General features: G+C 51.8%; 173 protein-coding genes, 9 tRNA genes, 1 other RNA gene, 1 pseudogene and 1 other annotated feature. Of the genes and pseudogenes, 141 read left to right on the forward strand and 43 right to left on the reverse strand.

From position 1 onward, the window contains the following. Positions 1 to 4 precede the first annotated feature (4 nt). Positions 5 to 1096, reverse strand: a complete 1092-nt coding sequence (locus F3J40_RS16350; RefSeq protein WP_167016278.1) for an RNA-guided endonuclease InsQ/TnpB family protein — start codon at positions 1094 to 1096, stop codon at positions 5 to 7. A 123-nt stretch (positions 1097 to 1219) separates the two neighbouring features. On the opposite strand from F3J40_RS16350, the pseudogene F3J40_RS16355 reads away from it, so the two are divergent. Both F3J40_RS16355 and F3J40_RS16360 read left to right on the forward strand, forming a co-directional pair. Beyond that, positions 1220 to 1306: pseudogene (locus F3J40_RS16355) on the forward strand (transposase); the annotation flags it as partial. A gap of 159 nt (positions 1307 to 1465) precedes the next feature. Further along, positions 1466 to 1690, forward strand: a complete 225-nt coding sequence (locus tag F3J40_RS16360; RefSeq protein ID WP_205297399.1) for a hypothetical protein — start codon at positions 1466 to 1468, stop codon at positions 1688 to 1690. 11 nt (positions 1691 to 1701) lie between these two features. Here F3J40_RS16360 and F3J40_RS16365 read toward each other — a convergent pair whose 3' ends face one another. Next, positions 1702 to 2001 (reverse strand): Rdx family protein, encoded by a 300-nt coding sequence (locus F3J40_RS16365; protein ID WP_017349727.1) that lies wholly within the window; start codon positions 1999 to 2001, stop codon positions 1702 to 1704. 240 nt (positions 2002 to 2241) lie between these two features. Here F3J40_RS16365 and F3J40_RS16370 point away from each other — a divergent pair, with 240 nt between their 5' ends. From F3J40_RS16370 to F3J40_RS16390, 5 genes are read left to right on the forward strand one after another with little or no spacing between them, the layout of a single operon-like run. Next, positions 2242 to 4638, forward strand: a complete 2397-nt coding sequence (locus F3J40_RS16370; protein ID WP_167016280.1) for a TonB-dependent receptor domain-containing protein — start codon at positions 2242 to 2244, stop codon at positions 4636 to 4638. A gap of 50 nt (positions 4639 to 4688) precedes the next feature. Beyond that, the gene (locus F3J40_RS16375; RefSeq protein ID WP_017349725.1) at positions 4689 to 5720 is read left to right on the forward strand and encodes a hemin-degrading factor; all 1032 of its coding nucleotides are present in this window, start codon (positions 4689 to 4691) and stop codon (positions 5718 to 5720) included. Further along, positions 5717 to 6538, forward strand: coding sequence for a heme/hemin ABC transporter substrate-binding protein (locus tag F3J40_RS16380; protein WP_167016282.1), 822 nt, complete (start codon positions 5717 to 5719; stop codon positions 6536 to 6538). The genes F3J40_RS16375 and F3J40_RS16380 overlap by 4 nt, the downstream gene beginning before the upstream one ends. Continuing rightward, positions 6531 to 7532 (forward strand): FecCD family ABC transporter permease, encoded by a 1002-nt coding sequence (locus tag F3J40_RS16385; protein ID WP_167016284.1) that lies wholly within the window; start codon positions 6531 to 6533, stop codon positions 7530 to 7532. The genes F3J40_RS16380 and F3J40_RS16385 overlap by 8 nt, the downstream gene beginning before the upstream one ends. Further along, entirely contained in the window at positions 7529 to 8308 is a 780-nt protein-coding gene (locus F3J40_RS16390; RefSeq protein WP_167016286.1) for a heme ABC transporter ATP-binding protein, read from the forward strand. Before F3J40_RS16385 ends, F3J40_RS16390 begins: the two co-directional genes overlap by 4 nt. Positions 8309 to 8809: 501 nt before the next feature. Here the strand turns inward: F3J40_RS16390 and acuI are convergent. Beyond that, positions 8810 to 9796 (reverse strand): acrylyl-CoA reductase (NADPH), encoded by a 987-nt coding sequence (gene acuI / locus F3J40_RS16395; RefSeq protein ID WP_167016288.1) that lies wholly within the window; start codon positions 9794 to 9796, stop codon positions 8810 to 8812. A 178-nt stretch (positions 9797 to 9974) separates the two neighbouring features. Here acuI and argO point away from each other — a divergent pair, with 178 nt between their 5' ends. Then, a complete protein-coding gene (gene argO, locus F3J40_RS16400; RefSeq protein WP_017349299.1) occupies positions 9975 to 10598 on the forward strand; it encodes an arginine exporter ArgO in 624 nt (207 codons plus the stop codon). A gap of 130 nt (positions 10599 to 10728) precedes the next feature. Further along, on the forward strand, positions 10729 to 11457 hold the full coding sequence (locus F3J40_RS16405) for an oxidative stress defense protein (protein WP_017349298.1): 729 nt from the start codon (positions 10729 to 10731) through the stop codon (positions 11455 to 11457). A 51-nt stretch (positions 11458 to 11508) separates the two neighbouring features. Here F3J40_RS16405 and F3J40_RS16410 read toward each other — a convergent pair whose 3' ends face one another. Then, a complete protein-coding gene (locus tag F3J40_RS16410) occupies positions 11509 to 12414 on the reverse strand; it encodes a LysR family transcriptional regulator ArgP (protein ID WP_017349297.1) in 906 nt (301 codons plus the stop codon). Between the two features lie 168 nt (positions 12415 to 12582). Here F3J40_RS16410 and rpiA point away from each other — a divergent pair, with 168 nt between their 5' ends. Both rpiA and serA read left to right on the forward strand, forming a co-directional pair. Continuing rightward, positions 12583 to 13242, forward strand: a complete 660-nt coding sequence (gene rpiA / locus F3J40_RS16415) for a ribose-5-phosphate isomerase RpiA (RefSeq protein ID WP_017349296.1) — start codon at positions 12583 to 12585, stop codon at positions 13240 to 13242. Positions 13243 to 13523: 281 nt separating this feature from the next. After that, positions 13524 to 14762, forward strand: a complete 1239-nt coding sequence (gene serA, locus F3J40_RS16420; protein ID WP_017349295.1) for a phosphoglycerate dehydrogenase — start codon at positions 13524 to 13526, stop codon at positions 14760 to 14762. Positions 14763 to 14804: 42 nt separating this feature from the next. On the opposite strand, the gene fumA is transcribed toward serA, so the two are convergent. Next, on the reverse strand, positions 14805 to 16451 hold the full coding sequence (fumA, locus tag F3J40_RS16425) for a class I fumarate hydratase FumA (protein ID WP_017349294.1): 1647 nt from the start codon (positions 16449 to 16451) through the stop codon (positions 14805 to 14807). 141 nt (positions 16452 to 16592) lie between these two features. Further along, positions 16593 to 18098 carry an anion permease gene (locus tag F3J40_RS16430; RefSeq protein ID WP_167016290.1) on the reverse strand — a complete coding sequence of 502 codons (1506 nt, stop codon included), beginning with the start codon at positions 18096 to 18098 and terminating at the stop codon, positions 16593 to 16595. Positions 18099 to 18637: 539 nt separating this feature from the next. Between F3J40_RS16430 and F3J40_RS16435 the strand changes: the two genes are divergently transcribed. Both F3J40_RS16435 and F3J40_RS16440 read left to right on the forward strand, forming a co-directional pair. Beyond that, positions 18638 to 21421, forward strand: coding sequence for a flavocytochrome c (locus F3J40_RS16435; RefSeq protein WP_167016292.1), 2784 nt, complete (start codon positions 18638 to 18640; stop codon positions 21419 to 21421). Continuing rightward, a complete protein-coding gene (locus F3J40_RS16440; RefSeq protein ID WP_167016294.1) occupies positions 21414 to 22388 on the forward strand; it encodes an FAD:protein FMN transferase in 975 nt (324 codons plus the stop codon). The genes F3J40_RS16435 and F3J40_RS16440 overlap by 8 nt, the downstream gene beginning before the upstream one ends. On the opposite strand, the gene F3J40_RS16445 is transcribed toward F3J40_RS16440, so the two are convergent. The 3 genes from F3J40_RS16445 to zapA form a co-directional block, all read right to left on the reverse strand. After that, positions 22374 to 22964, reverse strand: coding sequence for a 5-formyltetrahydrofolate cyclo-ligase (locus F3J40_RS16445; protein ID WP_167016296.1), 591 nt, complete (start codon positions 22962 to 22964; stop codon positions 22374 to 22376). The genes F3J40_RS16440 and F3J40_RS16445 overlap by 15 nt on opposite strands. Before the next feature lie 80 nt (positions 22965 to 23044). After that, positions 23045 to 23228, reverse strand: a non-coding RNA gene (gene ssrS, locus F3J40_RS16450) — 6S RNA. A gap of 39 nt (positions 23229 to 23267) precedes the next feature. Continuing rightward, the gene (gene zapA, locus F3J40_RS16455) at positions 23268 to 23597 is read right to left on the reverse strand and encodes a cell division protein ZapA (RefSeq protein ID WP_017349289.1); all 330 of its coding nucleotides are present in this window, start codon (positions 23595 to 23597) and stop codon (positions 23268 to 23270) included. Between the two features lie 170 nt (positions 23598 to 23767). Between zapA and F3J40_RS16460 the strand changes: the two genes are divergently transcribed. From F3J40_RS16460 to trhA, 8 genes are all read left to right on the forward strand, one after another. Further along, positions 23768 to 24346 carry a YecA/YgfB family protein gene (locus F3J40_RS16460; RefSeq protein WP_167016298.1) on the forward strand — a complete coding sequence of 193 codons (579 nt, stop codon included), beginning with the start codon at positions 23768 to 23770 and terminating at the stop codon, positions 24344 to 24346. Positions 24347 to 24398: 52 nt separating this feature from the next. Beyond that, positions 24399 to 25721: a Xaa-Pro aminopeptidase gene (pepP, locus tag F3J40_RS16465; protein WP_205297401.1), complete on the forward strand. Its 1323-nt coding sequence runs from the start codon at positions 24399 to 24401 to the stop codon at positions 25719 to 25721. Beyond that, entirely contained in the window at positions 25718 to 26896 is a 1179-nt protein-coding gene (gene ubiH / locus F3J40_RS16470) for a 2-octaprenyl-6-methoxyphenyl hydroxylase (RefSeq protein WP_167016300.1), read from the forward strand. Before pepP ends, ubiH begins: the two co-directional genes overlap by 4 nt. Before the next feature lie 13 nt (positions 26897 to 26909). Further along, a complete protein-coding gene (ubiI, locus tag F3J40_RS16475) occupies positions 26910 to 28112 on the forward strand; it encodes an FAD-dependent 2-octaprenylphenol hydroxylase (RefSeq protein WP_167016302.1) in 1203 nt (400 codons plus the stop codon). A 409-nt stretch (positions 28113 to 28521) separates the two neighbouring features. After that, a complete protein-coding gene (gene gcvT / locus F3J40_RS16480) occupies positions 28522 to 29622 on the forward strand; it encodes a glycine cleavage system aminomethyltransferase GcvT (protein ID WP_167016304.1) in 1101 nt (366 codons plus the stop codon). An 18-nt stretch (positions 29623 to 29640) separates the two neighbouring features. Further along, the gene (gene gcvH / locus F3J40_RS16485; RefSeq protein ID WP_167016306.1) at positions 29641 to 30036 is read left to right on the forward strand and encodes a glycine cleavage system protein GcvH; all 396 of its coding nucleotides are present in this window, start codon (positions 29641 to 29643) and stop codon (positions 30034 to 30036) included. A gap of 87 nt (positions 30037 to 30123) precedes the next feature. Beyond that, a complete protein-coding gene (gene gcvP / locus F3J40_RS16490; protein ID WP_167016308.1) occupies positions 30124 to 32997 on the forward strand; it encodes an aminomethyl-transferring glycine dehydrogenase in 2874 nt (957 codons plus the stop codon). Positions 32998 to 33255: 258 nt separating this feature from the next. After that, complete coding sequence (gene trhA / locus F3J40_RS16495) at positions 33256 to 33909, forward strand: PAQR family membrane homeostasis protein TrhA (RefSeq protein WP_017349281.1); 654 nt, start codon at positions 33256 to 33258, stop codon at positions 33907 to 33909. A 48-nt stretch (positions 33910 to 33957) separates the two neighbouring features. Here trhA and ygfZ read toward each other — a convergent pair whose 3' ends face one another. Next, on the reverse strand, positions 33958 to 34944 hold the full coding sequence (gene ygfZ / locus F3J40_RS16500; protein WP_167016310.1) for a tRNA-modifying protein YgfZ: 987 nt from the start codon (positions 34942 to 34944) through the stop codon (positions 33958 to 33960). Between the two features lie 225 nt (positions 34945 to 35169). Here ygfZ and sdhE point away from each other — a divergent pair, with 225 nt between their 5' ends. From sdhE to F3J40_RS16515, 3 genes are all read left to right on the forward strand, one after another. Further along, complete coding sequence (gene sdhE / locus F3J40_RS16505) at positions 35170 to 35436, forward strand: FAD assembly factor SdhE (RefSeq protein ID WP_017349279.1); 267 nt, start codon at positions 35170 to 35172, stop codon at positions 35434 to 35436. Next, positions 35417 to 35809, forward strand: a complete 393-nt coding sequence (locus F3J40_RS16510) for a protein YgfX (protein WP_167016311.1) — start codon at positions 35417 to 35419, stop codon at positions 35807 to 35809. The genes sdhE and F3J40_RS16510 overlap by 20 nt, the downstream gene beginning before the upstream one ends. Positions 35810 to 35981: 172 nt before the next feature. Further along, positions 35982 to 36638: an Ssp6 family T6SS pore-forming effector gene (locus F3J40_RS16515; protein ID WP_167016314.1), complete on the forward strand. Its 657-nt coding sequence runs from the start codon at positions 35982 to 35984 to the stop codon at positions 36636 to 36638. Between the two features lie 257 nt (positions 36639 to 36895). On the opposite strand, the gene fldB is transcribed toward F3J40_RS16515, so the two are convergent. Next, on the reverse strand, positions 36896 to 37414 hold the full coding sequence (gene fldB, locus F3J40_RS16520) for a flavodoxin FldB (RefSeq protein ID WP_167016316.1): 519 nt from the start codon (positions 37412 to 37414) through the stop codon (positions 36896 to 36898). 178 nt (positions 37415 to 37592) lie between these two features. Here fldB and xerD point away from each other — a divergent pair, with 178 nt between their 5' ends. The 6 genes from xerD to F3J40_RS16550 all read left to right on the forward strand — a co-directional run bounded on the left by xerD (position 37593) and on the right by F3J40_RS16550 (position 45150). Next, the gene (gene xerD / locus F3J40_RS16525; protein WP_167016318.1) at positions 37593 to 38486 is read left to right on the forward strand and encodes a site-specific tyrosine recombinase XerD; all 894 of its coding nucleotides are present in this window, start codon (positions 37593 to 37595) and stop codon (positions 38484 to 38486) included. Positions 38487 to 38508: 22 nt separating this feature from the next. Beyond that, positions 38509 to 39222, forward strand: coding sequence for a bifunctional protein-disulfide isomerase/oxidoreductase DsbC (gene dsbC / locus F3J40_RS16530; protein ID WP_167016327.1), 714 nt, complete (start codon positions 38509 to 38511; stop codon positions 39220 to 39222). A 9-nt stretch (positions 39223 to 39231) separates the two neighbouring features. Continuing rightward, positions 39232 to 40959 carry a single-stranded-DNA-specific exonuclease RecJ gene (gene recJ / locus F3J40_RS16535; protein WP_167016329.1) on the forward strand — a complete coding sequence of 576 codons (1728 nt, stop codon included), beginning with the start codon at positions 39232 to 39234 and terminating at the stop codon, positions 40957 to 40959. 105 nt (positions 40960 to 41064) lie between these two features. After that, positions 41065 to 42163, forward strand: a protein-coding gene (gene prfB / locus F3J40_RS16540) for a peptide chain release factor 2 (RefSeq protein ID WP_157060595.1) whose coding sequence is annotated in 2 segments (ribosomal slippage) — positions 41065 to 41139 and positions 41141 to 42163 — 1098 coding nt in all. Because the reading frame shifts where the segments join, the coding sequence is not laid out codon by codon here. A 9-nt stretch (positions 42164 to 42172) separates the two neighbouring features. Further along, on the forward strand, positions 42173 to 43693 hold the full coding sequence (lysS, locus tag F3J40_RS16545) for a lysine--tRNA ligase (protein WP_167016331.1): 1521 nt from the start codon (positions 42173 to 42175) through the stop codon (positions 43691 to 43693). Positions 43694 to 43986: 293 nt separating this feature from the next. Further along, positions 43987 to 45150: an MFS transporter gene (locus F3J40_RS16550; protein ID WP_167016333.1), complete on the forward strand. Its 1164-nt coding sequence runs from the start codon at positions 43987 to 43989 to the stop codon at positions 45148 to 45150. Here F3J40_RS16550 and F3J40_RS16555 read toward each other — a convergent pair. Continuing rightward, positions 45126 to 46067, reverse strand: a complete 942-nt coding sequence (locus F3J40_RS16555) for a LysR family transcriptional regulator (RefSeq protein ID WP_167016335.1) — start codon at positions 46065 to 46067, stop codon at positions 45126 to 45128. The genes F3J40_RS16550 and F3J40_RS16555 overlap by 25 nt on opposite strands. Positions 46068 to 46176: 109 nt before the next feature. Here F3J40_RS16555 and lysA point away from each other — a divergent pair, with 109 nt between their 5' ends. Continuing rightward, a complete protein-coding gene (lysA, locus tag F3J40_RS16560) occupies positions 46177 to 47433 on the forward strand; it encodes a diaminopimelate decarboxylase (RefSeq protein WP_017349268.1) in 1257 nt (418 codons plus the stop codon). A 44-nt stretch (positions 47434 to 47477) separates the two neighbouring features. Here the strand turns inward: lysA and galR are convergent, their stop codons facing one another. Beyond that, positions 47478 to 48479 (reverse strand): HTH-type transcriptional regulator GalR, encoded by a 1002-nt coding sequence (gene galR / locus F3J40_RS16565; RefSeq protein ID WP_017349267.1) that lies wholly within the window; start codon positions 48477 to 48479, stop codon positions 47478 to 47480. 185 nt (positions 48480 to 48664) lie between these two features. Between galR and F3J40_RS16570 the strand changes: the two genes are divergently transcribed. The 13 genes from F3J40_RS16570 to lplT all read left to right on the forward strand — a co-directional run bounded on the left by F3J40_RS16570 (position 48665) and on the right by lplT (position 80331). Further along, positions 48665 to 50938, forward strand: a complete 2274-nt coding sequence (locus F3J40_RS16570; RefSeq protein WP_167016337.1) for a molybdopterin guanine dinucleotide-containing S/N-oxide reductase — start codon at positions 48665 to 48667, stop codon at positions 50936 to 50938. Between the two features lie 269 nt (positions 50939 to 51207). Next, positions 51208 to 52956: a penicillin-binding transpeptidase domain-containing protein gene (locus tag F3J40_RS16575; RefSeq protein WP_017349265.1), complete on the forward strand. Its 1749-nt coding sequence runs from the start codon at positions 51208 to 51210 to the stop codon at positions 52954 to 52956. Positions 52957 to 53268: 312 nt separating this feature from the next. Next, positions 53269 to 61062: a putative adhesin gene (locus tag F3J40_RS16580; RefSeq protein WP_167016339.1), complete on the forward strand. Its 7794-nt coding sequence runs from the start codon at positions 53269 to 53271 to the stop codon at positions 61060 to 61062. 527 nt (positions 61063 to 61589) lie between these two features. Continuing rightward, complete coding sequence (locus F3J40_RS16585) at positions 61590 to 61778, forward strand: YlcI/YnfO family protein (protein ID WP_017349263.1); 189 nt, start codon at positions 61590 to 61592, stop codon at positions 61776 to 61778. Between the two features lie 189 nt (positions 61779 to 61967). Further along, entirely contained in the window at positions 61968 to 63104 is a 1137-nt protein-coding gene (locus F3J40_RS16590) for an efflux RND transporter periplasmic adaptor subunit (protein ID WP_167016341.1), read from the forward strand. A gap of 9 nt (positions 63105 to 63113) precedes the next feature. Further along, positions 63114 to 66251 carry an efflux RND transporter permease subunit gene (locus F3J40_RS16595; RefSeq protein ID WP_167016343.1) on the forward strand — a complete coding sequence of 1046 codons (3138 nt, stop codon included), beginning with the start codon at positions 63114 to 63116 and terminating at the stop codon, positions 66249 to 66251. Further along, positions 66241 to 67644, forward strand: a complete 1404-nt coding sequence (locus F3J40_RS16600) for an efflux transporter outer membrane subunit (RefSeq protein ID WP_167016345.1) — start codon at positions 66241 to 66243, stop codon at positions 67642 to 67644. The genes F3J40_RS16595 and F3J40_RS16600 overlap by 11 nt, the downstream gene beginning before the upstream one ends. A 143-nt stretch (positions 67645 to 67787) precedes the next feature. Continuing rightward, complete coding sequence (locus F3J40_RS16605; protein ID WP_167016347.1) at positions 67788 to 69038, forward strand: MdtA/MuxA family multidrug efflux RND transporter periplasmic adaptor subunit; 1251 nt, start codon at positions 67788 to 67790, stop codon at positions 69036 to 69038. Then, positions 69035 to 72253, forward strand: coding sequence for an efflux RND transporter permease subunit (locus F3J40_RS16610; protein WP_167016349.1), 3219 nt, complete (start codon positions 69035 to 69037; stop codon positions 72251 to 72253). Before F3J40_RS16605 ends, F3J40_RS16610 begins: the two co-directional genes overlap by 4 nt. Continuing rightward, on the forward strand, positions 72250 to 75351 hold the full coding sequence (locus F3J40_RS16615) for a multidrug efflux RND transporter permease subunit (protein ID WP_167016351.1): 3102 nt from the start codon (positions 72250 to 72252) through the stop codon (positions 75349 to 75351). The genes F3J40_RS16610 and F3J40_RS16615 overlap by 4 nt, the downstream gene beginning before the upstream one ends. A gap of 3 nt (positions 75352 to 75354) precedes the next feature. Beyond that, positions 75355 to 76749: an efflux transporter outer membrane subunit gene (locus tag F3J40_RS16620; RefSeq protein ID WP_167016353.1), complete on the forward strand. Its 1395-nt coding sequence runs from the start codon at positions 75355 to 75357 to the stop codon at positions 76747 to 76749. 247 nt (positions 76750 to 76996) lie between these two features. Beyond that, positions 76997 to 79147 carry a bifunctional acyl-ACP--phospholipid O-acyltransferase/long-chain-fatty-acid--ACP ligase gene (gene aas, locus F3J40_RS16625; protein WP_167016355.1) on the forward strand — a complete coding sequence of 717 codons (2151 nt, stop codon included), beginning with the start codon at positions 76997 to 76999 and terminating at the stop codon, positions 79145 to 79147. Then, positions 79144 to 80331 carry a lysophospholipid transporter LplT gene (lplT, locus tag F3J40_RS16630; protein WP_167016357.1) on the forward strand — a complete coding sequence of 396 codons (1188 nt, stop codon included), beginning with the start codon at positions 79144 to 79146 and terminating at the stop codon, positions 80329 to 80331. The genes aas and lplT overlap by 4 nt, the downstream gene beginning before the upstream one ends. A gap of 75 nt (positions 80332 to 80406) precedes the next feature. Here lplT and F3J40_RS16635 read toward each other — a convergent pair whose 3' ends face one another. The 3 genes from F3J40_RS16635 to mutH form a co-directional block, all read right to left on the reverse strand. After that, entirely contained in the window at positions 80407 to 81447 is a 1041-nt protein-coding gene (locus F3J40_RS16635) for an NADP(H)-dependent aldo-keto reductase (RefSeq protein ID WP_167016359.1), read from the reverse strand. 138 nt (positions 81448 to 81585) lie between these two features. Beyond that, entirely contained in the window at positions 81586 to 81804 is a 219-nt protein-coding gene (locus F3J40_RS16640) for a YgdI/YgdR family lipoprotein (protein WP_017349252.1), read from the reverse strand. Positions 81805 to 81932: 128 nt separating this feature from the next. Further along, complete coding sequence (gene mutH / locus F3J40_RS16645) at positions 81933 to 82610, reverse strand: DNA mismatch repair endonuclease MutH (RefSeq protein ID WP_017349251.1); 678 nt, start codon at positions 82608 to 82610, stop codon at positions 81933 to 81935. A 685-nt stretch (positions 82611 to 83295) separates the two neighbouring features. Between mutH and rppH the strand changes: the two genes are divergently transcribed. From rppH to ptrA, 9 genes are all read left to right on the forward strand, one after another. Further along, positions 83296 to 83823: an RNA pyrophosphohydrolase gene (gene rppH, locus F3J40_RS16650; RefSeq protein ID WP_017349250.1), complete on the forward strand. Its 528-nt coding sequence runs from the start codon at positions 83296 to 83298 to the stop codon at positions 83821 to 83823. 12 nt (positions 83824 to 83835) lie between these two features. Then, complete coding sequence (gene ptsP / locus F3J40_RS16655) at positions 83836 to 86082, forward strand: phosphoenolpyruvate--protein phosphotransferase (protein WP_167016361.1); 2247 nt, start codon at positions 83836 to 83838, stop codon at positions 86080 to 86082. Between the two features lie 111 nt (positions 86083 to 86193). Then, positions 86194 to 87075, forward strand: a complete 882-nt coding sequence (gene lgt / locus F3J40_RS16660; RefSeq protein WP_167016363.1) for a prolipoprotein diacylglyceryl transferase — start codon at positions 86194 to 86196, stop codon at positions 87073 to 87075. Continuing rightward, the gene (gene thyA, locus F3J40_RS16665) at positions 87075 to 87869 is read left to right on the forward strand and encodes a thymidylate synthase (RefSeq protein WP_017349247.1); all 795 of its coding nucleotides are present in this window, start codon (positions 87075 to 87077) and stop codon (positions 87867 to 87869) included. The genes lgt and thyA overlap by 1 nt, the downstream gene beginning before the upstream one ends. Before the next feature lie 113 nt (positions 87870 to 87982). Next, positions 87983 to 88525: a prepilin peptidase-dependent protein gene (locus F3J40_RS16670; protein WP_369410950.1), complete on the forward strand. Its 543-nt coding sequence runs from the start codon at positions 87983 to 87985 to the stop codon at positions 88523 to 88525. After that, the gene (locus F3J40_RS16675; protein ID WP_167016367.1) at positions 88522 to 89055 is read left to right on the forward strand and encodes a prepilin peptidase-dependent protein; all 534 of its coding nucleotides are present in this window, start codon (positions 88522 to 88524) and stop codon (positions 89053 to 89055) included. Before F3J40_RS16670 ends, F3J40_RS16675 begins: the two co-directional genes overlap by 4 nt. Further along, positions 89052 to 89462 carry a DUF2509 family protein gene (locus F3J40_RS16680; protein WP_167016369.1) on the forward strand — a complete coding sequence of 137 codons (411 nt, stop codon included), beginning with the start codon at positions 89052 to 89054 and terminating at the stop codon, positions 89460 to 89462. Before F3J40_RS16675 ends, F3J40_RS16680 begins: the two co-directional genes overlap by 4 nt. Next, on the forward strand, positions 89452 to 89754 hold the full coding sequence (locus F3J40_RS16685; protein ID WP_167016371.1) for a prepilin-type N-terminal cleavage/methylation domain-containing protein: 303 nt from the start codon (positions 89452 to 89454) through the stop codon (positions 89752 to 89754). Before F3J40_RS16680 ends, F3J40_RS16685 begins: the two co-directional genes overlap by 11 nt. A 153-nt stretch (positions 89755 to 89907) precedes the next feature. Continuing rightward, a complete protein-coding gene (gene ptrA / locus F3J40_RS16690; RefSeq protein ID WP_167016373.1) occupies positions 89908 to 92796 on the forward strand; it encodes a pitrilysin in 2889 nt (962 codons plus the stop codon). A gap of 110 nt (positions 92797 to 92906) precedes the next feature. On the opposite strand, the gene argA is transcribed toward ptrA, so the two are convergent. Beyond that, complete coding sequence (gene argA, locus F3J40_RS16695; RefSeq protein WP_017349241.1) at positions 92907 to 94235, reverse strand: amino-acid N-acetyltransferase; 1329 nt, start codon at positions 94233 to 94235, stop codon at positions 92907 to 92909. Between the two features lie 229 nt (positions 94236 to 94464). Here argA and amiC point away from each other — a divergent pair, with 229 nt between their 5' ends. Continuing rightward, positions 94465 to 95718: an N-acetylmuramoyl-L-alanine amidase AmiC gene (amiC, locus tag F3J40_RS16700; RefSeq protein ID WP_167016375.1), complete on the forward strand. Its 1254-nt coding sequence runs from the start codon at positions 94465 to 94467 to the stop codon at positions 95716 to 95718. Positions 95719 to 95777: 59 nt separating this feature from the next. Here amiC and F3J40_RS16705 read toward each other — a convergent pair. The 4 genes from F3J40_RS16705 to F3J40_RS16720 form a co-directional block, all read right to left on the reverse strand. Continuing rightward, positions 95778 to 95854: transfer RNA gene (locus F3J40_RS16705), tRNA-Met, on the reverse strand. Positions 95855 to 95916: 62 nt separating this feature from the next. Further along, positions 95917 to 95993, reverse strand: a tRNA-Met gene (locus tag F3J40_RS16710). Positions 95994 to 96024: 31 nt separating this feature from the next. Next, positions 96025 to 96101: transfer RNA gene (locus F3J40_RS16715), tRNA-Met, on the reverse strand. 31 nt (positions 96102 to 96132) lie between these two features. Next, positions 96133 to 96209 (reverse strand) — tRNA-Met (locus F3J40_RS16720). Positions 96210 to 96413: 204 nt separating this feature from the next. Between F3J40_RS16720 and mltA the strand changes: the two genes are divergently transcribed. Beyond that, complete coding sequence (mltA, locus tag F3J40_RS16725; RefSeq protein ID WP_167016377.1) at positions 96414 to 97562, forward strand: murein transglycosylase A; 1149 nt, start codon at positions 96414 to 96416, stop codon at positions 97560 to 97562. 46 nt (positions 97563 to 97608) lie between these two features. Next, positions 97609 to 98409: a tRNA cyclic N6-threonylcarbamoyladenosine(37) synthase TcdA gene (gene tcdA, locus F3J40_RS16730; protein WP_017345470.1), complete on the forward strand. Its 801-nt coding sequence runs from the start codon at positions 97609 to 97611 to the stop codon at positions 98407 to 98409. A 2-nt stretch (positions 98410 to 98411) separates the two neighbouring features. Here tcdA and csdE read toward each other — a convergent pair whose 3' ends face one another. Together csdE and csdA are read right to left on the reverse strand one after the other, a co-directional pair. Further along, complete coding sequence (gene csdE / locus F3J40_RS16735; protein WP_017345471.1) at positions 98412 to 98855, reverse strand: cysteine desulfurase sulfur acceptor subunit CsdE; 444 nt, start codon at positions 98853 to 98855, stop codon at positions 98412 to 98414. 1 nt (position 98856) lies between these two features. Further along, positions 98857 to 100065, reverse strand: a complete 1209-nt coding sequence (gene csdA, locus F3J40_RS16740; RefSeq protein WP_167016379.1) for a cysteine desulfurase CsdA — start codon at positions 100063 to 100065, stop codon at positions 98857 to 98859. A gap of 207 nt (positions 100066 to 100272) precedes the next feature. On the opposite strand from csdA, the gene F3J40_RS16745 reads away from it, so the two are divergent. Next, on the forward strand, positions 100273 to 100494 hold the full coding sequence (locus F3J40_RS16745) for a YgdI/YgdR family lipoprotein (RefSeq protein WP_017345473.1): 222 nt from the start codon (positions 100273 to 100275) through the stop codon (positions 100492 to 100494). A 69-nt stretch (positions 100495 to 100563) separates the two neighbouring features. Here F3J40_RS16745 and F3J40_RS16750 read toward each other — a convergent pair whose 3' ends face one another. Together F3J40_RS16750 and F3J40_RS16755 are read right to left on the reverse strand one after the other, a co-directional pair. Further along, a complete protein-coding gene (locus F3J40_RS16750) occupies positions 100564 to 101907 on the reverse strand; it encodes an MFS transporter (RefSeq protein ID WP_167016381.1) in 1344 nt (447 codons plus the stop codon). A 76-nt stretch (positions 101908 to 101983) separates the two neighbouring features. Then, positions 101984 to 103369: an MFS transporter gene (locus F3J40_RS16755; protein ID WP_167016383.1), complete on the reverse strand. Its 1386-nt coding sequence runs from the start codon at positions 103367 to 103369 to the stop codon at positions 101984 to 101986. Positions 103370 to 104320: 951 nt separating this feature from the next. Between F3J40_RS16755 and gbdR the strand changes: the two genes are divergently transcribed. The 7 genes from gbdR to etfB all read left to right on the forward strand — a co-directional run bounded on the left by gbdR (position 104321) and on the right by etfB (position 113366). Continuing rightward, positions 104321 to 105466 (forward strand): choline metabolism transcriptional regulator GbdR, encoded by a 1146-nt coding sequence (gene gbdR, locus F3J40_RS16760; RefSeq protein WP_167016385.1) that lies wholly within the window; start codon positions 104321 to 104323, stop codon positions 105464 to 105466. A 206-nt stretch (positions 105467 to 105672) separates the two neighbouring features. Then, the gene (locus F3J40_RS16765) at positions 105673 to 106650 is read left to right on the forward strand and encodes a dipeptidase (RefSeq protein WP_167016387.1); all 978 of its coding nucleotides are present in this window, start codon (positions 105673 to 105675) and stop codon (positions 106648 to 106650) included. Between the two features lie 2 nt (positions 106651 to 106652). Then, positions 106653 to 107183, forward strand: coding sequence for a 4-vinyl reductase (locus F3J40_RS16770; protein WP_167016389.1), 531 nt, complete (start codon positions 106653 to 106655; stop codon positions 107181 to 107183). A gap of 133 nt (positions 107184 to 107316) precedes the next feature. After that, a complete protein-coding gene (locus tag F3J40_RS16775) occupies positions 107317 to 109380 on the forward strand; it encodes an oxidoreductase (protein WP_167016391.1) in 2064 nt (687 codons plus the stop codon). Between the two features lie 14 nt (positions 109381 to 109394). Then, positions 109395 to 111356: a (Fe-S)-binding protein gene (locus F3J40_RS16780; protein WP_205297403.1), complete on the forward strand. Its 1962-nt coding sequence runs from the start codon at positions 109395 to 109397 to the stop codon at positions 111354 to 111356. Beyond that, a complete protein-coding gene (etfA, locus tag F3J40_RS16785; protein ID WP_167016393.1) occupies positions 111356 to 112594 on the forward strand; it encodes an electron transfer flavoprotein subunit alpha in 1239 nt (412 codons plus the stop codon). The genes F3J40_RS16780 and etfA overlap by 1 nt, the downstream gene beginning before the upstream one ends. Beyond that, on the forward strand, positions 112581 to 113366 hold the full coding sequence (gene etfB / locus F3J40_RS16790; protein WP_167016395.1) for an electron transfer flavoprotein subunit beta: 786 nt from the start codon (positions 112581 to 112583) through the stop codon (positions 113364 to 113366). The genes etfA and etfB overlap by 14 nt, the downstream gene beginning before the upstream one ends. Positions 113367 to 113415: 49 nt before the next feature. On the opposite strand, the gene gbca is transcribed toward etfB, so the two are convergent. After that, positions 113416 to 114681: a glycine betaine monooxygenase oxygenase subunit gene (gbca, locus tag F3J40_RS16795; RefSeq protein ID WP_167016397.1), complete on the reverse strand. Its 1266-nt coding sequence runs from the start codon at positions 114679 to 114681 to the stop codon at positions 113416 to 113418. A gap of 362 nt (positions 114682 to 115043) precedes the next feature. Here gbca and gbcB point away from each other — a divergent pair, with 362 nt between their 5' ends. The 5 genes from gbcB (at position 115044) to F3J40_RS16820 (ending at position 119337) form a co-directional block, all read left to right on the forward strand. Then, positions 115044 to 116174, forward strand: coding sequence for a glycine betaine monooxygenase reductase subunit (gene gbcB / locus F3J40_RS16800; protein ID WP_205297404.1), 1131 nt, complete (start codon positions 115044 to 115046; stop codon positions 116172 to 116174). Between the two features lie 346 nt (positions 116175 to 116520). Then, complete coding sequence (locus tag F3J40_RS16805) at positions 116521 to 117438, forward strand: transcriptional regulator GcvA (protein WP_017345487.1); 918 nt, start codon at positions 116521 to 116523, stop codon at positions 117436 to 117438. A 52-nt stretch (positions 117439 to 117490) separates the two neighbouring features. Next, the gene (locus tag F3J40_RS16810; protein ID WP_017345488.1) at positions 117491 to 117886 is read left to right on the forward strand and encodes a DUF423 domain-containing protein; all 396 of its coding nucleotides are present in this window, start codon (positions 117491 to 117493) and stop codon (positions 117884 to 117886) included. After that, positions 117879 to 118979, forward strand: a complete 1101-nt coding sequence (rlmM, locus tag F3J40_RS16815) for a 23S rRNA (cytidine(2498)-2'-O)-methyltransferase RlmM (RefSeq protein WP_017345489.1) — start codon at positions 117879 to 117881, stop codon at positions 118977 to 118979. Before F3J40_RS16810 ends, rlmM begins: the two co-directional genes overlap by 8 nt. 169 nt (positions 118980 to 119148) lie before the next feature. Beyond that, positions 119149 to 119337, forward strand: a complete 189-nt coding sequence (locus F3J40_RS16820; protein ID WP_167016399.1) for a hypothetical protein — start codon at positions 119149 to 119151, stop codon at positions 119335 to 119337. A gap of 35 nt (positions 119338 to 119372) precedes the next feature. Here F3J40_RS16820 and xni read toward each other — a convergent pair whose 3' ends face one another. From xni to queF, 3 genes are all read right to left on the reverse strand, one after another. Beyond that, positions 119373 to 120128: a flap endonuclease Xni gene (gene xni, locus F3J40_RS16825; RefSeq protein ID WP_017345490.1), complete on the reverse strand. Its 756-nt coding sequence runs from the start codon at positions 120126 to 120128 to the stop codon at positions 119373 to 119375. 35 nt (positions 120129 to 120163) lie between these two features. Further along, complete coding sequence (gene ppnN / locus F3J40_RS16830; protein ID WP_017345491.1) at positions 120164 to 121528, reverse strand: nucleotide 5'-monophosphate nucleosidase PpnN; 1365 nt, start codon at positions 121526 to 121528, stop codon at positions 120164 to 120166. Between the two features lie 173 nt (positions 121529 to 121701). Continuing rightward, on the reverse strand, positions 121702 to 122547 hold the full coding sequence (gene queF, locus F3J40_RS16835; RefSeq protein WP_167016401.1) for an NADPH-dependent 7-cyano-7-deazaguanine reductase QueF: 846 nt from the start codon (positions 122545 to 122547) through the stop codon (positions 121702 to 121704). A gap of 67 nt (positions 122548 to 122614) precedes the next feature. Between queF and syd the strand changes: the two genes are divergently transcribed. The 5 genes from syd (at position 122615) to F3J40_RS16860 (ending at position 126585) form a co-directional block, all read left to right on the forward strand. Then, complete coding sequence (gene syd, locus F3J40_RS16840) at positions 122615 to 123160, forward strand: SecY-interacting protein (protein ID WP_167016403.1); 546 nt, start codon at positions 122615 to 122617, stop codon at positions 123158 to 123160. A 599-nt stretch (positions 123161 to 123759) separates the two neighbouring features. Beyond that, positions 123760 to 124089, forward strand: a complete 330-nt coding sequence (locus F3J40_RS16845) for a YqcC family protein (RefSeq protein ID WP_167016405.1) — start codon at positions 123760 to 123762, stop codon at positions 124087 to 124089. Further along, the gene (gene truC / locus F3J40_RS16850; protein WP_167016406.1) at positions 124089 to 124868 is read left to right on the forward strand and encodes a tRNA pseudouridine(65) synthase TruC; all 780 of its coding nucleotides are present in this window, start codon (positions 124089 to 124091) and stop codon (positions 124866 to 124868) included. The genes F3J40_RS16845 and truC overlap by 1 nt, the downstream gene beginning before the upstream one ends. Positions 124869 to 124879: 11 nt before the next feature. Then, complete coding sequence (locus F3J40_RS16855) at positions 124880 to 125320, forward strand: flavodoxin (protein ID WP_017345496.1); 441 nt, start codon at positions 124880 to 124882, stop codon at positions 125318 to 125320. Positions 125321 to 125439: 119 nt separating this feature from the next. Next, on the forward strand, positions 125440 to 126585 hold the full coding sequence (locus F3J40_RS16860) for a glycerate kinase (protein ID WP_167016408.1): 1146 nt from the start codon (positions 125440 to 125442) through the stop codon (positions 126583 to 126585). Here F3J40_RS16860 and barA read toward each other — a convergent pair. Beyond that, the gene (gene barA / locus F3J40_RS16865; protein WP_167016411.1) at positions 126574 to 129297 is read right to left on the reverse strand and encodes a two-component sensor histidine kinase BarA; all 2724 of its coding nucleotides are present in this window, start codon (positions 129295 to 129297) and stop codon (positions 126574 to 126576) included. The two genes, F3J40_RS16860 and barA, sit on opposite strands and share 12 nt — an antisense overlap. A gap of 57 nt (positions 129298 to 129354) precedes the next feature. Between barA and rlmD the strand changes: the two genes are divergently transcribed. The 6 genes from rlmD (at position 129355) to queE (ending at position 138145) form a co-directional block, all read left to right on the forward strand. Further along, positions 129355 to 130671 (forward strand): 23S rRNA (uracil(1939)-C(5))-methyltransferase RlmD, encoded by a 1317-nt coding sequence (rlmD, locus tag F3J40_RS16870; protein ID WP_167016419.1) that lies wholly within the window; start codon positions 129355 to 129357, stop codon positions 130669 to 130671. A gap of 31 nt (positions 130672 to 130702) precedes the next feature. Beyond that, positions 130703 to 132937, forward strand: coding sequence for a GTP diphosphokinase (relA, locus tag F3J40_RS16875; RefSeq protein WP_167016421.1), 2235 nt, complete (start codon positions 130703 to 130705; stop codon positions 132935 to 132937). A 377-nt stretch (positions 132938 to 133314) separates the two neighbouring features. Then, a complete protein-coding gene (gene mazG, locus F3J40_RS16880) occupies positions 133315 to 134103 on the forward strand; it encodes a nucleoside triphosphate pyrophosphohydrolase (RefSeq protein ID WP_017345501.1) in 789 nt (262 codons plus the stop codon). Between the two features lie 235 nt (positions 134104 to 134338). Then, on the forward strand, positions 134339 to 135976 hold the full coding sequence (gene pyrG / locus F3J40_RS16885; protein WP_017345502.1) for a glutamine hydrolyzing CTP synthase: 1638 nt from the start codon (positions 134339 to 134341) through the stop codon (positions 135974 to 135976). Positions 135977 to 136050: 74 nt separating this feature from the next. Continuing rightward, positions 136051 to 137349 carry a phosphopyruvate hydratase gene (gene eno / locus F3J40_RS16890; protein WP_017345503.1) on the forward strand — a complete coding sequence of 433 codons (1299 nt, stop codon included), beginning with the start codon at positions 136051 to 136053 and terminating at the stop codon, positions 137347 to 137349. A gap of 124 nt (positions 137350 to 137473) precedes the next feature. Continuing rightward, positions 137474 to 138145 carry a 7-carboxy-7-deazaguanine synthase QueE gene (gene queE / locus F3J40_RS16895; protein WP_167016423.1) on the forward strand — a complete coding sequence of 224 codons (672 nt, stop codon included), beginning with the start codon at positions 137474 to 137476 and terminating at the stop codon, positions 138143 to 138145. 35 nt (positions 138146 to 138180) lie between these two features. Here the strand turns inward: queE and F3J40_RS16900 are convergent, their stop codons facing one another. Both F3J40_RS16900 and queD read right to left on the reverse strand, forming a co-directional pair. Beyond that, entirely contained in the window at positions 138181 to 138786 is a 606-nt protein-coding gene (locus F3J40_RS16900; RefSeq protein WP_167016425.1) for an inorganic diphosphatase, read from the reverse strand. Between the two features lie 103 nt (positions 138787 to 138889). Further along, positions 138890 to 139252, reverse strand: a complete 363-nt coding sequence (queD, locus tag F3J40_RS16905) for a 6-carboxytetrahydropterin synthase QueD (RefSeq protein ID WP_017345505.1) — start codon at positions 139250 to 139252, stop codon at positions 138890 to 138892. 298 nt (positions 139253 to 139550) lie between these two features. Here queD and cysJ point away from each other — a divergent pair, with 298 nt between their 5' ends. From cysJ to F3J40_RS16920, 3 genes are read left to right on the forward strand one after another with little or no spacing between them, the layout of a single operon-like run. Next, the gene (gene cysJ / locus F3J40_RS16910) at positions 139551 to 141356 is read left to right on the forward strand and encodes an NADPH-dependent assimilatory sulfite reductase flavoprotein subunit (RefSeq protein ID WP_167016427.1); all 1806 of its coding nucleotides are present in this window, start codon (positions 139551 to 139553) and stop codon (positions 141354 to 141356) included. Beyond that, positions 141356 to 143080: an assimilatory sulfite reductase (NADPH) hemoprotein subunit gene (gene cysI / locus F3J40_RS16915; RefSeq protein WP_167016436.1), complete on the forward strand. Its 1725-nt coding sequence runs from the start codon at positions 141356 to 141358 to the stop codon at positions 143078 to 143080. The genes cysJ and cysI overlap by 1 nt, the downstream gene beginning before the upstream one ends. Next, positions 143077 to 143811: a phosphoadenylyl-sulfate reductase gene (locus F3J40_RS16920; RefSeq protein ID WP_017345508.1), complete on the forward strand. Its 735-nt coding sequence runs from the start codon at positions 143077 to 143079 to the stop codon at positions 143809 to 143811. Before cysI ends, F3J40_RS16920 begins: the two co-directional genes overlap by 4 nt. 651 nt (positions 143812 to 144462) lie before the next feature. Here the strand turns inward: F3J40_RS16920 and F3J40_RS16925 are convergent. Both F3J40_RS16925 and F3J40_RS16930 read right to left on the reverse strand, forming a co-directional pair. Further along, positions 144463 to 144747, reverse strand: coding sequence for a YciI family protein (locus F3J40_RS16925; protein ID WP_167016438.1), 285 nt, complete (start codon positions 144745 to 144747; stop codon positions 144463 to 144465). Between the two features lie 9 nt (positions 144748 to 144756). Continuing rightward, the gene (locus F3J40_RS16930) at positions 144757 to 145773 is read right to left on the reverse strand and encodes an aminopeptidase (protein ID WP_167016440.1); all 1017 of its coding nucleotides are present in this window, start codon (positions 145771 to 145773) and stop codon (positions 144757 to 144759) included. A 249-nt stretch (positions 145774 to 146022) separates the two neighbouring features. Between F3J40_RS16930 and cysG the strand changes: the two genes are divergently transcribed. The 13 genes from cysG to rpoS all read left to right on the forward strand — a co-directional run bounded on the left by cysG (position 146023) and on the right by rpoS (position 157204). Beyond that, the gene (gene cysG / locus F3J40_RS16935) at positions 146023 to 147438 is read left to right on the forward strand and encodes a siroheme synthase CysG (RefSeq protein WP_167016442.1); all 1416 of its coding nucleotides are present in this window, start codon (positions 146023 to 146025) and stop codon (positions 147436 to 147438) included. Positions 147439 to 147447: 9 nt separating this feature from the next. Continuing rightward, positions 147448 to 148356 (forward strand): sulfate adenylyltransferase subunit CysD, encoded by a 909-nt coding sequence (gene cysD, locus F3J40_RS16940; protein ID WP_017345512.1) that lies wholly within the window; start codon positions 147448 to 147450, stop codon positions 148354 to 148356. A gap of 10 nt (positions 148357 to 148366) precedes the next feature. Then, entirely contained in the window at positions 148367 to 149794 is a 1428-nt protein-coding gene (cysN, locus tag F3J40_RS16945) for a sulfate adenylyltransferase subunit CysN (protein ID WP_167016444.1), read from the forward strand. Further along, a complete protein-coding gene (cysC, locus tag F3J40_RS16950; RefSeq protein WP_167016446.1) occupies positions 149794 to 150399 on the forward strand; it encodes an adenylyl-sulfate kinase in 606 nt (201 codons plus the stop codon). Before cysN ends, cysC begins: the two co-directional genes overlap by 1 nt. 54 nt (positions 150400 to 150453) lie before the next feature. Then, the gene (locus F3J40_RS16955; protein WP_017345515.1) at positions 150454 to 150774 is read left to right on the forward strand and encodes a DUF3561 family protein; all 321 of its coding nucleotides are present in this window, start codon (positions 150454 to 150456) and stop codon (positions 150772 to 150774) included. Positions 150775 to 150931: 157 nt separating this feature from the next. Further along, positions 150932 to 151249, forward strand: a complete 318-nt coding sequence (gene ftsB, locus F3J40_RS16960) for a cell division protein FtsB (protein ID WP_017345517.1) — start codon at positions 150932 to 150934, stop codon at positions 151247 to 151249. Positions 151250 to 151253: 4 nt separating this feature from the next. Continuing rightward, the gene (gene ispD / locus F3J40_RS16965) at positions 151254 to 151970 is read left to right on the forward strand and encodes a 2-C-methyl-D-erythritol 4-phosphate cytidylyltransferase (RefSeq protein ID WP_167016447.1); all 717 of its coding nucleotides are present in this window, start codon (positions 151254 to 151256) and stop codon (positions 151968 to 151970) included. After that, entirely contained in the window at positions 151970 to 152452 is a 483-nt protein-coding gene (gene ispF, locus F3J40_RS16970) for a 2-C-methyl-D-erythritol 2,4-cyclodiphosphate synthase (RefSeq protein ID WP_017345519.1), read from the forward strand. The genes ispD and ispF overlap by 1 nt, the downstream gene beginning before the upstream one ends. Beyond that, positions 152452 to 153489 (forward strand): tRNA pseudouridine(13) synthase TruD, encoded by a 1038-nt coding sequence (gene truD / locus F3J40_RS16975; protein ID WP_369410953.1) that lies wholly within the window; start codon positions 152452 to 152454, stop codon positions 153487 to 153489. The genes ispF and truD overlap by 1 nt, the downstream gene beginning before the upstream one ends. After that, positions 153470 to 154231 carry a 5'/3'-nucleotidase SurE gene (surE, locus tag F3J40_RS16980; RefSeq protein WP_167016452.1) on the forward strand — a complete coding sequence of 254 codons (762 nt, stop codon included), beginning with the start codon at positions 153470 to 153472 and terminating at the stop codon, positions 154229 to 154231. The genes truD and surE overlap by 20 nt, the downstream gene beginning before the upstream one ends. After that, positions 154225 to 154851 (forward strand): protein-L-isoaspartate(D-aspartate) O-methyltransferase, encoded by a 627-nt coding sequence (locus tag F3J40_RS16985; RefSeq protein ID WP_017345522.1) that lies wholly within the window; start codon positions 154225 to 154227, stop codon positions 154849 to 154851. Before surE ends, F3J40_RS16985 begins: the two co-directional genes overlap by 7 nt. A 164-nt stretch (positions 154852 to 155015) precedes the next feature. Continuing rightward, entirely contained in the window at positions 155016 to 156161 is a 1146-nt protein-coding gene (gene nlpD / locus F3J40_RS16990; protein WP_167016454.1) for a murein hydrolase activator NlpD, read from the forward strand. Positions 156162 to 156211: 50 nt separating this feature from the next. Further along, positions 156212 to 157204, forward strand: a complete 993-nt coding sequence (rpoS, locus tag F3J40_RS16995) for an RNA polymerase sigma factor RpoS (RefSeq protein ID WP_017345524.1) — start codon at positions 156212 to 156214, stop codon at positions 157202 to 157204. A gap of 63 nt (positions 157205 to 157267) precedes the next feature. Here the strand turns inward: rpoS and mutS are convergent, their stop codons facing one another. Then, complete coding sequence (mutS, locus tag F3J40_RS17000) at positions 157268 to 159823, reverse strand: DNA mismatch repair protein MutS (protein ID WP_167016456.1); 2556 nt, start codon at positions 159821 to 159823, stop codon at positions 157268 to 157270. A 450-nt stretch (positions 159824 to 160273) separates the two neighbouring features. Here mutS and F3J40_RS17005 point away from each other — a divergent pair, with 450 nt between their 5' ends. From F3J40_RS17005 to F3J40_RS17015, 3 genes are read left to right on the forward strand one after another with little or no spacing between them, the layout of a single operon-like run. Further along, positions 160274 to 160606, forward strand: a complete 333-nt coding sequence (locus F3J40_RS17005; RefSeq protein ID WP_167016458.1) for an EscI/YscI/HrpB family type III secretion system inner rod protein — start codon at positions 160274 to 160276, stop codon at positions 160604 to 160606. Next, positions 160603 to 161340, forward strand: a complete 738-nt coding sequence (sctJ, locus tag F3J40_RS17010; RefSeq protein ID WP_167016460.1) for a type III secretion system inner membrane ring lipoprotein SctJ — start codon at positions 160603 to 160605, stop codon at positions 161338 to 161340. Before F3J40_RS17005 ends, sctJ begins: the two co-directional genes overlap by 4 nt. Next, the gene (locus tag F3J40_RS17015) at positions 161330 to 162070 is read left to right on the forward strand and encodes an HrpE/YscL family type III secretion apparatus protein (RefSeq protein ID WP_167016462.1); all 741 of its coding nucleotides are present in this window, start codon (positions 161330 to 161332) and stop codon (positions 162068 to 162070) included. Before sctJ ends, F3J40_RS17015 begins: the two co-directional genes overlap by 11 nt. Here F3J40_RS17015 and F3J40_RS17020 read toward each other — a convergent pair. Continuing rightward, on the reverse strand, positions 162060 to 162587 hold the full coding sequence (locus F3J40_RS17020) for an RNA polymerase sigma factor (protein WP_167016464.1): 528 nt from the start codon (positions 162585 to 162587) through the stop codon (positions 162060 to 162062). The two genes, F3J40_RS17015 and F3J40_RS17020, sit on opposite strands and share 11 nt — an antisense overlap. Before the next feature lie 15 nt (positions 162588 to 162602). Between F3J40_RS17020 and F3J40_RS17025 the strand changes: the two genes are divergently transcribed. From F3J40_RS17025 to luxS, 32 genes are all read left to right on the forward strand, one after another. Further along, positions 162603 to 163787 carry a hypothetical protein gene (locus tag F3J40_RS17025; RefSeq protein WP_167016466.1) on the forward strand — a complete coding sequence of 395 codons (1185 nt, stop codon included), beginning with the start codon at positions 162603 to 162605 and terminating at the stop codon, positions 163785 to 163787. Position 163788: 1 nt separating this feature from the next. Next, complete coding sequence (gene sctV / locus F3J40_RS17030; protein ID WP_240155497.1) at positions 163789 to 165843, forward strand: type III secretion system export apparatus subunit SctV; 2055 nt, start codon at positions 163789 to 163791, stop codon at positions 165841 to 165843. Between the two features lie 2 nt (positions 165844 to 165845). After that, positions 165846 to 166658 (forward strand): hypothetical protein, encoded by an 813-nt coding sequence (locus tag F3J40_RS17035; RefSeq protein ID WP_167016468.1) that lies wholly within the window; start codon positions 165846 to 165848, stop codon positions 166656 to 166658. Between the two features lie 12 nt (positions 166659 to 166670). After that, entirely contained in the window at positions 166671 to 168017 is a 1347-nt protein-coding gene (locus F3J40_RS17040; protein WP_167016470.1) for a FliI/YscN family ATPase, read from the forward strand. Then, positions 168010 to 168417, forward strand: coding sequence for a hypothetical protein (locus F3J40_RS17045; protein ID WP_167016472.1), 408 nt, complete (start codon positions 168010 to 168012; stop codon positions 168415 to 168417). Before F3J40_RS17040 ends, F3J40_RS17045 begins: the two co-directional genes overlap by 8 nt. Continuing rightward, positions 168404 to 169120, forward strand: coding sequence for a hypothetical protein (locus F3J40_RS17050; RefSeq protein ID WP_167016474.1), 717 nt, complete (start codon positions 168404 to 168406; stop codon positions 169118 to 169120). The genes F3J40_RS17045 and F3J40_RS17050 overlap by 14 nt, the downstream gene beginning before the upstream one ends. 1 nt (position 169121) lies before the next feature. Continuing rightward, entirely contained in the window at positions 169122 to 169391 is a 270-nt protein-coding gene (locus F3J40_RS17055; protein ID WP_167016476.1) for a FliM/FliN family flagellar motor switch protein, read from the forward strand. A 16-nt stretch (positions 169392 to 169407) separates the two neighbouring features. Then, on the forward strand, positions 169408 to 170019 hold the full coding sequence (gene sctR / locus F3J40_RS17060) for a type III secretion system export apparatus subunit SctR (protein WP_370659868.1): 612 nt from the start codon (positions 169408 to 169410) through the stop codon (positions 170017 to 170019). A gap of 1 nt (position 170020) precedes the next feature. After that, entirely contained in the window at positions 170021 to 170275 is a 255-nt protein-coding gene (gene sctS / locus F3J40_RS17065) for a type III secretion system export apparatus subunit SctS (protein ID WP_167016480.1), read from the forward strand. Beyond that, positions 170272 to 171075 carry a type III secretion system export apparatus subunit SctT gene (gene sctT, locus F3J40_RS17070; protein WP_255464879.1) on the forward strand — a complete coding sequence of 268 codons (804 nt, stop codon included), beginning with the start codon at positions 170272 to 170274 and terminating at the stop codon, positions 171073 to 171075. The genes sctS and sctT overlap by 4 nt, the downstream gene beginning before the upstream one ends. Further along, complete coding sequence (locus F3J40_RS17075) at positions 171075 to 172151, forward strand: EscU/YscU/HrcU family type III secretion system export apparatus switch protein (RefSeq protein ID WP_167016484.1); 1077 nt, start codon at positions 171075 to 171077, stop codon at positions 172149 to 172151. Before sctT ends, F3J40_RS17075 begins: the two co-directional genes overlap by 1 nt. 13 nt (positions 172152 to 172164) lie before the next feature. Then, positions 172165 to 172407: a hypothetical protein gene (locus tag F3J40_RS17080; RefSeq protein WP_167016486.1), complete on the forward strand. Its 243-nt coding sequence runs from the start codon at positions 172165 to 172167 to the stop codon at positions 172405 to 172407. Positions 172408 to 172480: 73 nt separating this feature from the next. Further along, positions 172481 to 172738 (forward strand): hypothetical protein, encoded by a 258-nt coding sequence (locus F3J40_RS17085; protein WP_167016488.1) that lies wholly within the window; start codon positions 172481 to 172483, stop codon positions 172736 to 172738. 66 nt (positions 172739 to 172804) lie between these two features. Continuing rightward, positions 172805 to 174811 carry a secretin GspD/PilQ domain-containing protein gene (locus F3J40_RS17090; protein WP_167016490.1) on the forward strand — a complete coding sequence of 669 codons (2007 nt, stop codon included), beginning with the start codon at positions 172805 to 172807 and terminating at the stop codon, positions 174809 to 174811. A 184-nt stretch (positions 174812 to 174995) separates the two neighbouring features. Then, positions 174996 to 175868, forward strand: a complete 873-nt coding sequence (locus F3J40_RS17095) for a sigma 54-interacting transcriptional regulator (protein ID WP_167016492.1) — start codon at positions 174996 to 174998, stop codon at positions 175866 to 175868. 9 nt (positions 175869 to 175877) lie between these two features. Next, a complete protein-coding gene (locus F3J40_RS17100; RefSeq protein ID WP_167016494.1) occupies positions 175878 to 176468 on the forward strand; it encodes a hypothetical protein in 591 nt (196 codons plus the stop codon). Positions 176469 to 176604: 136 nt separating this feature from the next. After that, positions 176605 to 177690 carry a lytic murein transglycosylase B gene (gene mltB, locus F3J40_RS17105; RefSeq protein WP_167016496.1) on the forward strand — a complete coding sequence of 362 codons (1086 nt, stop codon included), beginning with the start codon at positions 176605 to 176607 and terminating at the stop codon, positions 177688 to 177690. A 29-nt stretch (positions 177691 to 177719) separates the two neighbouring features. Further along, positions 177720 to 178496 carry a trans-aconitate 2-methyltransferase gene (gene tam, locus F3J40_RS17110; RefSeq protein ID WP_167016498.1) on the forward strand — a complete coding sequence of 259 codons (777 nt, stop codon included), beginning with the start codon at positions 177720 to 177722 and terminating at the stop codon, positions 178494 to 178496. A gap of 106 nt (positions 178497 to 178602) precedes the next feature. Further along, a complete protein-coding gene (gene pncC / locus F3J40_RS17115) occupies positions 178603 to 179097 on the forward strand; it encodes a nicotinamide-nucleotide amidase (RefSeq protein ID WP_167016500.1) in 495 nt (164 codons plus the stop codon). Between the two features lie 95 nt (positions 179098 to 179192). Continuing rightward, positions 179193 to 180266 carry a recombinase RecA gene (gene recA, locus F3J40_RS17120; protein ID WP_167016502.1) on the forward strand — a complete coding sequence of 358 codons (1074 nt, stop codon included), beginning with the start codon at positions 179193 to 179195 and terminating at the stop codon, positions 180264 to 180266. A gap of 111 nt (positions 180267 to 180377) precedes the next feature. After that, positions 180378 to 180890 (forward strand): regulatory protein RecX, encoded by a 513-nt coding sequence (locus F3J40_RS17125; protein WP_205297405.1) that lies wholly within the window; start codon positions 180378 to 180380, stop codon positions 180888 to 180890. A gap of 133 nt (positions 180891 to 181023) precedes the next feature. After that, positions 181024 to 183651, forward strand: a complete 2628-nt coding sequence (gene alaS, locus F3J40_RS17130) for an alanine--tRNA ligase (RefSeq protein WP_167016504.1) — start codon at positions 181024 to 181026, stop codon at positions 183649 to 183651. A gap of 245 nt (positions 183652 to 183896) precedes the next feature. After that, positions 183897 to 184082: a carbon storage regulator CsrA gene (gene csrA / locus F3J40_RS17135; RefSeq protein WP_004155916.1), complete on the forward strand. Its 186-nt coding sequence runs from the start codon at positions 183897 to 183899 to the stop codon at positions 184080 to 184082. Positions 184083 to 184496: 414 nt separating this feature from the next. After that, positions 184497 to 184589 (forward strand) — tRNA-Ser (locus F3J40_RS17140). A 10-nt stretch (positions 184590 to 184599) separates the two neighbouring features. Beyond that, positions 184600 to 184676 (forward strand) — tRNA-Arg (locus F3J40_RS17145). 77 nt (positions 184677 to 184753) lie between these two features. Next, positions 184754 to 184830: transfer RNA gene (locus F3J40_RS17150), tRNA-Arg, on the forward strand. A 57-nt stretch (positions 184831 to 184887) separates the two neighbouring features. Continuing rightward, positions 184888 to 184964: transfer RNA gene (locus F3J40_RS17155), tRNA-Arg, on the forward strand. A 33-nt stretch (positions 184965 to 184997) separates the two neighbouring features. After that, positions 184998 to 185074: transfer RNA gene (locus tag F3J40_RS17160), tRNA-Arg, on the forward strand. Positions 185075 to 185332: 258 nt separating this feature from the next. After that, on the forward strand, positions 185333 to 185899 hold the full coding sequence (yqaB, locus tag F3J40_RS17165) for a fructose-1-phosphate/6-phosphogluconate phosphatase (protein ID WP_167016506.1): 567 nt from the start codon (positions 185333 to 185335) through the stop codon (positions 185897 to 185899). Beyond that, positions 185896 to 186324 (forward strand): YqaA family protein, encoded by a 429-nt coding sequence (locus F3J40_RS17170; protein WP_167016508.1) that lies wholly within the window; start codon positions 185896 to 185898, stop codon positions 186322 to 186324. The genes yqaB and F3J40_RS17170 overlap by 4 nt, the downstream gene beginning before the upstream one ends. Positions 186325 to 186355: 31 nt before the next feature. Further along, positions 186356 to 187960 carry a glutamate--cysteine ligase gene (gshA, locus tag F3J40_RS17175; RefSeq protein ID WP_167016510.1) on the forward strand — a complete coding sequence of 535 codons (1605 nt, stop codon included), beginning with the start codon at positions 186356 to 186358 and terminating at the stop codon, positions 187958 to 187960. Between the two features lie 149 nt (positions 187961 to 188109). Continuing rightward, on the forward strand, positions 188110 to 188625 hold the full coding sequence (gene luxS, locus F3J40_RS17180; protein ID WP_017349731.1) for an S-ribosylhomocysteine lyase: 516 nt from the start codon (positions 188110 to 188112) through the stop codon (positions 188623 to 188625). Positions 188626 to 188675: 50 nt separating this feature from the next. Here the strand turns inward: luxS and F3J40_RS17185 are convergent, their stop codons facing one another. Both F3J40_RS17185 and F3J40_RS17190 read right to left on the reverse strand, forming a co-directional pair. Then, positions 188676 to 189962 carry an HlyC/CorC family transporter gene (locus F3J40_RS17185; RefSeq protein WP_026042852.1) on the reverse strand — a complete coding sequence of 429 codons (1287 nt, stop codon included), beginning with the start codon at positions 189960 to 189962 and terminating at the stop codon, positions 188676 to 188678. 15 nt (positions 189963 to 189977) lie between these two features. Beyond that, the gene (locus F3J40_RS17190) at positions 189978 to 190778 is read right to left on the reverse strand and encodes a cytochrome C assembly family protein (RefSeq protein ID WP_167016512.1); all 801 of its coding nucleotides are present in this window, start codon (positions 190776 to 190778) and stop codon (positions 189978 to 189980) included. Positions 190779 to 190943: 165 nt separating this feature from the next. On the opposite strand from F3J40_RS17190, the gene ffh reads away from it, so the two are divergent. The 5 genes from ffh (at position 190944) to rplS (ending at position 194450) form a co-directional block, all read left to right on the forward strand. Continuing rightward, on the forward strand, positions 190944 to 192305 hold the full coding sequence (gene ffh, locus F3J40_RS17195; protein WP_017349734.1) for a signal recognition particle protein: 1362 nt from the start codon (positions 190944 to 190946) through the stop codon (positions 192303 to 192305). A 142-nt stretch (positions 192306 to 192447) separates the two neighbouring features. After that, complete coding sequence (rpsP, locus tag F3J40_RS17200; protein WP_007893313.1) at positions 192448 to 192696, forward strand: 30S ribosomal protein S16; 249 nt, start codon at positions 192448 to 192450, stop codon at positions 192694 to 192696. An 18-nt stretch (positions 192697 to 192714) separates the two neighbouring features. Continuing rightward, on the forward strand, positions 192715 to 193263 hold the full coding sequence (gene rimM / locus F3J40_RS17205; protein ID WP_167016514.1) for a ribosome maturation factor RimM: 549 nt from the start codon (positions 192715 to 192717) through the stop codon (positions 193261 to 193263). Positions 193264 to 193298: 35 nt separating this feature from the next. Continuing rightward, complete coding sequence (gene trmD / locus F3J40_RS17210) at positions 193299 to 194060, forward strand: tRNA (guanosine(37)-N1)-methyltransferase TrmD (RefSeq protein WP_017349736.1); 762 nt, start codon at positions 193299 to 193301, stop codon at positions 194058 to 194060. 42 nt (positions 194061 to 194102) lie between these two features. After that, positions 194103 to 194450: a 50S ribosomal protein L19 gene (gene rplS, locus F3J40_RS17215; RefSeq protein ID WP_017349737.1), complete on the forward strand. Its 348-nt coding sequence runs from the start codon at positions 194103 to 194105 to the stop codon at positions 194448 to 194450. A gap of 90 nt (positions 194451 to 194540) precedes the next feature. Here the strand turns inward: rplS and F3J40_RS17220 are convergent, their stop codons facing one another. After that, a complete protein-coding gene (locus F3J40_RS17220) occupies positions 194541 to 194798 on the reverse strand; it encodes a holin (protein WP_167016516.1) in 258 nt (85 codons plus the stop codon). 474 nt (positions 194799 to 195272) lie between these two features. On the opposite strand from F3J40_RS17220, the gene F3J40_RS17225 reads away from it, so the two are divergent. Both F3J40_RS17225 and tyrA read left to right on the forward strand, forming a co-directional pair. Beyond that, entirely contained in the window at positions 195273 to 196352 is a 1080-nt protein-coding gene (locus F3J40_RS17225) for a 3-deoxy-7-phosphoheptulonate synthase (RefSeq protein WP_167016518.1), read from the forward strand. Between the two features lie 6 nt (positions 196353 to 196358). After that, entirely contained in the window at positions 196359 to 197480 is a 1122-nt protein-coding gene (tyrA, locus tag F3J40_RS17230; RefSeq protein ID WP_167016520.1) for a bifunctional chorismate mutase/prephenate dehydrogenase, read from the forward strand. A 32-nt stretch (positions 197481 to 197512) separates the two neighbouring features. Here the strand turns inward: tyrA and pheA are convergent, their stop codons facing one another. From pheA to bamD, 4 genes are all read right to left on the reverse strand, one after another. Further along, a complete protein-coding gene (gene pheA, locus F3J40_RS17235) occupies positions 197513 to 198676 on the reverse strand; it encodes a bifunctional chorismate mutase/prephenate dehydratase (RefSeq protein WP_167016521.1) in 1164 nt (387 codons plus the stop codon). A 23-nt stretch (positions 198677 to 198699) separates the two neighbouring features. After that, positions 198700 to 198824, reverse strand: a sequence feature (Phe leader region). Beyond that, positions 198776 to 198823, reverse strand: coding sequence for a hypothetical protein (locus F3J40_RS24745; RefSeq protein ID WP_202813433.1), 48 nt, complete (start codon positions 198821 to 198823; stop codon positions 198776 to 198778). Its footprint overlaps the feature before it by 48 nt. Before the next feature lie 91 nt (positions 198825 to 198915). Continuing rightward, positions 198916 to 199245: a ribosome-associated translation inhibitor RaiA gene (gene raiA, locus F3J40_RS17240; protein ID WP_017349742.1), complete on the reverse strand. Its 330-nt coding sequence runs from the start codon at positions 199243 to 199245 to the stop codon at positions 198916 to 198918. A 282-nt stretch (positions 199246 to 199527) separates the two neighbouring features. Further along, the gene (bamD, locus tag F3J40_RS17245; RefSeq protein WP_017349743.1) at positions 199528 to 200259 is read right to left on the reverse strand and encodes an outer membrane protein assembly factor BamD; all 732 of its coding nucleotides are present in this window, start codon (positions 200257 to 200259) and stop codon (positions 199528 to 199530) included. A gap of 129 nt (positions 200260 to 200388) precedes the next feature. Here bamD and rluD point away from each other — a divergent pair, with 129 nt between their 5' ends. The 3 genes from rluD (at position 200389) to clpB (ending at position 204796) form a co-directional block, all read left to right on the forward strand. Then, positions 200389 to 201369 (forward strand): 23S rRNA pseudouridine(1911/1915/1917) synthase RluD, encoded by a 981-nt coding sequence (gene rluD, locus F3J40_RS17250; RefSeq protein ID WP_167016540.1) that lies wholly within the window; start codon positions 200389 to 200391, stop codon positions 201367 to 201369. After that, entirely contained in the window at positions 201366 to 202097 is a 732-nt protein-coding gene (gene yfiH / locus F3J40_RS17255; protein WP_167016528.1) for a purine nucleoside phosphorylase YfiH, read from the forward strand. The genes rluD and yfiH overlap by 4 nt, the downstream gene beginning before the upstream one ends. Positions 202098 to 202222: 125 nt before the next feature. Then, on the forward strand, positions 202223 to 204796 hold the full coding sequence (gene clpB, locus F3J40_RS17260; RefSeq protein WP_017349746.1) for an ATP-dependent chaperone ClpB: 2574 nt from the start codon (positions 202223 to 202225) through the stop codon (positions 204794 to 204796). The last annotated feature ends 437 nt before the right edge of the window (positions 204797 to 205233 follow it).

Genomic DNA, 205233 nt, shown 5'->3' on the forward strand with positions numbered 1-205233 from the left:
CGCCCTAAAGGGCAGGGATTCCTGCAGCCAGACGGCAATGTCCTGCCGCGAGTATGTTCTTTGCGGCGTTGACGTCGCGGTCATGAGTGATTCCGCACTCACAACAAGTCCATGCTCTTATTCGCAGACCTGCTCTACCTTTCGGACTGTTGTCGGAGATGGCTCCGCAACACGAACACGCCTGGGTGGAATACCTTTCGTTGACCACTTCAAACACCACTGACCGCGCTATCGCTTTGTATTCCAGTTGTGTTTTGAGCATCGCCCAGCCAGCGTCTAAAACGCTCTTCGCCATTCTGGTTTTGGCTAACTGGCTGCTGCTCACATCGCCGACGAAGATTGCCGCATGGCGGTTTACCAGCGCCGTGCTGTATTTATGCAGGGCATCTTTGCGGCGGTTCTTTATTTTTGCATGAATGGCGCGGACACGGGCTTTCTTGCCTGCCCGCTGCGCCTTGCCTAACGCGGGCTCCAGGTCACGATAGAAACGCCCTGCCTCCAGCGCTTCACCCTCTGACGGGGTGGCGTAGTCTTTTAATCCCAGGTCTATACCAACAGCAGTTGTGCCGGTGGTCGGCGCGGTGTCGACCTGCACGCAGATATTGAAGTACCAGCGCCCCCGGCTGTCTTCTGAAAAGCTCCCGGCGCGGAATGTGTAGCCGCTCAGGCCGTAGCTGTCCCAGACTTTAAGGAAGTGGCCTGCAAACTTCACGCAGCCGTTCTGCCACTGCGCCGCCCGTGATTTAAACGGGATCCAGCCCAGGGAACGGCGAGCGCCACCACTGACGCGCCAGCGCAGCCGGGAACGTTTACACTGTTTCCGTGCCTTGCCGTGGTCGGCGATCACTTCCTGTACGGTAGCGCTGCCGATGGTATAGCCACGTTCTTTCTGAATCCCCGCCGTGAGTTTTTGAACATCAAACGCCGATAGCCATCTGGGAACCTGCGGACCAAAAGCGCCCGCGTTGCTGTGTGCCGCGCTGGTTATCTCGTTTGCCAGATTAAAGACCTGATTGACCTCAAACGCCATCTGCCGCAATACGGCGGCGTGTTTGTCTTTAACCCTGACTGATAATGTTTTGGTCTGAATGCTCATGGCGAGCTAAATTACAGGTCAAAATTAAATCAATAAAGGTGAGTTTATCGCGTTAGCAGCAGAAAGATGACATGGCACCATTAAGACCTGCATAAACCTGCACGGAAGCCAAATACGCTGTGATCGCCGTCGTACTTCGCGGGTAGCGTGGGCGGAGCGCCACTTGAAGTCATTAAGAAATACATTGAGCAACAGAGCCGCCCTCATTAGCCCGCTTGCGCGGGCTTCGCTCTTCCTCCCCCACCTAAAAGGAAGGGGCTTCCCGCGAAAAGTCTTGGTGAAACACCGCTCAACCTGACTCACATTCGCATTGGGGGAGAAGGCACCTACGAAATCCTGCGTAGCAAGCTGTTTGATAGCCTGTCACAGGTGAACATCAGCATTAAGGTCTCTGAACCCAAACTGATTCTGGAGATGATGGAGCAGGGCTTTGACGGCGCGGCTTTTATCCCCCGCTCGGAATATGTCTCCAGCCCGCAAGGTCGCTATCTGGCCTGCCCGCTGGCCGAAAAATTTGCTATCTATCGGCCAGCGATTGTGACACTGAGTACGGCACAGGATCGCTTACTCTGGCTGCAGGATCACGAGCATTAAGCGCTGTAGCGTTACGCCTGCGGGTCCGCTTTCTTTTTATCTACATGTCCCAACGGACGATCCGGGAAGCAGTAATCGCGCACGCGCTGCTTAAGCGTCGAGGCGTCCGGGAAACCGCCATCTTGTTTGCGTTCCCAGATCAAATGCCCATCAATCCGGATCTCAAATACGCCACCGGTGCCGGGTTGCAGCGTGACGGCGGCGAGGTCATCGGCAAAGGTATGCAGCAGCTCTTGTGCCATCCAGGCGGAACGCAGCAGCCAGTTGCATTGCGTGCAGTAGAGCAGGGTAACAGTAGGTTTTTGTGACATGAGAGACTCCGAATCAGGCCTATTTTTCAGCGCGAAATTGAATTAGCAAATCGTGCGGTAAGATACATCTTAACGTAAAGATTATTGATAAGCATTCGTGTTTGCATTACATTTTTTGCCGAAATCATTCTTATCATAAAATAACTCATTACTTTATAACGGGTTTTTAAGTCCGTTTTTTGTCATCGGAAGCAAGCACCGTGAGCGAATACTAACAATTAAATCGGGTAATTCGCGTCTATGTCCTCAATTATTCAGGGATTAACTACACAACGTCTGTTCAAAACGGCGATACTGGCCTCGGCGATCCACGCGGCTTGCGGCTATGCTGCGACCAGCCAGGATCTGGCGATTTCTGACAAGAAAAGCGCGGGCAACGATCCAGTGCTTACCGTTACTGCGCCACTGGAGAAAAAGCCGGGTAGCCGTACGGTGATCACTGCCGATCAGCTGCAAAAGCAGGGATCGAACAATTTCGGCAACATCATGCGCTACCAGCCGCTGATCACAGCACCTGGTGCTGCGGGCGGCGGTAACACCGGTAAAAGTGGTTACACCGGTGACCGTGGCGGTTTCACCGGCTACAACATTCGTGGCCTGGAAGATAACCGTGTGTCCATCGACGTTGACGGGATTGAACTGCCGTTTGCCACCGGACGTAGCTCCGTGGGCCGTGCAGGCTCGAATACCTTTGGCATTGGCCGTGGCGATTACATCGATCCGTATGTCTACGGCCAGGTGGGCATTGTGGAAGGGGCGACTGACGTCTCTTACAAAAACAACGCCTTGGGCGGTTCAGTCTCCTTCCGTCCGAAATCACCAGACGATTACCTGACCCCGGAAAAACACACCTATTTCGGCTACCAGAGCGACTACGATTCTACCGATCGTAGCTGGCACAACGGCATCACCGCGGCTGGCGGCGATGAAACCCTGCGCGGTATTTTGGTTTACAGCCGCCGCGATGGTCAGCAAACCCGCAACAACAGCGGCACCATTGATGCCTATCCGGCCAACTGGCACTCTGATGCCTTCTCTGCCACCGGAATCTGGCAGCCAAACAGTGAGAATCAGCTGAGTGCCACGCTGGAGTTCTACCACAAAACCAGCCATACCAACTTTGACTACTGGGGCACTGGCACCACCTCGATCCTCGGGCGTGAAAACCAGAGCAGCAACACTCGCCGTTGGAGCGGTACGCTGCGCGACCTGTGGACGCCAGATAACAACCTGCTGATCGACAGCCTGGAAACCAGCCTCTCCTTCCAGCAGACCCAGGCACATGATGACAGTGCGATACCTGCCAATGGTTCGAGCAGTGCCTACAACATCTACTCTGATTACAACACCAAGACGCTGAGCCTGGAAACCAAGGGTGAGAAAAGTTGGGCGTTTAACAAATTCAGCTTTGGGATGAACGGCAGCACCAACACGACCGAGCGTCCATACTCGCAAAGCCCAGCGCAAAGCGTTTACAGCTATATTTCACCACCAGAAGCTAACAGCCGTACGCTGGCGTTTGGTGCGTTTGTCGAAGACACCATGAGCTGGGATCTGAACGGTCATACCTTCTCGATCATTCCAGGCGTGCGTTTCGCTTATCAGAACACCAAAGCGCAAGATTACTCAACGCTGGCAGGTGGCGCGGCGGATCTCTCTACCAGTGACATTGCCACGCTGTATGGTAAGCACTTCAATGATGCTCAGCTGCTGCCATCACTGGTGTTCCAGTATGACCTGACGCCGAAGCTGATGACTTACCTGCAGTACAAGCGTGGTGCACAGTTCCCGAACGCCAGCCAGCTTTACGGCTCATGGAACCTGTCGTCTAACTACTTGTCGGCTGCAAACGCACAATACGCGTTGATGGGTAATACTGACCTGAAAACTGAGACCAGTAATAACTTCGAGTTTGGTCTGAAAGGTGAAGCGGTTGAAGGCGTGGCGATCTCAGCAGCGACCTTCTACAACAGCTACAAAAACTTTATCGATTACACCCGTTATTCACGTAGTACTAGCCCGGAAGTCTTCACTGATATTCCGAGCAATATCTCCACCGCTTACCGCGCGGAGAACCGTGATAAAGCCTATATCTACGGCTTCGAGCTTGGCAGCAAGTTCAACTTCGGTACCTGGTTCCCACAGGTTAACGGCCTGAGTGCGAACCTGGGCTTCGGTTATGCGCAGGGCGCGTCTAAGTCCAGCTATCTGGGTGACAAATATGTTCCGCTGGAGAGCGTGCCACCGATTCGCCTGATCACCGGCGTTGCGTATGACGATCCAGAACAGCGTTTCGGTGGTGCAATTACCGCTACCTTTAACCACGGTAAGCGCGCAACCTATACGCAGCGTCAGACGTATACCAATTCAGGTTCATCGATCGGGACGACCAGCGATAGCTACTACCAGAACATCCCTGGCTACGCGCTGGTGGACCTGACCGCGTACTATCGTATCAGCAAGAATGTGAAGGTGAGCGGGGGGATCTACAACCTGACCGATCGTAAATACTGGGATTACCTCAGCAACCGCGATCTGGAGTCTACCTCCAGCAAAACCGACCAGAATTACTATGACTCACAGCTTTCAATGGCGCCGGGTCGCACCTTCCAACTGGGTGTGAACGTCGACTTCTAATAACACAGTCTGCCCTGCGGTAACGCAGGGCATTTATATGGAGCAATGATATGAATCCGACTTATCAACAATACCTGGCGCTGAAAACAGAACATCCAAAAAAATATGCGCGCGACCTGGCTACCCTGATGGGTATTGGTGAAGCCCAGCTGTGTGAAGCACGCGTTGGCGTGGATGCACAGGCATTGAATACCGATTTCCCGGCGCTGCTGGCGGCCCTGGAAGCGGTAGGCGAAACCAAAAGCATTACCCGTAATGAGTACGCTGTACATGAGCAGGTCGGTCATTACACCAACTTGCGTCTGGGTGAACATGCGGGTCTGGTGCTCAATCCGCGTGCGCTCGATCAGCGTTTATTCCCTTCTCAGTGGCACAGTGCTTTTGCCCTGAGCGAACAGAGCCCGCGTGGCGAACGCCATAGCGTGCAAATTTTTGATCGCCACGGTGATGCGGTACTGAAGATCTATACCACCGAGAATACCGACATGGCAGCCTGGCAGGCGTTGATCGCACAGTTCAGCACTGCTAACCCTGAAGCACTCGAATGGGTGCCAGCGGCGGCTAACAGTTGGGCGCAAGAGGTTGATGCCGCAGCGCTGGATAGCGCATGGCGTGAAATGACCGATGTGCATCAGTTCTTTGGCCTGTTGAAGCGTCATAACATCTCACGCCAGCAGGCTTTCCGTGCGGTAGGCGACGATCTGGCGCGCCAGGTCAGCAACGATGCGCTGGCTCAGATCCTGAACCTGGCGCAGCAGGATGCCAACGAGATCATGATCTTTATCGGCAACCGTGGCTGCACGCAGATCTTCACCGGTGCGATCGAAAAACTGATGCCGATGGAGAACTGGATCAACGTCTTCAACAGCACCTTCACCCTGCATCTGATGGAAAATCACATCAGTGAGAGCTGGGTAACCCGTAAACCCAGCGGAGATGGCTATGTAACCAGCCTTGAGCTGTTTGCCGCAGATGGCACCCAGATTGCGCAGCTGTACGGCCAGCGCACGGAAGGGACGCCAGAGCAAGCACGTTGGCGTGAGCAGTTAGAGACCCTGGCGGTGGCAGGGGAGGCAGCATGAAGCGTTTAAGCTTGCTGTTACTGCTGGTTGCGCTGCCTACCCTGGCGGCTGAACGTGTGGTGTCGATTGGCGGTGATGTCACCCAGATTGTGTATGCGCTGGGGGCGCAGCAAGATCTGGTGGCGCGTGATAGCACCAGCATGCAGCCAGCACAGGCCACTAAGCTGCCCGATATCGGCTATATGCGTCAGCTGAATGCAGAAGGCATTCTGGCGCTGCATCCCACGCTGGTATTAGCCAGCGAGCAGGCCAAGCCTTCGTTGGTCTTGCAGCAGCTGAGTCAGTCTGGCGTGAAGGTGGTTGAGGTCACGGGAGATAACAGCTTGCAGGCGATCTCCAGCAAAATTTCGACCATCGGCAAGGCGTTGCATCATGAGCAGGAAGCAACGGAACTGGAAGCCAAAGTGTCGAAGCAGCTGGCCCAACTCTCTCATCAGCCATTGCCGGTGAAAGTGCTGTTTATTATGTCTCACAGTGGAATGAAAGCGATGGCCGCAGGGACACAAACTGCGGCAGACAGCGCGATCCACGAGGCGGGCCTGGTGAATGCGATGGCGGCAGTGCCCCATTATAAGGAGCTTTCACAGGAAGGTGTGGTGGCGGCAGCTCCGGATCTGGTGGTGGTGGGCTCTGATGGCCTGCAAAGTTTCGGCGGTGAAGAGAAAGTGTGGCAGCTGCCAGGCCTGGCGCTGACTCCAGCCGGGAAGCACCATAATCTGCTCGTGGTCGATGAGATGGCGCTGCTCGGCTTTGGTCTGGATACGCCTAAGGCGATTGTGCAATTGCGTAAAGCGGCTGAATCACTGAAACATGAGTAAAGGGTCGCTAACACGCTGGCTGTTACTCATGCTGGTATTGCTGGTGGTGGCGATGGTGATCGCCGCCAATCTCGGTGCGATGCGGCTCTCTATCCCAGCGCTGTACCGCGCGCCGTTAAGTGATATCAGTTGGCAAGTCTGGCTGAATATTCGCTTACCCCGTGTGCTGTTAGCCGTGCTGTTGGGGATGGCGCTGGCGGTGTCGGGTGCAGTGATGCAGGGGCTGTTTCGTAACCCGTTAGCCGATCCTGGATTATTGGGGATCAGCAGCGGTGCCAGCCTTGCCGTGGCGATATCGATTATCTTGCCACTGGCTTTGCCGCCTTTTCTGGCCCTGTGGCTACCAATGATTGCCGCCTTTATCGGCAGCTTGCTGGTGACGCTGCTGATTTTCAGCTTTAGCCGCTTAGCACGGGGTAATCTCTCCCGGTTGCTGCTGGTTGGAATTGCGATTAATGCGTTATGCGGCGCAGCGGTGGGCGTACTCTCCTGGCTGAGCAATGATGCCCAACTGCGGACGTTATCGCTGTGGGGCATGGGCAGCCTGGGTCAGGCGCAGTGGCCTGCACTGGCGGTATGCGGTGTGTTAATCATCCCGGCCTTGTTGATGATGCAGCTACTCGCACGTTCGCTCAATTTGCTGCAGTTAGGTGAGGAAGATGCGCATTATATGGGCGTGGATGTGAAACGCACCCAGCGCAAATTACTCATTCTCAGTGCATTACTGGTAGGCACTGCCGTTTCGGTGAGCGGCATTATTGGCTTTGTCGGGCTGGTGGTTCCCCATCTGATGCGCTTTGTTCTTGGCAGCGATCATCGCTGGATGTTGCCTGGCTCAGCATTGGCCGGTGCCATCTTGCTACTGTTGGCGGATACGCTGGCGCGCACGGTGGTGATCCCGGCTGAAATGCCGGTAGGTCTGTTGACCAGCCTGATTGGTGGCCCCTGGTTCCTGTGGCAGATCTTGCAACGGCAGCGAGGGATTGAGGAATGATCGATACGCTTCATGCTGAAAATCTGACTTATACGCGTGGATCGCGCAAGTTGATTGACGATCTTAATGTCACGCTCTATCCCGGTGAAATGGTGGCGCTGATTGGCCCGAACGGTGCCGGTAAGTCGACATTGTTGCGTCTGTTGACCGGCTTTTTACCTGCGGACAGCGGGGAATGTCGTTTGGGGCAGCAGGCGCTGACGGAGTGGGATCGGGCAAAGCTGGCACAACGCCGTGCGGTGATGCGTCAGCAGAATGTGATGACGTTTTCTCAACCCGCTGAGGATGTGGTGGCGATGGGACGTGCGCCCTGGCCTTCGCTGCACAGTGCCAGCATTGTGCAGCAGGTGATGGCCATGACCGGCTGCGATGAACTGGCAAAGCGTGACTATCGCCAGCTCAGTGGGGGTGAGCAGCAGCGGGTACAGTTGGCGCGCGTGCTTAGCCAGTTGTGGCAAGACGACGCACCGCAAGGTTGGCTGTTTCTGGATGAGCCAACTTCCGCATTGGATCTGTACTGGCAGCAGCAAACCCTGCGTCTGTTGCATAAGCTAACGCGTCAGCCCCGTTTGAGCGTGTGTGCCGTGGTACACGATCTCAATCTGGCGTCGTTGTGGGCTGACCGTATTTTGCTGTTGCATCAGGGTAAGTTAGTCGCGCAGGGCACGCCACAAGAGGTGATGACCGAAGACGTACTGACCCGCTGGTATCAGGCGGATGTTCAGGTGACTCGCAATGAAGAGAATGGCCGACCGCATATTCAGCTCAGGCAGTGAGTGGGATAGGGCAGTCAGTTGTAATGCTTCTGCGTCAGAAGCCGTTATGGGCTTGGGGGCCAGTGCGCTGCCCCATTTCCCTGAAGATCGGAAGTGTCTCGGTGCTGGTTTAGACCTTGGTTTCTCAGTGCTGGTTTAGACTTTGGGTTCTCGGTGCTGAAAAGCCGCTGTGGATTCAGGTGGCAGGTCAGACAATGGGGGGTATGACCGCAAAGGAATCTGCATCCCTACGATCCGCTGGCACATCCATATGCCAGAGGCATTTGCTATCATACCCCCCATTATCTTCCCAACGGCAGCAGTGCGGCTGCCACAGGCTTGAGCCGTTGGTGAGTTTTAATATTCATCTTCCAGACGGCCTACTTTCAGACAACCGCATCGTATGGATTTCGGAGGGCAGGGTAATCGGAGCGAGCCACGTCGCAGCCCGATTGCCCTGACAGGCCGAGGTATCTGGGTTTCACAGACAAGTGTTTTGACCTCAACCTCACCCTCCAGTCATCAGCGCTGGCAGTCCACAATCAGGCGGCCACGTACTTTCCCGGCGAGTAAATCTTCAGCACCCTTCACTGCTTCACTCAGCGGGATCACCTGAGTCATCTTATCCAGCAAAGTGCCATCGGTCAGTTCGGCGAGGCGCTGCCATGCCTGCTCACGACGCGCCAGTGGACACATCACACTATCAACGCCTGCCAGGGTGACACCGCGTAAAATAAAGGGCGCGACGCTGGTGGGTAAATCGAGCCCCTGCGCCATGCCGCATGCGGCGACAACGCCATCTCGCTGGATGCCAGCCAGCACATTACTCAACGTATGGCTGCCCACGCTATCAATCGCGGCGGCCCAACGCTCTTTCGCTAACGGCTTGCCGGGCTGGCTCAACTCGCTGCGATCCAACACCTGCACGGCCCCCAGTGTTTCAATCAAATACTGCTCGTCACTGGCGCGTCCGCTGGCCGCAATCACCTCGAACCCGAGACGCGCCAACAAACTCACGCTAAAACTCCCGACTCCCCCACTGGCTCCGGTCACCAATACAGGACCACGTTCTGGGGTGATCCCCTGACGCTCTAACGCCATGACACACAGCATGGCGGTAAAGCCTGCGGTGCCGATCGCCATCGCATGTTGAGCACGTAATCCTGCGGGTAACGGCACCAGCCACTCACCTGAAACGCGGGCTTTCTGTGCCAGCCCGCCCCAATGTTTCTCTCCTACGCCCCAGCCGGTCAAAATGGCACTGGTATTCTTCTCCCACTTCGGGTGATCGCTGGCGAGCACGTCACCCACAAAATCAATGCCCGGCACCAGCGGAAACTGGCGCACAATCGGCCCTTTATTCAGGATGGCTAACGCGTCTTTATAGTTCAGCGTGGAGTAGCGCACATTGAGCGTCACATCTTGCTGAGGTAACTGTGCGTCATCGAGTGTTTTCAGTGTGGTGCGATAACCTTGCTCATCGTTATCAATAACTAACGCCTTGAACATGCAGCCTCCGGCTTAAGGATCGAAAAGTTACAGCCATACTACGCTCGCCTATCGCCAGACGTAAAATAGCGATCGCGACCATTAGATATTCTGATGACGTATTAAAAATTTAAATTTCATCTAATGATTTACTCCCCTTATACTGCGCGCAGACCACTCGTTTACAGGAATGAATATTGTGTTATCCGTTTATTTTCAAGGTGTTGCTCTGGGTGCTTCGCTGATTTTACCGCTTGGCCCACAGAATGCGTTTGTCATGAACCAGGGCGTTAAGCGTCAGTATCACCTGATGACGGCTCTGTTGTGTACTTTGAGTGATATTGCGCTGATTTGCGGCGGCATCTTTGGCGGTAGTGCGCTGCTTTTGCAGTCGCCCCTGTTGCTGCAACTGATTACCTGGGCTGGTGTCGCCTTCCTGCTCTGGTATGGCTGGGGTGCATTGCGTACGGCGGTCAGTGGCAACGTCAACTTTGCCGATGAAACGGTGCTGAATCAGGGGCGCTGGCGCATTATTGCGACCATGATGGCGGTAACCTGGCTCAACCCTCACGTCTATATTGATACCTTTGTTGTGCTCGGCAGCATTGGGGGGCAACTCCCGGATGCGCTGGCGCGTCGCTGGTTCGCACTCGGCACGGTAACGGCTTCTCTGCTATGGTTCTTTGGTCTCGCCCTGATGGCAGCCTGGCTGGCACCGCTATTACGCACGGTTCGCGCTCAGCGCATCATTAACCTGCTGGTCGGCAGTGTAATGTGGCTCATCGCTTTTCAACTGGCTCGCCAGGGGATTGCGGCGTTTTAAGCGCAGGAAAGTCGCGGTGGCGGAAAATCTTTGCTTAAATCAAAAACTCAGACCATCACGCACAGAAATTTGTTGCTGGCCTCGCCATAATGGCCGCCAGCAAACAAATGCTTCAAGGAGGAGTTATTCAATGAAACTGAAAGCCCTGGCGCTGGCCGCCACTTTTGCCACTGGCGCACTGCCATTACTGACTTCTGCGGATGAACTGCCTAATGGCCCCCATGTGGTGACCTCAGGCCAGGCAACGGTGGATGCCAAACCCGATATCGCTACGTTATCCATTGTGGTCAACGTCTCTTCTAAAGAGGCTGCGGATGCGAAAAAGCAAGCCGACGATCGCGTGGCACAATATTTTGATTTCCTGAATAAAAACGGTATCGAGAAAAAAGACATTGATGCCGCTAACCTCAGCACCCAGCCGGAATATGACTACACCAAAGAGGGCAGTGCGGTCCTGAAAGGCTATCGTGCGGTGCGTCAGGTACAGGTCACGCTGCGGAAACTGGACAAGCTTAACGAACTGTTGGACGGCGCGCTGAAAACCGGCCTGAATGAAATCCGTTCCGTTGAATTGGGCGTGACCCACCCTGAGACTTACAAAGATCAGGCGCGCAAGGCCGCGATCCAGAATGCTACCCAACAGGCAGCGGCGTTGGCTGAAGGCTTCAATGCCAAACTCGGCCCGGTCTACAGCATTCGCTATCACGTGGCGAACTATCAGCCGATGCCAATGGCGCGCATGTACAAAGCGGCGGCGGCATCAGCGGATACCACGGCACAGCAAACCTACGAACAGCAAAGCATTCACTTCGACGATCAGGTTGATGTGGTGTTTGATATCAAACCGAACACCCCATAACTCGCAGGTAAAAAAAAAGCCCGTTCAACGGGCTTTTTTTCGGTCAAACAATCAGATTGGTTGTACATCCTGGCGCAAGACACGGTGCCCATGTTCCAGCAGCGCATCAGTTACCCGACGCATTAAACGGCTCTCCGGCGCAAAGCGGTGCCAGTAAAGCATCCGGCGTTGCAGCAAACCCGGGGTTAAATCAATCAGTTCACCGCTGGCCAGTTCACGCTCAATCTGTAGGTGCGGAATCATACAGCAGGTTGAACTCTGGCGAGCCATCTGCACGAAGGCTTCCGAAGAGTTCACGATATGGCAGGGCACGCTGCCCGGCGACAGATCGAAATTCTGCTGTAAAAATGCCTGATGCATATCATCCAGATGGTCAAAGGCCACCACCGGGGCTTTCAACAGCGCCGCACGGGTGACGCCATTCGGGAAATAGCGCTCTGCAAACGCCGGCGAGGCGACAAACAGGTAATCCAGTGCGCCGAGCTGATCGACCAGGCAGCTTGGCAGCGGCTGTGGCTGAATACTCACCGCACCGACCACTTCACCGCGACGCAGGCGCTCCTGGGTACGGGTTTCATCTTCTACCTGCAAATTCAGGCGCACCGGGGAATCCGCCAGCACTTCTTTCAGTGCCGGGAGCAACCAGGTGGCGAGACTGTCGGCGTTGACCGCCAGAGACAGCAGCAGCGGCGTGGTGCCGCCATTCTCATCACCTAACCACTCCTCTTCAAGTAACTCTACTTGATGCAACAGCGCTAACAGCTTCTGGCCCTGTTCTGTGGGGCGGGGCGGCACGGTGCGTACCAGTAACGGCTGACCAAACAGGTTTTCCAGTTGCTTGATACGCTGCGATACCGCCGATTGGGTAATACATAACTTTTGCGCAGCACGTTCAAAGCCGCGTTCACGAATCACAGCATCCAGCGCCTGAAGCGTTCGATAATCCGGGCGTTTCATTATTCTGTTTCTCCTTCAGGGTGGACAACACTCGACCACAAAACGGCGAGGTTCAGTTTTGTGGGCTGGCTTCCAAAGCCGCGAAACGACACCTAAGGTTCGCGCAATTTTATTCATCCATGCTTTATACTACGCCCACTTCGTTGTCGCACAGGTTTTAAACATACCATGACCCAGGATGAACTGAAAAAAGCGGTAGGTTGGGCAGCACTGCAATATGTGCAACCCGGCACCATTGTTGGCGTTGGCACCGGCTCTACAGCGGCCCATTTTATTGACGCCCTTGCTACCATCAAGCACCAGATTGAGGGCGCGGTTTCCAGCTCGGAAGCCTCGACGGAAAAGCTGAAAAGCCTCGGTATCCCGGTGTTTGATCTCAATGAAGTTGATGCTTTGTCGGTGTATGTCGATGGCGCGGATGAGATTAACCCGCAGATGCAGATGATCAAAGGCGGCGGTGCAGCATTAACGCGGGAAAAAATTGTTGCCGCCGTGGCAAAAACCTTTATCTGCATCGCGGATGCTTCGAAAGAAGTGGATGTGCTGGGTAAATTCCCGCTGCCGGTAGAAGTCATTCCGATGGCACGTTCGTATGTTGCGCGTGAGTTGGTCAAACTCGGTGGCTTGCCGGAGTATCGTCAAAACGTTGTGACAGACAACGGCAACCTGATTCTGGATGTTCACAATCTCAGCATCACCGATCCCTCTGCGCTGGAAAGGGCGATTAATGCGCTGCCAGGCGTTGTGACCGTAGGGCTGTTTGCCGCTCGTGGCGCGGATATCGCCCTGATTGGCACGGCTGATGGGGTTAAAACCATCAAGAAATGATCTGGTAACGTCACTCAGGGGCAGCGTTCTTTTTAGCGATAAAAAATGTTTTCTTATTCTGGGCAAATTCGGTGCGATATGTCACAAAATCTCCCAGGAAAGCGCTTTAATATCCTAAATCCATCGAAGGCACCTGATTTTGTACCGTGATCTGCTGTTCCTGACCTGCCCCGTGCTGTGGGGCAGGCAATCGTTTGTATTGCTGCAAACGTATTTTTTGTTATTTTGACAGAAGGCTGACTTATATCAGCTCTCGTTGAATTCAGAAACAGGGTCGGGAAATGGCAAAAGTAACACTTGAGAAAGACAAGATTAAGTTCCTGCTGGTGGAAGGTGTCCATCAGAGCGCACTAGAAAGTCTCCGTGCGGCGGGCTATACCAACATCGAATTCCACAAAGGCGCATTGGATTCCGAAGCGCTGAAAGCATCGATCAAAGATGCACACTTCATCGGCATCCGTTCCCGTACCCATCTGACTGAAGAGATCTTCGCGGCAGCGGAAAAGCTGGTTGCAGTGGGCTGTTTCTGCATCGGCACCAACCAGGTTGACCTGGAAGCCGCTGCTAAGCGCGGTATTCCGGTCTTCAACGCACCGTACTCTAACACCCGTTCTGTTGCGGAGCTGGTGATTGGTGAACTGCTGCTGCTGCTGCGTGGCGTGCCAGAGGCGAGTGCCAAAGCACACCGTGGTATCTGGAACAAAAATGCAAAAGGCTTCTTTGAAGCTCGCGGTAAAAAACTCGGCATCATCGGCTATGGTCACATCGGCGTACAGCTGGGTGTGCTGGCGGAAAGCCTGGGGATGCGCGTCTATTTCTACGACATCGAGAACAAGCTCACCATCGGCAACACCACGCAGGTTAGTTCTCTGTCTGAGCTGCTGAACATCAGTGATGTGGTCAGTTTGCATGTTCCGGAAACCCCAGAAACCCAGGATATGATCGGGGAAGCGGAACTGGCACAGATGAAGCCAGGCGCGCTGCTGATCAACGCCTCACGCGGTACGGTAGTCGATATCGATGCGCTCTGTGCTGCCCTGCGTAGCAAACATCTTGGTGGTGCGGCGATTGACGTCTTCCCGGTTGAACCTGCGACCAACAACGATCCGTTTATCTCTCCGCTGAGCGAGTTTGATAACGTGATTCTGACGCCACACATCGGGGGCTCTACCGAAGAAGCGCAGGAAAATATCGGTCTGGAAGTGGCTGCGAAGCTGAGCAAATACTCCGATAACGGTTCTACGCTGACGGCGGTGAACTTCCCAGAGGCTTCACTGCCACCGCACGGTGCCAGCGCCAGCCGCTTGCTGCATATCCATGAAAACCGTCCAGGCGTATTGACTGCCATCAACCAGATCTTTGCTGAGCAAGGCATCAACATTTCCGCCCAGTATCTGCAAACTTCACCGGTGATGGGTTACGTGGTTATCGATATCGATGCTGAACAGAGCGTCGCGGATAACGCACTGCAACTGCTGAAGGCGATTCCGGGCACCATTCGCGCCCGTATGCTGTACTAATATCAGAGAGCGAGGCTTAAAGCCTCGCTCTTTATTTCTGGCTTATTTCACGCACTTCGCGCACTGATTCAGACGAATATTCTCAAAGAAGTCTTCCCCTTTATCATCCACCAGAATAAACGCCGGGAAGTTATCCACTTCAATCTTCCACACGGCTTCCATCCCCAGTTCGGCGTACTCCACGCACTCAAGATGACGAATACTCTGTTGTGCCAGCACGGCTGCCGGGCCACCGATGCTGCCCAGATAGAAGCCCCCGTGTTTGTGGCAAGCTTCTGTTACCTGGCGGCTGCGGTTGCCTTTAGCCAGCATCACCATACTGCCGCCGTGTGCCTGGAACAGATCAACGTAGGAATCCATGCGTCCTGCGGTGGTCGGGCCTAAAGAGCCAGAGGCGTAGCCTTCCGGTGTTTTGGCGGGACCCGCGTAGTACACCGGGTGATCTTTCATGTACTGCGGCAGACCGTCACCGTTATCAATACGCTCTTTCAGCTTCGCGTGGGCAATATCGCGCGCCACAATAATGGTGCCGCTCAGCGACAGGCGCGTAGAGACCGGGTATTGCGACAGCTGTGCCAGAATATCGGACATTGGGCGGTTGAGATCGACCTGAACCACTTCACCTTCGCCCTGCTGGCGCAATTCGGCAGGAATATACTGGCCTGGGTTCTGCTCCAGTTTCTCAATCCAGATCCCTTCGCGGTTGATCTTGGCTTTGATGTTACGGTCGGCAGAGCAGGAAACGCCCATACCCACTGGGCAAGAGGCACCATGGCGCGGCAGACGCACGACGCGAATATCATGGGCGAAATACTTACCGCCAAACTGAGCACCCAGACCAATGTTCTGTGCTTCCAGCAGCAGCTCCTGCTCTAACTGCACATCGCGGAAGGCCTGGCCGTGTTCGTTCCCTTCCGTCGGCAGCCCATCGTAGTAGTGGGTAGAGGCCAGCTTAACGGTTTTTAAGGTGCTCTCAGCCGAGGTGCCGCCAATGACAAAGGCGATATGGTAAGGCGGGCAGGCCGCCGTCCCCAGTGAGCGCATTTTCTCTGTCAGGTACTCTTTCAGGCGGCCAGGGGTGAGCAGCGCTTTGGTCTCCTGGTAGAGATAGGTTTTGTTCGCCGAACCGCCACCCTTGGCAATGCACAGGAACTTATACTCGTCACCATCTACGCTGTAGAGATCGATCTGCGCGGGCAGGTTGGTGCCGGTGTTGACCTCTTTGTACATATCCAACGCGGCATTCTGCGAATAACGCAGGTTGTCTTCAATAAAGGTGTCATAGACGCCGCGTGACAGTGCCGCTTCATCTCCGCCGCCCGTCCAGACGCGTTGGCCTTTTTTGCCCATGATGATGGCAGTCCCGGTGTCCTGGCAGGTTGGCAGAATACCTTTGGTGGCAATCTCGGAGTTACGTAAGAACTGAAGGGCAACGTAGCGATCGTTTTCGCTGGCTTCAGGATCGTCAAGAATCGCCGCTACCTGGCGCTGATGCGCGGGACGAAGCATAAATGACGCATCGTGAAAGGCCTGCTTTGCCAGCATCGTCAGCGCCTGTGGCTCTACTTTCAGCACTTCTTCGCCTGCGAATTCTGCGACAGAAACATGATCGCGACTCAGCAGATAATATTCAGTTTCATCCTCGGTAAGAGGGAAGGGATTCTGGTAATAAAACGGTTTATTCGACATTTTTTTACTCACTGAATGAGAGGTTGCGCCACGGGCGGCAACATCGCTGACGACATTATTGTTTTTTGCCCCCTGCAAGAGGGGGCGGAGGGCTATGTTACTCTACTGTTAAGCTTTAGGGGTGTTATTTCCACACAAAGATTAGAACATCATCACCATCCACGGGTAGGCAATCAGCATCAGCGCGCCGAGGAAAATGGCCCCGAAAATGGTCCCTAAGCGCCAGTAGTCTGCGGTGGGCAAGTATCCACTGCCGTAGTAAATTGGGCTGGGGCCGGTGCCATACGGTGTGATAATGCCCATTACGCCGAGTGAGGTGCACATCATCAGACAGAAGACCGGCATATTGATGCCGGGAATAGAGGCGGCGATGGTCAGCATGGCAGGCAGCAGTGCGGTGGTGTGCGCGGTGGTGCTGGCAAACAGATAGTGCAGCAGATAGAACGCCACCAGGAGCACCACAGCTGAGACCTGCGGATCATAGCCGTGTAACAGCAGCGCACCCTCTTTGCCTAACCAGGCAATAAAGCCCACCCGCGCAAGACCATCCGCCAGCGCCACCAGCGTGGCAAACCAGGCAAAGGTATTCCACGCTGCCTTGTTGTTAGTGATATCACTCCAGTTCAAAACGCCGGTCCACAGCATCAGCACGATCACCAGCAGGGCGGCCATGGCGGGCTCAATCCAACTGGTGGCGAAAATCCACATCAGTAGCGCGCAGATCACAAACACCAGCAGCAGAATCTCATTGCGTGAAAGCTTGCCCAGTTTTTCCAGCTCACTGGTGGCCCAGCGCGGTACCTCGTCGTTAATTTTGACCTCCGGCGGATAGAACCAGTAAGCCAGCAGCGGCATGGTCAGAATCAGCAGCACCCCTAAAGGCAGGAAGGCGAGGAACCACATACCCCATGAAATATCGAAGCCAATCACGCTCTTCACCAAGGCTAACGCCAGTAGATTGGGGGCCAGGGCAGAGAGGAACATAGAACTGGTGATACAGGCCGCGGTGATCGCCACCCACATCAGATAGGAACCAATTCGACGTGAGCTCGGATCGTTGGGCTTTGAGCCATAAAGCGGTGGGAGATTGGCGATAATGGGATAAATGGTGCCACCGCTGCGTGCCGTATTAGAGGGGGTAAAGGGGGCTAGCAGCAGGTCGGCAAAAGTAATCGCGTAGCCTAGTGTCAGGCTGCGGCGGCCAAGATATTTCACCAGAATCAACGCCAGTCGGCGGCCAAACTGGGTTTTATCGTAGCCCGCAGCAAACATAAAGGCACCGAAAATCAGCCATACCGTCGAGTTACCAAAGCCACTGACCGCCCACTTAAAGGCCTGACCGGCGGGTTTGAACTTTGGATCAGCCAGTTCAGCCGGGCTAAACAGCAGCCACTGGCTGAACAGGGCTATCACGACGACACCGGTCAGACCGATGACGGCGCCTGGTAGCGGTTCGAAAATGAGGCCGATGATGACCCCGACGAAAATGGCGAAGAAGTGCCAGGCATGAGGCTCCAGGCCCGCAGGAACCGGCACCAACAGCAGTAAAACAGCAACCAGAACGGGCAGGAACAACATGATGAGGCGTTTCTTTTTACCCGATGCCGCAGGCGGAGCGGGTTCACGAACAGGCGTTATATTTGTCATGGCAGTATTCTGAAAGTGAGTGAAATAGCATTCGTTCGACGTTGACCCTTTAATTAAAAAGCTTTGCAATAAACGGTCATGTCACCCAAAAATGAATGATAAAAAAATAACTGGAGCTAATGACAATATGATGCGACTTAATGCGTGATTAATGTTGATCTGGATCAACAAACCCCCTCGCTGCACTCTCTTTCTACATCGAGTAGGCGTAAAGTAACTCACAGATAAAACAAGAGATTTCCCAATGCATTGAAAATAAAGGTGATTCGTTATTGTTTTTTTAAGATGTTGAAATGAAAGGATAATTGTTAATGTTGCAATAAGGTTAAGCCTAAGAAGTAGCATTTAACCATTATCTGATTAACTAATAGCATTTTTGGAAAAGATTGCCAGTTTGCCACTATAATTATTCCGAGCGATAAACACCGCTTCTGCACGCCTACAGGTTTTCATCTTTATTTGTTCTCATCGGAACACTCCTTGCCGGGAGCGTTTGCCGGTGGCATTAATCCAGGTTGTTAAATTTTGGAGTTTTGATAATGAATAAACGCACCCCGATTCTGAATCCGCTGACGTTGCCGAATGGTGCTGTACTGAAAAATCGCTTGTTAATGGCACCTATGACAACCTGCACCGGATTTTATGATGGCACAGTGACCAGTGAACTGGTGGATTACTACCGCTCAAGGGCGGGCAGTATTGGTACAGTGATTGTCGAGTGCTGCTTTATCGATCCCAAAGGACCGGCTTTCCCTGGTGCGATTGCTATCGATAGCGATAACAAAATCTCTGGCCTTGCGAAAATCGCCAGTGCCATAAAGTCCCAGGGCTCAAAAGCCATTTTGCAAATCTATCATGGCGGACGCATGGTAGAGCCTGAGCTGATTGGCGGGCGCACGCCGGTAGCACCCAGCGCAATTGCGGCTCCAAGAGCCGGTGCGACGACGCCACAGGCGTTAACCGCCGAAGAAGTGGATGTGATGATCACCAAATTTGGTGATGCCGTGAACCGTGCCATCAAAGCCGGATTTGATGGCGTAGAGATCCACGGCGCGAATACTTACCTGATCCAGCAATTCTATTCCCCCAATTCTAACCAGCGCGACGATAAGTGGGGCGGAAGCCGCGACAATCGCGCGCGCTTCCCTCTGGCGGTGCTTGAAATCACTCACAAGATGGCAAGGCGCTTTGCCGATCCGACCTTCATTATTGGCTATCGCTTCTCGCCAGAAGAGCTTGAAGTGCCCGGCATTCGCTTTGATGACACCCTGTACCTGCTGGAGAAACTTGCCGAGCAAGGGCTGGATTATGTGCACTTTTCCGTTGGTTCGCTGCTGCGTCCCTCCATTGTCGATACCCAGGACCCCACGCCACTGATTGAAAAATACCGCGCGCAGTGTTCGCCGCTCCTGGGGAAAATCCCGGTGATTGGCGTGGGGGGCGTGGTGAATAAGCAGGATGCGGAGCTGGCGTTGGAGAAAGGCTATGACCTGGTGGCAGTGGGTAAAGCCTGTATTGCCTATCCCAACTGGGCCGATCGCATCATCCACAATGAGCAGCTGGAACTGTACATCGACAGCACGCAGCGTGAGGCGCTGCATATTCCAGAACCGCTGTGGCGCTTCTCGCTGGTGGACGCGATGATACGTGATGTCAGCACCTCTGGGCGTAAATACAAAGCCGGTGTCTATCAGGAAAAAGTGGAAGCCGAGGCGCTGAAGCTAAAAATCAACGTCACGCTGGATACCGACCGCATCACCGACATTCAGATGGTGCCCGATGACACGCTGGATGTGGACTTCACCACCACGTTTACCAGCTTGCGTAACCGCATGCTCGTGGCAAACAGCCCGCATGTTGATGCGATCACGGGGGCGACAACACAGAGTGAAGCCCTGAAAAAAGCCGTCTCCCGCGCGATGTCGACCTCGAATAAAGCCTGGGTCATCGATGAGGGGGGTAATCCACTGGCACCGCAGCAGTTTGATGTGGTGGTGATTGGCAGCGGTGGCGCGGGGCTTGCGGCAGCCATTGAGGCACACGATCGCGGGGCGCATGTGGTCGTGATTGAAAAAATGCCGACCATCGGCGGAAACACCATTAAAGCCTCGGTGGGAATGAACGCCGCAGAGACGCGCTTTCAGCAGATTAAAGGCATTGTGGATAGCAAAGAGCTGTTCTACGAAGAGACGCTTCGCGGCGGGAAGAACAAGAATAACCCTGAACTGCTTCATCAGTTTGTTGAACGCGCTCCAGCCGCCATTGACTGGCTGGCGAATCATGACATTGTGCTGGAGGACATCACCATAACTGGCGGTATGAGCATTGACCGTACCCACCGGCCAGCGGATCGCTCTGCGGTGGGGGGCTTCCTGATCAGCGGTCTGGTGAAGAATATCAACCAGCGCGACATTGAGGTGCTGCTGGAGACGGCCGTTGAGGAGATTTTGCTGGAGAATGGCGTAGTCAGCGGCGTAAGGGTTGTGGATGAATACAATGATACCCGCATTCTTAACGCGAAAAGTGTGATTGTCGCCACCGGTGGTTTCAGTGCAAACCGGGAAATGGTGGTGAAGTACTGCCCGCAGTTAGACGGTTTTGTTACCACCAACCATAAAGGTGCCACCGGTAGCGGCATAAAAATGCTGGAAAAAATTGGTGCGGGTACGGTGGACATGGGAGAAATCCAGATCCATCCCACGGTAGAACAGACCACCTCTTACCTGATCTCCGAGGCGATTCGCGGTGGCGGGGCCATTCTGGTGAGTCAGGCGGGGCAACGTTTTTATAATGAGATGGAAACGCGCGACAAGGTGTCCGCAGAAATCATCGCGTTACCGGAGAAGAGTGCCTGGATTGTGTTTGATGAACAGGTGAGAAAAAACAACAAAGCAGCAGATGAGTATATCGCCAAAGGTTTTGTTCTCTCGGCACCCACACCGGGTGAGCTGGCAGTGAAACTCAACATGAACCCACTGGCGCTGGAAGCCACGCTGAACCGCTACAACAGCTTCGTGGCGCAGCAGGAAGACGCTGACTTTGGCCGTAAAACCGCACTGCGTCACCCCCTTAATCAGGGGCCATTTTTCGCGATTCGCATTGCCCCTGGCGTCCATCACACCATGGGTGGTGTGACGATCAATACTGACACCGCGGTGCTGGATGAACATCAGCAGGTCATTCCTGGAGCCTGGGCAGCAGGTGAAGTGGTAGGGGGAATTCACGGTGCGAATCGCATTGGCGGGAATGCCGTAGCCGATATCATTATCTTTGGGCTACTAGCGGGCGAAAACGCAGCGGCGCGGGCAAAACAGCATGTATGACCGGGAGCCGTCTCCAGCGAGCTACAGCGCGGTGCTGATGGGATCGCTGATTGTGCTCAAGCTGGCCGAGCACAATGCAACGCTGGCGCAGAGTGTGTTCCGCCTGATCTCCCAGTTGGAACAGGTTTTTACCGTCAATCGGGCGCAATCTGAGGTGATGGCGATCAACCATGCTGCGGGGCAACATCCAGTGGTGGTGAGTGCGCAGGTGTTTAATCTGATTGCGTTGGCAAAGCGAGTCAGTTTGCTGCCTGCTAGCGCGTTCAATCTCGCCATCGGGCCGTTAGTGAAACGCTGGAAAATTGGATTTCAGGGGGATAGCGTTCCCCCTGCGGATGAAATCGCCGCCTTGCTGCTGCTGACCGATCCACACCAGGTGATTCTGGATGTGGATGCGCAAACGGTGTTTCTGTCGCAGCCGGGCATGGAGATCGACCTGGGGGCGATAGCCAAGGGTTACATTGCCGACCGGGTCTGTGATTACCTGCGGCTGCAACAGGTGTCGCAGGCGCTGATCAATCTCGGGGGCAATGTACACACGCTGGGCAGTGCAACGAATGAGACGGGCTGGGCAATTGGGGTGAAAGCCCCGTTTGCCGCCGCAGAGGCGTTAATTGGCTTTCTGACCGTGCGTGACCAGTCGGTGGTGACATCGGGTATCTATGAGCGCTATTTTCTGCAAGATAACCACTGTTATCACCATATTCTCGATCCCAATACCGGTTATCCGCTGGACAATGAACTGCTCAGCGTCACCGTGGTTTCCGATCGGTCTATTGATGGCGATATCTACACCACGTTGCTGTATGGCATGGGTATTACACAAGGTTGTAAATTTTTGGCGGATAAACCCGGCATCAGCGCACTGTTTGTCACGCGAGATCGCCAGGTGATTTTATCTGACGCCGATCAGCTGCACTTCACCCTGCTGGATAACCGCTATCAGCTTGCCTCACCAACTCCATAAGCTGGCTGGCGTAATAATGGCGGGCAATGGCACATCCCACGCGGCGACGGGCAGGGTATCTGTGAGCTGGCAGTCATGTGCCAGGCCCACCGGCAGAAAGCCGTGCTGTTGCCAGTTTTGCAGGGTGCGATCGTAAAATCCACCGCCCATGCCTAAACGTTGTCCCTGACGATCAAAAGCCACCAGCGGCAGCAACATCACATCTAACTGATCCAGCGTGGCCATCTGGGTAATATCCAGCGGCGGCTCAGGAATGCGCAGCTTGTTGAGATGCAGTTCGGTCTCAGGGGTAAACAGAATAAACAGCAAATTACCAGGCGCAAAGGGGTGGAGCACGGGCAGGTAAACCTGTTTTTTTTGCTGCCACAGCTTGGCGATTAACGGACGGGTATTGAGCTCACCATCTACCGAGAGAAACACGGCAATACGGTTTGCCTGGCTAATGGGTGCGAAGTTAAGGGCATGTTCTGCCACCAGATCGGCGGCGGTTTCTTGCTGTTCAGCGCTCAGCGCGCGGCGCAAATGGCGCATATGCTGGCGAATATCCTTACGATCGTGCAAAGAGAGCTGAGACATGATTTTCCGTAATGAGGTCAGTCGCACAATGGCACAACTATAACATGAGAAATACGGAATTAAAGATGGGGTAGGAAGGGGAGATCTCCGAGATGCCGCCGCAGGCTGTAACCCTTGAACCCTTGGTTCAAGGTGAATGTGCCGTCGTAACCATCAGGCTTCTCGGACGGACCGAGCATGCTCACAAGTTACAGAGCGCCACACTCTGTTTTGTTGAAATATCGGCTCAGGGGACTGGCCCGCATGCAAACATCTCAGAGAAAATTTACTTCACCGTCACTCTACCACAGTAACCATGAAGTTTTATTCGAACTTTGTACCCTGGCGATCAGTTATGCGACCTTGCTCAACTAATGCCTGTTCTATCGTCTGCTGCAACATTCGGATACGTTGTTCCATGTTAGCAGCATAATCGCGGGTTTTCACCTTTTCCTGAGCCAGTTCGTGGCAAATATTCAGCGCCGCGATAAACACTAACTGCTCGGTATTGGTGACTCTAGTGCGAACTTTTAAATCTTGCAACCGCTGACTGAGTTCCTCTGCAGCACTGGTGAGTGCTTCCTGCTGCTCAGGAGGACAATTTACTCTCAACGAGCGACCAAAAATCTGAATATCTACTGGTTGTGCAGACATGCCACCTTCCTGACTGAGTACTGCGCCCGCAACGCCCTTACCGTTCAATGGCTTGGGAGGAGGGCAACTATATAGACCCGCGAAATAACTTACAACCCCTTTTCTGGAAACCTTGCGGCACCTGGTGGTAGCATAACACGAACTTATTCTGCCAACGACGATGAATCCTTATGTCTTTACAGAACACCAAACCCGATTACAACGCACTTGCTTCCGTACTCACTCAACAAGGCGTTGGTATGACGCCTGCAGAGATGCATGGCTTAATCAGCGGCATCCTGTGTGGAGGTAACAAAGACAGCAGTTGGAAAACGCTGGTACATGACCTGACCAACGAAGGTCTGGCCTTCCCTCACGCCCTGTCACAGCCGCTGCAAGACCTGCATGCAAATATCGCTAGCACGCTGGAAGAAGACGCTTTTCAGTTTCAGATCCTACTACCGGAAGACAGTGATATCACGGTCTTTGATCGCGCCGATGCGCTAGCGGGCTGGGTCAACCATTTCCTGCTGGGTCTGGGCGTGACGCAACCGAAACTGGATAAAGTCACCGGAGAAACCGGCGAAGCCATTGATGATCTGCGCACCATTGCACAACTCGGCTACGATGAAGATGAAGATCAGGAGGAGCTGGAGCAGTCACTGGAGGAAGTGATTGAGTATGTGCGCGTTGCTGCACTGCTGTGTTATGACACCTTCGCTCAGCAGCAGCCTACGGCACCGGAAGTGCGTAAGCCTACGCTGCATTAATGTCCGGCACCACGGCAGTCAGTTCTCTTAATTTCAACAGGGAGTGCAGAGCATGATTACACTGGAAACCTTCCAGCAACGGCGTCAGGCGCTGTTAGCCAAAATGGCTAGCGGCAGTGCGGCATTGATCTTTGCTGCACCCGAAGTGACCCGCAGCAATGACACGGAATACAACTTTCGGCAAAACAGTGACTTCTGGTATTTCACCGGATTCAATGAGCCGCAAGCGCTGCTGGTGCTGATTAAGAGTGATGAAAACCATAACCATAGCGTGCTGTTTAACCGCGTACGCGATCTCACCGCTGAGATTTGGTTTGGCCGCCGTTTGGGCCAGGATGCTGCACCAGCGCGATTAGGCGTTGATCGCGCTCTGCCGTGGGATGACATTCAAGAGCAACTGTACCAACTGCTCAACGGGCTGGATGTTGTCTATCACGCTCAGGGCCAGTACGCAGAAGCTGACGAGCAGGTGAATGGCGCGTTGGATAAACTGCGGCGCGGCTTCCGTCAGAACCTGAAAGCCCCTGCAACACAAACCGACTGGCGTCCCTGGGTGCATGAAATGCGCCTGTTTAAGGATGCCGAAGAGTTAGAAATTCTGCGCCGCGCAGGAAAAATCAGTGCGCTGGCCCATACGCGAGCGATGGAAAACTGCCGTCCAGGCATGTACGAATATCAGCTTGAGGGGGAAATCCATCATGAGTTCTCCCGTCACGGCGCGCGTTTCCCCTCCTACAACACCATTGTGGGCGCGGGAGAAAATGGCTGCATCCTGCATTACACCGAAAATGAAAGTGAAATGCAGGATGGTGACCTGGTTCTGATTGATGCCGGTTGTGAGTTTCACGGCTATGCCGGGGATATCACCCGCACCTTCCCGGTCAACGGTAAATTTAGCCCCGCACAGCGTGAAATCTATGACATCGTGCTGGCATCGCTGTATAAGGCGCTGGCGATGTATCGTCCTGGCGTAAGCATTCGCGAAGTGAACGACGAAGTTGTCCGCATTATGGTTACCGGGCTGGTAGGGCTGGGCATATTGCAAGGTGATGTGGAAACGCTGATGGCAGAAAACGCCCATCGTCAGTTCTACATGCATGGTCTGGGTCATTGGTTGGGGCTGGATGTGCATGATGTCGGTGACTACGGTACACCAAGCCGTGACCGACTACTGGAGCCCGGAATGGTATTAACCGTGGAGCCCGGCTTGTACATCGCGCCTGATGCGGATGTTCCGGCACAGTATCGCGGTATCGGGATTCGTATTGAAGATGACATCGTGATCACCGAAACGGGCAATGAAAACCTGACCGACAGCGTAGTCAAAGACGCAGACGCAATTGAGGCATTAATGGCAGCGGCAAAACAGGCATGAGTATAATTATTGCGGGCGGCGGAATGACGGGGGCCACGCTGGCTCTGGCGATCTCCCATTTGACCAGTGGAAAACTGCCGGTCACGCTGATTGAGCGTCACCAACCTGAAAGCCGAAGCCATCCTGGTTTTGACAGCCGGGCGATAGCGCTAGCCGCCGGGACTTGCCAGCAGTTGATGAATATCAATCTCTGGTCTGCAATTGCCCCTTACACTACGGCGATTACCGATGTTCACGTCTCGGATCGCGGCCACGCGGGTTTTGTTTCGGTCAAGGCTGAAGAGTATGGCATTCCGGCGTTAGGGCAGGTGGTAGAGCTGTTTGACGTAGGTCAGCAGCTGTTTCATCGTTTAAAGCAGGCTCCAGGAGTCACTTTACGCTGCCCTGACCATGTGGTCTCCAGCCAGCGTACTCAGGACAGCGTAACGGTTCAACTCGCTAGCGGTGAGCAACTCACGGGGCAGTTACTGGTTGCGGCGGATGGCTCACGTTCTACGCTGGCAGCGCAGAGTGGTATCAGCTGGCAGCAGGATGACTATCAGCAAGTGGCTCTGATTGCCAACGTCACGACGCAACAGCCGCATCAGGGGCGAGCGTTTGAACGCTTTACCGCAAACGGCCCGTTGGCCCTGTTGCCGATGAGCAATAACCGTCTTTCGCTGGTATGGTGTCATCCTGTCAGCGCTCACGCTGACATTGCGGCCTGGGATGAAGCGACTTTCTTACACCAGCTGCAACAGGCGTTTGGCTGGCGGCTGGGGCGTTTTGTTGCCACCGGACAGCGTGAAATCTATCCGTTAGCGTTGACCACGGCTTCACAACAGGTTTCACACCGTTTGGCGTTAGTGGGGAATGCGGCACAGACGTTACACCCCATTGCCGGGCAGGGCTTCAACCTCGGCCTGCGTGATGTGATGTCGCTGGCAGAGACGCTGGCAGCGGCCTATCGACAACAGCAGGATCCCGGTAGCTACAGCGTATTGCAACATTACCAACAGCGGCGTGCGGACGATCGCTCAACCACCATTGCGTTAACCGATGGTCTGGTCAGGCTGTTCGCGAACCGCTACACGTCGCTGGTCGTAGGACGTAATCTGGGATTAATGGCGATGGACAACCTTCCGTGGCTGCGAAGTCTCCTCGCTGAGCGTACGCTTGGCTGGGTTAAGCGATAACTAAGAGGCACCAATGCAAACTTTTGATGTGGCCATCGCAGGTGGTGGAATGGTCGGGCTGGCTGTTGCCTGTGGATTACAGGGCAGCGGGCTGCGCGTAGCGGTACTGGAACAGGCTCCAGAGCCCACGTTTGATGCCACCTCAGCACCCTCAGTGCGGGTTTCTGCGATCAATGCGGCCAGCGAGCGCTTACTGCAAAAGCTCGATGTGTGGTCACAAATTTTGTCACGCCGTGCGACGGCTTATCACGGTATGGAAGTCTGGGACCAGGACAGCTTTGGTTCGATCTCTTTTGATGATGACCAGCAAGGTCTGACCCATCTGGGCCATATCATTGAGAATCCGGTGATCCATAGCGCGTTATGGCAACGTGCCAGCGCTTGCAGTGACGTCACCTTGATTTCATCGACTCAGTTGCAGCAGGTGGCCTTCGGTGAGAACGACGCCTTCGTCACTTTGCAGGACGGATCGATGTTAACCGCACGCCTGCTGGTAGCTGCGGATGGTGCCAACTCCTGGCTGCGTGATAAAGCGGACATTCCTCTGACTTTCTGGGATTACGACCATCATGCACTGGTTGCCAACATCCGCACTGACTTGCCACATGATGCCGTAGCGCGCCAGGTGTTCCACGGTGACGGCATTCTGGCTTTCCTGCCAATGCATGATCCGCACCTCTCGTCTATTGTCTGGTCACTGTCACCGCAGGAAGCCACTCGCTTGCAGAGCATGCCAGAAGCGCTGTTCACGCAGCAGCTGTCAGTGGCTTTTGATATGCGTCTCGGTTTATGTCATCTGGAGAGTGAACGGCAGACGTTCCCACTGATGGCCCGTTATGCGCGTAATTTCGCGGCACATCGTTTGGCATTAGTCGGCGATGCAGCTCACACCATCCACCCTCTGGCGGGACAGGGCGTCAATCTCGGGTTTATGGATGCCGCAGAGCTGATTGGTGAAATTCGCCGTCTGCACCAGGAAGGCAAAGACATTGGACAGCATCTGTATCTGCGCCGCTATGAGCGGACGCGTAAGCACAGCGCTGCGATGATGCTAGCCAGTATGCAGGGATTCCGCGAGCTGTTTGCTGGCGTTAACCCAGCGAAAAAGCTGTTGCGCGATGTCGGGCTCAAGCTGGCAGACACCCTGCCAGGCGTGAAGCCTATGATGCTCAAACAGGCGATGGGCCTGAACGATCTGCCGCACTGGCTGCGTTAATTTCCTCTCTTCTGGCGGGATGCCTCCCGCCCTTTTACTCCCTTTGCACTCAAACAAAGCATCACTGCACCAGCGTGACGCTTCGTTTGATTTATTCTAATTTTACGCACGCATTCGCATTATATTTTCTAATTCGAAATGGCGGGTATAAAAACAGGTTCCTACTTTTATCTGGAATACACATCCCATTTTTGCTGGTTAAAAGGTGTTTTTCCTTCCATTTTATGTGATTTACTTCCTGTTTTTGGTTAATCACGCTGATTTGCCGTTTTCCTGCCTCAAATGCTGTGTCAGGATTCGACCTCATTCTGCTTATGGTTTCGTGTCGCTTTCAGTGGTAGTTTCAGCAGGAGAGAGAACGTTTGCGTCGCTTGTATTTAGCGCCGCCCCGGTGAATTGAGGATGATGAATGACTCAGCAAACTCCGTTGTTCCAGCAGCACCAGTCTTGTGGTGCCCGAATGGTCGATTTCCACGGCTGGATGATGCCGCTGAATTACGGCTCACAAATTGATGAACACCACGCGGTGCGCAATGACGCGGGGGTGTTTGATGTCTCACACATGACCATTGTTGACCTGCACGGTACACGCACGCGCGAATTCCTGCGCTATTTGCTGGCTAATGACGTTGCCAAACTGACCCAACCGGGCAAAGCCCTCTACAGCGGGATGCTGAATGCCTCCGGCGGCGTCATTGATGACTTGATTGTCTATTTCCTCGCAGAGAACGCCTTCCGCCTGGTGGTGAACTCCGCCACACACGACAAAGATTTGGCCTGGATTGCCCAGCACGCCAGCGCGTTTGGCGTTGAAATCGCGGAACGTACCGATCTGGCGATGGTGGCGGTACAAGGACCTAACGCCAAAGCCAAAGTCGCCACCCTGCTTACGGATGAACAACGTGCGGCTGTTGCCGGAATGAAGCCCTTTTTCGGCGTACACACCGGTGAGCTGTTTATCGCCACTACGGGCTATACCGGTGAAGATGGCTACGAAATTGCATTGCCTAATGATCAGGTTGAAGCGTTCTGGCAGCAACTGTTAGCCGTAGGCGTAACCCCTGCCGGCCTCGGCGCACGCGATACGCTGCGTCTTGAAGCGGGGATGAACCTCTATGGCCAGGATATGGACGAAGGTATTTCGCCGCTCGCGGCCAACATGGGCTGGACCATTAGCTGGGAGCCCGCTGAGCGTGATTTTATCGGTCGTGCTGCGTTAGAAGCACAACGGAAACAACCCGCCGATAAGCTGGTTGGGCTGGTGATGCAGGAAAAAGGCGTGCTGCGCAGCGGCATGCCGGTGCGTTTTACGGATGCCAGCGGCTCAGTACAGCAAGGCGTGATCACCAGCGGGACTTTTTCACCCACGCTGGGTTACAGCATTGCCTTTGCCCGCGTCCCCGCAGGAATTGCTGATCGCGCTATAGTTGAACTTCGCGGTCGCGAAGTTGCGGTCAGCGTGAGCAAACCCGTTTTTGTCCGGGCCGGTAAACCGGTCTCGCAATCATAACGTTAAGGAGCAACAGAAATGAGCAATGTCCCAGGTGATTTAAAATACACCGAAGAGCATGAGTGGGTGCGTAAAGAAGCAGACGGCACTCTGACAGTGGGTATTACCGACCATGCGCAGCAATTGCTGGGTGACGTGGTTTATCTTAATTTCGAAACTTTAGGCAAAAAACTGCAAGCCGGTGATTTGGTCTGCGAAGTTGAGTCAGTGAAAGCGGTTTCCGATATCTTTCTGCCGGTAAGTGGTGAAATTCTGGAAAAAAATGAGGATATGGATACCGATCCTAACCTGATTAATGAAGAACCTTATGGCGATGGCTGGATCTTCAAACTGAAGCCAGATGACGCTGCTAGCTTTGATGGCCTGATGAGCGCAGAGGATTATAAAAAGCTGGTAGACGCTGCAGAAGCTTAACGTAGGTAGGTTGTCACGGCCTGTCTGACAGGCCGTATCATTTGTTTGCTGTCACTGTTTTTCGTTCCGACCAGGATGTAAATGCTCATGACTAAAACGCTAAATCAGCTCGAAAACGCCACTGCCTTTGTTGCTCGCCATATTGGCCCAACACCTGCTCAACAGGCGACCATGTTAGATACTATTGGTGCCAGTTCTCTGGAATCACTTATCTCATCGCTGGTCCCGGCGGATATTCAACTTCCGGGGCCGCCAGCGATTGGTGAATCAGCAACCGAGCAGCAGGCGCTGGCTGAACTCAAGGCGATTGCCAGTCAGAATCAGCGTTACAAATCCTGGATCGGCATGGGTTACAGTGCGGTGGTGACTCCTCCGGTCATTCTGCGCAATTTGCTGGAGAATCCCGGTTGGTATACGGCTTATACGCCCTATCAGCCTGAAGTCTCGCAAGGGCGTCTGGAAGCTTTACTCAATTTCCAAACCCTCACGCTGGACCTCACCGGACTGGATATCGCCTCCGCTTCATTACTGGATGAAGCGACAGCCGCAGCCGAATCGATGGCGATGGCCAGGCGCGTCAGCAAACTTAAAACCGCCAATAAATTCTTTATTGCTGATGATGTGCATCCACAGTCGCTGGATGTGGTGCGCACTCGCGCGGCCACTTTTGGTTTTGAGCTGATTATCGATAGCCCCGAGAAAGCGCGGGATCATCAGGATCTGTTTGGCGTGTTATTACAACAGGTTGGCACCAGCGGTGAGGTGCATGACTACCGTGATCTGATAGCCAGCCTGAAAGAACGTGGCGTTATCGTCAGCGTAGCCGCTGATTTTATGGCACTGATCCAGCTGGAAGCACCGGGCAAGATTGGGGCAGACATCGTGTTTGGTTCCGCTCAACGCTTCGGCGTGCCGATGGGCTATGGCGGGCCCCATGCTGCGTTCTTTGCCAGCCGCGATGAGTATAAACGTGCGATGCCAGGCCGCATTATTGGCGTTTCACGTGATGTCGCTGGCAACACCGCGCTGCGCATGGCAATGCAGACGCGTGAGCAACATATCCGCCGTGAAAAAGCGAACTCCAATATCTGTACTTCACAGGTACTGCTCGCCAATATTGCCGGGATGTACGCGGTCTATCATGGCCCGGAAGGGTTGCAGCGGATTGCCGGGCGCATCCATCGCCTGACGTCGATTCTGGCCGCTGGCTTACAGGCTGCGGGCCTGAAACTCCGTCATCAACAGTGGTTTGATACGATCACCGTTGAGGTGGCTGACAAAGCGGCGGTACTTAACCGCGCGTTGAGTTTTGGCGTCAACCTGCGCACGGATATTCATCATGCCGTCGGGGTAACGCTGGATGAAACCACCTCGCGTGAAGACGTGTTGGCGCTGTTTGCCATTTTGCTGGGGGATGCGCACGGGCAAGATATCGACACGCTGGATGCACAAGTCGCTGCCGCAGAACCTGTGATCCCACAGGCAGTCCAGCGCCAACAGGCATTTTTGACCCATCCGGTATTCAATCGCTATCACAGTGAAACCGAGATGATGCGCTACATGCACAGCCTGGAGAAAAAAGATCTGGCGCTGAATCAGGCCATGATCCCGCTTGGCTCTTGCACCATGAAACTCAATGCCGCAGCGGAGATGATCCCGATTACCTGGCCGGAATTTGCAGAACTGCACCCGTTCTGCCCGGCGGAACAGGCAACGGGTTACCTACAGATGATCAGCCAGCTTTCGCAATGGCTGGTGCAGCTCACCGGCTATGATGCACTCTGTATGCAGCCGAACTCCGGCGCGCAGGGAGAGTATGCTGGCCTGCTGGCGATTCGACGCTACCACGAAAGCCGTGGTGAAGGCCGTCGCCATCTCTGCCTGATCCCCGCTTCAGCGCACGGCACAAACCCCGCTTCCGCACAGATGGCAGGGATGGATGTGGTAGTGGTGGCCTGTGACAAACAGGGCAATATCGATCTCCATGACCTGCGCGCCAAGGCGGAGCAGGCGGGTGAAGCGCTCTCCTGCATCATGGTGACCTATCCTTCGACGCATGGCGTTTATGAAGAGACCATTCGTGAGGTATGCCAAATCGTGCACCAGTACGGGGGCCAGGTTTACCTTGACGGTGCCAATATGAATGCGCAGGTGGGGATCACCACGCCAGGCTACATTGGTGCTGACGTTTCACATCTTAACCTGCATAAAACCTTCTGTATTCCACACGGCGGCGGTGGGCCAGGTATGGGGCCGATTGGCGTAAAAGCGCATCTGGCACCTTTTGTACCGGGCCATAGCGTAGTGCAAATTGACGGCATGTTAACCCAGCAGGGAGCAGTATCCGCGGCGCCGTTTGGCAGCGCCTCTATTCTGCCCATTAGCTGGATGTATATTCGTATGATGGGCGCACAGGGACTGCGTCAGGCCAGTGCGGTGGCTATTCTCAATGCCAACTATATTGCACGCCGTCTGCAATCCGCCTATCCAATCTTGTACACCGGGCGTGATGGCCGTGTGGCGCACGAATGCATCCTGGATATTCGTCCATTGAAAGAACAGACCGGCATCAGTGAACTTGATATTGCTAAGCGTCTGATTGATTACGGCTTCCATGCACCAACCATGTCGTTCCCGGTGCCGGGTACGTTGATGGTTGAGCCTACTGAATCCGAAGCGAAGCCGGAGCTAGATCGCTTCATTGATGCGATGCTGGCGATCCGCATGGAGATCGACCGTGTTGCCGAGGGTGAATGGCCGAAAGACGATAACCCGCTAGTGAATGCACCGCATACGCAGCGTGAAATCGTTGGTGACTGGCAACATGCCTATAGCCGCGAACTGGCGGTCTTCCCGGCAGGCAGTGAAAATAAATACTGGCCAACGGTGAAACGGCTGGACGATGTGTTCGGTGACCGTAACCTGTTCTGCGCCTGCGTGCCGATGAGTGATTATCAGTAACTTGCTTTTACTCCTCTGATTTTTCAGGGATAAAAAACAGCGGGCAGCATCGTGACAGCGATGCTGCCCGCGTTGTTTCCCATGCCACTTTCCATCATCCGCTGCAATTTTACCTTCATCCACAGCGGCTATTCTCATCAGGTTGAGCAGTAACAAGCATTCATAATTTAATTTAAGCGTACAAGTGTACTCTGAAATAATTCTTCGCTACTCTGTTGTGCAGAAAATCCCCAACAACTGCGGCAGGACGTAATTGTTATGACAGAAAACCGTTTAATCGCCCGTGGATACTCGCTGGCCGAGGAGATTGCCAACAGCATCAGTCACGGTATTGGCTGTGTCTTTGGCATTGTCGGTCTGGTGTTGCTGTTGACTCAGGCCACTGAGATGCGCGCGGATATCACTGCTATCACCAGTTACAGCCTCTATGGCGGCAGTATGATTTTGCTGTTTCTCGCGTCGACGCTGTACCACGCTATCCCGCATCAGCGGGCAAAAATATGGCTGAAAAAATTTGACCACTGCGCCATCTACTTACTGATTGCCGGCACCTATACCCCGTTCTTGCTGGTGGGGCTCAAGTCACCGCTGGCTCATGGGTTGATGGTGGTGATCTGGGGACTGGCACTGTTAGGGATCATCTTCAAGCTGACGATTGCACACCGCTTTAAGGCACTCTCGTTAATCACCTATCTGGGAATGGGATGGTTATCGCTGATTGTCATTTATCAACTGGCGACCCGGCTTTCTGCGGGGGGCGTATGGTTGCTGGCTGCGGGTGGAATTGTCTATTCGCTGGGGGTGATCTTCTATGTGGCGCGCCGCATCCCTTACAACCACGCGATCTGGCACGGGTTTGTGCTGGGTGGCAGCATCTGCCATTTCTGCGCCATTTACTTCTATGTGAATTAAACGGGCTTTTTCACACCGCTGGCTGAAGCAGCGGTGTGAATTGTCCGGTTAACCTTCGGACAGTGAATAAGGCAGTGGTTGAATGGTCAGTTTGCTGGTTTCATCCCCTTCCACCCGTAACACACTCTCTGCTTCCAGATCGTTATTCAGTACGACCTGCACCCAAACCGTGCCGTCATCCAGTTGTACTGCCGTGAGTACGGTACCGGTACGACGCCATCTTTCACCCAGTTGCAGCTCCAGCGAATCCGCTGCCGCAGGAACGCGTGAAGCACTGCCCGCCAGCCAGTAAAGGGCGCGTTTGTTGGCACCACGGTACTTAGCTCGTGCAACCATCTCCTGGCCGCTGTAACAGCCTTTCTTGAAGCTGATGGCGTCCAGGGCTTGCAGGTTGGTTGCTTGTGGCAGCAACTGCTCGCTGTTAGCCGGTTCTATCACCGCAATCCCGGCTTCAATCTCCAGTGCCAGCCACTGCTGGCTGTCGTTGAGCTGCGCATCATCGGCCAACGCAACCTGTATCGCTTTAGCCTGATCTTCCGTAGTGACAACCAGGAAACGCTCAGCAGGGTGTTCGAACCATAAAATGGTGGTGTCACCCAGTTGGACTACCGGTGTCGTGCTGTCTGGCAAGGTGGTGAACAGCTTGCTCAGTGCGGCACGGGCCTGAAAACCGGCTACGCCCAGCAGTGTGGCTTCATCGTCTGGCAGCAGTGTGACTTTTGCGAATACCGCATATTTCTTCAGTTCTGCGAGCTGCTTTTCGCGCAGTTCGCGGCGCACCAGATAGGCAAACCCTTCGCCACGATGGAACAGGCGCAGTGAACTCCACATTTTGCCTTTGGCATCGCAGTGTGCGGTAGGGCGATGCTGATTACTTTCCAGCGCGGCAACGTCCAGCGTCAACTGGCCTTGCAGATAGCTGGTGCTGTCTTTGCCCTGCACTGAAACCAGTGCCCAGCCCTCAAGAGAAATCAGCGTGAGTGGCAGACGAGCCGCCGCCGCTGGCTGACGTGGCGGTAAGGTAAAAATGGTCATAGGGATATCCTGATTCCAGTGATTCTTCCGAAATAGTGCTTCAATGTTAAAAGAGCGCTCTGGCTTTGCAACTGCTTTACGGAATCTGGCGCACAAATCGCGTGATAACCCTGCTCACTGTGGCGCTGCTATTGCGGCAGACCGCGCAAAGCCCTTCTGTATGTCTACATATTGCATAAAACCAGGTTACACTAACGCCACTTTTTGCACTGTGGAAGCTGACAGATGGATATTCACGAAAAATCGCGTATTCAGTGGGCTTGTCGTCGCGGCATGTTGGAGCTGGATGTGGCGATTATGCCGTTCTTTCGTTACGAGTTTGACGGCCTGGACGATACCGATAAGCAGGTGTTTGTAGCATTGTTAAAGAGTGACGATCCGGACCTGTTCAACTGGATGATGGATCACGGCGAGCCAGCCGACCCCGAGCTAAAACGTATGGTGAAGTTGATTCAGCAGCGTAATCGCGCACGTGGCCCAGTGGCAATGTAATCTACGCCTCTCGCGTCGCGCTGCCTGGCTTCAGCGGCTGCTGTTTAGCAGCCTGCTGTGCAGCATTATGGCGGCGGCCTGTTCGTCCTTTTGGTGGCTATTACTGATTCCGCCAGTGATCTATGAAGGATATATCTGTTCCCGTCATCGGCAACAATACTGCGGTATTCTGGCACGTGAAGATCACCTGTACTGGCGCTGGCAATATAAACGCTGGCAGATAATCCATCCGCCACGCTGGCTACCCTGGGCGGTATTATTACAGCTGCAAAATGAAAACGGAAAAACGTTACGTTTCTGGCTACATGAAGATGCCATGACACCCCGCGACTGGCGCACGCTGCGAGCTGCCTGTTTTAGCGATGAACTTTAATGGATAAATAGCCACAGCGGCGCGGATTTTATTTAAATGCGTAACCTGTTCTCGTTATTGATTGTCAAAAAATGTGGTGTGGAATAAAGACGATTCTTGACGTTTCTTTGGTTTATTTTATTTAATTATCAACGGTAGAATTCGAACCCACATCGGTTACTTTGAGGTCGGAATGAGTTCTCATATAGAAATTGCAACAAGGATAGTAAGGGTGCTTCTCTCTCCGGATACAGCAGTAGGGATTATGGGAGGTATACTCTCAGTTCCTAAAGACCTGGCTTATATGGCGTATGGTTTTATGGATACGGATTCAAGAAGCTTTCGTCAGGATGAGCGCATTCGCATGACACATGCTATTCGTTTTGGGATTCTACAAAACTCCCATCTCAAAAAATCAATTGAAACTACGTTAGATGTTTTCAGCCAATTTGTTCCTGGAAGCAATAAAGATAAATTGGCAGGACAAGTAACTGGTTCAATGATAGGACGGTTTCTGACGAATACAGTCCTGACAACCAGTCTGCTAAATGCGGTTGTTTTTAAAAGTGGTATGCTTTTGAAGTTTGGCGTTGGAACCTTAGGGAATCTTCTACTGATTAACGGAATGGCTGAAAGAAGCATATATACGTCAATGCGTTTGAAAAAATACAACCCTGAACTTTGGCAAGCACTACGTGCAAAAAACTACGATTTTCTTTACTTTCTCATTGAACCTGCTGTACAACCTTTCACTGAGGCTTTGCACGTCAGGCGCACGCAGGGATTGCCTGCTTTCGAGAAAATATTAGATTTGGTTGAAGAGAAACTGAATGAGGCGCAAATCGAATAATCCTTTTCTGAAGAAGATTTTTTATTTTTTCCTCGACTATCTGGTAGTCTCTTTGGGTGGTGCCTTACTCTGGATTTGCCTGTTTTTGGGGATATACTTCGATAACTGGACGGAGAGGCTCATTTATATCGGCCTGACGATAGTTATAATGATAACTATCGTTGTATTATTAGAAAAACTCTTCCCCAGCAGCGAGCGCGATTAGCGTGAAAATCCCCGCGCAGCGGCACGCGACCGCTGCGAAAAAGGGCTCACCATCAAAGCAGCGCAGCGGTCTCCACCAGCACTTGCTCGCACCAGCGCTCCAGCCGTTCGTCGCTCTCTTCAAACTGATTGACCTCGTCCAGCGCCAGGCCAACAAACTGTGTGCCATCTTTGCTTAACGGTTTCGGGCTGGTGAACTCATAGCCTTCCAGCGGCCAGAAGCCGACAAACTGCACGCCCATGGGCTTCAGGACGTCGTACAGCATGCCCATCGCATCCAGGAACCATTCACCATAGCCAATCTGGTCGCCCATACCATACAGCGCCACAATTTTGCCGTTGAGGTCCAGCTCTGGCAGCGATGTCCAGATCGCTTCCCAGTCCTCTTGCAGCTCCCCAAAGTCCCAGGTGGGCATCCCGAGAATCAGCAGATCGTACTGCTGCATCAGAGTGGGGGAGTCATCCTTTACATTGTGCAGGGTCACTAGCTCTGCGCCGATAATGTCGCGAATCTTTTCCGCTGCCATCTCGGTGTAGCAGGTGCTGGAGCCGTAAAACAGACCAATTTTCATTCGAGTTTACAGTCGCCACGGTAATCAAACATATACGGCCGCATTGTACACGTCTTTGCCACCGCTGCCGACTGCATGGAATGCGGCAGGGGATTGGGTAACTGTGCGTTCGAAGGTATCAGCCACGGCGTAAAATCAGGCATAATGCCGGGGTTTGATAGCAAAGGGCGGACATATTGTGCAGGATCAGGATCTGACAGAGCAGTTTCTCGATGCATTATGGATTGAGCGTAATCTGGCGCAGAACACCCTGGCCTCCTATCGTCAGGATCTGCATACCTTTACCGGGTGGCTACACCATCACCAACTCACGCTGCTCGGTGCGAGCACGGCGGATCTGCAAGCCTTCCTGGCGGAACGCGTTGAAGGCGGCTACAAAGCCACCAGTTCCGCGCGTATGCTGAGTGCGTTACGCCGCATCTTCCAGTATCTCTACCGTGAAAAGCTGCGCACTGACGATCCCAGCGCGTTACTGGCTGCGCCTAAATTGCCGCAGCGACTCCCCAAAGATTTAAGTGAGGCGCAGGTGGAGCGCTTGCTGCAATCGCCCTCGACCGACATTCCACTGGAACTGCGTGATAAAGCCATGCTGGAAGTGCTGTACGCTACCGGGCTGCGTGTTTCTGAACTGGTGGGGTTGACCATCAGCGACGTCAGTCTGCGGCAAGGCGTGGTCCGGGTGATTGGTAAAGGCAACAAAGAACGTATGGTGCCATTAGGTGAAGAGGCCGTTTACTGGCTGGAGTATTATCTTGAGCACGGTCGTCCGTGGTTGCTTAACGGCCAGACGCTGGACGTGATGTTCCCCAGCAACCGGGCGCAACAAATGACGCGACAAACCTTCTGGCATCGCATAAAACATTACGCCGTACTGGCCGGGATTGACGCTGAAAAGCTGTCACCCCACGTGCTACGACACGCGTTTGCAACCCATCTGCTCAATCACGGCGCGGACCTGCGCGTGGTGCAGATGCTGCTAGGGCATAGCGATCTCTCTACCACGCAAATTTACACCCATGTCGCTACTGAGCGCCTGCGCCAGTTACATTCACAGCACCATCCCCGTGCCTGAGGCGCGGAGTAAAGGACGTAGCATGAAAAAAAGACTCTTTCTTCTCGCACTGTTAGCGGGAACCTTCGTCAGCGCCAGCCATGCAGATGACAGCGCTATTCAGCAGTCGCTACAAAAACTCGGCCTCAAGCAGACCGAAATTCTACCTTCACCGCTGCCGGGAATGAAAACCGTGCTGTCAGAAAGTGGCGTACTGTACGTCAGTGAAGATGGCAAGCAGATGATTCAGGGGCCGTTGTACGATGTCAGCGGTGCGCACCCGGTGAATGCGACCAATAAAGTGCTGGATAAAAAAATGGCCGCGCTGGCACCCGAGATGATTGTCTATCCTGCGGCGAAACAGCAGCATGTGATCACCGTGTTTACCGACATCACCTGCGGCTATTGCCACAAGTTGCATGAACAAATGGCGGACTACAATGCGCTGGGCATTACCGTGCGTTACCTCGCCTTCCCGCGTGAGGGCTTGCATGGCTCAGTTGAGCGGGCGATGAAAGCCGTATGGTGTTCAGCGGATCGCCAAACGGCATTTGATGCGGCGATGAAAGGCAACGCGCCACAAACCGCAGCACCTGCCTCGTGCAATATCGATCTGGATAAGCAGTACCAACTCGGCTTGCTGTATGGCATTCAAGGCACGCCTGCCATCTTCACCGACACCGGTCTGGTGATCCCTGGTTACCAAAGCCCACAAGAGCTGAAACAGACGCTTGATGGCCAGAAGCAGGGCGGTTAAGCACCGGTGATGAAACAGATTGAATTGCGGCGGCGTAAAGTCCAGACCGACACCGATCTCCCGGCGGATATGCACGCGCTGCTGCGTCGCCTCTATTTACAACGTAATGTGCAGCACGCCAGTGAACTGGAACGCGGGCTGCGCAGCCTGCTGCCTTTCCAGTCGCTGGCGGGGATTGATACGGCAGTCGCGCTGCTGCATCAGGCGCTGTTGGATGGGCGGCGGATTATGGTGGTGGGCGATTTTGATGCCGACGGAGCCACCAGCACCGCCTTGAGCGTCCTGGCCCTGCGCAGCATGGGCGGTCAGGATATTCAGTACCTGGTGCCGAACCGTTTTGATGATGGCTACGGCCTGAGCCCCGAAGTGGTGGAGCAGGCGCGAGCGCGTGGCGCACAGCTGATTTTGACGGTGGATAACGGTATCTCCTCCCATGCGGGCGTTGAATGTGCCAACGGGCATGGCATCCCGGTATTAATCACCGATCACCACCTGCCCGGCGATTCACTGCCGCTGGCGGCGGCGATCATCAACCCCAATCTCAGCGAGTGTCAGTTCCCTTCCAGCGCGCTGGCCGGGGTTGGCGTCGCGTTTTATCTGATGCTGGCACTGCGCGCGCATCTGCGTTCGCTGGGCTGGTTTAGCGAACAGCGCGTGGAACCGAATCTGGCGGAGTGGCTGGATTTGGTCGCGTTGGGTACGGTGGCGGATGTGGTGCCACTCGATCACAACAACCGTATTCTGGTATGGCAAGGCTTAAGCCGCATTCGCGCCAACAAATGCCGTCCGGGCATTCGCGCCCTGTTGGAGATTGCTAACCGCGATGCACGTCAGCTCGTCGCCAGCGACCTTGGTTTTGCCCTTGGCCCGCGCCTGAATGCCGCCGGAAGGCTGGATGATATGTCGGTCGGGGTGGCGCTGTTGCTGACAGAGGATTTGGCTCAGGCGCGGATGCTTGCCAGCGAGCTGGATGCCCTCAATCAGACGCGGAAAGAGATTGAGCAGGGCATGCAGAGCGAAGCCATGACGCTGTGTGACCAGTTGGTGCGCGAATCGCAGGATCTGCCGCTGGGACTGGCGTTTTATCATCCCGAATGGCATCAGGGCGTGGTGGGCATTCTTGCTTCGCGCCTTAAAGAGCGTTTCCATCGCCCGGTGATCGCCTTTGCGCCTGCCGGTGACGGCACGCTGAAAGGATCGGGGCGTTCGGTGCAAGGTCTGCATATGCGTGATGTGCTGGAGCGCATCGACAGCCGCCATCCAGGGCTGATCCTGAAGTTTGGTGGTCATGCCATGGCGGCGGGGCTTTCACTGCCAGAAGAAAATTTTGCGCTGTTCCGTACGCAATTTGCGGCAGTGGTCGACGAATGGCTGGAGGGCGAAGCGCCGCAGGGCATTATCTGGTCTGATGGGGCGCTCACGCCTGCTGAGCTGGATATTCCTACCGCCGAACTGCTGCGCGAAGCGGGGCCATGGGGCCAAAACTTCCCGGAACCGCTGTTTGATGGGCGCTTCAAGTTGTTACAACAGCGCATTGTCGGACAGAAGCATTTAAAAGTGATGATCGAACCGGTACACGGTGGCCCGCTGCTGGATGGGATTGCGTTTAACGTCGATACTCAACTCTGGCCCGACAGCAGCGTGCGCGAAGTGGAACTGGCTTATAAACTGGATATTAATGAATTTCGTGGTAATCGCTCGGTCCAGCTGATCATTGATCATATCTGGCCAGTATAACGCCCGGCAGACGGTAACAGCGCTATAAACCTGGAGCAGTTTCAGGTAGACTAGCGCGTTACTTTTTATCCCATCTTACCGATCGCAAAGAAAGATTCTATCGCCATGTTTGAAATCAACCCGGTCAAAAACCGTATTCAAGACCTCAGTGAGCGCAGCGACGTTCTTCGGGGGTATCTTTGACTACGATGCCAAGAAAGAACGCTTAGAAGAAGTTAACGCCGAGCTGGAACAGCCGGACGTCTGGAACGAACCTGACCGCGCGCAGGCGCTGGGCAAAGAGCGCGCCTCGCTGGAAGCGATTGTTGAAACGCTGGATCAGATGCGTCAGGGCCTCGAAGATGTAGAAGGTTTGCTGGAGCTGGCGGTGGAAGCCGACGACGAAGAGACCTTCAACGAAGCGGTAAGCGAACTGGACGGTCTGGAGAAGAAGCTGGGCGAACTTGAGTTCCGCCGCATGTTCTCTGGCGAATACGACAGCGCCGACTGCTACATGGATATCCAGGCCGGTTCCGGCGGTACAGAAGCGCAGGACTGGGCCAGCATGCTGCTGCGTATGTACCTGCGTTGGGCGGAAGCCAAGGGCTACAAAACCGAGATCATCGAAGAGTCCGATGGTGAAGTTGCAGGCACTAAATCTGCCACCATCAAAATCATCGGTGACTATGCGTTTGGCTGGTTGCGTACTGAAACCGGCGTACATCGCCTGGTACGTAAGAGCCCGTTTGACTCCGGTGGCCGTCGCCACACCTCATTCAGTTCCGTGTTTATTTACCCGGAAGTGGATGACAACATTGATATCGATATCAACCCTGCCGATCTGCGTATCGATGTTTACCGCGCCTCGGGTGCGGGTGGTCAGCACGTCAACAAAACTGAGTCAGCGGTGCGTATTACCCACTTGCCGACCAACATTGTGGTGCAGTGCCAGAACGACCGTTCACAGCACAAAAACAAAGATCAGGCCTTTAAGCAGTTGCGCGCCAAGCTGTACGAATATGAGATGCAGAAGAAAAATGCCGATAAGCAGGCTGCGGAAGATAACAAATCGGACATTGGCTGGGGCAGCCAGATCCGTTCTTACGTACTTGACGATTCGCGCATCAAAGATCTGCGTACCAGCGTAGAAACCCGCAACACCCAGGCGGTGTTGGATGGCGACCTCGACCGTTTTATTGAAGCAAGTTTAAAAGCCGGGCTATAAGGAACCGACATGTCTGAACAACAACCGCACAGCGCTGATGCCACACTTGAGTTAAACAACGAACTGAAAACGCGTCGCGAAAAACTCAAGACGCTGCGTGAAAACGGCGTGGCGTTTCCTAACGATTTCCGTCGTGACACCGTCTCTGAGAAGCTGCATAACAGCTATGGCGAGAAGAGCAACGAAGAGCTGGAAGCGCTCGGCGTAGAAGTCAGCGTTGCCGGTCGTATGATGACTCGCCGCATCATGGGTAAAGCCTCATTTGCGACCCTGCAAGATGTTGGCGGCCAGATTCAGATCTACGTCTCACGCGACGATCTGCCAGAAGGCGTCTACAACGAGCAGTTCAAAAAGTGGGATCTGGGCGATATCCTCGGTGCTCGTGGTAAGTTGTTCAAGACGAAAACCGGTGAGCTGTCGATTCACATCAGCGAACTGCGTCTGCTGACCAAAGCACTGCGCCCGCTGCCGGATAAGTTCCACGGCCTGTCCGATCAGGAAACCCGCTATCGTCAGCGTTACCTCGATCTGATCGCCAACGATGACTCACGTAACACCTTCAAAGTCCGTTCACAGATCATGGCGGGTATCCGTCAGTTCATGGTGAACCGTGAGTTCATGGAAGTAGAAACCCCAATGATGCAGGTGATTCCTGGCGGTGCGTCTGCCCGTCCGTTTATCACCCATCACAATGCGCTCGACATCGATATGTACCTGCGTATTGCGCCAGAACTGTACCTGAAGCGTCTGGTGGTGGGCGGTTTTGATCGCGTATTCGAGATCAACCGTAACTTCCGTAACGAAGGTATCTCGCCACGCCACAATCCAGAGTTCACCATGATGGAACTCTATATGGCGTACGCGGATTACAAAGATCTGATCGAACTGACCGAAAGCCTGTTCCGTACTCTGGCACAGGACATTCTGGGCAAAACCGAAGTGCCTTACGGTGAACACACCTTTGACTTTGGTAAGCCATTCGAGAAGCTCACCATGCGTGAAGCGATCAAGAAATACCGTCCAGAAACCGATCTGGCCGATCTGGACGATTTTGATAAAGCCGTGGCGATTGCACAGTCACTGCATATCAAAGTCGAAAAGAGCTGGGGTCTGGGTCGCGTAGTCACTGAGATCTTCGAAGAGACGGCGGAAGCGCACCTGATGCAGCCAACCTTCATCACCGAATACCCAGCGGAAGTTTCTCCGTTGGCGCGTCGTAATGATGAGAACCCAGAAATCACCGACCGCTTTGAATTCTTCATTGGTGGTCGTGAAATCGGTAACGGCTTCTCCGAGCTGAATGATGCAGAAGATCAGGCTGAGCGTTTCTTGCAGCAGGTGAATGCGAAAGATGCCGGTGATGACGAAGCGATGTTCTACGATGAAGACTACGTAACGGCACTGGAACACGGTCTGCCGCCTACAGCGGGTCTGGGCATCGGTATCGACCGTATGGTGATGCTGTTCACCAACAGCCACACTATCCGTGACGTTATCCTGTTCCCGGCACTGCGTCCTGGCAGCAAGTAAGCACTCTGTGCGGAACTGAGCCTCTCAGTTCCGGTTAAAAAGCCCGATGGTGGATAACCGTCGGGCTTTTTTTTGCCGCGCAGGCCGCGAATTATCTGCCTCTGGCTGAATTAGCGCGCTGAATTATTGCCTGCCAGGCAAGATAGCCTTGCCGCCAGTAGGCTATATGTTGATTAGTTGCTGTGATTTAATAGCGCCTGTGACGGAGTTCAAATTTTAACAACCATCAACACATTGATGTGGCCTCAGCGTGCCGTCCGGTGCGCTATTCATCTGTATTGGGAGACTGGGTTATGCCTATAGCACTATTGGCGTTGGCGATGAGCGCATTCGCCATCGGCACCACCGAATTTGTCATCATGGGATTGCTGCCAGAAGTGGCGGGCGATCTGAACGTTTCGATTCCCAGCGCAGGCTGGTTAATCAGCGGTTATGCGCTGGGCGTGGCGATTGGCGCGCCGATCATGGCGTTGCTGACGGCGAAGCTGCCACGTAAACGTACGCTGGTGCTGCTGATGTCGATTTTTATTGTCGGCAACATTCTGTGTGCTATCGCGTATAGCTATAACCTGCTGATGCTGGCGCGCATCGTGACGGCACTGTGTCATGGTGCTTTCTTCGGTATTGGCTCTGTGGTGGCGGCCAGCCTGGTCGCGCCAGGGAAGCAGGCTTCCGCTGTTGCGCTGATGTTCACCGGTTTGACCCTGGCGAACGTACTTGGTGTGCCTTTGGGCACCTGGTTTGGTCAGCTGTTTGGCTGGCGCGCCACCTTCTGGGGCGTGGCAATTATCGGGGTGTTGGCCTTTATCAGCCTGATTATGAGCTTGCCGACCAACAAAGATGAAAAGCCGGTCGATCTGTCGCGTGAGTTCGGTGCGCTGGGTAACGGCAAGCTGTGGTTATCACTGGCGATGACGGTGTTTTTTGCGGCGGCGATGTTCGCGCTGTTTAGCTATATCGCCCCGATGCTGTTGCAGGTGACGGGCATCAGCAACCGTGGCGTGAGCTGGACGCTGTTCCTGATTGGCGCTGGCCTGACCGTGGGGAATATTTTAGGCGGCAAGCTGGCGGACTGGAAAGTCTCCGTGGCGTTGATCCTCTCCTTTGCCCTGATTGCGCTGTTCTCGCTGTTGTTCAGCTGGACCAGCCACTCCTTCATGCTGGCGGAAGTGACGCTGTTCCTGTGGGCGATGGCAACCTTTGCGATTGTTCCCGGACTGCAAATTAACGTGGTGCGTCACGGTAAAGATGCCCCTAACCTGGTCTCCACCATGAACATTGCCGCGTTTAACGTGGGTAATGCGTTGGGTGCCTGGGTCGGTGGTGCCGTGATTGAGAAAGGCTACGGTTTAACCGCCGTGCCGGTCTCTGCAGCAGGACTGGCGGTGATTGGTCTGGTACTGTGCCTGATCAACTTCCGCAAAACCGGGGGTCAGTCTTCTCCTGTCCGTGCCTGATTGAGCTGAGCGTTAATACGCTCGCTAAACGCCACCACCTGCTGTTGCAGGTGGTGGACAAACGCATCAACCAGTGCGGAAGCCGGGCGGTGCTGCGGTCGAATCAAGCTGACCGTAAAGGGCACCGCAATACTAAAGCGCCTCATCACCACGCCACTGTCGGCATAATCCAGCGCCGTTAGCGGGTTCACCACCGAAATTCCCACCCCGGCTTTTACCATCGCACAGACGGAAGCAGCACTGTGTGTTTCCATCACCATGCGACGTGCTACGCCATGCTCATGAAACAGGGCATCCAGCAACTGACGATAGCTATCGCTGTGCGACAGGCTGACATAACTTTCACCGTGAAAATCCTGTGGCGTTATCACCTCGCGCTGACACAGTGGATGATGGCGCGGCAAGACACAGACTTCGTCACAGGTCAGCAAGGGCAAGCTTTCTGTACCTGGCGGCGCGTGCTGTGTTTCGGTCAGGCCTAAATCATAACGCTGTGCTGACAGCCACTCCTCTAACACCGGTGACTCCTGCGGAATAATATTCAGGCTGACATCGGGATAGGACTGTAAAAAGCTGTGGCAGAGGGGAGGGAGCAATGACTGCGAAAATACGGGCAGGCAAGCCAGAGACAGCTCACCCTGGCGGAACTGACGCAGGCCTTCTGCGGTTTCCCGGATACGATCGAGGCCATACCACGAGCGCTGTACTTCCTCAAACAGCCGGATCCCCTGCACTGTAGGTTGCAGCCGTCCCCGCACCCGTTGAAATAACTCCAGCCCGAGTTGCTGTTCAAGCCTGGCTAACTCCCGGCTGACCGTGGGCTGTGAGGTATGCAGGATCTCTGCGGCCTGAGTGAGATTGCCGCTGGTCATCACGGCATGGAAAATCTCAATATGCCGCCAGTTAATCTTTGCCATTGTCGTGCCTACCATATCAAAGATGAATAGCATACGTGAAAATGGATATTTTCCGCTATGGAAACGCTCTGCTTTAATAGAGGCTGAACATCTATTCGAGGACTTACCCATGCCACGCCCACTCAATAACACCGAAACTGCGCTGACTGGCGCTAACCTGCTGCCGCTGGCGCGTCAGTATCAGGGACCATTCTGGGCCTACGATGCTGAAATTATCCGTCAGCGCATCGCGCAGCTGCGTGATTTCGATGTGATTCGCTTTGCGCAGAAAGCCTGTTCTAACATTCACATTCTGCGCCTGATGCGTGAGCAGGGTGTGCGCGTGGATTCGGTGTCACTGGGTGAAGTGGAGCGTGCGCTGGCAGCGGGATTCACTGCGGGTGGCGATGAGATCGTCTTTACCGCAGACGTGTTAGACGCACCAACGCTGTCACGCATTGCTGAGCTGAAAGTGCCGGTAAATGCCGGTTCAGTGGATATGCTGCATCAGTTAGGCGCGATTTCTCCGGGTCATAAAGTCTGGTTGCGCATCAATCCGGGCTTTGGTCATGGTCACAGCCAGAAAACCAATACCGGGGGAGAGAACAGCAAGCACGGCATCTGGCATAGCGACCTGCCACTGGCATTGGCCGCACTGCGCCAGTACGGTTTGCACCTGGTGGGCCTGCATATGCATATCGGCTCGGGTGTGGATTACGGTCATCTGCAGCAGGTGTGTGATGCGATGGTCAATCAGGTGGTGGAATTTGGTCAGGATCTGGAAGCCATTTCCGCCGGCGGTGGTTTATCGATTCCTTATCAGTACGGCCAGGAAAATATCGATACCGCACACTATTTTGGTCTGTGGGACGGTGCGCGTCAGCGTATTGCCGCGCATCTCGGGCATCCGGTGAAGCTGGAAATTGAGCCGGGTCGTTTCCTGGTCGCAGAGTCTGGCGTCCTGGTTTCGCAGGTGCGTGCCGTGAAAGAGATGGGGAGCCGTCACTTTGTGCTGGTGGATGCCGGTTTCAGCGATTTAATGCGTCCTTCCATGTACGGCAGCTATCACCATATTTCAGTGCTGGCAGGTGATGAGCGTGTGCTGGATGAAGCCCATACCGTCGAGAGCGTCGTTGCAGGCCCACTGTGTGAGTCTGGTGATGTGTTTACCCAGCAGGAGGGCGGTAAGGTGGAAACCCGCGCTCTGCCAGCAGCGCAGATCGGTGACTACCTGGTCTTCCACGACACCGGGGCTTATGGTGCATCGATGTCTTCCAACTACAACAGCCGCCCGCTGATCCCGGAAGTGCTGTTTGATGGTGGCAAGGTCCGTGAAATCCGCCGTGCGCAGACCATTCAGGAGCTGCTGGCGCTGGAGCTGGGTTAAGCGTGATTTATCGACCAGGCACCGATGCCTGGTCGATCCGGTCTTTAACCCGGCCCGCTTACCGAATGCCGACGCACCAGCGTCGGGCTAAACATGTTTGTCACCTCCGGCAGCGGCTGATCGTTTGCCAGCGCCAGTGCCAGTGCAGCCGCCTGCTGTGCCATGGTCACGATGGGATAACGCACCGTGGTCAGCCTTGGGCGCACGTAGCGTGATACCAACACGTCATCAAAACCGGTGAGCGACATCTCTTCCGGTACGCGAATCCCGTTATCACTCAGCACCGCCAGTGCCCCGGCGGCCATGGAGTCGTTATAGCAGACCACGGCAGTAAAGTGCTTACCGTGCCCCAGTAGCTCGGTCATGGCTTGCTCGCCACCGCTCTCATCCGGTTCGGCCAGGGCAATCAGCCGATCCTGACTGGCAATGCCGTGCTCGCGCAGCGCATCATGGTAGCCTTGCAGGCGATCTTCAGAATCAGAAATGGCATGGGTCGAGCAGATAAAGGCGATATTTTGGTGCCCCTGCTGAATCAAATGGCGCGTTGCCAGCCACGCACCGTAGCGGTCATCCAGCGCGATACAGCGCTGTTCAAAGCCAGGGAGCAGACGGTTTAACAGCACCATGCCTGGCATCTGTTTCATTAAGACTTCCAGGTCGGCATCCGGGATCTTTTTGGCATGCACCACCAGCGCCGCGCAGCGGTGGCGCATCAGTTGTTCAATCGCGCGCCGCTCTTTCTGCTCATTATGGTAACCGTTACCAATCAGTAAAAAATTGCCGGTCGCGCCAGCCACTTCATCAACGGCTTTCACCATTGCGCCAAAGAAGGGATCTGAGACATCGCCCACCACCAGCCCAAGGGTTTCTGTGGACTGCTGTGCCAGCGCACGGGCATTAGCATTTGGGTGATACTGCAACTCTGCCATCGCCTCATTGACGGCCTGGCGCGAACTTTCACTGGCTTTGGGGGAGTGATTGATGACGCGTGAGACTGTCGCTACCGACACGCCTGCCAGTCGGGCAACATCCTTTATTGTAGCCATGCGTTTACCTGCTTCCGGGGAAAACGTTTACACATCTGTTCAGTGTTACGGAAAAGCCGGGCTACATCAACCCGCCATAACGCCATGCCGATCGCAAACATGAGGAAAATCAGCCCAGTTAAATCTCAATGTGTGGTCGTGATATGCTGAGCGCTGACATTTACCTGCCGGGCCGAATAACCACTATGAAGATACGCGTGCCACATCTGGCGCACTGGGGCGCTTTTACTGCTGTCACTGAAAATGGTCGACTGACCGGGTGCGAACCGTTTTTTGCAGATGCCGATCCGTCGCCAATGCTGGGTACCATCCCGGAGTTGGTCTACTCTGACAAACGCATCCGCCAGCCGATGGTGCGCCGTTCATGGCTCAAATCCCGTGAGAACAGCGATCGTACTCTGCGTGGCCGCGAAGACTTTGTGGCGGTGAATTGGGAAACGGCCCTGGATCTGGTGGCGGAAGAGAACCGGCGCGTGCGTGAGCGCTATGGTGCCAGCGGTATCTTCAACGGCTCCTACGGCTGGTCTTCTGCCGGACGCGTGAACCATGCGCGCACGCTGATCCGCCGTTTCTACTTTAAAGGCGGTGGCGGAGTCGATCAGCAGGGCAACTATAGCTGGGGCGCCGCGCAGTTTTTCCTGCCGTATGTGATTGGCACCTATATGCCGCTCACCGGCCGCGTCACTGACTGGCCAGAAGTGGTCGAACATGCTGACATCTTCGTGGCCTTTGGTGGGCTGGCGCTGAAAAATTCTCAGGTTGCCTCCGGCGGGGCGGGTCAGCACAGCCTGAAACCGGCGCTGGAACAGTTGGCGGCGAAAGGCACACCGGTGATTAACATCAGCCCGATGCGCGATGACTGCCCGGAATTCGTCAAGGCGGAGTGGATCCCGATTCGGCCCAATACCGACGTGGCGCTGATGCTGGCGCTGGGCTACGAAATCATGCAGCGCAACGGTACGGATGAACAATTCCTTGCCACGCACTGCACCGGTTGGCCGCAGTTGAAAAGCTATTTGACCGGTGAGAGCGATGGCGTTGCCAAAACCGCTGGCTGGGCCAGCCGCATCACCGGGATCCCGCCTGAACGCATTGTTCTGTTAGCGCAACAGCTGTGCGGCAAGCGTAGCTTCATCACCTGTTCCTACTCGGTGCAGCGTGCGCATCGTGGCGAGCAGCCCTACTGGATGATGATTGCCCTGTCCGCCATGTTAGGGCAGCCAGGTTTGCCCGGGGCGGGATTCTCCTTTGGTCATGGTTCCATGAACAGCGTGGGCAATCCACGCCAGGAAGGGCCAGCGCCGCTGATGTCGACCGGGCCGAACCCGTCCGGTTTGTCCATTCCCGTGGCGCGCATCAGTGACATGCTGCTGCAACCGAACCAGCCCTATACCTTCCAGGGCGAAACGCTGCACTATCCGGATATTCACCTGGTGCACTGGGCGGGGGGCAATCCGTTCCATCATCATCAACAGCTCAATCGCCTGGTCGAAGGCTGGCAGCGCCCGGATACGGTGGTGGTGCAGGATATCGTCTGGACCCCAGCGGCCCAGATGGCCGATATCGTCTTGCCAGCAACAACCACGCTGGAGCGCAATGACATTGGCGGCTCTTCCCGCGATCGCTTTGTGCTGGCGATGCATCAGGCGATTGCGCCACAGCATCAGGCGCGTCATGACTTTGATATCTTTGCCGATTTAGCCGAGCGCCTCGGCTATCGTGACACCTTCACTGAAGGGCGCAACGAGATGCAATGGATTGAATATCTGTATCAACAGTGCGCCGTTGCCCATGCGCACAAAGATATTCATTTCCCGGAGTTTGAAGAATTCTGGCAGCGCGGTTTTGTGGAGATCCCGGAAGGCGGCAAGCCCTTTGTCTTTATGGACCAGTTCCGCGCTGACCCGATATCCCATCCGATCCAGACGGCCAGCGGCAAGATAGAGCTGTTCTGTCAGACCATTGCGGACTTTAAGCTGGATGACTTTGCCGGGCATCCCGAATGGCGCGAACCACAGGAGTGGCTGGGGGCAGAAATCAGCGCGGATTACCCGCTGCATATGATTTCTATTCAGCCTTCAGACCGCCTGCACAGCCAGTTAGATGGCACGCCGAGTGTTCAGGCCAATAAAACCGCCGGACGTGAAACGCTGTACATGCACCCGCAGGACGCGGCAGCCCGCCAGATTGCGGACGGAGATGAAATTGAGGTCAGCAACGCGCGTGGTCGAATGCTGGCAGGGGTAAAGCTAACGGATGGCCTGACGCCGGGCGTGGTGATTATCGCGACCGGAGCCTGGTTTAACCCCGGCTTCGGCGGGAAATGGGATGCGTGGGACCGCGCCGGTAACCCCAATACCCTGACGCTGGATATCGGCACCTCGTCATTAACTCAGGGACCTAACGCAATGAGTTGTCTGGTGGAAATCAAAAAACATCAGCTTTGCAAAACAGCGTAAGAAACTCATGGCTGGTTACATTTTACGGCCAACTGTTGCGTTTGCAGGATGGCAGGGCGCAAGCCCTGCTTGCTACAGTCAAAGTCCCAGAGGTATTGATGGGTGAACATCAAAATTTATTGATTACACCGACCTGCGCAGATGCGCAGGTTTTTTTTGCCCGCTGCTCCGCAATCATGAACTGAAACATAGTTTTCCTGTTATCCCGCCACGTCATTATTTATAACTGCTGTATTGAAACGCATTTTCTTTCATTGCTGCGGATAGCTATGCCACAAATAAAAAAACTACTGGGAAAAGACCAGATCAAAACCTCTTTTAATCCTTTCCGCTTTCGGCTGATCTGCATAGGCGTGTTCGCCTGTATGGCTTTTTTGCTGGCGAGCGTGGCGGATCTCCAACTGATTAATCACCCGATGCTGGAGCATGAAGCCGATCAGCGTTCGCTACGTACGGTGGAACTGCCTACCAGCCGGGGCACCTTGCTTGATCGCAACGGTGATGCGCTAGCGTTGAGCGTACCTTCGCGCGATATCATCGCCGACCCGATGCGCGTACTGGAGAATAATCCGGATTTCACCAGCCCCAAATGGGCTTATCTCGCCTCGGCTTTGGATACCACGCCACAACAAATGGCGGCGGATATTACCGCTAATCCTAAACGTCGTTTCCTGTATCTCGGACGTAAAGTTGAACTGAGCATCGCCAAAGATATCAGCGAGCTGCACCTGAAAGGCATCAGTTCGGTGTATGACGACAGCCGCTTTTATCCGATGAGCGAATCCGCCGCGACGCTAATTGGTATTGTCGGTGCGGATAATGTCGGGCTGAACGGACTGGAAAAGGGGTTTGATAAACTGTTGCAGGGCGAGCCGGGGAAAGAGGTTTATCGTCAGGATGGTGAAGGGAAAATCATCTCGATGATTGACTATAAGCCCCCTACGCAGCCGCCAACGGTACAACTGAGTATCGATAAGTTTGACCAGTACACCATGTACACCAAACTGCGCGATGGCGTGTTGCTGAATAAAGCCGACTCCGGGGCTGCGGTACTGGTAAAAATTGATACCGGTGAAATCCTCGGTATGGCCTCTTATCCATCGTTTAACCCCAATAATTACGAAGGGGCGACGCCTGCTCAGATGCGTAACACGGCTATCAATGACAGCTACGAACCCGGTTCGACGGTGAAACCGCTGGTGGTGCTGGAAGGTCTGGAGCGTCACCTAATTCGACCTGATTCCGTGTTGGATACCGCGCCTTATGCTATCAACGGCCATATTATCCGTGACGTTGGCCACTGGCCGCGTCTGACCGTGACCGGCATTCTGCAAAAATCCAGTGACACCGGAGCTTCACACATCGCACTGGCGATGCCAGCGGATGCACTGGTGCAGACTTATCATGCGTTTGGCCTGGGCAAACCCACAGGGCTAGGGCTGACAGGGGAGAGCGTGGGTTATTTCCCACTGCATCGTCAGCGCTGGGCGGATATCGAACGTGCGACCTTCGCGTTTGGCTACGGCTTACGCGTCACCCCTCTGCAGATTGCCCGCGAATACGCCACGCTGGGCAGCTTCGGTGTTTATCGTCCGTTATCGATCACCAAAGTGACACCGCCGGTGCTCGGCACTCAGGTGGCGAACCCGCAAACGGCAGAAATTGTGGTGCACATGATGGAGAGTGACGTATTACCGGGCGGTTCCGGTCTGCGTGCTGCGGTACCGGGTTATCGACTGGCAACCAAAACCGGTACGGCGGAGAAAATGGGGACCAGCGGGAAATATGATGGCGGCTATATTAACTACACCGCAGGCGTTGCTCCAGCAAGCCATCCTGAAGTGGCGTTGGTGGTGATGGTTAACCACCCCACCGCAGGAGACCACTTTGGTGGTTCGGTAGCAGCACCCATCTTCGGCAACATTATGGGGCCGGTGTTGAAGCATATGAACATTGCGCCAGATGCCGTGCCAACCCCTGCGCCTACACCTGCTCCCGCCCACGCAAAAGCGGGTTGATTCAGCCTGTTAACGGGGTATGGAGATATTCATACCTCGTTGCATTTCACCAGGCATCCGGAATTTTCATCCTGTGATGACACCACAACATTTTATGGCGAAAGGTTGACAGTATTGACTGTCAAACCTATACCTTGATGTGGGGGCTTTTCCCGTGGAAATTTATTTTTATGCTATCTCTTTGAATCTTATATTAATCCAACTAATAAAATGACCCATTTGGTCTTGAATTTATTTTTTTGATCAAACGGACTGATTAAATTAACTTTACTTGAAGTCATTATCTCTTCTCAATTTTAATTAGGAGTGAAAATGTCGATTAATAATTCTGAATTTTCCAGGGTAGATGAAAATAAAACGGATAGTGACTTGGGTATCACATCCTCATCGCATCAGGAAGATAAAAAACATAAAGAGAGTTCGTTTTTCGATCCTGATTTGAGTCGACATGTAATTTCTGAGATTGAAACTCAGTTGCCTGAACTGATCGAATACTCTCTACTTGGCCATCAAAAAAACAACATTACTATCCCTGATCTCAGAGTACTGCAAAAAAGAATGCAGGAATCTGTTAGCACTCACTCTTTATTTGAAGTTGATTCATTAAAAAGTGATTTTAGCTATACCGATTTCCCGGATCATGATCTCCCCGAAGGTGAGCTTCCCGATAGCCATACCCATCATAATGTTCGGGAGGGTGTTGTCAGTACTCAAGATAACAGTACATTGCCCGATAGCATAAGAAAAAAAATTGGGGCGGTGAACAGCTATAAAGGTATGAATTATTTTAATTCATTTATTGAGTCGTTTATTAAATTCAAACAGGAAAGCTACAAAGATAACAGAACACCCCAGGCAGCTATGTTCTACACACATCAAACTCAACAAAATGTGCAGACAAAAATTGATAAAGTAAATGGCACGCTGAACTTACTGGCTTCACGCTTAATCAACGCTCTTTCTGAAACTTTTGCAATGATCGACAGTCTTGCGCAAATGAAACCGGAGTCATGGCTCTCCTGGAAAGAGTTTGAAAACAGAAAACGCGAAGCATTTTTTTATGCCACGGCGAATATCACTGGGCAGGAACAACCCGGCGAGGCATTTAGCATTGGTGAACGGCGTGTCAAATTGCAAGAAGACCCCGTTGAAATAATGAAGGTAAATAGCCTTGTTAATGCTCAGCTATGGAATGAAAAGAAATACCGGGAAAGTTTGTGGGGAATAGCACCGCAGAATGGGGAGAGTAATACCATTGATCTCTCAGATCCGGAAAGCGTCGCGGACGTTAGCGAGATGAGTGGATATAAACCAGGAACTGCACTGAGTCAGTCGGGTGGGATATACCATTCCCTTGAACTTCTGCTACAAAGTGTAAGTCTTACAGAAAACGCTGCACAGAAAGTTTTATCGTCAAATGAAGTAAGCCCTCGTGAAGAAAAGAGTTACGCTTTCTCTCAGATGATTTTGTTAACCTGTAAAAAATTAAATATTATTCTCATACAGTTAATGAATGAAGTGAAAGAAGTTCAGCCTTCTAAGGACGCTTTAAACGATAAAGCATCTCAGGGATTTATTGAAAAATTGCATAAAGCGGGGAGGGAATTCATTTCTCCTGCCAAAAAAACGGCCGTCTCATTCAAAGATAGCCTCCCTCTTGTTCCACGGTTTTTAGAATCCGCTCACCTTAAGATCGAACGTAAGTTGACTGGCATAATTACCCGAAAGACGAAGTCATTTTCTACCCAAGAGATAGCTGCAATTTTGCACACTGGTGTGATAGTCAAGGATAAACTCCAGCACACGCTGATCAGTCTGGCGCAGATAAATCAGGTATCCAGCAGATTACGCTTTGCCCTTCAACGCCTTGATGCGGTTACATGGCTACTGGAAAAACAGAGTTCTTCCTCGAATAGTAGAATGCTAATAAAAGAACTGAAAGATAATAAGATTTTTTGGCAACAGATTGTTGTTGAGGAAAAAAGAAAATTAGCTGACATGGTTAACAGTAAAATGGATTTATCTAAAGGGCGACAGAAGACGTCATTGTTGCTGGAAATCTCTGATATTTTAATGGCAGTTACTCATAGCGGTAAATCTCAACAAGCTATTAATGCTTACTTTATCGAGCTAAGTAAGTTTATTGATTATATTGTCAAATGTGAATCAAGGATGAAGACTATACCGGATAAACTTTGTGATTATCCGGATGCCAGAGATTCATTTTCTGATGAAATAAAAGTATGGATACGAAAGCTGCAGGCTGCAAGGAGTTATCTTAATATAGAAATAACGGATTTAACCGGTTGGGAACCCGCGAGCTTCTCGCGTACTGGTATGTTAGCGAAAGGGATTGCTGAATCACATCAGGAAAGAAAAAAAAGCTGGTTAGCTAAATATCCTGGAAGTAGCAGGGCTAAAGCAGAAGAAGAGTATGATGCTGCATTTCTAAAATATATCAGAAACTATCTGCCATTTATTGCCAAACAAAAAGCGGGTGGTGGTGAACTATTGATGGATCGTCTTAAAATAGAAATGAAAAATGCCGCTGAGGGTAAAGTTAACTATCCCACTACCATGGCAGGAATTTTGATGGCTCAGAAAAGCACGGATGAGATGTTTAAAAGTTGGTCCGTCAGGCGGCTCATTAGAAAAAGCCTCTATGCATCATTGGGTTCTTTCAGTGTAATGCCATCACTCGCCTCTTTACCGCTACGTATTGCGATTAAGTGCCTCGTTACCCATGCTGTTGTGACCTTTGTTATTGATAAAGGGGGGAAAGCCGTTCGTTTGGGTGAAGGCAGCAGTGAGCTGGAAGCCAGTAAGTACAGAAAAAATGCATTTGAACAGCTGGCAATTAAGATTGGTGTAAGCACATTACCCTTTGCTTCTCATGCTATCGGTGGTGCATTTCTTTGGGAGGACTTTTATAAAGGTCATGCCAGGGATGCTGCAAAAAATGTGGCTAAGCAGTTGGTTTCCGAGCTGCCTTTTGTGGCGATAAACAAAGTGATAGATAACAGTGTAAATGCAGTGAGACAAAAAAATATGGCTCAGCAAGAGCAGCTCCGAGACTTTTTTAATAAAATTATAAGTCGATCTCGTGAAAATGATGAAAATAGTGAGACAGAAAATCCGGTAGCAAAAGTCAAAACGCTCAATGTACGCGATGAGCTCTATCGCATATCTCAGGGAGAAAATTCAGAGCAAGCGCAATTAGCCCATAGTCTGCTCAATAACAGATTGATTGCTGCTATTAAGATGACACAATCTGAAGGCAATATTTTCAGCCAATATATAATGTCAACACGAGAGATACAGCTAAGTATGGGTGCAACAGACGAAGAAGTCTTGCATGAAATTGCCCATGCTTTATCTGTGCATCAGGTGGCATCAGGAATAGCCTATCCTGATAGTGAGTTGGGGGAAAAAGTAAAGCAACTCGATGCACTTCGCGAGCGAGCATTAAAATCTTATCAGGAGCAGGGAGGGAAAGACCCCACCACGCTCTATTTTCTGAGTAGCCCACAAGAATTTATTGCCGGATTGTACTCCGGATATTCAGAATTTACGGCTTTTCTCAAGAGTATAGATGTAAATGGGAGAAGCCTGCTGCTGCGCGTGCTGGATATGTTGTGTGAACTGCTGGGACTGGAAGTCGAGCAGGAGAATGCGCTAACGCATGCGTTAGGACTGAGTGATGCCATTATGGCGACGCCAGTGGCAGATGAGATGGAAGGAGAGCAGCAGACGTATTATGGAATTGCGCAAGGCCGTTTGTATAGCCAATATACAAATCCAAACCATAATAGGCGAGTTGTGTGCAATGCGTTGCCTTTAACAGCAACCTACATTCCCGGCGGTGCAATAAGAAATTCATTAGTTGCTGAGCTGGCCGCTATGTCCCCTTCAGACAGGAATGAATGGATTGCGAATAGCAGCCTAACTGCAAGTTATAAAGAAGATCTAGGTATCTACCTAGCGGAAAATCATTATATTTACGATAGAATGGTGACGGGGGGTGATTATTTTGCATGGGTGCAAAGTTTTCATCCTCAATGGCCACGTAATTTCCAAAGTGAAAATCGTATCGTGGGCGTGTTACGCCTGCCGGACTCCGTGTTAACGGGAGATTTTCCCACCAATAAGGGATTTAAACTGGTACTTAAAAATAGCAGAGGCGACGTGACTTTTGAGAGGGTATATTATCCTCGGGCTAGCTTTGAAAAAGCGGGGGAATGGAAGGCTGATATTGCATCCCAAATAGAAGAAGATATGTTGCTTCAGGATAAATACAATCGTATTTCTGTATCTCATATTGATGGTTATCATTCTAGCCATCCTGTAGTAATTTCAGGTGGCAGTAACGTTATGCCGAATGTATTTGTTGTTGATGAAAATAGTCTGGTGAAACATGCCGACTTCCAGATTGTTGATCAGGATCCTGATTTAGAGAAAACAACTCTTAAAACTATGAGCGAAGCGAGATCATTGGTAGCCAGATTGGCAACGATGTCTCCTGGTGAAAGAAATGTATGGTTTCTCAGGAGTAAGTTAAGTCGTGATATGAAAAAGTATACTGGCATATATCTAGCTGAGTATCAATATGTTTACGACCAGATGGTAAAAGGAAGTGACTATTTCAAGCTTTTGATAGACACTAATAATGGATGGCCAAGGGATTTTCAGGCTGCAAATCGAATTGTGGGGGTGTTACGGCTTCCAAATAGTGTTTTGACAGGGGCATTTCCTGCCGGGAAAGGATTTAAGCTGATACTTAAAAATAGTAGCGGTGATGTTATTTCCGAAAAAGTATATTATCCAGGACCTTATTCTAAGGGAGAGGGGGAGTGGAAAGGCGATATTTTATCCCAGATAGAAGAAGATATGTTGCTTCAGGATGAGAGCAATAGAATTTCGGTGTCGTATATTGATCACGTTGCATCAACTCGTGCGAGAGTAGTGGCTGGACCGAGTGACGTTAAGATGAATGTCTTTGTTATCAATGAAAATAGTCAGGTAGAAAGCGCTGATTTCCAAATTGTAAATGCAAGAGAAGGAAGCACAACTCCGGATAAGGAACTTAGTGCCGACGTGCACCTTGACAGAATTTTACTAAGATCTGCGGCCAGTGAGGGGCTGAATTTTACAACAAATGATCTGAATGAAAAGTACCCTGTTAGTTTCGTGAGGACAACAATGAATACTTTCGGTGCCGCAAATTTCATCCCTCCCAGGTCGAAGATTTATACAAAGGAATATACGTTAAGGAATATTCTTTCCAATAACCTCTATCGTGATGAAGACTTTAACCTAAACTCTTTTTCAAATGTTTATGATGTAGATGGTGTACCTGGTTTGACCCTGTATTTATTGAAGAGAATAATCGATCGCGTTGAGAAAAACATACAAGATAAAGTAGAGGAGTTAAAAGGATCATTAGAACTGAAATCTGCTGTAACCAAAGTTTATCAGAAATCTCTAAATGCAGCATTTATAAATTTATTATCATATGAGAAAGATAATGATGTGATTGAATTAGTGTCTCTTTATTATTCGAGGCAAGTTAATATAAGCAGTGTCAGTGTAGAACTTCCTGGTTCTTTGCTTCCTACATCTCCTGCTCCAGTCTTTTCTGTAAAGTGTAACATTCCTGGTATGGTGGCGATATCAAAAGGGGAGCTTACTATCCTTGCTTCCGTTGATACTGGAAAGTACTACATTATGAGAAACAACCATATAAATTATAACATTGCAGATGCTATACGTAAAAGTCTCAGCAAAAAAGATGCTGATAATATCAGTCCTGAATACCAGGCGTGGAAAAAATGGACGCTAATTTATAACGATAGTACTAAGGTTTCATCTCAACAAACCTTATTAGATAAACTATTTGACAGCCATGTAGATAGGTTAAAAATCGAACTGGATTACGAAACGTTTACCTCGGGTGAATACAGGACGAGATGGGCGATAAATTACGGGAAGGCTATTCTCCGTTTTATGTCTATCCTCGCAGGTACTACAGCTGCCGTTGGTAGTGGCAACGTAACAACAGCAGTAGCACTATTCGTTGGTGTATTATCCGAGGCGGCAGATATCGGATTAAGTGTGGTGCAGATGAATAATTCTGACCGTGGCAAAGATTACAACTCGGCTCTGAGTGAGATTTTAGTAGGTTCGATCCTTTTCGTTATTTTTGCTTCACTTGATATTAGACAATTGGCAAAAATTGCCAATAGCCATCGTCAGGAATTGTTAGCTGTGGTAAAAAAAACCAGGGAGTTTGTTGATAAATTAAAACGTGCACCGCGTGCAAGAGAATATCTTGTAACGGGGGTGTCAGATATCAATGTCATGGCGGATTACTCCCGACAAGTTCTCGACGAGAGTTTCATTGAAGATACTATTACTACAAGCCGACATCATGAGCTTATGGCCGGTGTGGATGCTCAGCACCCCATCACGCCTGACCAAACAGGCTCTTCAGGCTATCAATCAGGGAACTCGACAAGCCAAAATGCCTCACTCCAGGGAACGGAAACCCCAAGCTCGGCTTCAGAGGGGATCTCAATTTCAGGTAGCCGCTCATCTGTTGGCGGGACCCATGTCAATTCTGGCGCTCAACCCAATAATGGGGCAACAAGAATGGAGCAATTTCGTGCTGACGTGAATAACCAGCTGGAACGTGTTGCGAATTCTGTCCCGTTGCCCGGGGTGAGGGGGGCTGATGAAGGAAGAAGGCCTTTCACTAAGCATCGAGTAACAGTGAACAACAAGGGATATGATTATCGGCAGTATGATGACTACAAAATTTACCTTCCTGAAGGTAAGGATGCCAGGCCGGGCCGTTTCATGGTCTCAGGTCATGGGAATACTATTGGTACAAATACGGTTGCCTGTCCAAAGAAAACCACTATTAATTTCTATGGTGAGCATGGAAAGCTGCTTGAGGATAATGGGTTAGAAAGCAGAAAAATGTTACCTTCAGCTCGGGTAAAATACAATCAATTCGATCAACCTGTAACAGAAGTTCCCATTATTAACAATGGCGAAATTGAGAACTGGCGAACTGCCATACTGGAAGAGAGAATCAAATTCACCGGCACTTCTAAGGCAGGCCATTATAAAGACGTTAAATTATCCCATTTCGAGGATGATAACCCTTACAGGGCAATGGATATGTGGAATCTGGAGAAACAAGCAGGTACGCAGAATCCTGCGTTAGTAACGGCAACGCCACGTCCTGGTGGGTTAGTCACAATTGATAAAAATAAACCCCTTAAATTATCAACGCTGGTTGAGGACCTTGCTTCTGTTTCAAGCACTGGCGAGGCCGTGGTGGATGTTAATGCTTGTCGTGGCGGCTGGTTAGCCTCGCTGTTCGCGAACAAAAATATGCGTGCAGGAGCGTCCAATCGATATGTACGAGCAAGGCCTTCCAGGCGATATACAGAACAAAACGGGATCAGATCGATTAGGCGAAATGATAATAGAACCGGTGGGCGCCTGTTCAGACAGGGGGACTTGAAGGATACACTCTCTCCGATCGGCACAGGAGGTAGTGCAATTTTGCAAGCCGCACAGGATCACCCTAAAACCACCTTAAAAGTGCTTGGCTTCGCTGCTGAATTAACATTATTTGCGTCAGCCGTTGCTCTGAGTATTTTGTACCTCCGGGGGGATTTTGACTCGCCTGGTACCACAACTAACGGGCAAAGACCAGACACTGAACCTGTAAGCCAGGCATCCACTGAGGAGACGACTCTGATACTAACAAAAGATGAAGTTTCTGAAAGAGTGAGTTTTATTATTACAAAAGTGACATCCCTGATGTCTGTGTTACGCAATAATGATGATAATGCGCTGGCACAGCTGAGGCCGCTGGAAAAACTCTTTTTTGGTGATGATGATTACCTGGATGTTCATGACCTAACACAGATACTCGCTTTCTTCGAGGCGATAAAAAACGACACCACTGGCGAATCGTTAAAGGCCTTTTTAGAAGGCAAGCCTACCCCCTTGGAAATCGAAAATCCGGATAACCCATTTGCTCGTCTGGGGAGGGAGAATGTCATTGGTTTTCTCTTCCAGGTTTTACGTTAATTTTGACGATTGTGACAAACCTGGCCAGGTGCAGGCTTGTCGCGTATTACGGAGATGCCTCGATGACAGGGCTTCATTGTCGTCGGGGCAAATCGGGATAATTGCGCCTGTTAACGAGGTATGGAGATATTCATACCTCGTTGCATTTCACCGAACTCCGTAGCGTTTTCGCGCTATTTTTCTCCCCGCTATCAGTGCGACTATACCCATCCCAGAGGTATTGATGGGTGTAAAGAACCGATATCCGTATTCTTCCCGATGGGATATCTCCATGTTCTGATGCACTGACCCACGCGGATGCGTGGGTTTTTTTTGCCTGCTATCTGCCTTCAGTGAAATAAATTCGTAACCTGTATACACCTCTTAACCACCTCTTAACGAATTCCCGCCAACAAAAAAAAAGCCAATCAGTTAGCTTACGGCTAACGCTCCGCTATGTTGCATTCCGTATCGGTCGCCAGCCCCTTACTGTGTTGGTAGCGCTGCAAGGGGCGCTCCAGTCTAATCCTGAATAACGTGACGACATCATGCCAAAAACCAAAGACAGAACGCCGCGAGGTGACGGCAAGTCGGCTGCTTTCCAGATCCGCATTCATCCTGAGCTACATGACCAACTGCGTGATGTGACCAATGACGAGAACATTACGCTCTCCTGCTGGCTGAAAGACCTTGCCAGACGTGAACTGCGCCGTCGTGGTATCGAGCCAAAAGGCTGAAAATTCCCGCTAAATGGCGCAAATGGCTAAAGAATTTTGGCGAATAGCGCACGAAAAGATTACCGGTTTCGTTTCGAAAATATATTTTACGCAACCTTAACAGCTGTAAATGATCGGCCTCCCTACAATGCAATTTTTGATGAGAGTAATCACTCTCATTACTGTCTCCCCATCTTGTTGAGAAAAACTATGCGCCTGAAATTACTTTCTGCCAGCGTGGTGTTTTTACTGGCTGCGTGTGACCAGGGTGGAGCCGCACCTGCCGCGTCTGCCACGCCGCAGGTCGGTGTTGTCACACTGAAAGCTGAACCCGTAACGCTGTTAACCCAGTTGCCTGGCCGTACCACAGCCGTTCGAACCGCTCAGGTCCGTCCGCAGGTCAGCGGTGTCATCCAGAAAATCCTCTTTACCGAAGGGGGAGAAGTGAAAGAGGGGCAGCCGCTGTATCAGATCGATCCTGCCACTTACAAAGCGGCCTATGATAAAGCGCTAGCGACCTGGCAAAATGACGCCACCGTGGTGAAGCGTTACCAGCCACTGGCCGCCGCCCATGCCATCAGCCAACAAACTTACGATGATGCCGTAGCCGCAGCGCGTGAAGCGCAGGCGGATGTGGAAACCGCGAAAGTGAATCTTGATTACACGCTGGTGAAAGCGCCGATCTCCGGTCATATCAGCCGCTCGTTATACACCGCCGGTGCGTTGGTTACTGACGGACAAACCGATTACCTCGCCACCATTACTCAGCTTGATCCGATTTACGTTGATGTCAGCGAATCGTCTACCGATCTCCTGCGTCTGCGCCGTGCATTAGCCAGCGGTAAAATTGAGAAGGTGGGTGATAACACCGCAGCCGTTGGCCTGACGCTGGAAGATAACAGTAAGTATGGCGCGGAAGGGAAGCTGGCCTTCTCCGAAGTGAATGTGGATACCACCACCGGCACCGTGGTGCTGCGTGCCGTGTTCCCGAACCCGCATAGTGAATTGCTGCCGGGCATGTACGTCCATGCTAGCTTCCCGCAGGGCATTCAGCAGCAGGGCATTTTGCTGCCGCAAGAAGCCATCATGCATGACACCAAAGGGCAGCCGTATGTCTATGTGGTGAAAAGCGACAACACTATCGAGCAGCGCAGCATCTCCACCGGTGAAATGGTGAAAGCCGAGTGGCTGGTGACTGGCGGTCTGCAAGAGGGCGAAAAAGTGGTGGTGAACAATCTGCAAAGCGTTCATGCCGGTACCAAAGTCACCACCACCGCTGCGAATACCAACGATACGCCTGATGCCAATGCTGTCAGCCTCTCCATGACCGATTCAGCGGCACAATAAGGAGGCGTCATGTCTAAGTTTTTTATTGAACGCCCGATTTTTGCCTGGGTGATCGCCATTATTGTGATGCTGGTCGGTGCGATTGCGGCGATAAGCCTGCCGGTCAACCAGTATCCCAATATCTCCCCGCCGGCGGTCTCCATCTCGGTCACCTACCCAGGTGCGAGTGCTGAAACCACGCAAAATACCGTGGTGCAGGTGATTGAACAGCAGCTGAATGGCCTGGATGGCTTGCGTTATCTGGAATCCAGCAGTGCCAGTGATGGTAGTGCTCAGATCATCGCGACCTTTAACCAGGGCGTGAACCCGGACATTGCTCAGGTTCAGGTACAGGACCGCGTGTCACTGGCGGAATCTCAACTGCCGACCGATGTGACCCAGCAGGGTATCCGCATCCGTAAATACCAGAAGAACTTCATGATGGTTATCGGCCTGATCTCGAAAGATGGCAAGCTGACCAACGGCGATTTAGCCGACATGCTGGTGTCGAAACTGGAAGACCCGATCTCGCGTACGCCGGGTGTCGGTGACTTTATGGTGTTGGGATCGGAATATGCCATGCGCATCTGGCTCGATCCGGCCAAGCTGTATAAATACAACCTGATGCCAAGTGATGTGTCCACCGCGATTGATAATCAGAACGTGCAGGTTTCATCCGGTTCACTCGGCGGGTTGCCGACCATTCAAGGGGCGAAAACCCAGGCCACCATTCTGGGTAAAACGCGCTTCACTACCGTGAAGCAGTTTGAGAATGTGCTGCTGAAGGTCAACACCGATGGCTCGCAGATCCGCCTGAAAGATGTGGCAAGCGTCGCACTGGGTCCGCAAAGCTACGGCATTGATGCCACCATGGATGGCAAACCTGCCGCCGGTATTGCGCTGCGCCTGGCAACAGGGGCTAACCAGTTAGATACTGCGAAAGCGGTACGCGCCACTGTCGCGGCGTTGAAAGATTCCCTGCCCGATAACGTTGAAGTGCAGTATCCGTATGACACCTCTCCGGTGGTTAGCGCATCGATTGAAGAAGTGGTGAAAACCCTGATTGAAGCGATTGTGCTGGTGTTTATCGTCATGCTGGTGTTCTTGCAGAACCTGCGTGCCACCATGATCACCACCCTGGTGGTGCCCGTGGTGCTGTTAGGGACCTTCGGTATTCTTTCTGCCTTTGGTTACAGCATTAACACCCTGACGATGTTCGGGATGGTGCTAGCGATAGGACTGTTGGTGGATGACGCCATCGTGGTGGTAGAGAACGTCGAGCGCGTGATGCACGACGAACACCTCGATCCGAAAACCGCCACCATTAAATCCATGGAGCAGATTCAGGGCGCGCTGTTCGGTATCGCGCTGGTCCTGTCGGCGGTCTTATTGCCGATGGCCTTCTTCTCCGGATCGACCGGGGTTATCTATCGTCAGTTCTCTATCACCATCGTTTCGGCGATGGCGCTGTCTGTGATCATGGCGTTGATCTTTACGCCAGCACTCTGTGCAACGCTGCTGAAAGCCAGCGCGGCGGAGCATAAAACCACCGGATTTGCCGGCTGGTTTAACCGCAAGTTCGACAGTGGCGCACTGCACTACACCAATGGCGTCAGCAAAGTGATTTCACGTCGCGGCCTGTTCCTGGTGGTGTATCTGGTGATTGTCGGCGTAACCGGTTATCTGTTTACGCGCGTGCCCACCACCTTCCTGCCCGCTGAGGATCAGGGGCTGATGATGGTGCAGATGACGCTGCCGGTAAACGCCTCTTCCCAGCGTACTGAACAGGTGATCAACGACCTGAATGATTATCTGCACAAAAACGAAGCCTCGATTGTTACCACCAACTTTGGCGTATCGGGCTTTAACTTTGCCGGTCGTGGGCAGAACAATGCGATGGCCTTTGTGCGCCTGAAAGACTGGGGCGAACGTACCCACAGCGGACAAAGCGTGCAGGATCTGGCTAACCGCGTTATGGCCCACTTCGCCAACTACAAAAACGCGAAGATCTTTGCCCTGGTGCCGCCAGCGGTAATGGAGCTGGGTAACGCCACCGGCTTTGACCTCTATCTTCAGGATACCGGTGGACACACCCATCAGCAGATGATGGATGCGACACACCAGCTGATTGACCTCGCCAATAAAGATCCGCGTCTGACGCAGGTCCGTATGAATGGCCTGGAAGATGAGCCGCAGTATCAACTGGAGATCAACGACGAGAAAGCCAGCGCTCTGGGTCTGAGCATGAGCGATATCAATGACACCCTTTCAGTAGCATGGGGTTCGAGCTACATCGATCAGTTCATGTACAACGGGCGTGTGAAAGAAGTGTATCTGATGGGGAAAGCGGACTCCCGCGTGACGCCAGACGATCTTAACAAGTGGTACTTCCGCAACACCAGCGGCACCATGGTGCCATTCTCCGCCTTTGCTTCCGGCAAGTGGGTCTATGGTTCTCCGCACTTTGAACGCTTCAATGGTTTGACGGCGGAAGAGATCCTCGGTTCTCCGGCACCGGGTCTGAGTACCGGTGAGGCGATGAAGGCGGTTGATGAACTGGCGAAGCAACTGCCGCACGGTTTCCGGGTGCAGTGGTATGGCATCTCTTATGAGGAACAGGCTTCAGGTAACCAGACGACTCAGCTGTATATGATCTCGATTCTGGTGGTGTTCCTGTGTCTGGCCGCGTTGTATGAGAGCTGGTCGATTCCGTTCTCGGTGATTCTGGTCGTTCCACTGGGCGTACTGGGGACTATCAGTGCGGTACTGCTGCGCGGGTTACAAAATGACGTCTTCTTCCAGGTGGGGCTCTTGACCACGGTGGGGCTGGCGGCGAAGAACGCCATTCTGATTGTGGAGTTCGCCAAAGAGCTGCACGAGCGCGAAGGCAAGAGTCTGGTGGACGCTGCCGTAGAAGCTGCTCGTCTGCGTATTCGTCCTATCATCATGACATCCATGGCCTTTATCCTTGGCGTGTTTCCGCTCACTATCTCCAACGGAGCGGGTGCGGGTAGCCAGCACTCCATTGGTACTGCGGTAGCCGGTGGCATGATCACGGCGACCTTCCTCGCCATCTTCTTTGTGCCGATGTTCTATGTGGTGGTTTCGCAGTTCTTCTCGCGCAAGAAAAAATCCGCAGCGACCGAGGTGGTACACAATGATAACTAAGGCTTTTTCCTGGGGCGTGTTACCCCTGGCCACCGCCATCGCGTTGACCGGATGTACCATGGAGCCCAAATACCAGCGTCCGGCCATGCCGGTGGCGGTTCACTACGATCAGCCCACTGCGGTGGGCAACGTCGCCGATTTGCCGTGGCAGAGTTTCTTCAACGACCCACAAATGCGCAGTCTGATTACGCTGGCGTTGAACAATAACCGTGACCTGCGCGTCGCGGCATTGAATGTGCAAAAAGCGCAGGGCAGCGTGCAGATTGACCGTGCCGCCCTGATGCCCACCATCAATGCCACCGCCAGCCAGACTTCAGCACATGAGCCTGCCGGGCTGTATAACACCGGCAGCACGCCAGAAACCTACCATGAGCTGAGCACCGGTCTGGGCGTCACCTCGTGGGAACTGGACTTCTGGGGACGCCTGCGCAGCCTGAAGGATGAGGCGCAGGAAACCTACCTCTCCACGGCGGAAACCGAGCGTGCTACCCGCATTTCGCTGATTGCGGAAGTGGCCTCGGACTGGCTGACGCTCAGTTCCGATAACGACCTGCTGCACCTGGCGGAAAACACCGTTACCAGCCAGCAGGAGAGCTATCGTCTGACGAAACTCAGCTACGACGGAGGCGTCAGCAGCGATCAGGATCTGGCGGAAGCAGAAAGCACGGTACGCGCGGCTCAGGCGGATGTGGCGAGCTACACCCGCCAGGTGCGTCAGGATGTGGATGCGTTGCGCCTGCTGGTGGGCACTGAACTGCCTGCCACGCTGCTTGCACATGCCACGTTGAATCAGAACTGGCAGTTCCCGGCAACGCCAGCGGGATTACCTTCGGATCTGCTGACGCGCCGTCCAGATATTATGGCGGCCGAACATACCTTGAAAGCGGCTAATGCCAATATCGGCGCGGCGCGGGCTGCATTCTTCCCGAATATCAGCCTGACCGCTTCCGGTGGCTCCACCAGTAGCTCACTGGGCCATCTGCTAGACGGCGGCACCGGAGCCTGGTCATTTGTGCCGACGCTCTCCCTGCCTATTTTTGATGGCGGGGTCAATTCGGCTAATCTTGATATTGCGCATATTGAGAAACGCATTGAAATCGCTGACTACGAGAAGACGATTCAAACCGCCTTCAAAGAGGTGAATGATGCGCTGGCCGGTCAGGACACCTGGCAGGATCAGGTTGAGGCACTACAAAAAGAGGTAGCAGCAAATCAGCGCGATTACGACTATTCTGAATTGCGTTATAAGCAAGGCGTAGACAATTATCTCAATGTGTTAGTAGCCCAACGCTCTCTTTATACTGCCCAACAGTCGCAGATTACCGCGCATCTGGGGCAGTTGAACCAGAAAATCACGCTGTATGAGGCGTTGGGAGGCGGCTGGAAGTCCTGATTTTTTTAACGTTACCCTTACGGTTTCTCCATGGAAAATCCATGGCACTTCAGCCGATAATACCAGCAGTAATGATCTGCTACTGAAATAATCCCCTGTCATTACAGGGGATTTTCCATTTATCCAGTAACCTGAAGAGTTCGATGACTATTAACTCCCCCCACAAATCTCGTTCCCGCTGGCTGAAATGGCTGCTGTTATTGATTGTTCTGCTGATTGCGGCGGGCGTGGTGTGGCGTTTGTTGCCGCATGGCGGAATGCCGGGCGGCGGAATGCCACCGGGGGGACGTCCGGGTGGTGGACATCGCGGTGGTGCTGGCGGCCCTCCGGGCATGGCGATGATGATGGGCGGTGCGACACTGGTTCACAGTGGCGTGGCCACCACGGCGGATGTGCCGGTGTACCTGAATGCCCTTGGCACCGTGGTGCCCAATGCCAGCGTCACCGTAACCAGCCGGGTTGATGGTCAACTGATGAAAGTGTTCTTTACTGAAGGACAAAAAGTCCAGGCGGGGCAACTGCTGGCGCAAATTGACCCGCGCAGTTATGAGGCCACGCTGCAACAGTATCAGGGTGATCTGAGCCAGAATCAGGCGCTGTTAAAAAGTGCCGAACTGACGCTGGCGCGCTACCGCAAGCTGTATGCGCAGGACTCACTGGCGAAACAGGACCTGGATACGCAGGTGGCGACCGTGGGTCAGTATCGCGGTACGGTTGCGGCGGATGAAGCGCAAATCGCCAGTGCGAAGCTGAGCATTGAATATTCACGCATTACCGCCCCGGTCAGTGGCCGCGTGGGTCTGCGTCTGGTCGATCCTGGCAACATGGTGCAATCTTCCAGCACCACGGGCCTCGTGACGATCACCCAAATGCAGCCAGCGGCTGTGACGTTCAGCGTGCCACAAAGCAATATTCCGACGCTGGTAAAAGCGTTGCACAATGACCAGAGCATGGCTGCTACCGCCTTTGATGAAGACAACACCACCGCCTTAGCACAGGGCGAGGTGAAGTTCCTCAGCAACCAAATTGATACCAGCACCGGCACGGTGGAACTGAAAGCGATCTTCGCTAATCAGGATGATGCGCTGTTTGCCAACCAGTTTGTGAATTTGCGCCTGCAAACCACAATCCTGAAGGGGGCCACAGTGATTCCGGCCCAGGCGTTGCAGCTCAGCAGTGACGGGAGTTTTGTGTTTGTTATCAACAAAGATAATACCGTTACGCGTAAAGCCGTGACCACAGGTCCTGCATTTGGTGAAGACAAGCAAGCGATTCTGCAGGGCGTTTCTCCGGGTGACCGTCTGGTGACCGAGGGGATCGATCGCCTGACTAACGGCAGTAAAGTGTCGCTGGTCGATGAGAGCAAAACCGCTGCAACCACCGAGGCCAAATGAACCCGTCACGCCTGTTTATCCTGCGCCCGGTCGCCACTATCCTGCTGATGATCGGCGTGCTGATCTCGGGGATATTTGCTTACCAGTTTCTCTCTACCTCGGCGCTGCCGCAGGTAGATTATCCAACCATTCAGGTCACCACGCTCTATCCCGGCGCGAGCCCGGATGTGATGGCGTCTTCCGTTACCTCCCCGCTGGAACGTCAGTTGGGACAGATGGCAGGCTTAAGCCAAATGACCTCCACCAGCTCGGGGGGGTCTTCTATCATTACATTGAAGTTCAGCCTCGATCTGTCTCTGGACGTTGCTGAACAGGAAGTGCAGGCGGCAATCAATGCCGCGAACAACCTGCTGCCCAGCGATTTGCCCAATCCGCCCACCTACAAAAAGGTCAATCCGGCCGATACTGCGGTGATCACGCTGGCGGCCAGTTCCGATAACTTGCCGCTGACGCAGGTACAGGATCTGGTTAACACCCGTGTGGCGCTGAAGCTGTCACAGATCTCCGGCGTGGGGATGGTTACGCTGGCGGGCGGACATCAACCCGCAATTCGTGTGCAAATGGATCCGAAAGCGCTGGCGGCCCACGGGCTGACGCTGGCAGACGTCGATACCTTAATTACCAACAGCAACGTCAACGGTTCGAAAGGGGGCTTTGATGGCAAATACCACTCGGTAACTATCGATGCCAATGACCAGCTGCGCACCGCAGAAGAGTATGGCAACCTGATTCTGACCTACAAAAATGGTGCAGCGCTGCGTCTGAAAGACATTGCGCATATTGAACAGGGGCCGGAAAACAGCTTCCAGTCTGCCTGGGCAAACAACAGTCCGGCCATTATTATCAGCGTGCAGCGCCAGCCGGGTGCTAACGTGATTCAGGTGGTGGATGACATCAAGGCCAGGCTGTCGACGCTGCAGGCGGCCTTGCCAGACGGCGTAAAAATGACGGTGCTGTCTGACCGCACCCAGACCATTCGCGCCTCCATCAGCGATGTGCAGTTTGAATTGATGCTGTCGATTGCGCTGGTGGTGATGGTGACGTTCCTGTTCCTGCGCAATGTCGCTGCGACACTGATCCCCAGTGTTGCAGTGCCGTTGTCGCTGGTCGGCACCTTTGGGGTGATGTACCTGTCCGGCTTTAGCATCAATAACCTCTCTTTAATGGCGCTGACTATCGCCACCGGTTTTGTCATCGATGATGCGATTGTGGTGGTCGAGAACATCACTCGCCGACTGGAAGAGGGCGAAACGCCGATGCAGGCGGCGCTGAAAGGCTCCCAGCAGATCGGCTTTACCATCATCTCACTGACGTTCTCGCTGATTGCGGTACTGATCCCTCTGCTGTTTATGGGGGATGTGGTTGGCCGACTGTTCCGTGAGTTTGCCATTACTCTGGCGGTATCGATTTTTGTCTCGATGTTGGTTTCGTTGACCCTGACGCCGATGTTGTGTGCCTATCTTCTGCGCCATGTGCCACCGGAGAAACAGTCGCGCTTTGCCCGTAAGGGAGAAGCGGTGTTCGACAAAATCGTCCATGTCTATGACCGGCTGCTCACGGTGGTGCTGAACCACCAGAAACTGACGCTGCTGGTGGCGCTGGCAACCTTTGCGCTGACCGCCATCCTCTATCTGGCGATCCCTAAAGGGTTCTTCCCGACGCAGGATACCGGGCTGATTCAGGGGGTGACCGTGGCTTCGCAGGATGTTTCGTTCAGTGAGATGGCGAAACGGCAGCAGGCGCTGGCCAAGGTTATCTTGCAAAACCCTTCGGTGGAAAACCTCTCTTCTACTATCGGTATTGATGGCACCAACACCAGCCTGAACAGTGGCCGCTTGCAGATCAACCTCAAACCGTTTGACCAGCGCGATGATAAAGCCGATGTGGTGATCAAACAGCTCCAGCAGGCGGCAGAGCAGGTGGCCGGCATTCAGCTCTATATGCAGCCCGCGCAGGATCTGACGGTGAACGATCAGGTCTCTCCCAGCCAGTACCAGTTCACGCTGGATGATGCCGACAGCGAAAATCTGGTTAACTGGACGCCAAAGCTGGTTGAAGCATTGAAAAAACGCCCGGAATTTAACGGCGTCGTGAGTAATTTGCAGGATCAGGGGCGCGTGGCTTACGTGGAACTGAACCGCGATAAAGCCGCACGCTACGGTATTACCGCTTCGGATGTGGATACGGCGCTGTATAACGCCTTTGGTCAGCGTCTGGTTTCGACCATCTTTACCCAGGCGAACCAGTATCGCGTGGTATTAGAAGTGAAGCCGCAATACCAGCAGTCTCCCGCTTCCTTCGATGATATCTATTTGCAGAGCACCACCAGCAGCAGTGATAGCAGCAGCACCAGTTCTACCACGAGCAGCACCAGTTCTACGACCAGCACCAGTACCACAAGCAGCACCAGTTCTGACAGCACCAGCGATACCACCACCACGGGCATGGTGAAGCTGACGTCGATTGCGACAATTCATGAACGTACCGGCTCGCTGATGCATATGCGTCTCAACCAGTTCCCGGCGGTGATGTTGTCGTTTAACCTCAACAACGGTTATTCGCTGGAAGACGGACAGAAGGCGATCGCGGAAGTCACTCAGCAGTTGCAGCTGCCTTCCAGCATCACGCTGCGTTATCAGGGTGAAACCTCTGCATTCCAGAGCGCCACCGGCAACACGCTGTGGCTGATTCTGGCGGCGTTGATCACCATGTATGTGGTGCTCGGTATCCTGTATGAAAGCTTTATTCATCCGGTCACGATCCTCTCTACGCTCCCTTCGGCGGCGGTAGGCGCGCTTCTGACGCTGCTGCTGTCCGGCACCGAATTCAGCCTGATTGCGCTAATCGGGGTGATTTTGCTGATCGGTATCGTGAAGAAAAACGCCATTATGATGATCGACTTTGCGCTGGAAGCGGAGAATAAGCAGCATCTCAGCCCACGCGAGGCGATCCATCAGGCCTGCCTGTTGCGCTTCCGCCCCATTCTGATGACCACCATGGCGGCGCTGTTGGGCGCGCTCCCGCTGATGCTGGCATCGGGGTCGGGTGCTGAGCTGCGTCAACCACTGGGGTTGGTGATTGTCGGTGGGTTGGTGTTCAGTCAGGTGCTGACGCTGTTCTCCACGCCGGTTATCTACCTGTGGTTTGATGGGATTGCCCAGCGCGGTAACGCATGGGTGAAACGCCGTCAGCAGCAGGCCCGAGGCGCAGAATGAATCTGACGCGTATGTTTATTTTCCGCCCGGTGACCACGCTGTTGTTGTCGATGGCGATTCTGCTGCTGGGCGTGCTGGGCTATCGCTTACTGCCGGTTGCGCCGCTGCCACAGGTGGATTACCCCACCATTATGGTCAGCGCCAGCCTTGCCGGTGCCAGCCCTGAAACCATGGCCGCCACGGTGGCTACGCCGCTGGAGCGGGCGCTGGGCCAGATTGCGGGCGTCAGTGAAATGACCTCCAGCAGTTCGCAGGGGTCAACGTCTGTGATTTTGCAGTTCGACCTCGATCGTGACATCAACGGTGCGGCGCGTGACGTGCAGGCGGCAATCAACGCCGCCCGCAGCTTGTTGCCAAGCAGCATGGAGTCGTTACCCACCTACCGCAAAGCGAACCCTTCCGACGCACCGATTGTGATGCTGGCGCTGACCTCCTCTTCGCGCACGCCGGGTCAGTTGTACGATCTGGCTGAAAGCAAAATCGAACAGGCGATGGGGCAGGTGAAAGGGGTGGGGGAAGTGTCGCTGATGGGCAGTGCCCTGCCAGCCGTCCGCATCGATCTGCAACCGATGAAGCTCACCCAATACGGCATTTCGCTGGATACCGTGCGCACAGCGATTGCCAACAGCACCACCGATTTACCGAAAGGGATGTTGCAGGGCAATAACCAGTCCTGGGTGGTTGACAGCAACGGTCAGTTAGATAAAGCCGCTCAGTATCAGGATCTGATTGTCAGCTACAGCAACGGTAAAGCGGTACGTTTGCATGATATCGCAACGGTCTATGACTCGGTGGAAGATAAGTACCAGGCAGGTTTTCTCAACGCCACCCCTTCGGTGATGATTGGCATTAAGCGTCAGGCGGGCGCGAATATGCTGGAAACCATCGATGAAATTAAAGCGCAACTTCCGGCGCTGGAAAAAGACCTGCCTGCGGATACGCAGTTGAAGATCGTGGTTGACCGCTCGCCCACGGTACGTGCTTCGCTGTATGACACGGAAGAGACCTTGCTGGTTGCCACGCTGTTGGTGATTGCGGTGGTCTTTATCTTCCTGCGTAATCTTCAGGCGGTGGTGATCCCGGCGTTGGCGCTGCCGGTCTCCCTGATTGGCACCTGCGCGGTGATGTATCTGCTGGGCTACAGTCTTGATAACCTCTCGTTGATGGCGTTGATCGTTTCCACCGGCTTTGTGGTGGACGATGCGATTGTGGTGCTGGAAAACATCACGCGCCATATTGAAAGGGGGCTAAGCCCGGTGCGTGCTGCGGTACGTGGGGCGCGAGAAGTGAGTTTTACCGTGCTGTCCATGACGGTTTCACTGGTGGCGGTATTTATTCCGATTTTACTGATGGGCAGCCTGGTTGGGCGCATGTTCCGTGAATTTGCCGTCACACTGACTGTCTCATTGCTGATCTCAATGTTTGTTTCACTCAGCCTGACGCCGATGCTCTGTTCACGTCTGCTCAAGCGCAAACCGAAGGTGACGCAGCGGCCACATCCTTTGTATCAGTGGATTGAAAACCAGCTTAATAGCCTGCTGGCGGCTTACTCTAGCGGGCTGGATTGGGTGATGCGTCACCAGAAAATCACCCTGTTTAGTCTGTTTTTGACTATCGTGCTGAACCTGTTCCTCTATTCGGTGGTGCAAAAAGGCTTCTTCCCGAATCAGGATACCGGGCTGCTGATGGGCGCACTGCGTGCCGATCAAAACATCTCTTTCCAGGCGATGAAACCCAAGATGTTGCAGTTCACTAAAATCATCGAATCCGATCCGGCGGTAGAGACCGTCATGTCTTCGATGGGCAGCGGCATGTTTGGCTCACGTAACAGCGCGAACTTCTTTGTCCGCCTGAAAGACTTTGATAAGCGCGATGCCACCGCAACGGAAGTGGCGAACCGGCTGAGTATGAAAACCAGCCATATTGCCGGGGCGCAGATGTTCCTGATGGCGGCCCAGGACCTGCATGTGGGGGGGCGCAGCGCCAATGCCACCTACCAGTACAGCCTGCAAGCGGACGATCTTAATCTGCTACGCCAGTGGTCACCGAAGGTGCAGGCGGCGCTGAGTGCGATACCCCAGCTCAACAGCGTGGATTCAGACTCACAAACCGGCGGTCAGGAAGTGGTGATCAATATTGATCGCGATCGGGCGAAGCGCTTCGGCATCAACGTCAACATGATCGATACTCTGCTCAATAACGCCTTTAGCCAGCGTCAGGTGGCGACGTTGTATCACACGCTGAATCAGTACCATGTGGTGATGGGCCTGCAAGATAACTACACCCGCGATCCGGAGATGCTCAAACAGCTCTATGTGATTAACGACAGTGGCGATCGCGTGCCGCTTTCGGCTTTCGCCACCTTTAGCGGCGGGAATGCACCGCTTTCTGTTGCGCACCAGGGGCAATCAGCGACCACGACCATCGCGTTTAACCTCAATGATGGCGTTTCGCTGGAGCAGGCGCAGGCGCTGATCAAACAGGCGATGGCGCAGATTGGCTTGCCTTCCACGATTCAGGCGGGCTTTGCCGGGACGGCGCAGGCGTTTACTCAGTTAACGGCGACGATGCCATGGTTGATTGTGGCTGCGTTGTGCGCGGTCTATATCGTGCTGGGGATGTTGTATGAGAGCTATATCCACCCGCTGACCATCCTTTCAACGCTGCCTTCGGCAGGGGTTGGCGCATTGTTGCTGCTGCTGCTGACGAATACCCAGCTGACCATTATTGCGCTGATCGGGATTATCTTGCTGATCGGGATTGTGAAAAAGAATGCGATCATGATGATCGACTTCGCCTTGCACGCAGAACGTACCGAGGGGATGACGCCACAGCAGGCGATCACTCAGGCCTGTTTGATGCGCTTCCGCCCGATCATGATGACCACGCTGGCGGCTTTCTTTGGTGCTCTCCCGCTGGCCCTGGGCAGCGGCGGTGATGCCGACCTGCGCAGCCCGTTGGGTATTGCGATTGCCGGTGGCCTTGCACTGAGCCAGCTTCTTACACTCTTTACCACACCGGTGGTGTATCTCTGGCTTGATCGCCTGAGTCGCGCCACGAAACGCCAGTGGCACCGGTTGCGCCCTACAGGATCCTGATCGATGAAATCTCTTTTCCGTTTTACCCCCGTGGCGCTGATGCTGGTCTTGACGGGCTGTACCGTGGGGCCGGACTACAAGCGCCCGGATATGGCGATGCCGCTGCACTATAAAGAGGCCAGCGGCTGGCAGCAGGCTAAACCGCAGGATGACGTCAGCAAAGGCGAATGGTGGTCGGTGTATCACGACGCCACGTTAGATGGCCTGATGCGTCAGGTCAGTATTAACAACCAGAACGTCGCGACTTACGCCGCCCAGTACCGTCAGGCGCAGGCGCTGGTTTCCCAGTCACGTGCGGCTTTACTGCCTTCGGTGAGCTACGACGGCACCGGCACGCGCAGCGGAAGCCACAGTAACGGCACGCGCACGGTCAGTAACAGTAATCAAGCTGAGTTAAGCGCCAGTTGGGAAGTGGATTTGTGGGGCAAATTGCGCCGCACCGTCGAAGAGAACAAAGCCAGCGCTCAGGCGAGTGCCGCCGAGTTAGCGAACATCACGCTCAGTGCGCAATCTTCGCTGGCGCAGGACTATTTCCAGCTGCGTATTATGGATGAGAAGATCGCGCTGTATCAGCAAAGCGTGAATGCCTATCAGCGCTATCTGACGGTGATTCAGAATAAATACAACGCCGGGAGTGAATCTCGTGCGACGCTGGCGCAGGCGCAAACCCAGCTTGAGAGCGCTCGCGCTTCCGCGCAGGATTACCAGTGGCAGCGTGCGCAAACCGAACATGCGATTGCGCTGCTCCTTGGACGCGCGCCCGCGGACTTTACCTTGCCGGTGGCGAAACTCACGGCGACGCTGCCTGCGATCCCACAAACGTTACCGTCGCAGCTGTTACAGCGCCGCCCGGATATTGCCTACGCTGAACGTAATGTGGCGTCCTATAACGCCGCAGTGGGGGTCGCGATTGCCGGTTACTACCCGGATCTGACGCTCAGCGCCAGCGGTGGGTTTAGCTCCAGCGCCTTGCATAGCCTGTTCTCACTGCCTAATCGTGTCTGGTCTTTGGGACCGGAGCTGAGCGGTACGCTGCTTGATTTCGGCGCGACCTCCGCCAAAGTAGAGCAGGCGCGTGCGGCTTATGATGCCAGCGTGGCGACCTATCGCCAGACGGTGCTGACGGCCCTTCAGGAAGTGGAAGATTACCTGGTGGAGCTGAATACGCTACAGAGCGAGATGGTATCGCAACAGCTGGCAGCACAGGGTGCGCAGGAGTCCGCGCGCGTTACCCGCAACCAGTATGAAGCCGGTATGATTGATTATCTGGATGTCGCCTCAACCGAAAATACCAGCTTGTCACAGCAGCAGAGCTTGCTGTCACTGCAAAGCACGCAATGGGTGGCCAGCGTCGAGCTGATTGCCGCCCTCGGCGGCGGCTGGCAGGCCTCGCAATAAGCCACGCCCACCACCGCTCTGTTCAGCTACAGGGCGGTGGTTTTAGCAAGAGGCAGGGTGAATCGGGCCTAACCGATTCTCACGGTCTTAAAATGAGTGCAATCTCGCTCGGCACATATCAAAGATTATCCCTCTTCAGTATTAAATCCGAGCCGGTTTTTACGGCTTTCCCGGTCACAATCCGGTTGTCGAAACGGCTGAGATATTGCATCTTTGTAGGCCATTTTCCCCGTGCTATGGAGTTGGCATGTTATTTCGAGTACTACGCTGGATGTTCCGCCTGCTATGGCGTATTCAACTGCGCGGCGATCTGCCTGCCCTGCACAAAGAAAAAGTGCTGATCACCCCCAACCATGTCTCGTTTATTGACGGAGTACTGTTGGCGCTGTTCCTGCCGGTAAAACCGATTTTTGCCGTCTATTCATCGATTTCCGAAAAGTGGTTCATGCAGGCGTTAAAGCCGCTGATCGACTTTGTTCCCCTTGATCCTACCCAGCCGATGTCGCTGAAAAAGCTGGTACGCATGGTCGAGAGTGGCCGCCCGGTGGTGATCTTCCCTGAAGGACGCATTACCGTGACGGGCTCGCTGATGAAAATCTACAGCGGTGCTGGGTTTGTGGCAGCCAAATCGGGTGCCAGCGTAGTGCCGGTCCGAATTGAGGGCGCGGAATTTACGCCATTTGGTCGTCTGGCCGGGGTCTTTAAACGTCGTCTGTTCCCGCGTATTACCCTGACAGTCTTACCGGCCACCACCTTGCCGATGCCGGAAGCAAAAACGGCGCGTGAACGTCGGCAGTTAGCCGGTGAGCATTTGCATCACATCATGATGGAAGCCCGGATGGCGGTGCGTCCACGGGAAACCCTGTTTGAAGCTTTCCTGAATGCGCGCACCCGCTATGGCGCTTTCAAGCCTTGTATCGAAGATATCAATTTTAAAACTGACAGCTACAACGGCCTGTTGAAAAAAACCCTGGGCGTTGGGCGCATTCTGGAGCGCTACAGCCGCCATAGCGAATACATTGGTCTGCTGTTACCGAACACGACGGTGACGGCGGCGGCGATCCTTGGTGCTTCAATGCGAGGCCGTATTCCTGCCATGCTCAACTACACCGCCGGAGTGAACGGGATGCGCGCAGCGCTGACAGCAGCGCAAATCAAAACCGTCTTCACCTCACGCCAGTTTATTGAAAAGGGCAACCTCGGCCATCTGGTTGAAGGGCTAAATGAGGTGCACTGGATCTATCTCGAAGATCTGAAATCAACGGTCACGCTGCAAGACAAGCTGTGGATACTGACGCATCTCCTGATGCCGCGTCAGGCGATGGTGGCTCAGCAGCCGGAAGATGCCGCCATGGTGCTGTTCACCTCTGGCTCCGAAGGAAATCCGAAAGGGGTGGTGCACTCCCACAAAAGCTTGCTGGCTAACGTAGAACAGATTCGTACCGTGGCGGATTTCACCCCGCGCGATCGCTTTATGTCGGCGCTGCCGCTGTTCCATGCTTTTGGCCTCACAGTGGGTCTGTTTACTCCGCTGTTAACCGGTGCTCAGGTGTTTCTCTACCCCAGCCCGCTGCACTACCGCATTGTGCCGGAGCTGGTCTATGACCGTAACTGCACCGTACTGTTTGGCACTTCAACCTTCCTCGGCAACTATGCCCGTTTTGCCAGCCCGTATGACTTTGCCCGTCTGCGTTATGTGGTGGCAGGTGCGGAAAAACTTCAGGAAAATACGCGCACGCTCTATCAAGAGAAATACGGCATTCGTATCCTTGAAGGCTATGGCGTTACCGAGTGCGCACCCGTGGTGGCGATCAACGTGCCAATGGCCGCGAAGTCGCACACCGTTGGCCGAATTTTGCCCGGCATGGATTCACGGTTGATTTCAGTACCGGGGATTGAACAGGGTGGTTTGCTGCAACTGAGCGGTCCAAACATCATGAAAGGCTACCTGCGGGTGGATAATCCAGGCGTGCTGGAAGTGCCGCTGGCCGATAACGGCGAAGGGCAGATGGAAGCGGGCTGGTATGACACCGGCGATATCGTCAGCTTTGATGAAGGCGGATTCTGCCAGATTCAGGGACGCGCAAAACGCTTCGCCAAAATTGCCGGTGAAATGGTCTCGCTGGAGATTGTCGAGCAAATCGCGTTGAAAGCCTCCCCGGAGAAACAACATGCTGCGTCAATCCGTCCGGATGGCGCGCGTGGTGAAGCACTGGTGTTGTTCACCACGGATGCTGAGCTGAGTCGTGAACCACTGCGTCTGGCAGCACAGGCGCTGGGCGCGCCGGAGTTGGCACTGCCGCGCGATATTCGCTGGCTGAAGCAGTTGCCACTGCTGGGCAGTGGTAAACCTGACTACGTCACCCTGAAAAAAATGGCTGAAGAGGATGCCGCATGAGTGTGATTCAACCGCGTAATGACACCCTGCTGTCGCGCGGTATGCTGGCGGTGATGACCGCCCAGTTCTTTTCGGCCTTTGGTGATAATGCGCTGTTGTTCGTGACGCTGGCGGTGCTGAAAAATCTGACCTATCCCGACTGGAGCCAGCCCATCTTGCAGATGATGTTTGTGGGCACCTACATCCTGCTGGCACCGTTTGTCGGACAGATGGCAGACAGCTTCGCGAAAGGGCGGGTAATGATGTTCGCCAACAGCCTGAAGCTGATTGGCGCACTGCTGATTTGCGCGGGCTTTAGCCCGTTCCTCGGCTACACCTTAGTGGGGATTGGGGCAGCCGCCTATTCACCGGCGAAGTATGGCATCCTCGGTGAAATCACCCACGGTGACCGGCTGGTGAAAGCTAACGGGATGATGGAAGGCTCTACCATTGCGGCGATCCTTTTAGGGTCGGTCGCGGGCGGCATTTTGGCGGACTGGCACTTGTCAGTGGCGCTGATTGTCTGTGCGCTAACCTATGGGATAGCGGTAGTGGCTAACTTATTGATTCCACGCCTTTCCGCTGCGCGTCCGGGGCAAAGTTGGAACTTCCGAGCCATGTTCAGCAGCTTCATGCAGGCTTGCAGCGTGCTGTGGCGCAGTGGCGAAACCCGTTTCTCTCTGCTGGGGACCAGCCTGTTCTGGGGCGCAGGCGTGACGTTGCGTTTCCTGCTGGTGCTGTGGGTGCCGGTGGCGTTGGGGATCAGCGATAATAAAACCCCGACCACGCTGAACGCGATGGTGGCGATTGGCATCGTGATCGGGGCGGCGGCGGCTGCACGGTTGGTGACGTTACAAACCGTACGCCGTTGTATGCCTGCGGGCGTGCTGATTGGCGTGATGGTGGTGGTGTTTGCACTGCAACATTCTCTCACTAACGCCTATCTGATTTTGATGGTGATTGGTGCGCTAGGCGGATTCTTCGTGGTGCCGCTCAATGCCCTGTTGCAGGAACGCGGTAAAGAGACCGTGGGTGCCGGTAATGCGATTGCCGTGCAGAACCTGATTGAAAATATCGCGATGTTAGTGATGCTGGGGCTGTACACGCTGGCGGTGAAACTGGGTGTGCCTCCGGTGCCGCTCGGCATTGGCTTTGGTGCACTGTTTGCGCTGGCGATTAGCTTACTCTGGTGGCGCGGCCGCTAAAGAAAACCCTCACGCTGTAGGTGAGGGTGGGACGTCTTTCTTGCACCCTCAGCCAACTGGCTGGGGGTTTTTACTTTAAGGGGCTGGGTACGTATAGCGACGGTGGATCGCTTCAATCCCTTCTAACACCTCTTCATTCAGCGTCACGTCGAAGCTATCGATATTGATTTTTAACTGCTCCAGCGTGGTTGCACCTAGCAGCGTGCTGGCAACAAACGGCTGTTGGCGAACATACGCCAGGGCCAGTTGCGAAGGATCAAGCTGGTGTTTTTTCGCGAGCGCGACATATTCGGCAATCGCCAACTGTGACTGCTCACCACTGTAGCGGGTAAAGCGGCTGAACAGAGTATTACGTGCGCCAGCAGGCTGGGCACCATTGAGGTATTTGCCGCTCAACGTCCCAAACGCGAGGCTGGAGTAAGCCAACAGCTCAACGCCTTCGTGCTGGCTGATTTCCGCCAGGCCGACTTCAAAACTGCGGTTCAGCAGGCTGTAAGGGTTTTGAATGGAGACGATACGCGGCAGTTCATGTTTCTCTGCCAGTTGCAGATAACGCATGACGCCCCAGGGCGTTTCATTCGATACGCCAATGTAGCGAATTTTCCCCGCGCGCACCTGTTCGGTTAAGGCTTCCAGGGTTTCCAGCAAGGTGACGGGAACCGCGCCTTCGCCATATTGATAGCCGAGCTTGCCGAAGAAATTGGTCTGACGCTGCGGCCAGTGCAGTTGGTAGAGATCGAGATAATCGGTATTGAGGCGCTTCAGGCTGGCATCCAGCGCTTCACGAATGTTTTTACGATCTAACGCTTGCCCAGGACGGATAAACGCATCATTACCTCTCACCGGACCGGCGACCTTGCTGGCGAGAATCACTTTGTCGCGGTTACCGCGTGATTTCAGCCAACTGCCGATATATTTTTCTGTGAGTCCCTGTGTTTCTGGGCGCGGCGGCACCGGATACATCTCTGCGGTATCAATCAGATTGATACCACGGCTAACGGCATAATCCAGTTGCGCATGAGCATCGGCTTCGCTGTTTTGCTCACCAAATGTCATGGTGCCTAACCCCAGTTGGCTAACTTCCAGTGTACTGTGGGGGATACGGTGATAATGCATTGCCGGCTTCCTTTTTTCATGGAATGGAATGGTGTCTCACCTGGGACTATAACGCGGTAAACAAGCGGGAAGGAAGGGGGAAATACAGGGAAATTGCCTGCTGGAAGCGAAATCACAGCAGGCGGGTCAATTCAGCACTTAACGTTCAATCATCGTTGAGATATCGTCGCCGTTGATCTGCATCTTATTACCGCTTTGATCGGTATAAGAGACCAGCCCGGTGTCTTTATCGATGTTTGGCTTACCTGACGTCAAAATCATACGGCCATCTTTGGTTGCCATGACATAATCGCTACTACAACCACTCAGCATGACCGTTGCGGCCAGCAATACGCCAACCCCTGCCAGAAATTTCATCGTTTCGCTCCCTATATGCGACTACACTAGCAAAAGTGTAGTATCAGATCCTTCTGATGACAGTGCTATTGCATCAATCTGAAAAATGCAAAAGCCGTTTTAACTTGCTTGACAAATTGCTGGCAGGATCAAATCAGAAAGTGACGAGCCAGCAGAGGTCCGGTGAAACTCTTCTTCAAATAGAAGCCGCGGGGCAGCGTCATAATCGGCTGACCATTTTCTCCGATCGCCTGGGTTAGTGCCTTATTGTTGGCCGCCTTAGGCCGTATTTGCAGCCACTCACCGTGGCGTGCAGTGATGCGCTCAACCTGGCCGAGCACAATCATATCCATCAGCTCTTCCCAGTCATGGCGCAACATCGCGTCTTCTTCTGCGCTCGGTGTCCACAGCAGAGGCGCACCGATCCGGCGTTCAGCCAGCGGAATCGTGCGTTCACCTTCAACCGGTATCCACAACACCCGCGCAAGCTTATGCCGCAGATGGCTACTTTGCCAGGTGACACCGCTGTTGCCGGTGAGCGGCGCTACGCAGACAAAGGTGGTCTCCAGCGGCTTACCACGGCTATCCACGGGAATGGTTTTGAGCTCGATCCCGAGGTGGGCAAAATCCTGTTCGGCTTTACTCCCCGCACTGGCCCCCAGATGCAGTTCCAGCAATGTGCCCACCCAGCCTTTAGCTCGCTGTAAATTGGCCGGAATAGCGAGGCCAATTTGTGCGGCGGCATCGGCTAACGTCAGCCCCGCAACGGCCTGTGCTCTGGCCATCAGTTCAGCTTCATTTTCTGGTGGTAATTGCGGCAGGATCATCGTAATAGCTCGGGTGGGTGAAAAACGTACAGATTAGAAGGTGGCGATCTTTTCCACAGCAAATTTTTCGCCGCCGATCGGATAATAGCATGATTCAGCATGGCTTTTTAGCATGTCTTCGCCGTTTGAATTTTGCGCAACCGCAGGTTATCCCAGCTTGCCCGGATTAATGAACAGGATCTTAAACTAAGTTATCCACAGAAAGGTGGGATAAGCCACAGCCATAGTGGCTACTGTTTTCATTTACAGCCTTGACTTTCCCTTTTTATCCCAGTTTTTCACCGATCGTGCCTGGAGTTAGTGCATTATCTGTGGATAAAAACGCCGGTGGTGGATCTTTAGCCAATCACCGTATGTGCTGTAAACCCGAGGGGGAATGGGGTAAATGACCGGTGGCTGATCCTTGGTTAAATCACTGATTATCATTTATAATTCCGCCATGAGTTTTTGTTGTCCACACGCTGAAATCAGGCTGTTATTCAGTTAATTCCCGTGTTCTGCACAAAGCTATCCACAGAAAACGTGAATAAGATCGCGTTTTTTGATCCCTCTCTGTTTATAACTAAGGCCAACTCTGTGAGTTATTGCCATGTTGTTCCGCTATACCCGCTGTTAAGCAGTGGTTTACCGCCTGTGAGGAGTGTGAAACAATCATCCTATTCAAATTTTGCTTTGAGGTAGTCTGGTGATCGATGATGATGGCTACCGCCCGAATGTTGGTATCGTAATTTGTAATCGGCAAGGACAAGTGTTGTGGGCCAGACGCTTTGGACAGCACTCCTGGCAGTTTCCCCAGGGAGGCATCAATCCCGGTGAATCTACCGAACAGGCGATGTATCGAGAGCTGTTCGAAGAGGTGGGACTTCATCGCAAAGATGTTCGAATACTTGCTTCTACCCGTAACTGGTTACGCTACAAGTTGCCAAAACGTTTGGTGCGTTGGGACACAAAACCGGTTTGTATTGGCCAAAAACAAAAGTGGTATCTTCTGCAGTTGATGGGCAGCGACGCGGATATTAATGTGCAGCACAGCAGTACGCCGGAGTTCGATGGCTGGCGTTGGGTGAGCTTCTGGTATCCAGTCCGTCAGGTTGTCTCCTTTAAACGCGATGTTTATCGCCGCGTGATGAAGGAATTCGCTGGCGTGGTGATGTCTATGCAGGAGAGCTCCGGGCAGCGTAACAACGCCGCTCAACGACGCAAAAGGGGATAGTCCGCACCACTTATGCTTACTCAGTTACGCGAAATCGTCGAAAAAGTCGCGAGTGCTCCGCGTCTGAATGAAGCACTCGACCTGCTGGTCAGCGAAATCTGTCTGGCGATGGAAACCGAAGTCTGCTCTGTTTACCTCGCCGATCACGATCGACGCTGCTACTACCTGATGGCGACGCGCGGCCTAAAAAAGCCGCGCGGGCGCACGATCACGCTTGCATTTGATGAAGGTATCGTCGGGCTAGTCGGGCGATTAGCGGAGCCGATAAACCTGGCTGATGCGCAAAGTCACCCCAGCTTTAAATATATTCCCTCGGTAAAAGAAGAGCGTTACCGCTCGTTTCTCGGTGTTCCCATTATCAGCCGCCGCCAGCTACTGGGCGTGCTGGTGGTTCAGCAGCGTGAACACCGCCAGTTTGACGAAAGCGAAGAGTCGTTTCTGGTCACGCTGGCCACGCAAATGGCCGGACTGTTGTCACAATCACAGCTGGGCCAGCTATTTGGTCAATTCCGTCAGACGCGCGTGAAAGCGATCGCCGCTGCGCCTGGCGTAGCGGTGGCACCGGGTTGGGTGGATGAAACACAACCCTTGCTCGATCAGGTTACTGCCGCCTCAACGCTGGATGTGCAGCGTGAACGTGAGCGCCTCGCGCTCGCCATGAGTGAAGCGGGCGCAGAGTTCCGTCGTTTCAGTAAGCGCTTTTCTGCCAGCGTGCAGAAAGAGAGCGCCGCGATTTTTGATCTTTATTCCCACCTGCTCAGTGATGCGCGTCTGAAGAAAGATCTGCTGGCTGAGATTGAGCGCGGATCCGTTGCCGAGTGGGCCGTCAAAACCGTTATTGAAAAATTCGCTGCCCAGTTTGCCAGCCTGCAAGACACCTATCTGCGTGAACGTGCAGGCGATCTGCGTGTACTGGGGCAGCGTTTGCTGTTTCACCTCGATGATACGCTGGTCGGCACCAATGCCTGGCCAGAACGTTTTGTGCTGGTCGCCGATGAACTGACGGCCACCACGTTGGCGGAGCTTCCCCATGAGCGCTTAGCGGGCATCGTGGTGCGTGATGGTGCTTCAAACTCCCATGCCGCTATCCTGACCCGTGCCATGGGCATTCCTACCGTCATGGGCGCGGATATTCAGCCGAGTCATTTGAATAAGCGTCTGCTGATTGTGGATGGCTATCGTGGCGAGTTGCTGATCGATCCTGAAACCGTATTGGTGCAGGAGTATCAGCGTCTGATCAGCGAAGAAAACGCGCTGAGCAAGATGGCGGAAGGCGTAGTAGAACAGCCCGGTGCCCTGAAAAGCGGCGAGATGGTCACGGTGATGCTGAATGCCGGATTAAGCCCGGAGCATGAGCAGACGCTGGATAACTGGGTCGATGGTATCGGGCTGTATCGCACCGAAATCCCGTTTATGCTGCAAAATGGCTTCCCTTCTGAAGAGGAGCAGGTGGCGCAGTATCAGGGCATGCTGCAACTGTTCCACAAAAAACCGGTGACGCTGCGTACACTGGATATCGGTGCCGATAAGCAACTGCCGTACATGCCGATCAGCGAAGAAAACCCCAGCCTCGGCTGGCGTGGTATTCGTTTAACCCTCGACCAGCCCGAGATTTTCCTCGTGCAGGTTCGCGCCATGTTGCGTGCCAACGTAGCCAGCGGGAATCTCAGCATTTTGCTGCCGATGATCAGCCAAATCGACGAAATTGATGATGCAAAGCGTCTGATTGATCGTGCTGCGCGTGAAGTCGAAGACATGCTGGGATATATCATTCCTAAGCCGCAGATTGGCGTGATGATCGAAGTGCCTTCGATGCTCTACATGATCTCTCATCTGGCGGATCGGGTTGATTTTATTTCGGTAGGCTCTAACGACCTCACCCAGTATCTACTGGCGGTTGATCGCAATAACACCCGCGTAGCGAACCTGTATGATCCGCTGCACCCCGCGATGCTGCGCGCATTACATGGCATTGCTCAGGATGCGCAACGTGCAGGTTTGCAACTCTGCCTGTGCGGTGAAATGGCCGGTGACCCAATGTGTGTAGCGATACTCATCGGTATGGGGTATTACCATCTGAGCATGAACGGCAAAAACGTTCCGCGTGTAAAATACCTGCTGCGCCATCTCGATCGCGCGGAGGCAGAAAAGCTCAACCGGCAGTGCAGAGAGGCCAATACGGCGTCGGAAGTACGCCATCTGGTGTCTGCCTTTATGGAGCGGCGTGGCCTCGGCGGTTTGATCCGCGGTGGTCGTTGACCGTTACACATTCCGCGCAGTCAGCGTAATTAGGCTGTGCTATTATGCGCAGCCTTTAACATCCCCAGCGACAGTTCCCTTTTTTCAGGGCAGAAAATTGAATGGTGAAAGATGACTAACGGCTATATTCAGTTTCCTCAGTTCGATCCGGTAATTTTCTCCATCGGTCCGATCTCTCTCCACTGGTACGGTTTGATGTATCTGGTGGGCTTTGTATTCGCCATGTGGCTGGCGGTTCGCCGTGCTAACCAACCGGGTAGCGGCTGGAAAAAAGAGGAAGTTGAAAATCTGCTGTATGCCGGTTTCCTCGGGGTTTTCCTTGGTGGACGTATCGGCTATGTGCTGTTCTACAACTTGCCACTCTTTTTGGCCAACCCGCTGTATCTGTTCAAGGTCTGGGATGGCGGTATGTCGTTCCACGGTGGCTTGATTGGCGTGATCGTGGTGATGTTGATCTTTGCCCGTCGCACTAAACGTACTTTCTTCCAGGTTTCAGATTTCATCGCCCCATTGATCCCATTTGGTCTGGGTGCGGGTCGTCTCGGCAACTTTATCAACGGTGAGCTGTGGGGCCGGGTTGATCCGAAACTCCCATGGGCGATGCTGTTCCCTGGCTCTCGTAGCGAAGATTTAGCGCTGATCCCAACGCATCCAGAATGGCAGAGCCTGCTGGATACTTATGGGGTTCTGCCGCGCCATCCTTCACAGCTCTATGAGCTGGCACTGGAAGGTGTGGTGCTGTTTATCATCCTGAATTTGTTCATTCGCAAAGCGCGCCCTATGGGGGCGGTATCAGGCCTGTTCCTGATGTGCTACGGCATCTTCCGCTTTGTGATTGAGTTCTTCCGCCAGCCTGATGCGCAGCTCGGCCTCTACCCTGGTGGTATCAGCATGGGGCAGATCCTGTCCACACCAATGATTATCATTGGCCTGCTGATGATTGTCTGGGCCTACTGGCGTCACGGGCAGAAGCGTACCGGAGAAGTGAAATAATGAAGCAGTATCAAGACCTGATGCGCCATGTACTGGCGCAGGGCACGCAAAAATCAGACCGTACCGGCACCGGTACGCTCTCCGTTTTCGGCTACCAGATGCGTTTTAACCTGCAAGAAGGTTTTCCGCTGGTCACCACCAAAAAGTGTCACGTACGCTCGATTATTCATGAGCTGCTGTGGTTCCTGAACGGTGAAACCAACATCGGTTACCTGAAAGAGAACAAGGTCACGATTTGGGATGAGTGGGCGGACGAGAACGGTGATTTAGGTCCGGTGTATGGCAAGCAGTGGCGAAGCTGGGGCGCGCCTGACGGCGAGAAAATCGACCAGTTGAGCCGGGTGATTGAGCAACTGAAAAGTGACCCGGATTCGCGCCGAATTATTGTTTCCGCGTGGAACGTAGGTGAGTTGGATCAGATGGCGCTGGCACCTTGCCATGCGTTTTTCCAGTTCTACGTTGCCGATGGCAAACTCTCTTGCCAGCTTTATCAGCGTTCGTGCGATGTGTTCCTCGGCTTGCCGTTTAACATCGCCAGTTATGCGTTGCTGGTGCATATGGTGGCACAGCAGTGCTCGCTGGAAGTGGGTGATTTCGTCTGGACGGGAGGGGATACACACCTCTACAACAACCACATGGAACAGACGCAGCTGCAATTAACGCGTGAGCCGCGTCCGCTGCCAAAACTGGTGATTAAACGCAAACCCGCTTCGCTGTTTGATTACCGTTTTGAAGACTTTGAGATTGAAGGTTACGATCCGCATCCAGCCATCAAGGCACCGGTTGCGATTTAACGGTCTCTCGCCAGTCAGTGAAAACGTCCCTTTGTGGGGCGTTTTTTTTTGCCTGTTGCCTGAGGGTTGCTGCGAAGCCGCTCCCAGGTGCGGGGCAATTGCTGCGCAAGGACGTGGAAACTTTGTTAACCCGCTTCCGCGCCGGTGTAACGTCTCTGGTCTGGAAAATGGCCTCCTGTCATGCTTCCTGCATGAAAAATACACATCAGGGATTTACCTTACTGGAACTGCTGGTTGTGGTCGCCATCATTGCTGTTCTCAGCACCAGCGGGATGCACGGCTGGCAGCGTTGGCAGCAACAGCAGCAGCTCAAACAAACCGCCCAGCAGCTACAGGCCTGGCTGCTGCGCCTGCGCGCGGAAGCCAACGCACTCAATCGGGATCTGACCGTTTGGAGCGAACCTGGAACCCTCTGGTGCATTGGCGTCGGTGCCAGGCAACAGGGATGCCATCAGCCCTCACGTCACCATTTTCTCCCGGCTTTTAACGACATTCGGCTTGAGTCTCTACGGGGTGAACCCGGTTTTTATGGGCTGCGCGATACGGCCAAAGCAGGCCACATCGAACTCAGTAACCCAGCCGGGCGGGTACGGGTCGTGATTTCAGTGCGGGGGCGCGTAAGGCTGTGCCAACCGAAAGAGGCGGGCTGCGAATGAAACAGGGTGGATTCACGCTCGCTGAAGTCCTGGTCGCTCTGGCACTCAGCGCGATTTTATTGCTGGCTGCCGGACGCTTTTTACCGCTGTTATTGCAGGAGAATGCGCGCATGGTTCAGCGGGCGCTGCTTTATCAGGAAGCACAGCTGCTCCTGCTGGCGCTGGAAAAGGCGGTACGGCGATCGGGTTACTGCAATGGTGATTGTAGCGGTCCTGCGTTAACCATCGCGGACAGTGGCCGCTGTCTCTTATTGCGCTGGGATGACAACAGCAACGGTCGTTGGGAAGGGCCACAGCATAGCGCGAGTGACTATTTTGGCTGGCGGTTGCGTCAGCAGCAACTTGAGGCGCAACGTGGTGTCTCACAGTGTCAGGGTAGCGGCTGGGAGCGTGTTACCGACCCCGCTTTCATGACGGTGCAGGCGTTTGGTGCCGAGCAGAGGGGGGCGCAAGTTCACTTATCCCTGACGCTTCAGTCAGGACAGCAGCAGGTCACGGCACAACGCTGGGTGCTGAGGGAAAACCTGTGAAGCAACAAGGCAGCAGTGCCCTGATGATGGTCATGATGGTGTTGCTGATGGGCGCAGGAACTTTGCATTTTAGCCGGTTATTACTGGAGCAGGGGATGTCTACCGTCGTGGATGACCGCCAGCGGATAGCGGCCTTTTGGCAAGCGCAGTCCGCGCTGGCATGGGCAGAGCATCTTACCTGGCCGCAGAGCGTAGGCTGGGTATGCCAGCAAGACACAACTGCGGGCTGGCAAAGCTGCCTGCGCTCTGTGAAAGACCAGCGGTTTTTGCTGCAAGGCCGAGGCGTGGACAGTGAGTTGCAGTTGTGGCGTTGGGTCAGTTGGCAACAGGGAAAAATTAGCCGTTTACCGCACGGCTGGATTGATTTCTGCCCGCTAAGCCAGGGGTGTGAACCGGATGCGCAGTGAACGTGGTTTTAGCTTACCCGAATTGCTGTTTGCCCTGTTGCTGATGGCGCTAAGCGTCAGTGCGTTACTGGGATACCACCGCGCGCTTAGCCAGGGGTTTGTGCAGCAACGCCTTCAGCGCGAAGCAGGGCAGGTAGCCGCAGATCGTCTACTGGGCCATGAAACGGCAGGCTGGCGCAGCCACGTGGTGACGGAGCCGGGTTATGCCCCCTGTCGGCGGGAAACTGTGACCGTGTCGGGAGGAATGCAACGTGAAAGCACGCTGACGTGGCTGCGTTGTTCCGATCCCTGAGGAGACAAGGTAGAGTGATTGGGTTGCTCATCGCCAATACCAAGGGCGGTGAGTGAGTGAAGATGATGCATAGCAGGCAGTAGGACGGTTGCTGAATATAAGGTGCACAGGATGCGCCAGCGGCTACCGTTAGAGAGAAGAAAAGGTGATTAGATGCATAAATACGCAAGCTGGCTGGTAGCGATAGTGCTGAGCCTGACGGCGATCGGTGCGCAAGCACAAAACGATGCAGGCTGGCAGCCTGTGAATGAAATCATCCACAAAAGTGAGAAAGATCCCCGGCAGTATCAGGCGATAACGCTGGATAACGGTATGACGGTACTGCTGGTTTCTGACAGTGAGGCGCAGAAAGCGCTGGCGGCTCTCACTCTACCCATTGGCTCGCTGGACGACCCCGATCAGCAACTGGGCCTGGCCCACTACCTCGAACATATGATCCTGATGGGATCAAAACGCTATCCAGAGCCGGAAAACTTTTCGGAGTTCCTCAAGAAACATGGCGGGAGCCACAATGCCAGCACGGCATCCTATCGCACCGCTTTTTACCTTGAAGTAGAAAATGATGCGCTACTGCCGGCAGTCGACAGGCTGGCCGATGCCATTGCTGAACCGCTGCTCGATCCCGCCAATGCGGATAAAGAACGCAATGCGGTGAATGCCGAACTGACCATGGCGCGCTCGCGCGACGGGCTGCGTATGGCGCAGGTCGGTGCTGAAACCCTCAATCCTGCCCACCCAGGTTCCCGGTATTCCGGGGGGAACTTAGAGACGCTGAGCGATAAACCGGGCAGTAATCTGCATCAGGCTTTAGTGGATTTTTATCATCAGCACTACTCCGCCAACCTGATGAAAGCGGTGATTTACAGTAACATGCCACTGCCAGAAATGGCCGCCATTGCGGTACAAACCTTTGGTCGTGTGCCTAATCACAATGCCACCGTGCCTGCGATTACCGTGCCAGTGGTGACCGATGCGCAGAAAGGCATCATCATTCACTATGTGCCAGCCCAGCCGCGTAAGCAGCTACGACTGGAGTTTCGTATTGCGAATGACAGCGACCGTTTCCGCAGTAAAACCGATACGCTGATTAGCTACCTGATTGGTAATCGCAGTAAAAATACGCTGTCAGACTGGCTGCAAAAGCAGGGACTGGCGGATGGTATCAATGCCGGTGCCGATCCGATGACCAACCGCAGCAGCGGTGTGTTTGCTATCTCGGTTTCGTTGACGGATAAAGGTCTGGCGCAACGGGATGAAGTGGTGGCGGCCATTTTCAGCTACCTGCATCTGTTACAGCAGCAGGGGATTGACCGGCACTATTTTGATGAAGTTTCCCATGTGCTGGCGCTGGATTTCCGCTATCCCTCTATTACGCGCGATATGGACTATATTTCGTGGCTGGCAGATACCATGCTTCGTACGCCAATCGCCCACACCCTCGATGCTCCCTACTTGGCAGACCAGTGGGACCCCGCGGCTATTCAGAGTCGCCTGGCGGAACTGACGCCGCAGAACGTGCGTCTCTGGTACATCAGCCCGGATGAACCGCACAACAAAGAGGCCTATTTTGTTCATGCGCCGTATGAGGTTGACCGTATTTCCGCTGCCACCTTTACCGACTGGCAGCAGCGTGCCAGCCAAATCACTCTCTCTTTGCCGGAGCTGAATCCCTATATCCCGGACGATTTCAGCCTGATTCCACAGGACGGCAAAAAATATGCCCACCCTGAACGGCTGAAAAGCAACGATCCTATCCGGCTCTACTGGATGCCAAGTCAGTATTATGCCAGTGAACCCAAAGCAACTATTACGCTGGCCCTGCGTAACAAAGGGGCTATCAGTGATGCACAACAGCAGGTGCTGTTTGGGCTGAATGACTATTTGTCGGGCTTGGCGCTGGACCAGCTTAGCTCTCAGGCCTCGGTGGGAGGGATTAGCTTCTCGACCAGCGAAGATGAAGGGTTGGTGTTTAATGCCAGTGGCTTTACGCAGCGCTTACCTGCGCTGTTCCAGAAACTGATTGAAGGCTATGCCAGCTTTACGCCGAATGAAACGCAGCTTGAGCAGGCTAAGTCCTGGTATCTGGAGCGGTTGGCTGCCGCCGACAAAGGCAAAGCCTACGAACAAGCGGTTGAACCGCTGCAACTGGTTTCTCAGGTGCCCTATACCCAACGTGATACGCGGCGTCAGCTGGTAAAAAGCATGACCCTGCAACAGGTTATGGCCTACCGTGACAGCCTACTCCGTGATGCCACGCCGGAAATGATGGTGGTGGGAAATCTCAGTGCCGCAGAGGTCGAAAAACTCGGCCACTCGCTGACGCAACAGTTGGCGATCCAGCAAGACGCGAACTGGCACAGTCGGTACGTGGCGTTTAAACATCCGGTAAAAGCCAATCTGGAGAAAGCAGGCAGTAGCACGGACTCCGCGCTGGCGGCACTGTACATTCCGCTGGGCTACAGTGAATACCAGAGTATGGCCAACAGTACCCTGTTAAGCCAGATTGTTCAGCCGTGGTTCTACAGCCAGTTACGTACTCAGGAACAGTTAGGTTATGCCGTTTTTGCTTTCCAGATGCCAGTAGGCAGACAGTGGGGGATTGGTTTCCTGTTGCAAAGTAATACGCAGCAACCGGCCTATCTGCTGAAACGCTATCAGGCTTTCTATCCGCAGGCAGAAAAACGTCTGCGCGAGATGAAGCAGAGCGACTTTGCACAGTACCAGCAGGCGATGATTAACGACCTGAGCCAGCGGCCGCAAACCCTGGATGAAGAAGCGGGGCGCTACAGTCGCGACTTCACTCGTCAGAACTACCAGTTTGATACCCGGCAGAAAGTGATTGCGCAAATCGAGAAGCTGACGCCGGTTTCCCTGGCTAACTTCTTTAATCAGGCGGTGATGAAACAAGAGGGGATGGCGATAACATCGCAAATCTCTGGCAATGCATCCACCACCGAGTATGCGCATCAGCCGGGGTGGAAAACCTGGCAGTCGGTGACGAATCTGCAAAAGTCTCTACCGTTGCAGAGCGGAGTGCAGTAAACAGAGCACAAAAAAAGCCCCTCAACAGTGAGGGGCATTTTTCATTGATGCCTTGAGCAGTCACGGGTACACATGGCCTGAGTGCCGGCCGTACAGCTACTGCATGCTAATCAGGTCAGATCTGCCATCAGCACTTTGGACCGGCGCTGATAGTTATACATTTTCTTTTTGCTCTCCGGCAGAGACTCAATTTCAACCGGCGTGAAGCCACGCTCCTGGAACCAGTGAATACTGCGTGTGGTTAACACAAACAGCTTTCTCAGCCCCATCTGTTTCGCCTGTAGCGCCACGCGCTGAAGCAGCAGTTCGCCACGGGAGGAGCTACGATAGTCAGGATGAACCGCCACGCAGGCCATCTCGCCAATCTTCTCTTCCGGGAATGGATAGAGCGCAGCGCAAGCAATGGTTAGATTATCGCGCTCAATGATGGTGAACTTGTCGATCTCCATCTCCAACTGCTCACGTGAACGGCGCACCAGGATACCCTGTTGCTCCAGTGGGCGGATCAGCTCAAGGATTCCGCCAATATCGTTGATGGTGGCACGGCGAATCTGTTCCGCCGACTCCATGACAATCTGGGTGCCGATGCCATCGCGTGAGAACAGCTCCTGAATCAGCGTGCCATCTTCCTGATAGCTGATCAGATGGCTACGACGTACACCACTGCGGCAGGCCTTAACGGCGCCGCGCAGGAAGCGGACGGGCTCAGAGAGGTAATCGCCTTCACCTTCCATCTCATCAATGCGCTGCTGTGCTTCGTTAGGGAACAGCTCAGACACGATCTGTCCTTCCCGATTGGTCACACCCTGTTCGGCGCAGAAGCCGATCATTTTCTCCGCTTTTAGCTTAATCGCGACCTGGGTCGCTATCTCTTCTGACGTCAGATTAAAGCTTTCGCCGGTCACGGAAACGGCAACCGGGCCAATCAGGACGATAGCGTCATTATCTAGCTGGCGGTGAATCGCCTCTTCATCGATACGACGAATGCGGCCACTGTGGCAGTAGTCAACGCCATCATCCACGCCCAAAGGCTGGGAGATAATGAAGTTACCGCTGACGACATTAATGTGTGCGCCCTGAAGTGGGGTGTTATTCAGGCTCATCGACAGGCGTGCCGTGATATCCAGCTGCAATCGGCCTGCGGCCTGCTTGACCAGCTCCAGCGACTGGCTGTCTGTGACGCGCGTGTGTTTGTGATAAACCGGTTCCAACTGACGATCCGCCATGCTGGCATCGATCTGCGGGCGAGCGCCGTAGACCACCACCAGACGGATACCAAGGCTGTGAAGGAGACCAATATCATTAATGATGGTAGAGAAGTTCTCGTGTTCGATCGCTTCGCCACTCAGCATGATGACAAACGTTTTGTCCCGATGCGCATTGATATAGGGAACGGTATGGCGAAAGCCCTGAACCAGTTCGGTACTACGTTCCTTCACGGCAAATCCTCAGTGAATGATTATTCGAAATTTTTGTATTTTTATTCTTTTATCGCGCATTTTGCAAGGGGCAATGTTGACGAAAATTTACTTTTTTTTAGGTGAACAAGTAACTAATAGCCTGCATTATCTGTGAGTTAGCTGAAGTTGTTACTCATTTGTAGACAATAAGCGATGACGCATTTTTTCTCAAATGACTGAAATTTACCCAATACAGTAGTGGATGACTATGTGTGCAAGAGATAAGTGCTGCTCCCGACGCCGGTTTTTAAAGTATACCGGCGCATTATGGCTACTGAGTGTCAGTCCCCTGGGGCTGGCAGCCAGTAGTCATGTTGTGGCAGTACGCATCTGGCCTTCATCAACTTATTCACGTTTAACGCTGGAATCCAGCGTTTCTCTCCAGTACAAGCAGTTTATGCTCTCTGGGCCCAATCGGCTGGTGGTGGATATTGAAAATAGCCAGCTCAATCCGGTACTGCGGGGGGTCGATAAGCTGGTACGGGTGGATGATCCCTATATTCAGGCGGCCAGAGTCGGGCAGTTTGATGCCCACACGGTGCGTATTGTGCTGGAGCTGAAAAAGCCGGTCGACCCCAAAGTGTTTACTCTCCAGCCGGTTGCCGGGATTCGTCATCGCCTGGTGGTGGATCTTTATCCGCAGCAGTCAGCAGCGGCTACCGAAGACGATCCGCTGCTGGCTTTGCTGAAAGACTATAACCAGGGGGCGCTGGAGCAGAAAGAGGCTCTGGTTCCGCCACCGTTGCCGGGCAAAGCAGGACGAGATCGGCCGCTGGTGATCATGATCGATCCCGGCCATGGCGGTGAAGATCCTGGTGCACACGGCAAATACAAAACGCGTGAAAAAGACATCGTACTGAAGATCGGACTGCAACTGCGAAAGCTGATTGCCAGCGAGCCGAATATGAAAGCGTATATGACCCGCAGCGACGACGTGTTTATCCCGTTACGGGTTCGGGTAGCTAAAGCGCGGGCGCAGCGTGCCGATCTGTTTGTCTCGATTCATGCGGATGCTTTCACCAGCCGTGCCGCACGCGGTTCTTCGGTATTCGCACTTTCGACCAAAGGTGCGACCTCGGCGGCGGCGCGTTTTCTGGCACAGACGCAGAATGAATCAGATTTGATTGGCGGCGTCAGTCTGAGCGGCGACCGTTATCTCGACCATACGATGTTTGATATGGTGCAGCGCCAGACCGTCCATGACAGCCTGAAGTTTGGTCACGCGGTGTTAAAGCATATCGGTAAGATTAACCATCTGCATAAGCGCACGGTGGATCAGGCAGGGTTTGCGGTACTCAAAGCACCGGACATTCCCTCAATTTTGGTGGAAACGGCGTTTATCAGTAACGTGGAGGAGGAGCGTCGATTACGCACCACGCGTTATCAACACCAGATGGCAACAGCGATCTTGCAGGGGATAAAAGAGTATTTTGCTAGCGGGGTTTCACTGGCACAGCGCTAAGCTGTGCTGTTTTACGGAAGATAAAAACAAAAAAACACCCGTTAAGGTGCTTTAAAGATTGGTTGCGGGGGCCGGATTTGAACCGACGACCTTCGGGTTATGAGCCCGACGAGCTACCAGGCTGCTCCACCCCGCGTCCGAAAACTTCTTTTACTGCTTCACAGGTAACTACTGAGCATGGTAGTTACTCAACAATGTTGGTTGCGGGGGCCGGATTTGAACCGACGACCTTCGGGTTATGAGCCCGACGAGCTACCAGGCTGCTCCACCCCGCGTCCGTATTACTACTTTACTGCATCACATTGTTGGTTGCGGGGGCCGGATTTGAACCGACGACCTTCGGGTTATGAGCCCGACGAGCTACCAGGCTGCTCCACCCCGCGTCCGTACGACTTCTTTACTGCATCACATTATTGGTTGCGGGGGCCGGATTTGAACCGACGACCTTCGGGTTATGAGCCCGACGAGCTACCAGGCTGCTCCACCCCGCGTCCGTGGATGCGCACTATACTCTGCGAGCGCGGCGATGCAACTTTTTTTTCCAGTTAATTCGTAAATTTAGCGAGAAATGCGGGTTTTAGCCGCTTTTTGATTATTAATTATACTGCCATGCACGGCAGCAACAGGGACGCATTCCTTTCTGACTGCCCCTTTGCTATCGTCGCGGCTGGCACGCCTTCTTATATGAGATTGCAATGAAAGGACACTGGACGAAGTATGTACTTACTGGCGCTGTAATTGCGCTGCTGGCTGGCTGTAGCTCCAGGCCTACCGATCGCGGCCAGCAATATATAGACGGAAAACTGGACCAGCCACTGGCGCTGGTTAATCAGCCGAATGCCAAAGGCCGCCCCGTGAATGGCAAAGATTTTAGCGACCAGGTGCGACAGATTCAGTACGCTGCCACCGGGTTATTTGGCCGCAATACCGGCACCTACAGTGCAGTAGAAAACTGGCTGCTTGCCGGCGGTGATACCCGCCAGCTGCGTCAGTTCGGTATTAATGCCTATCAGATGGAAGGAACGGATAATTACGGCAACGTGCAATTTACCGGTTATTACACCCCGGTGGTTGAAGCACGCTATACCCGACAGGGTGAATTCCAGTATCCGATCTACCGTATGCCGCCACGCAAACGTGGGCAAAAATTACCTAGCCGTGCCAGCATCTACAGCGGTGCCCTGAGCGATAACTATGTGGTGGCTTACAGCAACTCGCTGATTGATAACTTCATGATGGATGTGCAGGGCAGCGGCTACGTGGACTTCGGTGACGGGCAGCCCCTGAGCTTCTTTGGTTACGGCGGCAAAAATGGCTGGGCTTATCACAGTATCGGTAAAGAGCTGATCGATCGCGGTGAAGTGAAGCGCGAAGATATGTCGATGCAGGCGATTCGCCAGTGGGCGCAGGAGCACTCACCGCAGGAAGTGCGGTCACTGCTGGAAACCAACGCCTCGTTTGTCTTCTTCAAGCCGGAAAATTTCGCCCCCGTGCGCGGGGCCAGCGCGGTGCCGTTAATTGCGAAAGCTTCGGTTGCCTCCGATCGTTCGATTATTCCTGCCGGAACGGTACTGCTTGCAGAAGTGCCGCAGTTGAATGCGAAAGGCAAATTCAACGGGCAGTATGAAATGCGCCTGATGGTCGCACTGGACGTTGGCGGAGCCATTAAAGGCCAGCACTTTGACATCTATCAGGGGATCGGACCGGATGCAGCACACCTGGCAGGGTTCTATAACCACTATGGCCGTGTCTGGGTACTGAAATCTGCCCCTGGCAGTGGTCAGACGCTGTTCAGTAACGTGCAAAGCGGTAATAATGGCTCAATGTTATTAGGTTCCAACTGATTCCTGACTGCGGGCCTGCGTGCCCGCTCACGTTATAAGGTTTGTTATGGCTGTGGTTAATGACGCCTGGCGGCAACGCTTTGGCGGCACTGCGCGTCTGTATGGGCAAGACGCGCTGCAACACTTTGCAGATGCCCACTTCTGCGTTATCGGTATTGGCGGCGTTGGCTCATGGGCCGCTGAAGCGCTGGTGCGCACGGGGATTGGTAAAATTACCCTGATCGACATGGATGATATCTGTGTGACCAATACCAACCGCCAGATCCATGCGCTCAAAGAGAACGTGGGCAAAGCCAAGACGGAAGTGATGGCGGACAGGATGCGTGCGATCAATCCCGACTGCGAGATCATCTGTATTGATGACTTTATTACGCCAGAAAACACCGCTGAGCTGCTGTCTGCCGGGTTTGACTATGTGATTGATGCCATAGACAGCGTGCGCCCCAAAGCGGCCCTGATCGCCTGGTGTCGACGGAATAAAATCCCGCTGATCACCACCGGTGGCGCGGGTGGGCAGATCGATCCGACCCAGATTCAGGTCGCCGATCTGGCAAAAACGGTGCAAGACCCCCTGGCCGCGAAACTGCGTGAGCGGTTGAAAGCGATGGGTGTGGTGAAGAACAACAAAGGTAAGCTCGGCATTGACTGTGTCTTCTCCACCGAGCATCTGGTGTATCCACAGGCAGATGGCAGCGTCTGTGCTTCCCGTGCCACGGCTGAAGGGCCAAAGCGGATGGACTGCGAATCGGGCTTTGGGGCAGCCACGATGGTGACCGCCACCTTTGGTTTTGTCGCCGTCTCTCACGCACTGAAAAAGTTCCAGGCGCGGTTAGCGCGCAAAGCCTGAAACTATGCCGCTGCGCGTGCGGCGGCATGTACCGCTTCAGCCAACGCTTTTAATCCGCTACTGCGTGAGGCGCTGAGCTGAGCGCGTAGCCCAAGCTGATCAAACAGTTGCAGCGGGTCTTGCGCCAGCAGGGCCTGTGGCGTCTGGCCTTCAATCGCAGTAAGCAACACCGCCAGCAATCCGCGAACAATTCTTCCCTCACTTTCACCGTAAAAATGCAGAGTTCCATCGCTGCGTTTTTGGCTTCCCAACCAGACCCGGTTTTCACAGCCGCTCAGCTCAATCTCTGGTGTTTTTAACGCTTCGTCCAACGGTGGAAGCTGTCGGCTCAACTGGATGAGCTGACGATAGCGATCCTCCCACTGGTGAAAATGGGCAAATTTCTCCTCGAGCCCTGCGCGGGTGATCAGGTCGCCAAACGGGTGCTGGCCAATCTGCTGTGACATGTTAAAACTCCGAAAGCAATTCCACCGTGCTGCGCATGGCGCGTACCAGCGCATCCACATCCTGGAGATTATTATAGGGGGCGAATGAAGCGCGTAGCGTGCCGCTAACGCCGAGTGCCTGCATCAATGGCTGGGCGCAGTGTTGCCCAGCCCGCAGCGCAATGCCATGCTCTGCCAGCAGGGTCACGATATCGCTGTGATGAATACCGGCAATCTCAAACGCCAGCAGGCTCGACTGACCAGAGCGGAAGCTGCGAAAACCGCTGATTTCTGCCAGTTGCTCTTCTGCAATGCTCGCCAGTTGCTGACACCATAGTTCTGCCTGCGGCAAATTGTGTTGTTGCAGCCAGGCCAGTGCGGCGCTCAACCCAACCACGCCTGCGACATTAGGCGTTCCGGCCTCAAAGCACCAGGGAACGGGCTGCGGGGTAAAGCCAGAGAAACTCACCTCGGTGAGCATTTTCCCGCCGCCTTGCCACGGTGCCATTTCAGCCAGCAGCGCCGCATTACCATACAGCACGCCGATGCCCATCGGACCGTACAGCTTGTGGCCGGAAAAGGAATAGAAATCAATATTCAGGGCGGCAACATCCGGGGCATGGTGGACCACGCCCTGGGCACCATCCACCAGGACTTTGGCACCCACGGCATGTGCCTGCGGGATAATCTGCGCCAGATCCGGACAACCGCCAGTGACGTTAGACATCTGACTCACCGCGACCAACCGGGTACGCGCATTGAGGAGCTGTGGCAGCAGCGTCATATCCGGCAGATGATCCTCGCCCAGTGGCCATTTCACCACGCGAGCCTGGCGCGCGGCGGCGACCATCAGCCACGGCACCAGATTGGCATGGTGCTCTGCTTCACTTACCAAAATTTCATCCCCTGGCTGCAAACGCGGTAGCAGCCAGCTATTGGCCACCAGGTTGATCGATTCGGTTGTACCGCGTGTCCAGATGATTTGCCGGGCATCACCCGCGTGCAGGAAGTCCGCCACCTGTTGCCGTGCCTGCTCATAGCGCTCAGTCAATTCACGCGCGGCAGCAAACTGACTGCGATGCACAGTACCCGCGCTCAGGCTATAGAACTGCTGGGTGGTATCGATCACCACCTGAGGCTTCAGCGCCGTTGCGGCGCTATCGAGGTAGACACCTGCATCGGCCAGGGCAGGAAACTGCTGACGAAATGCGCCAGGATTGAAAAAGGTCATGCCGGACTCGCTTTCTGTTAACCAGGACCAGACCGAAAGCTGGGTTTCAGCCTGGCAAAGATGGAAAAGCGCGTTATGCTAATTATTGCAAGGTATTAACCAATACCCGCATAACGCGTCGACATTTGCAGTCGATCTCTCTGTTTTCTGCTGTCAACCAGCGAAATGCGGGTGGTTTTGTGCAATCAATCTGTAAGGAGATAGAAGATGAAAAAACTCGTCGCAGTGCTGGCTGTGTGTACCATGGCCTTTACCCTGGCTGCTTGCTCCAGTAACTATGTGATGCACACCAACGATGGTCGAACCATCATCGCTAAAGGCAAGCCGCAGGTAGACTCAGATACCGGTATGATCGGCTATAAAGATGCCAATGGCAACAAGCAGCAGATTAACCGTACTGATGTGAAAGAGATGGTTGAGATGGATTAAGGCATTGACTGCTTATCACTGAATCTTGACCTGAAGCGCCCTGATGGGCGCTTCGTGAACCCCCTCCCGTTAATTCACCGATGCGCGCCCGCGATGGCGTAATTTCTCCTGCACATCGGGCTCATCCTGTAGCGAAATGCGAGACGTTTCAGGCAGTGCCATACCGCCTGAAATAGCCAGTAGTGCCACCAGAATCAGGTAGAACGCTGGAGCCAGGCTGCTGCCGGTCAAACTGATTAACCAGGTAGCGACTAAGGGTGCTGTCCCGCCAAAAAGGGTATAGGCCAGGTTGTACGTAATGGCTGAAGCCGTATAGCGAGCCCGTGTCGGGAACACTTCAGACAGCAGCGCCGCCGTGACCACTCCGGAGAGAACCGCCCCTGTTGCCAGCAGTAAGACGCCAAAGATTGCCGCCCCAAGATGTCCACTGTTTGCCAGCCAGTAAGCCGGATAGACGGTGAAAATGACCCAGCAGCCGGTGAGCCGAATGGTTTTTCGTCTGCCGATGCGATCACAAAGTGCGCCAGCCAGCGGGCAAAGGGCCGCGGCAAACAGCAGCGCCAGGGTAGAGACCCGCAGTGACTGCGTGCGACTAAAGTGCCCTTCCAACTGGAGGTAGGTGGAAAAATAGGTGGTAAACATATAAAAACTCAGTGCGGTCAGAGAGATAAATGCACCGAGACGCAGAATATTGCCCCCTTGATGACGCACGGTCTCTGTCAGCGGTGAGTGCGGGGCGCTGTGATTTTCTGACAGCGCGGCACGGAATGCTGGCGTCTCTTCCATGCGCAGACGCAGATAAACCCCGACCAGCCCTAGTGGTGCGGCAATCAGGAAGGGGATGCGCCAGCCCCAGTGGCTCATCTGTTCCACGCTGAGCACGGCATCCAGCGCATAGGTCAGTACCGCCGCACAGGCGAACGCTGTAAAGGTGGAAACGGTGATAAAGCTACCGTACCAGGCGCGCTTGTGATTTGGAGCGTGCTCCATCACGTAGGCGCAGGCACCTGCGTATTCGCCACCGGCGGAGAATCCTTGTAAGCAGCGGGTCAGCGTCAACAGGATCGGTGCCCATAACCCGATGCTTTGATAGGTCGGTAGCAGGCCAATGACGGTGGTCGCAGCGGCCATCAGCAGCACGGTAAGGGACAGAATACGCTTGCGCCCCAGTTTGTCCCCCAGCATGCCACAAACTATGCCGCCGAGTGGACGCAGGGCAAAAGCCACAGCGAAGACGGCAAAGGTCTGTAATAACGCGGCATGGGGCTGACTCGCAGAAAAAAACTGTTGGGCGATCAGCGTGGCGAGGAAGCCATAGACAGCAAAATCAAACCATTCAACAAAATTACCGATAGCGGCAGCAGTGGTGACTTTACGTAACGTCGCGGCGGATGTTGATGTTCCGTTTTTCATGGCGCAGTTCCCGGTGTGGAGAGAAGCCATGACCGGTCACGCATCATGGCTTAACAGACAGCATTGAGTGGAAGGGTTATGGCATCTCTTTTACGCGTTGTGTGGTAACGGGTTCATTCGAGGTAGCAGGGGGCGTGTTACTCAGCGAAGCCGCATCGTTGAGATCCATCTTGTTGGTTTCCGGTGCGAGGATGAAGGAGACCAGCAAGCCGAAGAACGTAATGGCGGCGGAGATATACATCGTCACTTCAATCCCCTGGGTCTGGAGTGAGATGGGGACCAGCCAGGTGCCAGCGGCAGCACCAATACGTGACATGGAAATACCGACACCGACGGCAGCAGCACGGATTTCCGTTGGGAAGATTTCGTTGGGATAAACCAGCGTCAGCACCTGCGCACCACCAATAAACAGCGCGTAAGCACTGAACAGCAGCAGCACAACCACCGGTGAAGCATCGTGTTGCCAGCCTAGCAGCAGCAGGGCGAGGCCAGACCAGAAGAAGCTGTGCAGGATCAGATTACGCCGCCCCAGGTAGTTAATGAGTGAGGTCGCGAGAATGCACCCGGCAACGAACAACAGGGTAATAATAATGGTGCCGACAGAGGCCAGTTCGCCGGTCACGTGGAGCGCATCCAGCACGATGGGGCCAAAAGCGTAGACCGCGAACAGGGGAATCACGCCACAGGTCCAGAACAGGCTGACAAACGCCATGCGTTTACCGTAACCCGAATGCAGCAGGTTGATAAACGACAGTTTTTTGCGCGGTTCTTCGGCTGGTAAATTCGCGATCCCGTACTGCGTGCCATAGGTTTTTTTTATCACTTGCTCAGCTTCAGCAATGCGGCCTTTCCCCAACAGCCAGCGTGGGGACTCTGGCGTCCCCAGGCGCAGACAGAACAGGATCAGGCCAAACAGGGCCGCACTGGATATCACCCAGCGCCAGGCATCATCCCCACCATAATTGAGGATCAGTTCGCCAATAATGTACGCTGCAGCTGCGCCGACGAACCAAATAATGGTGATCCCTGCCAACCTTGGGCCACGATTTTTCTTCGGCAGAAATTCCACCAGAAACGCGGAAGCAACCGGATATTCAATCCCCACAGCCACGCCCAACATAAAGCGATAGATAAAGAGTTGCATGCCGCTCTCAACCCAGAGCTGGAGCAGGGAAAAAATAATAAACAGCGCGGGACCGACAAAATAGAGCAGGCGGCGACCCAATTTATCCGTCAAAAACCCACCTAAAAAGCCACCAAAAAATATCCCGATGAGCGCTGATGAAGCCACAAGTCCCTGCCAGAAAGCATTCAGGCCTAAGGCGACGGTGATTTTTGCCATGACGATGCCAATAATGCTTAATACATAGCCATCAACAAAAGTACCGCCTGCCGATCGCACGGTCAGTATTTTATGAAAACGGTTAAGCGGTAGATCTTCAATAGATAGATGTCTCGACATTGTTCTGATCTCGAATTGAAGTGGTGAGGATCAAAGTCAGAAAATTACCATGATGATTGCCGGGAGAGATTATTCCTTCGGTTTTTTATCGAGGGATTTTAATCATGCCAGGCATGAGCATTGTAATTGTCTGTCTTTAATCGCGTGAGGTTTTCTTTATTGTGATCGATCTCTCTTTTAATTGTTGTTTGATGTTTAGTTAGCGTGGTATCCGATTATTCAGGGTGCGTGATTATTAATTGTTCGGTGTGAAAGGATACTTGCATAAAGTTTTACAGCGATCAACACGGTTTCAACGTAAGTGCAATGAGAAACGGGATGAATGGGAAGTGTTAACAAAACGCAGCCCATTTAAATTCATTAAATTCAATGGGTTATGTGTTTTGTTTTTTGGTCATATGATTTTTGTTTATAAAAAAGCGCTATTATCCACACTTCGGCTTATTACCGTAAAAGGTAATAAAACCAGGCGATAAAAAAGAAAATGCCTTTGATTTATATGGTGATTTTTAAAACCACTGGCGGGTTTTTAAAAAAAGTGATGACGCAATTAAAACAGACTAATCTCGCCCTCTGTCGTTTTTTGACATTCAGAGGTCGCTTTTTTCATTTTTATGTTTTCGTAATGTCATATTTTATTACTTTGACGCTAGCGGCTGAAAGTCACTTCTGGGGGTATCTCTCTGCTGTAATTTTGATCAAATCACCGCTATGCAAAAAAATGTGAGCTGCGTTATATATTGCCCTGTTATTAAGCAATGTTTGCACTAAAAAAGTGCTTAAAGTCAGATCGCCGAAGCGATAAAACATTATTTATTGTGTGTCATCACGAATCCAGTAGCTTCGCTTGACAGTGGCATATCAATTGCTACAGATTTTCACGGCAGAGAATCATAATGTTACAGACCCGATTTTATCAATTTTCGGTAATACATTTAGAGGGTTGTGCTCATGCTCGAGACAAATACTGCATTTCAAACGACTGCAGATAAACCCAAAGTACGCAATGTCGGTTTTTTACTGATTAGCAATTTTACTATGATGGCGCTGGCGGCGGCGGTTGAACCTCTGCGTATGGCAAACCAGCTCAGCGGCAAGGAGTTATACAACTGGTGTACCATCAGTGAGGACGGTAACCAGATAGCAGCGAGTGATGGCATCTCCATTACGCCAGACAGCGCGATGCTTGAATCACTGACGCTGGATGTGCTGATCGTGGTGGGCGGTGTAAACATCACCCGCAGCTACAGCACCCGACAGATTAGCTGGTTACAGGCGATGGCACGGAAAAAAACGCTGCTTGGCGGCGTCTGTACCGGGCCATACCTGCTGGCCGAAGCGGGACTGTTGGATGGCTACCACTGCAGCGCACATTGGGAATGTATTGCCTCGATGCAGGAGCTTTATCCAAAAGTGATCTGCACTAACCAGCTGTTTGTGATTGAACGCGATCGCATGACCAGCAGCGGTGGCACGGTGCCGATGGATATGATGCTGCATCTGATTCAGCGGGATTTTGGCTACAAACTAACCACCGCCATTTCCGAGATGTTTATTTGCGATCGGGTACGCGATCAGTCTGACTATCAGCGTATTCCGCTCCGCCATGTGCTTGGCACTACTCAGCCAACGCTGGTGGAGGTGGTGTCACTGATGGAAGCGAACATCGAAGAGGCGATTGAGCTGGACGATCTGGCCAAATATGTTGGCCTGTCACGCCGCCAGCTTGAGCGCCTGTTCCAGAAGTATCTGCACTGTTCGCCTTCACGTTACTACATGAAACTCCGGTTGTTCAGGGCGCGCCAACTGCTCAAACAGACCTCGCTGTCGATCATCGAAATAGCTCTTGCTTGTGGGTTTATCTCTACGCCGCACTTCAGCAAATGCTACCGAGAATACATCGGCATTCCACCGCGTGAGGAGCGCAAGGGAAAGGGGAACCGGGATGAGGACAAAAAATTCTCGCAGCTCATCATCACCGACTTGCCTGGCCTTGCCAGCAAAAATGAAGAGTCGCTTCTCTCCCTGTCGCTGCGCGTACTGGGAGAAGCCCGCTATGAACCCACTTATGGTTCGGTCCCGTTACCGCTGATTTAACCCAGATTTAGCCGCTCGCTGTGTCGCAAAAGAGCTTGCCCATCAAGGCAGGCTTTTTTTGTCCTGAAGCCGCGTGATGACTGGGCTGGCAAAGCTGCGTTTCCAGTCAGCAGAGTGACGTTTTCAGAACAATTTCCGCCTGTGGTTAATCCTATGCTGTCAGCAACGAACAACGTCGCAGACAAACAGATTCAACGGGAGAGGCTATGAACGCAAGTGAACTGCACAATGATGCGGTGGTGATTGATGGGCTGGTGATTGCAAAGTGGGACCGGGAACTGTTCGTCGATATGCGCCAGGGAGGGATCACCGCAGCGAACTGTACCGTGTCGGTCTGGGAAGGGTTCCAGAGCACGGCAAATAACATTGTCGCGATGAACCAGCTGATCGCAGAGAACAGCGATTTGGTGACTAAGGTCCGCACGACCGAAGATATTCGCCGCGCCAAGCGTGAAGGGAGAACCGGGATTCTGTTCGGTTTCCAGAATGCCCATGCTTTTGAAGATCAGCTGGGCTACGTCCAGTTATTCAAGGAGCTGGGCGTAGGTGTGGTGCAGATGGCCTACAACACACAAAACCTCGTTGGCACCGGATGCTACGAACGTGATGGCGGTTTGTCCGGTTTCGGGCATGAAGTGGTGGCAGAAATGAACCGCGTCGGCATGATGTGTGACCTCTCACATGTGGGCGCGCAAACCTCAAAAGAGGTGATTCTGGCCTCGAAAAAACCGGTGTGTTACTCGCACTGCCTGCCGACCGGGTTAAAAGACCATCCGCGCAATAAATCGGATGAAGAACTGAAGTTTATTGCGGATCGCGGCGGCTTTGTTGGCGTTACCATGTTTACGCCTTTCCTGAAAAAAGGCATTCACGCAACGATTGACGATTATGTCGAAGCCATTGCCTACATCTTTAATCTGGTCGGGGAAGATCAGATTGGGATCGGAACTGATTTTACCCAGGGCCACGGTCAGGACTTTTTTGAATGGCTCACCCATGACAAAGGCTATGCGCGCGAACTGACGCAGTTTGGCAAAATTATCAACCCGGAAGGTATTCGTACCTTAGGCGAGTTCCCTAATTTAACCGCTGCGCTGTTACGCCATGGTTTCACGGAGAAGCAGGTGCGTAAAATTATGGGTGAAAACTGGATGAATATTCTGGCTGAAGTTTGGGGAGAATAACAATGCCTTCACATGCACCGGAATTACCCATCAATGTAGACAGCGAAACAGGCGTATGGACCAGTGATGCGTTACCTATGCTGTATGTGCCGCGCCACTTCTTTGTCAATAATCACATGGCCATTGAAGAAGAAATAGGGGCAGAAAAATACGCCGAGATTTTGTATAAGGCAGGGTATAAATCCGCCTACTACTGGTGTGAAAAAGAAGCCGAGCTGCATGGTATTCGCGGTGAAGCGGTGTTTGAACACTACATGAAACGCCTTTCTCAACGTGGCTGGGGGTTCTTTATTACCGAAGCGATTGATATTGAGAAAGGCACTGCGCGTGTTCGTCTCGAAAATTCCGCCTTTGTTTATCAGTATGGCAAGGTCGATCGCAAAGTCGATTATATGTTTACCGGCTGGTTTGCCGGGGCGATGGATCAGGTAGCACAAAGCCTTGGTTTTAAAATATCCACGCGTGCCGTGCAGACACAAAGTGCGGCTGAGCATGGCAAGGACGTCGGTATTTTTGAAGTCTCACCACTGTAAATGTTCTCCCGGCGTTATACGCTGAATGTATTTCTCTGCGTATAACGCTGTCGCTCTATTTAAATTCAGATAAGAAAAGGCAACGTAAAAATAAGTTGCCGGAAATACTTTCGTCTTCATTTAAGGTGCAGCCATGTCACAGTTTGATCTTCTGTTTCAGCCGTTGAATATTAATAAACTCACCATCCGTAATCGGATTGTCAGCACCGCACATGCAGAGGTGTATGCCACTGATGGCGGCATGACGACCGATCGCTATGTGAAATATTACGAAGAGAAAGCCAAAGGCGGCTGTGGCCTCTGTATCTGCGGCGGCTCCAGCGTGGTCTCGATTGACAGCCCGCAAAGCTGGTGGAGTTCCGTTAACCTCAGCACCGATCGCATCATTCCCCATTTCCAGAATCTGGCGGACGCTGTACATAAGCACGGCGGCAAAATCATGATCCAGATTACCCACATGGGACGGCGTTCACGCTGGGATGGCGAAAACTGGACTCACCTGATGTCTCCTTCGGGCATCCGTGAACCGGTGCACCGCGCCACCTGTAAAATCATTGAAGAAGAGGATATCTGGCGCATTATTGGCGACTTTGCCCAGGCGGCCAAGCGGGCAAAAGCGGGTGGACTGGATGGCGTAGAACTCTCTGCTGTGCACCAGCACCTGATCGACCAGTTCTGGTCGCCGCGCGTGAACAAACGTACCGACCAGTGGGGCGGCAGCTTTGAAAACCGGATGCGCTTTGGTCTGGAAGTGGTGAAAGCCGTGCGCGCCGCCGTGGGCCCCGATTTTGTGGTCGGGATGCGTATCACCGGGGATGAGTTTCACCCGGACGGTCTGAGCCATGACGACATGCGCCAGATCGCCGCCTACTACGCCGATACTGGCATGATTGACTACCTCGGTGTTGTCGGCTCGGGTTGTGATACCCACAACACCCTGGCAAACGTGATCCCCAATATGAGCTATCCCCCGGAGCCGTTTTTACACCTTGCTGCGGGCATCAAGCAGGTGGTGTCCATTCCGGTGATCCACGCGCAGAACATTAAAGATCCCAACCAGGCACAGCGTATTCTGGCTGCGGGCTACGTCGACTTTGTCGGCATGACGCGTGCGCACATTGCCGATCCCCATCTGATTACCAAAATTAAGCTCAATCAGGCCGACCAGATCCGTCAGTGCGTGGGCGCCAACTACTGCATCGATCGTCAGTACATGGGCCTGGATGTGCTGTGCATCCAGAATGCGGCGACGTCGCGTGAGTATCTCGGGCTGCCGCATATTATCGAAAAGACCACCGGGCCGCTGCGCCATGTGGTGGTGGTGGGGGGCGGACCGGGTGGATTAGAAGCCGCCCGCGTGGCTGCCGAACGTGGTCATAAAGTGACGCTGCTGGAGCGGGCTCAGGAGTTGGGCGGCCAGGTGGTTACGGCTGCCAAAGCACCCCAACGCGATCAAATGGCGGGTATCACCCGTTGGCTGGCGATGGAGCTAACGCGCCTTGGCGTTACTGTGCAGTTGGGCGTTGAGGCGGATGTCGCCATTGTTAACGATCTCAAACCCGATGTCTGCATTCTCGCCACCGGCGGTCGCCCGTTCCTGGAACAAAATCCCGAGTGGGGCGCAGCGGAAGGGCTGGTGGTTTCCACCTGGGACATTCTTAACGGCACGGTTGAGCCGGGTAAAAATGTGCTGATTTATGATGCTATCTGCGAATTCTCCGGCATGTCAGCGGCAGATTTTCTGGCCTCAAACGGTTCGCTGGTGGAACTGGTTACCGGCGATATCAAGCCTGGTGTGGGCATTGGTGGCACCACGTTCCCGACCTATTACCGCAGTCTCTACGAGAAAGCGGTGATTATGACGGCCGACCTGGCGCTGGAAAAAGTCTATCGCGAGGGCGATAAGCTGGTGGCGCTGTTGGAAAACGAATACACCGGCCAGCAGGAGGAGCGAGTGGTGGATCAGGTGGTGGTGGAGAACGGCACCTACGCCAATGATGAACTCTACTTTGCCCTGAAAGCGGACTCACTGAATAAAGGGCAGATTGATAACGAGGCGCTGTTTGCGTTGCAACCCCAGCCGATCCTCGCGACAACAGAGAAGGGCATGATTCTGTGGCGCGTGGGGGATTGCATCTCCCAGCATAACGTTCACGGTGCAATCTATGATGCGCTGCGGCTGTGCAAGGACTTGTGATTAAGGAGCACAGCATGATACTCGATCAATTACTGCCGCTGTTGCTGGCCGCCGCGCTGGTGTTAGTGGTGGCTGGCGTGGTGAAACGCGTTAGCCTGTGGCGCAGAGGCAGGCCGGAAAAAGTCAGGCTGCTACGCGGCCTGATGGCGATGCCGCGCCGCTATATGCTGGACTTACACCATGTGGTCGCGCGGGATAAATACATGAGTAATACCCACGTGGCTACTGCGGGTGGCTTCGTGTTGTCACTGGTTTTACTGGTGGCGATCCACCTGTTGGGCTTCTCCAGCGGGGTGCTGAATGTGGCACTCTCAGCGGCCTTAGTGATGATGTTTACCGGTGCCGTGTTTGTCTATCGTCGCCGTCGCAACCCGCCATCCCGCCTCTCCAAAGGGCCGTGGATGCGTTTGCCGAAAAGCCTGCTGATGTTCGCCTTTAGCTTTTTCATCACCACCTTGCCGCTCTCTGCGGCCGTCTCCTCTGATGTTGGTCGTTGGGCGATTTCCATCCTGTTAGTGGTGGGGATTATTTGGGGGCTTGGTGGGCTGGTGTTCAGCATGAGCTGGGGCGGCCCGATGAAACATGCGTTTGCTGGGGCATTGCATCTGGCTTTTCATCGCCGTCCTGAGCGTTTTGGCGGCGGCAGATCCACCGGACTGAAAGCGATTGATTTAGCGGCACCGAAGTTAGGGGTGGAGCAGCCAGCCGATTTTAAATGGAATCAGCTGTTGGGTTTTGATGCCTGCGTGCAGTGTGGCAAGTGTGAAGCGGTTTGCCCGGCGTTTGCGGCGGGGCAGCCATTGAATCCGAAAAAGCTGATTCAGGATATGGTGGTCGGCATGGCGGGGTGCAGTGACGCGAAGTTTTGCGGCAGCCCACATCCCGGTATTGCCGTGGGGAATGCAGTCGGCGATGCGCATCAGCCCATTGTCGGCGGACTGATTGCCCCTGAAACGCTGTGGTCCTGTACCACCTGTCGCGCCTGTGTGGAAGAGTGCCCGATGATGATTGAGCACGTGGATGCGGTGGTCGATATGCGCCGTTTTCAGACGCTGGAGAAGGGCAGCACGCCAGGCAAAGGCACTGAGGTGTTGGAAAATCTCAGCTTCACCGATAACCCAAACGGCTTTAATCCGCAGCATCGTACCCATTGGGCGGCCGATCAGAACTTGCCATTAATGAAACAGGTGAAAAGCACGGACGTGCTGTTCTGGGTTTCCGATGGGGCATTTGATATGCGCAGCCAGCGGATCCTGCGTGCCTTTGTGAAAATCCTCAATGCCGCGGGTGTGGACTTTGCCGTGCTGGGGGATGAAGAGGCGGACAGTGGCGATATGGCACGCCGCCTGGGCGACGAAGCCACGTTCCAGCGCCTGGCGAAACGCAATATCGCTACGCTGAGCCAGTACCAGTTTAAAACCCTGGTCACAACCGATCCCCATGCGTTTCACTGCCTGAAAAATGAGTACCTTGATTTTTATCCCGCCGGGGAAAAACCGGCATTTGAGGTGCTGCATCACTCCACCTTTATTAACAACCTGGTGAAAGCCCAGCGGCTACGTCTCAACGCCAGTAAGGGTAGCAACGTCACTTATCACGATCCCTGCTATTTGGGTCGCTACAACGGTGAGTATGCCGCACCGCGTGAGCTGCTCGCCAGCCTCGGCATGACGTTGGTTGAGATGGAGCGATCCGGTTTTCGTTCCCGCTGTTGTGGCGGGGGTGGCGGTGCGCCGATCACTGATATTCCTGGCGAACGACGGATTGCGGACATGCGCATGGACGATGCCCGACAGACCGGTGCTGAGCTGATTGCCGTAGGCTGCCAGCAATGTACTGCGATGTTAGAGGGGGTAGTAGAACCGCGCCCGGTGGTGAAAGACATTGCCGAGCTGGTGGCTGAAGCGCTGACCATGGCTGAGCGCCAACAGCGCGAGAGCAGCCGTCGCATCGAAATAGCCGTGGAGATGGCGTGATGAATGACATTATTCGCAGAGATCCCCGGCGGGAGTGGATTATCCGCAACCGCCTGCATCCGCAGCACCATGAAGTCACGATGAACGTCATGACATTGCGTGGCGCTTCCGGCGTGCTGCGCAAAAACCCGCATGTGTTGGGGTATATCGGCCCTAACGGGATTAAACGTATTGATCGGATGAACGTTATCGCGCCGCAACAGATCTCGGCTCGGGGCGTGGCCCGTGCGGCCGAAGCTCGCGAACTGCCGCTGCATCGGGTAGATCAAGCCGATTACTACGTGGCTGTGGTGCCGGACATGGTCGGTGGGCGCTTGAGCAGTCACGATCGCGATGCGATTGGCCAGGCGCATGCTTTAATCCGTCAGGCCGGTGGCGCAGGCGCGGTAGTCGTGATTGTGTTTGCGGAACACCGTGAAACGCAGTTTGCCCTGGCAGGGGTTGATCGGCTGATGCTGATCAACGGCAGCGAATATGCCGGATACAGCCCCGAAGCGCGAACTCAGGTGCTGGCACAGGTAGAGCAGGAAATTGCACCGCGCTACTGGCTGTTCCCGGACAGCATCTCCGGCGGGTTTGAGCTGGGTTGTCGCCTGGCCGCGCGCATCGGCGAACGGCCAGCCACTCAGGCATGGAAGGTGGATACTGAACAGACGCTCTGTCGCGGCGCGGCAGGCACGCAGGATATTGCCCGCATGACGCCGCGTGTTTTGCTGCTGGCGGAAGAGTGTGCCGATCACATTGATGAGACGCGTCATGAAGTGTTACCGCTGGCGCTCTCCAGCACCACGGCGACACGCGCACGGATTGTTGATGAAGGGCCGGTTGCAGTTGATCCTAATGCCGTGGCGCTGGGCGAAGCAGAATTTATTCTCTCCGCCGGTAATGGCGTGCATCACTGGGCGCAGTTCCATCAGACCGCACAGGCACTGGGGGCCACCGAAGGGGCGAGTAGGGTCGCGGTGGATAACGGCGATATGCCGCGTTTTCGTCAGGTGGGTGCCACCGGGACCTGGGTGACGGCCAGAGTGTATGTGGCCGTGGGCATCTCCGGTGCCGTTCAGCATCTGCAAGGTATTGGACAGTGCGACAAAGTGATCGCCATCAATACCGATATCAGCTGTGACATGGTGAAGCGTGCGGCGCTGAGTGTGATTGCGGACAGCGACGAAATTCTGGCAGAACTGCAGCGACTGGTGCAGCAAAATCGTAAGGAGGCGCTGGATGATGCAGCCTGATAATTACCGCATTACGGCGTTGATCTCAGTGGGTAAACATCCAGATTCCGGGCGCGATCGCCGTGCGGAGCAAGATGCACGCGCGGTAGAGATGGCGCTGCGTCTGGCCCCGCAGCAGCTAGAAGTGTTGCACGCCGGCGATGTCGAAACGCCCGCGTTGCGCGCCTATGCCGGCATGGGCGTGAAATCTCTGCGTGTGTTATCCCTCGCGCAATCAGCAGATGCGGTGCCGACGCTGGTGGATTATCTCCAGCGTAAACCGCCCGATATCATCCTCACCGGTAAGCGAGCTGAGCAGGGCGAATCTTCCGGTATGCTGCCGTTTCTGTTGGCGGAGCAGTTGGGCATTCCCCTGGTGATGGGCATTGCTGAAATTGTCCGGGTTGAAGGGGGCGAAGCGCAGGTGCTTCAGGCTTTACCGCGCGGGCAGCGTCGCGCGTTGCGCGTTCCACTGCCGTTTATTGCCAGTGTGGATATGGCCGCCAGCGTACCGCGCCAGAGTGCTTTCGGCCCTGGCAGCCGGGCCGTCTTCGCCTGTGAAACCGCGCAGGTGATAGCAGAGGATGAGGCGCGGGCAGCGTGGCAAGTCACTGCCGCACGTAAACGACCGAAACGGATGAAAGTGGTAAAGGCCAAAACCGCTGCGGATCGCTTTAAAGCGGCCACCGCGAAGGCCCAAAGCGAAGGGGGAAAGGTGATGCGCGATGAACCGGTTGAGAAGATGGCGCAGGCCATCTATGACCTGTTGCTGGAGGAAGGGGTGTTACGCTGAAAAGAATACCGCACTAAATCAGAGCCAGGCATTGCCTGGCTCTGTGCTCTCAGGGGTGCAGATTTTTCAGGACGATGTCACTGTACCAGTCAATGAAGTTGATCACGCCGAACTCATGGGACTCGGAATAGGGGCCAGGGCGATAACCCATGGAGTTGATGCCACGCTGGTTTTCCTCACCCAGTACGCGGTCCTGATCGTTGGTGGCATCCCACACTTCGCGCAGGCGCTGAGGATCGTAATCCACCCCTTCGACGGCATCTTTATGTACAAACCACTTGGTGGTTACCATGGTTTCCTGAGCGGAGATCGGCAACACGCGGAACACAATAAAGTGATCGCTCTGCATGTGGTTCCAGGAGTTTGGCAGATGCAGGATGCGCATCGAGCCCTGGAAATAGCTGGTAAAGCGGCCCAGTAATTTGCCCGATCCGGTGCCGCCGTCAATGGTCATGACTTTGGCTCCCTCTTTTAACGGCATACGCACAATGCGGTTACGCAAGCCAAAACTGCGGTGGCGGTGTGGAATTCCCTGTTCATCCCACTGCGCGGCGTGTTTGTTGTAGTAGTCGAGGAAAGACTGCGGCGCGCGTGGGTCATTGATATCGTCCCACTCCAGCAGGGAATTGAGCAACTCAGGATGGCTGCCCGCGCAGTGATAGCACTCGCGGTTGTTCTCAATCACCAGCTTCCAGTTGGCGCGTTCATACATATTCGACTCAACCGCCAGCTTGGTATTTTCGACGTCATACGGCTCCATGTACTCTTCCAGCGTCAGCAGGAAGTCATCGAAATCAGAAACCGGTGCGGATTCCGCCAGGCAGACAAAGATAAAGCCACCGGCTGTTTTACAGTGCGCACGCTTCAGGCCGTGCTGTTTCATATCGAAACCTTGATTGGTCTCCGAGCCGGCAAACAGCAGATTGCCTTTCAGGTCATAGGTCCACTGGTGGTAAGGGCAGACCAGGTTAGCGACCTTACCGCGCTCTTTAGAACACAGGCGCGAACCGCGATGGCGACAGGTGTTGTGGAAGGCAGAAATTTTCCCTTCACCGTCTCTGAGGATCAGCACCGGGTTTTGGCCAATTTCAACCGTGAAGTAGTCACCTTTTTTCGGTATTTCACTGCTCATCCCGACGAAAAGCCACTCCTTCTGGAAGATCTCCTCCATATCTACACGAAACAGCGCAGGGTCGTTATACAGCCCCTGTGCCAGAGAGTAGTTAGGCTGGCGCTGCTCGAGCAGCGCAGTGGTTTTCTCTCTCGCCTCGTCAATGCTGGTACAGCTGATATTCAGAAAATCGATATTGCTCATAATGGCTTTCTTCTCGCGCGGGTGAACGAAAATTGTGTTTGTGTGCAACACATTCGGATGTCAACCAGGCCCCAGCTGTGCGGGAAACCAATGCCGCAGTTTAGGTGTGGGTAACTGTTAAGCTGAATGCTGCACTGATTCAAATCTTGCGAATGTTCTACCTGCGACATCGATCCCCTCAGTTAAAGACGCTGCCAGCAAAGCACGAACCTGTGAGCGCTGTTTTAGGCATTTCCATGTCGTGAATAAACAAATGCCCGACCGGGGATAACACCAGAATTCCAGCTATTGGCCACATTGTCTGGCCGCACTGGAGAGCCTCCTTCGGCTTTTCATTTCCTCTACCCGAGACAGGAAATGCCATGATGAGCACGCAAGACATCACAATACTGAACCCGAGCTCTTTTGAACCCGTCACCACGCGAACCTGGAGCAACGGGCGTCATGCAGTGCGGTGCGTCAAGGTGATTCAGGAAACCTGGGACGTGAAGACCTTTAACTTCATGGCGGAGCAGCCAGCGATCTTCTTCTTTAAACCGGGCCAGTTTGTCACCTTAGAGCTGCCCATCGAGCAGGAGACCATTTTCCGCTCTTACACCATCTCAAGTTCACCTTCGGTGCCCTACAGTTTTTCTATTACCGTGAAACGTGTGCCGGGTGGTCTGGTCTCAAACTGGCTGCACGATAATATTCAGGAAGGGATGGAGCTGGCGGTACACGGCCCGGTGGGCCAGTTTAACTGCATCGATTTTCCCAGCCGCAAGGTGCTGTTCCTGTCGGGAGGCGTGGGCATTACGCCGATGATGTCGATGGCGCGCTGGTATTTTGATACCAGCGCCGATGTGGATATGGAGTTTGTCCACAGTGCCCGCACCCCGGAAGACATTGTGTTCAAGCGCGATCTGGAAAACATGGCTGCACGTATTCCCAGCTTCAAACTCAGTCTGGTTTGCGAGCGCTACACTTCGGGCCAACACTGGAGCGGCTATCGCGGCTTTTTCAGCTACGCCATGCTGGAGATGATTGCGCCTGACTACCGTGAGCGAGAGATTTTTTGCTGTGGCCCGACCCCTTACATGAATGCAGTGAAGAAAATGCTGCAAGAAGCGGGCTTCCCGATGCATCGCTACCATGAAGAGTCGTTTGGCGCGACCCCGGCACCCGCCAAAGAGCAGGCTAAGCAGGAAGCCGAGGAGGCGGAAACGCTGGCGGATGCGTTAGAAACCGCCGATCTGAATCTGGTCTCTTTCGCCAGCCACGGCAAAAGTGTGCAGATTGCGCCTGGGGAAACCATTCACGCCGCTGCGGCAAAAACGGGTATTACCATCCCGAAAGCCTGTGGCATGGGCATTTGTGGCACGTGCAAAGTGAAGTGCCTGGAAGGTGAGGTGGAGATGAACCACAACGGCGGCATCACCGATGAGGATGTTGAGGAGGGGTATATCCTTTCGTGCTGTAGCGTACCGCAGGGTAATGTGGTGATTGAAATCTAGTCGTTGGGTGATTTCAGGGCAAAAAAAAGCACCGCAATCGCGGTGCTATGTAAATCACTTTGGACAGACAGGGTAAATCTACAGGAATTAAAAGCTTGATCCGTAAGCTGTCGGATCAAAATGCAAACACAACATCACGACCACAAGCCAAAAATCCCCAGAAAGTCTGCGAGATAACTCGCAATTTCTAAAAATTTTTCGTTCCGGCTCAGGAAGTGCGGCAACTATAGGTATTTGCTGGAGCTTCCTCAACGGACAATTTATAATGTCTCGGATTAAAAAAACTAATACGGATGCCTCTGTTATAAGCAAACGTATTGTGGTCTTTTCCCGGATGCGGTAACCCATGTCGAAACGCCTTCCCCCGCTCAATGCTCTGCGGGTTTTTGATGCAGCTGCGCGTCATTTGAGCTTTACTAAAGCCGCTGAAGAGCTGTTTGTTACCCAGGCTGCTGTCAGCCATCAGATAAAATCTCTGGAAGATTTTCTCGGTCTTAAGCTGTTTCGGCGGAGGAATCGTTCGCTATTACTCACCGAAGAAGGTCAAAGCTACTATTTGGATATCAAGGAGATTTTCTCTGCCTTGAATGATGCAACGCGCAAATTGCAGGCGCGGAGTGCCAAGGGTGCCTTGACGGTGAGCTTGCTGCCAAGCTTCGCGATTCAGTGGCTGGTACCACGCCTTTCTAGCTTTAATCTGGCTTATCCGGGGATTGATGTGCGTATCCAGGCGGTTGACCGTGATGAAGAGAAATTGGCGGATGACGTCGATGTGGCCATTTTTTATGGGCGCGGCAACTGGCCGGGGCTGCGGGTGGAGAAACTGTACGCAGAATATTTGCTGCCGGTATGCTCACCGACACTGCTGACCGGTGAAAATGCGCTGAAGACGCCTGCCGATCTGGGCAACTTTACCCTGTTGCATGATGCCTCCCGACGGGACTGGCAAACGTATATCCGCCAGCTTGGCCTGCAACATATTAATGTGCAGCAGGGGCCGATCTTCAGCCACAGTGCGATGGTGTTACAGGCGGCTATTCACGGGCAGGGCATCGCCTTAGCCAACAATGTGATGGCGCAAACGGAGATTCAGGCCGGTCGCCTGGTTTGTCCTTTCAATGATGTCTTAGTCAGTAAAAACGCTTTTTATCTGGTTTGTCATGACAGCCAGGCAGAACTGGGTAAAATAGCCGCCTTCCGACAGTGGATTCTGGCAAAAGCGGCGAATGAACAAGAGACGCTGCATTTCCGTTACGATCATTAGTCTGGTGCGTTCTGTACAGTGACGTGCAGTGAAATACCTTGAGGAAAGTCTGATGTCCAGTCGTGCAATGTTTATCTTTGCAGCCATCAGCGGCTTCGTGCTGGTGGCCTTTGGCGCTTTTGGCGCTCATGTGCTGAGTAAATCACTCGGTGCAACCGAAATGGCGTGGATCCATACCGGTCTGGAGTATCAGGCCTGGCATACCCTGGCCATTATCGGTCTCGGCTCGGCGATGTTACGCCGGGCGAATATCTGGTTTTACTGGAGCAGCGCCCTGCTGGCATTAGGCACGGTACTGTTCAGCGGCAGCTTATACTGCCTTGCGCTATCACATCTGAAGGTGTGGGTATTTATTACGCCAGTAGGAGGAATGTTCTTCCTGATTGGTTGGTTAGTGATGTTAGTTGGCGCTTTGCGTCTGAAACAAAGGGCCGATCGCCATGAATAAAGTATTACTGTATTGCCGTCCTGGATTTGAGAAAGAGTGTGCGGCAGAAATTACGGCGAAGGCCACGGAGCGTGAAGTCTTTGGCTTCGCCCGCGTCAAAGAGAACTCCGGCTACGTGCTGTTTGAGTGCTATCAACAAGAAGACGCAGAAAAACTGATTAAAACCCTGCCGTTCGCCGAGCTGATCTTTGCGCGCCAAATGGTGGTGGTGGGTGAATTACTGCGTGATTTACCGCCAGAAGATCGCATTACGCCAATTGTCGGCATGCTGACCGGCGTCGTAGAGAAGGCGGGTGAGCTGCGCGTTGAAGTACCGGATACCAATGAAGCCAAAGAACTCACCAAGTTCTGCCGCAAGTTGACCGTACCGCTGCGCGCCAGCCTGCGTGAGAGCAAAATTCTCCTGAACTATGAATCACCGAAGCGCCCCGTGGTGCATGTGTTCTTTATTGCGCCCGGCACCTGCTACGTTGGCTACTCACTGACCGGCAACAATTCGCCGTTCTACATGGGGATTCCACGTCTTAAATTCCCGTCGGATGCGCCAAGCCGCTCTACGCTGAAACTGGAAGAGGCGTTCCACGTCTTTATTCCCGCAGATGAGTGGGATGAACGTCTGGCGAGCGGTATGTATGCGGTGGATCTCGGCGCATGTCCGGGCGGTTGGACCTACCAGCTGGTAAAACGCAGCATGTGGGTCTACTCCGTCGATAACGGTCCAATGGCACCCAGCCTGATGGATACCGGGCAAGTGACGCACTGTCGTGAAGATGGCTTCAAGTACCGTCCTGCACGCAACAACATCAGTTGGCTGGTGTGTGACATGGTGGAAAAACCGGTGCGTGTGGCGAGCCTGATGACCGAGTGGCTGGTGAACGGCTGGTGCCGTGAGGCCATCTTCAACCTCAAGCTGCCAATGAAAAAACGCTATGAGGAAGTGACGCAGAACCTGGCGATGATTGATGCCGCGCTGAAAGAGCAGGGCGTTAATGCGCAGATCCAGGCGCGCCAGCTGTATCACGACCGCGAAGAAGTGACCGTGCATGTGCGCAGGTTGTGGGCGGCAGTGGGCGGCCGTCGCGACGAACGCTAATCCTGCTTCATACTTTGCACTACAGCTGCGTTGGCAGCGCTTGCTCACCCCGGTCACATACTGGAGTATGCTCCCGGGGATTCCCAAGCTTGCCAGCCTTGCTGTAGCACAAATTATTTTGCAGGAACGTACGGTGCTCTTAAACGAAAGCCACTGAGAAATCAGAGTGATGCTTAGCGCCGCAGGTGCGTTGGCGAAGTTTACTCGCCCCGGTCATCCTGCTTCATACTTTGCACTACAGCTGCGTTGGCAGCGCTTGCTCACCCCGGTCACATACTGGAGTATGCTCCCGGGGATTCCCAAGCTTGCCAGCCTTGCTGTAGCACAAATTATTTTGCAGGAACGTACGGTGCTCTAAACGAAAGCCACTGAGAAATCAGTGCTATCAAGCTGTTATGCCTGATAGCGCAGCGTATTCAAATTCCCCTGTAGGACCAAATCGCGTTTCAGCGTGGATACCTGGCGGCAGATCTCTGCCATCTCCTGCTGGTCGCGCAGCTTTTTTTGCCACTTTTCCGGCACCTGATCCAGATGCTGATAGATCGCCTCCAGCGTGCCGAACTGCATCAGTAATTCGCGTGCGCTTTTAGGGCCAATGCCCGCAACCCCTGGAATTTTACTGCTGCTGATGCCGCACAGGCCCCAGTAATCGGGCAGTTGGGCAGGCGCTACGCCAAAATCTTGCTCAATAAAAGGCACATCCAGCCAGCGCTTCTGAAAATAGTCACGAATGCGGATCGCCGGAGCTAACAGCTGACAATAGCCCTTATCGGTGGAGACAATCGTCGCCTGGTGTCCGGCATCGGCCATTTTCACGGCCAGCGTGGCGGCCAGATCGTCGGCTTCATCCCGATCGGCTACCCAGCAGCGCACGCCAGCGGCTTCAAACGCGGCCTGTAACGCTGGCATTTCGGCCTGGAGATCGTCAGGCATGGGCGGTCGGCCCGCTTTATAGTCCGGCAGTAGCTGATGTCGCCAGCCAGGTTGACGGCTGTGGCTATCGAATACGGCGACCACATGTGTGGGTTGTGTATGGCCCAATAGCTGGTGCAGTGCTGTGATACAGGCATCGCGACAAGGCGAGCCCTGGACAGCATGGAGCCGGCGGATGAGGTTGAGCGCATCCACAATAAGAAGGTGAAAAGCCATAATGATTTCAGGCAGCCCGCAGGCTGCCTCCTGGGTTATTTGATGATTTCGTAGCAGGGCGTGTAAGCACTACCAGGCAGTTTCATGCGGTGCTGGGCAACAAACCCCTGCAGCAGTTCGTCCATGCGGTGCATGATGTCCGCATCGCCATGCAGTTTGAACGGGCCTCTTTCGCGAATTTCGCGAATACCCATCTCTTTTACGTTACCCGCGACAATGCCTGAGAAAGCCCGACGCAGATCGGCAGCCAGTTTTTCCGCCGGTTGGTTGGTAAACAGATTGAGATTCGCCATGTTTTCATGGGTCGGTGCAAATGGCTGTTGCAGATCGGCATCAATGCGAATCGACCAGTTAAAGCTGTAAGCATCGCCGGTTTCACGACGGTGCTCTTTTACCTGCGGCATGGCGCGTTTCATCAGGCGAGCCACTTCGGCGGCATCATCAATAATGATTTGATAATGTGCACGTGCGCTCTCACCCAGCGTATTGACGATAAAATCGTCCAGTACGCGGAAGTAATCAGCACTCTCTTTTGGCCCCGTGAGGATCAGCGGCAACACCTGCTCTTTGTTGTGTGGGTTCATCAGAATACCCAACAGATAGAGCAGCTCTTCGGCGGTGCCTACCCCACCAGGGAAGATCACGATACCGTGGGCGATTCGCACGAACGCCTCTAGCCGTTTTTCAATGTCCGGCATGATGATCAACTCATTGACCAACGGGTTTGGCGGCTCGGCGGCAATAATAGAAGGTTCGGTTAAACCGATAAACCGCGAGTCGTGATTGCGCTGTTGTGCGTGGCCCACCGCCGCCCCTTTCATTGGGGCTTCCATCACGCCCGGACCGCAGCCGGTACAGATGTTTAGCTCGCGCAAACCTAACTGGGTACCCACATTACGGCAGTACTGGTATTCAATGGCGTTGATGGAGTGACCACCCCAACACACGACCATATTGGGATACTCCCCAACGTGCAGTGCGCGGGCGTTGCGCAGGATAGAAAAGACCTGGTTGGTGATTTGCACGGAGTCCGTTGAGGCGGGATCCGCCAGGCGGCTGCCGGGCGTGAGCTGGCCATTAACGAACAAGATGTCTCGCAATACCGCGAACAGGTTAGCCTGCAACGAGCGGATAATGCGCCCATCAACAAACGCCTCTTCCGGCGGGTTAATCAGTTCAAGCTTCACGCCACGTTCGCGGCGTAACACGTTAATATCAAAGCTTTCGAAGCGGGAGAGCAGTTCATGGCTACTGTCGGTCTGGCTGCCGGAATTCAACACTGCCAGTGAACAGTTGCGAAACAGTTGATAGAGGTCGCTGCTCGCGGTGCGTTTGAGCATGTCGACTTCCAACTGGGAGAGCAAATCCATGGAGCCAAGTGGGCTGATATGTGTAATCAAGTGAACTCCTTTACACCCGAAAGGCGTGACTGATAACGCTGTACGAACAGAGAACGCGTTGCCACGCTCCCTGTAGCGGCGACCCTCATGGTCACCGTCTTTACTGAGATTAACGTTGTTCGCGGTCTCTGCTCAAGTCAAATGACACAGCCTGCGAAGCGACTCGCAAAGCGTTACTGGCGCACCAGTCTGGAATGGCCTGGCGTGAACGGTACGTTGCTACGCCACGGATTGATATCCAGGCCACCACGGCGGGTGTAGCGCGCGTAAACCGTGAGTTCGGTTGGCTGGCAGAAGCGCTGAACATCGTTGAAAATACGCTCAACGCACTGTTCGTGGAATTCATTGTGCTGGCGGAATGAGACCAGATAGCGCAGCAGCGCTTCGCGATCGATACGCGCACCTTTATAGCGAATCATGACCGATCCCCAATCCGGCTGGTTGGTGATCAGACAGTTTGATTTCAGCAGATGGCTGACTAAGGTTTCATCCACGACTTCCGTGCCTGTCGCGTTTGCCAGGTAATCGGCGTTAAAGCCGTAATCGCTGATCTCAATATCCTGCTCGTCGATGCACTCACCGGCAAAATGGCCAATGGGTTGGCCTTCAATGTCACTCAGACGGAACAGAACCACCTCAACATCCCCCTGAGCGCAGGCGCTGAGATCGCGTTGCAATGTCTGGCGCACGTCATCCCAGCCAGCAAACTGCGTCTGGTTGAAGCTATTGAGGTAGAGTTTGAAGCTCTTCGATTCAATCAGGTTGAGGCTGTCTGCATTCAGGACAATTTCACCCACGGCAACCTGGGGTACCCCTTTGCTGTTCAGCCAGGAGAGTTCATACAGCGTCCAGAGATCGGCGCCGTGGAACGGCAAATTGTCAGGTTGTAGCCCTAAAGGATCGCGGTTAAGGCTGCGTGGCACCGCTTGTAGCAACGTGTTGTCGTAGCGATCGTGGTAAGCTACCGACTTACCCAGCGTCAGGTTGCTTAGTGCCTGATCCTGTTTTTCAGAAGACATAGAAAGGTCATCACTCAGTTTGAACATATCTGCTCAGTGTAACCTATCAGAAGTGAGAATATGAAAGATGCCGCATACTGCTGATGCTCTGCGTGATTTTACCGCCCGCTACTGTCTGCGCTGGCAGCAAATTTATGGGCATCCGCCCGCGAGTGAAGCGCTATACGGTATTGCTTCTCCCTGTATTACGGAAACCCGAGAGAGCGAAGTGCTGTGGCAGCCGCAGCCGTTTACGCTGGGTTCGACGCTGGAGATGATTGAACGGGCGCTGGATATTCGCCTCCAACAGGATGTTGCCGCGTTCTATACCACCCAGTTTGCCGGTGATATGAGTGCAAAATTTGGTGAGCGAGCGCTGACGCTGCTGCAAGTGTGGAGTGAAGATGACTTTGAGCGGTTACAGGAAAACCTGATTGGCCACCTGGTGATGAAACGTCATTTGAAGCAGAGCCCAACACTGTTTATTGCCACCACCGATTCAGAACAGGAAATTATTTCGCTATGTAATCTTACCGGTGAGGTGGTACTTGAGCGTCCGGGAACGAAACATCGTGAAATTCTCGCCGATAAAATTGAGAGTTTTCTTAATGGATTACAACCAGCTACTCCTTAATTTGCAGAGCTGAACCCGTGCCCTTGTGAGAGATCTCTCACATTGGCTGTAAGAGATCCATCACTTGTAAGATTAATTTTTTTGTCTCTATTTTTGTAAAGATATTGTGAATCATGAACTTATTGAAAGAATTCGCGTCGCGAGGCTTTAACAAGAATAAGTTATTAATTTCGGTATCTTGCTTAAGATTCAGAATATGCCAGAATGTTTCTCATTAGCAGGACGCTAAAGGATGAAGATACAGCTAGGAGCTGTAAGCCAGGAGGCGGGAACGTAACGGAGTTTACGTCACACGGAAGGCTTCAGGATGAAGCAGGATCGCTCAGGATTGAGTAAAGGACACCTCCAGGAAGGAGAATGTGAGCCAGTGAGGATGACTGGTGGGCCTGGATGCCAAATGGATTAGCGTCATGATGACGAGTGGCAGGATGTCACGCGGGAAGAGTTGTCACGGATGAGCAGGGAGCACACAAGTAGCTGGATAGCTGCAAACGAGAATCGGGAGCACTGTGTAAACAGTGCTCCCTTTTTTATTGGTGCTTCCCGGTGGCCGCAAATGGTATTCTTGCCGCCCAATTTTTGGCTTTACGGAGGCGTGTATGACGCTGCAACAACTTCTTCAACAGCGGCTAATACAGGCCGAAACCCTGATGCGTGAGCATCAACTCTGGCAACTTGACGCTCCCGCAGCGGAATCATTAGTCAGCGATCAACCCTTCTGTCTTGATAAACTGGAGCCGCTTGAGTGGCTACAGTGGATCTTTATCCCGCGCATGCAGGCGCTGCTGGATGCCAACGCACCGCTGCCGATGAATTTCGCGATTACGCCTTATTATGAAGTGGCGTTGCCGGATACTACGCCGGGGCACGGGATGATACTGCTGACGCTAAAACAGATCGATGCGCTGTTCGTGCAGGACAGTGACTGATGCTGGAGATCATTTATCAGGATGAATGGCTGGTTGCGGTGAACAAACCCAGTGGTTGGTTAGTGCACCGCAGCTGGCTCGATCGTCATGAGAAAGTGTTCGTGATGCAGACCGTGCGCGATCAGATTGGTCAGCACGTGTTTACCGTGCATCGCCTTGACCGGCCCACTTCAGGTGTGCTGCTGATGGGGCTCTCCAGTGAGGTTGGGCGTTTGCTGTCACAGCAGTTTGAACAGCATCAGATCCGGAAAACCTACCATGCGGTGGTGCGCGGCTGGTTACAGGAAGCGGCCACGCTGGATTATCCGCTGCTGGAAGAGATGGATAAAATCGCGGATAAATTCGCAACGGCTCCCCGTGAGGCACAGCCCGCAGTGACCGATTATAAAGGCCTGGCGACCTGCGAAATGCCAGTGCCGATTGGCCGTTATGATGCGGCGCGCTACAGCCTGGTGGAGCTTGCTCCCCACACCGGACGCAAGCATCAGTTGCGCCGTCATATGGTGCATTTGCGTCATCCGATCATTGGCGATAGCAAGCATGGCGATCTCAAACAGAATCGCGGTGCGGCCAGCCACTTTGGTATGAACCGGCTGATGCTGCACGCCAGCCAGCTTGAGCTGACCCATCCCGTCACGGGAGAAGCGTTGTGTTTGCGTGCCGGGCTGGACCACGTCTGGCAAGGCATGTTGACGCAGTTTGGCTGGCATGATCAACTGTCGCATCTGCCACGGGTTGAGTTTCTGCCCACCCCCGGCGAGGATATCGCCTGCGAATAAGGAGTCTTACCATGGCGAAAATTGGCATATTTGTAGGTACGGTTTACGGTAACGCGCTGCTGGTTGCTGAAGAGGCGCAGCCAGAGCTTGAGGCGCTGGGGCATGAGGTCAAGGTGTTTGAAGATGGCACGCTCGAGGACTGGCAGAAGTACAGCCAGGACGTGGTGTTGGTGATCACCTCGACCACCGGTCAGGGCGATCTGCCGGATAACATTCGTGCGCTGTTCGCCTCTTTGCAGGATCAGTATCAGCCCACGCTGCGCTATGGCGTCATCGCTCTGGGTGACAGCAGCTATGACAACTTCTGCGGGGGTGGTAAGCACTTCGATGCTTTATTGCAGGAGCAGGGTGCACAACGTGTGGGCTCCTTACTTGAAGTGGATGCCATCGAAAATCCTGAACCTGAAGAAGTGACAACGCCATGGGTCAAGCAGTGGGCAGCCCAGCTCTAACCTTCCACGCCGGTTTCTGCCGGCGTTTTTCTTTACGCTAGCCACACTTTTTCCAATCGCGCTATGCTTAGTAGTTCTGCGCCTGCGCGCCATTTCAGTTCTGCCACAGGGGACAACCGGTGAAAATTGTCATTGCACCCGATTCATGGAAAGAGAGTTTATCTGCACTTGATGTCGCTACGGCTATCGAAGCGGGCTTTCGCGAAGTCTACCCTGATGCACACTATGTCAAAATACCACTGGCTGATGGCGGTGAAGGCACGGTAGAAGCGATGATCGCCGCGACCGGAGGTTCGTTGATCGCTTTGCCGGTCACCGGACCACTCGGGAACAGCGTGGAGGCTTTCTATGGCCTTTCTGGTGATGGGCGTACGGCTTTTATTGAGATGGCTGCGGCCAGCGGCATAGAGCTGGTGCCGCCAGCGCAGCGTAATGCGTTAATCACGACCTCTCGGGGAACCGGGGAATTAATCTCTGATGCGCTGGCAAGAGGTGTACGCCACTTGATCATTGGTATCGGTGGCAGTGCGACGAATGACGGTGGGGCGGGAATGCTTCAGGCTCTCGGCGTGAAGCTACTGGATCAACAAGGCATCGAGATCGCAGCAGGTGGCGCAGCGCTGGCTGGGCTGCACAAGATTGAGACTGCGGCACTCGACAGTCGCCTCAGCCAGTGCCGTATTGAGGTTGCCTGTGATGTGACCAATCCCCTGACCGGTCCACAAGGTGCCTCGGCGGTGTTTGGTCCACAAAAAGGGGCGACAGCAGAAGAGGTGCAACAGTTGGATAAAGCGCTGGCACACTTTGCCAGCCTGATTCAGCGCGATCTTGGGGTGGCCGTTGCGGAAGTACCCGGTAGCGGTGCCGCAGGCGGGATGGGGGCAGGATTGCTGGCTTTCTGTCAGGCAACCCTGCGCCCAGGCATTGAGATCGTCACCGAAGCGCTCCAGCTTGAAGCGCAGCTAGGGGATGCCGATTTGGTGATCACCGGAGAAGGGCGCATCGACAGCCAGAGCGTACAGGGTAAAGTGCCTGTCGGCGTGGCGCGGCTGGCGCAACGTGCAGGCATTCCTGTTATTGGTATTGCTGGCAGCCTGACGCCTGATGTGGGCGTGGTGCATGCGCATGGCATTAATGCCGTTTTTAGCGCGCTGTACCGTATTTGCACCCTGGAAGAGGCATTGGCCGCCGCGGCGGAGAATATTCGCCTGACGGCGCGCAACGTGGCCGCGACGGTGAAACTCGGGCAGCAACTAGCGCTGTAACAGCGCTTCAGCGGCCCGTGCAACGTTCTGCATTTCATCCAGCAGTTCCAGCAACTCCGGTTCTAAATCGTCAATATCACTGGCTTTAAGCAGCTCTTTCTCCAACTGATGACAGAGCTGCTTCATGCGCGGTACGCCGCTGTAGCTGGCGCTACCGTGCAGTTTATGGATGATTTCTCTCAGGCCGTTCACTTTGTTTTCATCCATGTAGCGGGTGACCTTTTCCTGCACTTCGGGCAAGAAGTCGAGCAGCATTTGCAGCAGGTCACGTGCCAGCTCAGGTTTGTTGGCCGCCTGGCGTAGCGCCAGATTCCAGTCCAGGCTGGCATTCATGTCGCTCTTTTCCGTCATTAATGAGGTGGGCACCGGTGCATAGCGCGCCAGCAGCTGGCTCAGTTTGCTCTCATCAATCGGTTTAGCCAGATAGTCATTCAGGCCCGCTTTGATCAGCTCTTCACGCTCGCCATCAATCGCGTGGGCAGTCACGGCGACAATCGGTGTCTGGGCATGATTAGGCAGGCTGCGAATAATTTCACTGGCACGAATACCGTCAATATCGGGCATCTGAATGTCCATCAAAATGACGTCCAGGGCGCGCTGGCGGGCCTGGCTTATCGCCTCACTGGCACTGCTACACAGAATAATTTCCTGGGTCTGCTCCTCCAGCAGGGTGCCGATCAGTTTCAGGTTAGCGGGGTTGTCATCCACCGCCATCACCGTGAGTGGCAAACGCTCAGAGACCGGTAGCGGGCTTTGCTGACGGGCGTGTAAGTCAAACAGCATTGGCAGCAGGCGCGTCATGGAGACAGGCTTCGCAATACAGCCATCAATTCCCTGTGCTTTGAGTTTGTCTGCCAGCAGCATTTTCTGGGTCGGCAGGGCGAGAATGACGCAGTCGGCTCGCTGGAGCAACGCGCTAATCCAGCGCTTATCGAGCAGGGCACGTGCGCTGATATTGACCGGAATGCCTACCAGCATCAGTGGATAGTGCCGATCGCCTAGCGCTTCCAGGGAGGGATAGTAATCCACCTGTAGCGGCGTGGCGCTGAGCATGTTGCGCACAGCGCGACTGGCAGAGGCATGCGGTTCTATATAGGCCACCGCGACTTCTGACAGCGCCTCCAGCACGCGCGGCATACTTGAGGCATTAGGGTTGAGGTGCAGCGGGATGTTGACGGTAAAGGTCGACCCTTCGCCTGCCTGGCTGGTAAAGCTAATTTCCCCGCCCATTTCACTGACCAGTTTCTGGGTGATCACCAGCCCCAGCCCGGTGCCGCCATGACGGCGTGAAATACTGGCATCCGCCTGGCGAAATGCCTGGAACAGCTGCGATTTCTGCTCAGATGAAATGCCAATCCCGCTGTCGTGTACATTGATGACAATTTCAACCTGGGTTGCGTCTAGCGACCGTCGTTCCACCTGCAAATCAATGGTGCCTTGCTCGGTGAATTTTACGGCATTTCCAATCAGGTTAATTAAAATCTGCTGGAGGCGCAGTGGGTCGCCAATCACGTTATCCGGCACGCTGCGGTCAACGTGTACCGTTAGCTCCAGCATTTTATCGTGTGCGGAAGGGGCCAACAGCACCAGCGTTTCGTCAATGGTGGCGCGCAGGGGGAACGGAATAGACTCCAGCATCAATTTACCCGCTTCCAGTTTCGAGAAGTCGAGTACGTCATTAATGATGCTCAACAGGTTGCTGGCGGAGCGTTCAATGGTGTGCATGTAGTCGCGTTGAGTGGTGCCAAGGTCCGTTTTTAGCATCTGACGCGTAAAGCCAATCACGCCATTCAACGGAGTACGTAGCTCGTGAGACATATTAGCGAGGAACTCGGATTTGATACGTGCCGCCTCCTGGGCGCGCTTTTTGGCTAAATCCAGCTCGACGTTCTGGATCTCTAACTGTTCCAGAGTTTCCCGCAGATCCCACGTGGCCTGATCGATATTGTGCTGCATCTCTTCATGATATGCCGTGAGGGACATGGCCATCGCGTTGATGCCATTTTTCAGAATGCTCAACTCACCCAGCATGTAACCTTCGACCCGGCTATCTAACTGACCGCGACGAATGCGGTCCACCGTACTGACCATATTCCGAATCGGGCCGGTGACATCGCGCATCAGGCGGTAAGCGAACAGCATTGCAATACACAAGCAGAACAGCAGTAGCAGGGTCGCAACAAAGACTTCTTTATATTGCTGGAGCCTGACTGACTGGAGATCCAGTTCGATCGCGACATAGCCTAATCGATCGCCACCCGGCGTCTCTTCGCTGTCGAGTTCATCGGAGGTATAGCGGACGGAGGTGATGGGCGCGCGCAAAATAATGCGGTCATTGTGGCGCTCTTGGGTGATTTTCGTCGGCAGTGCAGCGATATCTTCTTGCAACGAGAGACTGAGATCTTCGTTACCGTTCGACGTGACGTAGAGGCGATTGTTGTTGTCGTAGATGGCAATCGCACGGACAATATTAGAATGACGACGATGCAATAGTCCGGTCATGGCATGCAGTGCCGCCCGGTTGTGCCACATCATGCTGTATTCGCTGGCAATGGCCAGAGGTTCAATGATGTTGGAGCCGGAATCAATGACCTGATGTTGTAGTTCGTTGTAACGGTGTACAACAAAAAAGGCGCTGAGCAGCAAGCCTATCATCAGTGTCGGTGCGAGGATCAGAATCATCATTCTTGCCCGCAAGCTGTATTTCGTCATGAGTGTCGCCCGGCCTTATCATCCCTGGATACTGGAAATTAGAGAAATCGCATTACTATGGCGCAATTTTACTCCGCAAAACAGCGTGTGACGACCCGTCAACGCCTTACCGTCACGATTCAGGACCTTGATCCCTTTGGTCAAGGCGTGGCTCGCCATCAGGGGAAGGCCCTGTTTATCAGTGGGGCTCTGCCGGGTGAGCAGGTAGAAGTCACCCTACAAGAAGAAAAAAAGCAGTATGCACGCGGTAAAGCTGTGCGTTTGCTGAGCACCAGCCCGGAGCGCGTTACGCCGCGTTGTCCGCACTACCAACAGTGCGGGGGATGTCAGCAGCAGCATGTCAGCGAAGCGTTGCAGCAGCGCAGTAAAGCACAGGCACTGGGGCGGATGTTATCGGCGGAAGCGCACCGTACCGTTGCAATAGATGAAGTGATTGCCGGAGAGCCGTGGGGCTACCGCCGTCGTGCCCGACTGGGATTGCAGTGGCATGCTAAGCGCCAGGTCTTGCAGATGGGCTTTCGACAGGAAGCCAGCAACGATCTGGTGCAGGTTCAGCGTTGCCCTGTTTTGGTGCCCGAGCTTGAAGCATTGCTGGTGCCGTTGCACCACTGCTTGCAGAGCCTGAGAGCGGTTAAACGTCTGGGCCATGTGGAGCTGGTGTTAGCGGAAAATGGCCCGCTGATGGTGCTGCGTCATCTGGATGCACTGCACGCTGAAGATCGTGAAAAACTGGAACAGTTTTCGCATATCAGCAACGTGATGCTGTTTCTGGATGGCGGAGAAGGCGCGATTTGCCGCGCAGAAAGTGCGAAACCCTACTATCGTTCATCCGGTATGAACCTGAATTTTAACCCACAGGACTTTATCCAGGTAAACGATCGCGTTAATCAGCAGATGGTGGCGCGTGCGATTGAGTGGCTGGCGCTGGAGCCAGACGATCGGGTGCTGGATCTGTTCTGTGGTATGGGCAACTTCACACTTCCTGTTGGAAAACAGGTACAAATTGCAGTTGGCGTTGAGGGTGTTGCAGCTTTAGTGGAGCAGGCAGCGTATAATGCGCAGGTCAATAATCTGCACAATGTCACCTTCTATCAGCACAACCTGGAAGAAGATGTGACTCATCAGCCATGGGCTGCGCAGGGTTTCAACAAGGTGTTACTGGATCCGGCACGTGCCGGTGCCGCAGGGGTAATGGCACACGTCGTTAAACTTGCGCCGCAACGCGTGGTCTATGTCTCCTGTAACCCAACAACACTTGCCCGCGACAGTCAGACACTGTTGTCGGCGGGTTACCATTTGGAAAGGGTCGCGATGTTGGATATGTTCCCTCATACCCGCCATCTCGAGTCCATGGTGCTGTTTAGCAAAGCATAAGCAACACAACGTTGTGATGGCAGGAGAGGATATGGTTGCGGTCAGAAGTTCGCATTTAAATACGGCAGGGGAGTTTGCCCTGGAGCAGTGGATCGACAGCCTTGGCATTGCGAACCCGCAAACCTGCCAAAGCCTGGCCGATACCTGGCGTTATTGCGAAGCAGAAACCCACGGTCATCCCGATCAGTCCCTGCTACTCTGGCGTGGCATTGAGATGGTCGAAATCCTCTCTATGTTGAGCATGGATCTCGATAGCCTGCGTGCCGCGCTGATCTTCCCGCTGGCGAGTGCCGAAGTCCTGAGCGAAGAAGATCTGGAAAAAACCGTTGGTAAAGGCATTGTGTTGCTGGTGCATGGCGTCCGCGATATGGATGCGATCCGCCAGCTGAAAGCCATTCATAACGACTCCATGGCCTCCGAGCAGGTCGATAACGTGCGCCGTATGCTGCTGGCCATGGTGGAAGATTTCCGCTGTGTGGTCATCAAGCTGGCTGAGCGTATCGCGAATCTGCGAGAAATGAAGGACGCGCCGGAAGATGAACGCGTACTGGCGGCGAAAGAGAGCACCAATATTTATGCGCCACTGGCCAACCGTTTAGGCATCGGTCAGCTCAAATGGGAACTGGAAGATTACTGCTTCCGTTACCTCCATCCGGATGAATACAAACGCATCGCCAAGCTGTTGCACGAGAGACGTATCGATCGTGAGCAGTATATCGATGACTTCGTGGGCAATTTGCGTAAAGAGATGGCTAAGGAGGGGGTTCGTGCTGAAGTGTATGGCCGCCCGAAACACATCTATAGCATCTGGCGCAAGATGCAGAAAAAGTCACTGGCGTTCGATGAACTGTTTGATGTGCGAGCCGTGCGTATTGTCGCCGAGCGTTTGCAGGATTGCTACGGCGCTTTAGGCATTGTGCATACGCTTTATCGTCATTTGCCCAGTGAATTTGATGACTATGTTGCCAATCCGAAACCCAATGGCTACCAGTCTATCCATACGGTGGTGCTGGGGCCAAAAGGCAAGACGGTAGAGATCCAGATCCGTACCCGGCAGATGCACGAAGACGCCGAGCTGGGTGTCGCTGCCCACTGGAAATACAAAGAAGGCCCGGGTACCGGCAACTCGCGGGGTGCCGCCGGCCATGAGGAGCGTATTGCCTGGTTACGTAAGCTGATCACCTGGCAGGAAGAGATGTCCGATTCTGGCGAGATGCTGGAAGAAGTGCGCAGCCAGGTGTTTGACGATCGTGTTTACGTGTTTACGCCAAAAGGGGATGTGGTCGATCTTCCGGCAGGCTCGACGCCGTTGGATTTTGCCTACCACATTCACAGTGATATTGGGCATCGCTGCATTGGGGCCAAAATCAGCGGCCGCATTGTGCCGTTTACCTATCAGTTGCAGATGGGCGATCAGATTGAAGTGATCACCCAGAAGCAGCCAAACCCAAGCCGCGACTGGCTCAATCCGAATCTGGGCTATATCACCACCAGCCGTGGGCGTTCCAAGATTCACGCCTGGTTCCGTAAGCAGGATCGCGATAAAAACATTCTGGCCGGACGGCAGATCTTTGATAATGAGCTGAATCAGCTGGATATTAGCCAGCGTGAAGCCGAGAAGGTGTTGTTGCCGCGCTACAACGTGAGTTCCCTTGAGGAACTGCTGGCCATGATTGGCGGCGGCGATGTGCGCCTCAATCAGATGGTTAACTTCCTGCAAGGCAAACTCAATAAGCCGAGTGCCGAAGAGGAAGATCGTGAAGCCCTGCGCCAACTGACGCAGAAAAGCTTTGCACCGCAGCCGTCTCGTAAAGAGAGTGGTCGGGTGGTGGTTGAGGGCGTGGGCAATCTGATGCACCATATTGCTCGCTGCTGCCAGCCCATTCCCGGTGATGACATCGTTGGTTTTATTACCCACGGGCGCGGTATTTCCATCCACCGTGCCGATTGTGACCAGTTATCTGAGCTGATTGCCCACGCGCCAGAGCGCATTGTTGATGCAGTCTGGGGCGAGAGTTATTCCAGCGGCTATTCGCTGGTGGTCCGCGTGACCGCCAACGATCGTAGTGGCTTGTTGCGTGATATCACCACCATTCTCGCCAATGAGAAGGTCAATGTGCTGGGGGTTTCCAGCCGTAGTGATACCAAAAAGCAGCTGGCGACCATTGATATGGATATTGAGATTTATAATCAGCAGGTGCTGGGACGTGTGCTGTCACGGCTGAATCAGGTACCGGATATTATCGACGCCCGCCGTTTGCACTAAATACGGGTACGTCACTTCTTTCAGGCAAGATTACATCGCTGTGGTTTGGGTGGTCAGGTCAGATAATGTGGGATATGACTGCCCGGAAAGATTGCTCCTGCCGATCGGGCCCTACGTCCATGTAGGGCACGCACTCGCTATCATCTCCCCCCGTTATCTTCCCGGCAAGCAGCAGTGTTGCTGCCGGAAGCCCGTGCGGTTTTAGATTTGGGCGCTTTTACTATCTCCCAGGCTATCAGGCGGTGGTTTTGACGTTACTGGCCGCGATGTGTTTCGGATTGGCTGACTGTGGTTTTGACTTTATTGGCAGCGGGGTGGAATTGCTGTTGGTTCGGTAGGTACAATCAGGCCTTTGCTGAAAAGCCACAAGGACCGCCATGACTGCCCTGAACCGCCTGCTCGATATTATGAAAACCCTGCGCGACCCGCAGCGGGGCTGCCCGTGGGATCGTGAACAGACCTTTGCTTCTATTGCGCCTTACACCCTCGAAGAGACCTATGAAGTGCTGGATGCTATTCAGCGCGAAGACTTTGTCGACCTGCGCGGCGAACTGGGCGATCTGTTATTCCAGGTGGTGTTCTACGCACAAATGGCCGAAGAAGAGCAGCGATTCAACTTTGATGACATCTGCAACGCCATCAGCGATAAGCTGGAGCGCCGCCACCCGCATATCTTCGCGGACGCTCAGGTTGAAAACAGCGCGGAAGTCCTGAAAAACTGGGAAGCCATCAAAACGGCAGAGCGGGCGGATAAAGCCCAGCACTCGGCGCTGGACGACATCCCCAAAGCGTTGCCAGCCCTGATGCGCGCGCACAAAATTCAGAAGCGCTGCCACAATGTCGGCTTTGACTGGACGACCCTCGGCCCGGTAGTGGATAAGGTGCATGAAGAAATTGACGAAGTCATGCACGAAGCGCAGCAGTCAGTGATTGACCCGGTAAAGCTGGAAGAGGAGATCGGCGATCTGCTGTTTGCCACCGTTAATCTCTCCCGCCATCTGGGCAGTAAAGCCGAAACCGCCCTGCAAAAAGCCAATGATAAATTCGAACGCCGTTTCCGCCAGGTTGAAGCGATCATCACGGCTCAAGGCCTCAGTATGCCAGGTGCGACGCTGGAGCAAATGGAAGCCGCATGGCAGCAGGTTAAAGCGCAGGAAAAGGGCTAGTCAGCTGATTATTCCAGCGCTGATTATAATTCCATCAATTGAGCTTACTCGATTCAGCCTAACTGCACTTTTGTGACCTGCATCAACATTTCATTAACCGTGATCCGCTATGTTGGCTACCTACTGCGTGGAGGATTACGGTGATTGATCATTTGTGGCTGAGAGGGGTTTCCGGTATACTGCTTTCCCGTCCTGGTTATTCTACCGTCTTTAAACCTAAACTCTCAGGTTCAGCATGACAACGAACTATATTTTTGTGACCGGTGGGGTCGTATCCTCTCTGGGTAAAGGCATTGCCGCAGCCTCCCTCGCAGCTATTCTTGAAGCACGTGGTCTGAATGTGACCATCATGAAACTCGATCCGTACATCAACGTCGATCCGGGTACCATGAGCCCAACCCAGCACGGTGAAGTTTTCGTGACCGATGACGGGGCCGAAACTGACCTGGACCTGGGTCACTATGAGCGCTTCATCCGTACTAAAATGTCGCGCCGTAACAACTTCACGACCGGCCGTATCTACTCTGAAGTCCTGCGCAAAGAGCGTCGCGGTGACTATCTGGGTGCGACCATTCAGGTCATTCCGCACATCACTAATGCGATCAAAGAGCGCATTATTGAGGGCGGTGAAGGCCATGACGTGGTGCTGGTTGAAATTGGTGGCACCGTGGGTGACATCGAATCTCTGCCGTTCCTCGAAGCCATTCGCCAGATGGCGGTTGACGTGGGCCGTGAGCACACCATGTACATGCACCTGACGCTGGTTCCCTACATGGCAGCGGCGGGTGAAGTGAAAACCAAGCCAACGCAACACTCAGTGAAAGAGCTGCTGTCGATCGGTATCCAGCCAGATGTGCTGATCTGCCGTTCAGATCGCGCTGTGCCGGCTAACGAACGTGCGAAAATCGCGCTGTTCTGTAACGTGCCTGAGAAAGCCGTTATCTCCCTGAAAGATGTCGACTCCATCTACAAAATCCCGGGCCTGTTGAAATCACAGGGTCTGGATGACTACATCTGCAAGCGTTTCAACCTGTCTGCACCAGAAGCCAACCTGGCGGAATGGGAACAGGTTATCTACGAAGAAGCGAATCCAGGCGGCGAAGTCACCATTGGTATGGTGGGTAAATACGTCGAACTGCCAGATGCTTACAAATCAGTGATTGAAGCACTGAAGCACGGCGGCCTGAAAAATCGCGTTACCGTCAACATCAAGCTGATCGATTCACAGGATGTTGAAACCCGTGGTGTAGAAATTCTGAAAGATCTGGATGCTATTCTGATCCCAGGCGGTTTCGGCTATCGTGGCGTAGAAGGCAAAATGTTGACCGCGCAGTTTGCGCGTGAGAACAAAATTCCTTACCTGGGCATCTGTCTGGGAATGCAGGTTGCGTTGATGGAATTTGCCCGCAACGTGGCAGGCATGGAAGGTGCGAACTCCACGGAATTCGTACCAGATTGTAAGTACCCGGTGGTTGCGCTAATCACCGAATGGCGTGATGAAGAGGGTAACGTTGAACAGCGCTCTGAGCAGAGCGATCTGGGCGGCACCATGCGTCTGGGCAGCCAGCAGTGTCAGCTGACGCCAGAAAGCAAAGTGCGCCAGCTCTACGGTTCTGACGTGATTACCGAACGCCATCGCCATCGCTATGAAGTTAACAATATGCTGCTGAAGCCAATTGAAGCAGCGGGACTGCATATCGCAGGTCGTTCTGGTGACGATCAACTGGTCGAGATCATTGAGATCCCTGATCACCCTTGGTTTGTTGCTTGTCAGTTCCACCCGGAATTCACCTCGACCCCGCGTGATGGGCATCCGCTGTTTGCTGGCTTTGTTAAAGCGGCACATGAACATCAGAAGCGTTTAGCGAAGTAAGTTTCACGAACAACGCGCGAATTTTCGCGCGTTGTTTGTCTTAGGATTGACTAACTTGTTCTGAGGAAAATCGAATGTCCAAAATCGTTAAAGTCATTGGTCGCGAAATTATCGACTCTCGTGGTAACCCGACTGTAGAAGCTGAAGTTCACCTGGAAGGCGGTTTTGTCGGCCTGGCTGCAGCCCCATCAGGTGCTTCTACCGGTTCACGTGAAGCTCTGGAACTGCGCGATGGTGACAAATCTCGTTTCCTGGGCAAAGGCGTAACCAAAGCCGTTGCTGCTGTTAACGGTCCTATCGCACAGGCGCTGGTGGGCAAAGATGCCAAAGACCAGGCCAATGTCGATAAAGTGATGATCGATCTCGACGGTACTGAGAACAAATCCAACTTCGGCGCAAACGCCATTCTGGCGGTATCTCTGGCTGCTGCTAAAGCGGCTGCTGCCTCTAAAGGCCTGCCACTGTATGCACACATCGCAGAACTGAACGGTACCCCAGGCAAATATTCTATGCCACTGCCAATGATGAACATCATCAATGGTGGTGAGCACGCCGACAACAACGTCGACATCCAGGAATTCATGATTCAGCCTGTTGGTGCGAAGAACGTGAAAGAAGCCATCCGTATGGGTTCTGAAGTGTTCCACCACCTGGCCAAAGTGCTGAAGGCGAAAGGCCTAAACACTGCAGTAGGCGATGAAGGCGGTTACGCACCAAACCTGGGTTCTAATGCTGAAGCACTGGCTGTTATCGCTGAAGCGGTAAAAGCAGCGGGCTACGAACTGGGCAAAGACATCACTCTGGCGATGGACTGCGCGGCTTCTGAATTCTACAAAGACGGCAAATATGTGCTGGCTGGCGAAGGCAACAAAGCGTTCACCTCTGAAGAGTTCACCCACTTCCTGGAAGAGCTGACCAAACAGTACCCAATCGTCTCTATCGAAGACGGTCTGGATGAGTCTGACTGGGCGGGCTTCGCGTACCAGACCAAAGTACTGGGCGACAAAATCCAGCTGGTTGGTGATGACCTGTTCGTGACCAACACCAAAATCCTGAAAGAAGGTATCGAGAAAGGCATCGCTAACTCTATCCTGATCAAATTCAACCAGATCGGTTCTCTGACCGAAACCCTGGCTGCAATCAAGATGGCAAAAGATGCAGGCTACACCGCGGTGATTTCACACCGTTCAGGTGAAACCGAAGATGCCACTATCGCTGACCTGGCGGTAGGTACTGCAGCAGGCCAGATCAAAACCGGTTCAATGAGCCGTTCTGACCGTGTTGCTAAGTACAACCAGCTGATCCGTATCGAAGAAGCGCTGGGCAATGCCGCGCCATTCAACGGTCTGAAAGAAGTGAAAGGCCAGGCGTAATCGTCTGACTTTCTGAAAAAAGCCCCGCCATCGTGCGGGGCTTTTGCTTTTCTGGTGTTCAGGTGTTGTTGTCTGGCGCAGATCTGCCATAATCAGCGCCCTGTTTTACACTAACGAGTAACAAATGTACTACCCGATTAATGAGATGTTCCAGACATTGCAGGGAGAAGGCCTGTATACCGGCGTTCCGGCAATATTTATCCGACTGCAGGGATGCCCGGTGGGTTGCAGCTGGTGTGATACGAAACATACCTGGGATAAGCTGGCCGATCGGGAGACATCGCTCGGTGATATCGTGATTAAAACTCAGGAGAGTGATGCCTGGGGAAATGCCGACGAAGCGATGCTGCGTAAGGTTATTGCCGATAAAGGCTGGACGGCCCGGCACGTGGTGATCACGGGTGGCGAACCCTGCATTTACGACCTGCGCCCGTTAACGGAAGCGCTGGAAGCCGCAGGATTTGGTTGCCAGATTGAAACCAGTGGCACGCATGAAGTGCGCTGTAGCGAAAAGACCTGGGTAACCGTGTCACCCAAGGTCAATATGCGCGGCGGCTATGATGTGCTGCATCAGGCGCTGGTCAGGGCCGATGAGGTGAAGCATCCGGTGGCCCGTCAGCGTGATGTGGATGCGCTGGATGGATTGCTGGCAACGTTAAGTGACGTGAAGCCACGGATTATCGCCCTGCAACCCATCAGCCAGAAAGCAGATGCCACCGAACTGTGCATTGATACCTGCATAGCGCGCAACTGGCGGCTTTCGTTACAGACGCATAAGTATCTGAATATCGCCTGATGGCTAAGCGGGCCGGTTTATCCGGCTCGCTGGCTTTACTCAGGCTTTTTCGCTTTATACGCGTCGAAGGCTTGTTTAATTTCCGTTTTTGCCTCTGCTGCCCCTTTGAATCCATTCAATTCGACTTTTTTACGTCCATCTGGCAACTGCTTGTACACACGGAAGAACGCTTCCAGACGCGATTGCTCCATCTGCGGTAAGTCAGCCACTTCTTTTATACCGTCATAGGTGGGATCGATTTTGCTGGCGGGCACGGCAACAATTTTGTCATCCACTTCGCCACCATCGATCATTTTCAACACGCCAATCGGACGCAGTTTGATCAGCGTGCCAGGGCTCATTGGGGTTCGGGTATAGAAAATCACATCCAGTGGATCGCCATCACCCCCCAGCGACTGGGTTAACGAACCGTAATTTGCCGGATAGGCAACAGGCATCGACTGAAAACGGTCTGCGATCAACAAACCGGTTTTCGCATCTGTCTCATATTTGATAATGCCACCCTGAGGAATTTCAGTGACGGCGTAGAACTCTTCGGGCAGATTTTCTGGCTGTGGGAAATCAAGCACATTAATGCTGGCAGCGTGTACGGCAACGCTGGCGAACAGGGTAACAACAGAAAGTTTTTGCAGGAAATTCATTGTGATTCTCACGATCTTTAATGAAAGGAGCTCACATCTTGGTTACAGATTGTTACGTCCGGATGAATTTTGCAAAGAAGTGGGCCTGAAGCGGCCCGGAAGGTTACTCGCCGCGATAGACACAGCCAGCAGTACAGGTTTCTTTCACCATCACTGCGCTGAGTTCGGGCAGCTTTGGCTTCATCTCATCCCAAATCCACTTTGCCAGCACTTCGCTGGTAGGGTTTTCCAGACCTGGAATTTCATTGAGATAGTTATGATCGAGGCGATCATAGATCGGCATAAATGCCGCTTTCAGTTCGGCAAAATCCATTACCCAACCGGTATACGCATCCACTTCACCGGTAATTTCCAGTCGTACTAAAAAGGAGTGACCATGCAGGCGACCGCACTTATGCCCCTCAGGGACATGCGGCAGGTGATGGGCGGCTTCAAACTGGAATTCTTTAAACAACGTGGTAGACATAATGGTTCTCAAGCGGGTTAACGATGAGAATTCTACCTGAAATGGTAATTTTTCCCAGCCTAGTCGCACGAATGCGCCATTTTTCTGCCTTTGGCAGAGCCTCAGATGATTAACTCAATGATTTAAAATGCTTTTGTTTACCACTTTTTCTGGTTGGTTAAATCCATAAAACCATTAAGTCATTTTGGTTATTTTATATATCGAAGCTTTATTTAGTCGTTAATATAGTGCCCGGTAACCTACCCACATTCTGCCGTTGTTCACGGCGCTGATCACAGCTACTGGATATCTTAACGCGATGACGACTCAGGCTCCTTCAGGTTCAATTCTTCCGCTGACGCCCGATCAACTTGCTCGTTTGCAAACAGCAACCACGGACTTCTCACCTACGCAACTGGCATGGCTCTCCGGCTATTTCTGGGGCATGGTCAACAATGTTCCGGGTGCCGCTGTGGCAGCAGCACCGGCCCAGGCGGAAGTGCCCTCTGTCACTTTGATTTCCGCTTCCCAGACCGGCAATGCACGCCGTCTGGCAGAGCAATTACGTGATGATTTGCTGGCGGCAAAACTGAATGTGAACCTCGTCAACGCAGGCGACTATAAATTCAAGCAGATTGGTCAGGAAAAACTGCTGGTGGTCGTGACCTCAACGCAGGGGGAAGGCGAGCCACCAGAAGAAGCCGTGGCACTGCATAAATTCCTGATGGGGAAAAAGGCACCACAGCTGAAAGACGCGGCATTTGCGGTGTTTGGCCTCGGTGATACCTCCTATGAATTCTTCAGCCAGGCAGGCAAAGACTTCGATAAGCGTCTGGAAGAGCTGGGCGCGGCCCGCTTGCTGGATCGCGTTGATGCTGACGTTGAGTACGCACAGCAGGCCACTGACTGGCGCAGTGCGCTGGTTGAGATCCTGAAACAACGCGTACCCGCCCAGTCAGCGGCTTCCGCTGCGGTAACCGCGGCAGGGGCAGTGAATGAGGTTTTCTCTAGCCCTTACACCAAAGAAGCGCCATTAACTGCGGCTTTTGCGGTTAACCAAAAAATTACCGGACGCGGTTCAGATAAAGACGTGCGCCACATCGAAATCGATCTCGGCGACTCTGGCTTGCGTTATCAGCCTGGCGATGCGCTGGGCGTGTGGTATGAGAATGATGCGGAGCTGGTCAGCGAGCTGCTGGCGCAGGTCTGGCTGAAAGGTGATGAACAGGTTGAAGTGCAGGGCAACACGCTGCCACTGGCAGAAGCCCTGCAAAAACACTTTGAGCTAACGGTGAATACACCGCAAATCGTCGCGCAGTACGCCACGCTCTCGCGCAACGAAGCTTTACTGGCTCTGGTGGATGATAAAGCGGCGCTGCAAAACTTTGCCCAGAACGTTCCGATCATCGAGATGGTTCGTCAGGCACCGATTGAACTCAATGTGGAGCAACTGACCGGCCTGCTGCGTCCACTGACGCCGCGCCTCTATTCCATCGCTTCTTCACAGGCGGAGAACGAAAACGAAGTGCATATCACCGTGGGTGCTGTGCGCTATGAAATTGATGGCCGTGCACGCGGCGGCGGTGCGTCTACCTGGCTGGCCGATCGCATCGAGGAAGATGGCGAGATTCGTATCTTCATCGAACACAACGACAACTTCCGTCTGCCGGCTAACCCGGAAACGCCGGTGATTATGATTGGCCCAGGCACCGGCATTGCCCCGTTCCGCTCGTTCATTCAACAGCGTGATAACGACGGTGCAGGCGGTAAAAACTGGCTGTTCTTTGGCAACCCGCACTTTACTGAAGATTTCCTGTATCAGGTTGAGTGGCAGAAATATGTCAAAGATGGTCTGTTAACACACATCGATCTTGCCTGGTCGCGCGATCAGCAAGAGAAGATTTACGTACAAGATAAAATCCGCGCTAAAGGGGCGGAAGTGTGGCGCTGGATCGCAGAAGGCGCACACCTTTATGTCTGCGGCGACGCCAATCGCATGGCGAAAGACGTTGAGCAGGCTTTGCTGGATGTGGTGGTCGAACACGGCGGAATGGATCGTGAAGCGGCCGATGAATTTTTAAGTGAGCTGCGCGTTGAGCGCCGTTATCAGCGAGACGTTTACTGATGAGCGAAAAACACCCCGGACCTCTGGTCGTAGAAGGTAAGTTAGTGGACGCCGAGCGTCTGAAAAAGCAGAGTAACTACCTGCGCGGCACGATTAAAGAAGATCTGGAAGAGGGACTGACCGGTGGTTTTTCCGGTGATAACTTCTTGCTGATCCGCTTCCATGGCATGTATCAGCAGGATGATCGTGATATCCGTGCTGAGCGTGCAGCGCAGAAGCTGGAGCCGCGTCACGCCATGATGCTGCGTTGCCGTCTGCCGGGTGGCATTATCAAGCCATACCAGTGGCTGGCGATTGATAAATTTGCCACCGAGAAGACCATTTACGGCAGCATCCGTTTGACTAACCGTCAGACTTTCCAGTTCCACGGCATTCTGAAGAAGAACGTTAAACCTACGCATCAGATGCTGCATGAAGTCGGTCTGGATGCATTGGCCACCGCCAATGACGTAAACCGTAACGTGCTCTGTACCTCTAACCCGGTAGAGTCTGAGCTGCATCAGGAAGCGTACGAGTGGGCGAAAAAACTGTCTGAGCACCTGCTGCCGCAGACGCGCGCCTACGCAGAAATCTGGTGGGATCAGGAAAAAGTAGAAACCACGGATAAAGAACCGATTCTGGGTGAGACTTACCTGCCGCGTAAGTTTAAAACCACGGTGGTGATCCCACCGAACAATGATGTCGATCTGCACGCGAATGACATGAACTTCATCGCGGTTGCAGAGAAGGGCAAGCTAATTGGCTTTAACCTGTTGGTGGGCGGTGGCTTGTCTATCGATCACGGCAACAAGGCGACTTACGCCCGTACCGCCAGTGAAATTGGCTTCCTGCCGCTGGACAAAACTCTGGATGTGGCGGCGGCAGTGGTCACCACTCAGCGTGACTGGGGCAACCGTACCGATCGTAAAAATGCCAAAACCAAGTACACCATTGAGCGTGTCGGCCCGGATGTGTTTAAGGCTGAGGTGGAGAAGCGCGCAGGTCTGACGTTTGAGCCAATCCGTCCTTATGAATTTACCAGCCGTGGTGACAATATCGGCTGGCTGAAAGGCATCGATAACAAGTGGCATTTGACGCTGTTTGTGGAAAATGGCCGTCTGTTGGATTACCCAGGACGTCCGTTGAAAAGCGGTATTGCTGAAATTGCGAAAGTCCACGAAGGTGACTTCCGCCTGACGGCAAACCAGAACCTGATTGTGGCTGGTGTGCCTGAAGCGCAGAAAGCCCAGATTGAAGCGATTGCACGTGCGCATGGCCTGATGGACAGCGTAACGCCGCAGCGTGAGAACTCAATGGCCTGTGTTGCCTTCCCAACCTGTCCGTTGGCGATGGCTGAAGCAGAGCGTTTCCTGCCTTCGTTTGTGACGCGCGTTGAAGAGATCATGCACCGCCACGGTGTGGGCGAAGAGCACATAGTGTTACGCGTTACCGGTTGCCCTAATGGTTGTGGCCGTGCTTTGCTGGCGGAGATCGGTTTAGTCGGTAAAGCGCCAGGCCGTTACAACCTGCACCTTGGGGGTAACCGGATGGGAACACGTATCCCGCGTATGTACCGCGAAAACATCACGGAAACTGAAATCCTCGCCAGCATTGATGAGCTGGTTGGCCGTTGGGCGTCAGAACGCCACGCCGATGAAGGTTTTGGTGACTTTGTTATCCGCGTTGGGGTCGTCAAGCCGGTTCTGGATCCGGCGCGGGACTTTTGGGATCAGGAGGCATCATGAGTCAGTTTGACATTGCAGCACTGAATGCGCTGAGCAAAGAGGATCGTAGCCAGGCACTGGCGGAAACCAATGCGCAGCTGGAACAGCTTTCCGCTGAACAGCGGGTGAGCTGGGCGCTGGAACAGTTACCGGGCGCTTTTGTCCTCTCATCCAGCTTTGGTATTCAGGCGGCGGTGTCGCTGCATCTGGTCACGCGTCAGCAGCCGGATATTCCGGTGATTCTGACCGATACCGGTTATCTGTTCCCGGAAACCTATCGTTTCATCGATCAACTGACCGAACAGCTTAATCTCAACCTGCAGGTGTTCCGTGCGGACACCTCACCGGCCTGGCAGGAAGCGCGCTATGGCAAACTGTGGGAGCAGGGGGTTGAGGGCATTGAGCAGTATAATCAGTTGAATAAAGTTGAGCCGATGAACCGCGCTCTGGAGACCCTGGGCGCACAAACCTGGTTTGCTGGGTTACGTCGCGATCAGTCGGGTAGCCGGGCGCAATTGCCGGTGTTAGGTGTTCAGCGCGGTGTGTTTAAGATTCTGCCGATCATCGACTGGGACAACCGCCAGGTGTATCAATACCTGAAAGCGAATAACCTGAAATATCACCCGCTGTGGGATGAAGGTTATCTCTCAGTGGGGGATACCCACACCACGCGCAAGTGGGAACCGGGCATGGTAGAAGAAGAGACGCGTTTCTTCGGCCTGAAGCGCGAGTGCGGTTTGCACGAAGGTTAAGTCTCTGCCTTGATCGATGAATGGAAACCCCGACTTTGTTCGGGGTTTTTTGTTGTTACTGGCGGTGGTGATTAAGCCGCTATAGCTCGGGTGGCAAGGTCAGGCAATGGGGGATATGACTGCTCGGAAAGATTGCTCCTGCCGATCTGGCCCGACGTCCATGTCGGGCAAGCACTCGCTATCATATCCCCCAGTGCCTTCCCCGCAGGCAGCAATGCGGCTGCCAGAAGTTTGTGCGGTTTGTTGGTTAGCGCTTTATCTGCAAGCCACACGTTTCTCGTCTTTCAGACAAAACAGCGATACGGATTTCGGTGGCAGAGGGGGATTGGCGTGGAGCCTGTCGGAACCCACCCCCCTCTGACAGGCCGATGTATCTCAGGTCAGCAGACAGTTGTGTTGGTGTTGCTGGCAGCAATGCGGCTGCCAGAAGTTCGTGCGGTTTGTTGGTTAGCGCTTTATCTGCAATCCACACGTTTCTCGTCTTTCAGACAAAACAGCGATACGGATTTCGGTGGCAGAGGGGGATTGGCGTGGAGCCTGTCGGAACCCACCCCCCTCTGACAGGCCGATGTATCTCGGGTCGGCAGACAGTTGTGTTGGTGCTGCTGGCAGCAATGCGGCTGCCAGATGTCTGTGCGATAGATGACCCGATTAAATTCCTTTCAGGCCAGAGAACGGCTCGGCGGCGCGTGTCACGTTGACCTTCGTCACTTCATAGTTTGCCACTTCCACAAATGGATCCTCTGCCAGAATGGCGGCCAGGCGGGTGCGTGGCATGTCCCGGAGCATAATCATTCCTCCGGTACGCGGATCTTTGCGCCCGGCGGCAATAATATCTCCGCTGTCGAAATAACGGTTCAGCCACTCAATGTGGGGAGCCAGCAAAGCTTCGACATCTTCAACTGGGCGGAAGTAGTTCAAATACACCACGTACATATAGATTCCTTAACGTTGCGGATTAGCCAGTTCTTGCAGCAAAGGCAGGAGGATATTAACGCTCTCGCGGCTGCGCAGCGCAATGCGTCCAGGCAGCCAGCGATCGATATATTGCAAGTTATCCAGATCGGTCTGGTGCCGGGTTTCCCCTTCAGGGAAATGGCGGCTACGGCTGCGCTGCTGCATGCCGTTATGCTGGCCAAGTTTCCAGTTGCTGGCCGTGACATCAAGCAAAGGGAACCCGGCTTGATCAAAAGCATTATGCCCCGCAAAGTCACTACTGGTTAATACCCGGCTGGCTGCCGGGATATTGAGCCTGTGCGCCAGGCGCACGGCACGTTCGCTGGTCTGCTTACGTACGGCAACGGGCGTATGTTGTCCGCTGTTAAAATAGAGGGAATCGCCCGTGATCAGGCTGTTCAGGTCAATCACTAGCAGCGTATTTTTCTTCTCTACCGGACTCATGCGCTGTAGGTAATCATCCACACCGTGCAGATTGTTCTGTGCGGCACTCAGTGCGACAAAACGAATACCATAATGCAGTGGGCTATGGCTAAGCTTCTCAGCCAGCTCCAGCATGACGCCAAGGCCGGAAGCATTATCATCAACACCCTGTAAACGCAGACCACCCAAATTATTATCGATATCTTTGCTGCTGGCAGGGGTCCAGGTATCCAGATGGGCGATGACCAGAATCTCTTGCGGCACTTCACCTGCACGCGCGGCAATCACGGATGTCGCAGTCACTTTACGCGGGTGCTTCTGCCCACGTTCATCCTGCCATTCATAGCCGGTATTGAACTGACGAGTGTTGCTTTGATAGCCAAAACTGCTGAACTGGTGTTGCAGATAATCTGCGGCCATTAATTCTGCGGGCGACCCGCTCATGCGACCGGGGAAAAGTGTCGCGATATGGCGAATTTGTTGTTCGGCAAACTGGCCCGGCGTAGAAACAGATGCCGAAGCCTGAAAGGTAAGACCGCTGACCAGTGCGCAAAGCGCGGCCCGGCGGAGAAAGGCAAACATGGGGTTATCCTTGTAAAACACCTGAACACAGGCGGCGGAAAAAACGCAGCCAGTATGAAACTGTGAAGCAGATTAGACAATTTAGAAAACGCTGAAACACCAGCAATATCATTCGTTAAGCACTATTTGTTCGTAACTTAGCAGTGGCGTTATTCCATTCGGTAACAACTCATTCCAATAAGTAATTTCATCTGCCAGAACCAGGGGACGTATAGTCGCCTTAATCATTAGCATAGTACTAAGGTTCACGTGGATTATCTGCCCTTATTCGCCGATCTCAAAGGCCGCCCGGTGCTCGTCGTCGGTGGTGGTGATATCGCTGCCCGCAAAATTGAACTGCTGCATCGCGCTGGCGCGCAGGTGCAGATTGCCGCACGTGAATTGTGCGAAGAACTGCAAGCCCAACGAGATGCACAACAGGTTGAGTGGATCGCGACATCATTCGAACCGGCCCAGCTCGATAAAGTCTTTCTGGTGATTGCTGCCACCGATGACAACGCCCTGAACAGCCAGGTGTTTGACGAGGCAAATGCCCGTTTTCGTCTGGTAAACGTGGTGGATGATCAGCCGAAGTGTTCGTTTATCTTTCCTTCTATTGTTGATCGCTCCCCGTTAGTGGTGGCGATCTCCTCCAGTGGCACGGCGCCGGTACTGGCTCGTCTGCTGCGGGAAAAAATTGAAACCCTGTTACCCGCCACGCTGGGGCAGATGGCTCAAGTGGCTGGAGAGTGGCGCGGCAAGGTTAAACAGCGCTTTGCTGAAATGAGCGACCGCCGCCGCTTCTGGGAACGGGCGTTTAATGGTCTGTTCGCCAGCCAGATGGCCGCCGGTAACGTGACAGCGGCACGCGAAACGCTGGATCGTGAACTCACCACAGAGGAAAACCGCCAGGGTGAAGTGATTCTGGTGGGCGCAGGGCCTGGTGATAGCGGCCTCCTCACACTGCGTGGGCTTCAGGTGATGCAACTGGCGGATGTGGTGCTGTATGACCATCTGGTCAGTGATGAAGTGCTGGAACTGGTGCGGCGTGATGCTGACCGTATCTGCGTGGGCAAACGTGCTGGCGCACACTCTGTTTCGCAGGAAGAGACCAACCAACTGCTGGTCAAACTGGCGCTGGAAGGGAAACGCGTGGTGCGTCTGAAAGGTGGCGATCCGTTTATTTTTGGTCGTGGTGGTGAGGAACTTCAGGCTGCCCGCGCCGCAGGTATTCCGTTCCAGGTGGTACCGGGTATTACAGCGGCCTCCGGGGCGACGGCTTATGCCGGTATTCCACTGACGCATCGCGACTACGCGCAGAGCGCACTGTTTATTACTGGTCATCTGCGCAGCGACAGCGCAGGGATCGACTGGCCTTCATTGGCGCGAGCACGACAAACGCTGGCGATCTACATGGGCACGGTCAAAGCGGCGGAAATCAGCGCCGGATTAATTCAGCACGGTCGAGACCCGCAAACGCCAGTGGCAGTGATCGGACGCGGAACGCGTCAGGATCAGCAGGTACTCACCGGCACATTAGAACAACTGGAAGCACTGGCTGCCGTTGCGCCCACCCCGGCCCTTTTGGTGATCGGTGAAGTGGTGAATCTGCATGAGCAGTTAGCCTGGTATCAACATTCGGCACAGCAGGGGGCTCGCGAGTCCGCCGTTGTCAATCTGGCTTGAGGAAATATCATGGACCAAAAAAGACTCACTCATCTGCGTCAGCTGGAAGCTGAAAGCATCCATATCATCCGTGAAGTGGCGGCGGAGTTCAGCAATCCGGTAATGATGTACTCTATCGGTAAAGACTCTTCGGTGATGCTGCATCTGGCGCGTAAAGCCTTCTATCCAGGCACGCTGCCATTCCCGCTGCTGCATGTGGACACCGGCTGGAAATTCCGCGAGATGTATGAGTTCCGCGACCGCACAGTGAAACAGATTGGTGCAGAGTTGCTGGTCCACCGTAATCCGGAAGGTGTCGCAATGGGCATCAGCCCGTTTGTTCATGGCAGTGCTAAGCACACCGACATCATGAAAACCGAAGGGTTGAAGCAGGCGCTGAACAAATACGGTTTTGATGCCGCGTTTGGTGGTGCCCGTCGTGATGAAGAGAAATCGCGTGCCAAAGAGCGTATTTACTCGTTCCGTGACCGCTTCCACCGCTGGGACCCCAAAAATCAGCGTCCTGAGCTGTGGCACAACTACAACGGCCAGATCAATAAAGGCGAAAGCATTCGCGTATTCCCGCTCTCCAACTGGACGGAGCTGGACATCTGGCAGTACATCTTCCTGGAAAATATCGAAATCGTCCCACTTTACCTGGCCGCGCCGCGTCCGGTGCTGGAACGTGATGGCATGTTGATGATGATTGATGACGATCGTATCGATTTGCAGCCCGGTGAAAAAATTGAAGAGCGCATGGTGCGTTTCCGTACTCTTGGCTGCTGGCCATTAACCGGTGCCGTGGAGTCAGAAGCCCAGACGCTGCCGGAAATTATTGAAGAGATGCTGGTCTCCACTACCAGTGAACGTCAGGGCCGCGTGATAGATCGCGATCAGGCCGGATCAATGGAAATGAAAAAACGTCAGGGTTATTTCTGAGGAGCGCCAGATGAATACTGTAATTGCACAACAAATTGCCGACCAGGGTGGCGTAGAAGCCTGGTTGACCGCACAACAGCACAAAAGCCTACTGCGCTTCCTCACCTGTGGCAGCGTGGATGATGGGAAAAGTACCCTGATTGGTCGTTTGCTGCATGACACGCGTCAGATTTATGAAGATCAGCTCTCCTCGCTGCACAACGACAGCAAGCGTCACGGTACGCAAGGTGAGAAGCTGGATCTGGCGTTGCTGGTGGATGGCCTTCAGGCCGAGCGTGAGCAGGGCATCACCATTGATGTTGCTTACCGCTATTTCTCTACCGAAAAACGTAAATTTATCATCGCAGATACCCCAGGACACGAGCAGTACACGCGAAACATGGCGACCGGGGCTTCGACCTGTGATTTGGCTATTTTACTGATCGATGCGCGTAAAGGCGTGCTGGATCAGACGCGTCGTCACAGCTTCATCTCAACGCTGCTGGGGATTAAAAACCTGGTGGTCGCGATCAATAAAATGGATCTGGTCGACTACAAGCAGGACGTGTTTGAGCAGATCAAACAGAGCTATCTCGATTTTGCCGAGCAGCTGCCGCAGGATCTGGATATTCGTTTTGTCCCGATGTCGGCGCTGGAAGGGGATAACGTGGCTAGCCCGAGCCAGACTATGCCGTGGTACAGCGGCCCAACGCTGCTTGATGTGCTGGAAACCGTGGAAATCAAACGTGTGGTTGAGCACCAGCCAATGCGCTTCCCGGTACAGTACGTGAATCGCCCTAACCTGGATTTCCGTGGTTATGCTGGCACGCTGGCATCCGGTGTGGTTAGCGTAGGCCAGCGTGTAAAAGTTCTGCCTTCTGGCGTGGAATCTAACATCGCACGGATTGTGACTTTTGATGGCGATTTGCAACAGGCGGGTGCGGGCGAAGCCATTACCCTGGTGCTGACCGATGAAGTCGATATTAGCCGTGGCGATCTGCTGGTTGCGGCAGATGCCGAACTGCAAGCCGTGCAGTCCGCCACCGTCGACGTGGTGTGGATGGCAGAGCAGGCGTTGCAGCCTGGTCAGAGCTATGACGTGAAGATCGCGGGGAAAAAATCCCGTGCACGCGTTGAAAAAGTGATTCATCAGGTTGAGATCAACAGCCTGGAAAAACGCAGCGCGGATCAACTGCCGTTGAACGGTATCGGTCTGGTTGAACTGACCTTTGATGAACCGATGGTGTTGGATAGCTATCAGCAAAACCCAGTGACCGGTGGCATGATCTTTATCGATCGCCTGAGTAATGTCACGGTGGGAGCCGGGTTAATTAATCAGCCGCTGACTAACCAGCCACAGCAGCAGGGCCAGTTTAGTGCCTTCGAGCTGGAACTGAATGCGCTGGTGCGCCGCCACTTCCCACACTGGAACGCGCGCGATCTGTTAGGGGGCAACTAATGGCGCAACACGATGAGAACGTGGTATGGCATGACCATCCCGTTACGCGTGAAGCCAGAGAGCAGCAGCACGGCCATCAAGGGGTTGTGCTGTGGTTTACCGGGCTTTCGGGCTCGGGTAAATCCACCGTTGCTGGCGCGCTGGAGCAGGCTCTTCACGCTGCGGGTGTCAGTACCTATCTGCTGGATGGTGATAACGTACGACACGGCTTGTGTCGCGATCTCGGCTTCAGTGATGACGATCGTAAAGAGAACATCCGCCGGGTGGGTGAAGTCGCAAAACTGATGGTGGATGCCGGGTTAGTGGTGTTGACCGCCTTTATCTCTCCCCATCGTGCTGAGCGTCAGATGGTGCGTGAGCAGCTAGGTGAAGGCCAGTTTATTGAGGTGTTTGTCGATACGCCGCTAGCGATTTGTGAAGCGCGCGATCCCAAGGGGTTGTATAAAAAAGCCCGTGCCGGTGAGCTGCGCAATTTCACCGGAATCGACAGCGCGTATGAAGCGCCAGAAGCCCCAGAAATTCATCTGGATGGCGAACAATTGGTTACAAAACTGACCCGCCAATTATTAGACCTCCTGCGCCACCGCGATATCATCAGATCCTGAACAGACTGCGGCAAATCCAGTTGATTTGCCGCCCTCAGCGTCAACAGGATTTCTATGCAGAACGTTACCCCAATGCTGGCTCGCAAAGACGACCGCTCCCAGGATGAGTCTCGCTCCTCCCTGCCCGGAGGCGTGATTGGCTTTCTCTCTTACTGGTGTGCGTTAGCAATTCCCTTCCTGCTGTACGGTTCAAACACGCTGTTCTTCTTCCTCTATACCTGGCCGTTTTTCCTGGCGCTGTTGCCTGTCTCGGTTTTGATCGGCATCGCCTGTAGTATGTTCCTGCGTGGCCATCTGTTTTGGACGGCAATTGCTACGGCGATCATCGTCGTCTGCCTGTTCTGGCTCCTGTTCTCTTTCCTCTCCGGATGGTGATGGGGTGATGACCAAACGCATCGGGCAGTTACAAAACTTTACCCGAAGCGGCGCGGTTTTTTTGCGCATACAGTTGTCCTTTGCCACCATTTCTTCCGCTGCTGTGGAGTCTTCTGCAAAGTTATGGGATGATTGAGCGGTTTTTCAGGGGGCGGGAATGGGAAAACTGACGTTACTGCTACTGGTGCTGCTTGGCTGGCTTCAGTATTCATTATGGCTGGGCAAAAACGGTATTCACGACTACACGCGCGTCGATCAGGACGTTGCGGTACAACAGGCGAATAACGCCAAATTAAAAGCGCGTAACGATCAACTGTTCGCTGAAATTGACGATCTTAACGGTGGGTCAGAGGCGATCGAAGAGCGCGCGCGTAACGAGCTGGGTATGATCAGACCCGGTGAAACTTTCTATCGCCTCGTGCCTGACCAGAATCAACGCAATGCGCAACAAGCTGCGCAAAATCAGCCACGATAACTCCATGAATAACCTCGTATCCTCTGCGGATGTGGTCGCCGTTGTCCCGGCGGCCGGTATCGGCAGCCGTATGCAATCGGCTTGCCCTAAGCAATATCTGACTATTGGTCAGCACACCATTCTGGAACACAGCATTGCCTGCCTGTTCCGCCATCCTGCGGTGAGCCGGGTGGTTGTCGCCTTAAGCCCGGAAGATACGCAATTTGCTCAGTTGCCCGTGGCGCAGGATCCCCGTATTACTGTGGTCACGGGCTGTGATTCGCGAGCAACGTCGGTGCTGGCAGGGCTGCGTGCTATCCAGCATGCGCACTGGGTATTGGTGCATGATGCCGCGCGCCCGTGCCTGCATCCGGAAGATCTACACGCGCTGCTTGCGCTGCGTGAGCAGAGCAAAGTGGGTGGGATTCTGGCGGCACCCGTCCGTGACACCATGAAACGCGGCGAACCGGGACAGGCCGCCATTGCCCACACGGTCGATCGCGAACAGTTGTGGCACGCACTGACGCCGCAGTTGTTTCCCCATCAGCTTCTGCTGACTTCCCTTGAGCGCGCATTGCAAGAGGGGGCTAACGTCACCGACGAAGCTTCCGCGCTTGAGTACTGCGGCTATCATCCGGCGTTGGTTGCCGGTCGCAGCGACAACATCAAAGTCACCCGCCCGGAAGACCTCGCGTTGGCGGCATTCTATCTATCTCAGATTCAGTTAAAGGAGAGCGCATAATGCGTATTGGCCACGGTTTTGACGTGCATGCTTTTGGCGGGGAAGGTCCATTGGTGATTGGTGGCGTTCGAATTCCCTTTGATCAGGGGTTTATTGCCCATTCGGATGGCGATGTTGCGCTGCACGCGCTGACAGATGCGCTGTTAGGGGCCGTGGCCATGGGTGACATTGGCAAGCTGTTCCCGGATACCGATCCCGCTTATAAAGGGGCTGATAGCCGTGGTTTGCTGCGCGAAGCCTGGCGCCGCATTGAGCAAAAAGGGTATCGCGTCGGGAATGTCGATGTCACGCTCATCGCTCAGGCACCAAAGATGTTGCCACATGTGCCGCAGATGCGCGTCAACATCGCTGAAGATTTGGGCTGCCATATGGACCAGGTCAACGTCAAAGCCACCACCACAGAGAAACTGGGTTTCACGGGACGTGGAGAAGGGATTGCCTGCGAGGCTGTCGCACTGTTATTTAAGGTTGATGAGGCATGATACCGTTGCATTACCTGCATGGACAGCCAGGCGCGACTGGCGTACTGAAAAGTGCGCCGGAAGATTTTGTTGTGATAGAAGATCTGGGGTATGCCCCGGATGGTGAAGGTGAGCAACTGCTGGTTCGCATTCGCAAAACCGGCAATAACACCCGCTTTGTGGCTGAGGCATTGGCAAAATATTTGCGCGTTTCGGCGCGTGAGCTGAGCTACGCCGGAATGAAAGACCGACATGCCGTCACGGAGCAAACGCTTTGCTTCCGCGTACCCGGCAATGGGATGCCGAATTTGACCGGATTCGCCCTGGAAGGGGTCGAAATTTTGCAGGTGATACGTCACAAACGTAAAATTCGTATTGGAGCGCTGGCGGGGAATCATTTTCGGATAGTGATCCGCCAGATATCCGGGCAGGATGAAGTCACGCAACGACTTGAACTTATTCGCCAAAGCGGTGTGCCAAACTATTTTGGTGAACAACGCTTTGGCCGCGACGGCAATAATCTGTCACTGGTACGTCAATGGGCCGAGGGGCAGTTCCAGCCGCGCGATCGTAATAAAAAAGGGTTGCTGCTCTCAACGGCCCGCAGTGCCTTGTTTAACCAGGCGACCAGTGCCAGGCTGCAACATTATGGGCTACAGCGGGTGATGGCCGGTGATGCAGTGCAACTGGCCGGACGCGGGAGCTGGTTTGTCGCACAACCTGATGAGCTAGCTGAGGTACAGGCGCGGGTTGAGCAACAGGAATTGCGCATCACGGCTCCGCTGCCGGGCAAAGGCGAGTGGGGAACGACCGGGGCAGTATTGCAGTTTGAGCAGCAGACCCTGGCAGACAGTGACGAATTGATTAAGCTTTTGGAACGTGAGCGGGTTGATGCTGCTCGTCGGGCTATGTTGGTGGTGCCGCGTGATATGGAGTGGCAGTGGTTGGATGCTTCTACTCTGTCGCTACAGTTCTGGCTACCCGCCGGTAGTTTTGCTACCAGCGTAGTGCGTGAAATTGTTCAACATGTGGGTAACGATGCGGATATTACTGAGTAACGACGATGGTATTCATGCACCTGGCATTCAGGTGTTGGCACAGGCACTACGCACGTTTGCGGATGTGCAGGTTGTTGCTCCCGATCGTAATCGCAGTGGTGCCTCGAACTCATTGACGTTAGAGACGCCACTACGCACCTTTACCCATGAAAATGGCGATATAGCGGTACAGATGGGAACCCCCACTGACTGCGTTTATCTTGGCGTTAATGCCTTGATGCAGCCACGCCCTGACATCGTGGTGTCTGGCATCAACGCGGGACCGAATCTTGGTGATGATGTCATCTATTCCGGCACGGTAGCTGCGGCTATGGAAGGGCGTCATCTTGGCCTGCCCGCGCTGGCGGTTTCCCTTAATGGACATGAGCATTATGCGACGGCGGCTGCGGTAACCTGCACGCTGCTTCGCGCGCTGGTTCACACGCCTTTGCGCACTGGCCGCATTCTCAATATCAACGTGCCCGATTTGCCCCTTGAGAGCATCAAAGGTATTCGCGTGACCCGCTGTGGTAGTCGTCATCCTGCTGATCAGGTGATACGTCAGCAAGATCCTCGTGGTAATACGCTGTACTGGATTGGACCGCCAGGTAACCAGTTGGATGCAGGACCGGGAACGGACTTTGCCGCCATCGACGAAGGCTATGTTTCGGTTACCGCACTGCATGTGGATCTCACGGCGCATGCTGCCCAGGATAAGCTTGACGCGTGGTTACAGCAATCTGGGGTTGCGCAGACATGGTAAGCAGACGCGTCGAAACGCTGCTGGCACAACTGCGCTTGCAAGGCATTGAAGACGAAAGCCTGCTAAAAGCGCTGGCGGAAGTGCCTCGTGAGAAATTTATCGACGAAGCCTTTGAGCACAAAGCCTGGGAAAACATCGCATTGCCGATCGGTTCCGGGCAAACCATTTCTCAGCCTTACATGGTGGCGCGGATGACCTCTTTACTTGAGCTTCATCCCGCGTCACGCGTACTGGAGATTGGCACCGGCTCCGGTTATCAAACGGCAATCCTGGCCCATCTGGTCGATCATGTGTACTCCGTAGAGCGCATCAAAGGGCTGCAATGGCAAGCCAAGCGGCGGCTCAAGCAGTTAGATCTCCACAATATCTCGACTCGTCATGGCGATGGTTGGCAAGGTTGGGCTTCACGTGGCCCATTTGACGCTATTATTGTCACTGCCGCTCCCCCTGAAATTCCGACTGCACTGATAGCACAACTGGCTGACAATGGCATCATGGTGCTGCCGGTGGGCGAGGATCAGCAGGTGCTGAAACGCCTGCGTCGGCAGAAGGATGTGCTACTGGAAGAGATAGTCGAACCTGTACGTTTTGTGCCTCTGGTCCAGGGTGATTTGGCCTGAATCACTTCGTACTTGTTCACAACTGTCCCATAGCGCCACGTAGTTGATATTGCTACTATCCTTCCATATACATGTAAAACACATATTTTGTGACCTCAGGCAGCGCTTTGTGCTGCCTTGCGGTGCAAATCAGAGTCATCCAGGTGTGCCATCACGGGGGATTAATGAGCACGGGAAGCCCAACATTTCAGTTACGCCGTATTGCGGCGCTTTCTCTGGTAACGCTTTGGCTGGCAGGGTGTAGCTCTGGGGATAATACCCAAGCGCCTATCAGCAGCGTAAATGACAACTCAGGCATGAGCAGCCAGTCCGGTATGCTTTCTGGCAATTCATCCGGCATTCCACGCCAGGGTGGTGGGATGCTAAGTGGAGGCGTTCCTGCGACACCTTCCCGAGGCGGAATGCTAAGCGGAACTTCATCTTCTGTTCCTGCACAAGGCGGAATGATTAGCGAAAACAATAATGTGACGACGGAAAACGGTCGAATAGTATACAATCGCAACTATCAGAATATTCCGAAAGGTAGCTATGGCGGTAATACTTATACCGTTCGTCGTGGTGATACCTTGTTCTATATTGCCTGGATTACCGGCAATGATTTCCGCGATCTGGCTCAGCGTAATAACATCTCCGCGCCTTACTCCTTGAATGCCGGGCAGGTTTTGCAGGTTGAAAACGGTGGCGGACAACCGATCACTGGGGGCAATGCCATCACCACCGCAGATGCCCGTCAGCAGGGCGTGACGCCACCGCCTGAAACGACGCAAATTCATACAGCCCCTGTTGCACAGCAACCTGTTATTACGTATTCTGAAGATTCAGATGACACGGGTGGTAGTAAATTGTTGCCATCCCGAGGAGCAAATGTTGCAACGACAACAGCTCCAGTGGTAACCGCACCGCCAACGGCAAGTAGCACAACGGACAGCTCAACCCCAGTGGGTAGCTGGCGCTGGCCAACCGAAGGTAAGATCATCGATAACTTCTCTGCCTCGGAAGGTGGAAACAAAGGGATCGATATTGCGGGTTCACGTGGTCAACCTGTTGTCGCCACCGCATCGGGAAGGGTGGTATATGCAGGTAATGCACTACGTGGCTACGGTAATCTTATTATCATCAAACATAACGATGATTATTTGAGTGCCTATGCCCACAACGACACGATGCTGGTCCGGGAACAACAGGAAGTTAAAGCGGGTCAAAAGATCGCTACCATGGGTAGCACTGGAACCAGCTCTGTCAGACTGCATTTTGAAATTCGTTACAAGGGGAAATCCGTTAACCCGTTGCGTTATTTACCGCAGCGATAATCCGGCAGAACTAAGTTGTTCTGCCTTGGAATCACGGGTAGGAGCCGCTTATGAGCCAGAATACGCTGAAAGTTAATGAGTTAAATGAAGACGCGGAATTCGACGAGAACGGAGCTGAAGTTTTTGATGAGAAGGCTCTTGTTGAAAACGAACCTGGTGATAACGATGTAGCAGAAGAAGAACTGCTGTCGCAGGGTGCAACACAACGTGTGTTGGATGCGACGCAGCTCTACCTGGGAGAGATTGGTTATTCTCCCCTGCTGACAGCAGAAGAAGAGGTCTTCTTCGCTCGTCGTGCATTACGAGGCGATATTCCTTCTCGCCGTCGAATGATTGAAAGTAACTTGCGTCTGGTGGTTAAGATTGCCCGCCGTTATAGCAATCGTGGTCTGGCCTTGCTGGATCTGATTGAGGAAGGCAATCTGGGGCTGATTCGTGCGGTCGAGAAGTTTGACCCAGAACGTGGCTTCCGTTTCTCAACTTACGCAACCTGGTGGATTCGACAGACCATTGAACGGGCGATCATGAATCAAACCCGAACTATTCGTCTGCCAATCCACATTGTTAAAGAACTGAATGTTTATCTGCGCACCGCGCGTGAACTCTCACACAAGCTTGATCATGAGCCAAGTGCTGAAGAGATTGCCGAGCAGTTAGATAAGCCAGTTGACGATGTGAGTCGCATGTTGCGCCTGAATGAGCGTATCACTTCTGTTGATACCCCATTAGGCGGTGACTCAGAAAAAGCGCTGCTTGATATCCTGGCCGATGAAAAAGACAACGGTCCGGAAGACACCACGCAAGATGATGATATGAAACAAAGTATCGTTAAGTGGTTGTTCGAGCTGAATGCGAAGCAACGCGAAGTGTTGGCACGCCGTTTTGGCCTGTTGGGCTATGAAGCAGCAACACTTGAAGATGTAGGCCGGGAAATTGGCTTAACTCGCGAGCGAGTTCGTCAGATTCAGGTTGAAGGCCTTCGCCGTCTGCGTGAGATTTTGCAGGCGCAGGGGTTGAACATTGAAGCGCTGTTCCGCGAATAATCTGCGTTAAGCGTTGTTGAATAGAGAGCGGTGGTGAAAACCACCGCTTTTTTTATGGCTAAATTACAGCAAAGATTTAAGGCGATAGATCCACTCCAGCGCCTGACGTGGGCTTAGTGAATCAGGATCGAGGGCCTCCAATGCTTCAGTTGCCGGTGAAGGTGCATCAGCCAGCAACGCGAGTTGAGATCCTTCAACCGTTGAAGCAGCATGACCATTAGCAAGCGTCTCAAGCTCACGGAGCTTATGGCGAGCACGTTTAATCACCTCTTTTGGCACCCCTGCCAGAGCCGCAACTGCAAGGCCATAACTCTTACTTGCTGCTCCCTCTTCGACACTGTGCATAAAGGCGATAGTATCCCCATGCTCCACAGCATCCAGATGGACGTTAATCACACCTTCCATCTTCTCTGGTAGCGTTGTCAGCTCAAAATAGTGTGTCGCAAACAGCGTTAACGCTTTAATGCGATTAGCCAGACTCTCTGCGCAGGCCCAGGCCAGTGACAATCCATCATAGGTTGAGGTACCACGGCCAATTTCATCCATAAGCACCAGGCTGTTCTCTGTTGCGTTATGCAAGATATTGGCTGTCTCAGTCATTTCAACCATAAAGGTTGAGCGGCCTGAGGCCAAATCATCAGCTGCGCCCACTCGAGTAAAAATACGATCGACAGGGCCTATGATTGCCTCATCGGCAGGCACAAAACTGCCTATCCAGGCGAGCAGAGTGATAAGTGCAGTCTGACGCATGTAGGTACTTTTACCGCCCATGTTCGGGCCGGTAATGATTAACATACGACGTTGTGGACTAAGCGTCAGTGGATTCGCGATAAAAGGCTCTTTGAGCACTTGCTCTACCACCGGGTGACGCCCGGCTATAATCTTAACGCCGACCTTGTCCTGTAACTTCGGACGGTTGTAGTTCAACGTCCAGGCGCGTTCAGCCAGATTTGTCAGCACATCAAGTTCTGCAAGGGCCGACGCGCTTTGTTGCAAGGCCTCCAGATGCGGTAATAAAGCATCAAACAGTTCATCATACAGGCTCTTTTCAAGCGCCAGCGCTTTGCCCTTGGACGTGAGTACCTTGTCTTCATACTCCTTCAGCTCGGGAATAATATAGCGTTCGGCATTTTTCAGCGTCTGACGGCGAACATAGTGAATCGGTACGCGATGACTCTGGCCACGACTCACCTGAATGTAATAGCCGTGAATGGCATTGAAGCCCACTTTGAGGGTATCCAGACCCAGTTTGTCACGTTCACGAATCTCTAGCTTATCAAGATAGTCAGTCGCGCCATCAGCCAGCGCGCGCCATTCATCCAGTTCTTCGTTGTAGCCTGGCGCTATGACACCGCCGTCGCGAATTAACACAGGCGGTGTTTCAATAATTGCACGCTCCAGCAGCTCTCGCTGCTCAGCAAACTCACCCATAGCATCACGCAGGCGCACCAACTGTGGTGTGCTGGCGGAAGCCAGTCCGGCATTCAACAGCGGTAGTTGCTGGAAAGCATGGCGAATGCGCGCAAGGTCGCGCGGGCGTGCGGTTCGTAATGCTAAACGTGCCAGAATACGCTCAAGATCACCAACCTGGCGAAGGAGTGGTTGGAGGTCTTCATAGAGTGATTGCAGTTCGGCAACGGTATCATGGCGTTGACTTATTACGTTGGCATCACGGAGCGGTAAGTGCAGCCAGCGTTTAAACATACGGCTGCCCATAGGCGTAACGGTTTTGTCTAACACGGCGGCAAGTGTGTTTTCAATTCCACCAGAAAGATTTTGCGTGATCTCAAGATTTCGCCTGGTCGCCGCATCCATAATGATGCTGTCCTGCTGACGGTCCATGCTCAGACTGCGGATGTGGGGCAGGGCTGTACGCTGAGTATCTTTGACATATTGCAGCAAGCAGCCCGCCGCACGCAGAGCAAGGTGTGCTGTCTCAACACCAAATCCGATCAAGTCACGGGTGCCAAATTGCAAGTTTAGCTGCTGGCGCGCCGTATCGATCTCAAACTCCCAAAGCGGGCGACGGCGGAGACCACGCCGTTGCTCAATCAATGCCATCGCAGCCAGATCTTCAGGGTACAGCAGCTCCGCAGGATTGGTTCGCTGCAGTTCAGCCGTCATACTCTCACTGTCAGCAGGCTCACTAAGACGAAAACGGCCAGAACTAATATCTAGTGTAGCGTAGCCAAAACCGCGAGGCCCCTGAACAATAGCGGCCAGCAAATTATCCTGCCGTTCCTGAAGCAGCGCTTCATCACTGATGGTGCCCGGCGTGACAATACGCACCACCTTTCTTTCTACTGGCCCTTTACTTAATGCAGGGTCACCGACCTGTTCACAAATCGCAACAGATTCACCGAGTTGCACCAGCTTAGCCAGGTAGTTTTCGGCAGCATGGTGTGGCACGCCAGCCATGGGGATGGGCTCGCCCGCTGAAGCTCCACGCTTAGTGAGTGAGATTTCAAGCAGTTGTGAAGCACGTTTAGCGTCATCATAAAACAGCTCATAAAAATCCCCCATCCGATAGAACAGTAGAATGTCTGGGTGTTCAGATTTCAGACGCAGGTATTGCTGCATCATGGGGGTGTGATCGCTGAGATTGTTTTGAGTGCTCATTCGCTGGGATTGTCATCAGATTTAATGGTGGGCAGCATTGTCGATACCAAAGACCCGTACAAGCTGCAGATGACTGCCATATTAACCAGAACTGTAGGACAGGGAAAGGAAAGATATTATTAATCGAAAGCCATTTTGATGAATTCAGAGGCAGATCGTAAATCAGATACTCCAGTGAACTATTTTCGATAAAATAACACTGAATCAAACCTATATCCCACAGCAAAAGTGACATTTTCGTGAGAAGTGCCAATGAGTTTAATAAAAAACGCTATTAGTGGATTGTTATTATGTTTTTTGCTAACAAGTTGTAGTTCAAGAAGTGATGTTTGTATTAGTGGTCAATGTTCAATTAATAACCCAGAGAAGGAAGGAGCAGTAAAAATATGGTGGGCTCCAGAACTCCGCAATGATAGTAATGAGTATAGTATATTAACCAGAGGGTGAAATATGTACACAGAAAATAAACTTATAGGTTTACAGGATTTTAACAAAAGAATTGAAAAGCTCAACGAAGAAACAAGTTATGAACTCGAATTGGCGGGATATGATTTTCGTAAAATGGTTACTGAAAATGATCAAATAAGAAACTTGACTTCTTTTTATGAAAATAAACGTCGTGATATGGAAGATAAAGTTACGCGTTCCGCTGTTTCAGCAAATGTACAGGACCTCTCGGCAGCGGCAGGAGCGGCAAGGGAGTATTACATTCTGAATCACCTTACAGCGAAAGTGATTGGCAAAGGAGTTCAATCAATTGAAAAATTAACGAGTATGCAATGATCAAGCTTATGGTCATATTCGCTGTGGTTTTACTCACTGGGTGCGATAAAAAAATTGAATTACATCGCGGCTTAAGCGAAAAAGAGGCTAATGATGTTATTGTCCTGCTTGCAAGGAATAGTCTGTTTGCGGAAAAGGGATTTGAAAAAGAAGGGTATTTTATTTCAGTAAAAAGTGACGATTTAGCCAATGCATTAAAGATCTTAAAAGAAGACGATTATCCCAAAAAAAGACGAGCAACTTTAGGTGACACCTTTAAAAAGGAAGGTATCGTCTCAAGTAGCATGGAGGAGAGAATTCGATATGTCTATGCATTATCACAGGCAATGGAAGAAACGTTGGAAAATATTGACGGTGTCATTTTGTCAAGGGTCCAGATTGTCTTGCCTGAAAGACTTGCGCCAGGTACTTCATGGCAACCTGCTTCTGCTTCCGTATTTATCAAACACAAACACTACCTGGACATAGAGGGCATAGAAACAAGAGTGAAAAAGTTAGTGGCAAATTCGATTCCGGGGTTAAGTGAAACCAAATACAACGATGTTTCAGTTGTATTCGTTTCCCAGCATGATGAGCCGATAAAAAACGGCGGTCATGTTAAAAATAAAGAAATAAATAATGGAAGAATGGTTATTTACGGTTTGATGTTACTGTGGGTATTGTTGCTTATCGGGTTTTCAATAAGATTTTATCTGAAAAAATCCTCTAAAATGAAAGTTAAAAATGAAAATTGATAAGGGAAATAGCTTTGGCTGTAAACAAGTTTTGTTTATATCGCAGACATACCATGCTGAGGGGGGGGTATTTTCTGAAAAGGATTTTAATGTTGTAGAAAGCGATAACGTTAAGATAAAAAGCACAATGGAGTACTGTGATTCTTTGTTGTATGACGCGGATCAAATTATAAAGAAACGGAGGCTTGATTGTGAGGTGGAGATAAATTCACGATGGGAAGAACATGAGAGAGAAAAAATTGAAGCGACGCATCGAGAAGAAAAAATAAGACAGGCCGAGACTAAAAAACAGTCAGTTAATTTTTTGGAGAAAAGTAGGGAGGTAATCAAAAGATGGACTGAGGAAAAGGAGAAAGAAAAAATATATTTGCAAAATAAATCTCAGGAAATGGTGTTTGAAGCAATATATAAATTGATGAAAGAAGCTCCCGATCGTAAAAAGATAAAAACATTACTTTCACACTTAAAGCTTGAAGCCCCGGAAGGCGAACCAACAGTATTAATGTGCCATGAAAGGCAGGAGAAAAAAATCAGAGATTGTTTAAATGTATTGGAAATTGTTCAGTGGCAGGTGAAAGTGGATATTGACTGTAGTGAATATGAGTTACGATTGATAACTAAAGATGAGGACCTTTGGATAAGCTGGGATGCATTAATGTCATTGTGCCACAGGGATGCATTACATCCACCGGGAAAAGATATCCCCGGTGGAGATAAGATCAGTTGTTAGTCAATAACTTTAATCTTTGACGTATTGAAAATAATCTTGAACGGATGGTTCCTACAGGGATAGAAAGTTCATCCGCAGCATCTTCGTAACTATAGCTTTTATTAATAATCATATTAAAAACATCTTTATGTGTATCAGGAAGTGTTTCTATATAGACAAATATTTTTTCTAACTCATCTTGTAATGAAAGTGACTCTGCAAAATTATCACCATCAATGTGGTTTTCTAATAAGTCTGTATCATTAATTTCGTTTCTGTATTTTATTCGTCTACGATAAAAGTTCAATGTAAGGTTGTGAGCGATACCATATATCCATGTTTCAGGCTTTGATTGACCATTGAATTTACTTCTGTTAGCAAATGACTCTAATAAGGTCTGTTGGATGATATCTGGGATGTCTTCAATAAATGATGTACGTTTAAGGATAAAATAGTATAAGAACTGAGAGTTTTCTTTAACGAACTTATCCCAGTTAAAGTTTGCAAAATGCACTGGTGTATCTGTGTGAGTTGTCATGGATCCTCCTTCTGTATGAATATTTTTACCAGCAAGAGTTGTGCCATTTTTATAAAAAATAAATTATTAATTATCAAACCATTATGTAAACTTGGTCTTAAGTGGATGTCATTTTTTTCAGAAGTTACATTAATAGCTAAGAAAAATCGTTCATATATATTCATTTTTACCAGGACTGAACTAAAGCCTAAGTGTTGTCACCAATACGGAAGTACTGGGGGTAATATGAATAAGATTGAACATGTTTTACCTACATCCTGGCTGAGCTCAGAAACAAATGGGAAGGTAACGAAAGATAGTTTGCATGTTATGCACCAGGCGCAAGAGGAAATTGCCGCGCTTAGATTCCGTCAAGCTATCGAGATGAAGTCAGAAAAGGGTGTAGATAAAGGAATAAAACATAAAAGGAACAAAATATTACGCATTCATGGCCTGAATGTTTTGTATAATATCATCGATGCGTATCGTGACATTCCTAAACAGGGTGTAACGCGTAAAGTTAAGGGGAAGTCAGAACGTCACACAGCGATATCTACAATTGGGAAAAACACCCAAAAGAGCTCAGTTGTTAAAAAAATATCTGCTTTAAGTCAAATAGAAGATGAAGAACAAGCTGATATAAAAAACATGCTTGCTGATAATTATCAAATTTTTGAAGAGGATGAACTAGGAAGTTTTAAGTTAATGGATGCATTGTTAACAGTACGCACTGACATTCCTTTTATTGAAAAAATTGAAATAATGCACCAGAGTTTAATGAAAGATTATCGCGTTACTGATTATCTATCAAATACGATTATTGGGAAGGTGAAAAGAGACGTATCATTATTACAAAGTGGAAAGGGGATGATCTATCTTATTGATGAGATTTTCCCTGCCACAAAAAAGGCTTCAGATTCTGAAATTTCAAACTCAACAATTACTGTCCTTTTGCTTAAAATAATGAAAAATAGCAATGATAAAATAAATTATCATGAATTGCTGATGATGGTAAATATTGAGAGTTCACAGCCACAACAAATAAAGCTATATCGAGGGTTAAGAAAGCAGCCGATCGTACTATGGGAAAATCAAGAGTACAGGCTGAAAAAATTACATCAAATGAGTAAGATCATGAAAGCGCTTAGAACGAAGAACGAGAACAACAATAAAATGAGCTTCCTAGATAGTATAATATTCAGCGGTGACAGGAAAATATAAATTGAATCTTTTTCTTCTTAAATCGGAGGCAATTGGCCCTGTTTTTTGCCTTGGAATAGTGTTCATGCTAATGATGCCTATTCCATTGGGTTTACTCGATGTGCTTATCGCCATAAACATTTGTATGTCAGCATTATTGATGATTGTCGTTATGTATGTGCCTAAGCCGCTATACTTCACCAGTTTCCCGGGTGCGCTATTGCTTGTAACTATGTTCAGGCTTGCTATATCAATTTCTACCACTCGACAAATACTTCTCATTCAAGATGGTGGAAATATTATAGCTGCATTTGGTAACTTTGCAGTGGGTGGGAATCTTGCTGTTGGCCTAATAATATTTTTAATATTAACACTGGTCAATTTTCTCGTAATTACCAAAGGCGCCGAGCGTGTAGCTGAAGTTGCTGCAAGGTTTACACTGGACGCAATGCCCGGCAAACAGATGTCCATTGACAGTGACCTGAGAAATAATTTGATAAATGTCGACCAGGCCAAGGAAAAGAGGCAAGAGTTGACTACGGAAAGCCAGCTCTTTGGTGCAATGGATGGTGCGATAAAATTCGTAAAAGGAGACGCAATAGCAGGCATTGTTATCCTTTTTATTAATCTTATCGGCGGTATATCTATAGGTGTTTCACAGCTTGATATTAGTGCCAGTGATGCCATGAAAATATATTCAGTTTTAACTATTGGTGATGGTCTTATTTCTCAGATTCCTGCATTGCTAGTTGCACTAAGCGCCGGTGTGATGACAACACGAGTATCTAATGCTAGCGAAAAGAAAAATAATAATGTTAGTCAGGATTTGGTAAGCCAATTGGCTAATCAACCCAAAGCATGGGGGATTTCTGCATTAGGTGCACTTGTGTTCTCATTAATTCCGGGGATGCCGGCTGTTCCATTTCTGATTCTGGCCTTGTTGATGATGTTATTTTCAATGAAAAGCAAAATATACTCATTAATATATAAATTAAAAAAGCCACAGCATGTAGATGAAGTTAGAATGGATTATGTTGATGACAAAACTGTGCTGAATACAACGGAAATATATTTAATGCAATTCTCACGTGTAAAAGAAGGGAAACAAGAGACTCAAGATTTAATCAATGAAATTAAAAAATTAAGAAATAGTATAGTAGCTGATAAAGGAGTAACCCATCCGCTGCTAAATATACAATATCTGGATAGTGTTGCTGAAGATGAATTTAGGTTCCTTATTCATGAAGTGCCATTGGTGATAGCTTCATTTGGCAATGATCGGATTGCTGTTCAGAAGAGTGATGCGAAAATCTATATGCAAGATGAAGAGTGGCTGGAGGGGAGTGAGAGAAGGCAGGAGCAGGATTATGTTTGGGTTGAAAAAAGTATAGTAGATAACCTACCGAAATCACTCGTTCTAACAAGTCAAAATCAACTTATTTTAAACAGGATGAAAACAGCGTTTTATAAAAATGGTTATGTCTTTTTTAGTTATGAAGAAACCGCATTAATCTTGCGTTGGCTAGCGACTGAAAAACCAGAGTTGGCTAAAGAGTTACAGAAAACTTTGCCCGTATCTACAATTAATAAGGTATTGCAGCTATTAGCATCAGAAAGAATTTCTATTCGTCCTGTGATTGCGATTGCTGAAGCTTTACTTGAACATGGGCAATATGAAAGAGATTGTAATATGTTAGTTGATATGGTGAGAATTCAACTTAAAGAGCATATATGCTATGAGTATAGTGCAGAGGATGGACTCCATGCCTGGTTATTAACCAGCGAAACTGAGTATTATCTTCGTGAATTGATGCGGCAAACACCACAAGAGATATTCTTCTCTCTTGAACCCGAGCAGGCTCAAGTCATTAAAAATATACTTGATCAGCATGTAAAGAAAGAAACCGTTCCTCAGGTTGTTATCATAGTCGCGAATGACTTGCGTCAACCTATGAGAAGGCTAGTACAAAATGATTTTAATCATGTGGGAATAATATCTTATGCGGAGTTGATTTCTGATGTGAAACTCAATATTTATGGCCGTCTTGATCTTCAGTACGGTAATGCTGAGGAATAAAAATGTTATTCGAGTTACGTGTTCTTTCCGGTCTAAACATGGGGGCTGCTTTTCCTCTTACAAAAAAAAGGCATATAATAAGCAATGATGTTAATGCTGATATTTATATAAAAATATCCGGTGATGAAAAAAGTTCTTTTGCATTAGATAAACAGAATGAGGGGTGGGTACTTGACGATCCAGTTTCAGGCAGGAAAGAGTTAATTTATAATGATAAAGCGTTTAAAATAAAGGGTGATCATTATGTAATTAAACTGACAACGGATGACTGGTGTGATAAATCTACTTCATCTGGCAGTCGTGTGGTTTATTTTAGATCTGTAAGATCGGTTTTTATAATTTTCAACATAGTATTATTTGCAGTTTTTTTGATTTTTACTGCACAAGGTGGAAAGAATAATGATGTCGAAAACGCGTATTCAGGTGAGGTTTCTTTAGTTGACGGTGTTGTATCCGAACAGGAAGAAGTTGTTTGGCTAAGGAAGATTTTAAGGGACTATGATTTGCATAAAAATGTAAAGGTTATCCAAAATACAGATGGTTTTATCATCGAAGGTGAGTTGTTACTTGAGCAAGGTGACCGGAAAAACAAAGCAGTTAAACTATATCAGGATAAATTAAAAAAAAAAATTCATGATAAAACTAATCTAAGCGAAGTATCGACTACCCCATTTGATATAAAACAGATCGTATCTTCAAATCCTGCTCATCTTGTTACTGTTGATAATGATTATATTTTTGTTGGAGATGAGTTGGACGGTTGGCGATTAAAATCGGTCAATATGACAACTGTAGAATTTGAGAAGGTAAATTAAGGTGATTCCATTATGGAAGGCAAGGTTGAAGAATATATAAAAAAAATAGATGCCAGAAATTGTATTAAAGTTTTTGGAAGAGTCACTAGCGTAAAAGGAATAATAATTGAGGCAACGATCAGGAATGCGCAAATTGGCGAACTATGCACTATTCATGCTAAACATAATTGTGAAGCCCTTGCTGAAATCGTTGGTTTTTCGGAGAGTATCGCTCAGTTATTATTGCTGAGTGAAGCTAAAGGGTTAAGTGTAGGAGCACTGGTGAAAAAACTAGGTTGTCGGCATAAAATTAATGCCTCATTAGATTTGTTGGGGAATAAAGTTGATGGTTTTGGACGACCACTAAGCGATAGCGATAAAAATGCATTATGGTTACCGGAGATGGCAGGTACTGGTGTGGATGTATTTTCTGCTGCCCCCCTTGCTGTGGAACGGCCATGTATTGAAGAAATATTGCCAACAAAAATACGTGCTATTGATGCATGCCTGACAACAGGAAAAGGGCAAAGACTGGGGGTTTTTGCCGGTGCAGGGTGTGGTAAAACAACATTATTGGCTGAGATAATGCGTAATGCACCTTGTGATGTGATTGTACTGGCTTTGATTGGTGAGCGAGGGAGAGAGGTCAATGAGTTCCTTCTCCATGAGTTTGACGAAACGCTAAGATCTAAAACGGTACTGGTATGTGCAACTTCAGATAAGACGAGTATGGAACGTGCCAGAGCGGCATACACCGCCACTGCAATTGCAGAAGGGTATCGAGATCAAGCTAAAGATGTACTCCTTGTTATGGATTCAGTGACACGATTTGCACGTGCACAAAGAGAAATCGGCATTGCAATCGGCGAACCGACCGGCGCTTCTGGTCTTCCTGCCTCAGTGTATACAGCACTACCAGCATTGGTAGAAAGAACAGGATTAAATGCACTGGGATCAATTACGGCATTTTACTCAGTTTTAATCGAACAGGATAAACTAACCGATCCAATAGGAGATGAGATCCGCTCTCTCATTGATGGTCATATTGTTTTAAGTCGAAAACTTGCCCAGCGGGGGCATTTCCCTGCAATTGACATTAATAAAAGCCTCAGCAGAGTGATGAGTAATATTGTAGATAAGGAGCATCAGCAAAAAGCCGAGCATATAAGGAAGCAACTGTCCTGTATTGAAGAAGTAGAGTTTTTATTACAAGTAGGGGAGTACAAACATGGGTATGACGAAGATACAGATCAGGCTCTTAATAACAGAATTAACCTTGATTGTTTTTTACAACAACGTAATAGGCAACCCGTGGAATGGGATGAGATGCAATTCAATTTTGACCAAATAACAAGAGGAGGAATGAGTGATTATGGATAAACAATTGTCAAAACTCATAAAGTTAAGAAGGTTGCGAGTCACTATACTGGATAGAGAACGACATCTGTTAAAAAAAAAGTTAGACGATAAAATTGAAGAGAGAAGGAAATTAAAAGAAAGTATAGATGAGTTTTCATTTATTTACAGAACTTATTCAGATGATATAGCCACAAAAGACGTACCGTTAAAATCATATAAACTGAGCATACAGGCGATGAGTGCATATAGGGATATGTTACTAGGGGAAATTAGGCTAAATAAAACCAATATTCAGCATGTTGTTGAGGAGGAAAAAATCTTGGTAAGGGAGATTAACGAGGTTGATAAAGACATCATATCCGTACGGAAATCTGAGAAAAAAATTGAATTTTTGCTTGAAATAAATAATGAAAATGATTGAATTAAGGAAGGTTACAAATGCTGAATTTAGAATCAGGAACAGGCTACAAGATAGAGTAATTTATTCTTTGTCTTCTACAGAAATGTCTGGCTACTTAAAAGTTTCTGATTTTTGTCATGATAACCCCGGGGATGATGTCACTTACTACACGTGTTTACATGGGGATTTTGCGACCGAGCTAAGTCTTTATAGCTTGAATATTTTTTCAGATTACATCCTTACCGAAAGAAAAATAACATGTGAGATGAGTGATAAACACTGGGAGCTATATAATCTGAAGATGTATGAAAACGTCAGAAAACTATTGGGATATATTAAGCCACATTGCAATGGCAGTTTATCCTCTGGTTGGGTTTGTGGCAGGGTTGAGTGCAATATAGATAAAGAAACAATTGTCGGGAATGTGTACTTTTCGCACAAGATCTTACTTTCTATGATCAAAAATAACACTCATCAATTTCATAGTACAGAAAGAAGATTAAATATTCCAATTTCATTCCCTGTTGATATCGCTACACATACTCTTCCTTTTAGGTCTTTATCGTTGTTGAAGCCAGGGGCGCTTATTATCCCTTCGCAGCAGAACTTCTCGACTGATGGTAATGGCGCACTTTTGTTTGATCAGATTAGAGTGACAGGTGTAATTGATAATAATAAAAGTAGCGTTTTTATAGTTGATAGCATCGTAGTTAACGGAACATAAAATGGGTAAATTTGATCTTTCAAATATTAATATAACGCTCACCATAAGATATGGGAAAGTGTGTTTGTCACTTAAGGAATTGAGTGAGTTAAGTGAAGGGAGCATTATTAAAATTTGCAACTCTAATCCATCGCAAGCGACGCTATGGCATGAAGATCGCTATCTTGGTACAGGTGAACTCGTAGAGAGCAATATAGGCATAGGGTTTCTAATTACAAGCCTGGGTTTTGATGTAGATACTTTTAATAATGATGATATAGATGGATCTTAATAACCCTTTATTCCTGATGGGAGTGGTTGCGGTTGCATCACTAATTCCTATTATTGTATTAACGTGCACTTGCTATTTGAAGATTGTAATTATATTAATTTTAACTCGCAATGCAATGGGAGTACAGCAAGTTCCACCAAACATGGCTCTTTATGCCATAGGGCTTATCGCGACATTATTCATTATGGCACCCACATTAGAAAAAATGTATAACTACACAGAGAGTCTTACGGAAAATGAAAGAATAACAGAAGGAGAAATAAAATTATTCATTTTACCATTAAAGTCATTTATGCAAAAAAATACTGACCTTGATGTTATTGCGCAAGTTATGACTTCCGCTAAGAAAATATGGCCGGTTGAATATACCGATACAATGGATAGTGATAGCCTTATTATCCTTGTGCCTTCATTTATGATGTCTGAACTTCAACGCGCGTTTAAAGTTGGTTTCCTGATTTTTTTACCATTTTTAGTCATTGATTTAATCGTTTCTGCGGTGTTGCTAGCTTTAGGGATGCAAATGGTTTCACCAATGACAGTATCGCTACCACTAAAAATACTTTTATTTATTATGGTTGATGGTTGGGCAGCTCTTTTGGATGCAATATTTAATAGCTATCATTAATATGCAATTATTTGATCTTATATCAACAGGGTTATGGCTAGTAGTTTCTTTATCACTGCCAGTCATCTCTGTTACCGTCATTATTGGGATTGTTATATCGCTGATTCAAGCAATGATGCAAATTCAGGATCAGGCTTTGCCTTTCTTCCTAAAACTGGTCAGTGCTTCATTAACTTTATACTATAGTGCATCCTGGTATAAGGAAGAGCTGACAGAATATACCAAAAAAATACTTGAGTTTATTGCTTACCAATGAATGTTTCGTATATTGATTTTGTGGAGATAATTTCTGGAGAAATTTTTTTTCTGGCAATAAGCATGGCAAGGGTCTATGCGTTTATGGTTTTTATTCCCTGCTTCCTCTTTGGGTTAATAAAAGGAAAGCTAAAAGTTTCATTGGTCATCTCTGTTGCTATTATTATAACGCCTTTAACAAAATTCCACTTAAGCGTAGATAATTTGTCGATATATGACATTGCCAGTGTAGTAATGGCAGAAATGATTAAAGGCGTTGTCATAGGTGTTTTGGTTTCTCTTCCTTTTTGGATTGTTGAGTCATACGGTGGATTGATAGATAACCAACGCGGAACACTCATGGGAGGGCAGATCAATACCGCACTGGGCCAGGATGATTTTACTCCCTTAGGATATTTCTTTAAAAACCTGCTTGGGATAATAATTATTATAAATTTTGGGTTTTATTTCATTTTGGAAATATTAATGAGTAGTTATAGCATCTGGCCTATTAACAGAACTCTCCCTGATTTATCCGCACAGAAATTCGAATATTGGTTGCAATTTTTAAAGAATTATATTTCTATTATTATCCTTTACTCTGCTCCAGTAGTGGTTGTATTGATGCTCATCGATTTAGCTAGTGGGATATTGAATATCTTAGCACCACAAGCACAGGTGAATATGATCGCGATTCCGATTAAATGTCTGGCAGGTATATTTATATTGATAATTATGATGCTTATGTATCGTGACTTAATGGTCGAGCTATTTTTTGATTTTTCTAAGGTCATAAAATATTTTGTCGGTGGAGCACAATAATGGCAGAAAAGAATAAAAAAGCAACTCCGCATAAGTTAAAAGAAGCCAAAAGAAAAGGACAGGTAGCACAAAGCCAGGACCTCTATAAAATAGTAATTTTTATAATATTAACCGAGTGCATTTACCTTACTTCAGAATGGATAATGGATGATCTTTTATTCCTGTTATCTGAGTCACTCTCAGGTGACGTTATTAATAGCGAATTTTTCTTATCTTCGTTGTTTAATGTCTCCATTATGACAGTTGCTCAGGTCATAGCTATTACACTTTCATTAGTTATTGTTTTACGTATTAGTTGCGCATGGATGCAATTTGGACCACTTTTCTCGACTCACTCTGTTTCACCAAAGATGAGTAATATTGATCCTTTCAAGCAGATTAAAAATACATTGTCTGCTAAGCAGTTTACTATGCTTTTACTCAATGTTATTAGGATGATGATTGTTGCTATCATTATTTTTTTATTATTTAAGGAGATTTTGAATAACCTGATAATGGCAATTTATCATGATCTGAAAGTTTTCCATTCTATCGTATTGGCAACACTAAAGAAATATACCAGGGTAATTAGCATTGTGCTGTGTTTCATCGTATTGCTTGACATCCTCATACAGAGGTATTTTTTTATGAAGCAGCAACGTATGAGCATTGATGATATTAAAAAAGAGTATAAGCAAAATGAAGGCGATCCTTTGGTGAAAGGGCAGCGTCGTTCACTGGCACAAGAATGGGCAAATGATACCCCAGCACCGTCTGTGAAACAAAAAAGTGATGTTGATAACATTGATGCATTGCTTACTAATCCTACTCATTATGCGATTGGAATTTATTACCGTATCGGTATCACTGCCGTGCCTGTTATTTCTGTTATTGCAGAATCTTTTGAAGCAGAAGCATTGATCAAGTTTGCCAGGGAGAAAAAAATACCCGTGATCTGTAATGTTCAGCTTACCAGACGACTTTTTTATGAAAACAAGGTAGGAGACTCTATCCCTAATGTTTATTTGCGTGATGTTGCAATGATATATCGTCAATTACAAGAAACCAATGCAGATAAGGTAATACAGACTATATAAAAAGAGGTAAGTAATGAGTTCAAACTCTATTGGCTCAGTTAAGCGTATTGATGAAGTGCTCAATGAATCATTCAACACTGCTTATGAAAATATAAATTCTGCTCTAGCTGCGAGACGTGATAATCCACTCTCTCCATCAGCGGCAGTTGATTTTCAATTTGCACTGTTAAATGCCAGTAACACATTCAACGCTCGATCAGGATATTCAGGTATGAATTTCACTTTACAGAAAAAAATACTTGAGTCTATAAATTGATCGTTTGATGAACTTTTTTATTTTTAATGTCACTATGCTTAGAGATTTATAAACACTAATGCGAGGTAAAAATATGAATCCATTTGGAATGTTAACCAATGCCCTTGGTGGTATCGCAGGGCTTGCTGGTCTCCCGAGCAGCATTGCTTCAATTGGTCAAAATGCTATGACAAACAACATGGCTGAAGGAGCAATTAATGGCATTCAGACATGGTCAATGATAAAAGGAGTTGAAAATGCGGCTAAAGGTGCAATTAACGGCGCAACCAATGCGAGCATAAACACCATGAACAACTTCTCTGGCAAAGCTGCAAACTGGTCAATTAACTAAGCCTTCCCCTGCCATATTCTTATGGCAGGGGAAGGAATAACGTGCGCTTTCAATGACAAATCTTTTATGAAAAATATATATTATTTATCCCTTTCTATAGTAATGGCATTTATCCCTTTTTCTTATTCAAAGGCCAACATTCCCTCTAACTGGAAGCTCGGTGAATACTACTATAAAAGTCATAACCAGTCTCTTGAAGATATGTTAAGTAATGCTGCCAGAAGTTATAATGTCAGAACATCCTTTGATGATATTCCGAATAAAATAATACAAAAAAACTTTAAAGTGAATAATTTTATAGGTTTGCTTGAGAGAGTTGAAATTGAATTCGATCTTGACTGGTTTTTTTATAATGACACTATTTATTTTAGCAATAAAAGTGATCGTGTAAAACAAGATATTTCCGTAACTAAATCAAGTTTATTTGAGTTATCTAATCATCTTGATAGCTTAGGATTGAAAAACAAAAAGTTTGGTTGGGAGTATATTTCTGATAGCGAAACGCTTCGCCTTTCGGGACCAGAGCAGTACGTTAATTTGATTATTGGATTTATCGGTTCAGGGCAAGCTCTTGCTCAACATGATGAATATGTTCCTATGGTGTTTGAGTTAAAGTATGCTTCTGTTTCTGACCGCAAGATGAGCTTTAGGCAGCAAAACTCTTTCATTCCGGGAGTGGCAACATTACTAAGAAAAATAACAGGTGATGCAGCACCATTACTTTCCTCAGAACTGCCGGTCAATCCATCATTAAACACCAATAGCCATGTGGAAACAGGAGAGATTAGTGAATTTTTGAATGGCAGTGTTGATGAGTTAGACGATACTATAGCCATTCAGGATAAAGTAATTAAAAGATTCTTCAATCCTAATTCATCTAATAAGCCTGCATCAAGTAAGCGAGTTCGCGTTGCTGAAGACGTGGCCAGAAATAGCATTATTATTTATGATAGCATCAAAAGGCGTTCTTATTACCAATCTCTTATTAATCGACTTGACCGTCCACAGAAAATGTTTGAAATCAATGCTATGATTCTTGAGGTGAATGAAAGCGTTTCTCAGAAGTTTGGCGCAGACTTGGCCATTTTTACTGAGGGGAAGCAATTTTTTTCGGGAGAAAATACTACATCAAGAAATATTTCAATTAGCAATGGAAAGAATTTTTTTGCTAAAATAAAAGCTTACCAGGATAAAGGTCTGATTAAGTTAACGGCCAATACTTCGGTGCTCACTATTGAAAATAGCCCGGCTATTATTGATTTTAGTAAAACCTTATATCTACCAGTGCACGGTGAACGTGTTGCAAGCTTTCTGCCCGTAGTGAGTGGTACGAGCTTAAGAGTTACACCACGGGAATTGGGTTTTGCCTCACCGAGAACCATCCAATTGTCAGTCGATCTTGAAGATGGAGACGTCAACTTTGAGAACAATGGTTCTTCAGCAAGTAAAAAAGTGGCTGAAATAAAAACTCAAGCAACACTTCTCGAAAATCAACCACTGGTTCTTGGCGGGGTTAATTCAACAAGAATTGATAGCAGTACATCCAAAGTTCCTGTTTTAGGGGATGTTCCCTTAGCTGGTTTGTTATTTAAGCAAAAAACGAACCAAAAAAGTTTTAGTTATCGTTATTACATAATAACACCCAAAATAATTGGCGATCAGTCAACGGCCGATAAATTCAGAATCGCTGAAGGAAATTACTCAACTTCTTATGTAACTAACAAAGCTAATCTCATCAAAGCTCAATCAGAAAAGCGAGCAAAAATTGAGTCTGTAATGACTGAGGTTATGTATTCAAGAAATATAACCTCCCTGAAAATCTTAGGCGGTATTAAAAGCAGTTCTAATCAATGCATACTACCTCCTGGAGTGTCTCTCTTGAATAGCACAAGGACCTTTTCCGATGGTGAAATAAAGTTAACTGTGTATTCACTAACTAACGTTGGAAAGAGGCGAGTTTATCTTGAGAGAATTCACTGCCCTTTCTCTAATGTTCTTGCTATATCTGCCTGGCCGTTGAATCAGCTGTCTAAAGGAATGAATTCCAATTTGTTCGTTTTCTCAAATAACTAAGCTTCCTTGTTATCATGTGAATATTGTTTTTATCATTCAATGAGTTTCTATTCAAAGACAAGGCTTATAGAAAATTCATCCCCAGGATGGTATTTTAAGTTGAATGCTATGAATTTCCCTATGAGTTTATAGATCATTAAATTAATCTCTTGTTGAGTTTATTATTATTATTTTTGGTTGAGTGATGACTATTCAAAATCCATTGATTTCCTTAGACAATGAAGAACTCAAACACGCTTTATACTCGTCATATCATGACATCCTCATTCAGGGGGAAACGGGTACAGGCAAGGACACACTTGCCCATAGCATCTATAAGCAACAACAGTTTAAGGGAGACTTTGTAGCTGTTAATGCGGCAGCTATTCCTGACGCGCTAATTGAAAGTGAACTCTTTGGTACTGTTGCTGGAGCTTATACTGGCGCAACAAATAGTCGGGTTGGGTATGTTGAAGCAGCACATGATGGCATTCTTTATCTTGATGAGATTGATAGTCTGCCCTTACATTTGCAAGTCAAATTATTGAGGGTAATTGAAACGCGTTCTTTACAACGTTTAGGAAGCACAAAAACATTACAACTTAACTTCAGGATCATCGCATCATCTCAGCGTAATTTATTTAATCTTACTCAGAATGGTTTGTTTAGAGGGGATCTTTATTATCGTCTCATGACGTTGAAAGTTAACATACCGCCACTGAGAGAACGTGCTGAAATCATTTTGCCTATGTTCAAGGTTTTCCTTAAATCCTCCTCTTGCATTAATGGGGTGCATCCACCGAATATTACTGCTGAAATTGAAGATGCTTTACTCATGTATTCATGGCCTGGTAATATTCGAGAGTTAAAGTCTTGTGCAGATAGGTTTTCTTTAGGCTTGCCGATTTTTTCACAACCGATTTTGTCCACCGGAATTAAAAAACTAAAAGAAAGAGTAGGTATCTTTGAACGATCTGTTATAAATAGCTGCCTCGAAAAATATGATGGTAATATGAAAGAGGTTGCTGAAGAATTAGCTGTTACAGTTCGGACTATATATAATAAGCTGCAAAGTTAAGTATAAGGTATGACTGATGCATTAATCCAAGATGATGTTCGGTTTTTTTTGTCACAAATACACTCGTCATGGTTTGATTCAAGTGAGGAGTGTCTTTACTTCAATAATAATGTTTCTTTCTCTTGCAGGGAAGTGGCAGTCTATTTGGATATCCTTAGTATCGATAGTTTATCTTTAACTGAGGCCCATCCTCTGGTCTCATCTTTATTTTCTCTTGAAGATGATCGTAGAAAACATTTTTATGCGCTTTTATCGGAGGTTATCGTTAAAGGAAGCGGTGTTGACACGCTATCCTGTGATGATGTGGTTTGGTGTGGTCGTTTGGGACGCTTCTACCCACAAATTAATAATTTGATTACGCTTAATGACGTTTATCATCCAGATAAGCTGTTTCTTGATATTACATACCAACTTTATCCGCAGGAATGGTTTTACTTTAGGCTCCTCTTGGATAAAGAGGTGAGTTTACCTGTTAAAATTGCTCATTTCTCAGCGATAGAGTCGATTGTTCTGCGTAAAGTTTTTACGCTTCTTCTGAGTCATGTCACTGAGATTTCGTGCCCTCACATCGATGAAAACGGCCTTGTTACCTTATCCTGAACATAACATATCGCTACTTTGTTCCAGCGCTTCACATAAGTGATGGGGGAAACGCTTTTTTGTTTTGGCCTCTATACTTCCTGTATAGAATGTTTAACATCAATACCCATTCAATCTTCTGTTTGCTGGATGCGTGATGTACTTAAAGTTAACTCTGTTGTTACCTGTACTTTTTCTGGCCGCTTGTAGCAGTAAGTCTCATCTACAGGCCCGTGAGACGCCATCTTCTGTTGGGCAGGGGGGCTTTTTGCTCCAGCCCGACCAGAGTGCACAGGTGCTCAATGGGGATTTCTCAGGTAACCCAGCAGCCGAACAGTTCATTGATATGATGGTGTCGAAACACGGCTTTGACCGTGCTCAGCTCCATGTTGTTATTGGTCAGGCTAAGCGCCTTGATTACGTCCTGCGCTTAATGGATCAACAGGCACCTACCTACACTGGGCCGACCGGACCCAACGGCGCGTGGATACGCTATCGCAACAAGTTTATTACCCCTGCGAATGTACAAAACGGCGTTGCTTTCTGGAACCAATATCAAGATGTCTTACAGCGTGCAGAACAGCAATATGGTGTTCCTGCTGAAATTATCGTCGGTATTATTGGTGTAGAGACCCGCTGGGGCAGAGTGATGGGGAAAACCCGTATCCTTGATGCTCTGGCGACTCTCTCTTTCAATTATCCACGCCGCGCAGCTTATTTTAGTGGCGAGCTTGAAACCTTCCTGCTGATGGCCCGCAGCGAACAGGATGATCCGCTTAATCTTCGTGGTTCCTTCGCCGGGGCAATGGGGTATGGTCAGTTCATGCCTTCAGCCTATAAACAATATGCGGTTGACTTCAACGGGGATGGTCACATCAATCTGTGGGACCCTGAGGATGCGATCGGCAGTGTTGCTCACTACTTCCAGGCTCATGGCTGGAAAGCTGGACAAGGTATCGCTGTGCCAGCCAGCGGACAGGCTCCGTTGCTTAATAATGGTTTTAATACGAGCTATACACCCTCCATGCTTGCTGCATCGGGTCTGAGTGCCCAAGGGCCACTGGATGGGGCGAATCAAGTCAGCCTGCTAAGGCTTGATATGGGAACCAGCTATCAATATTGGCTCGGCTTACCGAATTTCTATGTTATCACTCGCTACAACCACAGCACACACTATGCAATGGCTGTATGGCAGCTTGGCGAAGCGGTAAGGCAGGCTCGACAGGGTGCTGTGTTTCAGTAGCATTGCTTTCATCCGTAGAGGCGTTAACTATGACTGACTGGGATCCAGCATTGTATCGACAGTTCGAAGCGGAAAGGACGCGCCCGGCACTCGAGTTACTGGGGCGTATTCCTCTCACTCATCCTACGCGCGTTACTGATCTAGGTTGCGGCCCTGGAAACAGTACGGAATTGCTTCGGAAACATTGGCCCGATGCACAGATCATCGGACTTGATAATTCTCCCGCAATGCTGGAGCAGGCCAGAGAGCGCCTGCCAGATTGTCTTTTTGTCGAAGCAGACATTCAGCGCTGGCATCCGCAATCTCCTCAGCAGATTATTTATGCGAATGCGTCTTTGCAGTGGGTGGAGAATCACAATCAGCTAATACCTCATCTCGTGCGCCAACTCGCTCCAGAAGGTGTGTTGGCCATCCAGATGCCAGATAACGTTAATGAACCTTCACATCGTTTAATGCGAGAAATTGCCGTTCGTGAACCTTTTAGCCAGCTAATTCCTGCCGCTATAGTGGGGAGAAAACAAGCGTTCAATACAGATCACTATTATGATCTTTTGACGCAAAATGGCTGTCAGGTCGATATTTGGCGTACCACCTATTTTCATGTGATGCCAACCGTAAGTGCGATTGTTGATTGGTTGCGATCTACCGGTTTGCGGCCGTTTTTGGCACAGCTAAATCAAGAGCAACAGAGGCTATTTCTTGATGCTTATTTATCTGAACTGAAAAATGCCTATCCTCAACGTGCTGATGGCAGGGTTTTATTGGCGTTCCCACGATTTTTCATCGTTGCAGTGAAATCTGTCTGAGTTTTCTGGAATCGGCACCGCACAATAGCGCGGTGCTTTTCATCTCACCTTGAAATAGTCTTAACACTCCCACATTTTATCTCTTCACCAGATTAGGGAGTCGTACATGGACGATCATCAGCTTATGGCGTTAAGCCATCAGATTGGCCAACTGCTTAAACAGCATTCTGCCAGTGTAACGGTAGCGGAATCCTGTACCGGTGGATGGTTAGCTAAAATACTTACTGACATTAGCGGTAGCTCTGCCTGGTTTGAGCGCGGTTTTGTGACTTACAGTAATCAGGCGAAAGCTGAAATGCTAGGTGTACAAACAGCCACGCTGGAACGTTTCGGGGCCGTGAGTGAAGAAGTTGTGAAAGAGATGGCTGCGGGAGCACAGCAACAGGCTCAGGCACAGTATGCGATCTCAGTAAGTGGTATCGCAGGTCCCGACGGCGGGACGCCAGAGAAACCGGTTGGCACAGTGTGGTTCGGTTTCGCACTGCCCGGCGGTAAGACGGTTGCTTATCGTCAGTGTTTCAGTGGCGATCGTGAAACTGTTCGTCGGCAGTCAGTATTTTGGGCGCTGAGTACATTGCACGGTGAATTTCTCAAAAATTAAACTTGATACTGTATGACCATACAGTATAATTGTGCGCAACAGAACGAGAGCAAGTACTTCAGGTGCGTGCAAACCCGGCATGATGAGGAACAGAAATGGCAATTGATGAAAACAAACAGAAGGCTTTAGCCGCTGCGCTGGGCCAGATTGAGAAACAATTTGGTAAAGGCTCTATCATGCGTCTGGGCGAAGACCGCTCTATGGACGTAGAGACCATTTCTACCGGTTCACTCTCTCTGGATATTGCATTAGGTGCTGGCGGTTTGCCGATGGGCCGTATCGTTGAGATTTATGGCCCTGAGTCTTCTGGTAAAACTACCCTGACGCTGCAGGTTATCGCTGCGGCACAGCGCAAAGGCAAAACCTGCGCATTTATCGATGCCGAACATGCGCTTGATCCGGTTTATGCGAAGAAGCTTGGGGTTGATATTGATAACCTGCTGTGCTCACAGCCGGATACCGGTGAACAAGCACTGGAGATTTGTGATGCGCTGGCACGTTCCGGTGCGGTCGATGTTATTATCGTCGACTCCGTTGCAGCATTAACGCCAAAAGCTGAAATCGAAGGCGAAATCGGTGATTCCCATATGGGCCTTGCAGCTCGTATGATGAGCCAGGCGATGCGTAAACTGGCTGGTAACCTGAAGCAATCCAATACGTTGCTTATCTTCATCAACCAGATTCGTATGAAAATTGGTGTGATGTTCGGTAATCCAGAAACCACGACGGGTGGTAATGCCTTAAAATTCTACGCTTCTGTGCGTCTTGATATCCGCCGTATTGGCGCGATTAAAGAAGGCGACAACGTGGTAGGCAGTGAAACCCGCGTTAAAGTGGTGAAGAACAAGATCGCTGCGCCGTTTAAACAAGCTGAATTCCAGATCATGTATGGCGAAGGAATTAATACCTTCGGCGAGCTGGTTGATTTAGGTGTTAAGCATAAACTGATTGAGAAAGCGGGTGCCTGGTATAGCTACAATGGCGATAAGATCGGCCAGGGTAAAGCTAATGCCGGTAACTTCTTGAAAGAAAACGCCGCAATTGCGAATGAGATTGATCAGAAACTGCGTGATTTACTGCTCAATAACCCAACGGGTGATACCGGAGCTGCTGATTTCTCTGCGGATGAGAATGAGGATGCCGCGAGCGAAACCAACGAAGACTTTTGATTAATATGACGGGAGCAGGAAACTGCTCCCGTTTTGCTTTTCTTTCCCTGCACGTATTTCCCCGGTATGGTGTCGCCCGACACGTCCTCTACATTGCCAAAGAGTTTTTTCATGCCTCCATTATCAGACGCAGATAAAGCGACGTTTACGCGTTTACTTAATAGCGCTATGTACATCCTGGCCCAACGCGATCATAGCTGTTATGAGCTGCAACAAAAGCTACAGCTAGCGGAGCAGAGACGGGCCAGAGGCGAGCAACGCGATCCCGAGCTATACAGCGCTGAACTGCTGCAAGCAGTGACGGATTACTGTCTTGAGAATGGTTGGCTAAATGAGCAACGTTTTATTGAACTGTTTATCAAAGGAAGATCGCGTAAAGGTTATGGCCCACAACGCATTAAACAGGAATTGATGCTTAAAGGTATCTCGCGTCAGCTCGCTGATGAAGCGATGGCTGAATCAGATATCGACTGGCAACAAGAAGCTTGTCAGATTGCTGAGCGTAAATTTGGTCTGCCATTGCCAACCCGCTGGCCGGAGAAAGCAAAAGTGATGCGCTACTTGCAATCTCGCGGCTTCTATAGCGAAGATATCCAGTCAGTTTTCACAAATTTTGATGCCTGAAGGACGATGGGATTTTACTTCCCATTGAAGAAAATTTATCTTATTCCCACTTTTTGTTCCTCTTTCACTTGTATCCGCTTAGATCGTGATGCCAGAGAGACGGAACCTTCGTTAGCGTGATTCCAGGAAATTTATGAGCAAGAGCACTGCTGAGATCCGTCAAGCGTTTCTCGACTTTTTTCACAGCAAGGGACATCAGGTTGTAGATAGCAGCTCCCTTGTGCCGAATAACGACCCGACGTTACTGTTCACTAACGCTGGGATGAACCAGTTCAAAGACGTGTTCCTTGGTCAGGATAAGCGTAGCTACTCCCGTGCGACGACGTCTCAACGTTGTGTACGCGCTGGCGGTAAGCATAACGACCTGGAAAACGTTGGCTATACTGCGCGCCATCACACTTTCTTTGAAATGCTGGGCAACTTCAGCTTTGGCGATTACTTCAAGCAGGAAGCGATTGCCTTTGCCTGGGAGTTGCTGACAAGCCCGCAGTGGTTCAGTCTGCCGAAAGAGAAGCTCTGGGTCACCGTCTACGCGTCAGATGATGAGGCTTACAATATCTGGGCCAACGAGATTGGTGTCCCACACGAGCGCATCATCCGCATCGGTGACAACAAAGGTGCACCGTACGCTTCAGATAACTTCTGGCAAATGGGTGATACTGGACCATGCGGCCCTTGCAGTGAAATTTTCTATGATCACGGCGATCACATCTGGGGTGGTCCTCCAGGTAGCCCGGAAGAAGATGGCGATCGTTACATTGAGATCTGGAATATCGTCTTCATGCAGTTCAACCGTCAAATTGACGGTACCATGTTGCCATTACCGAAGCCTTCAGTAGATACCGGCATGGGTCTCGAGCGCATTTCGGCAGTATTGCAGCATGTGAATTCAAACTATGAGATCGATCTGTTTGAAAAACTGATTGCCGCGGTTGCTGCGGTAACAGGGGCTACCGATCTCAGCAATAAATCTCTGCGCGTTGTCGCTGACCACATTCGTTCTTGTGCCTTCCTGATTGCCGATGGTGTCATCCCGTCGAATGAAAACCGTGGCTATGTGCTGCGTCGTATCATTCGTCGTGCTGTGCGTCATGGCAATATGCTGGGCGCTAAAGAGGCATTCTTCTATAAACTGGTTGCCCCTCTGATTGAAGTAATGGGCAGCGCTGGGGATGAACTGCGTCGTCAGCAGGCTCAGGTAGAGAACGTACTGAAGTCAGAAGAAGAGCAGTTTGCCAAGACCCTTGAGCGTGGTTTGGCGCTGCTGGATGACGAACTCGCAAAATTACAGGGCGATACCCTGGACGGAGAGACTGTATTCCGTCTCTACGATACCTTCGGTTTCCCGGTCGATTTAACTGCGGATGTCTGCCGTGAGCGAGATCTGAAAATTGACGAAGCCGGCTTCGAGAAAGCCATGGAGCAGCAGCGTCAACGTGCGCGTGAAGCTAGTGGCTTCGGCACAGACTACAGCAACGTTATCCGTGTTGATGAGGCTTCTGCGTTTAAAGGCTACGAGCAGTTAGCGTTGACAGCCACAGTCACTGCACTTTACGTGAATGGGTCTGCTGTAGAATCTGTTAGCAGCGGTGATGAGGCGGTGGTCATTCTTGATGAAACACCATTCTACGGCGAATCCGGTGGACAGGTTGGTGACAGCGGTCTGTTGAGCGCTCAGGGTGTGTCATTTACCGTTTCAGATACGCAAAAGTACGGTAAAGCCGTTGGCCATATTGGTCATTTAACGGCGGGGCAGTTACGTGTTGGCGATCGTCTGGAAGCACAGGTGGATGAAGAGCGTCGAGCACGCATTCGTCTTAATCACTCTGCAACGCACTTGATGCATGAAGCGCTGCGTGAAGTATTAGGCCGCCATGTTGGGCAGAAAGGCTCACTGAACAATGATAAGTACCTGCGTTTTGACTTCTCTCATTCTGAAGCGGTGAAACCTCAGGAGATCCGTGCGGTCGAAGATATTGTGAATGCTCAGATTCGTCGTAATCTGTTGATTCAAACTGATGTCATGGATCTGGATGACGCTAAAGCGCTGGGTGCAACTGCACTGTTCGGTGAAAAATATGAACAGCGTGTGCGTGTTGTGACCATGGGTGACTTCTCGGTTGAGCTTTGTGGTGGTACACATGCCGCAAGAACCGGTGACATTGGTTTGTTCCGCATCTTGACCGAGTCAGGAACGGCTGCAGGCGTGCGTCGTATTGAAGCGTTGACCGGTGAAGCTGCAATTGCTCAACTTCACGCGCAAAGTGACCAGTTGTCAGAGATTGCGCAGGTGGTGAAGGCCAACAGCACAAACTTAAACGAGAAGGTTCGTACACTGGTTGACCATACTCGTGCGCTGGAAAAAGAGTTGCAACAACTGCGCGATCAGCAAGCTGCGCAGGAGAGTGCTAATCTGAGCAGTAAAGCGATTGATGTGAACGGGACGAAACTGCTGGTCAGTGAACTGGCTAACGTGGACCCGAAAATGTTACGCACCATGGTTGATGATCTGAAAAACCAGCTGAAATCCGCCATTATTGTTTTGGCTACGGTGGCAGAAGGTAAAGTGTCGTTGATCGCTGGTGTGACGAAAGACCTGACAGACAAGGTCAAAGCCGGTGAGCTGGTGGGCGATTTGGCCCAGCAGGTTGGCGGTAAAGGTGGTGGTAGACCAGATATGGCGCAAGCCGGGGGAACGGATACTGCAGCTCTTACGAACGCGCTGAAAGGCGTGGAAGCGTGGGTCAGTAGCCGACTGTAATGAAATAAAACAATGCATTGTGGAGAGTGCCATCACAGGTGTTGGCACTTTCTAACACGATGTGCAACTGCTAATGATAAAGTCAGGTTGATGTAGTGTATTTCGGCTAAACTTACTATCAGCAGAATGTATTGGCACCATAACGCGGGTTGCTGTATTTATCATAGTCAACGTTCGGTGTCGCATGATGGAGAATGCCGGGAAACCTACGGGCCCGACTCTTTTAATCTTTCAAGGAGCAAAGAATGCTTATTCTAACTCGTCGAGTTGGTGAAACCCTCATGATTGGCGATGAGGTGACTGTAACGGTGCTGGGAGTGAAGGGTAACCAGGTTCGCATTGGTGTGAATGCGCCGAAAGAGGTTTCTGTGCATCGTGAAGAAATCTACCAGCGCATTCAGGCTGAAAAAACTCAGCAAACGAGTTACTAATCCCCCTTTCTAGCGCCTCGTTTCTTAGCGAGGCGCTGCCTCTAAAGCGTTCTTTCTTCTTCTGCTTGTCCTGCTTTTCGTTAACGCGGCTTCTTTTAATCCATTTTCCTCACCGCTTTTTATCCCGCTAGACGTCATTTTCTGTTTTTCAGGCTGTTTTTTTTCTCTCTATCCTTTGTCAGGCAGCTTTCTCGCTCGCTTTTTTTGATCTGAGATCATCGCTTAACGGGGTCTTTTTCGTTGATAAATCACTCTTTTTGCCTTTAATCTGCTCAAATTGAGTGTCATTTGTGCAAACGAATAAAAAGGCGAAAAAATTTGTTTGACTTATAAGTGCCAGAAAGTAATATGTGCGCCACGCAGTGCCGATGAGCAGAAACAAAGTTCAGAAGCACAGGCAGTAAGAAAGCGTAAGGTGAGGTGGCCGAGAGGCTGAAGGCGCTCCCCTGCTAAGGGAGTATGCGGTCAAAAGCTGCATCCGGGGTTCGAATCCCCGCCTCACCGCCATTTTCTCGATGCATCCATAGCTCAGCTGGATAGAGTACTCGGCTACGAACCGAGCGGTCGGAGGTTCGAATCCTCCTGGATGCACCATCGAGAAGAACGGAAGTCTAAAGCATCTTCCCCCATGGTGTGTTGTTAACACCCTGCGTAGTACAAGAATTACCAATGCATCCATAGCTCAGCTGGATAGAGTACTCGGCTACGAACCGAGCGGTCGGAGGTTCGAATCCTCCTGGATGCACCATTCTTTGTATCGTTCCCAGGTTGGTCTCATCAAATCCATTTTGAAAAGAATTATATTGCATCCATAGCTCAGCTGGATAGAGTACTCGGCTACGAACCGAGCGGTCGGAGGTTCGAATCCTCCTGGATGCACCATTCTTTTCTCAAATCAGCACAATGTTTTACGATGCATCCATAGCTCAGCTGGATAGAGTACTCGGCTACGAACCGAGCGGTCGGAGGTTCGAATCCTCCTGGATGCACCATCTCCTTTCTTCTCTGCATTTTTCATTAAAGTTTCGCATTACCTCCCAATCTAATCCTGTTATTTATTTCGCAACTTTCTGATCCTGCAACAAAAGCTATAGCTGTCACACAGTTAACTCTGGCACTCACTACTCCTCTTTTTCTCAAATGAAAAATTGCTAATGCTTTCAAAGCATTTGCGGTTAATCACTCCTGGCGACAACCTATGCACATTCAGCTAAAGTAAGGACACATTTTTCGTGATGTCTGGAGAGGCAATGTACGATCAATATGATGCTCTGATTTTCGATATGGACGGCACTATTCTCGATACAGAGCCAACGCACAGAAAGGCCTGGCAGCAGGTTCTGGCGCGTTATGACCTCGCGTTTGATGAAGAAACCATGGTGAGGTTCAATGGATCGCCAACCTGGCGCTTAGCACAGTTCATTACTGAAACTCATGGCTTAAATATTGATCCTCATCATCTGGCTGCGGAAAAAACCACGGCGGTGAAAGCGATGCTGCTGGATAACGTACGCCCTCTGCCACTGCTTGAGGTCGCTAAGGCTTATTATGGTAAGCGTCCGATGGCTGTAGGCACCGGAAGTGAGCACAGTATGGCTGTGGCACTGTTGACGGAGCTGGGCGTGCAGAATCTGTTTTCGGCGATTGTAGGCGCGGATGATGTCACGCTGCATAAGCCGGAACCTGAAACCTTTTTACGCTGCGCAGCACTGTTAGGTGTTGCGCCTGAACGCTGCGTGGTGTTCGAAGATGCTGATTTTGGCATTCGCGCGGCTCAGGCGGCAGGAATGGATGTCGTTGATGTGCGTTTACTGTGACCGTATTTCTCGCAAACGCCTCTTTATTTAGCAGCAGCTTCCTTAGTGCGACACTGCTACCGGGTAGCTCAGAAGCTCTACTCGTCACATTATTGATAGCTAAACAGGCATCGGTTTTTGCCTTGGTGACGATGGCCTCGCTGGGAAACACCCTGGGTGGCCTGACAAACATTATAATTGGTCGCCTGCTACCACTGAAGCAGCAAGGGCGATGGCATCAAAAAGCAATAACGTGGCTAAATCGGCTTGGACCAGCAGCTTTGCTGTTCAGTTGGCTACCGCTTATTGGCGATGTATTGTGCGTGCTGGCCGGCTGGCTGCGTTTGGCCTGGGGTCCAGTGGTGCTGTATCTTGCGATCGGTAAAACGCTGCGTTACGTGGTTATCGCGATGGTCACCTTACAAGGTATGCAATGGTGGCATTGATTCGCACAGATTCGAGGCTAGGGTTAACATTATGCTGAACAAAAATAAACTATTCTCACAGCGGGAGGTTAATGTGGTCCCGGATGTATCTAAAGCGCTTTCCTGGCTGGAAGCGCACCCCGGTGCCCTGAAAGGGATCGGTCGCGGTATTGAGCGTGAAACGCTGCGCGTTGACCCAAATGGTCATCTCGCCTCAACCGGCCATCCTGTTTCGCTGGGTTCAGCGTTAAAGCACGACTGGATAACCACAGATTTCGCAGAAACGCTGCTGGAGTTTATTACTCCGGTCGATAAAGACATTGATCATATGTTGGCGGTACTGCGTGATATTCATCGTCATACAGCTCGAGAGCTGGGCGAAGAACGCATGTGGCCGTTTAGCATGCCCGGTTTCGTTGCCGATGCCAGTGCGATTGAGATCGCACAGTATGGCGTTTCTAACGTAGGGCGTATGAAAACCCTCTATCGTCAGGGATTAAAAAATCGCTACGGCGCCCTGATGCAAATTATCTCTGGCATTCATTACAACTTCTCGCTGCCGCTCACCTTTTGGCAGGAGTGGGCAGATGTGAAAGATGCAGAGAGCGGGAAAGAGACGATCTCTGCCGGTTATCTGCGTTTAATTCGCAACTACTATCGATTTGGTTGGGTTATTCCTTATCTTTTTGGTGCTTCTCCGGCTATCTGCGAAAGTTTCCTGCAAGGGCGCGAAAGCAAACTGCCGTTTGAAAGTAATGGTAAAGGGACGTTGTGGCTGCCTTATGCGACGTCACTACGCCTGAGCGACCTTGGCTACACCAACAAATCGCAGAATAACCTCGGCATTGCCTTTAATTCCCTTGAAGGGTATGTCTCAGCCCTGAAGAAAGCGATCAAAACGCCTTCTGAAGAGTTTGCCCCAATGGGCACTCATGATGCTGATGGCAACTGGCTTCAGCTCAACACCAACGTGCTGCAAATTGAAAATGAGCTCTATGCGCCCATTCGTCCAAAACGCGTAACGCGTTCAGGAGAAGCACCGTCAGATGCATTGTTGCGCGGTGGCATTGAATATATTGAAGTGCGCTCGTTGGATATCAATCCGTTCTCGCCTGTGGGTGTTGATGCCGATCAGGCCCGTTTCCTCGATTTGTTCCTGATTTGGTGCACCCTTGCGGATGCGCCAGAAATGAGTGCTGAGGAGCTGTTATGCAGTCGTACGAACTGGAACCGCGTGATTCTTGAAGGCCGTAAGCCCGATCAGACGATTGGCGTGGGTTGTGGTGAAGCGCAATTTAGCCTGGCTGAAGTGGGTAAAACCCTGTTTGCTGACCTACATCGCGTGGCTGAAGTGCTGGATAGCAATAACGGTAGCACGCAATATCAACAGGTTTGCGATCAACTGGTAGCATCGTTTGACGATCCTGAGCTAACCTATTCGGCGCGTATTCTTCGCACCATCAAACAGAACGGTTTGGTGGGGACAGGGGTTGGATTGGCTGAGCAATATCGCCATCTGCTCTGTGAAGAGTCACTGGAAGTGTTGGATGAACAGGCGTTTAGCCGTCAGGCCGCTGAATCGATTGCTGCACAACAGCAGTTAGAAGCAAGCGAAACGCAAGATTTTGAAACCTACCTGGCAAGTCGGAACGGGTAGAAAAGAAAATGGCCACATCACTGTGGCCAAAATAACATCTCTGTGTCAGGGATGATGATAACAAATGCGCGTCTTTCATAGATTAAGACGCTCGGCGAACAGAAAAGTTTCATCGGTTCAAAAAAAATTTCAAAACAGGAGGTGACAAGATGCCACTGCTGGATAGTTTTACTGTAGACCACACCATCATGGCGGCACCCGCAGTACGTGTAGCCAAAACGATGAACACTCCTCATGGCGATACCATCACCGTTTTTGACCTGCGTTTCTGCCGTCCGAATATCGATATTCTGACTGAGCGTGGGATCCATACCCTGGAACACCTGTTCGCAGGCTTCATGCGTAATCATCTGAATCGCGCTGGTGTAGAAATTGTTGATATCTCACCAATGGGCTGCCGCACCGGTTTCTACATGAGCCTGATTGGCACGCCAGATGAGCAGGAAGTGGCAAAAGCGTGGAAAGGCGCAATGGAAGATGTGCTGAAGGTCAAAGACCAGAACCAGATTCCTGAGCTGAATGAATATCAGTGCGGTAGCTACAAGCTGCACTCTCTGGACGAAGCGCAGCAGATTGCTCGCAACGTTCTGGCACACGATATCGGCGTTAACCGTAACGAAGATCTCAAGTTGCCTGCTGAAAAGCTGAAAGAACTGCACATCTAGTCGTTCATTTGAACGAAAAAAAACGCCGCAGAGTTTGCGGCGTTTTTGCATCAGGAACCTACAGAAGTTTTGAGTGGCACATGGGGAGTAATACGTACTTGCTTCACCATATTGTCCTGTACATCAAGAATGTCCACGTCATATTTGCTGATCAACACCCGGGTCTTCACTTGCGGAATCTCCTCTAGCGCTTCCAGCAACATGCCATTGATCGTACGAGCACCTTCTTCAGGCAAATGCCAGTTAAACGCTTTGTTGATGTCCCTGACGTTTGCGCTGCCCTCGATGAGCACCGAACCATCTGTTTGTGGCATGACTTCCTCGGCGAGGGAAGGAGACATAGAGGTTGTAAAGTCACCCACAATCTCTTCGAGAATATCCTCGATAGTCACCAGTCCTTTGATATCGCCATACTCATCGACCACCATGCCAACTTTTTTCTTGTTGCGCTGAAATTTGATGAGCTGCACATTGAGAGGCGTGCCTTCCGGGACATAGTAGATTTCATCCGCTGCACGCAGCAAAGTCTCTTTGTTGAACTCTTTTTTCTCACTCATGATGCGCCAGGCTTCGCGCACCCGCAGCATGGCAACACAGTCATCCAGGGAGTCGCGGAACAGCACAATCCTGCCATGAGGAGAGTGCGTCAGCTGGCGCATAATCGACTTCCAGTCGTCACTGATGTTAATGCCGACGATTTCATTGCGCGGCACCATGATGTCGTCCACGCTGATTTTTTCCAGGTCTAACACTGACAGCAGCATATCCTGATTACGACGCGACATCAGACTACGCGACTCATACACGATGGTGCGCAGTTCCTCTTTGCTTAAAGCGCCGCTAATTGAGCCTTCAGTTTTAATGCCGACTAAACGCATCAGGCCCCGTGCAATCGTATTTAGCAACCACACCAGCGGCAGCATGACATATTGCAGTGGGCCAAGCAGGATACTGCTGGGATAGGCCACTTTTTCGGGATAGAGCGCAGCAATGGTTTTGGGCAACACTTCAGCAAAAACCAGCACCACAAAGGTCAAAATGCCGGTAGCAATGGCGACACCCGCATCGCCGTATAGCCGGATGCCCACGATGGTCGCCAGTGAAGAGGCCAAAATATTAACGAGGTTGTTGCCGATCAGCACCAGGCTTATCAGGCGGTCCGGCCGCTTAAGCAGTTTTTCAACCCGGCGAGCGCTGCGTACTCCGCTCTTAGCCTGATGACGTAATTTATAGCGGTTAAGTGTCATCATGCCGGTTTCAGAACCGGCAAACCATGCTGAAACCAGCACCATGATGACTAAAGTGATAATTAACGTGGTGGTTGAAACATGTTCCAACACAGGTGTTCCTTATTAATGGGACGTATGGATGAGCAAATGCTGTAACACGCGACTACCAAAGTAGGCCATGGTTAACAGCAGTGCTCCACCACAGTTGAACCAGACCACACGGCGTCCACGCCAGCCTTCATGATAATGGCCCCAGAGCAGAACAATATAGACAAACCAGGCGAGGATCGAGAGCACGGCTTTATCGACGTTCTCTTCGCTAAACAGATTGTGCATATAGAACAGGCCGGTGCACAGCACCAGCGTCAGCAGGACTACGCCTACCTGAGTAATATGAAACATCTTACGTTCAATGCTCAGCAACGGCGGCATATCCTGCGTAAAAGCCAGTTTCTTATTTTTCAGTTGGTAGTCGATCCACGCCAACTGTAAAGCATAAAGCGCCGCAATAATGAGCGTTGCGTAGGCAAACAGAGAGAGCCCGATGTGAATCATCATGCCGGGTGATGTCTCCAGATGCGTAATAAATGCATTGGGGACAAACGTGGCAAAGGCCAGATTGATCAGCGCAAAGCTATACACAATCGGCAGCAGGACCCACCCACGATTGCGTGAGGCAACGATAGTCATCACACAACAGATCAGTAAGCTCACCAGCGAGCCAATATTGAGCAGGCTAAGGTTCTGTCCGTCATCAACGGCAAAAATACGTTGCTGTAAGGCCACAGCATGGCAGATCAGTGCAAGGCAGGCGGAAAGCACAGCCATCCGACGCCAGCCACCGTTGCGTTTGAGTAGACCCGGGATAATCAGAGCGAGGCTCAGAGAGTAGGCGAATAACGCCACTAACGCGAAAGCGGACATATAACCTTTCAGGTATCAGTCAGATAAACAAAAAAGCAGTATAACGTCAGCAGCAGCATGCGCCAAACGATCTGAAGGGCAATTGCAGAGATCGATGGCACTTCATGATATAATCCGCCCAATTATGCCGTTCACACGGCCTCGCTATGTTCTGAGTGAGAGACAATGTTTGATAATTTGACCGATCGTTTATCGCAAACTCTGCGAAATATCAGCGGCCGCGGCAGGCTGACTGAAGACAACATCAAAGACACCCTGCGCGAAGTGCGTATGGCATTGCTGGAAGCTGACGTAGCGCTGCCAGTTGTGCGTGAATTCATCAACCGCGTCAAAGAGAGCGCGGTGGGTCATGATGTTAATAAAAGCCTGACGCCAGGTCAGGAGTTCATCAAAATCGTGCGCAATGAGTTGGTTGCAGCGATGGGGGATGAAAACAACACGCTGAACCTGGCGGCTCAACCGCCGGCAGTGGTGTTGATGGCTGGCTTGCAAGGTGCGGGTAAAACCACCAGCGTGGGTAAACTCGGTAAGTTCCTGCGCGAGAAGCACAAGAAAAAGGTGCTGGTCGTTTCTGCTGACGTTTATCGCCCTGCGGCGATCAAACAGTTGGAAACGCTGGCGCAGCAAGTTGGCGTTGACTTCTTCCCTTCTGACCCAAGTCAGAAGCCTGTAGACATCGTGAACCAGGCGCTGAAAGAGGCGAAACTGCAGTTCTATGATGTCCTGTTGGTGGATACCGCGGGCCGTCTGCACGTTGACGAAGCCATGATGGACGAAATCAAGCAGGTTCATGCCGCGATCAACCCGGTAGAAACGCTGTTTGTCGTCGACGCCATGACCGGTCAGGATGCGGCGAACACCGCCAAAGCCTTTAACGAAGCGCTGCCACTTACGGGTGTGATCCTGACGAAAGTCGATGGTGATGCACGCGGTGGTGCGGCACTGTCTATTCGCCATATTACCGGTAAACCTATCAAGTTTATGGGTATGGGCGAGAAGACCGAAGCGCTGGAAGCTTTCTATCCAGACCGCATCGCCTCCCGTATTCTGGGCATGGGCGACATGTTGTCGCTGATCGAAGATATTGAAAGCAAAGTTGACCGCGAACAGGCGGAGAAACTGGCCAAGAAGTTGAAAACCGGTGACGGTTTTGACCTTAACGACTTCCTTGAGCAGCTGAAACAGATGCGCAATATGGGTGGCATGGCCAGCCTGATGGGCAAACTGCCGGGTATGGGACAGCTGCCTGACAATGTGAAGTCGCAAATGGACGATAAAGTGCTGGTCCGTATGGAAGCGATGATTAACTCAATGACGCGCAAAGAGCGCGAAAAGCCAGAAATCATTAAAGGATCGCGCAAGCGTCGTATTGCTGTGGGCTCGGGTATGCAGGTGCAGGACGTTAACCGTCTGCTCAAGCAGTTCGACGATATGCAGCGTATGATGAAGAAAATGAAAAAAGGCGGCATGGCTAAAATGATGCGCAGCATGAAAGGTATGATGCCGCCAGGATTCCCGGGACGTTAACCGTTCCGCAAAAAAGCCGGAAAGCTAGCGCTATTAGGTTGCTTTTTTCACCAAAGCGAGTAAGATTTTCGGGCTTTTTATACGACATCCGGGCCCCGACCCTCATTGGGGCCCGGTTGTTTTATTAACTGAAGAGGATGTTATGGTTACAATTCGTTTGGCACGTCACGGCGCTAAAAAGCGTCCGTTCTATCAGGTTGTCGTTACTGACAGCCGTAACGCTCGTAATGGTCGTTTCATCGAGCGTGTTGGTTTCTTCAACCCGATCGCATCTGGTCAGGCTGAAGGTCTGCGTCTGGACCTGGATCGTATTGAGCACTGGGTTGGCCAGGGCGCAACGCTTTCTGATCGCGTTAACGCGCTGATCAAAGAAGCAAAAAAAGCAGCTTAATCTGTCACGGTGGTGAGCATGAGCATGAAACCTGCCGCACAGCTTCCTGTTAACCCAATTGTATTGGGCAAAATGGGGGCCGCATACGGCATTCGGGGTTGGCTCAAAGTGTTTTCCTCCACCGAAGACGCCGAAAGTATTTTCGCCTATCAACCCTGGTTTATCGAGCGTGCCGGCAAATGGCAGCTAGTTGAGCTAGAGGGGTGGAAGCACCACAATCAGGACCTGATTATCAAAGTCAAAGGCATTGATGATCGGGACGCGGCGGCGCAGTTAACCAATTGCGAAATCAAGGTTGACTCGACGCAACTGCCAGAGCTGGACAATGGTGATTACTACTGGAAAGACCTTATGGGTTGCAAAGTGGTAAACACAGAAGGCTACGAGATGGGCAAAGTCATTGATTTGATGGAAACCGGATCGAACGACGTTCTCGTCGTTAAGGCAAACCTGAAGGATGCATTCGGTGTGCAGGAGCGGTTAATACCGTTTCTTGATGAACAGGTTATCAAGAAAGTCGATCTCGCTACTCGAACTATCGAAGTAGATTGGGATCCTGGTTTTTGATCTCCGGATATCACGGTAACGAAACGGCGCATACAATGTGGATTGGTGTTATTAGCCTGTTTCCAGAGATGTTTCGCGCTATTACCGAATACGGGGTAACTGGCCGGGCAGTTAAAAATGGCCTGCTTAACATTCAGAGCTGGAGTCCACGAGACTTCGCTCACGACCGGCACCGTACTGTAGACGATCGTCCTTACGGCGGCGGACCGGGAATGTTGATGATGGTGCAACCCTTACGGGATGCGATTCACGCGGCGAAAGCAGCGGCAGGAGACGGTGCAAAGGTGATATATCTTTCACCTCAGGGACGCAAACTGGACCAACAGGGCGTTTGCGAACTGGCGTCACAGCAGAAGTTGATTCTGGTATGTGGTCGCTATGAAGGGATAGATGAGCGCGTAATCCAAACCGAAATTGATGAAGAATGGTCAATCGGCGATTACGTACTCAGTGGCGGTGAGCTGCCAGCAATGACGTTGATCGACTCAGTCTCCCGGCTTGTGCCAGGGGTATTGGGTAAACAAGCGTCAGCAGATGAGGATTCATTCTCGGACGGTTTGCTGGATTGCCCGCACTATACCCGACCTGAAGTGTTAGAAGGCAAGGATGTTCCGGCAGTTCTGCTGTCTGGTAACCATGCTGATATTCGCCGCTGGCGGCTTAAACAGTCGTTGGGCCGTACCTGGCTGAGAAGACCTGAACTTCTGGAAAACCTGGCTCTGACTGAAGAGCAAGCAAGGTTGCTGAGCGAGTTCCAACGTGAACATCAGCAACAAAACGATGATGAGGAAGAGTAATCTTCCCCCACTATCAGTTTACCCAGGATAAGAGATTTAATTATGAGCAACATTATTAAGCAACTTGAACAAGAACAGCTGAAGCAAGACGTACCTTCATTCCGTCCGGGTGATTCCGTGGAAGTGAAAGTATGGGTCGTTGAAGGTTCTAAAAAACGTCTGCAGGCATTCGAGGGCGTGGTTATCGCTATTCGTAACCGCGGTCTGCACTCTGCATTCACTGTTCGTAAGATTTCTAACGGCGAAGGCGTTGAGCGTGTTTTCCAGACTCACTCACCTGTTATTGACAGCATCGCTGTTAAACGTCGTGGTGCCGTGCGTAAAGCCAAACTGTACTACCTGCGTGAGCGTACTGGTAAGTCAGCGCGTATCAAAGAGCGTCTGGGCTAAGTACTCGCGTCAGCGACATCTTAAAGTTAATGCAAACAAGGGGTCAGCATATGCTGGCCCCTTTTTTATTCCTGATACCTCGTCTGTGAGCTATTTGGCTTCATCCTCTTCTCTCTCTCGTGCTGGTGCGGCTTTGTTCAGCTGCTGTAAACGCAACTTTTTCTTGCGGTAGTGCCAGTTAAGAAAAAAATTCGCCAGATTGATCAGCAACGTAATCAGATTGATTAATAACGTGGTAACCGCCACGGTTGCTCCAATGACCAGGGCGACTTCCTGCACGCTGTGGTGACTGATCCAGTCTGAAAAGCCTCCGCTTAACCAGCCGGAAAATGCGGGGATTTTATCCATAACGACTCCGGTTCACGCTGCGCTTTCCCTCTCCATTAGGATGTTCATAAACATTTAACTGTATTTATATACAGTATCACAAGCTTAGTAAACTGCAACCCACTGCCATTTTCGTTGCTTAATTGTTGGCCAGGTCTGATGGTGATGATCCTGCGTCGATCGTTATCTCAGTGTTTTCGTGCCCGATAGAAGCTAAAAAAATAGAGCGATTAGAAGCAGTTAACGCATTTTTATTGAATCCTGCATTTCGCATGTGTAATTTTATGTTTACACTTATTTATCGGGGTATGAATGTGCGCTCTGGTTTATGTATATAATATTTATGGTTTTATTTTTTGTTTTCGTTGATCTTTATTGTCGTGGTAACAAAAGTGTACATGCTGGATTGCATGATTTACGTTATGTGATAGAGTGAATCTCATCCTCTGACGAGGATCCCATAACGCATAAACGAGAGAATAAAGGATCGCTATCATGCAGAAAGACGCGCTGAACAATGTGCACATCGCAGATGAGCAGGTGTTGATTACTCCAGAGCAGCTTAAGGTTAAGTTCCCGTTAACCGCCGCGCAGGAAGCCCAGATTGCCGCTTCCCGTCAAACCATTTCAGACATCATCGCCGGTCGCGATCCGCGTCTGTTGGTGGTTTGTGGCCCTTGCTCAATTCACGATACCGAAGCTGCACTGGAATATGCTCGTCGTCTGCAAACTCTCTCTGAACAGTTGAAGGATCAGCTGTATATCGTTATGCGCGTCTATTTTGAGAAACCTCGTACCACCGTTGGCTGGAAGGGGTTGATCAACGATCCATACATGAATAACTCCTTCGACATGGAAGCGGGCTTGCATATCGCACGTCAGCTTCTGGTTAACCTGGTTGAGATGGGCCTGCCACTTGCCACCGAAGCGTTGGATCCAAACTCTCCACAATATTTAGGCGATCTGTTTAGTTGGTCAGCTATTGGTGCGCGTACCACTGAATCACAAACGCACCGTGAAATGGCTTCCGGTTTGTCGATGCCTGTTGGCTTCAAGAACGGCACTGACGGCAGCCTGGGTACCGCTATCAATGCAATGCGTGCCGCAGCAATGCCGCATCGTTTTGTAGGCATTAACCAGTCAGGACAAGTTTGCTTGCTGCAGACTCAAGGCAACCCGGATGGACACGTGATCCTGCGTGGTGGTAAAGCCCCTAATTACGGCCCGGAAGATGTTTTGCAGTGTGAAAAAGAGATGCTGAAAGCAGGACTGCGTCCATCCTTAATGATAGATTGCAGTCATGGCAACTCTAACAAAGACTTTCGTCGCCAGTCTGGCGTGGCCGAGTCTGCTGTCGCACAGATTAAAGATGGCAATCGCTCGATCACTGGCCTGATGCTGGAAAGCCATATCCACGAAGGCAATCAATCTTCTGAGCAACCGCGTAGTGAGATGAAATATGGTGTTTCCGTGACGGATGCTTGCATCAACTGGGAAACCACCGAATCGTTACTACGTGAAATCCATCAGGATCTGCAAGGAGTACTGGCGGCGCGTGTTTCACACGAGGTGTAAAGAGCAATGGTGGCAGAACTGACCGCGCTACGCGATCAAATTGATGAAGTAGATAAAGCGTTACTGGAGCTGTTAGCCAGACGCATGACTTTGGTGGCTGAAGTCGGCGAAGTAAAAAGCCGCTACGGCCTGCCGATTTACGTACCCGAACGTGAAGCTTCAATGCTGGCTTCACGGCGTAAAGAGGCGGAGGCGCTCGGTGTAGCGCCTGATTTAATAGAAGATATCCTGCGTCGTGTGATGCGGGAGTCCTATGCCAGCGAAAATGACAAAGGTTTCAAAACCCTGTGTCCAACAATGCGCCCGATTGTCATTGTTGGTGGGGCAGGGCAGATGGGGCGGCTGTTTGCCAAAATGCTGACATTGTCAGGCTATCAGGTCAAAACGCTGGATAAAGACGACTGGCCTCAGGCTGAGAGTATACTGAGTGATGCCGGTATGGTGATCATTAGTGTACCTATCCACCTTACCGAGCAGGTTATTGCGCAACTACCACCGTTACCGCAGGATTGTGTTTTAGTCGATCTGGCCTCCGTCAAGAATGGTCCACTGCAGGCTATGCTGGCAGCACACTCTGGGCCAGTGTTAGGTCTGCACCCGATGTTCGGACCGGATAGCGGTAGCCTGGCAAAACAGGTTGTGGTCTGGTGTGATGGGCGTGAGCCGGAAGCGTATCAGTGGTTCCTGGAGCAAATTCAGGTGTGGGGTGCGCGTTTACACCGTATCAGTGCGGTTGAGCACGACCAGAATATGGCCTTTATTCAGGCCTTGCGCCATTTTGCGACCTTTGCTTATGGTCTGCATTTAGCAGAAGAAAACGTTAATCTCGATCAGCTGTTGGCACTCTCATCACCTATCTATCGTCTGGAACTGGCAATGGTAGGTCGATTGTTTGCACAAGACCCACAGCTGTATGCGGATATCATCATGTCATCGGAGAACAATCTGGCGCTAATCAAACGTTACTATCAACGTTTTGGTGAGGCGATTAAGTTACTGGAGAACGGTGATAAGGCCGAATTCGTCAGTAGTTTTAACCGGGTTGAGCATTGGTTTGGCGACCATGCCAAACGTTTCCTGGTTGAAAGCCGTAGCCTGCTGAAATCGGCTAACGACAGCCGCAAATAAAAGTAAAGGCATCCTGTGGATGCCTTTGTTCTTTATGCGCGTGGTTCTACCGGCACGACATTCTCACCGGGATAGCAGCCCAGCACTTTGAGAGAACGTGTCAGGCCCGTGAGTTCCTGAAGCGCCTGCTGCATCGCAGCGGATTGCAGATTACTCTGCACATCAATATAAAACATCTCTTCCCATGGGTTACCGTTGATCGGACGAGACTCAAGCTTGCTCATGATCAGATTATGATTACGCAGTACCATTAGCGCATCCACCAGAGCCCCGGCTTGTTGTCCGGTAGCCATGACCAACGTGGTCTTAGCCGGTACTTGTTCAGACACTTCAATCGCATTACGTGCGAGGACAATAAAGCGTGTCTGGTTTTGCTGCTGATTGGCCAGGTTACGTTCCAGTACCTGCAGTTGATACAGCTCACCCCCAGCTTCGCTCCCCAGTGCTGCGACCGTAGGAGAATTCATTGCGGCAACTTTTTCCATTGCAGCGGCGGTGCTCTCGGTGTATTCGATTTTCCAGTGTGGGAAACGGTTAATAAACTGGCTGCACTGCTGGAAGGGTTGTGGATGACTGTAGACGGTTTCAATTTGCTGCAGCGAAGTGTTGCTGGACACCAGAACGCAGTGATCGATAGGAAGCGTCAGCTCACCCACAATCGACAGCGTTGTCTGCTGCAGCAAATCGTAAACGTCATTGATTGAACCGGAGCTGGTGTTCTCAATCGGTAATACTGCGTAATCAGCCTGTCCCGTTTCAACGTGTTTAATGATGTCCTGGAATTTAAGGCAACCTTGTTCGGTCATGGCGTCGAAGTGACGGGCTGCATATTTTCGTGCGGCGAGGTGGGAATAAGAACCTTTAGGGCCAAGGAAAGCGATGCGAGCAGCAGAAGCGTGTTCATGGTTGAGGTTGCGTTGCAGCAAAGCCTGCTGTGTCAGAACGGAATCTTCAACGACTAACTGGAACAGGCGAGTAATGTAATGTGCATCCAGATTGTGTTTCTTACCCAATTGAATCAGATGTTCCAGTAATGCCCGTTCCCGCTCGATATCACGAATCGGACGGTGGGTTGCCAGTTTCGCCTGCGCGACATCAACGGCCAGAGCACGGCGTTCAGCCAGAAGTGTCAGTAATTTCTCATCAACTGCGCTGATTTTTTCTCGCAGTACCAGCAGTGGATTTTCCGGATTCATTAAGCTCACCTGTCAAAATTAAATAAAAAAAAACCTCCCGGTTGGGAGGCTTTGTAGTTCGTCTTCGCTTTCGTTTTCACACGACGAATTGCCTCCCAATCAGGGGAAGGTAAAAAAGAAAGCGAAGAAAAACGGCAGTTTGGTCATGGTAGTTTCCATTATCAGGATGCTGTGAGAGTAACCGTACTGATTTAAGGCTGTCAACAGAAAACGCGCCCGCAGGCGCGCCTCAATGGGGATTATTCGCTGGCCAGGGTGAGATCTTTCACGCTGGCATTGGCTCGACGTGCTTCTGGCTTATGCTGTGCTTTGTTCAGTTGGCGCTCCAGCTTAGCCAGTAATTCGTTAATGGCGGTATACATGTCCGCGTGTTTTGCACTGGCAACCAAGGTGCCATTTGGTGTGTTGATCGTGGCGTCAGCCACAAATTCCTTCGGTTCCTTCGACAAGACGATGTGCGGGTTAATCAGATGAGTTTGCCACTTTTCAAGTTTGGCAAGGCGATCCTCTACGTGTGTACGAATGGCCGCAGTGATCTCCATTTGTTTACTGGTAATGTTCAGAATCATCGTTGAAACCTCTCTGTCATTTCCGTCTTGGTAGGGCCAGCATACCGCGAAAATCAGGAAAAAGTGTGATCTATGTCACACAAAAGCGTCACTTTTTGTCAATGGAAAGGGAATGCTCGAAGTTTGTGCGAAGACACCAGAAAGGCGAGAAAAAGGCTTGATGTCATCAAATTTGAAGTGCATTGTTGACTGGATAACCCAAGGATAAAAATTGAAAACGTTGGGTATCGGAACAAAAAAAAGCAGCCATATCGGCTGCTTTTTTAGTTGGTACAGAAAAAATTACTCTGCGTTGTTGTTGGCAATAATTTTGGCCACTTTATCCGCTTCTGCGTTCAACTGCAGCTTACGATAGGCATTTTCCATCAACGGCAGCGCATCACGCGTTGCTTTGGTATCAGGATAATCACGTAGCATACCCTCAACGCGATTAACTACCGCGACATAAGCACCACGCTTGGTATAGAATTGCGCCACGGACAGTTCATATTTCGACAAACGATCCTTCAGGTATACCAAACGTTTTTGCGCATCAGCAGCATACTGGCTGCCAGGATAGCCTTGCAGTAACTGCGAGAAATCCTTGAAGGCATCACGAGCATGCGTAGGATCACGATCGGAACGGTCAATACCAAAGAAGCCCTGCAGTGCTGAATCATCCAGCGCCATATCCGTCAGACCTTTCATGTAAATGACATAGTCGATGTTCGGATGGGTCGGATTAAGACGCATGAAACGAGAAATAGCAGCCTGCGCGAGGGGCAGATCGGCGTTTTTATAGTAGGCGTAGATCAAATCCAGCTGTACCTGCTGGGAGTAAGGGCCGAACGGGTAGCGGTTGTCCAATGCTTCAAGTTGCTTAATTGCCGCTTTAAAGTTACCGTCCTGCAGTTTTTCCTGGGCTGTCGCGTAGATGACAGAAGGCGGGCTGTCCGGCACTGCGTCCGAGCTGGAGCAACCGGCAAGTACCAGGCTCAGTGTGGCAGCAGCCACCAGATGTTTCATGCGCGTCATGACGAAATGATTATCCTCAACGTGTTATGGTGGAAGCGGTCCGTATAGCTCCCGGTTATGACAGGTACGATAGCACATTATATTAAACGGCATCGCCGTGAAAACCCAACGTTAACGAAGAAGCTGTATATGGCACAACAAGTTCAACTTACCGCAACGGTTACCGAGTCACAGCTCGGACAACGGTTAGATCTAACTTTGGCAGAATTGTTCCCTGATTATTCACGTTCTCGCATAAAAGAATGGATCCTGGCCCGTCAGGTTTATGTAAATGACGTCGTCATCGACAAGCCGAAAGAGAAAGTTCTGGGCGGCGAGCGCGTAGAAATTCGCGCAGAAATCGAGGAAGAGCAGCGCTGGGAAGCCCAAAACATTGCGCTGAACATCGTCTATGAAGATGAGCATATCCTTGTCATCAACAAACCACGTGACCTGGTTGTTCACCCTGGTGCGGGTAATCCTGATGGCACGGTGCTGAATGCGCTGCTCTATCATTACCCGGAAATTGCCGATGTGCCACGTGCGGGAATTGTCCATCGACTGGATAAAGACACCACGGGCCTGATGGTCGTAGCGAAGACCGTTCCTGCACAGACTCACTTAGTAGAGTCACTGCAATTGCGTGAAATTACTCGCGAATATGAAGCTGTTGCAATTGGAACGATGACAGCAGGCGGAACGGTAAACGAACCGATTTCTCGTCACTCGACCAAGCGCACACACATGGCCGTGCATCCGATGGGCAAACCTGCGACGACCCACTATCGCATTATGGAGCACTTCCGGGCACATACACGCCTGCGCCTGCGCCTCGAAACCGGGCGTACGCACCAGATTCGTGTCCACATGTCGCACATTACGCACCCTCTGGTTGGGGATCAGCTGTACGGCGGCCGTCCGCGTCCACCAAAAGGTGCTTCTGAGGAGTTCATTGCGGCATTACGTAAGTTTGATCGCCAGGCTCTGCATGCGACCATGCTGCGTTTGTACCATCCGATCACGGGTATCGAAATGGAGTGGCATGCGCCATTGCCACAAGATATGGTAGATCTCATTGCGGCGCTTAAAGCCGATACTGAAATCTTCCGCGATCAAATGGACTGGCTATGACATCACTGATTTTGCCTAAATGGCCTGCACCTGAAGGGGTGCTGGCTTGTTCAACCACCCGACAGGGCGGGGTAAGCACTTCTCCATGGGATTCATTTAACCTGGGAGCCCATGTTGGCGATGCGCCAGAGAGTGTTGCTGCTAACCGCCATCGTTTGGTCGATTGGGCAAAATTGCCTCAAATGCCGCAATGGCTCGATCAGGTTCATGGAACAGACGTTTGCCGTCTGCCCGAACAGGATCAAGTAATTCCGCGAGCAGATGCTGCGTACACCCGTACTAAAGGGACCGTGTGCGCGGTAATGACCGCGGACTGCCTGCCCGTGCTGTTCTGTTCAGCCGACGGTAAAGAAGTCGCTGCTGCTCATGCTGGCTGGCGCGGTCTTTGTGCCGGCGTGCTGGAAAACACGTTGGCTGCGTTTCAGGCTCCACCCGAAGAGATCTACGCCTGGCTGGGCCCAGCTATTGGTCCTCAGGCGTTTGAAGTGGGGGCAGAAGTGCGCCGTGCATTTGCAGAGCAGGATTCGCGGGCAGAAGAAGCATTTCGTCCCGCGGGCGCAAAATATTTTGCGGATATCTGGTTATTAGCCCACCAGCGCTTAATGGCTGCTGGTATCAGCGCTATTAGTGGTGAAACACGCTGTACATACAGTGAAACTAACGATTTTTTCTCCTTCCGTCGTGAAGGAACAACTGGGCGTATGGCAACTTTAATTTGGCTGCGATAACCTTACGCCACAAGACGGTCCAGGTTAGCCTGTTTTTTATCCAATTTTCAGGTCATTAACCTTGAAAATTTGAGGGATGACCTCATTTAATCTCCAGTAGCATTTGACCTGTAATGGGAGGAAATATGCGTCTGGATCGTCTTACTAACAAATTCCAGTTGGCCCTTGCCGATGCCCAGTCACTCGCGCTGGGACATGACAACCAATTTATTGAACCTCTACATCTGATGAGCGCGTTGCTCAGTCAGGAAGGGGGATCAGTGCGTCCTTTATTAGCCTCTGCGGGCGCGAATGTGGCTTCACTTCGCACTGCCGTTGAGCAGGCTATCAGTCGTCTACCTCAGGTCGAAGGAACAGAAGGTGATGTGCAACCTTCTTCGGACCTGATACGCGTACTTAATCTGTGTGACAAGCTTGCGCAAAAGCGTGGCGACAACTTCATATCATCTGAACTATTTATTCTTGCGGCCCTTGATTCACGTGGCTCATTGGCTGATTTACTGAAATCCGCTGGTGCAACCGCAGAGAAAATCACGAAGGCCATTGAGCAACTGCGTGGAGGGGAGAACGTGAACGATCAAGGGGCTGAAGATCAGCGCCAGGCTTTGAAAAAATACACTATCGATCTTACTGAGCGTGCTGAACTGGGGAAATTAGACCCGGTTATCGGCCGTGATGAAGAAATTCGACGAACCATTCAGGTTCTGCAACGCCGCACCAAAAATAATCCAGTATTGATTGGTGAGCCTGGCGTAGGTAAAACCGCTATTGCGGAAGGTCTGGCGCAGCGCATCATTAATGGTGAAGTGCCTGAAGGCCTGAAAGGTCGACGCGTGCTGGCGCTGGATATGGGTGCGCTGGTGGCGGGTGCAAAATACCGTGGTGAATTTGAGGAGCGCCTGAAAGGTGTGCTCAACGATCTGGCGAAGCAGGAAGGGAATGTCATCCTGTTTATTGATGAACTGCACACCATGGTGGGTGCGGGTAAAGCCGATGGTGCGATGGATGCTGGCAATATGCTCAAGCCTGCTCTGGCGCGTGGTGAATTGCACTGCGTCGGGGCGACTACGCTTGATGAATATCGTCAATATATAGAAAAAGATGCCGCTTTAGAGCGCCGCTTCCAGAAAGTGTATGTGGCTGAGCCATCAGTAGAAGACACTATCGCCATTTTGCGTGGCCTGAAAGAGCGCTATGAGCTGCATCACCATGTACAGATTACCGATCCTGCCATTGTCGCTGCGGCAACACTTTCGCACCGCTATATTGCCGATCGCCAATTGCCGGATAAAGCCATTGACCTGATTGATGAGGCGGCATCCAGCATTCGTATGCAGATTGACTCGAAGCCGGAACCGTTAGACAGGCTCGACCGTCGTATCATCCAGCTTAAGCTAGAACAGCAGGCATTAAAGAAAGAGTCTGATGAAGCAAGCGTTAAGCGCCTTGAAATGCTGGAAAGTGAGTTGGATCAGAAAGAACGGGAATATGCGGAACTGGACGAAGAGTGGAGGGCGGAAAAAGCGTCACTCACCGGTACTCAGAATATTAAAGCTGAGCTCGAGCAGGCCCGTTTATCTCTGGAGCAAGCTCGGCGTATTGGGGATCTGGCACAAATGTCAGAGCTGCAGTACGGCAAAATCCCCGAGCTGGAGAAACAGTTAGCTTCGGCGACCCAGTCTGAAGGCAAGATCATGAAGCTGTTACGCAATCGTGTAACAGATGTCGAAATTGCTGATGTGCTGGCGCGTTGGACCGGTATTCCCGTTGCCCGCATGATGGAAGGGGAGCGCGACAAGCTGCTGCGCATGGAGCAGGATTTACATGCGCGCGTTATCGGGCAGGATGAAGCAGTTGAAGCGGTTTCGAATGCTATACGTCGTAGTCGTGCCGGATTGTCGGATCCTAATCGCCCAATTGGTTCGTTTTTGTTCCTCGGGCCAACAGGCGTAGGGAAAACCGAATTGTGTAAATCACTGGCGAATTTCTTGTTCGACAGTGATGACGCGATGGTGCGTATTGATATGTCCGAGTTTATGGAAAAACACTCGGTTTCGCGCCTGGTCGGTGCTCCTCCTGGATATGTAGGTTATGAAGAAGGGGGATATCTGACGGAAGCTGTACGCCGCCGCCCTTACTCAGTGATTCTGTTGGATGAGGTTGAGAAAGCACATCCTGATGTCTTCAACATTCTGTTGCAGGTTCTGGATGATGGTCGCCTGACAGATGGACAGGGGCGTACCGTTGATTTCCGTAATACGGTCGTCATCATGACCTCGAACCTGGGTTCTGATTTGATTCAGGAACGCTTTGGTGAACTCAATTATCCGCAGATGAAAGAGTTAGTGATGAATGTGGTTGGGCAGCAGTTCCGCCCTGAGTTCATTAACCGTATTGATGAGGTCGTTGTGTTCCACCCGTTAGGAGAGAAGCATATTGCTTCTATTGCCTTGATTCAGCTGCAGCGTTTGTATCAGCGGTTGGAAGAGCGCGGTTATCAGTTGCACATCTCCGAAGCGGCTTTAAAATTGCTGGGAGAAAATGGCTACGATCCGGTGTACGGCGCTCGACCTTTGAAACGTGCCATTCAGCAGCAGATTGAAAATCCGTTGGCTCAGAAAATCCTTTCGGGGGCGTTGCTGCCAGGAAAAGTGATTAATATGGATGTGGAAGACGGCGAAATTGTCGCTACACAGTAAGTTTAACGTGATAAAACGGGCCTTCGGGCCCGTTTTTTTATGTTTAAACGGTGCTTTTAGCGCTTTTGTTGAGCGTTTGGGTGGAATTGTGAGCGGTTGAGCAATTTCTTGAAATTAGCACTTGTCAGCCCGGAAGAACTGCCTATAATGCGCAACCACTGAGACGGCAAGGCGGAAACGCAAACGGCTCAGCAGGGAGTGAAGTGATTCATCCCGCCAGAGAAAAATACTGAAAAAAGTGTTTGACTCTGAAGGAGGAAAGCGTAATATACGCCACCTCGCAACAGCAAGCTAACGCGCTGATTGCACCGCTCTTTAACAATTTATCAGACAATCTGTGTGGGCACTCGCAGGATTGATATCAACGTCTCCGGACGTAAAAAATATCAAGTCTCACGAGTGAACACATAATGAAATTCATTATGACGTTTTACAGA

The sequence above is a fragment of the Candidatus Pantoea multigeneris genome, assembly GCF_011752615.1.
Taxonomy (GTDB): domain Bacteria; phylum Pseudomonadota; class Gammaproteobacteria; order Enterobacterales; family Enterobacteriaceae; genus Pantoea; species Pantoea multigeneris.

Bases quoted from the DNA above. Each gene is read 5' to 3' on its own strand.
- F3J40_RS16350 (WP_167016278.1), bottom strand. From the start codon at position 1,096: ATGAGCATTCAGACCAAAACATTATCAGTCAGGGTTAAAGACAAACAC.
- F3J40_RS16365 (WP_017349727.1), bottom strand. From the start codon at position 2,001: ATGTCACAAAAACCTACTGTTACCCTGCTCTACTGCACGCAATGCAAC.
- F3J40_RS16370 (WP_167016280.1), top strand. From the start codon at position 2,242: ATGTCCTCAATTATTCAGGGATTAACTACACAACGTCTGTTCAAAACG.
- F3J40_RS16375 (WP_017349725.1), top strand. From the start codon at position 4,689: ATGAATCCGACTTATCAACAATACCTGGCGCTGAAAACAGAACATCCA.
- F3J40_RS16380 (WP_167016282.1), top strand. From the start codon at position 5,717: ATGAAGCGTTTAAGCTTGCTGTTACTGCTGGTTGCGCTGCCTACCCTG.
- F3J40_RS16385 (WP_167016284.1), top strand. From the start codon at position 6,531: ATGAGTAAAGGGTCGCTAACACGCTGGCTGTTACTCATGCTGGTATTG.
- F3J40_RS16390 (WP_167016286.1), top strand. From the start codon at position 7,529: ATGATCGATACGCTTCATGCTGAAAATCTGACTTATACGCGTGGATCG.
- acuI (WP_167016288.1), bottom strand. From the start codon at position 9,796: ATGTTCAAGGCGTTAGTTATTGATAACGATGAGCAAGGTTATCGCACC.
- F3J40_RS16405 (WP_017349298.1), top strand. From the start codon at position 10,729: ATGAAACTGAAAGCCCTGGCGCTGGCCGCCACTTTTGCCACTGGCGCA.
- F3J40_RS16410 (WP_017349297.1), bottom strand. From the start codon at position 12,414: ATGAAACGCCCGGATTATCGAACGCTTCAGGCGCTGGATGCTGTGATT.
- rpiA (WP_017349296.1), top strand. From the start codon at position 12,583: ATGACCCAGGATGAACTGAAAAAAGCGGTAGGTTGGGCAGCACTGCAA.
- serA (WP_017349295.1), top strand. From the start codon at position 13,524: ATGGCAAAAGTAACACTTGAGAAAGACAAGATTAAGTTCCTGCTGGTG.
- fumA (WP_017349294.1), bottom strand. From the start codon at position 16,451: ATGTCGAATAAACCGTTTTATTACCAGAATCCCTTCCCTCTTACCGAG.
- F3J40_RS16430 (WP_167016290.1), bottom strand. From the start codon at position 18,098: ATGACAAATATAACGCCTGTTCGTGAACCCGCTCCGCCTGCGGCATCG.
- F3J40_RS16435 (WP_167016292.1), top strand. From the start codon at position 18,638: ATGAATAAACGCACCCCGATTCTGAATCCGCTGACGTTGCCGAATGGT.
- F3J40_RS16440 (WP_167016294.1), top strand. From the start codon at position 21,414: ATGTATGACCGGGAGCCGTCTCCAGCGAGCTACAGCGCGGTGCTGATG.
- F3J40_RS16445 (WP_167016296.1), bottom strand. From the start codon at position 22,964: ATGTCTCAGCTCTCTTTGCACGATCGTAAGGATATTCGCCAGCATATG.
- zapA (WP_017349289.1), bottom strand. From the start codon at position 23,597: ATGTCTGCACAACCAGTAGATATTCAGATTTTTGGTCGCTCGTTGAGA.
- F3J40_RS16460 (WP_167016298.1), top strand. From the start codon at position 23,768: ATGTCTTTACAGAACACCAAACCCGATTACAACGCACTTGCTTCCGTA.
- pepP (WP_205297401.1), top strand. From the start codon at position 24,399: ATGATTACACTGGAAACCTTCCAGCAACGGCGTCAGGCGCTGTTAGCC.
- ubiH (WP_167016300.1), top strand. From the start codon at position 25,718: ATGAGTATAATTATTGCGGGCGGCGGAATGACGGGGGCCACGCTGGCT.
- ubiI (WP_167016302.1), top strand. From the start codon at position 26,910: ATGCAAACTTTTGATGTGGCCATCGCAGGTGGTGGAATGGTCGGGCTG.
- gcvT (WP_167016304.1), top strand. From the start codon at position 28,522: ATGACTCAGCAAACTCCGTTGTTCCAGCAGCACCAGTCTTGTGGTGCC.
- gcvH (WP_167016306.1), top strand. From the start codon at position 29,641: ATGAGCAATGTCCCAGGTGATTTAAAATACACCGAAGAGCATGAGTGG.
- gcvP (WP_167016308.1), top strand. From the start codon at position 30,124: ATGACTAAAACGCTAAATCAGCTCGAAAACGCCACTGCCTTTGTTGCT.
- trhA (WP_017349281.1), top strand. From the start codon at position 33,256: ATGACAGAAAACCGTTTAATCGCCCGTGGATACTCGCTGGCCGAGGAG.
- ygfZ (WP_167016310.1), bottom strand. From the start codon at position 34,944: ATGACCATTTTTACCTTACCGCCACGTCAGCCAGCGGCGGCGGCTCGT.
- sdhE (WP_017349279.1), top strand. From the start codon at position 35,170: ATGGATATTCACGAAAAATCGCGTATTCAGTGGGCTTGTCGTCGCGGC.
- F3J40_RS16515 (WP_167016314.1), top strand. From the start codon at position 35,982: ATGAGTTCTCATATAGAAATTGCAACAAGGATAGTAAGGGTGCTTCTC.
- fldB (WP_167016316.1), bottom strand. From the start codon at position 37,414: ATGAAAATTGGTCTGTTTTACGGCTCCAGCACCTGCTACACCGAGATG.
- dsbC (WP_167016327.1), top strand. From the start codon at position 38,509: ATGAAAAAAAGACTCTTTCTTCTCGCACTGTTAGCGGGAACCTTCGTC.
- recJ (WP_167016329.1), top strand. From the start codon at position 39,232: ATGAAACAGATTGAATTGCGGCGGCGTAAAGTCCAGACCGACACCGAT.
- lysS (WP_167016331.1), top strand. From the start codon at position 42,173: ATGTCTGAACAACAACCGCACAGCGCTGATGCCACACTTGAGTTAAAC.
- F3J40_RS16550 (WP_167016333.1), top strand. From the start codon at position 43,987: ATGCCTATAGCACTATTGGCGTTGGCGATGAGCGCATTCGCCATCGGC.
- F3J40_RS16555 (WP_167016335.1), bottom strand. From the start codon at position 46,067: ATGGCAAAGATTAACTGGCGGCATATTGAGATTTTCCATGCCGTGATG.
- lysA (WP_017349268.1), top strand. From the start codon at position 46,177: ATGCCACGCCCACTCAATAACACCGAAACTGCGCTGACTGGCGCTAAC.
- galR (WP_017349267.1), bottom strand. From the start codon at position 48,479: ATGGCTACAATAAAGGATGTTGCCCGACTGGCAGGCGTGTCGGTAGCG.
- F3J40_RS16570 (WP_167016337.1), top strand. From the start codon at position 48,665: ATGAAGATACGCGTGCCACATCTGGCGCACTGGGGCGCTTTTACTGCT.
- F3J40_RS16575 (WP_017349265.1), top strand. From the start codon at position 51,208: ATGCCACAAATAAAAAAACTACTGGGAAAAGACCAGATCAAAACCTCT.
- F3J40_RS16580 (WP_167016339.1), top strand. From the start codon at position 53,269: ATGTCGATTAATAATTCTGAATTTTCCAGGGTAGATGAAAATAAAACG.
- F3J40_RS16585 (WP_017349263.1), top strand. From the start codon at position 61,590: ATGCCAAAAACCAAAGACAGAACGCCGCGAGGTGACGGCAAGTCGGCT.
- F3J40_RS16590 (WP_167016341.1), top strand. From the start codon at position 61,968: ATGCGCCTGAAATTACTTTCTGCCAGCGTGGTGTTTTTACTGGCTGCG.
- F3J40_RS16595 (WP_167016343.1), top strand. From the start codon at position 63,114: ATGTCTAAGTTTTTTATTGAACGCCCGATTTTTGCCTGGGTGATCGCC.
- F3J40_RS16600 (WP_167016345.1), top strand. From the start codon at position 66,241: ATGATAACTAAGGCTTTTTCCTGGGGCGTGTTACCCCTGGCCACCGCC.
- F3J40_RS16605 (WP_167016347.1), top strand. From the start codon at position 67,788: ATGACTATTAACTCCCCCCACAAATCTCGTTCCCGCTGGCTGAAATGG.
- F3J40_RS16610 (WP_167016349.1), top strand. From the start codon at position 69,035: ATGAACCCGTCACGCCTGTTTATCCTGCGCCCGGTCGCCACTATCCTG.
- F3J40_RS16615 (WP_167016351.1), top strand. From the start codon at position 72,250: ATGAATCTGACGCGTATGTTTATTTTCCGCCCGGTGACCACGCTGTTG.
- F3J40_RS16620 (WP_167016353.1), top strand. From the start codon at position 75,355: ATGAAATCTCTTTTCCGTTTTACCCCCGTGGCGCTGATGCTGGTCTTG.
- aas (WP_167016355.1), top strand. From the start codon at position 76,997: ATGTTATTTCGAGTACTACGCTGGATGTTCCGCCTGCTATGGCGTATT.
- lplT (WP_167016357.1), top strand. From the start codon at position 79,144: ATGAGTGTGATTCAACCGCGTAATGACACCCTGCTGTCGCGCGGTATG.
- F3J40_RS16635 (WP_167016359.1), bottom strand. From the start codon at position 81,447: ATGCATTATCACCGTATCCCCCACAGTACACTGGAAGTTAGCCAACTG.
- F3J40_RS16640 (WP_017349252.1), bottom strand. From the start codon at position 81,804: ATGAAATTTCTGGCAGGGGTTGGCGTATTGCTGGCCGCAACGGTCATG.
- mutH (WP_017349251.1), bottom strand. From the start codon at position 82,610: ATGATCCTGCCGCAATTACCACCAGAAAATGAAGCTGAACTGATGGCC.
- ptsP (WP_167016361.1), top strand. From the start codon at position 83,836: ATGCTTACTCAGTTACGCGAAATCGTCGAAAAAGTCGCGAGTGCTCCG.
- lgt (WP_167016363.1), top strand. From the start codon at position 86,194: ATGACTAACGGCTATATTCAGTTTCCTCAGTTCGATCCGGTAATTTTC.
- thyA (WP_017349247.1), top strand. From the start codon at position 87,075: ATGAAGCAGTATCAAGACCTGATGCGCCATGTACTGGCGCAGGGCACG.
- F3J40_RS16675 (WP_167016367.1), top strand. From the start codon at position 88,522: ATGAAACAGGGTGGATTCACGCTCGCTGAAGTCCTGGTCGCTCTGGCA.
- F3J40_RS16685 (WP_167016371.1), top strand. From the start codon at position 89,452: ATGCGCAGTGAACGTGGTTTTAGCTTACCCGAATTGCTGTTTGCCCTG.
- ptrA (WP_167016373.1), top strand. From the start codon at position 89,908: ATGCATAAATACGCAAGCTGGCTGGTAGCGATAGTGCTGAGCCTGACG.
- amiC (WP_167016375.1), top strand. From the start codon at position 94,465: ATGTGTGCAAGAGATAAGTGCTGCTCCCGACGCCGGTTTTTAAAGTAT.
- mltA (WP_167016377.1), top strand. From the start codon at position 96,414: ATGAAAGGACACTGGACGAAGTATGTACTTACTGGCGCTGTAATTGCG.
- tcdA (WP_017345470.1), top strand. From the start codon at position 97,609: ATGGCTGTGGTTAATGACGCCTGGCGGCAACGCTTTGGCGGCACTGCG.
- csdE (WP_017345471.1), bottom strand. From the start codon at position 98,855: ATGTCACAGCAGATTGGCCAGCACCCGTTTGGCGACCTGATCACCCGC.
- csdA (WP_167016379.1), bottom strand. From the start codon at position 100,065: ATGACCTTTTTCAATCCTGGCGCATTTCGTCAGCAGTTTCCTGCCCTG.
- F3J40_RS16745 (WP_017345473.1), top strand. From the start codon at position 100,273: ATGAAAAAACTCGTCGCAGTGCTGGCTGTGTGTACCATGGCCTTTACC.
- F3J40_RS16750 (WP_167016381.1), bottom strand. From the start codon at position 101,907: ATGAAAAACGGAACATCAACATCCGCCGCGACGTTACGTAAAGTCACC.
- F3J40_RS16755 (WP_167016383.1), bottom strand. From the start codon at position 103,369: ATGTCGAGACATCTATCTATTGAAGATCTACCGCTTAACCGTTTTCAT.
- gbdR (WP_167016385.1), top strand. From the start codon at position 104,321: ATGCTCGAGACAAATACTGCATTTCAAACGACTGCAGATAAACCCAAA.
- F3J40_RS16765 (WP_167016387.1), top strand. From the start codon at position 105,673: ATGAACGCAAGTGAACTGCACAATGATGCGGTGGTGATTGATGGGCTG.
- F3J40_RS16770 (WP_167016389.1), top strand. From the start codon at position 106,653: ATGCCTTCACATGCACCGGAATTACCCATCAATGTAGACAGCGAAACA.
- F3J40_RS16775 (WP_167016391.1), top strand. From the start codon at position 107,317: ATGTCACAGTTTGATCTTCTGTTTCAGCCGTTGAATATTAATAAACTC.
- F3J40_RS16780 (WP_205297403.1), top strand. From the start codon at position 109,395: ATGATACTCGATCAATTACTGCCGCTGTTGCTGGCCGCCGCGCTGGTG.
- etfA (WP_167016393.1), top strand. From the start codon at position 111,356: ATGAATGACATTATTCGCAGAGATCCCCGGCGGGAGTGGATTATCCGC.
- etfB (WP_167016395.1), top strand. From the start codon at position 112,581: ATGATGCAGCCTGATAATTACCGCATTACGGCGTTGATCTCAGTGGGT.
- gbca (WP_167016397.1), bottom strand. From the start codon at position 114,681: ATGAGCAATATCGATTTTCTGAATATCAGCTGTACCAGCATTGACGAG.
- gbcB (WP_205297404.1), top strand. From the start codon at position 115,044: ATGATGAGCACGCAAGACATCACAATACTGAACCCGAGCTCTTTTGAA.
- F3J40_RS16805 (WP_017345487.1), top strand. From the start codon at position 116,521: ATGTCGAAACGCCTTCCCCCGCTCAATGCTCTGCGGGTTTTTGATGCA.
- F3J40_RS16810 (WP_017345488.1), top strand. From the start codon at position 117,491: ATGTCCAGTCGTGCAATGTTTATCTTTGCAGCCATCAGCGGCTTCGTG.
- rlmM (WP_017345489.1), top strand. From the start codon at position 117,879: ATGAATAAAGTATTACTGTATTGCCGTCCTGGATTTGAGAAAGAGTGT.
- F3J40_RS16820 (WP_167016399.1), top strand. From the start codon at position 119,149: ATGCTTAGCGCCGCAGGTGCGTTGGCGAAGTTTACTCGCCCCGGTCAT.
- xni (WP_017345490.1), bottom strand. From the start codon at position 120,128: ATGGCTTTTCACCTTCTTATTGTGGATGCGCTCAACCTCATCCGCCGG.
- queF (WP_167016401.1), bottom strand. From the start codon at position 122,547: ATGTCTTCTGAAAAACAGGATCAGGCACTAAGCAACCTGACGCTGGGT.
- syd (WP_167016403.1), top strand. From the start codon at position 122,615: ATGCCGCATACTGCTGATGCTCTGCGTGATTTTACCGCCCGCTACTGT.
- F3J40_RS16845 (WP_167016405.1), top strand. From the start codon at position 123,760: ATGACGCTGCAACAACTTCTTCAACAGCGGCTAATACAGGCCGAAACC.
- truC (WP_167016406.1), top strand. From the start codon at position 124,089: ATGCTGGAGATCATTTATCAGGATGAATGGCTGGTTGCGGTGAACAAA.
- F3J40_RS16855 (WP_017345496.1), top strand. From the start codon at position 124,880: ATGGCGAAAATTGGCATATTTGTAGGTACGGTTTACGGTAACGCGCTG.
- barA (WP_167016411.1), bottom strand. From the start codon at position 129,297: ATGACGAAATACAGCTTGCGGGCAAGAATGATGATTCTGATCCTCGCA.
- rlmD (WP_167016419.1), top strand. From the start codon at position 129,355: ATGGCGCAATTTTACTCCGCAAAACAGCGTGTGACGACCCGTCAACGC.
- relA (WP_167016421.1), top strand. From the start codon at position 130,703: ATGGTTGCGGTCAGAAGTTCGCATTTAAATACGGCAGGGGAGTTTGCC.
- mazG (WP_017345501.1), top strand. From the start codon at position 133,315: ATGACTGCCCTGAACCGCCTGCTCGATATTATGAAAACCCTGCGCGAC.
- pyrG (WP_017345502.1), top strand. From the start codon at position 134,339: ATGACAACGAACTATATTTTTGTGACCGGTGGGGTCGTATCCTCTCTG.
- eno (WP_017345503.1), top strand. From the start codon at position 136,051: ATGTCCAAAATCGTTAAAGTCATTGGTCGCGAAATTATCGACTCTCGT.
- queE (WP_167016423.1), top strand. From the start codon at position 137,474: ATGTACTACCCGATTAATGAGATGTTCCAGACATTGCAGGGAGAAGGC.
- F3J40_RS16900 (WP_167016425.1), bottom strand. From the start codon at position 138,786: ATGAATTTCCTGCAAAAACTTTCTGTTGTTACCCTGTTCGCCAGCGTT.
- queD (WP_017345505.1), bottom strand. From the start codon at position 139,252: ATGTCTACCACGTTGTTTAAAGAATTCCAGTTTGAAGCCGCCCATCAC.
- cysJ (WP_167016427.1), top strand. From the start codon at position 139,551: ATGACGACTCAGGCTCCTTCAGGTTCAATTCTTCCGCTGACGCCCGAT.
- cysI (WP_167016436.1), top strand. From the start codon at position 141,356: ATGAGCGAAAAACACCCCGGACCTCTGGTCGTAGAAGGTAAGTTAGTG.
- F3J40_RS16920 (WP_017345508.1), top strand. From the start codon at position 143,077: ATGAGTCAGTTTGACATTGCAGCACTGAATGCGCTGAGCAAAGAGGAT.
- F3J40_RS16925 (WP_167016438.1), bottom strand. From the start codon at position 144,747: ATGTACGTGGTGTATTTGAACTACTTCCGCCCAGTTGAAGATGTCGAA.
- F3J40_RS16930 (WP_167016440.1), bottom strand. From the start codon at position 145,773: ATGTTTGCCTTTCTCCGCCGGGCCGCGCTTTGCGCACTGGTCAGCGGT.
- cysD (WP_017345512.1), top strand. From the start codon at position 147,448: ATGGACCAAAAAAGACTCACTCATCTGCGTCAGCTGGAAGCTGAAAGC.
- cysN (WP_167016444.1), top strand. From the start codon at position 148,367: ATGAATACTGTAATTGCACAACAAATTGCCGACCAGGGTGGCGTAGAA.
- cysC (WP_167016446.1), top strand. From the start codon at position 149,794: ATGGCGCAACACGATGAGAACGTGGTATGGCATGACCATCCCGTTACG.
- F3J40_RS16955 (WP_017345515.1), top strand. From the start codon at position 150,454: ATGCAGAACGTTACCCCAATGCTGGCTCGCAAAGACGACCGCTCCCAG.
- ftsB (WP_017345517.1), top strand. From the start codon at position 150,932: ATGGGAAAACTGACGTTACTGCTACTGGTGCTGCTTGGCTGGCTTCAG.
- ispD (WP_167016447.1), top strand. From the start codon at position 151,254: ATGAATAACCTCGTATCCTCTGCGGATGTGGTCGCCGTTGTCCCGGCG.
- ispF (WP_017345519.1), top strand. From the start codon at position 151,970: ATGCGTATTGGCCACGGTTTTGACGTGCATGCTTTTGGCGGGGAAGGT.
- surE (WP_167016452.1), top strand. From the start codon at position 153,470: ATGCGGATATTACTGAGTAACGACGATGGTATTCATGCACCTGGCATT.
- F3J40_RS16985 (WP_017345522.1), top strand. From the start codon at position 154,225: ATGGTAAGCAGACGCGTCGAAACGCTGCTGGCACAACTGCGCTTGCAA.
- nlpD (WP_167016454.1), top strand. From the start codon at position 155,016: ATGAGCACGGGAAGCCCAACATTTCAGTTACGCCGTATTGCGGCGCTT.
- rpoS (WP_017345524.1), top strand. From the start codon at position 156,212: ATGAGCCAGAATACGCTGAAAGTTAATGAGTTAAATGAAGACGCGGAA.
- mutS (WP_167016456.1), bottom strand. From the start codon at position 159,823: ATGAGCACTCAAAACAATCTCAGCGATCACACCCCCATGATGCAGCAA.
- F3J40_RS17005 (WP_167016458.1), top strand. From the start codon at position 160,274: ATGTACACAGAAAATAAACTTATAGGTTTACAGGATTTTAACAAAAGA.
- sctJ (WP_167016460.1), top strand. From the start codon at position 160,603: ATGATCAAGCTTATGGTCATATTCGCTGTGGTTTTACTCACTGGGTGC.
- F3J40_RS17015 (WP_167016462.1), top strand. From the start codon at position 161,330: ATGAAAATTGATAAGGGAAATAGCTTTGGCTGTAAACAAGTTTTGTTT.
- F3J40_RS17020 (WP_167016464.1), bottom strand. From the start codon at position 162,587: ATGACAACTCACACAGATACACCAGTGCATTTTGCAAACTTTAACTGG.
- F3J40_RS17025 (WP_167016466.1), top strand. From the start codon at position 162,603: ATGAATATTTTTACCAGCAAGAGTTGTGCCATTTTTATAAAAAATAAA.
- F3J40_RS17035 (WP_167016468.1), top strand. From the start codon at position 165,846: ATGTTATTCGAGTTACGTGTTCTTTCCGGTCTAAACATGGGGGCTGCT.
- F3J40_RS17040 (WP_167016470.1), top strand. From the start codon at position 166,671: ATGGAAGGCAAGGTTGAAGAATATATAAAAAAAATAGATGCCAGAAAT.
- F3J40_RS17045 (WP_167016472.1), top strand. From the start codon at position 168,010: ATGGATAAACAATTGTCAAAACTCATAAAGTTAAGAAGGTTGCGAGTC.
- F3J40_RS17050 (WP_167016474.1), top strand. From the start codon at position 168,404: ATGAAAATGATTGAATTAAGGAAGGTTACAAATGCTGAATTTAGAATC.
- F3J40_RS17055 (WP_167016476.1), top strand. From the start codon at position 169,122: ATGGGTAAATTTGATCTTTCAAATATTAATATAACGCTCACCATAAGA.
- sctR (WP_370659868.1), top strand. From the start codon at position 169,408: ATGGGAGTGGTTGCGGTTGCATCACTAATTCCTATTATTGTATTAACG.
- sctS (WP_167016480.1), top strand. From the start codon at position 170,021: ATGCAATTATTTGATCTTATATCAACAGGGTTATGGCTAGTAGTTTCT.
- sctT (WP_255464879.1), top strand. From the start codon at position 170,272: ATGAATGTTTCGTATATTGATTTTGTGGAGATAATTTCTGGAGAAATT.
- F3J40_RS17075 (WP_167016484.1), top strand. From the start codon at position 171,075: ATGGCAGAAAAGAATAAAAAAGCAACTCCGCATAAGTTAAAAGAAGCC.
- F3J40_RS17080 (WP_167016486.1), top strand. From the start codon at position 172,165: ATGAGTTCAAACTCTATTGGCTCAGTTAAGCGTATTGATGAAGTGCTC.
- F3J40_RS17085 (WP_167016488.1), top strand. From the start codon at position 172,481: ATGAATCCATTTGGAATGTTAACCAATGCCCTTGGTGGTATCGCAGGG.
- F3J40_RS17090 (WP_167016490.1), top strand. From the start codon at position 172,805: ATGAAAAATATATATTATTTATCCCTTTCTATAGTAATGGCATTTATC.
- F3J40_RS17095 (WP_167016492.1), top strand. From the start codon at position 174,996: ATGACTATTCAAAATCCATTGATTTCCTTAGACAATGAAGAACTCAAA.
- F3J40_RS17100 (WP_167016494.1), top strand. From the start codon at position 175,878: ATGACTGATGCATTAATCCAAGATGATGTTCGGTTTTTTTTGTCACAA.
- mltB (WP_167016496.1), top strand. From the start codon at position 176,605: ATGTACTTAAAGTTAACTCTGTTGTTACCTGTACTTTTTCTGGCCGCT.
- tam (WP_167016498.1), top strand. From the start codon at position 177,720: ATGACTGACTGGGATCCAGCATTGTATCGACAGTTCGAAGCGGAAAGG.
- pncC (WP_167016500.1), top strand. From the start codon at position 178,603: ATGGACGATCATCAGCTTATGGCGTTAAGCCATCAGATTGGCCAACTG.
- recA (WP_167016502.1), top strand. From the start codon at position 179,193: ATGGCAATTGATGAAAACAAACAGAAGGCTTTAGCCGCTGCGCTGGGC.
- F3J40_RS17125 (WP_205297405.1), top strand. From the start codon at position 180,378: ATGCCTCCATTATCAGACGCAGATAAAGCGACGTTTACGCGTTTACTT.
- alaS (WP_167016504.1), top strand. From the start codon at position 181,024: ATGAGCAAGAGCACTGCTGAGATCCGTCAAGCGTTTCTCGACTTTTTT.
- csrA (WP_004155916.1), top strand. From the start codon at position 183,897: ATGCTTATTCTAACTCGTCGAGTTGGTGAAACCCTCATGATTGGCGAT.
- yqaB (WP_167016506.1), top strand. From the start codon at position 185,333: ATGTACGATCAATATGATGCTCTGATTTTCGATATGGACGGCACTATT.
- gshA (WP_167016510.1), top strand. From the start codon at position 186,356: ATGCTGAACAAAAATAAACTATTCTCACAGCGGGAGGTTAATGTGGTC.
- luxS (WP_017349731.1), top strand. From the start codon at position 188,110: ATGCCACTGCTGGATAGTTTTACTGTAGACCACACCATCATGGCGGCA.
- F3J40_RS17190 (WP_167016512.1), bottom strand. From the start codon at position 190,778: ATGTCCGCTTTCGCGTTAGTGGCGTTATTCGCCTACTCTCTGAGCCTC.
- ffh (WP_017349734.1), top strand. From the start codon at position 190,944: ATGTTTGATAATTTGACCGATCGTTTATCGCAAACTCTGCGAAATATC.
- rpsP (WP_007893313.1), top strand. From the start codon at position 192,448: ATGGTTACAATTCGTTTGGCACGTCACGGCGCTAAAAAGCGTCCGTTC.
- rimM (WP_167016514.1), top strand. From the start codon at position 192,715: ATGAGCATGAAACCTGCCGCACAGCTTCCTGTTAACCCAATTGTATTG.
- trmD (WP_017349736.1), top strand. From the start codon at position 193,299: ATGTGGATTGGTGTTATTAGCCTGTTTCCAGAGATGTTTCGCGCTATT.
- rplS (WP_017349737.1), top strand. From the start codon at position 194,103: ATGAGCAACATTATTAAGCAACTTGAACAAGAACAGCTGAAGCAAGAC.
- F3J40_RS17220 (WP_167016516.1), bottom strand. From the start codon at position 194,798: ATGGATAAAATCCCCGCATTTTCCGGCTGGTTAAGCGGAGGCTTTTCA.
- F3J40_RS17225 (WP_167016518.1), top strand. From the start codon at position 195,273: ATGCAGAAAGACGCGCTGAACAATGTGCACATCGCAGATGAGCAGGTG.
- tyrA (WP_167016520.1), top strand. From the start codon at position 196,359: ATGGTGGCAGAACTGACCGCGCTACGCGATCAAATTGATGAAGTAGAT.
- pheA (WP_167016521.1), bottom strand. From the start codon at position 198,676: ATGAATCCGGAAAATCCACTGCTGGTACTGCGAGAAAAAATCAGCGCA.
- raiA (WP_017349742.1), bottom strand. From the start codon at position 199,245: ATGATTCTGAACATTACCAGTAAACAAATGGAGATCACTGCGGCCATT.
- bamD (WP_017349743.1), bottom strand. From the start codon at position 200,259: ATGACGCGCATGAAACATCTGGTGGCTGCTGCCACACTGAGCCTGGTA.
- rluD (WP_167016540.1), top strand. From the start codon at position 200,389: ATGGCACAACAAGTTCAACTTACCGCAACGGTTACCGAGTCACAGCTC.
- yfiH (WP_167016528.1), top strand. From the start codon at position 201,366: ATGACATCACTGATTTTGCCTAAATGGCCTGCACCTGAAGGGGTGCTG.
- clpB (WP_017349746.1), top strand. From the start codon at position 202,223: ATGCGTCTGGATCGTCTTACTAACAAATTCCAGTTGGCCCTTGCCGAT.